This window comes from Paraburkholderia fungorum, from assembly GCF_003610895.1.
Classification (GTDB): domain Bacteria; phylum Pseudomonadota; class Gammaproteobacteria; order Burkholderiales; family Burkholderiaceae; genus Paraburkholderia; species Paraburkholderia fungorum_B.
In genome coordinates, this window is the sequence record NZ_MCAS01000012.1 from 1 (window position 1) to 230,686 (window position 230,686).

General features: G+C 62.6%; 205 protein-coding genes (1 of these 205 cut by a window edge). 145 read left to right on the top strand and 60 right to left on the bottom strand.

The window, feature by feature from the left end; genetic code table 11:
• Positions 1-789, top strand: a 789-nt coding sequence (locus tag BCY88_RS12755) for a GspE/PulE family protein (protein ID WP_183081353.1), incomplete at its 5' end; no start/stop codon positions are given.
• Between the two features lie 2 nt (positions 790-791).
• Positions 792-2,021, top strand: coding sequence for a type II secretion system inner membrane protein GspF (gene gspF / locus BCY88_RS12760; protein ID WP_120344603.1), 1,230 nt, complete (start codon positions 792-794; stop codon positions 2,019-2,021).
• Positions 2,022-2,155: 134 nt separating this feature from the next.
• On the opposite strand, the gene BCY88_RS12765 is transcribed toward gspF, so the two are convergent.
• Positions 2,156-2,575, bottom strand: a complete 420-nt coding sequence (locus BCY88_RS12765) for a general secretion pathway protein GspC (protein WP_120344604.1) — start codon at positions 2,573-2,575, stop codon at positions 2,156-2,158.
• A 113-nt stretch (positions 2,576-2,688) separates the two neighbouring features.
• Here BCY88_RS12765 and gspG point away from each other — a divergent pair, with 113 nt between their 5' ends.
• From gspG to BCY88_RS12790, 5 genes are all read left to right on the top strand, one after another.
• Complete coding sequence (gspG, locus tag BCY88_RS12770) at positions 2,689-3,183, top strand: type II secretion system major pseudopilin GspG (protein WP_259461399.1); 495 nt, start codon at positions 2,689-2,691, stop codon at positions 3,181-3,183.
• A complete protein-coding gene (locus BCY88_RS12775) occupies positions 3,155-3,676 on the top strand; it encodes a GspH/FimT family pseudopilin (protein ID WP_120344605.1) in 522 nt (173 codons plus the stop codon). The genes gspG and BCY88_RS12775 overlap by 29 nt, the downstream gene beginning before the upstream one ends.
• A 73-nt stretch (positions 3,677-3,749) precedes the next feature.
• A complete protein-coding gene (gspL, locus tag BCY88_RS12780; RefSeq protein ID WP_120344606.1) occupies positions 3,750-5,165 on the top strand; it encodes a type II secretion system protein GspL in 1,416 nt (471 codons plus the stop codon).
• Positions 5,129-5,641, top strand: a complete 513-nt coding sequence (gene gspM / locus BCY88_RS12785) for a type II secretion system protein GspM (protein WP_120344607.1) — start codon at positions 5,129-5,131, stop codon at positions 5,639-5,641. The genes gspL and gspM overlap by 37 nt, the downstream gene beginning before the upstream one ends.
• Before the next feature lie 370 nt (positions 5,642-6,011).
• Positions 6,012-6,230 (top strand): type II toxin-antitoxin system prevent-host-death family antitoxin, encoded by a 219-nt coding sequence (locus BCY88_RS12790; protein ID WP_147408515.1) that lies wholly within the window; start codon positions 6,012-6,014, stop codon positions 6,228-6,230.
• 38 nt (positions 6,231-6,268) lie between these two features.
• On the opposite strand, the gene gspK is transcribed toward BCY88_RS12790, so the two are convergent.
• Positions 6,269-7,243, bottom strand: a complete 975-nt coding sequence (gspK, locus tag BCY88_RS12795; RefSeq protein ID WP_259461375.1) for a type II secretion system minor pseudopilin GspK — start codon at positions 7,241-7,243, stop codon at positions 6,269-6,271.
• A gap of 306 nt (positions 7,244-7,549) precedes the next feature.
• Between gspK and BCY88_RS12800 the strand changes: the two genes are divergently transcribed.
• The 12 genes from BCY88_RS12800 (at position 7,550) to BCY88_RS12855 (ending at position 19,871) form a co-directional block, all read left to right on the top strand.
• Positions 7,550-9,241: a ShlB/FhaC/HecB family hemolysin secretion/activation protein gene (locus BCY88_RS12800; protein WP_259461376.1), complete on the top strand. Its 1,692-nt coding sequence runs from the start codon at positions 7,550-7,552 to the stop codon at positions 9,239-9,241.
• A gap of 73 nt (positions 9,242-9,314) precedes the next feature.
• Complete coding sequence (locus BCY88_RS12805) at positions 9,315-11,126, top strand: DUF2341 domain-containing protein (protein WP_120344610.1); 1,812 nt, start codon at positions 9,315-9,317, stop codon at positions 11,124-11,126.
• A gap of 36 nt (positions 11,127-11,162) precedes the next feature.
• Positions 11,163-11,573: an ExbD/TolR family protein gene (locus BCY88_RS12810; RefSeq protein ID WP_120344611.1), complete on the top strand. Its 411-nt coding sequence runs from the start codon at positions 11,163-11,165 to the stop codon at positions 11,571-11,573.
• Between the two features lie 9 nt (positions 11,574-11,582).
• Positions 11,583-12,293: an energy transducer TonB family protein gene (locus tag BCY88_RS12815; RefSeq protein WP_120344612.1), complete on the top strand. Its 711-nt coding sequence runs from the start codon at positions 11,583-11,585 to the stop codon at positions 12,291-12,293.
• Between the two features lie 140 nt (positions 12,294-12,433).
• Complete coding sequence (locus BCY88_RS12820) at positions 12,434-14,269, top strand: putative porin (protein ID WP_120344613.1); 1,836 nt, start codon at positions 12,434-12,436, stop codon at positions 14,267-14,269.
• An 8-nt stretch (positions 14,270-14,277) separates the two neighbouring features.
• On the top strand, positions 14,278-15,003 hold the full coding sequence (locus tag BCY88_RS12825) for a hypothetical protein (RefSeq protein ID WP_259461377.1): 726 nt from the start codon (positions 14,278-14,280) through the stop codon (positions 15,001-15,003).
• Positions 15,004-15,039: 36 nt separating this feature from the next.
• Positions 15,040-15,675, top strand: coding sequence for a YbjN domain-containing protein (locus tag BCY88_RS12830; RefSeq protein ID WP_310796118.1), 636 nt, complete (start codon positions 15,040-15,042; stop codon positions 15,673-15,675).
• Complete coding sequence (locus BCY88_RS12835) at positions 15,672-16,211, top strand: YbaB/EbfC family DNA-binding protein (RefSeq protein ID WP_120344614.1); 540 nt, start codon at positions 15,672-15,674, stop codon at positions 16,209-16,211. Before BCY88_RS12830 ends, BCY88_RS12835 begins: the two co-directional genes overlap by 4 nt.
• 3 nt (positions 16,212-16,214) lie before the next feature.
• Positions 16,215-17,105: a peptidylprolyl isomerase gene (locus tag BCY88_RS12840; RefSeq protein ID WP_120344615.1), complete on the top strand. Its 891-nt coding sequence runs from the start codon at positions 16,215-16,217 to the stop codon at positions 17,103-17,105.
• Positions 17,106-17,130: 25 nt separating this feature from the next.
• Positions 17,131-17,916 (top strand): hypothetical protein, encoded by a 786-nt coding sequence (locus tag BCY88_RS12845; RefSeq protein ID WP_120344616.1) that lies wholly within the window; start codon positions 17,131-17,133, stop codon positions 17,914-17,916.
• On the top strand, positions 17,913-18,314 hold the full coding sequence (locus BCY88_RS12850; RefSeq protein WP_259461378.1) for a hypothetical protein: 402 nt from the start codon (positions 17,913-17,915) through the stop codon (positions 18,312-18,314). Before BCY88_RS12845 ends, BCY88_RS12850 begins: the two co-directional genes overlap by 4 nt.
• Positions 18,315-18,449: 135 nt before the next feature.
• Positions 18,450-19,871, top strand: coding sequence for a Do family serine endopeptidase (locus tag BCY88_RS12855; protein ID WP_120344617.1), 1,422 nt, complete (start codon positions 18,450-18,452; stop codon positions 19,869-19,871).
• Between the two features lie 33 nt (positions 19,872-19,904).
• Here the strand turns inward: BCY88_RS12855 and BCY88_RS12860 are convergent, their stop codons facing one another.
• Complete coding sequence (locus BCY88_RS12860; protein ID WP_120344990.1) at positions 19,905-20,675, bottom strand: DUF4410 domain-containing protein; 771 nt, start codon at positions 20,673-20,675, stop codon at positions 19,905-19,907.
• A 621-nt stretch (positions 20,676-21,296) separates the two neighbouring features.
• The gene (locus tag BCY88_RS12865) at positions 21,297-21,758 is read right to left on the bottom strand and encodes a hypothetical protein (RefSeq protein WP_120344618.1); all 462 of its coding nucleotides are present in this window, start codon (positions 21,756-21,758) and stop codon (positions 21,297-21,299) included.
• Positions 21,759-22,132: 374 nt separating this feature from the next.
• Here BCY88_RS12865 and phaP point away from each other — a divergent pair, with 374 nt between their 5' ends.
• From phaP to BCY88_RS12880, 4 genes are all read left to right on the top strand, one after another.
• Positions 22,133-22,558, top strand: a complete 426-nt coding sequence (gene phaP, locus BCY88_RS12870; protein ID WP_028198383.1) for a phasin family protein — start codon at positions 22,133-22,135, stop codon at positions 22,556-22,558.
• A gap of 44 nt (positions 22,559-22,602) precedes the next feature.
• The gene (locus BCY88_RS39540) at positions 22,603-22,791 is read left to right on the top strand and encodes a hypothetical protein (protein ID WP_147408516.1); all 189 of its coding nucleotides are present in this window, start codon (positions 22,603-22,605) and stop codon (positions 22,789-22,791) included.
• A 418-nt stretch (positions 22,792-23,209) separates the two neighbouring features.
• Complete coding sequence (locus BCY88_RS12875) at positions 23,210-23,659, top strand: DUF2844 domain-containing protein (RefSeq protein ID WP_120344619.1); 450 nt, start codon at positions 23,210-23,212, stop codon at positions 23,657-23,659.
• A gap of 11 nt (positions 23,660-23,670) precedes the next feature.
• Positions 23,671-24,948: a DUF3443 domain-containing protein gene (locus tag BCY88_RS12880; protein ID WP_120344620.1), complete on the top strand. Its 1,278-nt coding sequence runs from the start codon at positions 23,671-23,673 to the stop codon at positions 24,946-24,948.
• 104 nt (positions 24,949-25,052) lie between these two features.
• Here the strand turns inward: BCY88_RS12880 and BCY88_RS12885 are convergent, their stop codons facing one another.
• Positions 25,053-26,159: a zinc-binding metallopeptidase family protein gene (locus BCY88_RS12885; protein ID WP_120344621.1), complete on the bottom strand. Its 1,107-nt coding sequence runs from the start codon at positions 26,157-26,159 to the stop codon at positions 25,053-25,055.
• A gap of 322 nt (positions 26,160-26,481) precedes the next feature.
• Between BCY88_RS12885 and BCY88_RS12890 the strand changes: the two genes are divergently transcribed.
• From BCY88_RS12890 to hutG, 8 genes are all read left to right on the top strand, one after another.
• Positions 26,482-29,973, top strand: coding sequence for a transglutaminase family protein (locus BCY88_RS12890; RefSeq protein ID WP_120344622.1), 3,492 nt, complete (start codon positions 26,482-26,484; stop codon positions 29,971-29,973).
• Positions 29,974-30,020: 47 nt separating this feature from the next.
• Positions 30,021-32,663: a circularly permuted type 2 ATP-grasp protein gene (locus tag BCY88_RS12895; RefSeq protein WP_120344623.1), complete on the top strand. Its 2,643-nt coding sequence runs from the start codon at positions 30,021-30,023 to the stop codon at positions 32,661-32,663.
• Positions 32,660-33,550, top strand: coding sequence for a transglutaminase family protein (locus BCY88_RS12900; RefSeq protein WP_120344624.1), 891 nt, complete (start codon positions 32,660-32,662; stop codon positions 33,548-33,550). Before BCY88_RS12895 ends, BCY88_RS12900 begins: the two co-directional genes overlap by 4 nt.
• A 236-nt stretch (positions 33,551-33,786) precedes the next feature.
• Positions 33,787-34,536: an IclR family transcriptional regulator gene (locus tag BCY88_RS12905; protein WP_120344991.1), complete on the top strand. Its 750-nt coding sequence runs from the start codon at positions 33,787-33,789 to the stop codon at positions 34,534-34,536.
• A gap of 110 nt (positions 34,537-34,646) precedes the next feature.
• Positions 34,647-35,402, top strand: coding sequence for a transporter substrate-binding domain-containing protein (locus BCY88_RS12910; protein WP_120344625.1), 756 nt, complete (start codon positions 34,647-34,649; stop codon positions 35,400-35,402).
• A gap of 17 nt (positions 35,403-35,419) precedes the next feature.
• Positions 35,420-36,088, top strand: a complete 669-nt coding sequence (locus BCY88_RS12915; protein ID WP_120344626.1) for an amino acid ABC transporter permease — start codon at positions 35,420-35,422, stop codon at positions 36,086-36,088.
• The gene (locus BCY88_RS12920) at positions 36,085-36,861 is read left to right on the top strand and encodes an amino acid ABC transporter ATP-binding protein (RefSeq protein WP_120344627.1); all 777 of its coding nucleotides are present in this window, start codon (positions 36,085-36,087) and stop codon (positions 36,859-36,861) included. The genes BCY88_RS12915 and BCY88_RS12920 overlap by 4 nt, the downstream gene beginning before the upstream one ends.
• Positions 36,858-37,868 carry a formimidoylglutamase gene (gene hutG / locus BCY88_RS12925; RefSeq protein ID WP_120344628.1) on the top strand — a complete coding sequence of 337 codons (1,011 nt, stop codon included), beginning with the start codon at positions 36,858-36,860 and terminating at the stop codon, positions 37,866-37,868. Before BCY88_RS12920 ends, hutG begins: the two co-directional genes overlap by 4 nt.
• Before the next feature lie 96 nt (positions 37,869-37,964).
• Here the strand turns inward: hutG and BCY88_RS12930 are convergent, their stop codons facing one another.
• Positions 37,965-39,581 (bottom strand): DUF2957 domain-containing protein, encoded by a 1,617-nt coding sequence (locus tag BCY88_RS12930; RefSeq protein WP_404935690.1) that lies wholly within the window; start codon positions 39,579-39,581, stop codon positions 37,965-37,967.
• Positions 39,582-40,230: 649 nt separating this feature from the next.
• On the opposite strand from BCY88_RS12930, the gene BCY88_RS12935 reads away from it, so the two are divergent.
• From BCY88_RS12935 to BCY88_RS12960, 6 genes are all read left to right on the top strand, one after another.
• On the top strand, positions 40,231-40,653 hold the full coding sequence (locus BCY88_RS12935; protein ID WP_120344629.1) for a MarR family winged helix-turn-helix transcriptional regulator: 423 nt from the start codon (positions 40,231-40,233) through the stop codon (positions 40,651-40,653).
• 80 nt (positions 40,654-40,733) lie between these two features.
• Positions 40,734-41,156: a MarR family winged helix-turn-helix transcriptional regulator gene (locus BCY88_RS12940; protein ID WP_120344630.1), complete on the top strand. Its 423-nt coding sequence runs from the start codon at positions 40,734-40,736 to the stop codon at positions 41,154-41,156.
• A gap of 86 nt (positions 41,157-41,242) precedes the next feature.
• On the top strand, positions 41,243-42,352 hold the full coding sequence (locus BCY88_RS12945) for an HlyD family secretion protein (RefSeq protein WP_183081354.1): 1,110 nt from the start codon (positions 41,243-41,245) through the stop codon (positions 42,350-42,352).
• Between the two features lie 7 nt (positions 42,353-42,359).
• The gene (locus tag BCY88_RS12950; protein WP_120344993.1) at positions 42,360-43,931 is read left to right on the top strand and encodes a DHA2 family efflux MFS transporter permease subunit; all 1,572 of its coding nucleotides are present in this window, start codon (positions 42,360-42,362) and stop codon (positions 43,929-43,931) included.
• Between the two features lie 10 nt (positions 43,932-43,941).
• Complete coding sequence (locus BCY88_RS12955; protein WP_120344632.1) at positions 43,942-45,381, top strand: efflux transporter outer membrane subunit; 1,440 nt, start codon at positions 43,942-43,944, stop codon at positions 45,379-45,381.
• 57 nt (positions 45,382-45,438) lie between these two features.
• Entirely contained in the window at positions 45,439-46,623 is a 1,185-nt protein-coding gene (locus BCY88_RS12960; protein ID WP_120344633.1) for a thiolase family protein, read from the top strand.
• Positions 46,624-46,690: 67 nt separating this feature from the next.
• Here BCY88_RS12960 and gltS read toward each other — a convergent pair whose 3' ends face one another.
• Entirely contained in the window at positions 46,691-47,953 is a 1,263-nt protein-coding gene (gene gltS / locus BCY88_RS12965) for a sodium/glutamate symporter (RefSeq protein WP_120344634.1), read from the bottom strand.
• A gap of 270 nt (positions 47,954-48,223) precedes the next feature.
• Here gltS and BCY88_RS12970 point away from each other — a divergent pair, with 270 nt between their 5' ends.
• The 5 genes from BCY88_RS12970 (at position 48,224) to BCY88_RS12990 (ending at position 52,447) form a co-directional block, all read left to right on the top strand.
• Complete coding sequence (locus BCY88_RS12970) at positions 48,224-49,501, top strand: NupC/NupG family nucleoside CNT transporter (RefSeq protein WP_120344635.1); 1,278 nt, start codon at positions 48,224-48,226, stop codon at positions 49,499-49,501.
• A 15-nt stretch (positions 49,502-49,516) separates the two neighbouring features.
• Positions 49,517-49,906, top strand: a complete 390-nt coding sequence (locus BCY88_RS12975) for a cytidine deaminase (RefSeq protein WP_120344636.1) — start codon at positions 49,517-49,519, stop codon at positions 49,904-49,906.
• Positions 49,903-50,868: a nucleoside hydrolase gene (locus tag BCY88_RS12980; RefSeq protein WP_120344637.1), complete on the top strand. Its 966-nt coding sequence runs from the start codon at positions 49,903-49,905 to the stop codon at positions 50,866-50,868. The genes BCY88_RS12975 and BCY88_RS12980 overlap by 4 nt, the downstream gene beginning before the upstream one ends.
• Before the next feature lie 283 nt (positions 50,869-51,151).
• A complete protein-coding gene (panE, locus tag BCY88_RS12985) occupies positions 51,152-52,087 on the top strand; it encodes a 2-dehydropantoate 2-reductase (RefSeq protein WP_120344638.1) in 936 nt (311 codons plus the stop codon).
• Between the two features lie 60 nt (positions 52,088-52,147).
• Positions 52,148-52,447 (top strand): hypothetical protein, encoded by a 300-nt coding sequence (locus BCY88_RS12990; RefSeq protein ID WP_120344639.1) that lies wholly within the window; start codon positions 52,148-52,150, stop codon positions 52,445-52,447.
• Here the strand turns inward: BCY88_RS12990 and BCY88_RS12995 are convergent, their stop codons facing one another.
• From BCY88_RS12995 to BCY88_RS13025, 7 genes are all read right to left on the bottom strand, one after another.
• Positions 52,448-53,494 (bottom strand): ABC transporter substrate-binding protein, encoded by a 1,047-nt coding sequence (locus BCY88_RS12995; protein ID WP_120344640.1) that lies wholly within the window; start codon positions 53,492-53,494, stop codon positions 52,448-52,450.
• 101 nt (positions 53,495-53,595) lie between these two features.
• The gene (locus BCY88_RS13000; RefSeq protein ID WP_120344641.1) at positions 53,596-54,726 is read right to left on the bottom strand and encodes an NAD(P)/FAD-dependent oxidoreductase; all 1,131 of its coding nucleotides are present in this window, start codon (positions 54,724-54,726) and stop codon (positions 53,596-53,598) included.
• Complete coding sequence (locus BCY88_RS13005; RefSeq protein ID WP_120344642.1) at positions 54,719-56,155, bottom strand: FAD/NAD(P)-dependent oxidoreductase; 1,437 nt, start codon at positions 56,153-56,155, stop codon at positions 54,719-54,721. Before BCY88_RS13005 ends, BCY88_RS13000 begins: the two co-directional genes overlap by 8 nt.
• Positions 56,152-56,559 (bottom strand): (2Fe-2S)-binding protein, encoded by a 408-nt coding sequence (locus BCY88_RS13010; protein WP_120344643.1) that lies wholly within the window; start codon positions 56,557-56,559, stop codon positions 56,152-56,154. The genes BCY88_RS13005 and BCY88_RS13010 overlap by 4 nt, the downstream gene beginning before the upstream one ends.
• A 23-nt stretch (positions 56,560-56,582) precedes the next feature.
• Entirely contained in the window at positions 56,583-57,377 is a 795-nt protein-coding gene (locus BCY88_RS13015; protein WP_120344644.1) for an ABC transporter permease, read from the bottom strand.
• Between the two features lie 16 nt (positions 57,378-57,393).
• A complete protein-coding gene (locus BCY88_RS13020; protein ID WP_120344994.1) occupies positions 57,394-58,308 on the bottom strand; it encodes an ABC transporter permease in 915 nt (304 codons plus the stop codon).
• Positions 58,301-59,392, bottom strand: coding sequence for an ABC transporter ATP-binding protein (locus BCY88_RS13025; RefSeq protein WP_120344645.1), 1,092 nt, complete (start codon positions 59,390-59,392; stop codon positions 58,301-58,303). Before BCY88_RS13025 ends, BCY88_RS13020 begins: the two co-directional genes overlap by 8 nt.
• Before the next feature lie 303 nt (positions 59,393-59,695).
• On the opposite strand from BCY88_RS13025, the gene BCY88_RS13030 reads away from it, so the two are divergent.
• Positions 59,696-60,574, top strand: a complete 879-nt coding sequence (locus BCY88_RS13030) for an IclR family transcriptional regulator (RefSeq protein WP_120344646.1) — start codon at positions 59,696-59,698, stop codon at positions 60,572-60,574.
• A 158-nt stretch (positions 60,575-60,732) separates the two neighbouring features.
• Here BCY88_RS13030 and BCY88_RS13035 read toward each other — a convergent pair whose 3' ends face one another.
• A complete protein-coding gene (locus BCY88_RS13035) occupies positions 60,733-62,754 on the bottom strand; it encodes a hypothetical protein (RefSeq protein WP_147408517.1) in 2,022 nt (673 codons plus the stop codon).
• An 889-nt stretch (positions 62,755-63,643) separates the two neighbouring features.
• Between BCY88_RS13035 and BCY88_RS13045 the strand changes: the two genes are divergently transcribed.
• Entirely contained in the window at positions 63,644-64,765 is a 1,122-nt protein-coding gene (locus BCY88_RS13045; RefSeq protein ID WP_120344649.1) for a polyamine ABC transporter substrate-binding protein, read from the top strand.
• A 254-nt stretch (positions 64,766-65,019) separates the two neighbouring features.
• A complete protein-coding gene (locus BCY88_RS13050) occupies positions 65,020-66,612 on the top strand; it encodes a DUF3138 family protein (RefSeq protein WP_120344650.1) in 1,593 nt (530 codons plus the stop codon).
• A 64-nt stretch (positions 66,613-66,676) separates the two neighbouring features.
• On the opposite strand, the gene BCY88_RS13055 is transcribed toward BCY88_RS13050, so the two are convergent.
• Positions 66,677-67,585 (bottom strand): LysR family transcriptional regulator, encoded by a 909-nt coding sequence (locus BCY88_RS13055; protein WP_120344651.1) that lies wholly within the window; start codon positions 67,583-67,585, stop codon positions 66,677-66,679.
• A gap of 102 nt (positions 67,586-67,687) precedes the next feature.
• On the opposite strand from BCY88_RS13055, the gene BCY88_RS13060 reads away from it, so the two are divergent.
• From BCY88_RS13060 to BCY88_RS13080, 5 genes are all read left to right on the top strand, one after another.
• Positions 67,688-68,740: an agmatine deiminase family protein gene (locus tag BCY88_RS13060; protein ID WP_120344652.1), complete on the top strand. Its 1,053-nt coding sequence runs from the start codon at positions 67,688-67,690 to the stop codon at positions 68,738-68,740.
• A gap of 32 nt (positions 68,741-68,772) precedes the next feature.
• Positions 68,773-69,687 (top strand): N-carbamoylputrescine amidase, encoded by a 915-nt coding sequence (aguB, locus tag BCY88_RS13065; protein ID WP_120344653.1) that lies wholly within the window; start codon positions 68,773-68,775, stop codon positions 69,685-69,687.
• A gap of 10 nt (positions 69,688-69,697) precedes the next feature.
• Positions 69,698-70,810 (top strand): polyamine ABC transporter substrate-binding protein, encoded by a 1,113-nt coding sequence (locus tag BCY88_RS13070; RefSeq protein ID WP_120344654.1) that lies wholly within the window; start codon positions 69,698-69,700, stop codon positions 70,808-70,810.
• A 48-nt stretch (positions 70,811-70,858) separates the two neighbouring features.
• Positions 70,859-71,968, top strand: coding sequence for an agmatine deiminase family protein (locus tag BCY88_RS13075; RefSeq protein ID WP_120344655.1), 1,110 nt, complete (start codon positions 70,859-70,861; stop codon positions 71,966-71,968).
• A gap of 368 nt (positions 71,969-72,336) precedes the next feature.
• Positions 72,337-73,749, top strand: a complete 1,413-nt coding sequence (locus BCY88_RS13080; protein ID WP_259461379.1) for an agmatine deiminase family protein — start codon at positions 72,337-72,339, stop codon at positions 73,747-73,749.
• Positions 73,750-73,761: 12 nt separating this feature from the next.
• Here BCY88_RS13080 and BCY88_RS13085 read toward each other — a convergent pair whose 3' ends face one another.
• The 6 genes from BCY88_RS13085 to BCY88_RS13110 all read right to left on the bottom strand — a co-directional run bounded on the left by BCY88_RS13085 (position 73,762) and on the right by BCY88_RS13110 (position 80,075).
• Complete coding sequence (locus BCY88_RS13085) at positions 73,762-74,838, bottom strand: ABC transporter ATP-binding protein (RefSeq protein ID WP_259461380.1); 1,077 nt, start codon at positions 74,836-74,838, stop codon at positions 73,762-73,764.
• Positions 74,835-75,830, bottom strand: coding sequence for an ABC transporter ATP-binding protein (locus BCY88_RS13090; protein ID WP_120344656.1), 996 nt, complete (start codon positions 75,828-75,830; stop codon positions 74,835-74,837). Before BCY88_RS13090 ends, BCY88_RS13085 begins: the two co-directional genes overlap by 4 nt.
• A gap of 1 nt (position 75,831) precedes the next feature.
• Entirely contained in the window at positions 75,832-76,746 is a 915-nt protein-coding gene (locus BCY88_RS13095; protein WP_183081355.1) for an ABC transporter permease, read from the bottom strand.
• Positions 76,747-76,749: 3 nt separating this feature from the next.
• Complete coding sequence (locus BCY88_RS13100; protein WP_063499935.1) at positions 76,750-77,688, bottom strand: ABC transporter permease subunit; 939 nt, start codon at positions 77,686-77,688, stop codon at positions 76,750-76,752.
• Positions 77,689-77,704: 16 nt separating this feature from the next.
• Entirely contained in the window at positions 77,705-79,321 is a 1,617-nt protein-coding gene (locus BCY88_RS13105; RefSeq protein WP_120344657.1) for a peptide ABC transporter substrate-binding protein, read from the bottom strand.
• A 181-nt stretch (positions 79,322-79,502) separates the two neighbouring features.
• Positions 79,503-80,075 (bottom strand): cupin domain-containing protein, encoded by a 573-nt coding sequence (locus tag BCY88_RS13110; RefSeq protein WP_120344658.1) that lies wholly within the window; start codon positions 80,073-80,075, stop codon positions 79,503-79,505.
• 1,062 nt (positions 80,076-81,137) lie between these two features.
• Between BCY88_RS13110 and BCY88_RS13115 the strand changes: the two genes are divergently transcribed.
• Positions 81,138-82,685: a peptide MFS transporter gene (locus BCY88_RS13115; RefSeq protein ID WP_120344998.1), complete on the top strand. Its 1,548-nt coding sequence runs from the start codon at positions 81,138-81,140 to the stop codon at positions 82,683-82,685.
• A 151-nt stretch (positions 82,686-82,836) separates the two neighbouring features.
• Here the strand turns inward: BCY88_RS13115 and BCY88_RS13120 are convergent, their stop codons facing one another.
• Positions 82,837-83,274, bottom strand: coding sequence for a carboxymuconolactone decarboxylase family protein (locus BCY88_RS13120; RefSeq protein WP_120344659.1), 438 nt, complete (start codon positions 83,272-83,274; stop codon positions 82,837-82,839).
• A 146-nt stretch (positions 83,275-83,420) separates the two neighbouring features.
• Here BCY88_RS13120 and pdxR point away from each other — a divergent pair, with 146 nt between their 5' ends.
• The 22 genes from pdxR (at position 83,421) to ccmI (ending at position 105,421) form a co-directional block, all read left to right on the top strand.
• Positions 83,421-84,899: a MocR-like pyridoxine biosynthesis transcription factor PdxR gene (pdxR, locus tag BCY88_RS13125; protein ID WP_120344660.1), complete on the top strand. Its 1,479-nt coding sequence runs from the start codon at positions 83,421-83,423 to the stop codon at positions 84,897-84,899.
• 158 nt (positions 84,900-85,057) lie between these two features.
• Entirely contained in the window at positions 85,058-87,148 is a 2,091-nt protein-coding gene (locus tag BCY88_RS13130) for a bifunctional 2',3'-cyclic-nucleotide 2'-phosphodiesterase/3'-nucleotidase (protein ID WP_120344661.1), read from the top strand.
• A 29-nt stretch (positions 87,149-87,177) separates the two neighbouring features.
• A complete protein-coding gene (locus BCY88_RS13135) occupies positions 87,178-87,915 on the top strand; it encodes a tetratricopeptide repeat protein (protein WP_183081356.1) in 738 nt (245 codons plus the stop codon).
• A 483-nt stretch (positions 87,916-88,398) separates the two neighbouring features.
• Positions 88,399-88,854, top strand: a complete 456-nt coding sequence (locus tag BCY88_RS13140) for an HU family DNA-binding protein (protein WP_120344663.1) — start codon at positions 88,399-88,401, stop codon at positions 88,852-88,854.
• 434 nt (positions 88,855-89,288) lie between these two features.
• Complete coding sequence (locus tag BCY88_RS13145; protein WP_120344999.1) at positions 89,289-90,698, top strand: circularly permuted type 2 ATP-grasp protein; 1,410 nt, start codon at positions 89,289-89,291, stop codon at positions 90,696-90,698.
• A 193-nt stretch (positions 90,699-90,891) separates the two neighbouring features.
• Entirely contained in the window at positions 90,892-91,842 is a 951-nt protein-coding gene (locus BCY88_RS13150) for an alpha-E domain-containing protein (RefSeq protein ID WP_120344664.1), read from the top strand.
• A 13-nt stretch (positions 91,843-91,855) separates the two neighbouring features.
• Positions 91,856-92,656: a transglutaminase family protein gene (locus tag BCY88_RS13155; RefSeq protein WP_120344665.1), complete on the top strand. Its 801-nt coding sequence runs from the start codon at positions 91,856-91,858 to the stop codon at positions 92,654-92,656.
• Between the two features lie 73 nt (positions 92,657-92,729).
• A complete protein-coding gene (locus tag BCY88_RS13160; RefSeq protein WP_120344666.1) occupies positions 92,730-93,599 on the top strand; it encodes a proteasome-type protease in 870 nt (289 codons plus the stop codon).
• Positions 93,600-93,959: 360 nt separating this feature from the next.
• Positions 93,960-94,109 (top strand): periplasmic nitrate reductase, NapE protein, encoded by a 150-nt coding sequence (gene napE, locus BCY88_RS13165; RefSeq protein WP_120344667.1) that lies wholly within the window; start codon positions 93,960-93,962, stop codon positions 94,107-94,109.
• 56 nt (positions 94,110-94,165) lie between these two features.
• Complete coding sequence (locus tag BCY88_RS13170; protein WP_120344668.1) at positions 94,166-94,501, top strand: chaperone NapD; 336 nt, start codon at positions 94,166-94,168, stop codon at positions 94,499-94,501.
• On the top strand, positions 94,473-96,965 hold the full coding sequence (gene napA, locus BCY88_RS13175) for a periplasmic nitrate reductase subunit alpha (RefSeq protein ID WP_120344669.1): 2,493 nt from the start codon (positions 94,473-94,475) through the stop codon (positions 96,963-96,965). Before BCY88_RS13170 ends, napA begins: the two co-directional genes overlap by 29 nt.
• A gap of 9 nt (positions 96,966-96,974) precedes the next feature.
• Positions 96,975-97,460 carry a nitrate reductase cytochrome c-type subunit gene (locus BCY88_RS13180; RefSeq protein WP_120344670.1) on the top strand — a complete coding sequence of 162 codons (486 nt, stop codon included), beginning with the start codon at positions 96,975-96,977 and terminating at the stop codon, positions 97,458-97,460.
• A gap of 8 nt (positions 97,461-97,468) precedes the next feature.
• On the top strand, positions 97,469-98,086 hold the full coding sequence (locus tag BCY88_RS13185; RefSeq protein ID WP_120344671.1) for a NapC/NirT family cytochrome c: 618 nt from the start codon (positions 97,469-97,471) through the stop codon (positions 98,084-98,086).
• A gap of 76 nt (positions 98,087-98,162) precedes the next feature.
• Positions 98,163-98,801, top strand: a complete 639-nt coding sequence (ccmA, locus tag BCY88_RS13190) for a heme ABC exporter ATP-binding protein CcmA (protein ID WP_120344672.1) — start codon at positions 98,163-98,165, stop codon at positions 98,799-98,801.
• On the top strand, positions 98,798-99,466 hold the full coding sequence (gene ccmB / locus BCY88_RS13195; protein WP_120344673.1) for a heme exporter protein CcmB: 669 nt from the start codon (positions 98,798-98,800) through the stop codon (positions 99,464-99,466). Before ccmA ends, ccmB begins: the two co-directional genes overlap by 4 nt.
• 5 nt (positions 99,467-99,471) lie before the next feature.
• Positions 99,472-100,215 (top strand): heme ABC transporter permease CcmC, encoded by a 744-nt coding sequence (ccmC, locus tag BCY88_RS13200; RefSeq protein ID WP_120344674.1) that lies wholly within the window; start codon positions 99,472-99,474, stop codon positions 100,213-100,215.
• Complete coding sequence (locus BCY88_RS39850) at positions 100,212-100,388, top strand: hypothetical protein (protein ID WP_183081357.1); 177 nt, start codon at positions 100,212-100,214, stop codon at positions 100,386-100,388. Before ccmC ends, BCY88_RS39850 begins: the two co-directional genes overlap by 4 nt.
• Positions 100,378-100,923: a cytochrome c maturation protein CcmE gene (gene ccmE, locus BCY88_RS13205; RefSeq protein ID WP_120344675.1), complete on the top strand. Its 546-nt coding sequence runs from the start codon at positions 100,378-100,380 to the stop codon at positions 100,921-100,923. Before BCY88_RS39850 ends, ccmE begins: the two co-directional genes overlap by 11 nt.
• Complete coding sequence (locus tag BCY88_RS13210; RefSeq protein ID WP_120344676.1) at positions 100,920-103,094, top strand: heme lyase CcmF/NrfE family subunit; 2,175 nt, start codon at positions 100,920-100,922, stop codon at positions 103,092-103,094. The genes ccmE and BCY88_RS13210 overlap by 4 nt, the downstream gene beginning before the upstream one ends.
• Positions 103,091-103,648: a DsbE family thiol:disulfide interchange protein gene (locus tag BCY88_RS13215; RefSeq protein ID WP_120344677.1), complete on the top strand. Its 558-nt coding sequence runs from the start codon at positions 103,091-103,093 to the stop codon at positions 103,646-103,648. The genes BCY88_RS13210 and BCY88_RS13215 overlap by 4 nt, the downstream gene beginning before the upstream one ends.
• Entirely contained in the window at positions 103,641-104,126 is a 486-nt protein-coding gene (locus tag BCY88_RS13220) for a cytochrome c-type biogenesis protein (protein ID WP_120344678.1), read from the top strand. Before BCY88_RS13215 ends, BCY88_RS13220 begins: the two co-directional genes overlap by 8 nt.
• Entirely contained in the window at positions 104,123-105,421 is a 1,299-nt protein-coding gene (gene ccmI / locus BCY88_RS13225; protein WP_120344679.1) for a c-type cytochrome biogenesis protein CcmI, read from the top strand. The genes BCY88_RS13220 and ccmI overlap by 4 nt, the downstream gene beginning before the upstream one ends.
• A gap of 148 nt (positions 105,422-105,569) precedes the next feature.
• Here the strand turns inward: ccmI and BCY88_RS13230 are convergent, their stop codons facing one another.
• Entirely contained in the window at positions 105,570-106,736 is a 1,167-nt protein-coding gene (locus BCY88_RS13230; protein ID WP_120344680.1) for a porin, read from the bottom strand.
• Positions 106,737-107,149: 413 nt separating this feature from the next.
• On the bottom strand, positions 107,150-108,460 hold the full coding sequence (locus BCY88_RS13235; protein WP_120344681.1) for a YihY/virulence factor BrkB family protein: 1,311 nt from the start codon (positions 108,458-108,460) through the stop codon (positions 107,150-107,152).
• A 224-nt stretch (positions 108,461-108,684) separates the two neighbouring features.
• On the opposite strand from BCY88_RS13235, the gene BCY88_RS13240 reads away from it, so the two are divergent.
• Together BCY88_RS13240 and BCY88_RS13245 are read left to right on the top strand one after the other, a co-directional pair.
• Complete coding sequence (locus BCY88_RS13240; protein WP_120345000.1) at positions 108,685-109,224, top strand: YbaK/EbsC family protein; 540 nt, start codon at positions 108,685-108,687, stop codon at positions 109,222-109,224.
• Between the two features lie 105 nt (positions 109,225-109,329).
• Entirely contained in the window at positions 109,330-110,889 is a 1,560-nt protein-coding gene (locus BCY88_RS13245; RefSeq protein WP_120344682.1) for a methyl-accepting chemotaxis protein, read from the top strand.
• A 77-nt stretch (positions 110,890-110,966) separates the two neighbouring features.
• On the opposite strand, the gene BCY88_RS13250 is transcribed toward BCY88_RS13245, so the two are convergent.
• The 3 genes from BCY88_RS13250 to BCY88_RS13260 form a co-directional block, all read right to left on the bottom strand.
• On the bottom strand, positions 110,967-111,557 hold the full coding sequence (locus BCY88_RS13250) for a BPSL1445 family SYLF domain-containing lipoprotein (protein WP_120344683.1): 591 nt from the start codon (positions 111,555-111,557) through the stop codon (positions 110,967-110,969).
• 224 nt (positions 111,558-111,781) lie between these two features.
• A complete protein-coding gene (locus tag BCY88_RS13255; RefSeq protein WP_120344684.1) occupies positions 111,782-113,170 on the bottom strand; it encodes an FAD-binding oxidoreductase in 1,389 nt (462 codons plus the stop codon).
• Between the two features lie 393 nt (positions 113,171-113,563).
• A complete protein-coding gene (locus BCY88_RS13260; RefSeq protein WP_120344685.1) occupies positions 113,564-114,325 on the bottom strand; it encodes a 3-oxoacyl-ACP reductase in 762 nt (253 codons plus the stop codon).
• A gap of 1,200 nt (positions 114,326-115,525) precedes the next feature.
• Between BCY88_RS13260 and BCY88_RS13270 the strand changes: the two genes are divergently transcribed.
• Positions 115,526-117,016: a hypothetical protein gene (locus tag BCY88_RS13270; protein ID WP_147408518.1), complete on the top strand. Its 1,491-nt coding sequence runs from the start codon at positions 115,526-115,528 to the stop codon at positions 117,014-117,016.
• A 169-nt stretch (positions 117,017-117,185) separates the two neighbouring features.
• Here BCY88_RS13270 and BCY88_RS13275 read toward each other — a convergent pair whose 3' ends face one another.
• Together BCY88_RS13275 and BCY88_RS13280 are read right to left on the bottom strand one after the other, a co-directional pair.
• Positions 117,186-118,523 (bottom strand): MFS transporter, encoded by a 1,338-nt coding sequence (locus BCY88_RS13275; protein ID WP_120344688.1) that lies wholly within the window; start codon positions 118,521-118,523, stop codon positions 117,186-117,188.
• A gap of 136 nt (positions 118,524-118,659) precedes the next feature.
• A complete protein-coding gene (locus BCY88_RS13280; RefSeq protein ID WP_120344689.1) occupies positions 118,660-120,231 on the bottom strand; it encodes a sulfatase-like hydrolase/transferase in 1,572 nt (523 codons plus the stop codon).
• A 182-nt stretch (positions 120,232-120,413) separates the two neighbouring features.
• On the opposite strand from BCY88_RS13280, the gene BCY88_RS13285 reads away from it, so the two are divergent.
• From BCY88_RS13285 to BCY88_RS13295, 3 genes are all read left to right on the top strand, one after another.
• Positions 120,414-120,956 (top strand): MarR family winged helix-turn-helix transcriptional regulator, encoded by a 543-nt coding sequence (locus BCY88_RS13285; protein ID WP_259461381.1) that lies wholly within the window; start codon positions 120,414-120,416, stop codon positions 120,954-120,956.
• Positions 120,957-121,083: 127 nt separating this feature from the next.
• A complete protein-coding gene (locus BCY88_RS13290) occupies positions 121,084-121,431 on the top strand; it encodes an FKBP-type peptidyl-prolyl cis-trans isomerase (RefSeq protein WP_259461401.1) in 348 nt (115 codons plus the stop codon).
• A gap of 369 nt (positions 121,432-121,800) precedes the next feature.
• Positions 121,801-122,874 (top strand): DUF6765 family protein, encoded by a 1,074-nt coding sequence (locus BCY88_RS13295; RefSeq protein WP_120344692.1) that lies wholly within the window; start codon positions 121,801-121,803, stop codon positions 122,872-122,874.
• Positions 122,875-122,893: 19 nt separating this feature from the next.
• On the opposite strand, the gene BCY88_RS40330 is transcribed toward BCY88_RS13295, so the two are convergent.
• Both BCY88_RS40330 and BCY88_RS13305 read right to left on the bottom strand, forming a co-directional pair.
• The gene (locus BCY88_RS40330) at positions 122,894-123,142 is read right to left on the bottom strand and encodes a hypothetical protein (protein ID WP_120344693.1); all 249 of its coding nucleotides are present in this window, start codon (positions 123,140-123,142) and stop codon (positions 122,894-122,896) included.
• A gap of 54 nt (positions 123,143-123,196) precedes the next feature.
• On the bottom strand, positions 123,197-123,502 hold the full coding sequence (locus BCY88_RS13305; protein ID WP_120344694.1) for a hypothetical protein: 306 nt from the start codon (positions 123,500-123,502) through the stop codon (positions 123,197-123,199).
• A gap of 107 nt (positions 123,503-123,609) precedes the next feature.
• On the opposite strand from BCY88_RS13305, the gene BCY88_RS13310 reads away from it, so the two are divergent.
• The 10 genes from BCY88_RS13310 to BCY88_RS13355 all read left to right on the top strand — a co-directional run bounded on the left by BCY88_RS13310 (position 123,610) and on the right by BCY88_RS13355 (position 134,572).
• Positions 123,610-124,104, top strand: a complete 495-nt coding sequence (locus tag BCY88_RS13310) for a hypothetical protein (protein ID WP_259461382.1) — start codon at positions 123,610-123,612, stop codon at positions 124,102-124,104.
• A gap of 182 nt (positions 124,105-124,286) precedes the next feature.
• Positions 124,287-125,099 (top strand): H-NS family nucleoid-associated regulatory protein, encoded by an 813-nt coding sequence (locus tag BCY88_RS13315; RefSeq protein ID WP_120344696.1) that lies wholly within the window; start codon positions 124,287-124,289, stop codon positions 125,097-125,099.
• 22 nt (positions 125,100-125,121) lie between these two features.
• Entirely contained in the window at positions 125,122-125,607 is a 486-nt protein-coding gene (locus BCY88_RS13320) for a hypothetical protein (RefSeq protein WP_120344697.1), read from the top strand.
• A gap of 636 nt (positions 125,608-126,243) precedes the next feature.
• Positions 126,244-127,215: an alpha/beta fold hydrolase gene (locus tag BCY88_RS13325; RefSeq protein ID WP_120344698.1), complete on the top strand. Its 972-nt coding sequence runs from the start codon at positions 126,244-126,246 to the stop codon at positions 127,213-127,215.
• Entirely contained in the window at positions 127,212-127,781 is a 570-nt protein-coding gene (locus BCY88_RS13330; RefSeq protein WP_120344699.1) for a methyltransferase family protein, read from the top strand. Before BCY88_RS13325 ends, BCY88_RS13330 begins: the two co-directional genes overlap by 4 nt.
• A gap of 9 nt (positions 127,782-127,790) precedes the next feature.
• Entirely contained in the window at positions 127,791-129,131 is a 1,341-nt protein-coding gene (locus tag BCY88_RS13335; RefSeq protein ID WP_120344700.1) for a glycosyltransferase, read from the top strand.
• A gap of 80 nt (positions 129,132-129,211) precedes the next feature.
• Positions 129,212-130,723: a DHA2 family efflux MFS transporter permease subunit gene (locus BCY88_RS13340; RefSeq protein WP_259461402.1), complete on the top strand. Its 1,512-nt coding sequence runs from the start codon at positions 129,212-129,214 to the stop codon at positions 130,721-130,723.
• A 10-nt stretch (positions 130,724-130,733) separates the two neighbouring features.
• A complete protein-coding gene (locus BCY88_RS13345; RefSeq protein ID WP_120344702.1) occupies positions 130,734-131,774 on the top strand; it encodes a glycosyltransferase family 2 protein in 1,041 nt (346 codons plus the stop codon).
• Positions 131,775-131,782: 8 nt separating this feature from the next.
• Positions 131,783-133,324: an efflux transporter outer membrane subunit gene (locus tag BCY88_RS13350; RefSeq protein WP_120344703.1), complete on the top strand. Its 1,542-nt coding sequence runs from the start codon at positions 131,783-131,785 to the stop codon at positions 133,322-133,324.
• Positions 133,325-134,572: an HlyD/EmrA/EmrK family protein gene (locus BCY88_RS13355; protein WP_120344704.1), complete on the top strand. Its 1,248-nt coding sequence runs from the start codon at positions 133,325-133,327 to the stop codon at positions 134,570-134,572.
• Positions 134,573-134,603: 31 nt separating this feature from the next.
• Here BCY88_RS13355 and BCY88_RS13360 read toward each other — a convergent pair whose 3' ends face one another.
• The 3 genes from BCY88_RS13360 to BCY88_RS13370 form a co-directional block, all read right to left on the bottom strand.
• The gene (locus tag BCY88_RS13360) at positions 134,604-135,146 is read right to left on the bottom strand and encodes a hypothetical protein (protein WP_120345001.1); all 543 of its coding nucleotides are present in this window, start codon (positions 135,144-135,146) and stop codon (positions 134,604-134,606) included.
• Positions 135,147-135,242: 96 nt separating this feature from the next.
• The gene (locus BCY88_RS13365) at positions 135,243-135,890 is read right to left on the bottom strand and encodes a response regulator (protein WP_120344705.1); all 648 of its coding nucleotides are present in this window, start codon (positions 135,888-135,890) and stop codon (positions 135,243-135,245) included.
• A gap of 2 nt (positions 135,891-135,892) precedes the next feature.
• Positions 135,893-137,302 carry a cache domain-containing protein gene (locus BCY88_RS13370; protein WP_120344706.1) on the bottom strand — a complete coding sequence of 470 codons (1,410 nt, stop codon included), beginning with the start codon at positions 137,300-137,302 and terminating at the stop codon, positions 135,893-135,895.
• Between the two features lie 270 nt (positions 137,303-137,572).
• Between BCY88_RS13370 and BCY88_RS13375 the strand changes: the two genes are divergently transcribed.
• From BCY88_RS13375 to BCY88_RS13390, 4 genes are all read left to right on the top strand, one after another.
• A complete protein-coding gene (locus BCY88_RS13375) occupies positions 137,573-137,770 on the top strand; it encodes a DUF3311 domain-containing protein (RefSeq protein WP_120344707.1) in 198 nt (65 codons plus the stop codon).
• Entirely contained in the window at positions 137,767-139,248 is a 1,482-nt protein-coding gene (gene mctP / locus BCY88_RS13380) for a monocarboxylate uptake permease MctP (protein ID WP_120344708.1), read from the top strand. Before BCY88_RS13375 ends, mctP begins: the two co-directional genes overlap by 4 nt.
• Positions 139,249-140,502: 1,254 nt before the next feature.
• Entirely contained in the window at positions 140,503-141,516 is a 1,014-nt protein-coding gene (locus BCY88_RS13385; protein WP_120344709.1) for a hypothetical protein, read from the top strand.
• 72 nt (positions 141,517-141,588) lie between these two features.
• Entirely contained in the window at positions 141,589-142,998 is a 1,410-nt protein-coding gene (locus BCY88_RS13390; RefSeq protein WP_120344710.1) for a DUF2252 domain-containing protein, read from the top strand.
• Between the two features lie 76 nt (positions 142,999-143,074).
• Here BCY88_RS13390 and BCY88_RS13395 read toward each other — a convergent pair whose 3' ends face one another.
• On the bottom strand, positions 143,075-143,932 hold the full coding sequence (locus BCY88_RS13395) for a polysaccharide deacetylase family protein (RefSeq protein ID WP_120345002.1): 858 nt from the start codon (positions 143,930-143,932) through the stop codon (positions 143,075-143,077).
• 233 nt (positions 143,933-144,165) lie between these two features.
• On the opposite strand from BCY88_RS13395, the gene BCY88_RS13400 reads away from it, so the two are divergent.
• The 10 genes from BCY88_RS13400 to BCY88_RS13445 all read left to right on the top strand — a co-directional run bounded on the left by BCY88_RS13400 (position 144,166) and on the right by BCY88_RS13445 (position 153,129).
• The gene (locus tag BCY88_RS13400) at positions 144,166-145,041 is read left to right on the top strand and encodes a LysR family transcriptional regulator (protein ID WP_120344711.1); all 876 of its coding nucleotides are present in this window, start codon (positions 144,166-144,168) and stop codon (positions 145,039-145,041) included.
• 81 nt (positions 145,042-145,122) lie between these two features.
• Positions 145,123-146,403, top strand: a complete 1,281-nt coding sequence (locus BCY88_RS13405) for a D-amino acid dehydrogenase (RefSeq protein ID WP_259461383.1) — start codon at positions 145,123-145,125, stop codon at positions 146,401-146,403.
• Positions 146,404-146,526: 123 nt separating this feature from the next.
• Positions 146,527-147,423, top strand: a complete 897-nt coding sequence (locus BCY88_RS13410) for a glutamate/aspartate ABC transporter substrate-binding protein (RefSeq protein ID WP_120344712.1) — start codon at positions 146,527-146,529, stop codon at positions 147,421-147,423.
• 63 nt (positions 147,424-147,486) lie between these two features.
• Positions 147,487-148,251, top strand: a complete 765-nt coding sequence (locus tag BCY88_RS13415) for an SDR family oxidoreductase (RefSeq protein ID WP_120344713.1) — start codon at positions 147,487-147,489, stop codon at positions 148,249-148,251.
• A 162-nt stretch (positions 148,252-148,413) separates the two neighbouring features.
• The gene (locus tag BCY88_RS13420; protein ID WP_120344714.1) at positions 148,414-148,662 is read left to right on the top strand and encodes an oxidoreductase-like domain-containing protein; all 249 of its coding nucleotides are present in this window, start codon (positions 148,414-148,416) and stop codon (positions 148,660-148,662) included.
• Positions 148,663-148,712: 50 nt separating this feature from the next.
• Complete coding sequence (locus BCY88_RS13425; protein WP_120344715.1) at positions 148,713-149,582, top strand: NAD-dependent protein deacetylase; 870 nt, start codon at positions 148,713-148,715, stop codon at positions 149,580-149,582.
• A 134-nt stretch (positions 149,583-149,716) separates the two neighbouring features.
• A complete protein-coding gene (locus tag BCY88_RS13430; RefSeq protein ID WP_120344716.1) occupies positions 149,717-150,322 on the top strand; it encodes a pyridoxamine 5'-phosphate oxidase family protein in 606 nt (201 codons plus the stop codon).
• Positions 150,323-150,334: 12 nt separating this feature from the next.
• On the top strand, positions 150,335-150,985 hold the full coding sequence (locus tag BCY88_RS13435) for a DUF938 domain-containing protein (RefSeq protein WP_120344717.1): 651 nt from the start codon (positions 150,335-150,337) through the stop codon (positions 150,983-150,985).
• A 152-nt stretch (positions 150,986-151,137) separates the two neighbouring features.
• Positions 151,138-152,547, top strand: coding sequence for an NADP-dependent phosphogluconate dehydrogenase (gene gndA / locus BCY88_RS13440; protein WP_120344718.1), 1,410 nt, complete (start codon positions 151,138-151,140; stop codon positions 152,545-152,547).
• 264 nt (positions 152,548-152,811) lie between these two features.
• Complete coding sequence (locus BCY88_RS13445; RefSeq protein ID WP_120344719.1) at positions 152,812-153,129, top strand: DUF4148 domain-containing protein; 318 nt, start codon at positions 152,812-152,814, stop codon at positions 153,127-153,129.
• Between the two features lie 148 nt (positions 153,130-153,277).
• Here BCY88_RS13445 and BCY88_RS13450 read toward each other — a convergent pair whose 3' ends face one another.
• Both BCY88_RS13450 and BCY88_RS13455 read right to left on the bottom strand, forming a co-directional pair.
• Positions 153,278-154,048 (bottom strand): DUF2968 domain-containing protein, encoded by a 771-nt coding sequence (locus BCY88_RS13450; RefSeq protein WP_120344720.1) that lies wholly within the window; start codon positions 154,046-154,048, stop codon positions 153,278-153,280.
• A 168-nt stretch (positions 154,049-154,216) separates the two neighbouring features.
• Positions 154,217-154,537, bottom strand: a complete 321-nt coding sequence (locus BCY88_RS13455) for a hypothetical protein (RefSeq protein WP_028198298.1) — start codon at positions 154,535-154,537, stop codon at positions 154,217-154,219.
• Positions 154,538-154,808: 271 nt separating this feature from the next.
• On the opposite strand from BCY88_RS13455, the gene BCY88_RS13460 reads away from it, so the two are divergent.
• The 3 genes from BCY88_RS13460 to ltaE all read left to right on the top strand — a co-directional run bounded on the left by BCY88_RS13460 (position 154,809) and on the right by ltaE (position 157,221).
• Positions 154,809-155,120: a cupin domain-containing protein gene (locus tag BCY88_RS13460; protein WP_120344721.1), complete on the top strand. Its 312-nt coding sequence runs from the start codon at positions 154,809-154,811 to the stop codon at positions 155,118-155,120.
• A 137-nt stretch (positions 155,121-155,257) separates the two neighbouring features.
• The gene (locus BCY88_RS13465) at positions 155,258-156,022 is read left to right on the top strand and encodes a peptidoglycan DD-metalloendopeptidase family protein (protein ID WP_120344722.1); all 765 of its coding nucleotides are present in this window, start codon (positions 155,258-155,260) and stop codon (positions 156,020-156,022) included.
• Positions 156,023-156,213: 191 nt separating this feature from the next.
• The gene (ltaE, locus tag BCY88_RS13470; protein ID WP_120344723.1) at positions 156,214-157,221 is read left to right on the top strand and encodes a low-specificity L-threonine aldolase; all 1,008 of its coding nucleotides are present in this window, start codon (positions 156,214-156,216) and stop codon (positions 157,219-157,221) included.
• Between the two features lie 59 nt (positions 157,222-157,280).
• Here ltaE and BCY88_RS13475 read toward each other — a convergent pair whose 3' ends face one another.
• Positions 157,281-158,648, bottom strand: coding sequence for an MFS transporter (locus tag BCY88_RS13475; protein ID WP_183081374.1), 1,368 nt, complete (start codon positions 158,646-158,648; stop codon positions 157,281-157,283).
• Positions 158,649-159,385: 737 nt separating this feature from the next.
• Here BCY88_RS13475 and BCY88_RS13480 point away from each other — a divergent pair.
• Complete coding sequence (locus BCY88_RS13480; RefSeq protein WP_120345004.1) at positions 159,386-161,839, top strand: glycogen/starch/alpha-glucan phosphorylase; 2,454 nt, start codon at positions 159,386-159,388, stop codon at positions 161,837-161,839.
• Between the two features lie 96 nt (positions 161,840-161,935).
• Here BCY88_RS13480 and BCY88_RS13485 read toward each other — a convergent pair whose 3' ends face one another.
• From BCY88_RS13485 to BCY88_RS13505, 5 genes are all read right to left on the bottom strand, one after another.
• Positions 161,936-163,051, bottom strand: coding sequence for a hypothetical protein (locus BCY88_RS13485; RefSeq protein ID WP_120344725.1), 1,116 nt, complete (start codon positions 163,049-163,051; stop codon positions 161,936-161,938).
• A gap of 264 nt (positions 163,052-163,315) precedes the next feature.
• The gene (locus tag BCY88_RS13490) at positions 163,316-163,666 is read right to left on the bottom strand and encodes a hypothetical protein (RefSeq protein ID WP_120344726.1); all 351 of its coding nucleotides are present in this window, start codon (positions 163,664-163,666) and stop codon (positions 163,316-163,318) included.
• 144 nt (positions 163,667-163,810) lie between these two features.
• Positions 163,811-164,200, bottom strand: coding sequence for a DUF6232 family protein (locus tag BCY88_RS13495; protein WP_120344727.1), 390 nt, complete (start codon positions 164,198-164,200; stop codon positions 163,811-163,813).
• A 237-nt stretch (positions 164,201-164,437) separates the two neighbouring features.
• Complete coding sequence (locus BCY88_RS13500; protein ID WP_183081375.1) at positions 164,438-166,396, bottom strand: sensor histidine kinase; 1,959 nt, start codon at positions 166,394-166,396, stop codon at positions 164,438-164,440.
• A gap of 65 nt (positions 166,397-166,461) precedes the next feature.
• A complete protein-coding gene (locus tag BCY88_RS13505; RefSeq protein ID WP_120344729.1) occupies positions 166,462-167,160 on the bottom strand; it encodes a LuxR C-terminal-related transcriptional regulator in 699 nt (232 codons plus the stop codon).
• Between the two features lie 226 nt (positions 167,161-167,386).
• Between BCY88_RS13505 and BCY88_RS13510 the strand changes: the two genes are divergently transcribed.
• From BCY88_RS13510 to BCY88_RS13620, 23 genes are all read left to right on the top strand, one after another.
• On the top strand, positions 167,387-167,578 hold the full coding sequence (locus tag BCY88_RS13510) for a hypothetical protein (protein ID WP_120344730.1): 192 nt from the start codon (positions 167,387-167,389) through the stop codon (positions 167,576-167,578).
• Between the two features lie 82 nt (positions 167,579-167,660).
• Positions 167,661-168,197 (top strand): type VI secretion system contractile sheath small subunit, encoded by a 537-nt coding sequence (gene tssB / locus BCY88_RS13515; protein ID WP_120344731.1) that lies wholly within the window; start codon positions 167,661-167,663, stop codon positions 168,195-168,197.
• 51 nt (positions 168,198-168,248) lie between these two features.
• Entirely contained in the window at positions 168,249-169,745 is a 1,497-nt protein-coding gene (gene tssC / locus BCY88_RS13520) for a type VI secretion system contractile sheath large subunit (RefSeq protein WP_120344732.1), read from the top strand.
• Positions 169,746-169,812: 67 nt separating this feature from the next.
• Positions 169,813-170,304, top strand: a complete 492-nt coding sequence (locus BCY88_RS13525; RefSeq protein WP_120344733.1) for an Hcp family type VI secretion system effector — start codon at positions 169,813-169,815, stop codon at positions 170,302-170,304.
• A 32-nt stretch (positions 170,305-170,336) separates the two neighbouring features.
• Positions 170,337-170,822 carry a type VI secretion system baseplate subunit TssE gene (tssE, locus tag BCY88_RS13530; protein ID WP_259461384.1) on the top strand — a complete coding sequence of 162 codons (486 nt, stop codon included), beginning with the start codon at positions 170,337-170,339 and terminating at the stop codon, positions 170,820-170,822.
• Between the two features lies 1 nt (position 170,823).
• On the top strand, positions 170,824-172,584 hold the full coding sequence (gene tssF / locus BCY88_RS13535; RefSeq protein WP_120344734.1) for a type VI secretion system baseplate subunit TssF: 1,761 nt from the start codon (positions 170,824-170,826) through the stop codon (positions 172,582-172,584).
• The gene (gene tssG, locus BCY88_RS13540; RefSeq protein ID WP_120344735.1) at positions 172,539-173,732 is read left to right on the top strand and encodes a type VI secretion system baseplate subunit TssG; all 1,194 of its coding nucleotides are present in this window, start codon (positions 172,539-172,541) and stop codon (positions 173,730-173,732) included. Before tssF ends, tssG begins: the two co-directional genes overlap by 46 nt.
• 24 nt (positions 173,733-173,756) lie before the next feature.
• Entirely contained in the window at positions 173,757-176,459 is a 2,703-nt protein-coding gene (tssH, locus tag BCY88_RS13545; protein ID WP_120344736.1) for a type VI secretion system ATPase TssH, read from the top strand.
• A 1-nt stretch (position 176,460) separates the two neighbouring features.
• Complete coding sequence (locus tag BCY88_RS13550) at positions 176,461-178,362, top strand: type VI secretion system Vgr family protein (RefSeq protein WP_120344737.1); 1,902 nt, start codon at positions 176,461-176,463, stop codon at positions 178,360-178,362.
• Positions 178,363-178,370: 8 nt separating this feature from the next.
• Entirely contained in the window at positions 178,371-179,129 is a 759-nt protein-coding gene (locus BCY88_RS13555; RefSeq protein WP_120344738.1) for a toxin-antitoxin system YwqK family antitoxin, read from the top strand.
• Positions 179,126-179,512, top strand: a complete 387-nt coding sequence (locus BCY88_RS13560) for a DUF4280 domain-containing protein (RefSeq protein ID WP_120344739.1) — start codon at positions 179,126-179,128, stop codon at positions 179,510-179,512. Before BCY88_RS13555 ends, BCY88_RS13560 begins: the two co-directional genes overlap by 4 nt.
• 12 nt (positions 179,513-179,524) lie before the next feature.
• Positions 179,525-179,797, top strand: a complete 273-nt coding sequence (locus BCY88_RS13565; RefSeq protein ID WP_120344740.1) for a hypothetical protein — start codon at positions 179,525-179,527, stop codon at positions 179,795-179,797.
• The gene (locus tag BCY88_RS13570; protein ID WP_259461385.1) at positions 179,794-180,804 is read left to right on the top strand and encodes a substrate-binding periplasmic protein; all 1,011 of its coding nucleotides are present in this window, start codon (positions 179,794-179,796) and stop codon (positions 180,802-180,804) included. Before BCY88_RS13565 ends, BCY88_RS13570 begins: the two co-directional genes overlap by 4 nt.
• 37 nt (positions 180,805-180,841) lie before the next feature.
• Positions 180,842-182,116, top strand: coding sequence for a dicarboxylate/amino acid:cation symporter (locus tag BCY88_RS13575; RefSeq protein WP_120344742.1), 1,275 nt, complete (start codon positions 180,842-180,844; stop codon positions 182,114-182,116).
• A 9-nt stretch (positions 182,117-182,125) separates the two neighbouring features.
• Complete coding sequence (gene cuyB, locus BCY88_RS13580; protein ID WP_120344743.1) at positions 182,126-182,836, top strand: cysteate racemase; 711 nt, start codon at positions 182,126-182,128, stop codon at positions 182,834-182,836.
• Positions 182,833-184,251 carry a dicarboxylate/amino acid:cation symporter gene (locus BCY88_RS13585; RefSeq protein WP_120344744.1) on the top strand — a complete coding sequence of 473 codons (1,419 nt, stop codon included), beginning with the start codon at positions 182,833-182,835 and terminating at the stop codon, positions 184,249-184,251. Before cuyB ends, BCY88_RS13585 begins: the two co-directional genes overlap by 4 nt.
• A gap of 14 nt (positions 184,252-184,265) precedes the next feature.
• On the top strand, positions 184,266-184,832 hold the full coding sequence (locus tag BCY88_RS13590) for a hypothetical protein (RefSeq protein ID WP_310796119.1): 567 nt from the start codon (positions 184,266-184,268) through the stop codon (positions 184,830-184,832).
• Positions 184,833-184,928: 96 nt separating this feature from the next.
• On the top strand, positions 184,929-186,260 hold the full coding sequence (gene tssK / locus BCY88_RS13595; protein WP_120344745.1) for a type VI secretion system baseplate subunit TssK: 1,332 nt from the start codon (positions 184,929-184,931) through the stop codon (positions 186,258-186,260).
• 22 nt (positions 186,261-186,282) lie between these two features.
• On the top strand, positions 186,283-187,035 hold the full coding sequence (locus BCY88_RS13600; protein WP_120344746.1) for a DotU family type IV/VI secretion system protein: 753 nt from the start codon (positions 186,283-186,285) through the stop codon (positions 187,033-187,035).
• 37 nt (positions 187,036-187,072) lie between these two features.
• Positions 187,073-191,305, top strand: a complete 4,233-nt coding sequence (locus BCY88_RS13605; protein WP_120344747.1) for a type VI secretion system protein — start codon at positions 187,073-187,075, stop codon at positions 191,303-191,305.
• The gene (gene tssA / locus BCY88_RS13610; protein WP_183081359.1) at positions 191,302-192,444 is read left to right on the top strand and encodes a type VI secretion system protein TssA; all 1,143 of its coding nucleotides are present in this window, start codon (positions 191,302-191,304) and stop codon (positions 192,442-192,444) included. Before BCY88_RS13605 ends, tssA begins: the two co-directional genes overlap by 4 nt.
• Positions 192,445-192,531: 87 nt before the next feature.
• Positions 192,532-194,310, top strand: coding sequence for a hypothetical protein (locus BCY88_RS13615; RefSeq protein ID WP_120344749.1), 1,779 nt, complete (start codon positions 192,532-192,534; stop codon positions 194,308-194,310).
• Positions 194,311-194,346: 36 nt separating this feature from the next.
• Positions 194,347-195,579 carry a hypothetical protein gene (locus BCY88_RS13620; RefSeq protein WP_147408519.1) on the top strand — a complete coding sequence of 411 codons (1,233 nt, stop codon included), beginning with the start codon at positions 194,347-194,349 and terminating at the stop codon, positions 195,577-195,579.
• A 49-nt stretch (positions 195,580-195,628) separates the two neighbouring features.
• Here BCY88_RS13620 and BCY88_RS13625 read toward each other — a convergent pair whose 3' ends face one another.
• Positions 195,629-196,765: a M35 family metalloendopeptidase gene (locus BCY88_RS13625; protein WP_120344751.1), complete on the bottom strand. Its 1,137-nt coding sequence runs from the start codon at positions 196,763-196,765 to the stop codon at positions 195,629-195,631.
• Positions 196,766-197,479: 714 nt separating this feature from the next.
• On the opposite strand from BCY88_RS13625, the gene BCY88_RS13630 reads away from it, so the two are divergent.
• Together BCY88_RS13630 and BCY88_RS13635 are read left to right on the top strand one after the other, a co-directional pair.
• Positions 197,480-198,175, top strand: coding sequence for a response regulator transcription factor (locus BCY88_RS13630; RefSeq protein ID WP_120345007.1), 696 nt, complete (start codon positions 197,480-197,482; stop codon positions 198,173-198,175).
• 283 nt (positions 198,176-198,458) lie between these two features.
• Positions 198,459-199,577 (top strand): helix-turn-helix domain-containing protein, encoded by a 1,119-nt coding sequence (locus BCY88_RS13635; protein WP_120345008.1) that lies wholly within the window; start codon positions 198,459-198,461, stop codon positions 199,575-199,577.
• Positions 199,578-199,910: 333 nt separating this feature from the next.
• On the opposite strand, the gene modA is transcribed toward BCY88_RS13635, so the two are convergent.
• The 6 genes from modA to BCY88_RS13665 form a co-directional block, all read right to left on the bottom strand.
• A complete protein-coding gene (gene modA / locus BCY88_RS13640) occupies positions 199,911-200,735 on the bottom strand; it encodes a molybdate ABC transporter substrate-binding protein (protein WP_220669669.1) in 825 nt (274 codons plus the stop codon).
• 14 nt (positions 200,736-200,749) lie between these two features.
• A complete protein-coding gene (locus BCY88_RS13645; protein WP_120344752.1) occupies positions 200,750-202,876 on the bottom strand; it encodes a TonB-dependent receptor in 2,127 nt (708 codons plus the stop codon).
• A 286-nt stretch (positions 202,877-203,162) separates the two neighbouring features.
• Positions 203,163-204,068 (bottom strand): alpha/beta fold hydrolase, encoded by a 906-nt coding sequence (locus BCY88_RS13650; protein ID WP_120344753.1) that lies wholly within the window; start codon positions 204,066-204,068, stop codon positions 203,163-203,165.
• 266 nt (positions 204,069-204,334) lie between these two features.
• The gene (locus tag BCY88_RS13655) at positions 204,335-205,312 is read right to left on the bottom strand and encodes a LysR family transcriptional regulator (RefSeq protein WP_120344754.1); all 978 of its coding nucleotides are present in this window, start codon (positions 205,310-205,312) and stop codon (positions 204,335-204,337) included.
• Positions 205,313-205,503: 191 nt separating this feature from the next.
• Positions 205,504-206,259, bottom strand: coding sequence for an SDR family oxidoreductase (locus tag BCY88_RS13660; protein WP_120344755.1), 756 nt, complete (start codon positions 206,257-206,259; stop codon positions 205,504-205,506).
• A 234-nt stretch (positions 206,260-206,493) separates the two neighbouring features.
• The gene (locus BCY88_RS13665; protein WP_120344756.1) at positions 206,494-207,657 is read right to left on the bottom strand and encodes a porin; all 1,164 of its coding nucleotides are present in this window, start codon (positions 207,655-207,657) and stop codon (positions 206,494-206,496) included.
• 297 nt (positions 207,658-207,954) lie between these two features.
• Here BCY88_RS13665 and BCY88_RS13670 point away from each other — a divergent pair, with 297 nt between their 5' ends.
• Positions 207,955-208,761: a MetQ/NlpA family ABC transporter substrate-binding protein gene (locus BCY88_RS13670; RefSeq protein WP_120345010.1), complete on the top strand. Its 807-nt coding sequence runs from the start codon at positions 207,955-207,957 to the stop codon at positions 208,759-208,761.
• Positions 208,762-208,842: 81 nt separating this feature from the next.
• Here the strand turns inward: BCY88_RS13670 and BCY88_RS13675 are convergent, their stop codons facing one another.
• Both BCY88_RS13675 and BCY88_RS13680 read right to left on the bottom strand, forming a co-directional pair.
• Positions 208,843-209,958, bottom strand: coding sequence for a succinylglutamate desuccinylase/aspartoacylase family protein (locus BCY88_RS13675; RefSeq protein WP_120344757.1), 1,116 nt, complete (start codon positions 209,956-209,958; stop codon positions 208,843-208,845).
• Between the two features lie 282 nt (positions 209,959-210,240).
• Positions 210,241-211,023, bottom strand: coding sequence for an ABC transporter substrate-binding protein (locus tag BCY88_RS13680; RefSeq protein WP_120344758.1), 783 nt, complete (start codon positions 211,021-211,023; stop codon positions 210,241-210,243).
• Between the two features lie 751 nt (positions 211,024-211,774).
• Here BCY88_RS13680 and BCY88_RS13685 point away from each other — a divergent pair.
• Both BCY88_RS13685 and BCY88_RS13690 read left to right on the top strand, forming a co-directional pair.
• The gene (locus tag BCY88_RS13685) at positions 211,775-212,923 is read left to right on the top strand and encodes an ABC transporter substrate-binding protein (RefSeq protein ID WP_259461386.1); all 1,149 of its coding nucleotides are present in this window, start codon (positions 211,775-211,777) and stop codon (positions 212,921-212,923) included.
• Complete coding sequence (locus tag BCY88_RS13690; protein WP_120344759.1) at positions 212,923-214,728, top strand: diguanylate cyclase domain-containing protein; 1,806 nt, start codon at positions 212,923-212,925, stop codon at positions 214,726-214,728. Before BCY88_RS13685 ends, BCY88_RS13690 begins: the two co-directional genes overlap by 1 nt.
• Before the next feature lie 40 nt (positions 214,729-214,768).
• Here the strand turns inward: BCY88_RS13690 and BCY88_RS13695 are convergent, their stop codons facing one another.
• On the bottom strand, positions 214,769-216,259 hold the full coding sequence (locus BCY88_RS13695; RefSeq protein WP_120344760.1) for a mannitol dehydrogenase family protein: 1,491 nt from the start codon (positions 216,257-216,259) through the stop codon (positions 214,769-214,771).
• Positions 216,260-216,497: 238 nt separating this feature from the next.
• Between BCY88_RS13695 and manD the strand changes: the two genes are divergently transcribed.
• The 9 genes from manD (at position 216,498) to BCY88_RS13740 (ending at position 225,363) form a co-directional block, all read left to right on the top strand.
• Complete coding sequence (manD, locus tag BCY88_RS13700) at positions 216,498-217,706, top strand: D-mannonate dehydratase ManD (RefSeq protein ID WP_120345012.1); 1,209 nt, start codon at positions 216,498-216,500, stop codon at positions 217,704-217,706.
• 46 nt (positions 217,707-217,752) lie between these two features.
• Complete coding sequence (locus BCY88_RS13705) at positions 217,753-219,156, top strand: MFS transporter (RefSeq protein ID WP_259461387.1); 1,404 nt, start codon at positions 217,753-217,755, stop codon at positions 219,154-219,156.
• 31 nt (positions 219,157-219,187) lie between these two features.
• Positions 219,188-220,234: an L-idonate 5-dehydrogenase gene (locus BCY88_RS13710; protein ID WP_120344761.1), complete on the top strand. Its 1,047-nt coding sequence runs from the start codon at positions 219,188-219,190 to the stop codon at positions 220,232-220,234.
• A gap of 111 nt (positions 220,235-220,345) precedes the next feature.
• Positions 220,346-221,638 (top strand): MFS transporter, encoded by a 1,293-nt coding sequence (locus BCY88_RS13715; protein ID WP_120344762.1) that lies wholly within the window; start codon positions 220,346-220,348, stop codon positions 221,636-221,638.
• Between the two features lie 91 nt (positions 221,639-221,729).
• Positions 221,730-222,563 (top strand): GntR family transcriptional regulator, encoded by an 834-nt coding sequence (locus BCY88_RS13720; protein WP_120344763.1) that lies wholly within the window; start codon positions 221,730-221,732, stop codon positions 222,561-222,563.
• Positions 222,564-222,994: 431 nt separating this feature from the next.
• On the top strand, positions 222,995-223,303 hold the full coding sequence (locus BCY88_RS13725) for a hypothetical protein (protein WP_259461388.1): 309 nt from the start codon (positions 222,995-222,997) through the stop codon (positions 223,301-223,303).
• Between the two features lie 14 nt (positions 223,304-223,317).
• Positions 223,318-223,668 carry a hypothetical protein gene (locus tag BCY88_RS13730; RefSeq protein ID WP_120345014.1) on the top strand — a complete coding sequence of 117 codons (351 nt, stop codon included), beginning with the start codon at positions 223,318-223,320 and terminating at the stop codon, positions 223,666-223,668.
• Positions 223,669-223,767: 99 nt separating this feature from the next.
• Positions 223,768-224,193 (top strand): lytic transglycosylase domain-containing protein, encoded by a 426-nt coding sequence (locus tag BCY88_RS13735; RefSeq protein ID WP_120345015.1) that lies wholly within the window; start codon positions 223,768-223,770, stop codon positions 224,191-224,193.
• Between the two features lie 159 nt (positions 224,194-224,352).
• Positions 224,353-225,363, top strand: a complete 1,011-nt coding sequence (locus BCY88_RS13740; RefSeq protein WP_183081360.1) for a lysylphosphatidylglycerol synthase transmembrane domain-containing protein — start codon at positions 224,353-224,355, stop codon at positions 225,361-225,363.
• A gap of 44 nt (positions 225,364-225,407) precedes the next feature.
• On the opposite strand, the gene BCY88_RS13745 is transcribed toward BCY88_RS13740, so the two are convergent.
• Positions 225,408-226,127, bottom strand: a complete 720-nt coding sequence (locus BCY88_RS13745; RefSeq protein WP_183081361.1) for a glycosyltransferase family 2 protein — start codon at positions 226,125-226,127, stop codon at positions 225,408-225,410.
• A gap of 131 nt (positions 226,128-226,258) precedes the next feature.
• On the opposite strand from BCY88_RS13745, the gene BCY88_RS13750 reads away from it, so the two are divergent.
• Positions 226,259-226,549 (top strand): hypothetical protein, encoded by a 291-nt coding sequence (locus BCY88_RS13750; RefSeq protein WP_120344767.1) that lies wholly within the window; start codon positions 226,259-226,261, stop codon positions 226,547-226,549.
• A 9-nt stretch (positions 226,550-226,558) separates the two neighbouring features.
• On the opposite strand, the gene BCY88_RS13755 is transcribed toward BCY88_RS13750, so the two are convergent.
• From BCY88_RS13755 to BCY88_RS13775, 5 genes are all read right to left on the bottom strand, one after another.
• Positions 226,559-227,692, bottom strand: a complete 1,134-nt coding sequence (locus tag BCY88_RS13755; RefSeq protein ID WP_120344768.1) for an alpha-D-ribose 1-methylphosphonate 5-triphosphate diphosphatase — start codon at positions 227,690-227,692, stop codon at positions 226,559-226,561.
• Between the two features lie 93 nt (positions 227,693-227,785).
• Positions 227,786-228,550: a phosphonate C-P lyase system protein PhnL gene (gene phnL / locus BCY88_RS13760; RefSeq protein ID WP_120344769.1), complete on the bottom strand. Its 765-nt coding sequence runs from the start codon at positions 228,548-228,550 to the stop codon at positions 227,786-227,788.
• An 8-nt stretch (positions 228,551-228,558) separates the two neighbouring features.
• A complete protein-coding gene (gene phnK, locus BCY88_RS13765) occupies positions 228,559-229,329 on the bottom strand; it encodes a phosphonate C-P lyase system protein PhnK (protein ID WP_120344770.1) in 771 nt (256 codons plus the stop codon).
• Complete coding sequence (locus tag BCY88_RS13770) at positions 229,326-230,249, bottom strand: alpha-D-ribose 1-methylphosphonate 5-phosphate C-P-lyase PhnJ (RefSeq protein ID WP_120344771.1); 924 nt, start codon at positions 230,247-230,249, stop codon at positions 229,326-229,328. Before BCY88_RS13770 ends, phnK begins: the two co-directional genes overlap by 4 nt.
• Positions 230,246-230,686, bottom strand: partial view of a carbon-phosphorus lyase complex subunit gene (locus tag BCY88_RS13775; protein WP_120344772.1) — the 3' end only. The gene runs 711 nt beyond the window's last position; the window shows 441 of its 1,152 coding nt (coding positions 712-1,152); its start codon lies beyond the right edge, outside the window; its stop codon occupies positions 230,246-230,248. Before BCY88_RS13775 ends, BCY88_RS13770 begins: the two co-directional genes overlap by 4 nt.

The window sequence follows — 230,686 nt, forward strand, 5'->3', positions numbered from 1 at the left end:
GCGTCGCGCCTGAATCTCGAAGCGCTCGGCATGGCGCCCGACACGCTCGTCAAGTTCGACAAGCTGATCGGCAAGCCGCACGGCATCGTGCTGGTGACCGGCCCGACCGGCTCGGGCAAGACGACCACGCTGTATGCGTCGATGTCGCGGCTCGAAACCGCGACCACCAACATCATGACGGTCGAAGACCCGATCGAGTACGACCTGTCCGGCATTGGCCAGACGCAGGTCAACGAGCGGATCGGCATGACCTTCGCGCGGGCGCTGCGCTCGATTCTGCGGCAGGACCCGGACGTCATCATGATCGGCGAAATCCGCGACCTGGAAACTGCGCAGATCGCGGTGCAGGCGTCGCTGACCGGTCACCTTGTGCTCGCGACCTTGCACACGAACGATGCGGCCTCTGCAGTGACGCGTTTGACCGACATGGGCGTGGAGCCGTATCTGCTGGCCTCGTCGCTGCTTGGCGTGCTGGCGCAGCGGCTGGTGCGGCGTTTGTGCCCGGTGTGCCGCGAAGAGCGTGTTGAAGAGGATGGCAGCGTGCGCTGGCATCCGGTCGGCTGCGACAAATGCGGACAGTCGGGTTATGCGGGACGGCGCGGCGTGTACGAACTGCTGCTGATCGACGACGAGATCCGCACGCTGGTTCACCGCAATGCATCCGATGCGGAGATTCTGGCGTCGGGCCGTGCGCAGGGCATGCGTACGCTGCGCGAAGATTCGGACCGCTGGCTGGCGTCGGGGCTGACGTCGCTCGAAGAAGTTGTACGAGTCACTGGAGGAAGCTGATCATGACCGCGTTCCGTTTCGAAGCGATCGACGCAGCAGGCAAGTCGAAAAAAGGCGTGCTGGACGGCGACAGCGCGCGTTCGGTGCGCAGCCAGTTGCGCGCCCAGGGGCTCGTGCCGATGACGGTGGCCACCGCCGCGAGTCACGCAGGCGGCGCCTCCGCGAAAGGCGCAAAGGCGTCTGGCGGTTTTGGCCGCACCCTCTCGCAGCGCGAACAGGCCTTGCTCACGCGGCAATTGGCGAGTCTGCTGGTCGCCGGCTTGCCGCTCGACGAGGCGCTTTCCGTACTGACCGATCAGGCCGAGCGCGATTACCTGCGCAGCCTGCTCGCGGCGATTCGCGGTGAAGTACTCGGCGGCCATTCATTTGCGAATGCGCTCGCCCAGCATCCAAAAGACTTTCCGGATATCTACCGCGCGCTGGTGTCGGCGGGCGAGCATACCGGCAAGCTCGGCCTCGTGTTGTCGCGTCTGGCTGACTACATCGAGCAGCGCAACGCGCTCAAGCAGAAGATCGTGCTGGCCTTCACGTATCCCGCGGTCGTCACCGTGGTGGCGTTCGGCATTGTCACGTTCCTGTTGAGCTATGTGGTGCCTCAAGTCGTGAACGTGTTCGCCAGCACCAAGCAGCAGTTGCCGTTTCTCACGGTGCTGATGATGGCGCTGTCCGGTTTCGTGCGGCAATGGTGGTGGGCGGCGCTGATCGCGATCGGCGTGGTGGTGTACGTGGTGCGCTCGATCCTGAAGCAACCCGGCCCGCGCCTCGCGTTCGACCAGTGGATTCTGACCGCGCCGCTCGCGGGCAAACTCGTGCGCGGCTACAACACGGTGCGTTTTGCAAGCACGCTCGGCATTCTGATCGCCGCGGGCGTGCCGATTCTGCGCGCCTTGCAGGCAGCCGGTGAAACGCTCAGCAATCGCGCGATGCGCACGCTGGTGGATGACGCCATCGTACGGGTTCGCGAAGGCACGGCGCTCTCCCGCGCGCTTGGCAATACCAAGACCTTCCCACCGGTGCTGGTGCATCTGATCCGCTCAGGCGAAGCGACCGGCGACGTGACCACGATGCTCGACCGTGCGGCCGCGGGCGAAGCCTCGGAACTCGAGCGCCGCACGATGTTTCTCACGAGTCTCATGGAGCCGCTGCTGATTCTGGCGATGGGCGGCACCGTGCTGGTGATCGTGCTGGCGGTGATGCTGCCGATCATCGAACTGAACAATCTGGTGCATTGATGCATGCCGCTGCCTTGATGCTGATGGGTTGCGATTGCCGTCGCGGCTACGGTAACGGCTACGGCTACGGCAACGAGCGCAGCCGCAACGGCTGTTGTGAGCGCCGCGATAGCCACGCCCACAACACGCGCGACCTAGCGGACAAACGCGCTCGGCGACTCCACAGCGGGCAGCGCGATCTCACGTCGAACGCCGTTGTGTTCGACGACGATCGAGCGGCCATGCACCTCGGCGAGCGTCGCCGACGTACCGATCGCGCCATTCACGCGCACCACGTGTGCGGCCTCGCCACCCACGCTCACGATAGCCGCTGCGTGCTGTGGATCGAACGCGAGAATGCCGAGCAGTTGCACGTCGTCGCGGCGTCCCTGGTCGGGCGCGGCGCCGAACAGCGCGGCGCCGCCGGTGGCGTCGATTGCTGCGTTGGGCGGCACTTGCGGGTTGGCGTGCGGCAAGGGCGTGAGCAGGACATGCGCGGACCATACGCTGACAGCGGCGAGCAGCGCCGCGCTGGCAACCGTGGCGAGGAGCGTGGAGCGGAGTGGCAGGCGCATGGTGTCGGCAGCGTAATGAGTTGGAAGTCCGCATTCCGGCGGGAGCGAACGGCGCGCCACATCGAGAGCACGCGCCTTAGAACCTCATTCTTGAACGCAAAGGTGAATCAATGATGACCGATTCGACAGTGGCGCATACGCACACCAATATCGAACGCGTGGTGTGCGCAAAGAGCAGCCGCAAAACACAGCGCACCCAGCGTGGTTTCACACTCATCGAAATCATGGTGGTGATTGCGATCCTCGGCATTCTCGCCGCGCTCATCGTGCCGAAGATCATGAGCCGTCCGGACGAAGCGCGGCGCGTGGCGGCGAAACAGGATATCGGCGCGGTCATGCAGGCACTCAATCTCTACAAGCTCGACAACGGCCGCTATCCGGCCAACGACCAGGGCCTGCGCGCGCTGGTCGAGAAGCCCTCGACCGATCCGGTGCCGAACAACTGGAAAGCGGGCGGTTATCTCGAACGTCTGCCGAACGATCCATGGGGCAATCCGTATCAGTACCTGAACCCCGGCGTACATGGCGACATCGATGTATTCAGTTACGGCGCCGACGGTAAAGCAGGAGGAGAGGGCAATGATGCGGATATCGGCTCCTGGCAATGACGCGGCGGCCGCGCGACATAAGACGCGGCATAGAGCGCGGCAACGGGGCTTCACGCTGCTCGAAATGCTGGTGGTGTTGCTGATCGCGGGTTTGCTGCTCGCGGTGGTCGGCCTTGCGCCGACCCGTAACCGCAACACCGATCTGACCGAGGAAGCGCAACGCCTCGCCTCAATGTTCGAATCAGCGCTCGACGAAGCACAGGTGCGTTCCTCGCCGATTGCCTGGCAGCCGGTCGGCGGCGGTTATCGCTTCCTGCGGCGTGCCGCGAACGGCACGTGGCAACCGCTCGCGGACAGCGTGCTCGGCGCGCACCGCTGGGAAACCGATGTCACGGCGGTGACGATCCGCTATGCGGACGGCGCGGCGGTGCAACGCATTGTCTTCGGCGAGGAAAGCATCGACGCGCCGGTGACCGTCACGCTCTACTCCGGCGCCGTACACGTGCGGGTCATCAGTACGGGAATCGGCAGTTTCGGCGTGCGTCGTCCGTGACCCGCGCGCTAATTTTGCAAGGACTTATGAAGGCGATGGCCCCAATCACACGAGCCGAATCGAAGAGGTCCGAATGTCGACTGTGATCGTTCTGCTGCCCGCGCGCGACGTGTGTGTCACGCGCGACTGGGACACTTACGCGTTTCCCTTCGCGCTCGTGCCACGCAATGGCGATCGCGAGATCGAAACCGGCTTCGCGACCTTGAAGACGCTGCCGGGCGCGACATCGACAATTCTGATCATCGCGGCGCGCGACACGCTGATGCTCGCCGCCGCGTTGCCGCCCGTGCAAGGCGTGCGCTTGCGGCGGATGCTGCCGAATGTGGTTGAAGAGTATCTGATGCAGGACGCGCAGCAGTGCCACTTCGCGGTTGCACCGGCGGCGCGCGGCGAAACGATACGTTGCATCGCGGTGGTGGACCGGGAATGGTTCGGCATGGTGCTCGACCGGTTCGCTGAAGCGGGGCATCGGCGGGTACGTGCGGTGCCGCTCGCGCCGTGCCTGCCGGTCCAGCAAGTGGAGGATGAGAGCGCGCAGATCAAAGCCTTAGCCGGAACAGCGGACGATCTGGATGCCGAACTGGCGGCCGATGCGGAACCGAACACGGTTCAAGCGACGGCAACCGTGCAGGCCGACGCGCCCCACAATGCACTCAAACACATCACCGCGCTCATCGTACCGGTTGCGCAAAGCTCTCCGGTCACAGCCGACGAATTAGCGCCGCCCTATACGGACGCGCCCAAAGTCGAACACGAGCGGTTCGAACTCGCCTTGCGGCGCGGCGCGTTGGGGTTTGGCTTTAGCGTTGGCGCGGCCGAACTGGACACAACGTTAAAACACCTCTCGCACGATGCGGATCTGACCGTCTATCAGCTTCAGTATGACAACGCGCCTGTCACGCCCGATGCCGATGCATCAGCGTTAAAAACGCTGTCATGGCAGACGCTGGCGCGCTCGGCTATCGCATGTCGCTTCGATCTGTGCCAGTTCGAATTCGGTTCCTCGGGACGAGGCGGCGCCGCGGCGCGGATACGCCGCTGGCGTATGCCGCTCGCGATCGTCGCCGCCTCCGTGGCCGTGGCGCTCGTGACCGTCAATGTGCAGTGGCTGCGCCTGCGCCATCAACGCGACGCTCTGACCGAAACCATGACGCAGCTTGCTCAGGAGGCGTTGCCGCCGACAACGGTGATGCTCGATCCGCACGCGCAAATGGCTTCGCAACTCGCGCGTATGCGGGCAACGGCGGGTGAATTGCGCGCGGACGATTTTCTGACGCTAAGCGCCGGCATCGCCCATGCATTGGGGCCGATTCCGGCCGCGTCCATGGCTTCGCTGAACTACAGCGGCGGGGCGCTGGAAGTGTCGTTCAAAGCCGGTACGGACGTGGACCGTGATGCTTTCGTGCGCCGTCTCGCCGCGCAAGGTATCGCCGCGCATCTCGAGGAGGGGAAATGGACGCTAAAGCCGTCGCCATCCGGCACGCGCTGACGCAGTGGTGGGAAGCACGCGCCACGCGTGAGAAACAGTTGCTCGGCGCGAGCGCGTTGCTTGCCGGGGTTGCTGTGATCTACAGCGTGTTGTGGTCACCCGCATTCGACGGCAGCGCGCGGATTCTCGCGAGCCTGCCGGGTCTCGAAACCGAAGTGGCCGACGTCGGCGTGCTGGCGGACGAAGCGCGCCGCTTGCGGGCGGCGGCATCTGTCGCCGCGCCTTCGGGCGCCGCGTTGCGCGATGCACTGTCCGCTTCGCTCGATGCGGCGGCGCTCGGCCAGGTTCAGCTCGCCGTGCTCGACAAGGCGGTGCAGATCGACGCGAAAGATGTGCCGTTCGGCGCGTGGATCGTCTGGCTGGACGATGCGCGAAAGCGTTTCCATGTCCGCGTGATCAGCGCGCGCGCGACAGGTAACGACAAACCCGGACACGCCGCGGTGTCGGTCACGCTGCAACCTGCCGGCGAGCAGTGAAAGATACCGATGCGGCTCGCTTTGCAAATGCAATAGCGTCGTTATTTCCGATAATAAAAATGCAGCCATAAGGCGATTATTCCCGGGCCGCCTAATATGAACATCTGGTGTTAAAAAGTACGTACTTTTTTAGAGGCGATTTTGTTTCAGGCCGATAAGGTACGTACCTTTTGTCGCTCAACCATAATATTTCGGGACGCGAAATAAATGTTTTGTTGAAATTGCAATGATAGGTTGTTAAACATAATCGCCGTCGCTAGAATGGGTCAGACAAATAAATCAAAGGTCTTGACGTGCCGCTGTTCATGGGCAGGTGCATCTGGCGGTCGCAGAGGGTGCCGGTCAGAAGACCCTCTATAAGGAACCACAGGTGGAGCAATTCTTCTGGCAACAGGCGGTTAGCATGGCCACGCGAGATTTCAGCAGAAATCCATCGCATGCATTGAGAGAGGCGCAAAGCCATCCGGTTATGGTGACCAAATACGGTCAACCGGTTGCCTGCCTCGTTCCGATTGACTACTGGAACGCTTTAGTCGACACCCTGCGCGACCGGGACATGTCGGAACGCATCGAACGGCGTGTCACCTGAATACTGCTTACTGTCGTGCTGCAAGAGTACGGCGCGCTTCAACTCGTTAAACGGTGCACCCACACTACCGCGGTCCAACTGAAATCGCCAACGCCATAGCGGGCGATCAGCGTGTCCACACGTGTGTCGATCCGGTCCGAAACGATCCGGCAATGAACGATGAAATAGCCGCTGTTCACGCCGACGAGAGAACCTGCCGGCAATTCGCCATTCGTCATGCCCGCGGCCAGCACGGTGGCGATATCGCCGGTGCTCACGAAATAGGCCGTGTTGCGCCGCTCGATCAGCGTTTGCGCCTGGCCCGCCGAGAGGGTCGGGATCGCCGCGGTGAGAACCGGTGCGGTGGCGGTGTTCGCATTGACCATGGTGAAGTCGGGCAGCACCGTCACGAGGGGCATTAATGTTTGCACGGTTCGCGCGTCATAACCAGGAATGCGGATCAGATCGTCTACCGTCACGAGTTGCAGCGGCCAGCCATTCGCGCCCGCGCCGTCACCTAACGATTGCAGCATGTGCGCCGCGGTCAGTTGCGCGAGACCCGGACTCAGGCCGAGACTGCTGAGTAAGCGGCGATAGGCCGCCAAACCCTCGGCGTTGATCTGGAACGGCGCGCTCGGCCCCGCGCGCGACACCAGGTTCATCAGATTGAATTTTGCCTGCGCGTCTTCCATCTCGCCTGAGATCTTCGCGCGCGCGAGTTCGCCGTTCACGGCCAGCACGTTACGCGGCAGGAAGTCCGCGAGCGCGAGGTTCTTTACCGGCAACGACCAGCGCTGTCCCGCGTACACCACGTTCGAGGCGGTCGCCTGCTCGCGCAGGACCTGTCTTGACCACTGGATGGCGGCGCGTTCCACCCACATGGTTTGCGCGGCGACGCGCTGGTTCTCCACGTCGCGCACCGCAACCAGTTCGCGCCATACGAGACTAGCCGCCAGTGTCGCCACTAGGGCCACGATGAGCAGCACGGTGATGATGGCGACGCCGCGTTGCCGCGCCGTACCAAACCTGTCCACACCTCCTGCATCCTTCATGTCGTCCCCGCACGTGCGCGTGGTGCAGATGGTAGGGCGGTGAGCAGCGTCTTCGCGTGACAGATGGTGAGTACATTTTCTCCAGGCGAGTTTCCGCAAGAGGAACATTCGGGGACGGTCTTGAAGGCGTCCGGTGTCGGTCACCTGGTTTTATCCAATTAGATTCGTTGTACGTATAACCGGTCATAACGTGGACTTTCGACCTTTGTATTGTTCGTGACTTGAAAAATGAGCCGGTCTAGCAAGCCCGAATTCAGCCGGCATATCGAATCACGAAGGAGTGGCGCAATGACGCCAAAGGTGTACGGGGAAGCACGCATTCGTCGGCGCAGCTGGGTCGGCGTTCTGGTGATGGGGGGCATGACGCTGACGGGACCGGCTCACGCACAGTCGAGCGCCGCCTCGGCCGCAACGCCGGCCGTCGCCGGCACGCAGGCGCCACAGAGCGGGCAGGCCGCGCCATCTGCCGGTACGGCGCCGAAAACGTTCGACGTGAACGAGTTCATTGTGCGCGGCAACACGACGCTTCCGAACCTGGAAATCGAGAAGGCTGTCTATCCGTTCGAAGGTCCGGGCCGCACGCTCGCTGACGTCAACGGTGCGCGCGATGCGTTGCAGAAGGTGTATCAGGACAAGGGCTATCAGTCGGTGGTGGTCGAGTTGCCGCCGCAGCAGGTGAAGAACGGCGTGATCGTGTTGCAGGTGGTGGAAGCGAAGGTGGGGCGCTTGCGCGTGGACGGTGCGAAGTATTACTCGCCGCTCGAAATACGCGATGCGGTGCCCGCGCTTGCCGAAGGCAGCGTGCCGGATTTCAATCAGGCGCAGCAGCAGTTGACCGATCTGAATCGTTCCGCTGACCGGCAGGTGATCCCCGTTCTCAAACCAGGCGCGCTGCCGCAGACGGTGGACGTGGACCTGAAAGTGGACGATCACAGCCCGTGGCACGGCACGGTCGACCTCAACAACGACAACAGTCCGAACACCTCGTCGCTGCGTACGAGCGTTTCGCTCAGCTATTCGAACTTGTGGCAACTGGGCCATGTGCTGTCGGGAACGTACCTGATCGCGCCGCAGCATCCGCAGGATGCGCGGGTCTACTCGTTCTCCTACCTTGCGCCGATCAAGGACTCGCACTGGAGTTTCCTCGCCACGGTGATTCACTCGGACAGCAATGTCGCGGCGCTGGGCGGCACCAACGTGCTCGGCAAGGGCACCACCTTCGGCTTCACCGCGAGCTACGCACTGCCGTCCAGCGAAACGTACGCACATACGGTGAGCATCGAGATCGACCGCAAGCATTACGACGAGAACGACACCATCGTCGGTCAAGGCACAAGCTCTGTGCCGCTCACCTACGTGCCGGTCACGTTCTCGTACAACGGCCAGATGAATCTGAAGAACTCGCAGACCTCGTTCGCGGTGGCGCTGACAACCAACATTCGCGGTATCGGCAGCGACTGGAACTCCTACGACAACAAACGCTACAACGCGACGCCCGACTTCGTGTACGGCAAGTTCGACCTCAACCATACGCAGAACTTCGATCACGACATTCAGGCCAACGCGCACGTGAGCGCACAGCTGGCGAACTCGCCGCTTGTGTCGAGCGAACAGTTCGCGGCAGGCGGCATGAATAGCGTGCGCGGCTACATGCAGGCGGAAGACACGGCTGACAGCGGTGTGATCGGTTCGCTCGAATTGAGGAGTCCGTCGGTCTCGAAGTACCTGGGCGGCGTGTTGTCGAGCAACGTGAACGAATGGCGCTTCCACATGTTCGTCGATGCGGCGCATCTGTGGCTGCTGAGTCCGCTGCCGGAGCAGACCGCGCGCTTCAACCTGCTGTCCGTCGGCGTTGGTACGCGCATGCAGTTGCTCAAGTATGCGAGCGCCGATTTCGAAGCCGGCTGGCCGTTGAAGGCGGGCATCTACACGAAGCAGTACAGCCCGCGCTTCGATTTCTATGTGCGGGTGGGCTTCTGATGCATTACACGCGCCACCTTGACCCATTTTCAAATCTCTTGTGCCGGCTGTTGCAGTCGGTTTTTCGGGGAGTATGACTGTGAAGCGAGCATTGTTCCTTTTAATCTCGGCCATGACGGTGCTGCTCGGCTGCGTGCCGGGCGTCGCCAACGCGTGGTGGCAGAACGACTGGTCGTATCGCAAGGCGATCACGATCGACACCAGCGCGAAGGGCGCGAACCTGACGGAATCGGCCGGCCGTGTGCCCCTGCTGATTCGCCTGCATTCGGGCAACTTCCAGTTCGACGGCCTGCAGGATAACGGCGCGGATATCCGCTTCGTGGCGGCCGACGACAAGACGCCGCTGAACTACCAGATCGAGCAGTACGACGCCGTGCTTGGCGTGGCGCTGGTTTGGATCGACATCACGCAGATGCCGGCGGGCGCCGCGCAGAGCATCTGGATGTACTACGGCAACAAGAAAGCGCCCGACGGCAGCAAGCCGGCGGAGACCTTCGACGCCGATTACACGCTGGTGTATCACTTCAACGGCGCGGCAGGCACGCCGCCGAAGGATTCGACCGCGTACGGCAACAACGCGCAGAACGCCCCGGCGCGGATTGCCGAAGACGGCATCATCGGCCGTGCCGCGCAGTTCAACGGTGCGAGTCCGTTGAACCTGCCGGCGAGCCCGTCGCTGAATCTGGGAGCCGGCGGCAGCTTCACCTTCAGCGCGTGGGTGAAGCCTGCCGCGCTCGCGGCGAACACGCTGGTGTATAGCCGCCGCGACGGCGCCAATGCATTGCTGATCGGTCTGGACAACGGTGTGCCGTTCGTCGAAGTGGACGGCGGCGCAGCGCCGCTGCGTACACCCGCCGTGCCCGCGGTTGCGGCGAATCAGTGGAGCGAACTCGCGGTCACCGCCGACGGCAAGAACGTCACGCTCTACGTCGGCGGCAAACAGGTCGCGCAGATCGCCGCCGCGCTGCCCGCGCTCAATAGCGCCGCAGCGGTTGGCGGCGACGTGGCGAACGCGCCTGCCGGTTTTGCGGGCTTCAACGGCGAGATGGACGAACTGCGTCTGTCCAAGGTCGCGCGCCCGGCGAACCTGATCGCGCTCGACGTGCTCTCGCAAGGCGCCGAATCGAAACTCTTCAGCTATGGCGCGGATGAAAAGCAGTCGGGCTTCGGCTTCGGCTACTTCGGCGTCATCGTCAAGTCCGTCACGGTGGATGCGTGGGTGGTGATCGGCATTCTGATGCTGATGGCCGTGACTTCGTGGGTCGTGATGTGGACCAAGGCGTCGTATGTCGGCACTGTCGACAAAGCCAACGGCTTCTTCGTGCAGCGCTTTCGCGAGGTGGCGGGGCGCCACCTGGTCGGCCTTGCGCATACCGACGAACGCAGCGAGGAAGGTCAGCGCCTGCGCCACTCGTCGCTCTACCGGTTGTATCGCGCGGGTGTCGCCGAAATTCATAGCCGCGTGGATGGCCACGGCCGCACGCTGATTACCGCCGAGTCGATCGAGGCGATTCGCGCCTCGATGGATGCGACGCTGGTGCGCGAGAACCAGCGCCTGTCGAAGTCGATGGTGCTGCTCACCATCGCCATTTCGGGTGGTCCTTTCCTCGGGCTGCTCGGCACGGTGGTTGGCGTGATGATCACCTTCGCCGCCATCGCGGCCGCCGGCGACGTCAACGTGAACGCGATCGCGCCGGGTATCGCGGCCGCGCTGCTTGCCACCGTCACGGGTCTGTTCGTCGCGATTCCCGCGCTGTTTGGCTACAACTACCTGCTGATCCGCAACAAGAACGTCACGGCCAACATGCAGGTGTTCGTCGACGAATTCGTGACGCGTCTCGCGGAAGCCCATCGCAGCGCCGACCATTCGCTGGCCGCCGAGTAACCCGCAGCGTAACCCGCAATCCAGGAGAAACGCGCCATGCAGGTTCAGGACGACGACAAGCCCTACGACGACATCAACATCACGCCGATGCTCGATCTCGCGTACGTACTGCTGATCATTTTCATCATCATGACCACGGCGTCGGTGCAGGGCATCAAGGTGGATTTACCGAAGGCGAGTTCCGCGGCGAGTCTCGCGAAACCGAAGACCAAGGCCATCACGGTATCGGACACGGGGCAAATTTATCTGGATGCGTATCCGGTCTCGATGAGCGAACTGGAAGACCGTTTGCGCACGCAGAAAGCGCTGACGCCGGAGTTTCCGATCGTCCTCAAGGGCGACTCGGCGGTCGCCTACCAGAAGGTGATGGACGTGCTCGACCTGTTGCGCCGTCTCGATCTCTCGCAGGTGGGACTGGTGACCGGCAAAGCTCACCAGGGCGGGTAGAGACCGGCCATGGAAACAACCTATACCAACGGACCCGGCGGCTCCGGCAATGGACCGGGGCGCTTCGTCAGGCCGGTGCTGCTCGTGCTGGCCGCGGCGGGGCTGGTGGCGCTCATCTGGCATTTTGCGAGCGATACCGCGGGCGTCAAACGGGCGGAGGCGCCGCAGGTGACGACGGTGATTCCGTTGCCGCCGCCACCGCCCCCGCCGCCCAAGGAAAAACCGCCGCCTGAGAAGGTGCAGGAAGACGTCAAGACGCCGGTGGAGAAACCCACCGAAGTGCCTAAACCGGCGGAAGCGCCCAAGCCGTCGGACAACCAGCCGAAGCAGATGACGATGGACGCACCGGCCCAGGCCGGCACGGACAACTTCGGCATCAGCGCCGGCGACGGCAGCGGCATGGCGGGCAGCGGCGGGGGCGGCAGCTTCGGCAACGCCACTTACCGGCAATACATCGGCTACCTGCTGCAAGGCGCGGTGGAACGGGACAAGCAGGTGCAGGCGTCGGGCGGGGGATCGCGCTTCAACGTGAACCTGAACATCTGGATGGACCCGGACGGGCGCATCACGAAGGTGGCGATCGCCCAGTCGACCGGCGACAGCAAGCTCGACGACGCGGTGGTCGGCGCGGTCGAAGCGCTCGGCAAGGTGGATCAGGCGCCGCCGCCGCGCAGCGCCTATCCGGTGCTGGTGAAGTTGCACGGACGCTCGCCGGCTTGAATGCCGCCGGGCTGAAACGAATACGAACGCAAGTAACGAACGCAACGAACGCAACACCTGACACGAGATCACAAAGCCGGTTCGCCCACGGGGGTGGGGCGGACTGTGCTGCAAAAACGCACGTTATGTGGAGAACGGGAATGTCTATTCAGACGGCACGAAGCGGCCGCAGTCAACGCGCGAGCATGGACCAGCTGCGCCGCTCGCGCATGAGTTTGGCGGTATTGGCGTCATTGGGCCTGGGCCTTGCCATCAGCACGGGGGTCCACGCACAGTCGCTCGAAACGCAGGCCGCGACCGCCAAAGCCGCGCCGACGGAAAGCACGGTGATCAACCTGATCAATCTGCTCGTGAAGCGCGGCGTGCTCACGCAGGCCAACGCGAACGAACTGATCAATCAGGCGCAGAGCGAGGCGGCCCAGGCGAGAGCCGCGAATGCAACGAACGCAACGAACGCGAGCGGCGCGCGCGGCGGCGTGGCGGTGGTGAACGCGCCGACCCAGCCGGGCGATGTTGCCGTGCCCTATGTGCCGCAAGTGGTGCGAGATCAGATCCGTGATCAGGTCAAGCAGGAGGTCATCGCGCAGGCGAAGTCGGAGAACTGGGCGCAGCCCAACACATTCCCTGACTGGGTGTCGCGAATCAAGATCGACGGCGACGTGCGGGTGCGCGACGAGTACCACTTCTACTCGCCGAACAACGCGACCGGGCAGACCAACTTCGCGCAGATCAACCAGAACGGCGGGTATGACATCAACCCGAACACGAATACCGCGCTGCCGCCGTCGCTGAATACCACGCAGAACCGCAATAACCTCGAGCGCTACCGTGCGCGCCTTGGCGTGACGGCGCTGCTGTCGGACCAGTTCACCGCCGGCATCCAGCTCGCAAGCGGCAACGACAGCGGGCCGGTGTCGACCACCGCGACCGCGGGCGGCGGCTTCGCGAAGAAGGACATCTGGCTGAACAAGGTCTACATCAACTATCAGCCTACCGCGTGGCTCAACGTCACCGCAGGACGTTTCGACAATCCGTTCTTTACCTCCGACCTGCTGTTCTCGAACGACCTCGAGATGGACGGTCTGGCCGCGAGCTTCCGGCGTGCGTTGCCGTCCAATCAGGACGTGACGCTGTTCGGCACGTTGGGCGTGTTCCCGATCCAGTACACGAGCGAGAGCTTCCCGTCGAATAGTCTCTCCAAATCGGGCACGGACATGAAATGGATGTTCGGCGCGCAGGTGGGCGCGGAATGGAAGATCAATACGCAGAACCGCGTGAAGGGCGCACTGGCGTATTACGACTACCAGAACATGCGTGGCACGCTGTCCACGCCGTGCGCGCTGTATCTGGGCCAGACGAGCTGCAGCACCGACAACGAAGCACCGGCCTTCATTCAGGGCGGCAATACGTTGGTCGCGCTGCGTAACATCGCGCAGAACCCGAACGTCGCGCCGGGTTTCACGCCGGATACGCAGCTGTTTGGCCTCGCGTTCAATTACCGCCTGTTCGACGTGAAAGCGCAGTGGGATACCGTGGTGGCGAACCGCGTGAAGCTGCGTCTGGATGGCGAATACGTCCGCAACCTGGCGTACAACGAGAACAAGGCGTTCACTGCGGCGACGCTGCCGGTGAACAACTACAACTCGAATTCGGTGAATGTGTCGCAGTCGGATTTCAGAAGCGGTCCGAACGGCTTCCTTGCGAAGGCGACCGTCGGCGAGCCAGAGCCCAAGAACAAGGGCGACTGGAACTTCTCGATCGCCTACAAGTACCTGCAACCCGACGCGACGCTCGACGCCTTCACCGATCCGGATTTCCATCTCGGCGGCACCAATGCGAAGGGCTACATTCTCGCGACCTCCTATGCGGTGGCACGCGATACGTGGCTGTCGGCGCGTTATTTGAGCGCGCGTGAAGTGTACGGGCCGCCGGTGTCGATCGACGTGTTGCAAATCGAACTCAACGCGCGCTTCTGAGGCAGCACATGAAAAAGCCCATTGCTCTGAGCGCGCGCCGGCTGACGGTGCTGCGTGAACCGCTTATCGCTGTGTCGGCGTTGCTGTGCGTGTTGTTGAGCGCGCCGGGTCCGGCCTGTGCGCAAAGTATCGAAGACAAGTTGCGCAGCCAGCTGCGCTCGACCACGCAGGATCTGCGGCAGTTGCAGGACACACAGGCGCAGTTGCAAGCCGACAAGACCGCCGCCGAGCAACAGCGCGACAAGGCCCTCGCCGATCTGAAGCAGGCGCAGGCCGAGCTCGCTGCCGCGAAGGGTAAGTCGGGTGCCGAAGTGGCGGCCGAGCGGGCCTTGTCGAGCGAGAAAACCAGTCATGCACAGGACGCGCAGCAACTCCAGAAGTCGCGTACCGAGTACCAGAATCTGCTCGCCACCACACGCTCGCATGATGCCGACCGCACGCAGATGCAGGCCGAGCTCAAAGCGCGCGAGGCGCAGCTGCAGCGTTGCGAAGCGCAAAACGCGGAACTGGATCAGGTCGGTCATGACATTCTCAATGCCTATGAGCATGTCGGCTTCGGCACGATCTTCAAATTGCGTGAGCCGTTCGCCCAGAGCGCGCGCGTGAAATACGACGACATTGCGCAACGTTACGGCGATGCACTGCATGCGGGCCGTTTCAACCCCGCCGCCATGCCGGCGAAGGCTTCGTCCGATCCGGCTGCGGCGCCGCCCGCCGCTGCCGCTGCGAAGTAACCCCATTGAGAATCCCGAATAACCGATACGGATGACATGATGAGCACACTTGATAAATCCAGCGAAACGAAAGCCAATCAGAACGCCGTGCAGGTGAACACGCCGGACCTGATCGATTCGATCGGTGTAGAACAACTCGCCGACGTGCTCAAATCGGCGGGCTATCGCGTCACGGCGGCCGAGCAGAACGGCGTCATGCAACTGATGAGCGCGAGCCAGGGTGTGGGCTTCGTGGTGCGCTTCGGCAATGGCGCGCAGCCGGGTGTCACGCTGGCGGCTGACGGCACGCCGGTGTACATCGACTACACGCTGAGCTGCGCGATGCAGGTGCAAGGCGATCTGCCGGCGGATCTGGTTGCCAGCTGGAACCGCACCAAGCGCTTTGCGCGGCTCGCGGCACACGGGCAGTTTCTGCTGCTCGAAATGGACGTGGTGGTGGCGGGCGGCGTGAGCATGCGCCATCTGCTGTCGACCATCGAGTTGTGGGACCGGCTGATTCAGGAGTTCCTGCTGCATCTGCGCAACCGGCCCGTAATGGCCGCTGCCGAAGAGGCGGCGCGCGCACAGGCAGTGGGCGAATCCAGCGGACCCGCCGCGCCGGGTGGGCGCGAGGGCGTGCAATCCGTGCATTCGTCGAGCGATTCCGCCGACGGCAAGGCGACGCTGCAGTGACGCGCGAACACCGCAAGCACCGCGGACTGCGCGCGTTCGGCGCGGCGCTGCTCGCTCTGTTCGGTGCGGGGGCGCTTGCCCAGTCGCAGCAACCAGTGCCTGCCGCGCAGGCGCCGCAGGCGTGGATCGCGTATGCCCACCAGGTGTCGCAACAGTTCCAGAACGCGCTTGAAGGGGAGAGCCCCGAGGCCCAGCGCTTTCATGCGTTCTTCGAACAGCGCGCCGCGTCCGACAGCCACGTCGCCGATATACCGCCTGTACTGAGCGTCAAGGCGTGGTTCGATGCGAGCGGGCACGTCGTGCGGGTGGTGTTCGCGCCGCTCGGCAACGAGCAGGCCGACGCCGACCTGCGCACCTTGCTGCTCGAACAAAGCGCCGGGATACCGCCGCGTGGGATGCGGCAACCGCTGGTCGTGCGTCTTCATCTTTCGGATACGGCGGCAGGCGAAGTGCGCGACGGGCACCCCGGACAACTGGAAGAACCCGGTCACGGCGCGCTGGCGCTTGCCGCGCACCGGTCCGATTCGCAGGAGTAGCACATGAAACGATTCCTGATGCTCGCGGGCGCGTGCGTGCTCAGCGCGCCTTTGCTTGTGTCCGCACAGAGTGCGGTCGTCGCGAGCGCCGGTCAGACTTCGGTCACGCAGGCGCAAATGACCTCCTTGCTGAAGTCGCTCGATGCCGCGACCCGGGAGCGTCTGGCCGCCGATCCGGCGAGCCTCGATCAGCTCGTGCGCGCGCGGCTCGCACAATCGGTAGTGGTCGCCGAAGTCAAGGCCAAGGGCTGGGACCAGCAGCCGGAAGTCAGGCAGATGGTCGAGCAGGCCGAGCGCGATGCGTTGATGCGCAGCTATCTGGCTTCGATTGCCGCGCCTGCTGCGGATTATCCTTCGGATGCCGAAATTCAGGCTGCGTACGATCAGAATCGCGCCGTCTTCACCACGCCGCGCGCGCTGCATTTTGCGCAGATCTATGTGGCTGTTGCGCCCGGCGCCGATACCGCAACCCGCACCAAGGCACATAAGCAGGCCGACGATCTCGCGCGCCAGGCCCATGCGAGCGGCGCGGATTTTGCCGCGCTCGCGGCGGCGAATTCGCAGGACAAGGCCAGCGCGAGCCAGGGCGGCGACATGGGTTTCGTACCGGAGAGTGTGCTCCTGCCGGAAATCCGCAAGGCCGCCGAGTCGATGAAACCGGGCGACGTGTCCGCGCCGATCGAGACCACGGCCGGTTTTCACGTGATGAAGCTCGTCGACACGCGGGCCGCCGGCGTGCGTCCGCTGGCCGAGGTCAAGGATCAACTGCGTGCGATGCTGCGCCGGCAGCGCACCCAGCAGAACATCCAGGCGTATCTCGCGAAGCAGGTCGGTCCGGGCACGGTCGCCATCAATGAAGATGCGTTGAAGAAAGCGCTCACCGCCGCGCAATAGGCGCGACCGGCACAGGACGGAGAACGTGGACAAAGGCTGGCATCCGCTCGATGAGCGCTACGTCGAAGCTTACGGCGCTCACGCGCGGACCCTGGCGGAGGAGGCGGCCTCGGCGCCCCATCCGCGCTGCCCGTTGTGTCTCGCCGAGCTTGTGTTTACGCATCGGCGGCGTGGTGGGCATCGGTACTACCGGCATCTCGAGAGCGCCGACGATGCGCGCTGTCCGCTTACCACGCCGAGTTACGATCCGGCCGGGCTGGCGGTGAACGCTCACGCCTTGGCGCAAGGCGTGAGCGCCGCGCTCCATCGCGAGCGTTTTCTACAGCATTGGCAGCGTCACTACCGGATCGCACGGCACGCGGCGCCGCCCTTGACGCTGGAGCGCTTCGCCCGCCTGATCGAGTACGCCGACGTGGTGGACCTGTGGCGCTATGCGGCATTCGATGAACGCGATGCGCCCTATGTGTTGCTCGCGTTGGCGGGCTTCATCAGCGTGCATGATCGCGACGAGCGGGCGCGTATCCGTATCTGGTTCGACGGCAGCGTCCGCGATGTAGGCGATCTTTGGCATGAAGAACGGCGCAGGCCGCCGGGGCTGTTCAGGGTGACGTATCGGGAGCCGCTGCACACGCCGTTTCCGACCTCGGCGGATATTCTGTTCTGGGAGCCGGTGGAGCGCGTCGAACGGCTCTCCGATTGCACTGCGCCCCGCTTGCGGCAGACACAGATCAGGATGTTCAACCGGTTTATCGACGGCTATGAGCGTGAGCGGCGCAGGCGCGGAGAACACGCCTCCGGAGCGGACGAATGATAGGCAATGCGAGCGGTATGCGCGGTGAAATGCGCGCGAGGTTCGCGAGGTTTGCGATGATCGTGGCGGCTGGTTTGCTGCCCTGCGGGTTGGCCTTCGCGCAGACCCCGCCGGCTGCGCCGTCAGCGGGGCAGGTTTCGAAACGCGTGTGTGTCGATGTGGAAGTCGGCGGAGAGCGGACCCTGTCATACGATTGCCTGAGCCAGCAGCTCACGCCTACCGTGCCGCCCGACGCGCCCGCTTCGCAGAGCGCGGCGCAGGCGCTGGCCAATGGGCCTTCCAACCGGGTCGGCACATTCAATCTGTCGGCCGAGCGTAACCGGTTTGGCGCGAACTGGGGCAAGTCGATCACGCCGCAACGGCCGCAGTCGCCGCAGCCCGCGCCGGTCGGACGCTAGGACGCCAGGACGCCAGGACGCCAGGACCGGAGCGAATGCAAGGTGGTGCAGGAAGTCTTATCTGGAACTGCGGCTGAGGGCTGTGCCGGCGGCGCGCAGTGGCTGACACAACGATCGACTATCGCCGGACTTCATATGACGGACAGCTTACGCAACGCGCGGCGGGTGCTCCGATGGGCTTTACCCCTGATAGGGTTGGCGCTGGCGGGTGCCGGGACGGCGAGCTTCGCCGGTTCGCAGGAGACATTCACGGCCGCCGGGCCGGGCGCGACTCAGCTGGCGGTGCCGAATTTCGCCGTGCTCGTACGGCGCTATGGGCCGGCGGTCGTCAACATCAGCGTGACGCGCGAAGTCACGCAGATGGGCGTGCAACTGCCGCCGGGTATCGCGCCGGGCAATCCGCTCGCGCCGTTCCTTGCGCGCCGCGTGATAGGCAATCGCGAAGAGGTGAGCCTGGGGTCGGGATTCATTGTCAGCGCGGACGGCTATATCCTGACCAACCGGCATGTGGTCGGCGATGCCAGCGTGGTCGACGTGAAGCTGACCGACAAGCGCGAATTCAAGGGCAAGGTGATCGGCAGCGATGCTCTTTCGGACGTAGCACTCCTGAAGATCGATGCCGACAACCTGCCGGTTGTGGTCACCGGCCATCCGGAGCGCACCAGCGTGGGCGACTGGGTGATGGCGATCGGTTCGCCGTATGGCTTCGCGAATACGGTGACCGCCGGCATCGTCAGCGCGAAATCCCGTTCGTTGCCGGGCGAGGCGTACATACCGTTTATTCAGACCGATGTGCCGATCAATCCGGGCAACTCTGGCGGTCCGCTCTTCGACCTTGACGGGCGGGTGATCGCAATCAATTCGCTGATCTACTCGAAGACGGGGAGCTACCAGGGACTCTCGTTCGCGATTCCGATCGACGTCGCGCTCAACGTCAAGGAGCAATTGCTCAGGACGGGCCGCGTCAGCCGTGGCCGTCTCGGGGTTGCCGTGCAGGAAGTCAGCCAGTCGCTCGCGCAGTCATTTGGGCTCGCGAGGCCGGATGGCGCGCTGATCAGCATGGTCGAGGCAGGCGGCCCGGCTGAGTTGGCGGGGCTGCGCGCGGGCGACGTGGTGCAGGCTGTCAACGGTGTGGAGATTGGCGACTCGGCGGATTTACTGACAACGGTGGCAAAGATCCGGCCTGGCCAGAAGGTGAATCTGCTGGTGTGGCGTTCGCGGGCCACGCTGCCGGTCGAGGTTACGGTAGGCGAACTCGACAGCAACGGCTCGCCCGTCATGACGCCGAAGCCCGCGCGGCTCGGCGTGACGGTGCGCCCGTTGACGCCGCAGGAGCAACAGAGTCTCGGCGTCGATCATGGCTTGCTGGTCCAGCAGGTGAGCAGCACGGGGACGCGTACCGGTTTGAAGGCCGGCGACATCGTGCTGTCAGTCAACGAGACACCGGTGACGACGATCGACGAAATGGCCGAGCAGATCCGCCAGGCGCGCGGCAGCGTTGCATTGCTGATCCAGCGGGGGGCATCGCGGCTTTATTTGCCGGTCAGTTTGAGCTAGGTGGCCGCGCGCTGCGCGGCCCTGAGGTCCGGCTTAGCCCTTGATGTGTTCCGTCGAGAGCCACCCGCCGCTGACACCGATCTGCGCCACCTGTTTGGCCACCGCGTCGGCCAGACGCGTGGCATCCGCTGAAACAGCCGTCTTTTTGCTTTCGGATATACCGTGCAGGCCGCCGCTCACCGCCGCGGAGGTTGCGATGCTGCCGACCGCGGCGCCCACGCCCGCGGTTTCGACCATGCCGGGCGCCTTGCCGCTGTCGCCCGTGGCCGTGAAGCTCTGCACCAGCCGCGCGGTGCCGCCTGCGGGTTTGTACAGAATCTGCACGGAGCTGCTCACCTCGCTCTTGCCGGCGCCCAGTCCAATCAGCACGCGGCGGCGGCGATTGCCGGCGTCGATCGTCTCGAAGCTGCCTTGCACGAGCAGGACGTTCTGGTCGGCGGGGGCGGGAATGTCCGAGCGAATCGCGCGCAGCCCCATCGATTGCAATTGATGCACGATTTCGTTGGCAACCTGCTCACGCACGGCGATTGCATCGGCGGATTGCTTTTGCGCGGTGGACGAGCCGTCGAGTTGCGATTTCAGTTTTTTCAGCATGCCGCCGTTGTCCAGTTTCACCTGATCCGGATTGCTGTCGAAGGTGTAGACATAAATATTGTCCGGGCGCACCTGCGGTTCCGCGCTGGTCTGGGTCGCGTTGTTGATGCTGCCGCCGGCGCAGCCGGTCAGGAGCGCGCTGCCGCAGACCATGGCAACGCATGCAAAACGAGCGGCATTCTTTTTGAGGAAACTCACTGAAGTCAACATGTTCATCCCTGTCGTCGGCACCCGGTGCCGTTGTGTTCAAACGCCTCTTTCGATGATCGGGCAACCGTGGATCGTTGATCATCGGGAGCGCATTCGCACATAAAACACCCTTGATCTCATGCGTCTTTTTTCGTACGCACCGGCAGCGAAACGAAGTATGGGTGAGTCACTTCCCAAACTCCATTCAACAATTATTTCGCGCCATGTCACGGCGAAACACGGCTAAACATGCAGCCGCGAGGCGGGTTCAGGAAGAGGTGAAAACGACGGCGGGCGGGCGTCAGCTCAAGGCGAGCTTGATGATGCAGAACAGGACGAAGACAAGCAGAGCGGCGGCGACAGCCATATCCAGCGGGTAGCGCATTATTCACCAGACACTAGCGTTGCGGTGCTCTAATCCTAATCACCTGACGGAAGATGAAAAGTGGGCAGAGCGGCGGCTATGTGCGAAAGCTAACGCAGCGCACCGAACGGCTGCGCTGATTTCTGGCGGAAGCGTTTCCAATTGATTGTGTGCCGGGACGAACCGCGCAGGACGAGTTGCACGGGGGCGCGCGGCATGCACGCTATCCCGTGCGACGTTCGAACGCGTGATGCTTCGGCGGCGCGGTTTGCCGCGCTTTATTGCACAGCGGGCGGTGTGCCCGCCGGCATGCCGCGCGGCGACTTGTCCGCCGCGACGAGGTCTTCCGACAGACTGGTGCGCAGCGTGGCAATGGCCTGGTCGGGATTGGCGGGCTTCAACTGCTCGCGGGCCAGCGAGTCATACACGTAGTGGCGCAGCATCGGATCTTGCGTCTTGTTCAACACCTCGTGATACACGGCGACGATCTCGCCTTCGCGTCCGCTCATGGCATAGAGGCGGCGCAACTGTTCCAGATCGTTGATCACGGCGAAACCGGGGCCCATGAGCCCGTGCTGCCAGTGTGGGCCGCGCGCTCCGGGCGGGCCGTCGCCGCGCTGCGGTTCTCCCCGCGCATGAGCCGGCGCCGGTGGCGTTCCCGCTTCCTGTGCCAGCGCACCGGTCGCGGCCACGGTTAACACGACGGCGGCCAGTGCCGCGCTCATCCATTCTTTTGTCATGATCTCGCTCCCATCGAGACAGTGCCGGCGCGCCAGTGCGCCAGCACATCGGCAACGATAGTCGAGATGGCGTGGCGTCGGGTTACGGAAGCCGCCGCGTAACTTACCGGGCCTTGCATGCCTTGTGACCTCGCTGTGACCTTGTGATGACCGAACCGTGAAACGGTCCGCTCGCGGGACGGGTGAGCTCAGGGTGTGCCCGCTGGCGCAATGCGGCCGGATAGCGCATGATTGACCCAATGTGCCGTCCGACCCCAGATGCAGCACGCCTGAGCGGGAAGTGCGGCGCACACGACGCCACGGGTGCATAGCCGGAGCAACCCATCGCGGTGATGCACCGCGGGCGAGTATTCAATCGTTAAGGAGGATTTCGCATGGACCGACCTGACGCCGCCAATCCGTTTGGCGATTTCACCAAAATGCTGGAGCAGTTCAAGCTTCCCGGCTTCGACGTACCCGCCATCATGGAAGCGCGACGCAAGGACGTGGAAGCGCTGGTTCAGGCGAATCAGACCGCCTTCCAGGGCATGCAGTCGCTCGCGCAGAAACAGACTGAAATGCTGCGCGCCACGCTGGGCGAATTGCAGTCGCTCACGGGGCAGTTGTCGGCCGGCGGCGCCGCGCCTCCGGCGAAGGCAGCCGAGCTGATCCAGCAAAGCCTGCATAAGTCGCTCGCCGACATGCAGCAGTTGGCGCAAGCCGCGTATCAGACGCAGGCGGAGTCGTATGCGGTAATCGCAAAACGCGTAGAAGAAAACGTGCAGGAGCTCAAGTCGCTCTTGCAGCAGCAGAAAAAGTAAGGACGCGCCCGCGTCGAATCGCTCGATGCGGATTCGGCGCGCAGATGTCGAAAACGCGTCGATGTCGAAATGATGCACCCGGTGCCGTGGATGACCCTCAGGTTATCCACGGCATTTTTTTTGCCGGCTCGAATCCTGCCGATGCCGATGCGCTGATCTGCTCACGCAACGTGCTCGCTCGCGTTTTTTTCGTCACACAAAAGCAGCCGGCACGCGCCTCAATGATCAGATGAAACAGGCGGTTCGACGCGAATTATTCAGCACCCGCTTACATTGACCGCCTCATGCGACACGCATTGATATTTTTCTGCTGCGGCCCTGTTATTTTTTGCATGTGTTCGCTTTAAACAGGCTGGCCCGGAAAAATAGGCGTCTGAGCGCCGCGCCTTGGTGATCCGGTCCTCGACTATCAAACAGATTCGAACGGCAGGGCGCTCGCGGAAGGTTTAAATCGTCTCGCAAACGATTGCCGCGCCGCTTCGCGGTGCCTAAAGTTTCGCGCCGCCACTCCGTAGACGCATTCACGCAACCCAACCGGTGTGAATGCAATACCGGCACCGCCGGTCTGGAGTGCGCCCCTGAATTCCCGTTCGTGATCGGCTCACCCGTCAGTCACGAGCGTTTCACCTCGAAGGAAATCTCTTGAAACCGATGCTCTCTACAAGCATTGCTCGCGCAATGCTCGGGGCCGGCTGCGTGCTGTCGTTTGCCGCGCACGCCACGCTTGGCCAGAACGTCAGCACTGTCGACAGCGATCTGACGCGCCTTCGCGCCGTGGCTCATACGGCCACTACACAAAGCGCGTATTCGGTACACCTGATTACGATGCCGTCCGGCACGCTGGTGCGCGAGTACGTCGCGCCCAACGGCATCGTCTTCGGTGTCGCGTGGGAGGGGCCGACGCTGCCGGATCTGAAGTCCATGCTGGGCGCGTCGTTCGACCAGTACGTCGCCGCCACCGCAACCCGCCGCGGCACGCCGCTCGCGGTGTCCAGCAGCGACCTGGTGGTCTACTCCGGCGGCCATCTGCGCGCGTTCGCCGGGCATGCCTATCTGCCGCAAGCGGTGCCCGCGGGCGTCGATGTCGGCGCCATTCAATAACGGAGCGAATCATGCGTCATACGTCTTCGTTTGTGACCCTGCTGTGCGCGGCGCTGCTCGCGTTGCTCGTCAGTGCCTGCGGCGGCGGGGGCGGCGGCTCCAGCGGTTCGGGATCGGCCGCGAATTCCAGCGGCACGACGAGCCTATCGGCCGGTCCTACCGTCACCAATACGTCGCCTGCGCCGCAGGTGATTGCCGCCAACGCCGTGCGCGTCACGGTCGACTCCGGCGTGAGCAACGTGCCGAACATGCCGTTCGTCAGCATCACGATTTGCGCGCCAGGCACCAGCCAGTGCCAAACCATCGATCACGTGCTGGTGGATACCGGCTCGTGGGGCGTGCGGGTGTTCGCCTCGCAATTGCCCGCGTCGATGGCGCTGCCGCAACAGAAGGACAGCTCAGGCAATCTGGTTGCCGAATGCATGCAGTTCTTCGACGGCTACACGTGGGGTTCGGTGAAGCTCGCCGACCTGCAGATCGCCGGCGAAAAAGCGGCCTCGTTGCCGATCCAGGTGATCGATCCGAACTACGCGTCCTTGCCCTCGGATTGCGCGACTTTCGGTGCGTCGCGCAACACGCCGGGCACGTTGCAGGCCAACGGCATTCTGGGTATCGGCGTGTTCAAGCATGACTGTGGCGCGAACTGTGTGCAGCAGGCGGTGACCGGCACGTATTATGCCTGCAACAGCACGCCCTGCAAGGCGATTCCGCTCGCTGAAGCGCTGCAGGTCGCCAATCCGATTCCGTATTTCGCGACCGACAATAACGGCTCGATGCTGAGCCTGCCCATGGTGTCGGGCGGCGCACAGACGGTGAGCGGGCAACTGGTGTTCGGCATCGGCACGCAGAGCAACAATTCGTTGGGCAGCGCGCAGGTGATCGGCGTGAGTCCGTCGAACGGCACCTTCACGACGGTGCAGAACGGCACGACGTATTCGAGCAGTATTCTCGATAGCGGCTCGACGGGCCTGTTCTTCCAGACTAGTGCGATGCCGGCTTGCGCGAGTCCCAACGATGCGTACTACTGCCCGCTGTCGACCCAGTCGTTGAGCGCCATGATTCAAGGGGTGAACGGCACGACGAGCACGGTGAACTTCAGCGTTGGCAATGCCAACTCGATTTCGCAGACCTACAGCGGCGATTCGGCGTTGCCGCTGCTGGCGGGACCGGCCTTTGTGAAGTCGCCGGTTTTCGACTGGGGCCTGCCGTTCTTCTATGGCCGGAATGTGTACGCCGCGGTCGAGCAGCAGGCGACGCCTGGCGGTGCGGGGCCTTATGTTGCTTACTGAGGTTGCCTGCTGAGGTTGCGCACTGGGGTTGCTTATTAATCTCGCGTATCGAGCGCCGGACGGCGGCCAGGTGTGGCGCCGTCGGCAACAAGCCCGCTGCCGGTTTATCCGGCGGCGGGTTTTTTTTCGGGCGGCTGCCGAAGCGGCGTTTTATCGCCGGCCGCCGCAATCACCCGATGGACGAAGCGCAGCTTGTCCACCACCGGCGAGGCCAGCGTGAACGGATAGCCGTCGGGCATGCCGAGACTGCGGTTCAGGCTATTTAACGCATACGTGAGCGGAAACCAGCGCTTCATCAGATTCTCGAAGCTCGCGTCTTCCACGGGCGTGCGGTCGGTCAGCGTCGGCTCGCTCGGGTCGTCGGGCAGCAGCGCGAGGCCGTATGAGGTCGAGGTATCCAGCACGTCGACGATCAGCAGGTAGTGCGCCCACGTCTCGGCCCAGTCTTCCCACGGATGCATCGTCGCATAGGCGCTGATGAAGGATGCCTGCCAGTCTGCCGGTGCGCCGTCGCGGTAGTAGGCCTTCAGCGCCTCGCCGTAATCGGCGCGTTCGTCGCCGAACAGCTTGCGGTAGGACGCGAGCCAGCGCGGATCGTTTTCCACCAGCTGGCTGAAGTAGTAGTGGCCTGTCTCGTGGCGGAAATGGCCGAGCAGCGTGCGATAGGGCTCGCCCATCGCACTGCGCACCTTTTCGCGGTAGGCGTCGTCGGCTTCGGCGATGTTCAGGGTGATGAGGCCGTTGTCGTGGCCGGTCATGACCGGCGAACCGTCGCCGCCGTCCTCGAGGAATTCGAATGCCAGGCCATGCTCCGGATCGGTCTGATGTGGCTGCACATCGAGGCCGAGCGCGGCCAGCGTGTACAGCAGACGCCGCTTCGCCATCTCCAGCCGGTACCAGTAGAGCCGGTTGTCCGGCACGCCCAGATTCGGAATCGTGCGCGTGAGCTGGCAGGCACGGCACAGCGTGTCGGGCGAGTCGGCGGGAATCATCCAGTTGCAGACGTTTTCGACCGCATAGTTGTGGCACTGCCGGAACAGCGCGCCCTCGGCACGTGGATGCAGACTGCGCCAGAGCCCTTCGCCGGCTTCTTCGAAGGTGCTGATTTCGGCCAGTTCGGGCACATATCCAAGCAGGGACTCGCAGCGTTCACAGCGAACGTTCTCATAGAACACGAGGTGCGCGCAGCAGTTGCAGTGGAAGGTTCTCATCGAGCGTGGCCGGTGGTGGGTGACAGTGATGGGGTGAGGCCGATGTGCAATCTTCATGCCGCATTTGCCAGACGTCACTGGTTTAACGCACATTACGTACATGATCGTGCATCGGCGCTGCGCCGCTTTGGTGCGTGCCGGCCGAAAAGGCGGTGCAAAGGCGCGCTGATCGATCCACCGGACGATCGGTCGATGCGGCAAACTTCGTAGCAGGCGGTAGTCCGGGCGGTACGGGCAGTTCACGCGGTTTTTCGCGCTTGTTCTATAAACGGCATGAAGCTTGCTTTTTGGCGGGCTGCCATCCTTTGTCCAGGAGTCTGGTGTGTCCATACGCGTCGCGTTGAATCATGTCACACATTACCGCTACGACCGGCTGGTCGCGCTGTCGCCCCAGGTCGTGCGTCTGAGGCCTGCGCCGCATTGCCGGACCCCGATTCTGTCGTATTCGATGCGGGTCGAACCGGCTGAACATTTCATCAACTGGCAGCAGGACGCGTTCGCCAACTATCAGGCGCGTCTTGTGTTCCCCGAGAAGACGCGCGAATTCAAGGTGACCGTGGATCTGGTCGCCGAGATGGCCGTCTATAACCCGTTCGACTTCTTTCTCGAACCGTCGGCGGAAAAGTTTCCCTTCGAGTATGCGCCCGGCCTCGCGCTGGAGCTCGCGCCGTACCTCGTCAAGCGGCCGATGACGCCGCGCTTCGCCGAGTTCGTCGCGAGTATCGACCGCAAGCCGATGGTCACCGCCGATTTCCTCGTCGCGCTGAATCAGCGGCTGCAACGCGAGATCCGCTACCTGATCCGCATGGAGCCCGGCGTGCAGACGCCCGAGGAAACGCTCGTGAGCGCCGCGGGCTCGTGCCGCGATTCGGGTTGGCTGCTGGTCGAAACGCTCCGGCAACTGGGGCTGGCGGCGCGCTTTGTGTCCGGCTATCTGCTGCAACTCGCACCGGACGTCAAATCCATCGACGGCCCGAGCGGCACCGAAGTCGACTTCACCGACCTGCACGCATGGTGCGAGGTCTATCTGCCGGGCGCGGGCTGGATCGGCCTCGACCCGACCTCCGGCCTGCTCGCCGGGGAGGGCCATATTCCGGTCGCCTGCACGCCCGAGCCGGGCAGCGCGGCGCCGATTTCCGGCGCGGTCGACGAATCCGAAGTCGAGTTCGAACACACCATGTCGATCGAACGGGTACTGGAGACGCCGCGCGTCACCAAACCCTTTACCGAGGACGTGTGGAACGACGTGCTGAAAATGGGCGCGCAGGTCGACCGGCGGCTGGCCGATATGGACGTGCGCCTGACGATGGGCGGCGAGCCGACCTTCGTGTCGGTGCGCGATCGCGACGCCGCCGAATGGAACACCGACGCGCTCGGCCCCACCAAGCGCGGCTACGCGGTCGCGCTGATGGACAAACTGCGCTCGCGTTACGGCGCAAACGGCTTCCTGCATATCGGCCAGGGCAAGTGGTATCCGGGCGAACAGTTGCCGCGCTGGGCCATGTCGCTCTACTGGCGCGCCGACGGCGAGCCGTGCTGGCAAGACCCCGCTCTGTTCGCCGACGAACGCGAGCCGGGCACCTACACGGCCGAGGACGCCCGGCGTTTCCTCGCCCATCTGGCGACCCGGCTGGCAGTCGATCACGACCACATCCAGCCCGGTTTCGAAGACGCCTGGTACTACCTGTGGCGCGAGCGCCGTCTGCCGGTCAACGTCGATCCGCTCGATGCGCGCCTCGACGACGAACTGGAGCGTGTGCGTTTGCGGCGCGTGTTCGACGCGGGGCTGGGCGGCGCGACCGGCTATGTCCTGCCGCTCGCGCGCGAACGCGATGTGCCGGACGAGGCGGCGAAGTGGATCAGCGGCCGCTGGTTCTTCCGCGACGAACGCATGTTCCTGATTCCCGGCGATTCGCCGATGGGTTATCGCCTGCCGCTCGATTCGCTGCCGTGGGTGTCGAAGACCGACTATCCGTATCAGCACGCGCACGATCCGTTTGCGCCGCCGGTGCCGTTGCGCTCAGCGGCGCAACTGCGCATGCAATACGAGGGCGACGGCGACGCTGGGTCCCGCCGCCGCTCCCTGAGCGCCGCCGATGCGCGGCATGCAGCGGCGTTGTCGTCGTCAGCGGGGGATTTGTTGAGCGGCGTGGCGGGCGCCGGCGTGCTGGCTTTCGCTCCGCAGCGGGGTGACGAGCAGGCGCCGGCGCGCGGCGAGTCGTCGAAGGAAACCTTGCGCACGGCGATCTGCGTCGAGGCGCGCGACCCGAAACGCGCCGCCGGTCCGAAGGCGGAAACCGAAGCGTTCGGCAGCGGCCGCTCGCTGCTGCATGTGTTCATGCCGCCGCTCACCGAACTCGACGACTATCTCGACCTGCTGGCGGCGATCGAAGCGACGGCGGCGGAGTTGCGGATGCAGGTGGTGCTCGAAGGCTATCCGCCGCCACGCGATGCGCGCCTGAACGTCCTGCAGGTGACGCCGGACCCGGGTGTGATCGAAGTGAACATCCATCCCGCTTCGAGCTGGGCGCAACTGGTCGACAACACGGAGTATCTCTATCAGTCTGCGGCCGAGAGCTATCTGAGCAGCGAGAAGTTCATGACCGACGGCCGGCATACCGGAACCGGCGGCGGCAATCACTTCGTGCTCGGTGGGGCGACGCCCGCCGATAGTCCGTTCCTGCGCCGTCCTGACCTGCTGGCGAGCCTGATCGCCTATTGGCACAACCATCCCTCGCTGTCGTATCTGTTTTCCGGGCTGTTCATCGGGCCGACGAGCCAGGCGCCGCGCGTCGACGAAGCGCGCAACGATCAGGTGTATGAGCTCGAGGTGGCGTTCCGCGAGTTGCAGCGGCAGATCGACCTGCTCGGTGGCCGCGACAGCGCCAATCTGCCGGCGTGGATGATCGACCGCTCGCTGCGCAACATCCTGATCGACGTGACGGGCAACACGCACCGCGCCGAGTTCTGCATCGACAAACTCTATTCGCCCGATGGTCCGACTGGCCGTCTCGGCCTGCTCGAATTGCGCGGTTTCGAAATGCCGCCGCACGCGCGCATGAGTCTCGTGCAGCAGTTGCTGCTGCGCGCGCTGGTGGCGCGCTTCTGGCACACGCCCTACACGCAGCGCCTCACGCGCTGGGGCACGGAGCTGCACGACCGCTTCCTGCTCGGCACCTTCGCGAAGATGGATTTCGACGACGTGCTCGGCGAACTCAACCAGGCGGGCTTCGCCTTCGAGAGCAGCTGGTTCGCGCCGCACTTCGAATTCCGCTTCCCGCTGGTTGGCGAGACCACGGTGAACGGCGTCTCGCTGACCATCCGCAACGCGCTCGAACCCTGGCATGTGATGGGCGAAGAGGGCTCGCCGGGCGGCACGGTGCGCTACGTGGATTCGTCGGTGGAAAGGCTCGAGGTGCGCGCGCTCGGTTTGAACGACAACCGCCACGTGCTGACGGTGAACGGCGTGCCGGTGCCCCTGCAGCCGACTGGCCGCGTCAGCGAATATGTGGCCGGCGTGCGCTTTCGCGCCTGGTCGCAACCGTCGGCGCTGCATCCGACCATCGGCGTGGATGCGCCGCTCACTTTCGATCTGGTCGATACATGGACGGGCCGCTCGGTCGGCGGATGCCAGTATCATGTCGCTCATCCGGGCGGGCGCAACTATCAGACCTTCCCGGTCAATGCTTACGAGGCGGAAAGCCGGCGGCGCGCGCGCTTCTTCTCATCCGGCCATACGCCGGGGCCGCTCACGGTCGGCACACCGCAGCGCAGCCTCGAGTTTCCGTTCACGTTGGACCTGCGCTACTGGTAACCTGGTAGACTGAAAAGCGACGGCACATTTTTAAAAACGACACGACCTTGGCCTTTCAATCGACCTTTCCCTTCGAAACGTCCGCGGCGCGCGCGGACGCTTCATCCTTATTGCGGCTGTTGCCGGCCTACGAAGGACATTGGGACGAGTTGCGCGATGCCTCGGGCGCGTTGCGCGAACCGTGGCGGCAATTCTTCGAGCGGCTCGGCGAAGACGGCATCGCGCGGCTGGAGGATCACCGCGCCTCGATCGCGCAGCAGATCCGCGACAACGACATCAGCTACAACGTCTACGCGGATAACGGCGAGCCGCGGCCATGGGCGCTCGACCTGCTGCCGTTCCTGATCAGCGAGGCCGAGTGGGCGCATATCGAGCGTGGTGTGACGCAGCGCGCGCATCTGCTCAATGCGATCGTCGCCGATATCTATGGGCCGCAGAGCCTGCTCGAGCGCGGGCAGCTGCCGCCCGCGCTGGTGTTCGGACACCCCGGCTATCTGCGCTCCGTGAAGGGCTTCACGCCACCAGGCGGGCAGTATCTGCAGGTGGTCGCCGTCGATCTGGCGCGTACGCCCGGCGGGCAATGGACCGTCATGGTGCATCGCACCGAGGCGCCATCGGGCCTTGGCTATGCGCTGGAAAACCGGCTGATCGTCTCGACGCTGTTCGCCGATCCGTTCCGCGCAATGCATGTGAGCCGCCTCGCGCCGACCTATTCGCAACTGATCGCGACGCTCGTGCAAGCCGCGCAGGCCACCATGCGGCACGACAGTTCAGGCGCCGACAGTTCGCCGCATATCGCCTTGCTGACACCTGGGCCGTTCAGCGAGACTTACTTCGAGCACGTGTTTCTCGCGCGCTATCTCGGCGTTACGCTGGTCGAAGGCAAGGACCTGACCGTGCGCGACGACATGCTGTATCTGAAGACGCTTGCCGGTCTTGAACGTGTGCACGTCGTGCTGCGCCGTCTTGACGATGCATTCTGCGACCCGGTCGAATTGCGCGCGGATTCCAGCATCGGCGTGCCGGGCCTGTTGCAGGTGATGCGCGCGGGCAATGTGATCGTCTCGAACGTGCCGGGCTCGGGCTTTGTCGAATCGCCGGCTTTGCATGGGTTTTTGCCGGGCATCGCCGAAGTCCTGCTCGACGAGGACCTGGTGCTGCCGAGCGTGGCGACCTGGTGGTGCGGCGAAAAGGCCGCGCGCGAACATGCGTTCGCGCGTCTGGACGAAGCCTTCATCGTGCCGACCTGGCCGGTCGCGCCGCGCGACGCGCCGCCCGGGATCGAACAGGGGCGTCAGCGGCTCTCCACCTGGCGTGAACGCATCGAGGCGATGCCCGACACCTATACGATCCAGCAACCGCAGCGTTTTTCCTGCACCCCGCGTTACGAAGACGGCACGATTGGCCGCCGTCCCTCGGTGCTGCGCGTCTATGCGATTGCCGACGTGAACGGCGGCTGGCATGTCATGCCTGGCGGCTTCACACGGGTGGCCGCCGAGCGTCAGGCGACGGTGTCGATGCAGTACGGCGGCAGCAGCGTCGATACGTGGGTGCTGTCGAGCCAGCCCACCTCGACCTTCACGCTGCTGCCTTCGCCGATGCAACCCGCCGACCTCGCGCGCAAGCATCGCACCGTGTCGAGCCGCGCGGCGGAAAATCTGTTCTGGGCCGGACGTTATGGCGAACGCGCCGAAAACAATGTGCGGCTGTTGCGCCTGATTCTCGGCTCGCTGGAAGGCAACGACGCCGACGCGATGTTCCCGACGCTGGTCGAACTCGCCACGCATTGCGGGCTCGTGCAGTCCGGCGATATGTTTGCGCCGAACTCGCCGCAAGTGTTCGAACGCGCGTTGGTCGCGAATCTGGGCGAGAGCACCGGCCCCACGAGCATTGGCCAGAATCTCGCGTGGCAGGCGCGTTCGAACGGCGAAGTGCGCGGGCGTCTGTCGAACGATCACTGGCGCACGATTCTCGCGGCGCGCAACGATTTCCGCGACGCATTGCAGACCTTGATGCCGGCGGCAAGTTCGAATGGGAACGGGAACGCTAATGGCCGTGGTAACGGCCGCGCCGAACGTAGCGAGCGCTACGACCGCTATGACCGGGTGACGTTGATGAGCGCGCTCGAACGCCTGTCGGTGCAATTGTCGGCGATCAGCGGCGCGCAGGGCGATCGCATGACGCGCGACGAAGCGTGGCGTTTGCTGTTCGTCGGGCGGCACATCGAACGCGTGTCGGCAATGACGTCGTTCCTGCGTGTGGTCGCCGATAAAGGCCAACTCGCGACCCCGGCCGGGTTCGATCTGCTGCTGCAACTGTTCGACAGCACGCTCACGTATCGCGCGCTGTATCCGGGCCGTTTCGAAGTGCCGGCGCTGCTGGATCTGCTGGTGATCGAGCCGACCAACCCGCGCGGCATCTATGGTGTGTATGAGCGCCTGCGCAAGAAGCTCGACGAGATCGCCGTGGCGGCGGGCAGCATGCGGCATCGTCCGTTTGCGGAATTGATGCCGCCTGCCGCTTCGTTGCCGACGCTCGAATCGCTGTGCGCGGTCGACGAAGATGGCGCATACGCCGAGTTGATGGCGGTGTGCGATCTGATTGGCGGCTATGTCAGCGCGGCCGCGCACGAGATCAGCGCGCGCTATTTCAGTCATGCCAGTACGGTGGCGTCGCAGGTGTGGTCATGAAGAACACGCCGACCGTGTTGTCCGTGTCGCATCGCACGACTTACCATTACTCCACCTATGTGGAGACCGCCCAGCATCTCGCGACGATCCGGCCGATCGCCTGCGCATGGCAGCGTGTGGTCTCGCATGACGAAAAGATCGAACCGGAACCGTCGTATCAGACCAGCCGTATCGACGCATTCGGCAACGACGTGCTGTACTTCGCACTGGACGCCCCGCACGAGCGCTTGCAACTCGTCAGCGAAACCACGGTGGCGCTCCTGCCGCGCTGGACCGATCTCGACCCTGAAGAAACGCCGGCATGGGAAGAGGTGGCGGACGCGCTGCGTTTTTGTGTGGGCGGCGAGTTCCGGCCCGAGGTGGAGTTCTGCTTTGCCTCGCCGAACATTGTGCCGCGGCCGTCGTTGCGCGCTTATGCGCTGCCGAGCTTTCCTCCCGGCATGCCGGTCGTGGCGGGCGCGATCGATCTGATGCACCGGATTCACGCCGACTTCGCGTATAAGCCCTCGGCAACGATGTTCGACACGCCTGCCGAGCGTGCCTTCGAATTGAAGAGCGGGGTGTGCCAGGACTTCGCGCAGGTGATGATCGGCTGCCTGCGCTCGCTGGGTTTGCCGGCGCGCTATGTGAGCGGTTATCTGCGCAACGATCCGCCGCCCGGGCAGCCCCGTCTGATCGGCGCGGATGCCTCGCACGCGTGGGTGTCGGTGTATTGCCCGGAGAGCGGCTGGATCGACCTCGACCCGACCAATGACGTGCTCGCCGATATGGACCACGTGACGCTCGCGATCGGTCGCGATTACAGCGACGTGTCCTTGCTGCGCGGGACGATTCTGGGGGGCGGGGCGCATCGGGTAGAGGTGGGGGTGACGGTGTTGGCGCTTTAACCCCCTTAACCCCCTTAACCCCGCTTTAACGCCTTCGACGCTTTTAACCCTTCCAGCAAGCCGCTTTCAGATCAGACAGATTCGCTCGACGCGCCGGGCGCGCTTCGGCACGCTCTTTTATCCCGCTTTCGGGGAAAACCCTCTCCATCCATTCCCATCCAGCGGGAATCCATTTTTTGAAATCCGAGAATACTCTGGCATTCTGATTCCATTATTCATTGTGGGTAGTTTTCATCGTGAACGCGGAACAGGGTGTGACAGGGGCTGAGCGCGTGCTGCTGGTGCTGGCGGCACTCGCCAGTCATGGCAAGGCCATGTCGGTCAAGGATCTGCTCGCCGTCACCGGTCTCGCGCAAAGCACGCTGTACCGGCAGATCGCCTTGCTCAAGCGCTGGGGTTTCGTCGCTGAAAACGCGGGTCATTACGCGCCGGGTCCGATCAGCCTGCAGCTTGCACTCGGCTTCGATGTGAATTCGCTGCTCGTCGAAGCGAGCCGCAGCGAAATGCAACAGCTCGCGCGCGCGTCGCAGGAAAGCATCGGTCTTGTGGTCGCGGTCAAGCATCAGGTGATGTGCCTGGAGATGGTCGACAGTCAGCACTCGTTGCGTTGTTCGTTCGAAAAAGGCCGCGCCGTGCCGCTGAAAGCTGGCGCTTCGGCGAAGTCGCTGCTGGCGTTCATGGCCGACAAGGCGCGCACCGAAGTGCTCGATAGCGTGTTCGACAACGACCCGGCCGGCCGCGCCGAGATCGAAGCCGAGCTCGAACAGATTCGCGCTCAAGGCTACGCCGTCAGCGACAGCGAAGTCGATCCGGGCGTGTGGGGCGTGAGCGCTCCGATCTTTCATCGCAGCGGACGCGGCGCCGGCAGCAGCGCGTCGATCACGCTGATGGCGCCGTCCACACGCGCCATCGGCCGCGAAAGCCAATTCATCGACGGGACGCTACGCACGGCCCGCGCTATTTCCGAGCATATGCAAACCGATTGATCGGGCAAGACCGCTTGCACTCAGAATTCGATCTGGATACCGAACGAACTGAACGAAGCGAAAGAAGCGAACCAAGCGAACGAGTTGAACGAACCACCAGGAGCCCTCCCATGAAACTGAATCGACTGTTGTCCCTCGCATGCGTCACCTTTGCGGTGACGTTCGCCGGCTTCTCCGGCGCGGCGTCCGCACAAACGCCGGACGTGCTCAATGTCGCCACCGACGCGACCTTCCCGCCGATGGAATACACCGAAAACGGCGCCCGCACCGGCTTCGACGTCGATGTGATGAATGCACTCGCGAAAGCCATGGGCAAACGCGTGCAATGGACCGATATCGATTTCAAAGGCCTGATTCCGGGCCTGATCGCCCATCGTTTCGACGCGGCGATTTCGGGTATCTACATCACCGACGAGCGCGCGAAAGTGGTCGACTTCACCGACTCGTACTACGCGGGTGGCCTCGTTGCGCTGGTGAAAGCCGATTCGCCGATCAAGTCGGTTGCCGACCTGAACGGCAAGAAAGTGTCGGTCCAGGTGGGCACGAAATCGGTCAATTTCCTGCGCGACAACTTCCCGCAAATCAACCGCGTCGAAGTCGAGAAGAATCAGGAAATGTTCGACCTGGTCGGTATCGGCCGAGCCGATGCCGCGGTGACCGGCAAGCCGGCTGCTTACCAGCTGGTGAAGACGCGCGGCGGTTTCCGCGTGCTCGACAAGCCGCTGACGACCGAAGCCTACGGCATCGCCGTGCGCAAGGACGAACCGCAACTGAAGGCGGCGTTCAATACGGCGCTGGCGAAGATCAAGGCCGATGGCACGTATGCGGCGATCGTCAAGAAGTGGTTCGGCGCCACCGCGCAATAACTGGCTGAGCAGACATAATGGAACTCGATTTTTCGCCGGTGATTGCCGGCTGGCCGGACATCATGCATGGCGCACTGGTGACGGTCGAAGTGACCGCCGCCGCGCTCGGGCTTAGCTGCGTGCTGGGCCTGCTGATCGGTATCGGCCGGTTGACGCCGAAGCGGCGCGTGGTGTACGGCTTGTGCACCGCGTACCTCACGTTTTTCCGCGGCACGCCGCTGCTCGTGCAGCTTTTCCTGCTGTTCTTCGGTTTGCCGCAATTCGGCATTCTGTTGCCGGCTTTCGTGTGCGGGATGCTTGGGCTCGGTTTGTATTCTGCAGCCTATGTATCGGAGATCGTGCGCGGTGCGATTCAGTCGGTGGATCGCGGCCAGATGGAGGCGGCGCGTTCGATCGGCATGTCGTCAGGGCAGGCCATGCGCGCGATCATTCTGCCGCAGGCGATCGTGCGGATGATCCCGCCGCTCGGCAACGAGTTCATCGCCTTGATCAAGAATTCGGCGCTGGTGTCACTGCTGACGATCGACGATCTGATGCACGAAGGCCAGAAGATCATCAGCGTGTCGTACCGTTCACTCGAGGTGTATCTGGCCATCGCGCTGGTTTATCTGGTGTTGACGCAGGCGACCAATTACGCGCTGCATCGCGTGGAGCGCCGTTTGCGTGCAGGAGGGATGGTGCAATGAATACCGTGGCCAAAGTGGATGAACCTATCGTCAGCATTCGTGGGCTGACCAAATCGTTCGGCTCGCACACCGTGCTGAACGGTATCGATTTCGACATTCAGCCGCAGCAGGTGGTGGTCGTGATCGGGCCGAGCGGCTCGGGTAAGAGCACTTTCCTGCGTTGCTGCAACGGGCTGGAAGAGGCGGAAGGCGGCACGATCGATATCTGCGGGCATCGTCTGGTGGATCATGGCGTCATGCTCAAGGACCGTTCGCTGAATGCGCTGCGCACGGAAGTGGGCATGGTGTTTCAGTCGTTCAATCTGTTTCCGCATCTGTCGGTGCTGCATAACATCACGGTCGGTCCGCGCATGCTGCGTGGCGCCAGCAAGGCGCAAGCCGAAGCGGCCGCAATCGCGTTGCTGGAAAAAGTCGGGCTGGCTCACAAGGCACATGTGATGCCGGCGAGTCTGTCAGGCGGCCAGAAGCAACGCGTTGCCATTGCCCGCGCGTTGGCGATGCAGCCGCGCGTGATGTTGTTCGACGAGCCGACTTCCGCGCTCGATCCCGAGCTGGTCGGCGAAGTCCTGCAGGTGATGAAGCTGCTCGCGAGCGAAGGTATGACGATGGTGGTCGTCACGCACGAAATGGGTTTCGCGAAGGAAGTGGCCGACGTGGTGGTGGTCATGGACGGCGGCGTGATCGTCGAGGCCGGCGCGCCGTCTGAGATTTTCTCGGCGCCCTCGCAGCCGCGCACGCGGGCTTTCCTGCAGGCAGTGCTGTCACGCGCATGAGAGTTCCATTCGACGACAAGGTGTGGATCGGCCGTTCCGACGATGGTGAACCCGGCGACACCCGGCGCATTTTCAATCAGGTCGTGCCCTTCGGCGGCGCACCGGCGCGTACAGATGGTCTGCACGGCGCGCCGCATCGTGAAAGCGACCTGCCGGTGATTGTCGGCTTTGGTTCCGACGAAGGCGTGCGGCGCAATCAAGGGCGTACCGGCGCGGCACATGCGCCGAAGGAGTTGCGCCGGGTGCTGGCTAGTCTGCCGGCAAAAACGTCGATGGCCGCGCTTGCCGATGCGGGCGACGTGGTGTGCGACGACGGCGACCTCGAAGGCGCGCAGGCGGAACTCGCGAGCGTGGTGAGCGATGTGCTCGCGAGCGGCGGCCGGCCCTTGGTGCTCGGCGGCGGTCATGAAGTTGCGTGGGGGACGTATAGCGGTTTGCGCCTGCATCAGGATCGCGCGGCTGCTGCATTGGCCACCTCATTGACCACCTCAACCGCCACACGCCAGCTGCTCATCATCAACTTCGACGCCCACTTCGATCTGCGCCAGAAGCGGCCGGCCAATTCGGGCACGCCGTTCGATCAGATCGCGAACGACTGCGCCGAGCGCGGCGTACCGTTCAACTACGCGTGCTTCGGTATCAGCGATCTGGGCAACACCGCTTCGTTGTTTGCGCATGCAGAGGAACTTGGCGTGCGCTACGTGCTCGACGTCGACATGCAGGAACCGCAATTGCCGCAGCGTCTGGATGATCTCCAGAAGTTGCTGGATTTAGCGGACGATGTCTATCTGACCATCGATCTCGACGTGCTGCCGGCCGCCACCGCGCCTGGCGTATCGGCGCCTGCTGCGTTAGGCGTGCCGCTGTCGGTAGTCGAAGCGATGGTGCAGCGCGTGCGGGCATCGGGCAAGCTGCGCGCGGCGGATATCGCGGAGTACAACCCGTCTCTCGATCAGGACAGGCGCACGGCGAGGGCGGCGGCGCGCCTGGCGTACCGGTTGCTTTAAGGCGGACCCACTGCGCCGCAGCGCGTCGCACGGCTAAACAAAACGGCTCACCGGATTACGCCAGTGAGCCGTTTTCCATTTCCAGCGCGGCGGTACCTACTGCACAAACGCTCCAATCGACAGAAACGGATTCACCTTGCCGGCATAGTTCGCCGGATCGTAGGTGAGCGCAGGTTGATTGACCCCGTTCATCAGCAGACCGTACACCGGGCCCACCCTCACCATCACCCCGCTGTCCCCCGCCTTGTAGATTGCGGTGCCGCCGGACATCAGGTCCTTGTTCGCGGTTACCTTGACGAGGCCGGGCTGCGTCTGCGTGAAGTCGAGCGAGAAGTTACTCGATACCGACGAGGTGAATGGATTGAGCAACGCGGCCGACGGACTCTGGAACAAGGTGGCGCCGTAGTTCACACCGGCATTGAACGAGGCGCTGCCGTCGCCGCACGTGCCCACGGCGACATAGACCAACTGCCCGTTGAAGAAGATCGCCGTTGGACCCTGGCCGATGCTGGTCACCACGCCGCACGCCGAAGCGCTGTTGGCGCCGATATATCCGCCGCTTAGCGCTGTTTGGGCGATCTTCGTGGCGGGCGCCAGCAGCGAGATGCCGAGCTGATCGTCGAGGGCGTTGTTCGTGATGTTGAGCGGGTTCGCATCGGTATGCGCATAGCCGACGCGAATCACGACCGGCACGAGCTGGTTGTTCACCTTGCCGACGATCATGATGCCGTGCGCGAGGCTCTGCGAGAAGAGCAGTTGCAGCACGCCCACGCCGGCGGCGGGATAACTCAGAGTGCTCGGCAAACTCGCGCTGACGAATACGTTGTCCGGCGTGCCATCGGCATTGGTGCGCAGCGTCCACGGCGTGCCGGTCATCGCGCACGAGTACAGCGACGAATCGGCCGTACAGGTGCCGTCCGCGTTGAGTGTCTCGCTGGCCTGAATCGCGGTCGGCGACCAGCCGGTCATCGACTGGCCGTCGGCGCTCTGTGCGAAGCTGCCTTCCGGGTTCACGCGGAATCCCAGTTCGTTATAGGCGCCGGCCACCTGCGTGAAGTCGGTGACGGTTTGGCTGAAGCCGAGGAACGGATACGAGTCGAACGTGCGTGACGGCACGGCGCCGATCAGGAATCCCGGGAAGGGTTCGAGTCCGTCGAACTGAATCGTCGCCCCTGGAATGCCTCCGCCGATGATGCCCTGGCCAACGAACAGCATCGGCGGGTCCTGCGGATTGATCGTGACGCTATAGCTGCCGTCGGCGGTCTTGCCGTTCTTCAGCATGATCGCGCAGCGGTTCTGCTCGGCGGTCGGCAGCGCAAACGCGCCGCTCGGGTTGTCGTAGTCGCCGGTGATGGTCATGCCGGCGCGCGTGTTGTTGACCTGGCCCGCCGAAGTCGGCACGGCCGATTCGATGAAGGTCATCTGGTACTGCTTCTTCGTCGAATCGAATTTCATTTTGACGTATTCGCCGCTGCCCGAGCCGCCGGTATAGGTGGTCGAATAGTCGAGTGCGTCGGGGCACAGTTTGGCCGCGACGACGGGGGTGCCGGGTGGTTGGCCCTGTGGCGGGCAGGAACTGCCGGAACACTGGGGCACGGCGACGGCGGCCGGGTCGTCTGTTTTGCCACCGCCGCAGGCCGCGAGCACGACAGGCAGCATGAGTGCGGCGAGGTGTGTCGCGGCGGATAAACCGTTGCGCCGTTTGAATGTCATTGTTTGTCTCCTCGTGAATCGTCGTTCGTTGTTCGTTATTAATTGCGTCGATTACGCCACCCGATTGGATCGCCCGATTTATCGGACTCCGTGTCGCTGTGCTGATCTGTCCTTCGATTGTTATCTGAACAGATGTGTCCGCGCATCCGCATATCGGCCCGCGGTTTATCTCTGCCATAGCCAGGCTCGACGGCGCTTAAACAGGCTCGCGGGCCATCCTGAACGGCCGCTTGAGCCAGCCCGCAAGGCGGGCGGATTTCTCGTCAGGTGGAGCGGTGCGGATCAGCCAGAACCGGGGTCGCGCTAATGCGGATAATCGGTGTGGCATATTCAATCTGGATTGCGAATCTCGCTGGAGTCGTTCTGGATGACATTAATGTCTCCTTGGCCCGTTATTAGAAGTTTAGACGCTATTAGATTTAATGTTTGCGGGTGAACATTAAGCCGCTGCTGCGGACTTGTATATAGTGGCAATAATCCAAACTCGATCCATGGGTTTTCTCACCAGCCCACGGACCTTACAGGGAAATTTCAAACAGACGTATGTATGAAGGTCCGCTTCGGATAGGCCCGTTGAGCAGATTTCGCAACACAGTGTTCAACGCCTGCAAACTTGACGCTGTGCGTATGCACATATAGACTGCCGAGCATGAACCGTCCACTCTCTTACGACGAATGCAACTGTTTCGCGCTGCGCCAGGCGGCCCGGCACGTCACGCAGATTTACGAGCGCCATCTCGGCCAGGTCGGGCTCACGGCTGCGCAGTTCACCATTCTCGCCAAGCTCGCACGCACGCCGAATCTGGCGATGCTGGATCTGGCTGACACCATGGTGATGGAGCGCACTACGCTCGTGCGTGCCATGAAGCCGTTGCAGCGTGACGGGCTGGTGGTCGCCGAACCGGCGGAGCATGACGGCCGCACGTTTTTGTTCAGTCTCACGAAGCAGGGCGAGACGACCTTCGATCAGGCGGCTATCGCATGGCGTGCCGCGCAGAACGAGTTCGAGGAAAAGTTCGGCCATGCGCGGGCCAAGGCGCTACGCGCCGAACTCTTCAGCATCACCGGATAGACACAATGGATCAGCTCGTTTCGGCGGGCTTTGGTTTACCTGATTATGTGCATACGCACTCACGAAAGGGAAACGCAGTGATGGACGGGCTCTTCGACGACGACTGCTTTGCGATCCGCCAGGCCGCACGCTATGTGTCGCAGATATACGACCGGCACCTGGCAAATGTTGGCTTGACCATCACACAGTTTTCGCTGCTGGGGCGGCTCAAGCGCACCGGGCCCATGACGATGAAACAAATGGCGGAAGCCATGCGCATGGAGCGCACCACGCTGGTCCGTACGATCCAGCCGCTGCGCCGCAACGGTCTGGTGTCGAGCGAGGCGCTGGGTGCGGACGCGCGGGCGTTGACGATTGCGCTGACTGCCGCGGGTGAACAGCGTCTTAAGGCAGGACGTGAACATTGGTATGCAGCCCAGGCCGAATTCGAACACCGTTTCGGCGAGCGGCGCGCGGCGGCATTGCGAGGCGAACTGTTCGCCATCACACGGGATTCAATCTAACGGTCGCGAGTAGGGCGACCCAGGGGCGGCGTTATCTCACGCGCTGTTTTCTCAACGTAACGAGTGCATACACACATACGAACATCATGTCCACTACACCTTCGACTATCGCGCCGCCCAGCGTGGCAAACGCCGCCAGACCGGCACGGCGCATTCCGTGGATGCTGCTCGCGATCATCACGGTGCTCGCCGTGCTGGCGCTTGCCGCGTCCTACTGGTTCTTCGTCGGCCGCTTTGTCGAAACCACGGACGACGCTTACGTCGGCGGCGATGTGACCGTGATGTCGCCGAAGGTAAATGGCTTCGTGACTGACGTGCTGGTGCGCGACAACCAGTTCGTCCACGCGAATCAGGTATTGATCCGGCTCGATGCGCGCGATTACGACGCACGCCTCGCGCAAGCCAGTGCGGAAGTCGAGAGCGCGCAGGCCGCCGTCACCGAATTGCAGGCGAAGAAATCCTTGCAGCTTGCCACCATCAATGAGCAGGCCGCCGAGGTTCGCGCGTCCGGCGCCGAGTTGACGCGCAGCGCCGCCGATCAGACGCGCTATCGCGAACTGGTGAAGGACGACGCGGTATCGAATCAGGTCGTGGAACGCGCGGACGCCGATCTGTCCAAGGCGCATGCCGCGGTCGACCGCAGCAGTGCGGCATTGATCGCCGCGCAACGGCAGATCGCCGTGCTCGACGCGCAGATCGGCGACGCCCAGGCGCGCATCGCCACGGCGCAGGCGGCGCAACGAGTCGCGGCCCTGAATGTGGAGTACACCACGATCCGCTCGCCGATCGACGGTTACGTCGGCAACCGCACCGCGCGCGTCGGCCTGCTGGCGAACACGGGCGTGTCGCTGCTGACCGTGGTGCCGTCGAGCGGACTGTGGATCGACGCCAACTTCAAGGAAGACCAGTTGAAGAAGATGCACGTTGGCGACGGTGTCGATGTCGATCTGGATGCGTCGAGCAAACGGATTCACGGCGTGGTCGAGAGCCTCGCGCCCGCGACCGGCGCGACCTTCAGCGTGTTGCCGGCAGAGAACGCCACCGGCAACTTTACGAAGATCGTGCAACGCGTGCCCGTGCGCGTGCGCCTCGACGTGCCGAAAGACATGCAAGGCGTGCTGCGGCCCGGATTGTCGGCGACCGTAAGGGTGCATGTCGACGCCGGCAACGCGAACAACGCGCCGGCGCGTGGCTGAGCCGATCATGACTCAAGTTCTCGCCAACCCCGCCGATCTGCCGACGCGAACCAAAGTCCTGGCGTTCACGTTGATGTGCGTCGGCTTTTTCATGGCGACGCTCGATATTCAGATCGTTGCGTCGTCGCTCAAGGACATCGGCGGCGGCTTGTCCGCGAGCCAGGACGAACTCTCGTGGGTGCAGACCTCATATCTGATCGCTGAAATTCTGGTGATTCCGATGTCCGGCTGGCTCACCCGCGTATTCTCGACGCGTTGGGTGTTCGCGTTTTCCGCGCTCGGCTTCACGATCACCAGCATGTTGTGCGGTCTCGCGTGGGACATCAACTCGATGATCCTGTTCCGCGGTTTGCAGGGCGCGCTCGGCGCCGCGATGATCCCAACGGTGTTCACCACGGCGTTCGTGCTGTTTCCCGGCAAGCAGCGCCTGATTGCCTCCACCACCATCAGCGCGCTCGCCACACTCGCGCCGACCGTCGGCCCGGTGATCGGCGGCTGGATCACGTCGCAATGGTCGTGGCACTGGCTGTTCTATCTGAACCTGGTGCCGGGTGCGGTCGTCACGCTGATGGTGCCGAGGTACGTGCACTTCGACAACGTCGATCTGTCTTTGCTGAAGAAGGGCGATTACCTGGGCATCCTGCTGATGTCCGGCTTTCTCGGTTGCCTTGAATACGTGCTCGAGGAAGGGCCGCGCAAGAACTGGTTCGGCGACGACGTGATCGTGACCTGCACCTGGATCGCGGCGATCTGCGGCTTCCTGTTCATCGTGCACGCGTTCACCGCGAAAGAGCCGATCGTCGATTTGCGCGCGCTGGCGATCCGCAACTTCGGGATTGGCAGTCTGCTGTCGTTCATCACCGGGATCGGGATTTTCTGCGCGGTGTTCCTGACGCCCGTGTTCCTGTCGCGGGTGCGTGGGTTCGATTCGTTGCAAATCGGCGTGGCGCTATTGTCGGTCGGCTGTTTTCAATTGGCCGCGATGCTTGTCTATTCGGTTGTCGCGCGCTTTGTCGACATGCGGATCCTGCTGGTGTTCGGCCTCGTGCTGTTCGGCGTCGGCTGTTATCTGTATGTACCGCTGACCAACCAGTGGGGCTGGCAGGAGTTGCTGATTCCACAGGCCTTGCGTGGCATCGGCCAACAGTTCTGCATTCCACCCATCGTGACGATGGCGCTAGGTTCGTTGCCGATGTCGAGGCTTCGTTCCGCCAGCGGCCTGTTCAACCTGATGCGCAATCTGGGCGGCGCGATTGGCATTGCCGTGAGCAGCACGATGCTCAACGATCGCCTGAATCTCCATTACGAACGGCTCGATGAACATCTGAGCGCGGGCCGTCCGGTGGTCGAGTCGATCTTGCAGCAGCAAAGCGCGCACTTCGCGCAAGTCGGCGGCGATGCGCTGAATGCGGCCAATGCGGGTCTCGGCCAGTTACATGCGCTGCTGATGCGCGAAGCACTCGTGCTCACGTTCTCCGACACGTTCTTTGTACTGTCGCTCTGTTTTGTCGCCGGTTTGCTGAGCGTGCTGTTCTCGCGGCCGTTTGGCAATACCGCACCGCCGCCCGACGCTCATTGAGGAATTCGGCATGAAACCAATCGTTATCAAAGTACTCGCGAGCGCCGCACTGCTGACGCTGGCGGCATGCGCGGTGCAACCGGCAACGCATGCGGATCTGAAGCAGTCGGTTCAAACCGTCGCACCGGCCGCGTGGAATGTGGAGGCGCGCGAAGACAGCATCAATGCCGATACGTGGTGGGCGCAATTTGGCGACCCGGTCATGCATCAGCTGGTGGAATCGGTGCTGACGGGCAATCTCGACGTGCAAGCCGCGGTGGAGCGCGTCAAGCAGGCGCAGGATATCGCGACGCAAAATCGCGCGGCCTTGCTGCCCGAACTGGACGCCAGTGCGAGCGCGGCGGATTCTCGCCAGAACACGCCGCCGCCGCTCGGCTATGTGCGTCAGGCCGGCATCGGCGTGACGGCGAGCTGGACGCCGGACGTGTTCGGCGGCGAACGTCTTGCCGTTCTCGCAGCTCAGGCGCAAGTGTCGGGGCGGCAGGCAGCATTGAATCAACTGCGTCTGGCACTCGCGGCGAACACCGCGGCGGCATATATCGATCTGCGCTGGGCGCAAGCGCAACTGCAGATTCTCAGCGACAACGAACAGATTCGCGCCCGCGCGTTGACGCTCACGCAGCGGCGTTTGCATTACGGCCTGTCGACGCAACTCGACGTCGCGCGTGCGCAGAACCAGTTGGAGGATTTGCAGGCGCAGATTCCGCGCATGCAGTCGACCGTGCAGCATCAACTGAGTCTTATCGCGGTGTATTCGGGGCGTACGCCGGAGAGCGTCGACGGTTTGCTGCTGGCCGATCCGCATCAGGTTCGCGACATTCCGGTGCCTGCGCAAAGCGTGCCGCAGACCTTGCCGTCCGAGGCGCTGTTGCAGCGGCCCGACGTGCGCAATGCCTACGCCACGGTAGAGCAGCGCGCGGCGGAAGTGGGCGTGTCGAAAGCGCAGCGCTATCCGCAGTTCAGGCTCAATCTCGCGGACGGTTTGCTGGCCTCGTCCTACCTCGGCTTGCCGACGCTGACCGATAACCTCTTCAGCGCCGCGTTGAACGCGACGAGTCCGATCTTCAATGCCGGCCGCATCACCGCGAACATCGACGCGAGCGAGAGCCGGATGCGCGAGTCGCAACTCGGCCTGCAGCAGACCATGTTGCAGGCGCTCAAGGAGATCGAGGACAACCGCAGCGATCTCGTGAATGGCGCGGTGCAGGTGCAACGCCTAGGCGGCGCGCTCGATGCATCGAACCAGGCGCTGCGCCTGTCGAGTGAGCTTTACAAGGGCGGTGCGTCGAGTTTCCTCGACGTGCTCGCGGCGCAGGAGGCGTATCTGCGCGATGCGGAATCGTTGAATCAGGCCAAACGCGAGCATGCGCTCTCGGCCGTCGCGCTGTACCGCTCGCTCGGCGGCGGCTGGGATGTGCCTGAAACGGTCACAGCCGCATCCGCGAATTGATATGCGCGGACATGGTGACGCAATGAGTGAAATGGGTAGTCCAACTGGAGATGAGCGATGAGTACGCGAGAAGTAGTGATCTGCAATCCGGTGAGAACGCCGATTGGCGCATTCGGCGGATCGTTGAAAGAGGTGCCCGCAACCGAACTTGGCGCAATTGCGGTGCGTGAGACGCTGCGGCGCAGCGGGCTGGATCCGGCTGCGTTGGCATCGGTGGTGATGGGCAACGTGATTCAGGCCGGCAACCGGATGAACCCGGCGCGTCAGGCGTCGATTGGCGGCGGCGTGCCGGTGGCCGTGCCGGCGTTGACGGTCAACCGTGTGTGCGGTTCGGGCGCGCAGGCGATTGCATCCGCGGCGCAGGAAATCTGGCTTGGCCTCGGTGACGCAGCGGTGGCCGGTGGCATGGAAAACATGGACCGTGCGCCGTATTTGCTCGACGGCGGCCGCTGGGGCTACCGGATGGGCAACGCGCAGATTCACGACAGCCTGCTGCGCGACGGCCTGAACGACGCGTTTTCCGGCGAGCATTCCGGCTGGCATACCGAAGACCTCGTCACGCAGTTCGACCTCACGCGCGAAACGCAGGACCGTTGGGCCGCGCGGTCTCAACAGCGCTTTGCCGAAGCGCAGGCGCGCGGCGATTTCGACGCTGAACTGGTCACCGTCGAAATCCCGGGTCGCAAAGGTCCGCAGTATTTTTCGAGCGACGAACAGCCGCGCCCGGATACCACCGTCGAAACGCTCGCCAGACTGCGCCCGGCCTTCCGCCCGGACGGCACGATTACCGCGGGCAACGCGCCAGGATTGAATAGCGGCGCAGCAGCGATGCTGGTCGCCGAGCGCGGGTTTGCCGAGGCGCGCGGCATCGAACCATTCGCGCGGCTGGTGGCGTATGGCGTTGCGGCAGTCGAGCCGGGCCTGTTCGGTCTTGGCCCGGTGCCGGCTGTGCAAATGGCCCTGGCCCGCGCGGGTTGGCAACTCGGGGACGTCGAACGCTTCGAGATCAATGAGGCTTTCGCGGCCGTGCCGATCGCGGTGGCGCGCAGACTCGGCATCGCGCAAGAACTGATCAACGTGCAAGGCGGCGCGATTGCCCATGGTCATCCGATCGGCGCGACGGGTGCGGTATTGACGACACGTCTGCTGCATTCGATGCGCCGTGACGGCTTGAAACGCGGCATCGTCACGTTATGTATCGGCGGCGGCCAGGGGATTGCGCTGGCATTGGAAGTGATCTGAGATCGGCTGCGCGTTGCGGCTGCGCGTTGCGGTGTCCGTGACCGCAAACGCGCAGCCGCGACATCCGCTAATGAAAGATCGGCAAAGCCAGAAACCCCTTGATGACGATCGCATTGGCGATGTCGATAAAGAAGGCGCCCACCATCGGCACCACCAGAAAGGCGAGATGCGAATGGCCGAAGCGGGCCGTGACGGCCTGCATATTCGCAATGGCGGTGGGCGTGGCGCCCAGGCCGAATCCGCAATGACCGGATGCGAGCACGACGGCATCGTAGTTGCGGCCCATCACGCGGAACGTGACGAAGATCGCATAGAGCGCCATCAGAATGGTCTGCGCGACGAGAATCGAAATCACCGGCAGTGCGAGCGAGGCGAGGTCCCAGAGCTTGAGCGTCATCAGCGCCATGGCGAGGAATAGCGCGAGACTCACATTGCCGAGCAGGGCGACGGCGTGATCGAGAACGGGTTTGCCCGCGAGCCCGAGTGCATTACTGAGCAACACGCCGACGAATAGCACGCAGACAAACGTCGGCAGCTCGATCGCCGTGCCGGCCAATAGTTGGCCAAGTGCTTCGCCGGCCGCGAGGCTGATCGCAATCAGCGCGAGCGTCTCGATGAAGGCGGCAGGTGTGGTGGCCTGTTCGGCCTTGGGTTCTTCGAAAGCAAGCGGCGCTTCGGTGTGCGCCTCGAGGCGGTTATCGGCGGGGGCATCAACGGCGTTGCCGGCGTGACTCCGGGGAGGTATTTCGGCGCGCGCGGGGTGCTTCCCGGCGACTTGCCGCATCAGCACACGCGCCACCGGACCGCCGAGAATCCCGCCCATCACGAGGCCGAAGGTCGCACAGGCGATCGCGGCCTCCGTGGCGGACTGAAGCCCGTGGTGTTCGGCGAACACCTTGCTCCATGCAGCGCCTGTGCCATGACCGCCGGACAACGTGATTGAGCCGACCAGCAGGCCGTACAGCGGATCAATGCCCAATAGATAAGTGAGCGCGATGCCTACTGCATTTTGCAGGATCAGCAGGCCGATCACGAGACCGAGAAAACGCAGCAGCAGCGGACCGCCCGACCTGAGGCTCGCGAGGTTGGCGTTAAGACCGATGGTCGCGAAGAATGCGAGCATGAGCGGCGCTTGCAGCGCGGTATCGAAGCGCACTTCGATGTGGCTCGTGGTGCGCAGGATCAACAGGACGATTGCCACCAGAAGGCCGCCGGCAACGGGTTCGGGAATCGTATAACTGCGCAGCAGGGGGATCCATCCGACCAGCCTGTTGCCCAGCAACAGAACCAGTGAAGCCGTGACGAGTGTTCCATAGATACCGACGTTCATAGGCGACCTCGTTAAGCATGAGTGAGAGCGGCAACGAGGCGTCAGACGGCGCGCGGAGCGCCAACGCTGCGGTAAGGACAGAAGGACCGGAGCGGGAAACGCCTGTGGCGTGAGGGTACCTGAACGGCGTTGATCTAACAACGACTGGTATCGATGAACGCCGTTGCCGACCGTAAGCTTGCCAGGACTTGAGTCAGGCGATGTTTAGAGTTTTTTCCGGCGTCGGTTTCGTTTAGCATCGTTGCCACTTTCACAAGAAGATCATGAGACATGGCACTGATTGCACGAAACATCCTCGGAATTGCCGTACTGCTACTCATCGCATTCATCTTTTCGACCAACCGGCGCGCCATCCGCTTGCGGACTGTCATCCCGGCGCTGCTCGCGCAGGTTGGTATAGGGGCCTTCATTCTGTTCGTGCCGGCGGGCAAGACGGTTCTCTCCGCCGCCGCCTCGGGCGTCAATCACGTACTCGGCTATGGCAACGCGGGTATCGAGTTTCTGTTCGGCGGCCTCGTGCAAGCGAAAATGTTCCAGGTCTTCGGCGACGGCGGCTTTGTGTTCGCCGTGCGGGTGTTGCCGGCCATCATCTTCGTGACCGCGCTCATTTCGGTGCTGTACTACATCGGCGTGATGCGCTGGATCGTGCTCGTGCTCGGCACGATATTCCAGAAGCTGCTCGGCGTATCGAAGCTCGAATCGTTCTCGGCCGTCACCACGATCTTCCTCGGGCAAAGCGAAATGCCCGCCGTGGTCAAGCCGTTCACGCGCGACATGACCGGCGCCGAACTGTTCGCGGTGATGTCGAGCGGCATGGCGGCGATTGCCGGCTCGGTGCTGGCGGGCTACGCGGGCCTTGGCGTGCGGGTCGACTATCTGCTGGCCGCGTCGTTCATGGCGGTGCCCGGCGGCTTGCTGTTCGCCAAGATCATTCACCCGAGCACCGAAGCGAGCCGCGTGCATCTCGAGAACCTGAGCTTCGACGAAAAGCGTCCCGCGAATGTGATTGAAGCCGCGAGTTCCGGCGCGACCGTGGGCCTCAAAATCGCGGTGATGGTGGGCGCCATGCTGATCGCGTTCGTCAGTCTGATCGCGTTGCTCAACGGCATTGTCGGCGGTATCGGCGGCTGGTTCGGCCATCCGCAACTGTCGATGCAGTCGGTGCTCGGCACGGTGTTCGCGCCGCTTGCGTATCTGATCGGTGTGCCGTGGAGCGAGGCCGGTATCGCCGGCAATTTCCTTGGCCAGAAGATCATTCTGAACGAGTTCGTCGCTTATGCATCGTTGTCGCCCTATCTGAAAGACGCCGCGAGTGTGAGCGCGGCCGGCCTGCAGGCGCTCGATCCGCGTACCCTTGCTATTCTGTCGTTTGCGCTGTGCGGCTTCGCAAACTTTGCGTCGATCGCGGTGCTGACTGGCGGTTTTAGTGCCGTCGCGCCGGAACGCCGCGCCGAAGTCGCGCGCTATGGCTTGCGTGTGGTGCTCGCCGCGACGCTCTCGAACCTGATGAGCGCCACGATTGCGGGCATGTTTCTGACGCTGAATTGAATTGAGGATCGCTGCATGAACATGGAACAACTGCTGGAACGCGCGGGTGTCGCGCGGGAAAAGGCCTACGCGCCTTATTCGAAGTTCAAGGTCGGCGCCGCGCTGCTGACCCGGGACGGCACGGTATTCGACGGCTGCAACGTCGAGAACGCCTCATACGGTCTGTGTAATTGCGCTGAACGTACGGCGTTTTTCAGTGCGATTGCCGCGGGTTATCAGCGCGACCAGTTTGCTGCGCTTGCCGTGATCGGCGATACGGATGGGCCGATTGCACCGTGCGGCGCCTGCCGCCAGGTGATCATCGAATTGGGCGGCCCTGAGTTGCCGATCCGCCTCGGCAATCTGCATGGCGCGACGCGCGATACCACCGCGCGTGAACAATTGCCGGACGCGTTTTATCTATGAGCAAGCATAAGGTTATCTACGACACCGATCCCGGTGTGGACGATGCAATGGCGCTCGTTTTTCAGGCGCTGCATCCGGACATCGAGTTGCTGGGTCTCACCAGCGTATTCGGCAATACCACGATCGAGATCACCACGCGCAACGCGCGTTTTCTCGCCGCACGGTTCGCGCCGGGCGTGCCGGTTGCGCAAGGCGCCGCGGCGCCGCTCAAGCGCGCGGCGCCTGAGCCGGTTGCGTGGATTCACGGCGACAACGGGCTGGGCAACATCGTGCTCGAAAGCGCTCCTGAAGCCGCGCTCGACGCACGCCCCGCACACCGCTTCATCATCGACACGGTGCACGCGCATCCGGGGGAGGTCACGCTGATCGCCGTGGGCCCGCTCACCAACCTGGCATTGGCGCTCGCCGACGATCCGCGGATCGCTTCGCTCGTCAAGCAGGTGGTCATCATGGGCGGCGCGTTCGGCACGGACGGCGTGCTCGGCAACGTGACGCCGGCTGCCGAAGCCAACATTGCGGGCGACCCCGATGCCGCCGACGCGGTGTTCGGCGCGCCGTGGCCGGTTGCGATCGTCGGGCTCGACGTCACGCAGCGCACCATCATGAGCGAGGCGTATCTGGCTTCGCTGCGCGATCGCGGCGGTGCGGCAGGGCAGTTCGTGTGGGACGTGTCGCGGCACTATCAGGCCTTTCATGAGCTGAGCGCGCAACTCAAGGGTATCTACGTACATGACTCGTCGGCGGTCGCCTATGTGCTGGCGCCGCATCTTTATACGACTCGCCGTGGACCGGTGCGGGTGCTGACGGACGGTATCGCGGCGGGCCAAACCATCCAGAAGTCGTCCACCATGCCGGTGCCCGCGCCGGCCTGGGACACCAGGCCCGAGAGCGTGGTCTGCGTGGACGTGGATGTGCCGGGAATGCTCGCGCTTTACGAGCGCACCGTTTGCGGCACACTGTAGAACGACCTTGCAGGACCGCGCCCTTTGCCACGGTACCTTCCTTATGCCCGCCGGAGTATGGCGGGCGGCCGGCGGCGCGGCAATTGATCTGACGTAAGAAGGCGCCCCGGCACAGCGCGGGCACAGTGCGGGAGCGGCGCATTGCGGCAATCCGGCCCGGCAGGCTGGCCGATGCGCATCGTCAATCTTTGCTACATTTCTGCAGACATGCTGCGCACGCGGTTCTCAAAGCCCTGGCTGATCGATCCGATGCGCGTGACCCATATCTATCAAGAGGCAAAAGATGCGAATTCTAGTAGTAGGGGCGGGCGCCTTGGGTGGCTATTTCGGCGGACGTCTCGCAGAGGCGGGCGAGGACGTGACCTTCCTCGTGCGTCCGGGCCGGGCGGAAAAACTCGCGCGTGACGGTCTCATTGTCAACAGCCCGCGCGGCAATCTCAGGTTGCTCGACGTCAAGACGATTCTCGCCGGCGTCGGCGCGGAGCCGTTCGATCTGGTGCTGCTCAGTTGCAAAGCCTACAGTCTGGACGACGCGATCGATTCGTTCGCCCCGCTGGTCGGCGAGTCGACGCTGATCCTGCCGCTGCTCAACGGCATGCGCCATATCGAGGTGCTCAAGGAAAAGTTCGGTGCGGCGCGCGTGCTGGGCGGTCAGTGCGTGATCGCGGCGACGCTCAGCCCCGAGCAGCACATCGTGCATCTGAACGAAATGCATGCGATCACCTTCGGCGAACTGGAGGGCGGCACGTCCGAGCGCGTTCAGGCGATTGCGGACGCCATGGCCGGCGCCAACTTCGATACCGTGGTGAGCGACAACATCCTGCTGCGCATGTGGGAAAAGTGGGTGTTCCTGGCCACGCTGGCGGCCAGCACGTGCTTGATGCGCGGTTCGGTCGGCGATATTCTGGCTGCGCCGGACGGCAAGCGCATCGTCGAGAACCTGCTCGGCGAGTGTCGTGGCGTCGCGGAGCACAACGGCTTTACGATGGGCCCGGATTTCGATGCCCGGGCCACCCAAACGCTCTTTACGCCTTCACCGCTCACGGCTTCGATGCTGCGCGACGTCGAGAACCACTCGCACACCGAGGCGGATCACATTCTTGGCGATCTGATTTCGCGCGGCGGCGACGCGCAGAAGGGCGAACACGGCTTGTCGCTGCTGCGAATCGCCTATAGTCATCTGAAGACGTATGAAGCAAGGCAGACCCGTACGTCCTGAATGACGCAGGCGCGGGTGATGCGGACGGCCACAGCAGCCTAACGTTTCGGAGGTAAAGCAATGCCGAGTCCAACCGGATCCGTACCCGCGCTCAGTTCGGCTTCGGCCACGATCTTCTCGATCGGTATTGTTTTTCTCGGCTACTGGGGCGTGTTCGATCACTCGAAATGGCGAGTGTCCGAAGTCTTTGTCTTCGTGTTTGCGATGATCGGCTTTGGCTGCCTCGGCCTCGTGCCGTGGATGGCAACCAGCCCGGTCGAGCCGGAAACCAGCGATTCCCGCATCCGCATTGCGCGGCATATGTTTCTTGCTGGCGTCCTGTCGATCTGGCTGGGCGTGGCGATTTCAGTGATCTTCTGATTAACGCTCGATCTGCCGGTTCCAGCGCGTATCCCACTGCGCGCGATGTGCGTTGATCGTGTCCCAATCCACCACGGTCACCTTCTTCACCAGATCGTCCACGTTGCCGAGGCTTTGCTGCATCGGCGGCGTCATTTTCGCAAGACGGTTGGTGGGAATCTGCTTGCCGGCCTCGGCCGCTTTGGTCTGAGCCGGCGCGGACAGCAGGAACTGCGCGAGTTTCTGCGCCAGTTGCGGGTCGGGGTTGTTGTTGACCACGCACAGATCGACCAGCAGCAACACCGGGCCTTCTTTCGGATTCACATAACCGACCGGAATGCCCTTGTCCTGCAGATCGCTCACGGCAGTCGGCGTCAGCGGAAAGAGGCCCGCTTCACCGGTCTGGACCATTTCGGAAATCTTCGCCGAGTTCGGCACATACTCCACCACGTTCGGGCCGACCGTGCTCGCCCATTTCGTGAAACCCGGTTCGACGTTCTGCTCGCTGCCGCCCATCAAACGGTTGATCGCCAGAAAGCCGTGCAGGCCGAAGGTGCTGCTCGAAGCCGACTGGAACACCACTTTGCCCTTGTACTTCGGATCGGCAAAGTCCATCCACGACGTCGGCGGCGCCCAGCCTTTTTCAGCGAACAGCTTCTTGTTGTACGCGATGCCGGTCATGCCGAGTTGCACGCCCGCGCCCATGTCGTCCTTCATGCGCGCGAACGGGTAAAGCTCCTTGAGCACCGGTGCGTCGTCGAGCTTCTTGCACACGCCCATGCTGACGGCGCGCGCCATCACGCCGTCGTCGAGAAACACCACGTGGATTTGCGGATTGGCCTTGTTGGCGAGCAGCTTGGCAAGAATATCCGACGACGTGCCCGGCACCACGACCACTTTGACGTTGTTGGCTTTCTCGAAGTCGGGCAGCACCTGGCTCGTGTAGGCCTTTTCCATCGGACCGCCGTTCATGCCGATATAGATCGTTCTGGTTTCCGACCATGCCGGCGCGGCCGCAGCGAATGCGCACAATGCGGCGAGCGCCGCGATCGTCTTGAACAGTTTCATTGAGAGGCTCCTGAGTTTCACTAAACGATGACGAGGCGATAACAAGCTAATACGTGGTGGCCAGGCGATAACCAGGCAATAACCCGGCGATAACCCGGCAATCACAAGGCGACGGATGGCGTGGTAACAGCAGCGAAGCGGTCAATCGAAAATGCATCGAGCGGTGTGGCGGTGACGCCGTCGATCACAAGATCCGCGAGGACTTCCCCGACCCCCGGCGCGAGTAAAAACCCGCCGCCCGAAAAGCCGAACGCATGCAACAGGCGCGGCACTGTGCGGCTCGCGCCGATGATCGGATTGCTGTCGGGCGTTTCGCCTTCCACGCCGCTCCATGTGCGGATCAGCAGCGCCTCGCGCAGCCCGGGCAGCAGGGCGCACGCGTCGCGCATGACGGCGCGGGTGGTTGCCGTCGACGGTTGACCGTATTCGCCGTCGCCATGTCCGCGTCCGCCGCCAATCACGCAATTGCCGCGCGCCACCTGCCGGGCGTAGATGCCGCCGCCGACCACGCCCAGGTTGTGCGTGATGAAAAGCGGCAGCGGCTCGGTGACCCACATGTTCGGGTAGATCGGTTTCATCGGCGCGGTTTCGCCGAAGTATCCGGCCACCGTATTCGCCCACGCCCCGGCCGAATTGATCAGCCAGTCGGCGCTGATGCGCATTTCGCCCGCGCGCAACTGGAAGCGTGTGCCGTCGTGACGGATTTCGGTCAGCTCGGTCTGCTCGCGCACGTCCGCACCTGCGGCGCGCGCGGCGCGGGCGAATGCGGGTGACACCAGACGCGGGTTGGCCTGACCGTCGCTCGCACACAGCGAGCCGCCGATCGCAGCGGCGCCGAGCCAGGGATAGCGTTGCCGGAACGTGGCGCCGCTAATCAACTGCGTTTGCTGTCCGTGGCCGAGAGCCATCTCCGCCCAGGCTTCGAGTGCGGCAAGATCGGCTTCGCGACGCGCCAGCCGCAAATGTCCCGATACGGCGAATTCGCCGTCGATGCCGATCAGCTCCGGCAAGCTGTCCCAGATGCGCCGCGCTCGCATGGCGAGCGGCATCTGTTCGACGGGCCGCCCCTGGACGCGCACGCCGCCGTAGTTCACGCCGCTCGCCTGCGCGCCGCAATAACGCCGCTCGAACAGGCCCACGCGCAAACCGCGCCGCGCTAGCGCGAGCGCCGCCGATGAGCCGACCAGTCCGCCGCCCGCAATCGCGACGTCGTAGTGCAAGGTGTCACTCATCGCGCGCCTCCTCGGGGATCTCGGCGACGTCGTCGGCATACATGGCAGGCGAGAGCGGAATCGGTTTGACGGGCGGCTGGCTGCGCAGGCGGCCTACGGTTTCGAGCGGTTTGCCGGTTTCACGCGCTAGCAGCGTCAATGCCGCCTCGCCGCACATGCGGCCCTGGCAACGCCCCATGCCGACGCGCGTGAGCGCCTTCAGACGATTGATCTCGTTCGCTTCGCCACTGCGGATGCAGCGCCGCAAGGTGCCCGCATCGACTTCTTCGCAGCGGCACACGGTCATGTCGTCGGGCCATTGCGCGGCGCATTCCGTGGGCGGCGCAAAAGCCGCTTCGATACCCTGGCGAAACACGGCGATATGTTGCAGGCTGCGCTCGAGGGAGGCCGCCTCGCGCATGCCCGGGCCGCGTGGATGCGCGCGGCCGAGATCGTCGAGCAGCGCCAGCGCCGTGCGGCGGCCGGCGAGTTCGGCAGCGTCGGCGCCGGCGATGCCCGCACCGTCGCCGGCCAGATAGATGCCGCGCACGGTGCTGCGCCCGGCGCGATCGAGCTCGGGCAGCCAGCAACGGTTGTGCGTATCGAAACGGAAGCGGCACCCGGCGAGATCGGCGAGTTGGGTTTCTGGCTTCAGGCCGAAGCTGATGCCAACGGCGTCGCACGGGAGGGTTTCGGTCTTCTGCGAGTCGCCGCTTGAGGCGCGCCATTCAATGGCGCTCACGCCGTGCTGGCCGTGAATGCCGATCAGGCTCACATCGCGTTCGATCCGCACGCCACGCATCTTTAGCCAGCCTACGTAGTAAAGCCCTTTGGCGAAAGTCGCCGGTTGCCGCGCGAGTTTTGGCGCCGCGGCAATCTGCTGCGATAGCGGACTCGTATCGAGCACGGCTATCACGTGTGCGCCGGCTTTCACGTATTGGTAGGCCACGAGGTAGAGCAGCGGTCCGGTACCGGCGAGCACCACACGTTGACCGATCGCACAGCCTTGCGCTTTCAACGCGACTTGCGCCGCGCCCAGCGTATAGACCCCAGGTAACGTCCAGCCCGGCACGGGCAGCACGCGATCCGTGGCGCCGCTCGCGATGATCAGATGCGAAAACGGCACGCTGATTTCCCGTCCAGCATGCAGCGTGTCGAGGCGGCCGGGTTCGCAGGCCCAGGCCAGCGTGTCGGGACGATAGTCGATCTGAGGGAGAAGCGCGGCCATCGTTTCATGCAATGCCTCGGCTTTGTGCGCTTCAAAACCGTAGAGTGTTTTCTTCGAGCGCTGGAATGCACCGTTTGCTGGCGGCTGGCGATAGATCTGACCGCCCCAGCGGGCGTTTTCATCCAGCACGATGGGTCTGATGCCGGCTGCCACCAGGGTTTCGGCGGCGCGCACGCCTGCCGGTCCCGCGCCGACGATAACCACGCGGTGTTCGTCGCTCATTGCGTGCCTCCGTTTGCCGTTGCAGCGCAGGCGGCAGCATTCGCGACAGGGGCTGCGGCGGCAACGCCGGAAGCCGCTTCGGCGAGCCGCGTGATCACGCGCATGCCCTGTGTCACCAGGGTCGAGCATGCGCGCAAACGCATCCCTTCCTCGGTACGCATCCAGCAGTCCTGGCAAGCGCCGATCAGGCAGAAGCCGGCGCGTGGTGCGCCGCTGAATTCGCTTTCGCGCACGCGACGTTGCTGCATCAGCACGGCGGTGAGCAGTGTGTCGCCTTGCAGTGCGGAGACCTCGTGACCGTCGATAAAAAAGCTGAGCGGTTCACGCTGCGTTTCGGCGACGCGCACGAATTGCGCATCGCGTTTCGGCGCGGCGGGTGCGGAAGACGGCAAGTTCGACGGCATGTGGGAGAGGGCGGTAGAAGACATCAATGCTGGCCGATCAGAATCCGGTTGAGCCCATAGACGCGATCGAGCAGCAGCATCGCGCCGGCCGTGATGAAGATCACCAGCGCGGAGACGGAGGCCATCATCGGATCGATCGATTCGGTCGCGTACATGTACATGCGCACCGGCAGCGTGACGGTTTGCGGCGAGGTGACGAAGATCGACATCGTCAGTTCATCGAAACTATTGATGAACGCGAGCAGCCAGCCGCCCGTAATGCCCGGCAGAATCATCGGGAAGGTGATGCGGCGGAAGGTGGTCCACGCGTCGGCGCCGAGCGAATGCGCGGCATGTTCGACGCTGCGGTCGAGACCGCTGACGGAGGCCAGTACGAGCCGCATCACGAACGGCGTGATGATAATCATGTGCGCGAGCACGAGCCAGGCGAACGAGCCGGTCGCGCCAATCAGCGCGAAGAAGCGCAGCAGCGCGATGCCGAGCACGAGGCCGGGAATCACCAGCGGCGACAGCAGCAGGCCGTTGAGGAAGCCGCGGCCCGGAAAGCGGGCACGGCCGATCGCGAGCGCCGCAGGTAACGCGACGATCAACGAAAGCGTGGCCGAGGCAAACGCCAGCTTCAGGCTGTTGAAGAACGCCGAGATGAAATCCGGGTAGTCGAGGATGGCGCGGAACCAGCGCAGGGATACGCCATGCGTGGGCAGCGTGAGCGTTTCGTCAGGCGTGAAGGCGACCAGCACGACGATCACGAGCGGCGCGAGCACGAACGCAATCACAAGCGTGTGGAAAATCAGCGCAATAGGGCCGTTTTTTCTCATGATGATCTCGCGAGGTTCAGCCGAGGCTTCTGGCGTACTTGCGCTCCAGAACCCGGTAGTAAGTGAGCATCACGATCAGATTCGCGACCAGCAGCAGGAGCGCGATGGTCGCGCCGAGCGGCCAGTTCAGCGAGCCGAGGAATTCGTCATAGACAGCGGTGGCGGCGACTTTCAGGCGCCGTCCGCCGAGCAGGCCGGGAATCGCGAAGGCGCTCGCCGACAGGCCGAACACCATCAGGCTGCCCGACAGAATGCCCGGCGTGAGTTGCGGCAGGACGATGCGCCGCAGGGTCGTCGCGGGCGAGGCCATCAGCGAGAGCGCGGCGTTCTCTGTTTGCGGGTCGAGCTTCTGTAACGCGGTCCACACGGGAATCACCATGAACGGCAGCATGACGTGCACGAGGGCAATGACAATGGCGAAGGTGGTGTACTCGAGCTTGTACGGTCCCAGCCCGACCAGCCCGAACGCCTGGTTCACGAGACCGTTGCTGTTGAGCAGCATGCTCCAGCCAAACGCGCGCACCACGACCGAGACCAGCAGCGGCGCGAGAATGATCAGCAGGAACATTGAGCGATACGGATCGCGCATGCGCGACAGCACATAGGCTTCAGGCGTGCCGATCACGATGCATAGCAGGGTGGTCAGAAAGGCGATGCCGAAGGTGCGCAGAAAGATCGTGTGGAAATACGACGATTTCAGCACCTCCGCGTAGTTGCCGAACTGGAATGCGGCGATCGGACCGCTCGCCGGATCGAAGCGGTAGAAGGTCAGCACCAGCGTCATCAGGAGCGGCACCAGCACGAGCGCGGCGAACAGCAGGAAAGCCGGCGCGCACATCAGCCACAGGGGCAGGAAAGCGTGCCACGGCGCGCGGCGCGCATGGCCGGTCTTCATGCTGTCGTTGTTCGACGCAGGCAGCGTACTAGCCATGATGCGCATCCCGTTGAATGAAGCGGATCGCCTCGCTGTTCCAGTCGACTCCGACCGCCGCGCCTTCCGGCAGCGGCTCGGTGCCTTCGTTCTGGCAGCACACCAGCACTTCGCCAAGCCGGCTGTCCACGCGATACAGCCATTGGCTGCCGAGGAAGAAGCGGCTCGTTACGGTGGCGGACAGGCGGCCCGTGTTCGGCGCGCACAGGCGCAGCTTCTCCGGACGGATGCACAGCGTGACCGCGTCGCCGACGCCGATGCTTCGTTCGCGTGCGGGCAGCTGTGTGGTGCGGCCGGTTTCGGCGAGATCGTGCCCGAGGTCGATGCGGATCGCGTCGCCGTCGCAGGCCACCACCTTGCCTGCCAGCATGTTGGCCTTGCCGATGAACTGCGAGACGAACCGGTTTTCCGGCCGTTCGTAGGCTTCGTACGGCGTGTCGATCTGCGTAATGCGGCCGGCTTCCATCACCACCACGCGGTCGCTGATCGACAGCGCTTCCGACTGGTCGTGCGTGACCATGATGGTGGTCGTGCCGATCTTGCGCTGGATGGCGCGCAGTTCGAACTGCATGTCTTCGCGCAGCTTGGCGTCGAGGTTCGACATCGGTTCGTCGAGCAGCAGCACGGGCGGCGCGATCACGATCGCGCGGGCGATCGCCACACGCTGCCGCTGTCCACCGGACAGCTCGCGCGGAAAGCGGTGCGCGAGCGTATCGAGCCGCACCAGCGCCAACGCTTCACGTACGCGCTCCTTGCGCTCGGCCTTGTCGACGTTGCGCATCTCGAGTCCGAAGCCGACGTTGTCCGCCACGCTCATGTGCGGAAACAGCGCGTAGCTCTGGAATACGATGCCGAGGCCACGCCTGTTCGGCTTCATGTGCGTGATGTCGCGGCCGTCGAGCGTGATGCGCCCGCGGGTGGTTTCGACAAAGCCCGCGATCATCTGCAAGGTAGTGGTCTTGCCGCAGCCGGACGGTCCGAGCAGCGAAACGAACTCGCCTTTTTCAACCGACAGGTTCACGTCGGCGACCGCCTGCAGATCGCCGAACGATTTCGCTACGTCCGTGAGTGTGAGGAACGACATGATCTGGCCTTTGGATGGATCGACACCGGTTCAATCGGCTACTGCCTCGATGGAGCCGACTCTATCTAGCCAAATTCCATGACGTCAATTTCAAATTCCGTTTGCTGGTATAAGATTGAAAAAAATTCCGATGAATGGAATGTATTGGCAGGAAGAAGCTTTAACTGTTCCGCTGCATGACCTCCGGAAAATCCCTATGAATCAGGATCGGGTGTAAATGGAACGGATGAAGCAGGAATATTCCATTGAAGGATAAAACCCTCTATAGTATTCCGATCAATGAAATAATTCGGAGCACTGGAGATGAATGCTGCCGCCAAACGAGATGCCGATTCCGCTGTGGCCGAAGCGGGCGGTGTGCCCGGTCCTGGCATGCTGGAGCGCGCCTTTGCGGTGATTCGCGCGCTATCCGAAGCGCAAGCCGAAGGCGGCCGCGTCACGCGTCTCGCCAAAGCGGTGGGGCTGACGCAAGGCACCGTGCACCGCATTCTTCATGCACTAATCGCGGAAGGCATCGTCGAACAGGACGAAAATTCGAAGCTGTATCGGCTGAGCGTCGATTTCTTTGCGCTCGCCGCGCAGGCCGGCAATCCGAGCGGCATGCGCACGCTGTGCCGTCCGGCATTGCTGCGCTTGTGCGCAAGTCTCGGCGACACGATTTTTCTGCTCGTCAAAAGCAGTTTCGACGCGGTGTGTCTCGACATCTGCGAAGGCCCGTTTCCGATTCGCTCGTTTACCGGCGATATCGGCGGGCGGGTGGCCCTCGGGGTCGGTCAGGGGAGCCTGGCAATTCTTGCGTTCCTGCCGGAAGCGGAGCGTGAGGAGATCATCCGTTTCAATGTGCCGCGCATTCGCGGCTACGGTGTGCTCGACGAGGTGTATTTGCGCACCGAGATCGAACGCGTTCGCCAGCTGGGCTATGCGGGCCGCAATAGCGGTGTGCTCGACGGCATGGCGGGCGTGGCGGTGCCGATTCTGGACCGCACCGGCGTGGCGGTGGCGGCGCTGAGCGTCGGCACCCTGGCGGCGCGTCTCGGCGACGATCGCCTGCCGATGGTGGTCGAATTGCTGCGCCGTCAGGCGGATGCGATCGGACCGCAGACCAATCCCTTCGATGTCGCGCTACGTCGGCCCATGCATGGCTTGTCGCGCGCCATGACCACTGAACGCATCACGGGATAAGGGCGCCAGCCGCTACCCGATGGTGGCGAACGCTGCGGCGAAAAGCTGCCAATAAAAAAAGCGGCGCCCGCTATCGGACGCCGCTCCGGATCCATCTCAAACTGAAGAACCTGCTTCCCGGTTAAGCGAGCAGCCGTTCCGCGTCATCGATGCGGTACTCAGTCGTTGTACTTCCAGATGTTGTAATAAGCAGTTTGGGCGGCATTCCAGTTCAACTGAACAAGACGTGAGCCACCCGCCTGCAACGCAGCGAACTGGCAGGCCGCCGTACATTGCTGAACGCCGTTCTGGGCAAGGCCCGCTGTCACGGTCGCCGTGTACTGCCCCGAGCTCTGGAAGCTCACCGGTCCTGTCCACCATCCATCCACTTCCGTCGAGGGTGTCACACCCGTGCCGGGCACGGCCTGAATCTGCACGCCCGTCACGAGCGGCGCCAGATTCGCATTGGCGTTGCCGACGAGGTTCGACCACGACACGCTGGCCGAAGCCTGTGCGCCGGCCTGTGATCCGTTCGGATTCAGAAATGCGCTCAGCACACTGGATGACAGCGTTTGCCAGCTTACCCCGGCGCCGGCCGACGACGCGAGCACAGGGGTCGGGTTCATGACCTTGGTGGGCTGACCGATCTGGTTGCCGTTGGTGTCATAGAACGTCACCGTATAGATCGCGAACTGCGGCACGCTCGTCGTGCTGATCGGCGATGGCGTGTAGTACCCGAGGTTGGTGGACGGGGGGGTATAGGTCCCGGTGTTGCCCGGCAGTGCCTGCCATGACCAGCGGTAGAGACTGGTATTGGTGTTCGTCGTGACGCCGCCCGTGGGGGCGCCGCTCAGGAGGCGCGCCGACAGCGCAAGACTGGAACTGCCCACTGCGTTACGTGGCTCCAGCCAGGCTGTAGCGTTGATGCCCGGTCCCGTTACCGACGCGGAAGCGAGGTTCACTGGATTAGGCGTGCCCGCGGCACCGGCGGGAATGCTGATGCCGAGTCCCGATTCAAATCGCCCATACTGGGCGTCGCTGGTATCGAGGAATTGCCGTTGGGCCAGGAACGACGTGATCGAGACGTTGTAAGCCTGCTGGTTGCCGATGATGTCCCAGGAGCCGTTCGCCAGTTGCTGCACGACGGTGGTCGCAAAATTGGGCACACCCGACGCGCTGGTATAGAAGATCTGCACGAGCGCGCTTTGCGTGTTCACATTCGGGAATGTGCCCGCTGGAATAAACGTCAGCGTCTTGACGCCCGTGATGGTCGAACCCGCGGCGCTGATCCCGGCGTGGTAGGTCTGGAACGTGGTAAAGCCGTTCTCGAGGTAGGAGGCGTCGATAGCCGACGAACAGGCCGAGCTCGTCCCGCTCAGGCACTGCCCCAACTGCGAGAGCAGCGGTGCCAGGTAGTTCGCCTGAACCGTCGGCGCGGACAGCGGCGTGCTCGCCGCCGCGGCCGTCGAACTCAGCGTAATCACGCTGTTCGGGTTGGCGATGCTGGCCAGTTGCAATCCGCCCGTCGGCGACGGCGTCACGATCACGGAATCGATCACCGCGTCCGCTCCGGTCTGATTCGGCGTGAACGCGCCACCGATCGGATCGAAGCTGCCGGCAGCGGCAGCCGTGAGACCGCCCGTCTGGATGAGGATGGTCGACAGGGCACTGTTCAGCTTCGACACGGAAGCTTTGACGTTCGCCGGGGTCACCAGTGACGAGAGCGTGGCGAGGGTCGTGAGATCCAGCGGATTGCCGTCCGTGGTCAGTTGTGCCGTCACCGCCGTGGTGAGCGGCGTCACGTTGGCGACCAGCGGTGCGCTGCTGCCGCTCGGGACGCTGGCTACGACGGAATACAGCGGTGCATTGTTGCCGCTCGGATCGGTGGCGACGATCAGGAACGGTGCGGTGAGTCCGGACAGGGGCACCGAGTAGCTGCCACTCGTCGCGCTCGTCGTAGTGGCGTTCTTGCCCGTCGAATCGATGACCAGAACGTTGGCACCGACCAGTGCATCGCCGATGGCGACGGTGCCGGTCATGGCTGTCGGCGTGGCAGTCGAATTACCGGGTGCGGCCGTTGAGCTGCTTGTGCTCGTCGTGCCGCCGCCGCAAGCGGCGAGTATGGACAGTGTCAGCGCCCCCGCTGCTGTCAGTGCTAATCCCGCTTTTGTGTGTTGGCCTGTCATTGTTTTGAAGTTCATGGTTTTTCCTGAATTGGAAACTACGGTGTGCTACTAACATTTGCTGCCAAACAACTCTCCTGTCGATGGCATAACGGACGCGCCCCGCTTTAGCGGGTTCAGCGGGCAGTTATGCGGTTGAATTACTGTGTGGGTAGATCGGGACGGCGATTGACGTGTTTTTTCAAGCTGGACATTCCCCCGGTTGTAATGCTTGTGGCCGTTAGTTTTCTGTTAGCGGTTTATCCGCGCTGTTATTCGCGCTGAGTAGCGCGCTGGTTAGCACCACAGTGCCTTATTTTCTTTTCCCTCATTTGACAATGCGTCTCAGTGTTTAAGATAAATGCACGTTTTCTGGATGGTTTCCGCATAACTGAGATGGACTGCTTACAGTTGAATAACGTGTCGTTGCGGGTTGCTTGCAATTCGTAAGATGACAAAACAGACTGCTTACAGTCCGTAACCTGATCTGCCCGGATGACCTTCGGTCACGCGCCGGCAATAACTAGCGGCTGCAGCTTTTTGTGTCACCGAGTGACCGCTGCAAAGACATGAGAGAAATTGATCGAATCAAACAAAAAACATCAATTCCCATCAGATATTGTTCGACCGAGAATGACTCACCCGCCGGCAACCTGAGAGACACGATGCCGGGTCAACAACGATCCTTCATCCATTCCTGCGGCTATTCAGATTGTCCATATATTTAGGAATGGAGATCAAAAGGCTCGCCGGTTCAGATGCAAAGAAGCAATGACAGGAGCCAGTACTCAGAAGCTTCTGTTTCCGCCGGCACAGTGTTGTGACTGCATGAGGGGGAGAGCGGGCAAGGCGATTCCATCGCCTTTCTAAATTATTACGTAATCCTGCCGATTTTAAAGAAAAAATCTTATATTCAAGGGAAACAACAATGCGCTTTTGTCATCTTCGTCATGAGATCGCGGGTGCGGCTCTGGTTGCGCTCGCCGGAGTTCTTCTGTCCAGCGCGCCACAGGTGCTGGCGGCCGATAACGAACTCAACGTTTATAACTGGTCGGACTACATCGCGAAAGACACGATCCCGAACTTCGAGAAGGCGTCCGGCATTCACGTCAGATACGACAACTACGATAGCGACGACACGCTGCAGGCCAAGCTTCTGGCGGGGAGTTCGGGTTTCGACGTCGTCGTGCCGTCGTCGCTCTACATGGCCCGGCAGATTCAGGCGGGCATGCTTCAGAAGCTCGATAAGTCGCAAATCCCGAATCTGAAAAATCTCGACCCGGCACTCATGAAAATGGTCGCGGATGTCGATCCTGGCGCGCAGTACGGCGTGCCCTGGGCGTACGGCACCGACGGGATCGGCTACAACGTGCGGGAAGTGAAGAAGGCGTTGGGAGACAACGCGCCTGTCGACAGTTGGGCGCTGGTGTTCGATCCGGCCAACGTGTCGAAGCTGAAGAGTTGCGGCGTCTCGTTTCTCGACCAGGCCGCTGACGGATTCGCTACCGCGCTGCAGTATCTGCACAAGGACCCGAACAGCTCGAACCCCGCCGACTATCAGGCCGCCTTCGATCTGCTGAAGAAGGTGCGCCCTTACATCACGCAGTTCAACTCGTCGGGCTATATCAATGATCTCGCCAACAACGATGTCTGCGTGGCGATCGGCTGGTCCGGCGACGTGGGCATTGCGCGGCGGCGTGCGGCAGACGCGAAGCGCTCCTACGAGATCCGCTTCTCGAATGTCAAGGAAGGGGGCTTGCTCTGGTTCGACATGATGGTGATCCCGAAGGACGCGCCGCATCCCGAAGCGGCCATGAAGTGGATCAACTATATCGAAGACCCGAAGGTCAATGCGGCGATCACCAACGAGGTGTTCTATCCGACCGCGAACCGTGCCGCCCGGCCGTTCGTCGACCCGGTCGTGTCGCAGGACGCGAGCGTTTATCCGGCCGATGACGTGCTGAGCAAAATGACCTTGATGAGGCCGTTGCCCATCGACATTGTCCGGCTGGAAAACCGCCTTTGGGCGCAACTCAAGGCGGGGCGCTAAGAGCGTCGAATAGCGTGGTTCACGCGGCTAACGATCGCCGTTTGCCGCGCTGCCTGAAGCCGCCACGACGCTAGCCCGCTTGCGCCGCTAACGCGCGGTCACTTTCCCTGAGCGCTGCATGTCGCTGCATGTCTTGTGAGGCCCTTTGCGAGCCTCGCATGGGAACGCTCGCGCGTGCATCCCGTGAGCGGCAGCTTCGCGACCGCCAAGGCATAGACACATTGATCGCAATACAACAAACGAGGAGACTTCGTGTGAGAAAGAAACTGATTTGTCTGCTGGTGGCGGGCTGTCTGCCCGGCATCGCGCTGGCAGACACCACGACCGAGCAAATCCGGGCGCTGCAGGCACAGCTCAACGCGCTGCAAAAAGAGGTAAAACGATTGCAGACGCAGCCGCCCGCTAAAGGGGCCAATGCGGGGGCAAATGCAGGAGCAAATGAGGCCGCAACCAGGTCCGCAACCGCCGAGCCCGCGGCGGCGCCCGTCGATGTTACGTCATCCGCATATGGCAAAGCGCAGGCAACGCTGACCAACGACGACGTCACCTCCATGAAGCAGCAGCTTGCCATTCAGCAATTGAAGGTGAACTCGCTCGAAGACGCCGCGAATACCGGACCGCTTGCCGGTCTCTCGGTGACGGGTTATATCGATCCGACCTACGTCTATAACCGCGCGCAAGGCAGCTCTTCGTTCCTGTTCGCGAACCATGAAAGCACCGGCGGTTACTTCAACAGCACGTTCGGCGACCTGTACCTCGACATCAAGAAGACCTTCGGCGTCGGGCCAATGGCGCCGTCGGCCGAAATCACGCTGATGCCCAATCGCGGCAATGGCATCACACTGTTGCAGAACGAGCATGGCCAGATCGGCAACAACATTCTGAACACGGCGGTCGTCAGCGTGCCGCTATCGGGCACGACGACTTTTGTCGCGGGCCTGATGTCGAGCTTCGGTGGCTATGAAGTGCAGCAGTCGAACCAGATGCTCACGCTGACCCACAATCTGCTGTATGACTTCTCCGATCCGGGCAGTTATATCGGCCTCGGCGCGAACTACACGAAGGGCGATTGGGCGTGGAAGTTCCTGCTCGGCAATGAACAGTACCGGACCAACGGCGCCATCACGCAGACAGGTACGAATGCGCTGGGCGATCCGGTCACCACCAGCAACAAGGTGCCGACCTTCACGGCGCGTGCGGACTACACGTGGTCGAGTGCGCTCGATATCGGTGCGTCGTTCAACATCGGCCGGCAGACTTTGCCGAGCGCCATCAATCCGACCACGGGCGCGGTGAGTTACGGCGTGAGCGGTCAGGCGCCCAGCGGTTTCGGCACATTCTTCTTCTCGGAAGCCGACCTGACGTACCTGCTTGCCGACGTCCAGTACAACGTCGAGCTCGACTATGGCCAGCAGCAGAACGCCGCATTCAACGGCGGCCAGGCGCAATGGTATGGCGTCTCGCTGCTCGCGCACCGCAAGTTCAGCGTGCCGGGCATAGGCCGGATGGGCGCGACGTTGCGCTACGACTTCCTCGCCGACAGCAAGAACGGCGGCGGTGGCGGCGGTGTTGCGTTGAACGGCCAGGGCCGCGACCCGTATAACGGATTCGGCATCAGCGCGGACTGCTTCGCCAATGCGCAGGCAAGCGGTGGTTTGGGCCTGCAATGCAAGGGTTCGAATCGTCAGGACGTTGCGCTCGACCTGCTGTTTTTCCCGACCGCGCAGATTACGGTGAAGGTCGAGTACCGGCACGACTGGGCCAACAACAAGGTGTTCCTGCGCAACGACGGCTCTTACAGCAGTTCTAACGATCTGCTCGCCACGCAGTTTATCTATTCGTTCTAGCACGGTATGCAGCCATGCCATCCATGCTCCCGCGTGGATGGGCCGGCCGTGTTCCCGTTACAGGCTAGGTACCGGGACCACGGCCGGCGTCGGCTTCCTTGCCCTGCGCCAGCAGCCATTCGAACATCTGCTCGACGATGGGTGAGCGCGACGGCCCGGCCACGCGCGAGAGCCACCACGTTATGCCCGGCAAACGCGGGTAGTCGGCGAGGACGGCTAGCGCCCCCTGGTCGATACTGCCTTGCGCGACCAGCCGGGACAGACAGGCAATGCCCCGCCCGCGCAATACGGCATCCAGCACCAGGCGCTGATCGTCATAGATTGCGTTCATGCGGTAGGCCGAAAGTTGCCCGCGGAAAATCGGCGCGGTGCTCTCGCTGGTCAGGTTCTCTTCCAGACAGATGAGACCAGTATGCAAATGATGTTTGGCGCGCGGCACGCGGGCTAGCTTCGCCGCCAGTTCCGTCGCGCATACGGTCACCCATTCGTCTTGCAGAAACGGTATTTCCGACAGGCCGGCCTGTTGCATCGGCCGTGCGCCGATCGTCATATCGACGTCGATCTCGTCGACATAACGCGCGCTCTCGTCGGTGGAGAGCAATGGGCATAGATCGGGAAGAACCTGTTGCAACTGGTCGAGGCGCGGCTGCAGCCAGCCGTGCAGCAAGGGCGCAGGACACACCAGCACGACCAGCCCGGGGTCGAGATAGGTGGCAATCCGCCCAAGCCCGCTGCGCAGCGTTTCCATCGAGCGCTGCACGCTGCGCTGTAACACCTCGCCAGCCACCGTCAATTCCACGCCCCGCCCGATTCTGCGAAAGAGCGGTTGCCCCAGTTGCTCCTCGAGTTGCTGGATCTGGTGGCTGATCGCGGATTGCGACAGGTGCAGTTCGTCGGCCGCACGGGAGAAGTTGCCCAGTCTGGCCGCGGCTTCGAAGCCCATCAGCAGCTTCAGGGAGGGGACACGTTGCATTGAGATATGAGAAAAATTGATTGATTTAGCCAATAAACATCATTTTTCATCAAGTGTAACCCGTATCACAATGACTCACCACATAACGATGGAGATAGAGGAATGAGTCGCTTCGACGCTCGCCAACACGGCTACCGGATGCCCGCTGAATGGGAAACGATGGATACCACCTGGTTGGGATGGCCGATTCTCGACGGCCGCGAAGACCTGTGGGGAGACCACTATCTGCGTGTCTGCCGGGAGTTTGCGCTGGTCGCGCAGACGGTTGCCCGCTATCAACGTTGCGTGGTGACCGCACACCATAGCGAGGCGCAGGCTGCGCGCGAACTGGTCGGCAACAGCGTTGAGGTGCTCGGGGTCGCGGCGGAAGACAATTGGCTGCGCGACTGCGGACCGATTTTCCTCGTGGGCGAACATGGCCGCCTGGGTGCCGCCTCGTTTCGCTTCAATTGCTGGGGCGAAAAATATCAGCCTTACGACGGTTGCCAGCAAGTGGGGCAGGACATCGCCCGCGCGGCCGGCGCGCAGATTTTCAATTCGCACATGGTGCTGGAGGGCGGTGCCTTTTACGTGGATGGGCAGGGTACGCTGATCACCACGGAAAGCTGCCTGCTGCATCCGAACCGCAATCCGCATATGAATCGCGCCGAGATCGAGGCCGAACTCAGGCGCATGCTGGGCGTGGAGAAGATTATCTGGTTGCCTGGCAATCCGGACGAAGTGGAAACCAATGGACACGTGGACGGCATTGCGTCGTTCATCGCGCCGGGCAAGATGCTGTGTCAGAGCGCGAGCCCAGAGCAGGGCGATTATTTTCAGGTGATGCGCGAGAATCGCCGGGCATTGGAGTTAGCCACCGACGCCGCCGGGCGTCGCTTCGAGCTGCTCGATCTGCCCTCGCCGATTGTCAGCGAACGCTTCGGCTCCGAGCGCTATTGCGATTGTTACGCGAACTACATTCTGGTCAACGGCGCGGTGATCTCGACCGCGTTTGGTGTGGAGCAGGATCAGGCCGCACGCGAGGTTTTCGCCCAGGCGTTCCCGGGGCGGCGCGTGGAGTTGCTGCCGATTCCCACTTTGTCGATCGGCGGCGGCAGCATTCATTGTTCGACGCAGCAGCAGCCGGCTGTTACCGCTAACGTCACCGCTAACTGATTCAGACCCGATCCGATCGAAGGAACCTTCACATGTCGTCGCGAAACATCACCGTAGCGTCGGTGCAAATGGCATCCGGCAGCTGGACCTTTGAAGACAATATGGCCACCGCGGAACGATTGATCCGTGAGGCCGCAGCGAAGGGCGCCAACCTCGTGTTGTGCCCCGAGCTTTTCATGATGCCGTACTTCTGTCTGGATCAGAACGTGCGGCATCTGGAGCTGGCCGAACCGTTCGCGGACAATCCGAAGATTGCCCGCTTCGCGAGACTCGCCGGCGAGCTGGGCATCGTGTTGCCCATCGGCTTTTTCGAGCGGGCCGGTAATGCCGCCTACAACTCGGTTGCGGTGGCCGATGCCGATGGCAAGGTACTCGGCGTGTATCGCAAGACGCACATTCCGGACGGCCCGGGTTATACGGAGAAATTCTATTTCACGCCGGGCGACACCGGCTTCAAGGTGTGGGACACGCGCTTCGGCAAGGTCGGCATCGGCATCTGCTGGGATCAATGGTATCCGGAGACGGCCCGCAGCCTCGCATTGATGGGCGCGGAAATCCTGTGCTTTCCGACCATCATCGGCTCCGAGCCGTTCAGCAGCGATTTCGATTCGGCGGGCCACTGGCAACGCACGATGCAAGGCCATGCGGCGGCCAATATGGTGCCTGTGGTGGCGGCTAACCGGATTGGCCGTGAAGTCGGCTTCGGCAACGGCAATCCGCAACAGGAGGGACTGGCCGGTGTGTTCTATGGGTCCAGTTTCATCGCGGATCACACGGGTGAAAAGCTGGCGGAGGCCAATCGCACGGACGAAACCGTACTTCTGCACACGTTCGACCTGAACGCTATCCGGCAAGACCGGCAGTCCTGGGGTTTCTTCCGCGATCGCCGTCCGGAAATGTATCGTACGCTGCTCACCAGCGACGGTGCCTCGTCATGCTATCGCTAAGGAATACGTGATGAAAAAGCACTGGCTCCCGTCACTCATGGGTCTCGGACTCGGTCTGTGCCTGCTTGCAGGGCAAACGCAGGCCGAGGAAGAGAAGATATTGAACCTGTACAACTGGAGCGATTATTTCGCGCCTGACACGTTGTCCGAGTTCCAGAAGGAAACCGGTATCAAGGTCCGTTACGACGCGTACGATAGCGACGAGACACTGCAGTCCAAGCTGATGACAGGCGACAGCGGATACGACCTGGTATGGCCCACCAACGATTTCATGGCCAAGCAGATTCAGGCCGGGGCGTTTCGCAAGCTCGACAAGAGCAAGCTGCCCAATCTCAAGTATCTGGACCCCACGCTGCTGAAACTGATGGCGCAATCCGATCCGGGCAACCAGTATGGCGTTCCCTACATGTGGGGCACGGTGGGCGTGGGATACGATCGCGCCAAGGTCAGCGCCATCCTCGGCAAGGATATGCCCACGAACAGCATGGATCTGCTATTCAACCCGGCAATCGCCTCGCGTATTGCCGCGCATTGCGGCCTGGGATTGCAGGACTCCGCCAGTACGGTGCTGCCGTTGGCGTTGCGCTACGTCGGCCGCGATCCGGTGAACCCGAACGCGCAAGACTATGCCGCCGCGCAGACCATGCTGATGAAAGTCCGGCCGTATATCCGTCTGTTCGTCGACTCGGCCAACGCCAACGAGTTGATCGACGGCGAACTGTGCGTCATGGTCGGGTACTCCGGGGCGATCAACCTGGCCGCGCAGAAGGCGAAAGAGCTGGACCGCAAGCGTGACATCGTCTACGACATCCCGAGCATAGGCAGTCTGATGTGGTTCGACGGCATGGTCATTCCCAAGACTGCCAAGCATCCGGACAATGCGCATGCGTTTATCAACTACATTCTGCGGCCGGACGTGGTGGCGAAGATATCCAATGCCACGCGATACGCTAACGCGAATCAGGGCGCATTGAAGCTGATGGACCCCGCGCTGGTCAATAACCCGAACATCTATCCCGATGAGCAGAAGAAGCGGACGCTGTTTACGCCGGTGGTCGAGGCGCCCGCCACCGCTCGCCTGGAGGGCCGGATCTGGCTTGGCCTCAAGGCGAGCAAGCCCTGAATAGCGGGCTCTGCAGCCGGCTTTACCGATAATCATGAGGTGTTTTCCATGACGACAAGACGTCATTTCCTGAAACAGGGACTCCTGGCCCCCAGCGGCGCGCTGTTGTCAGTCGCGCTGGGCAGCGGCTTCAGCACGATGGCGCTCGCGCAGAGCGCCAGCTGGCGGATGCCGGACGAAGGCGGCGCGCACGCCGCGACCTGGATGGCATTCGGCCCCAGCGAGGAGATCTGGGGCGGCAAGCTGCTCCCCGTGGCCAGAGAGAATCTGGCCGGCATTGCGAAGGCCATTGCAGCACATGAGCCGGTGAAAATGCTGGTGCGGGAAGAGGACCACGACATCGCCGCTCGCCTGTGCGGCGCGGCTGTCGAACTCGTGACCCAGCCTGTCGACGACCTGTGGATGCGCGATACGGGGCCTGTGTTCGTCAAAGGAAACGCGGGCCAGCTCGGCGCCGTGGGCTTCAACTTCAATGGTTGGGGTGACAAGCAGGAGCACGAACAGGATGCGGAGGTGGCGGTCTTCGTCGCGCGCCGAGCCGGGGCGAACCTGCTCGAAACGCGTCTGGTGCTGGAAGGCGGCGGCATTGAAGTGGACGGCGAAGGTACGGCCATTATTACGCAGAGCTGCGTGCTGAACGCCAATCGCAATCCGGGGCTCAGCCAGGCACAGTGCGAAGCGGAACTGTCCCGCCTGCTCGGGCTGCGCAAGATCATCTGGCTGCCAGGCATTGCAGCCAAGGACATTACCGACGGTCATACCGACTTCTACGCGCGCTTTGCGAGCCCGGGTGTCGTGGTTGCCGGACTCGATCCGGATCCGTCTTCCTACGATCACGCGGTGACGAAGCGCCATCTGGAAATCCTGCGCAAATCCACCGACGCGAAGGGGCGTCCATTGAAGGTGGTGGTGCTGCAGGGCCCAACGACCGTGCGCCGCAAGTATGAGAACGACCAGTTCGCGGCCGGATACATCAACTTCTATGTGTGCAACCACGCGGTGATTGCCCCGGAGTTCGGCGACAGCAAAGCAGACCGCAATACGCGCGATATTCTCGTGGACCTGTTTCCCGGCCGGGACGTGATTCAACTGAATATCGACGGCATCGCCGCAGGCGGCGGTGGTATTCACTGCACGACACAACAGCAGCCCAGCTGATCACATATCGCGAGCCGCATCCACGGTGCGGGCTCGCGATTTCCCACACGCTCGAGATTCCTGAGCGTGGCGCAAACCGGTTTTCTGACCCGTTGAATCGACTGCGGAGTAATGCCGCGGCGTGGGAGATCGTCGGCCGGCGTTTTGTGCGCTCGCAAGAATAGCGCCGGATTCCGGGCCGCAAACCGGGGCCGGCAAACAGATGCAGTCACAGGTAAATGGATATGACAGATAGCAAACCCAGCAAACCCAGCAAACCCGGAAAACCCAGCAAACGTAGCAATGCAACGCAACCATCGGGTGATCGCGCGTTAGTGACGCGTCGCGGTTTTATCAAAAGTTCTACTACCTTGTTGGGAATCTCCTTGATGGGAACCCTGGCCGCGTGTGGCGGAGGTGAATCGTCGAGCCCGCCTTCGGCGTCGGCGCCGCCATCGTCTTCACGCAATCCGTCATCGGCGAATCGCCTGTCGTACCTTTTGCCGGGTGAGGATTTGCCGCATACGGCGACCTACATGGCGTTCGCTTCGGGTTCGGAAGGGATCTGGGCGCCGGTTACGGCGCAGAGCACGGATGCGGGCATCGACCGGGTCCGTGCCGACCTGATGGACGTGGCCAAAGCGATCGGCACGTATGAACCTGTGAACATGCTGGTACTGCCGGTCGACCTGAGCGCCGCGCAAGCCTTGCTGGCGACGCCGAGCGGCGCGAATCCCGCGATTCACGCGAACTATCTGGCCCGGGGCACGGGCGTGGGCGGCGTCAATCTGATCGCGCTTGCCAATGGCTTCGACGATCTCTGGACGCGTGACACGGGTTGTGTGTTCGTCAAGGACACGGTACATGGCAATGCATTGTGCGCTGTGAGCTTCAACTTCAACGGCTGGGGCAACGCGAACACGGATGGCGCGAATCTGAACGCGGGGATGACGGTGCCGCCTTCGGTTGCCGCGGGCAGCAACAAATCGAAGTCGGGCAAATTCTTCCAGCCGTTTGCAAACGATCACACGCTGGCGGGCTGGATGGCGCAAGCGAACAACGCGACGCTGATTTCGAGCACGTTGACGCTCGAGGGCGGGGCGATCGAATTCGACGGCGAGGCGACGGCGATCCTCACGGAATCCGCGGTGCTGCACGTCAATCGCAATCCGCAGTTGTTCAACATTCCGAACGGTGTAGTGGCGAGCGCGACACTGTTGCCGACCGCCAAAGACACAGTGCTGGCTGAATTGCAGCGAACGCTCGGCGTACAGAAGATCATCTGGATTCCGGGCACGGCGATCTATCCGCAAGGTTGCGGAGCCGGTGGTCAGGGCGGCGCGGCCACGCCGGCCAATGAGACCGACATCACGAACGGGCACGTCGACTTCTACGCGAAGTTCCTCGCGCCGGGCGTCGTCGCCTATGCGGCGGATCCGACCAATTCGACCTATGAGCAGGCGCTGATGGCCGCCAACTACCGGAACCTGGTGGGTCAAACGGATGCAAAAGGGCGTGCGCTCACTCTGATTGCGTTGAATGCGCCAGGTAAGTACGGCACATCCAACGGCGTGGTGCTGAGCGAAAAGCAGATGACGAATTTTGCCGCGGGCTATATCAACTTCTACAAATGCAACGGGGCGATCATCGTGCCGAAGTTCAACGACCCTGCCGCCGATGCCGCCGCCGTGGCAACCATCCGCCCGTACGCCGGTTCTCGCGCGATTGTCCAGGTGGATATCCTTGGCATTGCATCCGGCGGCGGCGGTGTGCATTGCGCGACGCGTGAACTCCCCGCATAGGCAAACGCGTCTTTAGCGATTTCCCAGCGGGACTTCCCCCAAGACATCGCTCGCACGGATGCACGCGACACGTGTCGCGCTCGCACCGTGCGTGACAGGCTGCGGAATCTCGCTCGCGCAGGCCTCGATCGCATCCGGGCAACGCGTGCGAAACGCGCAGCCGGAGGGCGGGGAGAGCGGCGAGGCAATCTCGCCGCGTAACAGCAGATGACGGCGTGCGCGTTCAACCACCGGATCGGGCACCGGCACGGCCGACAGCAACGCACGCGTGTACGGATGACGCGGCGTGCCATACACGTCGCGCTTGTCGCCGAACTCCATCACACGGCCCAGATACATCACCAGCACGCGATGGCTGATTGCTTTGACGACCGCGAGATCGTGCGCGACGAACAGCAGCGAGAGCGACAACTCGCGCTGCAGATCGCGCAACAGGTTGACGATTTGCGCCTGGATCGAGACGTCGAGCGCCGACACCGGCTCGTCGCAGATCACCAGTTGCGGTTCGCCGATCAATGCGCGTGCAATGCCCACGCGCTGACACTGGCCACCGGAAAACTCGTGCGGATAGCGGCGCAGATGCTGCGCGTTGAGTCCGACGCGTTCGAGCATGGTCAGAACGCGCCGCTGCACGTCGCTGCGGGCGATGTCCTGGCCATGCGTGAGCAGGGGCTCGGCGACGATCTGTTCGATCGTCATGCGCGGATCGAGCGAGGCCAGCGGGTCCTGGAAAATCATCTGCACATCGCGGCGCAAGCGCGACGTATCGCGTCGTGCGCCCGGCAACACGGTTTCCTGGTCGAGCCAGCGCACGCTGCCGCTCGCCACCGGCGCGAGACCGATGATCGCGCGCGCGAGCGTGGACTTGCCACAACCCGATTCGCCGACGAGGCCCACGGTTTCACCGCGCCGCACGCTGAACGACACGCCGTCCACCGCGCGCAGCGTCGCCTTGCCGGACCACGGGAAACCGCCGCGCGGCACACCGAACTGCACCTTGAGATTGTCGACCGACAATAGCGTTGCCGGACTTTGACCCTGCCCTTTGCTTTGGCTCTGGCTATGACCTGCAATGGAAGTGACGTTCATGCGTGTTGGACCTCCATGATTTCCCGCACAGGCCGGTGGCAGGCGCGCAGCGCGCCGGCCGCCGTCGGCGACGCCGTGAGCGCCGGCCGCGCGTCGCGGCATCGATCGCTGCAATACGCGCAGCGCGGCGCGAACGCGCAACCTTCACCGACCTCGCCGGGCAATGGCGGGTTGCCGGGAATGGTTTGCAGCGGACGGTCATCGTCGTCGGTGAGACGCGGCAGCGCATTCAGCAGGCCGATCGTGTAGGGATGCGTTGGGGCGGCGAACAGCGTGGCGGCGTTCGCCTGTTCGACGGTCTGGCCGGCATACATCACCATCACGTCGTCGCACAAACCGGCCACGACACCCATGTCGTGCGTGATCAGAATGATCGCGGTGCCGCGTTCGTGGTTCAGTTCGCGCAGCAATTCGATAATCTGCGCCTGCACGGTCACGTCGAGCGCGGTGGTCGGTTCGTCGGCGATCAGGATTTCCGGCTCGGAGAGCAGGGCCATCGCGATCATCACGCGTTGCCGCATGCCGCCGGAGAACTCATGCGGATACATGTTGATGCGCCGCGCGGCATCGGGAATGCGCACCGTTTCCAGTGTTTCGATGGCGCGTCGGCGCGCTTCGCGGCGCGACATCCTGCGATGCAGTTGCAGCGTCTCGGTCATCTGCCGTTCGATCGTCAGGAACGGGTTGAGCGAGGTCATCGGGTCCTGAAAGATCATGCCGATGCGGTCGCCGCGAATCTTGTTCAACGAGGCTTCGTTCATCGTCAGCAGGTTTTCGCCGCGATAAGTCGCCGTGCCGGAGACCTTGCCGTTGCCGGCCAGCAGACCGAGCAGCGCCATCACCGTCTGGCTCTTTCCCGAACCCGATTCGCCGACGATGCCGAGCGTGCGGCCGGCTTCGAGCGAAAATGACACGCGCTGCACCGCGTCGACGGGCGCGCCTTCGCGGCGCGTGAAGCGCACGCTCAGGTCTTTGACTTCGAGTAGCGGCATTTCAGCGGTCCTTCGGATCGAATGCGTCGCGCAGGCCGTCGCCGACGAAATTCACGCAATACAAGGTGACGCACAACATCACCGCGGGGCACAGCAGCAGCCAGGGCATCGATTCGAGCTTCTGGGCGCCGTCCTGAATCAGCACGCCCCAGCTCGTCATGGGTTCCTGCACGCCGAGGCCGAGGAACGACAGCACCGATTCGGTCAGCACGATGTTGGGCACCGTCACGCTCGCGTACACCACCACCACGCCGAGCAGATTCGGCACGATGTGGCGCGCGATGATCGAGCGCGAACTCACGCCGATGGCGCGGGCGGCGTCGATGAATTCGCGCGAACGCAGCGACAAGGTCTGGCCGCGCACCACACGCGCCATGTCGAGCCACGAGAACGCGCTGATCGTCAGGACGACCAGATAGAACGCGCGGCCGAACATCGTCATCATCAGGATCGCGATCAGCATGTAGGGGATCGCGTACATCATGTCGACGATACGCATCATCACCGCGTCGACTCGACCGCCGAGATAGCCGGCAGTCGCGCCGTACGCCACGCCGATCAGTCCCGAGACGAGCGTGCCGAGCAGGCCCACTTCCAGCGACACGCGTCCGCCTTGCAGCGTGCGCGCGAGCAGATCGCGGCCGAGCTCGTCGGTGCCGAACCAGTGCATGTTTTGCAGCGTCGGCGCGAGGCTGATCGCGCTCCAGTCGCTGTCGATCGGGTTGTTCGGCAGGAACCATGGCCCGGCCACGCAGACAATCACGATTAGCAGTAAGACGACGAAGCCGGAAAACGCCGCGCGATTGCGCACGAAGCGCAGCGCGGCCGTGGCGAGCGGTCCGCGCGAACGCGGCGCTCTGGCGATAGCCGCGAGCGGATCGAGCGCCGCGGCAGCCGGTTGAATTGAGCGGGGCATGGATCAGTACCGGATGCGCGGATCGAGCCAGGCATACGCCAGATCGACCAGCAGATTGAACAGGACGGCGACCGCGGTGGTCAGCACGACGAGGCCGAGCACGAGGGTGTAGTCGCGGTTGATCGCGCCGTTGACGACCAGTTGCCCGAGACCGGGCAGGGCGAACACCGACTCGGTGACCACCGCCGCCGTGATCGACGAGATGCAGATCGAGCCGAGCAGCGACACCACCGGCATCAACGCGGGCTTCAGCGCATGGCGCAACACGATCGTGCGTCCCGGCAGGCCCTTGGCGCGCGCGGTGCGGATGAAGTTGCCCGACAGCACTTCGATCATGCTGCCGCGCATCACGCGAGCGATCGCGGCGACGTTGATAATGGTGAGGAGAACGATCGGCAGCACGCGGTAGCGCCACTCGCCTTCGCCCCAGCCGCCGGCCGGCAGCCAGCCATGGCCTTCGGAGGTCTTCAGCAGGATCGCGAAGATCCACACCAGCACCGGGCCCAGCACGAACGGCGGCACCACGTTGCCGATATTGCCGAGCACCATCACCAGGTGATCGATGAAACGGTCGCGCCGCACGGCGGCCAGCGTGCCGAGCGTGACGCCGATCACGACCGCGATCGGCACCGATACGCCGCCTACGCCGAGACTGACCGGCAACGCCTTCCACACCAGATCGTTGACCGACCAGTCGGCGTAGCGGAACGACGGACCGAGGTCGCCGTGCAGCAGCGAGCCGAGGTAGTGGAGGTACTGCAACCACAGCGGTTCGTCGAGGTGATACTTGGCGTTGAGGTTCGCGAGCACCGCCGCCGAGAGGTGCTTCTCGGTGTCGAAGGGCCCGCCGGGGGTGAGGTGCAGCAACAGATAGCACGCGGTGATCACGGCGAGAATCGTCGGGATCGCCCAGAGCGTGCGGCGCAGCGTATAGGCCAGCATGACAGTGCTCCCGCGCTTAGTGCTTGATCAGATACATGTCTTGCGTGGCGCGCTGGTCAAGATAGTTGGTCGACGTGTAGCCGCCCACATACGATTTGACCAGCCGGTCGGCCGAATACTGGAAGAGCGACACGATGGGGTAGTCGTTCATCGCCAGATCGTGTGCCTGCGTGAGCAGTGCGGTGCGCTTCGCGTCGTCGAGCTGCTGGTTGCCTTCGGCGATCAGTTTGTCGACTTGCGGGTTGCAGTAGTGCTGATCGTTCTGCACGCTGTTGCAGCGGATCAGATCGAAAAACGAGTTGGCGTCGTTGTAGTCGACGAACCAGCCGTCGCGCGAGGCTTGGACCTTACCGTCGTGGCGTTGCTTGAGCAGCACCTTGTATTCGACGTTCTCGAGCTTCGCGCTCACGCCGAGCTTGGTGCGCCATTCCGAAGTGGCGAACAGCGCGACCTTCTTGTGCAGGTCGTTGGTGTTGTAGGTGAGCGTGAAGCTCAGTGGCTTTGCGTCCGAATAGCCGGCGGCCTTCAGCAGGTTGCGCGCGTAGTCGACGCGTTTGGCCATCGGCCAGCCGGCCCAGTCAGGCGTAAACACGCCCGAGCCTTCGGTGCCTTTCGCAATCAGACCGTACATCGGCACTTCGCCGTCGGCCGTCAGACGTTTGGTCAGCAGGTCGCGGTCCAGCACCATCGCCAGCGCCTGGCGCACGCGCTTGTCCTTGAACGCCGGGTCGTCGTTGTTGAGGCTGTAGTAGTAAGTGGCGATCTGCAGGCCGGCTTGCAGCTCGGAGCCGAACTGTTTGCTCAGCTGCGCATAAATGCCCGACGGAATCGAGTACGTGTAGTCGAACTGGCCGGCCTGATACATGCGCATCGCCGTTTCGTCGTTTTCGATCGGCAGGTAGGTCACTTTCGTAATCACGACCTTGCCGGCGTTCCAGTATGTGGGGCTCCTGGTCGCCACGAGGCGGTTGCCCGGCTGCCAGTCGGTCAGCACATACGGGCCGTTGCCCACGAAGTTGCCGGGACGGGTCCAGTCGGCGCCGAACTTCGTCACGGCTGCGCGATTGACCGGGACCATCGTCGTCATGGCCGTCAACTGCGCAAAGAAGGCGGCGGGCACCTCGGTCGTGACTTCGAGCGTGTACGGATCGATGGCGCGTGCGCCGAGGCTCGTCAGCGGCGCCTTGCCCGCGAGAATCGCCTTCGCGTTCTTCACGAATTCGACCAGCACGGTGTATTTCGAGCCCGTCTTCGGATCGAGCACGCGTTGCCATGAGTAGACGAAGTCCGCCGCCGTGACCGGCTGGCCGTTGCTCCAGCGCGCGTCGCGGCGCAGCTTGAACACCCACGTGGTCGGGCCGGTGCGTGCCCACGACTGGGCGACGCCCGGCACGATCGCGCCGCTCGCGTCCATGCGCGTCAGGCCTTCGAACAGGTCGAGCCCGATCGTATTGCCGGTCCACGATTCGATATGCGCGGGGTCGAGCGACTCGGTCTCGCCCGGCACCTGACGGGTCATTTCCTGGCTCGCGGCGAGCGTGACACCCGGCGGCACCGTAACGGCGAAGGCGGAGGGCTGAAACGTAAGGACGAGCGCGGCCAGCGCCGTCGCGTAGACGAACGGGGTTTTCATCGGTTGAGATCGCAGGAAAGGTCGAGAGAAGAGCGCGCTGGCGGCGGGGCGCCCGCTTATCCGCGGTGCCCGGGCCGGGGCGGCCCTTGTTGCCCGTGCTGGTTACGCGACATGCAGGATTCCTTACATTCGGTAATGCAGGCAAACCCTGGCCGGATCAACCGGAAAAGGCGCCTGCCTTCTAGAACAGTCTCGGTGTACCCACCCAGACGACCACCGTCTCGATACGCGCGGTATTCGCCCAGCTATGCGGCACCGTCGATTCGTAATGCGCGCTGTCTCCCGCGTGCAGCACGAACGTCTTGCCTTCCAGCGTCAGCGACACCTCGCCGCTGATCACATACACAAATTCTTCTCCGGCATGCGTGGTGACTTCGGAGCGTTTCTGCCCGGGCGGCATCCTCACGAGGATCGCTTCGAGCTGACGGCCGCCCGTCAGGTTGGTCAGCCGTGCAAACAGATTGGCTGAGTCCGCAAAACCAAAAAACTTCAACTGATCGCCGCGGCACACCGAGCGTTCTTCGCTTGGCGTATCGACGAAATACTGCACCGTCACCCCGAGTGCGTGAGCAATGCCGGCCAGCGATGTGATGGACGGCGATGCCAGACCACGTTCGACTTGCGACAAAAACGGTTTGGAAATGCCCGCCGCTGTTGCCGTTTCATCCAGCGTGCGCTTCAGCCGTTGCCGCAGCGCGCGGATTTTGCTCCCAAGTTCGAGTGCCGGGTTGTTCTTTTGAATTGTCGTGACCATAGCAGGAGGAAATTAGCCCGTCAAAATTTGTTTGATGTAAGTAAATATGGTTTGATGGCGGCTCAGGCCGGGTCGGCGGGCTGTTCAGCACCCGGTCTTGCAAGCGGCCGCATTTTCGAGACAGCGCTCTATGTTGCCAGAACCGAAATCCGCGTCAGCCGTTTTGACTGGAATTCGACAAGAAATTGGTGACGGATGCGGTAAAGATTGCGATATGGAGAAGCGTATCCGCCCATATCCGCATTGATGCAGATTGAGTGCCCAGCGGCTTAAAGGTATGACATCAAAGCTTATTTTCAGGCAAATGGGACTTCGCAATAGAGGGATCTGGCGTGTAAGAACCGGTAATTGGCGTAGCACTAGTGAATTCCCTGAGTGACGAATCAAGTTTCTATTTGCAGAATCTGCCCCGCCTGGCGGTTGGGTGCGCGTATTCATATCAGACGCGACGCCGGCCGCTGTTTTTCATTCCGCGCGCAGCGATCCTGCGCGGCGGAGCGTTGTCCGGCCCGTTCCATCCGAACGCTGGCCGGCATGAGGATATGACTATCACTGCCGATTTTTCCCGCCGCGGGCACAGCGCCCGCCGCCCGGTGCGGCCACCGTCCGCTGCTAGCCGGGTGGCCGGCCCCCGGAGCGCCGGCCCCCGGATCGCCGGCCGCCGGATCGCCGGCCGCCAAACCCCCGTTTCCCCCGATGCTTTATCATTGAGCCCGTTCCGCCTGCCGGAGCCCGAGCCCGATGTGGCGCAGCGCCCCCCAATCCCCAAAGGGACGTCCTTTGGGGCCGAGGAGTTTCCTCAGGGCGCATCGCGTGGCGGGTCTCTATCCCATCCCCTGGTTTTTCTGCTGGTTTTGGCGTCTTCGTTTGCGGTTCAGTTCGCGAATGAGCGTCCCGCTTAGTTTCCAGATGAACGTGTAGATGAACGCGCCACCGACTGCGCGGGCCTGGGTCAACGCGCGCCGTATGGCGCCGGGCCGGCTGAGTTTTTTCCAGTTTCCGTTTTTCGCGCCGCGTGGCTAGCCCATGCGCCGCCGCAACCGTAAGTACGAGAGGTACATGATGAATTCGTCCAATCCCGCCGCCCGCGCACCGGTCTCGCAGACCCGTTCGTTCTCGACGGTTTTTCTGATCGAGATGTGGGAGCGCTTTGGCTACTACGGGATGGCCGCGCTGCTGGTCCTGTTCATGATCGACAAGCTGGGCTTCACCGACAGCCACGCCACCCTCACGTGGGGCGCGTTCACGGCGCTGGTGTACGCGTCGCCCTCGATTGGCGGCTGGATCGGCGACAAGATTCTCGGTGCGCGCCGCACGATGATCTTCGGCGCCACCGTGCTGGCGGCCGGCTATTTCATGCTGGCGCTGCCCAACGAGCAACTGAGCTACATGTACGCGTCGCTCGGCGTGATCGTGGTGGGCAACGGCCTTTTCAAGGCGAACGCCGCCAACCTCGTGCGCCGCATCTACGAAGGCGACGACGCGCGCATCGACAGCGCGTTCACGATCTACTACATGGCGGTCAATATCGGCTCGACGCTGTCGATGCTCGCGACGCCGTGGATCAAGGACCATTGGGGCTGGCACACGGCATTCGCCGTCTGCTGCGCGGGCATGCTGTTGTCGGTGCTGAACTACTTCATCATGTTCCGCACGCTCGCGCATATCGGCTCCGCGCCGGATGCCGAACCGGTCCGGTGGAAGCGCGTCGGCGCGGTTGCGCTGGGCGGCATCGCACTCGGCACGGCAACGATGTTCGTGCTGCAGCACAAGGCGATTGCGGTGGCCTGCGTGTACGCGGCGGGCGTCGCGATTCTGGCGATCTTCGGCTACATGCTGATGAAGTGCGAACGCTCGGAGCGCTCGGGTCTGATTGCCGCGCTGGTCCTGACCGCGCAGGTGATCCTGTTCTTCGTGTTCTACGTGCAGATGTCGACCTCGCTCACGCTGTTCGCGCTGCGCAACGTCGATCCGCGCTTCATGCTGTTCGGCGAGACCTTGTTCACGTGGAGCGCCGCGCAGTTCCAGGCGCTCAATCCGATCTGGATCATGTTGCTGAGCCCGGTGCTCGCGCTGCTCTATACGAAGCTCGCGAAGAACGGCAAGGACGTGCCGGTGGCGGTCAAGTACGCGTGCGGCTTCGCGGTGGTGGCGGCCGGTTTCTTCGTGTATGCGGCGAGCGGCAGCTATGCGGTGAACGGGCGCGTGTCGTCGTGGTTCATGGTGGGCGGCTACGGTTTGTATTCTCTCGGCGAATTGCTGGTGAGCGGGCTGGGTCTGGCGATGATCGCGCGCTACGTACCGGCGCGGATGAGCGGTTTCATGATGGGCGCTTACTTCGTGGCAACCGGCGTGTCGCAGTATCTGGGCAGCGTGGTGGCGAATTTCGCGCAGATGCCGAAGGGCGATATGGATCCGCTCGAATCGCTGCCGTTGTACATCAAGCTGTTTACGGGCCTCGGCTGGCTCGCGGCAGTGGGCGCGCTGATTGCCGTGCTGCTGTTGCCGCTGATGCGCAAGCTGTCGCGTGAGCATCAGCGTTGTGGCGACGAAGCGCGTGAGAACGCGCGGCAAACCGCTGCACTGAGCGGCGTGGTGGCGGCGGAGTAATCTGTCACGGGTCCGGAAAGCGGCACGGATTCGCCGCTCGCCGGATACGCGAAAGCAGCATAAAAATGGCGCGCCTCGCATTGTGCGGGCGCGCCATTTTGCGTTTTATGCGCAGCGCCAGGTTGGCGTGCGGCGATCCCGCTCCGCGCATTTACTCCGGCATTTTCCGGAACGAAACCGCAATCCGGTTCCAGCCGTTGATCGCAATGATCAGCAAGGTCAGGTCGCTGATTTCCTGCTCGGTGAAATGCGGCTTCACCGCTTCCCACACGTCATCCGGCACACGCGTTTGTGCGATCAGCGTGACCGATTCGGTCCATTCGAGCGCCGCGCGTTCGCGCTCGGTGAAGAACGGCGCTTCGCGCCACGCCGCCACCGTTGCCAGGCGCCGCTCGGTTTCGCCGTGCTTGCGCGCGTCCGTCACGTGCATATCGAGGCAGAACGCGCAGCCGTTCAGCTGTGACGCGCGAATCCGCACCAGTTCGGCGAGCGATTTGTCGATCGTGCTTTTGCCGACGGTTTCCTCGAGCGCGATCATCGCGCGGGTGCCGCTCGGGCTGGCTTTGTAGAAGTCGAGACGCGATTGCATGAGGTGTTCCTTTTCGTAAATATCCGGTCAATGTCCGGTAAATGTCTGGGAAGTGTCCGCTCCGAGGGCGGCGACGGAGGTAAGCTTACGGTCGGTATTGGTCTTTCGGAATAACCATTTCCAGGATATTTAAGGTAGCCACTCGGATGGACATTCACATCGCGGTAGAAGGGCGTCACGATCTGTCCGGACAGATCTACCGGCAGTTGCGCGCCGGCATACTCGAGGGGCGTCTCGCGGGAGGCACGCGCTTGCCTTCCACGCGCGATCTCGCCACGCAATTGGGCGTTTCGCGCAAGACCACGCTCGACGTGTTCGAACGGCTGCTCTCCGAGGGCTATCTGAGCGCCCGCGCCGGTTCGGGCACCTTCGTTGCCGATGGTCTGGAGCGTCTGCCGTCGGAGCGCTCGCCGCATGCACTCGCGGCCGACTCGGCGCGCGAGCGGGCCAAGGCGAAACAGAAAGCCGCGGCGCGCGCCCAGCCGCTGTGGGAGCAGATGCCCGAGTCGTTCTCGTTGCCGAGGCCCACAGTGGCCCCGCCGCACGATTTCGTCGGCGGCGCGACCGACAAATCGCTGTTCCCCTTCGATGTCTGGCGCCGCTGCGTGAATCACGCGTTGCGCGTACAGGCGCGCGGCCAGGGCATGTATCGCGACGTGGCGGGCGAACAGGAATTGCGCCTCGCGATTTCGCGCTACCTGGCGTTCAACCGCGCGGTCACGAGCAACTGGGACGACGTGATCGTCACCCAGGGCGCCCAGCACGCACTCGATCTGATTGCGCGCATCACGTTGCGGCCCGGCGAAATCGCGGCGCTCGAAGACCCCGGCTATCCACCGGTGCGGGCGTGTTTTGCGGCCACGGGCGCACGCGTGATGCCGGTGCCGGTGGACAAGGAAGGCCTGATCGTGCGCAAGCTGCCGGACAAGGCGCGCGTCGTCTATGTGACGCCCTCGCATCAGTTTCCGCTTGGCATGCCGATGAGTCTGGAGCGGCGCGTCGAGTTGCTCGAATGGGCGCAGAAGCGCGGCGCCGTCATCATCGAGGACGACTACGACTGTGAGTATCGCTTCGAGGGCCGGGCCATGGAGCCACTGAAAAGTCTCGACCGCGCCGGTCTCGTTGCGTATGTGGGCACGTTCTCGAAAACGATTTTCCCGGAACTGCGGATCGGCTATGTGGTGCCGCCCGCGTCGCTGTACGGGCCACTCCTCAAGGCCCGGCAAATCGCCGACTGTCACGGCTGCACACTCACGCAAACCGCGCTCGCGAGCTTCATGCTCAACGGCGATTTCGCCAAGCACCTGCGGCGCATGCACAAGACCTATGCGGCGCGCCGCGCGATGCTGCTCGAGCATCTGCAGGGGGGCCTCGCGCCGTGGTTCGAGCCGATCGTGCCGAGCGCCGGCATCCACATGGCAACGCGGCTGAAGGCGCCGTTGACCGAGGAGGCGCTGGTGGGCGCCGCGCGTGAAGCGTCGATCGGTTTGTATGGGCTTGCGCCGTTCCATGTGCGTGTGAAACCGCAGCCCAGTGTGATGTTTGGCTACGGCAATATCGCCGTCGAACATATCGATGCGGCGCTTGGCAAGCTCGCGGGCATTCTGCCGCGCCTTGCGCGCTGACGATCCCAAGCACGCTTAAGTCTTACTTAAGCCTATCTGAATCCATACAAATCAGTGTCATAAAGCGCCCGTAACCTTGCGCCTCTGTAATTGTTTGTAAGGCAGTGCCGCTCCCGAAAGGCGCGGCGCGATAAAACGACAACCGGAGGATAGTAGGGATGCGACTGACGTTTATGGAAGCAAAGAGGATGCGTGCGTTTCGCACGGCCGGCGCCCTGGGTGCATTGGGTGCGGTGAGCGCGATCGGCATCACGGCATGCAGCAGTGGCGATCTTGAGACGGCGCAGTCACAGCCGCAGCCGCAACAACAGGTGGCGAGCGGCACGAAGGCGACGCTCGCGTTGCTGGAAACCACCGACATTCACACCAATATCCTCAGCTACGACTACTACAAGCTGGCCGAAGACAAGTCGCTCGGCCTGGAGCGCACGGCGACGCTGATCGCGGCGGCGCGCAAGGAATTCCCGAACACGCTGCTGCTCGACGACGGCGACACGATTCAGGGTACGGCGCTCGCCGACTACCAGGCGCAGGTCGCGCCGATCGATTGCAAGACCACGCTCGGTGTCTACAAGGTGATGAACCTGCTGAAGTACGACGCGGGCAACATCGGCAATCACGAATTCAACTACGGCCTGCCGTTCCTCGCGCAGGCGACCGGCAGCACGTTCGACGTGCCGAACATGAGCCCGGTCGCATCGCAACCGACGTGCGCGGGGCCGAATTTTCCGCTGGTGCTCTCCAACGTGCTCGGCGCGAAATCGCAACAGCCGATCTTCAAGCCGTACACGATCCTCGAGCGTACGCTGACGGCCACGACGCCGGACGGCAAGACCATCACCGCACCGGTGAAAATCGGCGTGATCGGCTTTACGCCGCCCGCCATCATGGCGTGGGACAAACGCTGGCTCGACGGCAACGTCTATACGCAGGGCCTGGTGGAAAGCGCCTCGAAGTACGTGCCGGAAATGAAGGCGAAGGGCGCGCAAATCATCGTCGCGCTGTCGCATGGCGGGCTCGACAGTTCGACCTATTCGCCGTCGATGGAAAACGGCAGCTACTATCTTTCGAAGGTGGCCGGCATCGACGCGATGATGATCGGCCACTCGCATCAGGTATTCCCCGACAAGAACAGCACGGTCTCGCAGTTCAACCTGCCGGGTGTCGACAAGGTCAAGGGCACGGTCAACGGCGTGCCGACCGTGATGGCGAATTTCTGGGGCAAGCATCTCGGCGTCATCAAGCTCGCGCTGAGCTACACGAACGGCACGTGGACGGTGGACCGCAATTCGAGCACCTCGGAAGCGCGTTCGATCCAGAACGCGGATGGCAGCTACGTGGCTCTCGATCCGACGATCTCGCAAGCCATCGCGGCCGAACACGTGGCGACCATCAACTATGTGAAGACGCCGATCGGCTCGACCGATTTCCGCATGACCAGCTACTTCGCCGACGTGGGCGATGTCTCGGCCATCGAGATCGTCAATCAGGCGCAGGCGGCTTACGTGCAGGACTACGTCAGCGCGAATCTGCCGCAATATGCGGGCATTCCGGTGTTGTCGGTCAGCGCGCCGTTCAAGAGCGGTTTTGGCGGTGGCAACGATTTCACGGACGTCGCGCAGGGCAACGTCGCGATCAACAACGCCGCCGACCTCTACCTCTACCCGAACACGATTTATGCGGTGAAGGTGACGGGCGCCGATCTGAAAGCGTGGCTCGAAACCGCGGCGAAGCGCTTCAACAAGATCGATCCGGCCAATACGGCGGCGCAGGCGCTGGTCAGCACCTTCCCGGGCTATAACTTCGACATGATCACGTCGAAGGATTTCAGCTACGAAATCGACGTGACGCAAGCCGTGGGCAGCCGGATCCGCAACCTGAAATATCAGGGCGCGGCGATCTCGGATACGCAGCAGTTCATCGTCGCGACCAACAACTATCGCGCGAGCGGCGGCGGCAGTTTTCCGGGGCTGGACGGCAGCAAGACGATTTACGCCTCACCGGATGCGAACCGCGATGTCCTGATTGCCTACATCAAGAAGCTGCAGGCCATCAAGGTGGCGAACAACGGCAGCGATCGTAGCTGGCGCTTCACCAAGGTGGCGACCGCCGGGCAGGTGACCTTCAAGGCGCCGCCGAATCTGACGGCGCTCGCGCAGAGCTACGGCGTCACCAACGTCACCCAGCTGCAGGCCGACGACGGCACCGGCAAGGGTCTCGGCGTCTACGCGGTGAACCTGAACCAATGACGGCGCGCTTTTCCTTGAGGCCGGCGGCCATGGTGGTGAGCCTCGCCGTGGCTGTCGCGATCGCGGCCGGCGCGTTCGCCACGGTCGTCGGCACACGCCTGGCGACGCCCGCATCCAGCGTGCAGATCGACGACTGGCGCATGCAGGGCTCGGCCACGCACGCCGCGTGGCCGGTGTGGCGGCTGCGCGTTGCCGCGGCGTTTGGCAACGTGGCGGCGCGCGAGGCGTTGGCCGACGTGCTGGTGAGTTCCGCACAGCTCGATGAGCGGCGCGAAGGTGTCGAGTTGTATCGGCAACTTGCGCTCGACGGTGTGCCGGCTGCGCAAGGCACGCTCGGACATCTGCTGTTGCGCGGACTGCCCGGCATTGCGCCGGATTATGCGGAAAGCCGTCACTGGCTGGCCGCAGCCGCGTCGCATGATCCGCAGTCGGCTTACGATCTGTCGACGCTTTATCGCAATGGCTACGGCGTCGCACGGGACCCGCAGCTGGCGATTCGCTGGCTGGAACAGGCAGCGCAAGCCGGGTTGCCCCTCGCGCAATTTCAGCTCGCCAACGAGTATCGCTTCGGCGCGACGCTGCCGCACGACGATGCGCTCGCACTGCAATGGCTGAGCCGCGCAGCCAATGCGGAGTTACCCGAAGCCAATCTGGCGCTGGCGATCGCCTATCGCAACGGCGAACTCGGCATGGCGCGCAACGAGGACGAGTACTGGGCCCATGTGAAGGAGACCGAGCACGATCTGAAGCACGTTAGCCGGCCATGAGCGCGCGTTGAAACGGCGCGCGATTTTCTGTCGCGCAGTCACCTTAGCCGCCCCCTGCAGAGATTTTCGCTGCAGGGGGCGTGTTTTTTCTGCCGCAGAAACCAGCATCGCGAGCGCGCCGGTGCGCGACGATGGGGCTGTCGAGTCGTCATTCGCCGGTTCCCGGCAGCCGCGGCGGCGATCGTTGCTAACCGTCGGCGAGCATCGCCCGGCGCCGAAAGTGCCGCTATTTACGCGTTGAAATGACTTGTAACGCACGTTACGTGTCCGTGTTGCGGGGCCGGTTGTCGCGCGCCGAGGCATGTTTACCCGCTAAAACAAGGATCAAAATGTGTTACGCAGTCTGCGCCGCGCAACAAACCTTCGCTGTTATACACAAAAGATTCGCGCAAATCGTATTAGCGCTTGTAGAATCCGGCGTTGAAGCGTGCACATACCGTGTGCGCTTCGTGCAATTCACTGACCACTACAGGTAGGAGAAACATGCCGACTTCCGCAAAAAAGGTGGCCAAGAAGGCTGCTGCCCCGGTACCGACCAAGAAGGTTGCTGCAAAGAAAGTTGTTCCTGCGAAGAAGGCCGTCGCAGCTAAGAAGGTCGCCGTGAAGGCTTCCAGCGCTCCGTCGCCGATCAAGGACACCTTCACGAAGGCCTCGCTGGCTGCTCACGTCGCTGAACGCGCTGCTGTTGAACCGAAGGCTGCCAAGGCTGTGCTGGCTGCGCTCGAAGACACGATCCTCGGCGCGGTGCACAAGAAGGGCGCTGGCGAATTCACGCTGTCGGGTCTTCTGAAAATCGTCGTGCAAGCTGTGCCGGCGAAGAAGAAGCGCTTCGGCAAAGACCCGTTCTCGGGCGAAGAGCGTTGGTTCCCGGCCAAGCCGGCTAGCGTGCGCATCAAGGCACGTCCGCTGAAGAAGCTGAAAGACGCAGCAGCAGGCTGATCGCGCTTCATGCGTTGCCGCGGTTGTCGAGCGTGGTTGTTAACGGCGTGCTTTTAGCTGGGTGTTTTTAGCCGTGTGCTTTAACCGTGCGCTTTTAACCGTGCGCTTTTAACCGTGGTTAACGTTTGAGCCGACCCGCAGTGCAAGTAGTCTGAATCCCCGTGGATGCAAATCCGCGGGGATTTTTTTATGCGTCCGCTGTGCTCGCGAGCTTGCCGCTGCCCGTCACGGTGCCTCGGTGCACCGTACTAGCGCATCATGGGCCGTCGCAGTACGATGGCAGCGAGGCGCGCCGGTCGGGATGCGCTTTTAGCGTGCATGCACCGTGTTTTGTGCGCGAAAAGCTCAATGGCATAGCGCTTGCTTGAACGATTGTCGAACACCGAATGCGCAGCGCATTCGCCTTCTATCCGACAACAAGAGCGGGGCGTGACATGCGATGCTATGACGAGATGCGTCATCATGACGATGCCGTGCGGCCACACTACGCGCGCTTTGAGCGGTGGCTGGTGAAGCAGGGCAACGAGGCGATCGCACGCAAGCGTGCGGAAGCCGATCTGCTGTTTCGCCGGGTCGGCATCACCTTCGCGGTGAACGGCGATTTGTCCGGCACCGAGCGGCTGATTCCCTTCGATCTGATTCCGCGCATCATTCCACGCAGCGAATGGCAGACGCTGGAAGCCGGTTTGCGCCAGCGGGTGCAGGCGCTCAATCTGTTTATCCACGACGTCTATCACGATCGCAACATCGTGCGCGCCGGGATCGTGCCGGCCGAACAGGTCTATACCAACGCGCAATACCGGCCTGAAATGCAGGGCGTCAACGTGCCACTCGGTGTTTACGCGCATATCGCCGGAGTCGACGTGGTGCGCGCGGGCGACGAGGGCGAGTTCTACGTGCTCGAAGACAACCTGCGGGTGCCGTCGGGCGTCTCCTACATGCTCGAAAACCGCAAGATGATGATGCGGCTGTTTCCCGAGCTGTTCGTTCAGAACCGCATTGCGCCGGTCGCGCATTATCCCGATCTGCTGCTCGACACACTGCGCTCGGTCGCGCCCGAAGGCGTCGACGATCCGGTCGTGGTGGTGCTCACGCCGGGCATGTACAACTCCGCGTATTTCGAGCACACCTTCCTCGCCCAGCAGATGGGCGTGGAGCTGGTGGAAGGCAAGGATCTGTTCGTCGACGACAACTATGTGTTCATGCGCACCACGCAGGGGCCGAAGCGCGTCGACGTGATCTACCGCCGCGTCGACGACGATTTCCTCGATCCGCTCGCCTTCCGCAACGATTCGGCGCTGGGCGTGCCGGGTCTGTTGACGGCGTATCGCGCCGGGCGTGTGGCGCTTGCAAACGCCATGGGCACCGGCATCGCCGACGACAAATCGATTTACCCGTACGTGCCGGAGATGATCGAGTTTTATCTCGGTGAGAAGCCGATCCTCAACAACGTGCCCACCTTCCAGTGCCGCAAGCCCGACGATCTCGCCTACACGCTCGCGCATCTGCCCGAGCTGGTGGTGAAGGAAGTGCACGGCGCGGGCGGCTACGGAATGCTGGTGGGGCCGGCGTCGACCAAGGCCGAAATCGAGTCGTTCCGCGAGCGCCTGATTGCGCGGCCCGCGGGTTATATCGCGCAGCCCACGCTGGCGCTTTCCGCGTGTCCGACTTTTGTCGAAGCGGGTATCGCGCCACGCCATATCGACTTGCGTCCCTTCGTGCTGTCGGGCAAGGGCGTGACGATGTGCGCGGGCGGTCTGACACGCGTGGCGTTGCAGGAAGGCTCGCTTGTCGTCAATTCGTCGCAAGGGGGCGGGACCAAAGATACGTGGATGGTCGACTGACGCGGTTGCCAACGCGGTTGCCGGGCTTGCTGATGAATCAACTCATGCAGCAACACCTTTAGCTCTGCAGGCAGCCGCGCCCGCAACCTGAAGCGCCGGCGATAACTCAGATTCTCGCCGGCGTACACGGAAAACCCGCGCGGACCTTGCTCCTTTTGCCAGGGTCTCGCGTCATCAGATACGGAACGCCGTCATGCTTAGCCGAACCGCCGATCACCTCTTCTGGATGGCCCGCTATATGGAGCGCGCGGAGAATACCGCCCGCATGCTCGACATCAACCTGAAGGCTTTGCTGCTGCCGCAAACGCCTGAACAGGAGGCGCGCGCGCAACGCTCGGTGCTGCGCATCTCCGAACTCGAAGCCGCTTTCGCCCAGCGCTACGACGAACCGACCCGCGAGCATGTGCTCGATTTCATGGTGGCCGACGCGACCAATCCGTCGAGCATTCACTCGTGTCTGCAGGCCGCGCGCGAAAACGCCCGCGCCGTGCGGGGCACCTTGACGACCGAATGGTGGGAAACCATCAACGACACCTGGCTCGAGTTCAACGAACGCGCCTCGGCCGGCCAGGCGTCGAGCAATCCGGGCGCGCTGTTCGAGTGGGTGAAGTTCCGCTCGCACCTGTCGCGCGGCGTGACGATTGGCACCGCGTTGCAGGACGACGCGTTCTTCTTCACGCAGCTTGGCACTTTCCTCGAACGCGCCGACAACACCGCGCGGATTCTCGACGTGCGCTTTGCCGACGTCGAGCCGAATTCGCGTGACGCCGCCCGCCAGCTCGAGGATTTTTACTACTGGACCTCGATTCTCAGTTCGGTGTCGGCGCTGGAGATTTATCGCAAGGTGTATCGCGACGTCGTCACGCCGGCGCGGGTGGTCGAACTGATGATCCTGAACCAGCAGATGCCGCGCTCGCTGCTCGCTTCGCTCGAAGGTGTCTGCACGAATCTGGCGATGCTGCGCACACCGGGCTCGAACCAGTGCGAACGGTTTGCCGGCAAGCTGCGCGCCGAGCTGGTGTATTCCGACATCCGGCAGATTTTCGAAGCCGGCCTGCACGCCTATCTGACGCAGTTCCTTGCTCGCGTGTTCGAGCTCGGCAATCTGGTTGCGCGTACCTATCTGATGTTGCCAGTCGCCTGACGGAGTTCTTTTTATGTACCTGACGATCCGCCACGACACGTCCTATCGCTACGAAGCGACTGTCCACTATTCGATCCAGCAACTGCGTCTGACACCCTCGAGCGGCGCCTCGCAGGTGGTGCGGCGCTGGAGTATCGACGCGCCCGGCAAGCTCGACGCAACCGTGGATGCCTATGGCAATGTGCTGCATACGCTCGTCATCAACAAGCCGCATGGCGAGATTCGTCTGCATGTAGCGGGCGAAGTGGACACGATTGCCCTGATCGATGGCCAGTTGCGCGACGCCGTCGGCCCGATTCCGCTCGAGCATTTCACGTGCTCGACGCGTCTCACCGAGGCCGACGCGGCGATTCGCGAGCTGGCCGCCTCGGTGCCGAGCCTCGCGAGCTCGGGCAATCTGATCGAGTTGTCCGAACAGATCGTGCAGCGCGTGAAGTACAACCCCGGCATTACCGAAGTCACCAGCACGGCCGCCGAGGCGCTCGCGCTCGGCAACGGCGTGTGCCAGGACCATGCGCACCTGATGCTGGCCTGTTGCCGCGTGCGCGGCGTCCCGGCGCGTTACGTGAGCGGCTACATCGAACCCGGCGATGTTGAGCATGGCGCGAGCCATGCATGGGTCGACGTCTGGCTCGACGGCAAGGGGTGGATTTCCGTCGACGTGACGCATGCCGCGTTTGCCAGCGAGATCTACTGCCGGCTCGCCGTGGCGCGCGACTACGAAGCCGCCGCGCCGGTGCGCGGCCGGCGTATCGGCGGGCTGGAGGAGCAGCTGAAGGTGTCCGTGACGGTCAGCGGGCAGACGCCGCAATAGCGGCGGCGGGAGGGCGCATGCGCATCGCATTACAATAGCGCCGTTCTGTCGTTTTTTGCGGGTACCTTTTCTTATGACCTACTGCGTGGCCATGTCCGTCGACGACGGACTCGTGTTCCTGTCGGACACGCGCACCAATGCGGGCGTTGATCACATCAGCACCGCGCGCAAGATGTCGGTGTTCGAGCAGCCGGGCGAGCGCATGCTCGTGCTGCTGGGCGCCGGCAATCTGTCGCTCACGCAAGCGGTGCTGCACGAGCTGTCCGAGCCCGCCGATCCCACCCAGGCCACGCTCTGGAACGCGCCGACCATGGCCGACGCGGCCCGCGTGATCGGCCACGCGGTGCGCTGCGTGCACCAGCGCGAAGCTCAGGCGTTGCAGGAATTCGGCGTCGACTTCAATTGCAGCTTCATTCTCGGCGGCCAGATCGCGGGCAACCGGCCGCGCCTGTTCATGATCTACGCGGCGGGCAATTTCATCGAAGCCTCGGCCGTGAATCCGTATTTCCAGATCGGCGAGGCCAAGTACGGCAAGCCGATCATCGATCGCGTGCTGACACCGTCCACGCCACTCGACGAGGCGGCCAAGTGCGCGCTGATTTCGATGGATTCGACGCTGCGCTCGAATCTTTCAGTGGGTCTGCCGCTCGATCTGCTGGTCTACGAAAAAGATTCGCTGCGCGTCACGCGTTTCGTTTCGGTCGATCACGACAATGCCTACTTCGAGATGATTCATCGCACGTGGGGCGAGCGGCTGCGCCAGGTATTCGGCGAAATTCCCGATCCGGACTGGCAGGAGTCGCCCAATGTGCCTTTGCTGCAGCGCGAGCGCGCACTCGTGCTGCATCGTGCGCCGGTCGGGGCGGACGGTGTGGAGCATGAATTCGATGCGAAGCCGGCGCAGACTCTCGCGCAGGCGGAGAAGGCCAAAACGCAACGCTAGGCCGATGCGGGCGCGCCTGCGCCCGCTTTCTTCAAAAGCGGGCATTGCCGCATTCGCTTCACCCGCAAGTCATTCCTGCGCCGCATTCATTTTCCGATAAAGCGCTTATTGAAATTGAGTATCAGAATCGCCGTGTGATTTAAAGCGGATTTTTTTGCATATTAAAACACCATGCGGCATGCGGAATGGATAAATGCCGCATTGCAGAAATTGTCACCGAATCCTCGAATCCGTAAACGCGGGCCAATAAAAAGGCGGAAAATATTTCTTGACCATTTCAATTCTGCAAGCAAAAATACATTCACTGCATTGGCATGATGAATATCGAGGCATTAGCCAAAGAGCCATAGGAGCTTCGGCATGAACGACGAAGTCCGCAAATCGGAAGAGTGGCGCAGTTTCCTGTTTCTCACCGCGGTAATGGTGCCTGTTTTGACAGTGATTCTTATCGCTGGTTATGGATTTGCCGTCTGGTTTTACCAATTGCTTATTGGTGGACCGCCCCACTGATCTCCACCTGCTTTCACCGTCTCCCATATAACCGGATTTAACCGGAGGGTAACGCTATGTCTGTCGTTTCAGAGCAGGCAGTATGCGGTAATGAAGCACGCGCCGAATTACATATTGCGGGCATCGTCGTGCATGTCCAGGCCGCGCGTCTCGATAGTGTTCGCCGCGCAATCGGCGAGATTCCCCATGCCGAAATTCATGCCGTAAGTGAGCAGGGCAAACTGGTCGTGACGCTTGAAGGCGCTTATACAGCTGAAGTCGCCGCGCAACTGAGCGCGATTCACGCATTACCGGGCGTTTATGGCGCCGCGCTCGTCTATCAGCATCATGAAGATCTCGAATCGTTGAACGAGGAGGTCGCGGATGAAGCTCACCCGTCGCACGTTTATTAAGCAGACCGCCGCGGCCACCGCCGCGTCCGCCGCGGGTGTCGTGCTGCCGGGCATGGACGACGCCGCCGCGGGCGCGGCCAGTGACAACCTGCGCTGGTCGAAGGCGCCGTGCCGGTTCTGCGGCACGGGTTGCGGCGTGAGCGTCGGCGTGAAGGACGGCCGGGTGGTGGCGACCCAGGGCGACCCGCAGGCGGAGGTCAATCGCGGCCTGAACTGTGTGAAGGGCTACTTTCTGTCGAAGATCATGTATGGCCAGGACCGGCTGACCACGCCGCTCTTGCGCATGAAAGACGGCAAGTACGACAAGAACGGTGAGTTCGCGCCGGTGTCGTGGGACCGGGCCTTCGACGTGATGGCCGAGCAGTTCAAGCGTGTCCTGAAGACCAAAGGGCCGACCGCCGTCGGCATGTTCGGCTCGGGGCAGTGGACCGTGTGGGAAGGCTACGCGGCGGTCAAGCTCATGAAGGCCGGCTTTCGCAGCAACAATCTCGATCCGAATGCGCGTCACTGCATGGCCTCGGCGGTGACGGGCTTCATGCGTACCTTCGGCATGGACGAGCCGATGGGCTGCTACGACGATATCGAGCAAACCGACGCTTTCGTGCTGTGGGGCTCGAACATGGCCGAAATGCACCCGGTGCTGTGGACCCGGGTCACCGACCGCCGGCTCAGCGCACCGTCGACCCGGGTCGTCACGCTCTCCACCTTCGAGCATCGCAGCTTCGATCTGGCCGACGAGACGATCATCTTCACGCCGCAATCCGATCTGGCGATTCTTAACTACATCGCCAACTACATCATCAGGAACGGCCATGTGAACCACGCGTTCGTGGATAAGCACACGGTATTCAAAGCCGGCAATACCGATATCGGCTATGGCCTGCGGCCCGACAATCCGCTGCAAAAAGCCGCGAAAAACGCCGACGACCCCAACGGCTCGCAGCCGATTACCTACGAAGCGTTTGCACAATTCGTCTCGAAGTACGACGCCGCCTACGTCACGAAACTCTCAGGCGTCTCGAAGCTCAAGCTCGACCAGCTGGCGCAGCTCTACGCGGATCCGAAGGTCAAGGTGATGTCGTTCTGGACCATGGGTTTTAACCAGCACACGCGCGGCACGTGGGCCAACAACATGGTCTACAACCTGCATCTGCTGACCGGCAAAATCGCGACGCCCGGCAACAGTCCATTCTCGCTGACCGGCCAGCCCTCCGCGTGCGGCACCGCGCGGGAAGTCGGCACGTTCTCGCACCGGCTGCCGGCCGACATGGTCGTCACCAACCCGAAGCATCGCGAGGAAGCCGAGCATATCTGGAAGCTGCCGCCGGGCACGATTCAGCCCAAACCCGGTTATCACGCGGTATTGCAGAACCGCATGCTGCACGACGGCAAGCTCAACGCTTACTGGGTGCAGGTGAACAACAACGTGCAAGCCGGCGCGAACATCAATCAGGAAGTCCTGCCAGGCTATCGCAATCCGGACAATTTCGTGGTGGTGTCGGACGTTTATCCGACGGTCACGGCGGTGGCGGCCGACCTGATCCTGCCCTCGGCGATGTGGGTCGAGAAGGAAGGCGCGTATGGCAACGCCGAGCGGCGCACGCAATTCTGGCACCAGCTCGTGGTCGCGCCCGGTGAAGCGCGTTCCGATCTGTGGCAACTGGTGGAGTTTTCGAAGCGCTTCAAGGTGGAAGAGGTATGGCCCGCCGAATTGATCGCGCAGAAGCCCGAATACAAGGGCAAAACGCTCTACGACGTGCTGTATCGCAACGGCCAGGTCGACAGATTTCCGGTGTCGCAAACCGACGCCACCTATCGCAACGACGAAGCAAAGGCGTTCGGCTTCTATATCCAGAAAGGCCTGTTCGAGGAATACGCGAGCTTTGGCCGTGGCCACGGTCACGACCTCGCGCCATTCGACGACTATCACAAGGCGCGCGGCTTGCGCTGGCCGGTGGTCGATGGCAAGGAAACGCGCTGGCGTTACAAGGAAGGCTCCGATCCGTATGTGAAGGCGGGCACCGGCTGGCAGTTCTATGGCAACCCGGACGGCCGCGCCGTGATCTATGCGCTGCCCTATGAGCCGCCCGCCGAATCGCCCGACAAGGAGTATCCGTTCTGGCTCGCCACGGGCCGCGTGCTCGAGCATTGGCATTCGGGCTCGATGACGCGCCGCGTGCCCGAACTCTACCGGGCCTTTCCCAACGCGGTGTGCTTCATGCATCCCGACGACGCCAAGGCGATGGGCCTGCGTCGCGGCGTCGAGGTCAAGGTGATGTCGCGGCGCGGCTATATCCGCACGCGGGTCGAAACGCGTGGTCGTGACAAGCCGCCTCGCGGGCTCGTGTTCGTGCCGTGGTTCGATTCGAGCCAGCTGATCAACAAGGTCACACTCGATGCCACCGATCCGATTTCGCTGCAGACCGACTACAAGAAGTGTGCGGTCAAAATCGTCAAAGTCTAGGAGCGTGCGATGCGTGCATGGTTCGTCCTTGCGGTCTTTCCCGTGCTCGCGCTGGGCGCCGCCGCTCTCGCCCAGCCGACTATCCCGGCGACGCCTTTCCACGACACGTTGCGCGGCACCACGCCGCTCGACGAGGAGATGAAGCCGCCGCTGATCGCGCCCACGGAGAACAAGGACGTGATCCGCGGCCGCGCCTATGCGCAGCAGCCGCCAACCATTCCTCACAAGATCGACGGTTATCAGCTCGACCGCAACGCCAACCGCTGCCTTGCGTGCCATGCCCGCAGCCGTGCTGAAGAGAGCGGAGCGGTGCCGATCGCAATTTCGCACTACACCGATCGCGCCGGCGAAACCCTCGGCCACCTCGCGCCGCGCCGCTATTTCTGCACGCAGTGCCACGTGCCGCAGGCCGATATCAAGCCGCTGGTCGGCAACACTTTTACGGATATCGCGGACGTCCGCCTGCCGCCGCCCGCTGTCCAGCCCAAAAAGTAGAGACCGACATGCGCGATCTGATCCGCCGCTACTGGCGAACCATCAATCGGCCGAGCACCTATTTCAGCCGGGGTTTTCTCACCCTGGGCGGTTTCGTCGCGGGCGTGGTGTTCTGGGGCGCGTTCAACACGGCGATGGAGTTGACCAACACCGAGGCGTTCTGCACCGGCTGTCACGAGATGCGTGACAACACCTATGCCGAGCTTAAGACCACGATCCACTTCAGCAATCGCAGCGGCGTGCACGCCAAGTGTTCCGATTGCCACGTGCCGCACAACTGGACCGACAAGATCGCCCGCAAGATGCAGGCGTCGAAGGAGGTCTGGGCCAAGGTGTTCGGCGTGGTGAACACGCGCGAGAAGTTCCAGGACAAACGGCTCGAGCTGGCGGAGCACGAATGGGCGCGCTTCAAGGCGAATGATTCGCTCGAATGCCGCAATTGCCACTCGTTCGAGTACATGGACTTCACGCGGCAGAGTCCGCGTGCGCAGGAAGCGCACCAGCGCTTTCTCGGCACCGGCGAAAAAACCTGCATCGATTGTCACAAGGGCATTGCGCACCAGTTGCCGAACATGACGCAGGCGCAGGCCGACGCGGACGCGAAGCAGAACGCGGGTAAGCATTGAGCGGGTAGTGCAATGGACAGGCACATGGACAATCCGGCAAGGCCCGCCAACCTCGCCAACCTATGGACGGTTCACGATGCTCCGCGCTGAAGGTCTCGGTCTTGGGCGCGGCGGGCGCGAGATCGTCGACGGCGTCGATTTCAATATCGAGGCCGGCTGGGCGCTGCAAATCCACGGCGCGAACGGCTGCGGCAAGACCACGCTGCTGCGGGCGCTGGCAGGCCTGCTGCAGCCGGTCGCCGGCAGCATACGGTGGCGCGGCATGAACGTGCACGCGCAGCCTGAGCGGTTTCGCCGTGAGCGTGCCTATGTCGGTCATAGCAACGGCCTGAGCGACGATCTGTCGGTGCTGGAGAATTTGCGTTTTGCAGCGTTGCTCGGCGTGAATCCGGGCAGTTTGAGCGATGCCCGTCTGCGTGAGCGCGACGTGCTGGAAATCGCGAACCTGTGGACGCTGCGGCACACGCGCGTCGGCAGTTTGTCGCAAGGGCAGCGGCGCCGGGCGGCGCTGGCCCGCGTGATGCTCGAACGCAAGCCATTGTGGCTGCTCGACGAACCGGCCGAAGCGCTCGACGAGACCGCCCGGGTATGGCTTGCCGACGCGCTCGACGAGCATCTGCTGGACGGCGGCATCGTGGTGGCGACCACCCATCTGGCGTTGCCGACCGCTGCCGCGCGCACGCAGCATCTGCAACTGCAGCGGGGCGAATCATGATCGCGCTGATGCTCGGCATCGTGCGCCGCGAACTGGCGCTCAGCTGGCGCAGACGCAGCGTCGCGCTCGGCGCTTTGCTGTTCTTCGTGATCGCCTCGAGTCTGTTTCCGCTGGCGGTCGGCACCGATCCGGCGCTGCTGCAGGCCATCGCCCCAGGCGTGCTGTGGGTGACAGCCCTGTTCGCCGCGATGCTCTCGGCCGGACAGTTGTTCGGCCAGGATTTCGCGAGCGGCGCGCTCGAGCAGATGACGTTGTCGCCGCAACCGTTGCCGCTCATCGTCTTCGGCAAGATCGCCGCGCACTGGCTGACGAGCGGCTTCGCGCTGGTGCTGCTCACGCCGGTGGTCGCGTTGCAGTACGACCTCGGGTTGCGCGACACCGTGCCGTTGATGGCGTCGCTGTTGCTCGGCACGCCGCTTCTGACTCTGATCGGCTCGATGGGCGCCGCGCTCACGCTGGGCATGCGGGGCGGCGGCGCGTTACTCGGTCTGCTGATTCTGCCGCTCTATGTGCCGGTGCTGATTTTCGGCGTCGGCGCGGCCGATCCGGCCGGCACCGCGGGGTGGTCCGCGGCCAATTTTTCGCTGCTCGGCGCAGCACTGTGCGCGGGCGTTTCGCTGTGCCCATGGGCCAGCGCCGCGGCCCTGCGCATCACGATGGAGTAACGAAGATGAACCGCCCGAACTGGTTCCGCTACGCGTCGCCACGCACCTTCGATCCGCTGGCGGCGCGGCTGGTGCCGCTGTTCGCCGTGAGCGCCGTGCTGTTGATCTTCGCGGGCCTCGCGATCGGTCTCGCGGCGGCGCCGCGCGACGCCTTGCAAGGCGACGTGTATCGCATCATGTTCGTGCATGTGCCGGCCGCGTGGATGTCGATGCTGATCTACCTGGTGATGGCCGCGTATTGCGCGCTCGGGCTGCTGCTCAACGCGCGGCTGGCCGCGATGATGGCGCGCGCGCTGGCGCCCACCGGCGCGCTCTTCACGTTGATCGCGCTCGTTACCGGCTCACTGTGGGGCAAGCCGACATGGGGCGCCTGGTGGGTGTGGGACGCGCGTCTCACGTCGGAGCTGATCCTGCTGTTCCTCTATATCGGCTTTCTCGCGCTGCACGCCGCGATCGACGACCCGCGCCGCGCCGACCGCGCCTGTGCCACCCAGGCGTTGATCGGCGTCGTCAATATTCCGGTGATCTATTTTTCGGTGCAGTGGTGGTACACCCTGCATCAGGGGCCGTCGCTGAGCTTCGGCAGCGGTGTGTCGATGAGCGCGTCGATGGTGTGGGGCATCTTCGTGATGACCGGCGGCTTCTGGTCGTACGCGATTGCCGTGGCGCTGGCGCGCGTGCGCGCGATCATGCGGGAACGCCGTCGCGCGGCCCCTTGGGAAGCGAACTTCGAGGAGCGTGCCGCATGAACAGCGTGGCAAGCGTGGCGGCGATGCTCGGGCAGACCCCCTATTTGACAGTGGCGCTCGCGACAACCTTCGGATTGCTGATCGTCGAGGCCTGGCGTGTACGCGGCCAGCTTCGCGCAGCCGCGCGCAGGTCGGGCGACACCGGCGCGCCGGAGCGTGCGGATGAGCGCTAGAGGCAGGCGGCTGGGCTGGATCGTCGGCGCGGTGGCAGCCGCGGGACTGACCTGTGCGCTGGTGCTGAATGCGTTTCGCGCCAACGTGATGTTCTTCGTGAGTCCGAGCCAGATTGCGGCGCAGCAGATGCCGGCGGCGCATCGGTTTCGCCTGGGCGGACTGGTCGAACGCGGATCGCTCACGCGTGGCGCGGACGGCCTGAGCGTGCGCTTTATCGTGACCGATACGGTCAATCAGGTGGCGGTGGTCTATCACGGCGTTCTGCCAGACCTGTTTCGCGAAGGCAGCGGCGTGGTCGCGCAGGGCCGGCTCGGCAGCGACGGCCAGTTCCACGCCGACGAAGTCCTCGCAAAGCATGACGAAAAATACATGCCGCCCGACGCGGCAGAAGCGGTGCGCCGCGCACAGGCATCAGCGGCGCAGCCGGCGGCGCCCGTGGATGCTGCCGCACCCGCGACGTTGCGCCTGACGGCCCGCACGCCGGACGACGCACGCCGCGCCGATAATCGTCAGCCAGGAGGCGTCCAGCCTTGATCCCGGAGATCGGTCACTTTGCCTTGATTCTCGCGCTGCTGCTCGCACTGACGACGGCGACCCTGCCGCTGCTCGGCGCGCAACTCGGCATCGCCGGCTGGATGCGGCTCGCGTGGCCGGCGGCACGCGCGCAATGCGCGTTTGTGGCGCTGGCCTTCGCCTGTCTTGCGTGGTCGTTTCTCAGCGACGATTTTTCGGTGGCCTACGTCGCCGACAATTCCAATTCGGCGCTGCCCGCCATCTATCGTTTCACCGCGGTGTGGGGCGGGCATGAAGGCTCGTTGCTGCTGTGGGTGCTGCTGCTGACCGTGTGGATGGTCGCAGTGACGTTCTTCAGCCGTCAACTCGCGGTGCCGATGGTGGCGCGCGTGCTGGCGGTGATGAGCTGGATTGCCGCCGGCTTCCTGCTGTTCATGCTGTTCACCTCCAATCCGTTCAACCGTCTGATGCCGCCCGCGATGGACGGGCGCGATCTGAATCCGCTCCTGCAGGACCCCGGCATGGTGATTCATCCGCCGATGCTCTACATGGGTTATGTCGGGTTTTCGGTGGCCTTCGCGTTTGCGATTGCGGCGCTGCTGTCGGGCGAATTGAATGCGGCGTGGGCGCGCTGGTCGCGTCCATGGACGATTGCCGCGTGGCTTTTCCTCACGCTCGGCATCATGCTCGGCAGCGGATGGGCGTACTACGAACTTGGCTGGGGTGGCTGGTGGTTCTGGGACCCGGTCGAAAACGCGTCCTTCATGCCGTGGCTCGCCGGCACCGCGCTGATCCATTCGCTCGCCGTGACCGACAGGCGCGGCAGTTTTCGCAGCTGGACGGCACTGTTGGCGATCTGCGCGTTTTCGCTGAGTCTGCTCGGCACGTTTCTCGTGCGCTCGGGCGTGATCACGTCGGTGCATGCCTTTGCCAGCGATCCGGCACGCGGCGTTTTCATCCTCGCGTTTCTGGCGCTTGTGGTGGGCGGCGCGCTGCTGCTGTTCGCGTGGCGGGCTCCGCAAATCGGTCTGGGTGCGGGCTTCGAGCCGGTTTCGCGCGAAGCGCTGCTGCTCTCGAACAATGTGCTGCTGATGGTGGCGGCGGCCTCGGTGCTGCTCGGCACGCTGTATCCGATGGCGCTCGACGCGCTCGGTCTCGACAAGATTTCCGTCGGACCGCCGTATTTCGACAGCGTGTTCGTGCCGCTGATGACGCCGGCGATCTTTCTGATGGGGATCGGCCCGCTCGCGCGCTGGCGGGCCGCGCGCCTGCCCGATCTGGCTCGGCGTCTGCGCTGGGCAGCGCTCGTCAGCGTGCTGACCGCGCTGCTGTTGCCGTGGGTGCTGGGCAACTGGCGGCCGCTCGTCAGTCTGGGGATGCTGCTCGCGGTCTGGAGCTTCGCGACCGTGGCCGTGAGCATGCGTGAACGACTTGGAGCGCCGACCGGCGAGCCCGCAGGCAGGGCGGCGGCTAGCTCTGACGCGGGGGCGGCGATCGAGCCGCCAGGCGCGGTGGTCACGGCACCGCTTGCGCGATCCGATGGGGATCAGCCCGGCAACGCGCGTGCCTCGCTGTTCGCGCGTGCACGGCGGGTCCCGCGGGCGTGCTACGGCATGTGGTTCGCGCATGCCGGCATCGGCGTGTTTATCCTCGGCGTGACGATGGTCAAGGGCTATCAGGTGGAGCGCGACGTGCCGATGCAGCGCGGCGAAACCGTCGAAGTCGGCGCGTATCGCTTCCGCTTCGAGGGCGTGGCTCAGGTCAGTGGTCCGAACTATCTGGCGACGCGCGCCAGCGTCGCCGTGAGCCGCGATGGCAGGCCGGTGGCCGTCCTGTATCCCGAGAAGCGCATGTTTCTCGTCCAGAAGATGCCGATGACCGAGGCGGCCATCGATCACGGCGTGCTGCGCGACCTGTACGTGGCGATGGGCGAGCCGATCGGCGCGGGCGCGTGGACTCTGCGCATCCAGATCAAGCCGTTCGTTCGCTGGATCTGGGGCGGCTGTCTGCTGATGGCGTTCGGTGGCCTGCTGGCCGCGAGTGACCGGCGTTATCGTCTGCTGCCGGGGCGGCGCACGAATGGGCGTTGGCGCGAACGCGCCGCCGGCAACGCGCTTATGCAACCCGCGGCGGATGTCTCTCGCACCGCCGGCGCCAAAGCAGCGAATTCCGTCAGCGAGGCGGGCCGATGAAGCGCGCGCTGCTTCCGCTCGCCGCTTTTCTCGCGCTGCTCGCGTTGCTGGCGGCGGGGCTCAGACACGATCCGCGGCAGTTGCCCTCGGCATTGATCGGGCGGCCCGCGCCCGCATTCGATCTGCCGCGCCTCGCGGCGACCGGCGAGCATGTATCTTCCGACTCGTTGCGCGGCCAGGTGTGGGTGCTCAACGTCTGGGCCTCCTGGTGCGAACCCTGTCGCGACGAGCAGCCGGTGCTGGTCGATCTCGCGGCGCGCCGGATCGCGCCGGTGTACGGCCTGAATTACAAGGACGACCCTCAACCGGCGCGGCAATGGCTGGCCGAGGCGGGCGATCCTTATACGGCTTCGCTGGTCGATCGCAACGGCCAGACCGGGATCGACTACGGCGTGTATGGCGTGCCGGAGACCTTTGTGGTCGACCGCGCGGGCATCGTCCGCTATCGGCAGGCGGGGCCGCTCACAACGGCGTCGCTCGAGGACGTGATTGTGCCCTTGTTGAGAAAACTGCAGCGCGAGGGCGAGGGCGGGGGCGGGGGCGGCAATGGGTAGCCACGCGCGAAACTGGGTCTGGCGTGGCGGCGCGCTCGTGCTGCTGACGGTATCGCTGCACGTGGTGCACGTGCGGGCCGGACCGGACAGCGCCGCCGAAGACGCGCGCGTGCACGGTCTCGCCGAGAGTTTTCGCTGCCTCGTATGCCAGAACCAGACGCTCGCCGATTCGAATGCCGATCTTGCCGCGGATCTGCGCGAGCGCATTCGCGAGCAGGTTCGAGCCGGCGCCACCGACGCGTGGATTCGCGACTACATGGTCCGCCGCTACGGCGATTTCGTGCTGTACCGGCCACCGCTCAAACCGCTGACCTGGGCGCTGTGGTTCGGCCCGTTCGCCGCGCTGGCGGCGGGCGCCTGGGTTGCGTGGCGCGCGATCGGGCGGCGGCGCGGCCTTGCTGCGCAGCCGCTCGATCACGACGAGCGCCGCCGCGTCGACGCGTTAATGGCGGCGGCTGACGAGGGCTTACCGAGATGATTCAATTCTGGCTGATCGTCGCGGCGATGCTGCTCGCGGCCCTGTTGTGCGTGATCGTGCCGTTGCTGAGCCGGGGCTCACGCGGCGACATGACCGTGGCGCGTGCCGATGGCGGCGGCGCGGCGCTCGCCACCGCGATCTTCCGGACCGACATGGCCGAGCTGGAGCGGCAAGCCGCGGCCGGCGACCTGCCGGACGCGCAGCACGGCGACGCGCGGCGCGAGATCGAGCGGCGTTTCGCCGACGAGATCGGCGCGAAACCTGCCGCGGCGGCCATGCGGGCCGGCAGTATCGCGCAACGCGCGGCCACGGCAGCCGTGCTGCTGGCCTTGCTGCCGAGCGCGGCGCTGATCCTGTACATGCGCCTTGGCGGTCCGCTCGCGGTCGCGGTGCAGGCGGACAGCGCCGCCGGGCCGCAGGACAGTCACGCCGCCACCCAGGGCTCCCTCGATTTGATGGTGGGGCGTCTGGCCGCCAGATTGCGGCGGCAACCGGACGATCCCGCCGGCTGGACCATGCTGGCACGGTCCTACGCTGTCCTCGAACGGCCCGATGATGCCGCCGCCGCGTACCGGCGCGCGCTTGACCTGACGCCGCGCGATCCGCAATTGCTGGCCGATTACGCCGATGCCCTGGCGAGCGCCAATGGTGGCGACCTGACGGGCGCGCCCTTGCAGAGTATCGATGCTGCTCTCGCGCTCGATCCGGCAAACCCTAAGGCGTTGGCGCTGGCGGGGTCGGCGGCGTTCGAAGCGCGCGACTACCCACGCGCGATCCAGTATTGGCAGCGGCTCGAACAGGCGCCAGGCGTGAGCGTGGAAATCGCGAATCAGGCGCGGGCGAACGTTGCCGAAGCGCATCGGCTGGCGAGCGGGGCGGCGGCTGAACCGGACGGAGCGGCGCCATTGGCAGGTGTGGCTGGGCAAGGGGCGGCGGCCGCGGCAGCGCCGTCAGCGGCGCTGGTCATTCACGTGCGCCTAAGCCCCGAACTCGCGGCACTCGCCCGTCCGGGCGACGTGGTATTCGTCTATGCGCGCGCAACGAACGGCCCGCGGATGCCGCTCGCAGTACAGCGGCTTCATGCGACCCAGTTGCCGGCGACCGTCAGGCTGGATGACTCGATGGCGATGGCGCCGGATTTGCGGCTGTCGAATTTCGCCGCCGTGACAGTCGAAGCACGCGTGTCCGCGTCGGGTAGCGCGCAGCCGGGCGCTGGCGATTGGGTCGGGACGAGTGGACCGCTCACGGGCGAACGCCGCGACGTCGAGTTGACCATCGGCGAAGTGCTGCATTGAGCGACTTCGCGCGGCGCGTGACCGGCATTTTCCGGACCACGACGTTAAATCACGCTCACAACCCCATGGACGAAAAAAAACCAGCCGCGGGCTTGCGCCCGCGGCTGGTCTTCAACTGCGTGTTGCTTCAGCAGTCCGTCAAGTTCGATTAGAACTTGTGGCGGATGCCCAGGCTAAGCATCTCTTGTGAGTTGGAAGCCGAGTTGTAGCCATACGAACCGATCGATGCGCCTGCCGAAACCAGGTTGCCCGCCGAGTTGCGTTGTTGGCCGCTTGCGTGTTGCCATGCGCCAACCAAGTAGATGTCCGTGCGCTTCGACAGGTTGTAGTCGCCGCCGAGCGAAACCTGGTTATACGTTGCGCTCGTGTCGCCCGTACCCTTCGTGTAGACGTAGCCCACGCCCACCAGCATTGCCGGCGTTGCCTGATAGCCAAGGTACACGCCGCCGACGTTGAACTTCTCCGACGAAGAGAAGCCCGAATTTGCATCCGGCTTGTATTGCGCATTGCTGTAACGCAGGTTGACCGTGAACGGGCCCGTGACGTATTGCGCAGCGACCTGAGCGATGCCGATCGACTTCGCCGTCTGGTAGACCGAGTTGACCTGACCGTCGAACGTGCCGTCCGAAGTGCTGGCCCACGTCGTGCGCAGACCTGCCGTGTTCGAGTTGTCGGCGAGGAAGTAGCCTGCAGCAACGCTGAACGGACCCGTTGCGAACGTTGCAGCGCCCGACCACGTTTGACCCGAACCCGTCGTGCCAGCCACGCCGCCCAGAGCGTACATACCTTCGAACTGGACACCGCCCCACACCGGCGAGGTGTACTTGACAGCGTTGTTCGTGCGCGAGGAGTTGTCGTTGTTGTCGACGTCGCCCGGCGTTGCGAAGGTGGAACCGAAGAAGTTGTCACCCGTCAGCGGCTGAACCAGGTCGACCACCGGATCGTACTGACGACCCAACGTGACCGTACCCCACTGATCGCCCGTCAGGCCGACGTACGCTTGACGACCGAACATGCGGCCGCCTTGACCCAGCTTGCCGGTGTTGACGTCAAAGCCGTTCTCCAACTGGAAAATCGCCTTCAGGCCGCCGCCGAGATCTTCCGTGCCTTTCAGGCCGAAACGATCGCCTTGCAGGTTGCCAGCGTACATTGCGACCAGGTTCTTGTTCGCACCGCCAGCGGTGTTCGTCGTGTTGTGAACGTACTGGATCGACTCATCGATCAGGCCGTAAAGGGTAACGCTGCTTTGAGCATGCGCCACGCCGGTGACGCCCAGAAGCGCCAGCGAGAGGGTAGACAGGGCGATTCGTTTCATCCATTTCTCCACGCAGATGATTAGTTTGTTGTTGCGGAAAGGAGAATAGCTCACTGCCTCAAACGTTAAGAACTGGAAAAAAAAGACTGTCGCCAAAAACCGACAAACGACGCAAAGCCTTGTATTTAAAGCCCGTTAACGATTATTGCTGTTTACGCAATATTGAATCGTTGACTGCACATTATTGTTGTTTTGTTGATAGTGAAGGCGTGGGTACCTGCAATTTAGACACTTGTTTGAATGGTTTCTGTAATTTAGTCGTCTAGCCTCGGCGCGCGTTTGCAGCACCTATATAAAAGCCAGGCCGTGTTGCATTTGATGCGCGTGCTAGACAGGATTTGCGCGTTGTGAGCAGAAGCGCCGGTTGCCGCTTGTGGCCCGCCCGCTTCAGTCCGCAACGGCGAGCGCTCTTACTATTGCCCGCCGTTGCGGCGCGCCACGGCAGCGGCCGCCAGTCCGGCCGCTGCCGCAAACAGCACCGAGGTCCACGGATGCCGTCTGACGTAGCGATCGGCCGCGACGGCCGTGCGGCCCGCTCCGGCCAGCGTGACGGCGGCAACGCGTGTTGCCTCGGCTTCGGCCTTGATGACCGTACGGCCGATCTTCACCGCGGTTGCTCGCGTGGAAGTCTTGTTGCGCGTTCGCACTCGTGGCCGAGCCGATGCTGGCACGGCGGCGGAAAGTGTCGAGGCCGATGCCGCTGTGCTCGCAGAAGCAGGCCCGGCAGCATGGGCTTCGCGGTTTTTCTCATGCGGCACGGCATTCGCCGATACCGTCGATGCCGCCAGCACCGAAGCAAGCTTGGCGCGGCTGCCAGGTGGCGACTCGTCCTGCATGCCCCATCCGCCGCGCGGGTCGTGCATGCGCCCGCGCGCCGCCGAAAATTCCGCGCCGAGCAGGAGCACGGCGGCGGAAAAGTACAGCCACATCAGCAGCACGGCCAGCGAGCCGGCCGCGCCGAACGAGCTCGCCATTCCGGCGTGCGCGATATAGAGCGCGAACAGCTTCTTGCCCGCCGAGAACAGTACCGCGGCGACGACCCCGCCCACGAACGCGTCGACCCAGCGCACCTTGGCGTCGGGCAGAAACTTCAGCAGGCCGGCAAAGGCGAAAGCCAGCACCAGCAGGCCGACGCCGAGTTGCAGCAGATTGCCGATCACCACGTACGGCGAGTCGCCCCACAGCCATTTGCCGATGAACGTGATGACCGTGTCGAGCACCAGCGAGACGATCAGCAGGAACGCGACGCCGAGTACCAGGCCGAACGAGATCAGGCGCACGCGCACCAGAGCGATCACGCTCGACGAGCGCGGCCCGGTGTAAGGCCACACCAGATTGAGTGCGCTATTGAGCGACGAGAAGGTGGCCGATGCGCCGATCGCCAGCATCGTGAACGAAATGATCGCCGCGACGCCACCGGCGCTGCCGCTGTGATGGGCGTTTTCGACGATGGTCTGCACGCCTGCGGCGGCCTGGTCGCCGAGCAGGCCGTGAATGTGATTGAACAATTCACCGCGCGCGGCTGCGGCGCCGAAGAACCAGCCTGCCACGGCAATCACCATGACCAGCGTGGGCGCGAGCGAGAATGCCGCATAGAAGGCGATGCTGGCGGCCATGGCCGCGCAGCGGTCGTCGGCAAACTGTTTGAATGCGCCGATTGCCCAATTGGCCTGCTTGCGAGCCACCAACTGGAGGTTCTCGGCCGATAGCGTGTCGATTTCCATGGTCGTTTTTCTCAATGGGATGCGGGCGGCGGATACGTGACGAGGGCGCCGCGTGCTGAGCGCTGGGCGGCTCCGACGACGCCTTCGCTGTCGCCGCCGCATCGCGCCTGCCGCAAACCGTGTGCCTGCGACTAACTATAACAAGCGCTGCATGCACATGGGCGCGAGACGCCGCAAGCACACCTGCCGTTAGAATGCCGGTGGACCTTCACACTCTCATCACTATGCACTCGCACGAACCCGTCAAGCAGCTGGATGTCATTCCCGCAGAACAATTGAGCGCGCATTTGCCGGCGCACGTCGTCGAGAATCTGCCGCCCCAGGGCGTCACCGTATTTGCCGTGAGCGACGACGCTTCGGACACCGCCGCATTCAGCGCGCGCTACGGCTTTGGTCTCGAGGACTGCGCCAACACGATCGTGATCCGCTACAAGAGGGAGGGCGCCGAGCACTACGCGGCGCTGGTCTCGCTGGGTTCGCTGCGTCTGGACATCAATGGCGCGGTGAAGGCGGCACTGGGCGCGCAGCGCCTTTCGTTCGCGAAGCGCGAGGCTGCGGTGGAGCATAGCGGGATGGAGTTCGGCGGAATTACGGCGTTCGGCTTGCCGGCAGACTGGCGCATTCTCGTCGACGCCGCGGTCATGGAGCGTGCCCAGATCGTGATGGGAGCCGGGGTGCGGGCGGCCAAGTTGCTACTGGCACCCGACGTGCTGCGGCAATGGCCGCGCTGTGAGGTCGCCTCGCTTACGCTGCCCGCGGAGTGAACAAACGCTGAAGTTTTCCCCCGCTGCGCCGTTATTCCGAAGATCGACATGATTGCGGCGGCCGCTCGCGCGGCGCGCCGGATATAAATAGAAAGGAATACGGAGATGGAACGCTTTCGCCTGAAGGTGCGGCTGTGGCTTGCACTGGCGGTAATGTGCACGGGAATTCTGGCGATCGGCCTGTGGGGTGCGTTCAAGACGCACGACACGATGATCGCCGACCGTCAGGCCGAACTGAAAAGCGTGGTGAGCGTCGCCTACAGCGTGCTGGATCGTTATAACGGCCTCGCCGCGGCTGGCACGATGCCGCTTGCCGACGCCCAACGCATGGCCATGGCCGACCTGCGCGCCATGCGCTACGACGGCGCCGGCGGTTACCTCGTCATCGAGGATGCGCATGCCAGGGTGCTGATGCACGGTGTGCGGGCCGATCTCGAAGGCAAGGACATGAGCGGCTTCACGGACCCGAAGGGCCGCCACGTCTTCAAGGACGGATCCGATCTCGCCGAGCGCGAGGGCGAAGGCTTCATTCATCTGGAGTTTCTGAAGCCCGGCTCCAATCAGATGGCGCCAAAAATCAATTACGTGCGGCTCTACAAGCCGTGGGACTGGACGATCGTGACCGGGGTGTTCACCGACGATATCGACGCCGCGTTTTACACCGCGCTCGCGCAGTATGTCGGCGCCGCACTGATTTTGTGCCTGCTGGTCTCGCTCGTGATTGGCGTAATCCTGCGCAGCATTTTGCGGCAACTGGGCGGTGAACCGGCCTACGCGGCGCAGATTGCTTCGCGTATCGCCGATGGCGAGCTCGACGTGGAGGTCGAAACGAAACCCGGCGACGAGCGCAGCCTGCTGGCCGCGATGCAGCGCATGCAGCATCGTCTTGCACAAGCGATCGCGCAGATTCGCAGCGGCGCGACCTTGATCTCGACCGTGTCCAACGAGATTGCTGCCGGCAACGCGGACCTGTCGCGCCGCACCGAGCAGCAGGCAACCGCGCTGGGCGAGACCGCTTCAAGCATGGAACAGATCACGGCGACCGTGAAGCAGAACGCCGACAACGCGAAGCAGGCGAGCCAGCTTGCGCATAATGCCTCCGAGACGGCGGCGCGCGGCGGCGAAGTGGTCGGCCAGGTGGTCGAGACGATGCGGGGAATCTCGCAGTCGTCGCACCGCATTGGCGACATCATCGGTGTGATCGAGGGGATCGCCTTTCAGACCAATATTCTCGCTTTGAACGCAGCCGTCGAAGCGGCGCGCGCCGGTGAAGAGGGACGCGGCTTCGCCGTGGTGGCGGGCGAAGTGCGCAGCCTCGCACAGCGCAGCGCGGCGGCGGCCAAGGAGATCAAGACACTGATCGAGGAGTCGGCGGCGCAGATCGAAGGCGGCTCGCAGTACGTGGGCCGCGCCGGTGAAACGATGCAGGAAGTGGTGCACGCCGTGCGCCGCGTGACCGACATCATGGGCGAGATCAGCGCGGCGTCGGTGGAACAAAGCTCGGGCATCGAGCAGGTCAATATCGCGGTGGCGAGCATGGATCAGACGACCCAGCAGAACGCGGCGCTCGTGGAAGAAGCGAGCGCTTCAGCCGACGTGCTGAAGGCGCAGACGGGTCAACTGACGGCGGCGATTGCTGTATTCACCCTGCCGCAGGCGCACTGATCGAGGCGTCACGCGGCCGGTTGCCCTGCCGCGTGACTGTGCCTGACTATGCCTCTGTACTGGCGGGCGCGTCCCGCTCAGATGATCAGACGCGAGATCTTGGTGCCTTCGAGCGACACGCCGGCCATCAGGCCGCCGTTTGTCAGCACAAACGCTTCGACCGGGCTGGTGGCGGTCGAGGTATCGACCGCGCCGTTCGCACCGACCTTCAACACGGCGACCGTTGCATCGGCGCCGGCCGCCCACCCCTGGCTGGCGAGGAATTTGTCGAGCGCGTCTTGCGTCATGAACAGGAAGATGAGCGCCTTGGATTGCGCGCCGATCTGCAAACCGAACGAGCCCGCCACCGTGCTGTAGTAGCCCGTGGTGCGCCCGGCCACCCGCAACGCGCCTTCGCCGTATTGCGCGCCAACCCAGAAGCCGGCTGAAATCACCGACGGGAACACGAGCACGCCGCGTGCTTTGTCGACCAGTTCGCGTGAGCCCGTGACGTTCGCGTAGAGGCGCGTCAAGGTCGAATCGACGCCGGCATTGATCGTGTCGCGCTTGCCGGCGTTCGCCGAGGGCGACGCGCTCGAGGATGGCGACGTGGTTGTGCAGCCGGCGAGGCCAAGACCCGCCGTAGCCAAAGCGGCGCTCGTGGTCATGATGAATTGTCGTCTGCGCATGATCGTTCTCCTGGTGCGTGATAGAAGGGTGCTGTTTCTAATTTGACAATGCGTGCCGTGACGCTGGCAGCCCTGACGCCTGCTAATCAGCATTTAGCGTGCCTGACGCCACGGTTGGGGTATGAGACAGCCATGACGCGCGGACGTTCACACGCCGGCCGACTTCATTCAGCACCGCTTCCACTCGATCTGCGCTTGATCCGTACTCGATCCCTACTCGATACCTAAGCCGCCGGGCGGATATTCTGATTGTGGCGGAACAGGTTGTGCGGGTCGTAGCGATGCTTCACAGCGACGAGACGCTCGTAGTTCGGCCCATACGCGGCCGCTACCCGTTCCCCTTCCTCCTGAGTCATGAAGTTGACGTACACGCTGCCCAGCGCGAACGGTGCGGCGGCGTCGAAGAAGGCGCGCGCCCAGGCGATGCAGCGCTCATCGTCGCTCGCGTCGTCCCAGCGTCCGTGCACATTCATCGCGTACTGCGTGTCGCGGCTCGAATAGGCGGTGGCTTCGACCGGAACCCGGCTCGTCTGCGCACCGATCTGCCCAAAGAAGATTTCGCATTGTGGCGACGGCAACGCGCCGATCGCATCGAGCAGCGCATCGACGAGACCGTCCGGTATTGCGCCGAGATTGTGCGATTTCCAGTAATTGCGAGCGCCCGGCGTGAGCAGCGGATCGAACGCCTGCTGCCACATCGCGTACGGCATCGGGCCAAGATGTTCGCCGACCGGCGTGCCGAAGCCGCGCACGCCCTCCACCACGGACGGTCCATTTTCGATGGGACCTGTGTAGCACATCGCGAATATGATGACCGGCTTGCCGTGCACCTCGGGCGGCAGGAACGGCAGCGGTGGCGCGAGCCGCAAAACGGTCCATACGGTCAATTCCTCCGGCATGTGTTCTGTCGCCGCGCGGTACTGATGAAGAGCGCTTCTCGCCTGATCGAGCGGCAGCACGACGAGGCCGCCATATACGAGCGGTCCTACCGGATGAAGCGCGAATTCGAAGCGTGTCACGACGCCAAAATTACCGCCGCCGCCGCGGATCGCCCAGAACAGATCTTCATGCGAGTCAGCGCTTGCGTGCAGCAGCTCGCCGTCGGCGGTCACCACGTCCGCTGAAATCAGATTGTCGACGGTCATGCCGTATCTGCGGCTCAGCCATCCGAAACCGCCGCCTAGTGTCAGACCCGCTACGCCGGTGGTCGAATTGATGCCAAGTGGCGTGGCGAGCCCGAACGCCTGTGCTTCGTGGTCGAAATCGTGAAGTGTCGCGCCGGGTTCGACATACGCGCGCTTCGCGACTGGATCGATATGGACGGATTTCATCGGCGACAGGTCGATGACGAGGCCGTCGTCGCACAACGCGGTTCCGGCGATGTTGTGGCCGCCGCTGTGCACCGCCAGCGGCAGGCCGTTGTCGCGCGCGAATGCCACGCCGCGGCGCACGTCGGCCACGCCCGCGCAGCGCAGGATCATTGCCGGATGCCGGTCGATCATTGCATTCCAGATGCTGCGGGCCGCGTCGAAACCCGCGTCGCCGGGTTGTAACAGTTCACCTCGGATTGCAGCTTTGAGCTCTTCAGCGGCGCTGCTGGATACGCTAACCATGACATACCTCCAGACGTAGTAGGGGACGCTCTCGGCACACAATTAAGCTGAACAAAGTAAATCGAAAGCGTCTGGACAGGTTCGAGTTACGTCCAGTAAACGGCCCTGTTCCGGTAAGTCAAACAAAGGTAAACCCGCGCCTGCGATCGGTGCCGTGCGAAGGCACGCGTGGCAAGTGTTCGCGCGTTGCGGCGTGAATCATCACTCGTGGCGATGCGGCGGATGGTGGAAACGCTTCGGGAAAAGACGGCGCAAAGCAAGGTGGGCTATGCGTTACTGGGGGCGTTGTGTGGCGCTGTGCGGCGCTGATTTTCTGGCCAAAGTTCGTAGCCAATGGGCGGGCCCGCCAGGTGGCAACGCACCGCTTGGTGCGCTGCTCGCGTTCTTCGGCGATTAACCTTTCACGAGGCCGCCGTCCACGATCAGATTTTGACCGGTGACTGCGCGCGCCCACGGCGACAGGAAGAACAGCACGGCGTCGGCGAACTCTTCAGGTGTCGTGACGCGCCGCACCGGCGTTGAACTGGCGATCAGGTCGAAGACGAATTCCGGCGTGGCAGCGCTCGCGTCCGTGGTGCGCAGCAGGCCCCCCGACACCATGTTGACCGTGATGCCGTCCGGGCCGAGATCGTGGGCGGCGGTGCGCGTGAGCGACAACAGGGCTGCTTTGGCCGCTGTGTAATCGTGATAGGGGACGACCGGGTTCTGGAACAGATTGGTGCCGACGTTGACGATGCGGCCGAATCCGTGCGAACGCATGCCCGGGGTTGCCGCTTGCATCGTATTGAGCGCGCCTCTGAGTGAGCCGTCCAGTTGTTGCTGGAAGCGTGCCCAGTCGATGGAGTCGATTTTCGGACGGGCGTCGCCGTCGAACTGAAAGTCGGCTAATGCGTTGTTGACCACCGACAGGACGGGCTTGCCCGTGTGAGCCTGCGCCGTTTCGAACAGGCGCGCGACGGCGCCCGGATCGGTCACGTCCGCCTGAACCGGCAGGACGCGCTCGCCGAGTTCGTCTCTGAGCGCGTGAGCCAGCGCTTCGCTCTTGTGATAATTCACCACGACGCCCGCACCTTCGCGTACCAGTGCGCGTGTGATCGCAGCGCCGAGTCCGCGGGCGCCGCCCGTTACCAGCACCCATTGTTCGGATAAAAGCATCTCTTTTCCTGTTGTCGATGAGGTTGCGATTGTCCTATTGTCGCCGATCCGGTTTTCCTGCTCGTGCGGGTGGAGCGGCGCACGGATAGGGACGGCACTGATGCAGCGGCGGCGCTCGGTGTGGCCCGGAACGTGCCTCGTGTCTGATTTGTACTGTCTGTGGGATTGCCCTCACTTTTGCCTTTGCAAATTCTTCTTTGTGTCCGGACAAACACTGATTTGTTCGCGTCACGGTTCACTCTGCTGCCTGCAAACTTCTGTTTGATTCATCTGACGAAGGGAGTCATTCGGCAAATTAAAAATAATAGTTTGGACTGCATACTTTAAAAAATTACAGTGCCATGGAGAGGAATTAACGATCTTTGACAGTGACGAGATGCAATTAATCGGAAACAGGTCATCTGTATCGCATTGCGTGGTCTAGCGCACGGTCACTGTGAGGCGCTGCGCATAACTTCAACGTCCATCAGGTCCTGCTGTGCCCTTTCCAGGGATGAGTTCGCGCACAGCGTGTCGTTTAGTCCAGATCGGATCAAATCCGGCCGGGATTATCCGTGGGGGAGATGCCGGGTGTCAGTCAATTTTCGGGCGCCGCGCGGCAATGTCGACCGGGCTTTGAAGTTTCATTTTTTAACCGCGAACAGAGATTCAATCGTTATCTGGATCTGTCTTTCAAAATAGATGTTTAGGAGACTGAAATGAAAAAGCAAAACGGGGACACGCGGACGTTGGGGACAAGCAAAGCGGTATTGGCGGTTGCTGTGAGTCTTTATGCGGCGATGGCGGGCGCTCAAACGGGTCAGACGGCGCCGGCGGCAGATTCGGCGAAGCTGATGGTTGCGCAGGCGTTGCCAATCACCTGTCCGTTATTCGATGCGCTTGGTTGCAAGCAGGAGGATGGTGGCTCGCGGGCGTCCGGCGGAATTGGCGCGGCGGCAGCGGGCGGTTTGGGCACGGCGTCGACTTCGGGCTCACAGGGCAGCAATGGCAGCGGAACGTCGTCGACTGGGGTGGGCGCTGGCGGTTCTGCGAACGGATCCACGTCCGACTCGGCGGGGTTGGGTGCTGGGAATGCGGGGAGCGGTAGTGGGGGGAAGGGCGGAACGGGTAGTGGTGGAGCGGGTAATGGTGGGGCGGGTAGTGGTGGAACAGGTAATGGTGGGACGGGTAGTGGCGGGACGGGCAGTGGTGGAACGGGTAATGGTGGAACGGGTAATGGTGGAACGGGTAATGGTGGAACGGGTAATGGTGGAACAGGTAATGGTGGAACGGGTAATGGTGGAACGGGTAATGGTGGAACGGGTAATGGTGGAACAGGTAGTGGTGGGACGGGTAGTGGTGGGACGGGTAATGGTGGAACGGGTAGTGGTGGGACGGGTAGTGGTGGAACAGGTAGTGGTGGAACAGGTAGTGGTGGAACGGGTAGTGGCGGGACGGGCAGTGGTGGAACGGGCGGCCACGGCGACGGCGGTCATGGCGACGGCGGCAATGGTGACGGTGGTCACGGCGACGGTGGCCATGGCGATGGCGGTCATGGAGATGGCGGTCATGGTGACGGTGGTCACGGCGACGGCGGTCATGGTGACGGCGGTCATGGAGATGGTGGCCATGGCGACGGCGGTCACGGCGATGGCGGTCATGGAGATGGTGGCCACGGCGACGGCGGTCATGGAGATGGCGGTCATGGTGACGGTGGTCACGGCGACGGCGGTCATGGCGATGGCGGTCATGGAGACGGCGGCCACGGCGATGGCGGTCATGGTGACGGCGGCCACGGCGATGGCGGTCACGGCGACGGCGGTCATGGCGACGGCGGTCATGGCGATGGCGGTCATGGTGACGGTGGTCACGGCGACGGCGGTCATGGAGACGGCGGCCACGGCGATGGCGGTCATGGTGACGGTGGTCACGGCGACGGCGGTCATGGCGATGGTGGTCACGGCGACGGCGGTCATGGCGATGGCGGTCATGGCGACGGTGGCCATGGCGACGGCGGCCACGGCGACGGCGGTCATGGCGACGGCGGCCATGGTGCTGGTGGTCATGGTGACGGTGGTCATGGAGATGGCGGCCATGGCGACGGCGGTCATGGAGCTGGCGGTCGTGGCGACGGCGGCCATGGCGACGGTGGTCATGGAGATGGCGGCCATGGCGACGGTGGTCATGGAGATGGCGGCCATGGCGACGGCGGTCATGGAGATGGTGGCCATGGCGACGGCGGTCACGGCGATGGCGGTCATGGCGATGGCGGTCATGGCGACGGCGGCCATGGCGACGGCGGTCACGGCGATGGCGGTCATGGCGACGGCGGCCATGGCGACGGCGGTCATGGAGCTGGCGGTCGTGGTGACGGCGGCCACGGCGACGGTGGTCATGGAGCTGGCGGTCGTGGTGACGGCGGCCATGGCGACGGTGGTCATGGAGATGGCGGCCATGGCGACGGCGGCCATGGTGCTGGTGGTCATGGCGATGGTGGCCACGGCGACGGCGGCAAAGGCAACGGCGGCCAAGGCCAAGGCCAAGGCCAAGGCCAAGGCCAAGGCCAAGGCCAAGGCCATGGTGGCGGCAGCGGCGGCTTCGGCGGCAGCGGTGGCCACGGCGGCGGTTACGGCGGTGGTCACGGCCACTGACGCAACTGGCGTTCCTCAGCGCGCGGGAAGCCGGCAGCCGGCGACCGGCTTCCTGCGTTGATTCTCAGAGTAGGCTCACACGAACGGACTGGCGAACATCCGCTCACTTCCACGCTCGCCAATTCCGCGTAAAGCAGCAATCGCGTAAAACAACAATCAAAACAAAAAAAACCAACCGCCTCACTGCATCACTTCAATCAGACGTCTCCCCCGGTTCAGCAAACATCCGCTTATTTCACCGCAACCGGCCGCACCGGTGGACCCAGCGTATCGCGATGCGGCGCGGGCACGGCCCGCAGCAGTGCAATCATGCCCGCGATCAGAAGCACCGCGATAACAGCAAAGCCCGCATAGACACTGCCGGTTTCGGTCTTCAGCATGCCGACCAGTGAAGGGCTCACCGCACCGCCAATTGCGCCAATCGCGGTAATCGTCGCGATACCGGCCGCCGCTGCACCGCCATCCAGATAAGCGGTGGGGATCGTCCAGAAAATGCTCAGGACCGCGTAGATGCAGGTCGACGCAATCGCCAGCAACGCGACAGTGAAGGGCACGCTATGCGCGGCGAGCGGCAGCAGCAGAAAACTGCCGGCCACCGCGAAGCCGCAGCCCGCCACGTGCCAGCGCCGTTCGGCGCGGCGATCCGAACTGCGCCCGATCACCACGATACCGATTGCCGTGCAAACCGAAATCGCGCCGCTCAACCAGCCGATATTGCCGATCTGTTGCACGCCGACGTGCCGCAGCAGCGTCGGAATCCAGAAGCCGATCGCGTTGAGTCCCATGAACACGCAGAAATAGATCGCCGAGAGCAGATAGATCCGCGGGTTGCGCAACACATCGGAGAGTCGCGCGGGCGGCGCGTGGTGCGCGCCACGCTGTTGTCGATCCGCTTCGAGCGCGGCGGTGACGTGCGCCTTTTCCGCGTCGCTGAGCCATTTTGCGTGCTGGGGACGATCGTCCAGGTAGAGCATTGCCATGACGCCGAGCACGATAGCCGGTACGCCTTCAATCAGGAACAGCCACTGCCAGCCGTGCAAGCCGAGCATGTCGTGGAAATGCACCATGATCCAGCCTGACAGCGGCCCCCCGATGATGCCCGCTAGCGGCACCGCCATGATGAACAGACTCGTGATACGTCCGCGTTGCCGGTCGGGAAACCAGTAGGTCAGGTAAAGAATGATGCCGGGGAAAAAACCCGCTTCGGCGGCGCCCAGTAGAAAGCGCAGCAGATACAGCATGCTTGCGCTCCTGACGAACATCAGCAGCACCGTCAGAGCGCCCCACAGCACCATGATTCGCAAGAGCGTCTTGCGCACGCCAATGCGATCGAGCAGCAGGTTGCTCGGCAATTCGAACACCAGGTAGCCGACGAAGAACATCCCCGCCGCGAAACCGAACACCGCGTCATCGAGTTTCAGATCCTGCAGGAACTGCAGCTTTGCAAAGCCAATGTTGACGCGATCGATGAAATTGACCACGTAGCAGATGAATAGAAACGGCACGATGCGCCGCGCGATCTTGCGATAGATCGCGTCCTCGGGTGTCAGTGCTGGCGAGCGCTGCATGGTGTCTCCTTGCGACCAGGTATGGTGTGCGGGCGCATATGATTTATTTGTGTGGCGCTGAGTCGATCTCCGCCTGAGACTCGATTTGAACCTCTCTTCGCGGCCGCATGCGCGTCTTTCGTGCCAATTGTTCGTACTACCACTCGCCGAAAAAGACGCCCCAGTCCTTGTGCGTGTCGGTCTTGCTTTCGACGGTCGGGTTGTCGATCGTGACGCGTTGCTTCAGCGAGCCGTACCAGTCAGCGAGTTTTGCATGCATTTGCGCGTGGATGATGGCGTAACCCGCATCGGCGCCGAGATCGACGTATTCGTCAGGATCGTTCGCCAGATCGAAAAGTTGCGGGCGATACCCTTGCCAGTGTATGTATTTCCAGCGTGTATCGCGCACCATCCAGCCGCGGCATTCGTCGGGCTTGCGGCCCAGTGCGAGACGCGCGCCGCGGAAACTATAGTCGAGTTCGGAGACCACGTAATCGCGCCAGCCTTCGGCATGCTCCGTTTCACCGCGCGTCAGCGCCAGAACCGAGCTTCCTTCGATACGTTCTTCGCAGGCCGGCAGGCCGAGCGCGTCGAGCACGGTCGGCACCACGTCGATACCCGACACGAAGCGCGTTTCGGCACTGCCGCGGGTGGCGTCGGCACGCGGCGACGGATCGTAGACGATCATCGGCACACGCTGCACGGTGTCGTAGAACAATTCCTTTTCGCCGAGCCAATGATCGCCGAGGAAGTCGCCGTGGTCCGCGGTGAAGACGATCAGGGTGTCTTGCCAGCGGCCGAGCCGTTCGAGCGTGTCCCACAACCTGCCGAGATGGTCGTCGATCTGCTGGATCAGACCTTGATAAACCGGCCGCACAGTGTTCGACACTTCTTCACGCGCGAAATTGGCGCTCTCTTCATGAGCGCGATACGCGGCCACCACCGGGTGGGCATTGTCGAGTTCGGCCGGCTTGCGCGCGATCGGCAGGCATTGATCGAGCGAATACAGGTTGTGATAGGGGCGCGGCGCGACATAGGGCCAGTGCGGTTTTACGTACGACAAATGCAACGCCCACGGCGTATCGCCTTGCTGCTCGATGTAGCTGATCGCCTGGTCCGTCATGTAGGCCGTTTCGGAGTGCGGTTCCGCGACCCGTGCGGGCCAGCGCACGTTGCGCATTTTCCAGCCGGAATGCACCGTGCCGCCGTCGTCTTCCACACTGATCGCGAAGTCGCTCCACGGTTTGTCGCTGACGTAGCCATGTTTGCGCAAAAAGGCCGGATAGCCGCTCTCTTTGCCAGGTTCGTGATGACCGTCGTAGCGGTCGAGCTCGTCGAACGAACCGGTCGACAGACGCAGTCCGAGCGGACTCTGGCGCGCGATATCGAGCCGCTCCATCCCCTTGCCGTCGGCCATCACGTGCGTTTTTCCCGCCAGCGCGAGCGAGCGGCCATTCAGGCGCAGATATTCGCCGAGCGTCATTTCACCGATCGAGAGCGGCACGCGGTTCCAGTTGGCGCCGTGGCTGCTCATCGTGCGGCCGGTGTAGTACGACATGCGCGACGGACCGCACACGCCCGAGCTGACGAAGGCGTTGTCGAAACGCACGCCGCGTGCGGCCAGCGCGTCGATATGACGGGTTCGAAGGTAGGGATGTCCGTAGCAGCCGAGATGATCGCGGCGAAGCTGGTCGCACATGATGAAGAGAACGTTGCGGGTGTCCGCCATCTATAAGCACCGTCTGCGGCCTTGCGGCCTGAAGTAGGAGAAACCGGGGAAGGCTTCGATGCTAGAAACTAACCTGACGATTGACCTAATCAAATATATGTGCGAATGCACAATGCGCCGGAGCCGCTGCCGCCAAAGCGCGTCATAATGACCGTCAATCCCTTGCTGGAAGTACGTTCCCTGTGCCTGCGACCGACCCTCCATCGACACCCGTGCTGAAGCATCCCGAGCACATCGACGAATTTCTGCTCTATAGGCTGCACACTCTGGCGCGCCTTGCGACCCAGGGCGTCGGCTTGATGTTCAGGCGGGAACTCGGCATTAGCCGGCGTGACTGGCGCATTCTTGCGTTCGTCGGCAAGTACCCGGACACGAATCTGTCCCAGCTTGCCGAACTGGCCGCGCTCGATATGGTGGTGGCGAGCCGCTGCGTCGCCAATATGGTGAAGAAAGGTTTGATTGCGAAAGCGCGGTTGCCGCAGAACAAGCGTGTAACCGTGCTCACGCTCACCGAAGCCGGCCGCCTCGCCTACGAACACGCACGCGTGAGCGGGCAACGCTACAACGCTGAGTTCGCGGCCTGCCTGAGCGACGAAGAGGCGCATTTACTCGACGGTTTGCTTAAACGGATGGAGCTGCAAGCCGCGCAGCTGACACAACGCGAAATCGCCAGAAGCGGGCGAATCGCCGGGGCGGTCTCGCTGCACGGCGAGGATGCCGAATAAACCGGCACGCGCAATCACGTTGGCCGCAATAGCTCATCCGCTACAATGACGCGCACTACCCACCTGGAGACTTGCTTTGAAATCCATCGTTGCTTTGGTCGCCGCGGCTATTCTTTCCTCCACGGCGATGGCTGCTTCCACCACTGAAAAATTGCCCTCCGGCGTCATCGTTGAACATCTCACGCAGGGCACGGGTCCGCAGCCGGCCGCTGACGATGTCGTGAAGGTCAACTACCGCGGCACGCTCGCCAACGGCACCGAGTTCGATAGCTCGGCGAAGCATGGCGGCCCGGCAACCTTCCCGCTCAATCGCGTGATTCCGTGCTGGACGCAAGGCGTACAGAAAATGAAAGTCGGCGGTAAGGCGAAGCTGACCTGCCCGGCGGCAACGGCTTATGGCGAGCGTGGCGTCGGCGTGATTCCGCCGAATAGCGATCTGACGTTCGAAGTCGAGCTCGTCGGTATCGTCAAGTAATACGGCACAAAACGCGCCAGAGAAAACCCCGCTCCGGAGATCGAAGCGGGGTTTTTCTTTTGGAGCACGGCATCCGGGTCCGGACATTTATCCGCGATGCAGTCTGATGACGCACTCGTGTCGCCTGAGTCTTCTAAAAGAGCAAGAGTTCTGGTTTTACCCGATCGCCGCGCGGCGCGGCACGTACCATCAGATCACGTAGGGCGTTGGCATGGTCTACGTGTTTCGTCGAGTACCCGGCGGCATTGTTTGTTTTGAAGTTCTATTGCATTGGATCGTTTACGTTCTATTCGTGCGCGCGCTGCAATAGCCGCCTCGCGCATTCCGGAATCTCTGATCATTATTTGTTGCGCGTCGGGAGCGCCTTTTATGAACATCGATTTTCACTACGGGGTGGTCTATATCGTTGCCCGCATCGGCGGGATGACGGCCAATGAGGCGATCACGGTGGCGCATGCGTGCCAGTACGTCGACGACGCGACCACGTCAGGAATACTGCGTTTTTCGGGCGGTGAAACTTTCGAGCGCTTCGCCACCGCGCACAAGCTGTTCGACTATACCAACACGGAAAATGATCAGAACCGGCTGGTGTGGGCACCGTTTCATTTTCTGCCGGCGGGTGTTGGGCAGACGCTCGAAGACAAGGCGGTGTGCCGGCCGGATAGTGAGGTGGCCCGGGAAGTGGTGCGCCGGGCGATCCGGCAGCGAGGTGCAGACACGGCGCTGCACCGTCTCGGTGTGACGCTTCACACCTATGTCGATACGTGGGCGCACCAGGGCTTCGCCGGTATCGAGAGCCCAACGAATCGTGTCCATATGCTGGAGGCGGAAGATTGCACGCCCGAAGGCTGGTTTGCTCACCTGAAACGTGCCACGCGGCATCTGGTCGAGCACATCGAGGAAGATGTACTGACGCTTGCGCTGCCCGTCGGTCACGGCGCTGCCTTGCACTATCCGGACCAGCCGTGGGCGAAATGGCATTACATCGACGGCAGGAATGTGCGAGTCAACAGGCACAATCTGCCTGAGTTCATGCAGGCGGCAGAGATGACCTGCCGCGCGGTGCGTGCCTTCGTTGCCGGAAGGGAAGATTTTGAAAACCAGTCCGGTCTGCCGGAAGATGCAAAGGCCGCGCTCACCACACTTCTCGACACGAACCGGAATCTGGACGACAACAAGCGTCTGCAGACCCTTTGCGAAGCAGTGAAAGCGGGCGCGATTCCAGGTCTGGCGGAGTCGATTCCGGACTATGTTCCCAAGGGGATCGGCTCCTGGAAATACAAAGCGACCGGTTTGCAGTCCGACGACGACAGCGGGGACCGTCCCCGGTGGGGCGACGTCTTCGAGAACAGTGATTACCGGCGCTTTCACGACGCCGTCAAGGAGCACCGTTTCGTGACGACCCAGGAGATCCTGCCGGCGTGCGGACTGCGGATTGCCTGAACGCTTCGGGCGCTCTGGACTATTGCGCTCTCACTTGCTGACCTTGTTCAGCCCTTATTTCAGCCCGTTCTTCCGCCTGCTTTTTAGCCAGGTGTCTTCCTACCAGGCAGCCGCCCACCGCGCCGACTACCGCGTGGTGTCCGGCATAGTGGCCGGCGACCCCGCCCACAACCGCGCCTTTCATACAACCGGCCGCGTTCGCCGTGCCGACTGTGGCCGATGTTAGTACGACCGCCGCGAGGGCGGCCTTGAAGAAAACCGCTTTCATCTGAAAAGTGCCTTGCTGTTGAGTTTCTGGAAAGTGGTGCTTTAGCGCGTTATTTCAATAGCCGCCCCAACGGCCGCGTTCATGCCATTCGTGCTCGCGCCATTGCTCGCGGCGCCATTCATGTTCACGCCATTCTCGGCGCTCACGCCATTCGCGTGCGCGCCAGTCGCCGTAGCCGCCATAGGCAACCGCGACTGGAGCCGGACCGTAGGCGACCGGCGGTGCAACATAAACGGGAGGCGGCGCGTAGACGCCAACTGGAATGCCGATTCCGACAGCGACGTCCACGTGTGCCGACGCCACGGTCGATGCCGCGAGAAAGGCCAGGCCAAGTGCCGCGCCAACGATCTTCTTGTTCATTTTCCTTCTCCTTGCACATCCAGGTGCGATGCATCCGATTAGCGCCGAATTGCCATTGCGTTGCTTCTGAGTACAGTTCGGAGTGTAGAAGGACGGTCTGGACACAGGTGAAACAGCACTGCGAGATTGGTAACGCGGGGTTACCGGCCAAAAAATTGAATGGCCAGGCTTTGAATCTCCAAATGCTTGCCTATAGTAGAAGCAGTTATTGCCGCATTGCACGGCGGCCGGCTTCTCTTTATGTGGGTGACTGGGAAACAGAAATGACGCCATCGAATGCTGCGATCTATCAGGCCCAGGCCTCTACACCGGCTTCATTGCGAACGCTTGCCGGCTATCTCGAACTGGCACTCGACGAAGGGGCGAGCGTGGTTCTGATGCGAATCGGCACACAGGTGCGCAGTGTTTATATCGGCAATCCGTCCGGGACATTGGAGGCTTTGACGGATCACGGCGTAGTGGCCGCCTTTCAGGCCGACGAGATGCTGGCGCTGACGCAATTGGGACTCAACCGGATTACCGCAGACGATCAACAGTACCGGTTCATGCGCAGCGTGAGGTACATCGCCGATCGTCAGGTTGTTGTTTTTACTCCGACATAAGCTGTCGCGCAACAATTGGAAAGACCGAAGAAGGTGCTTATGCGGCAGTAGTGAACTCGAAAGTTTCGCACTCCACGGTAAGCGTTCTCGTGTGAGTGTGTTGCCTTTATAGCGGCATAGATCTGCCTTTCTGCTGCTATTCATGGCATAGTTCGATCGATTACCACATAAGGAGCGATCAAATGCCCACGTTAGAGCAAATCCAGGCGAAGCTTAAGAAGCTGCAGGCGCAAGCCGACGTGCTTATCGCCAGGAAAGCACAAGCCGCGGTCGATCAGATTCGCGAATTGATGCTCAAGCACGGCCTGACTACTGCGGATATCGAAGCAAAGGCTAAAGCGAGACGCGCCGCGCACGCCTTGAATGGACGCGCTGCAAGTGGTAAGTCAAAAGCCGCCGCAGGCAAATCGATTCCCAAGTACCGCGACCATAAAACTGGCGCGACCTGGACGGGGCACGGACGTGCGCCGGCCTGGATTGCCGCGGTGAAAGACCGGACTCAATTCCTTATTGACGGTGCCAGCGAACTGAAGTCCGCGGCAAAGGCTGCGGTCACTTCCGGCAAAGCCGGGAAAAAAGGCCAGCCTAAAGGTGCTCAACCGCCCAAGTATCTCAATCCGAAAACGGGCGCCACCTGGAGCGGTCGTGGTCCGGCACCGGCATGGCTCGCAACGGTTAAAGACCGTACCCAGTTTCTGATCGAAGGCGCTGCAGCGACCGGCAATGTCGCCGCGCGCAAAGGCGTGACCGCGAAAAAGGCAGTGGCGTCGAAAGCGGCTGCAAAAAAGAGCGGTGCGGCGAGCAGAAAGACAACGGCCAAGAAAGGCGCGGCCAGGCCCGCTGTGAAGAAAACCGCTGCAAAGAAAGCTGCTGTGAAGAGCACCGTTGCGGCAAAGAAAACGCCAGGCCGCAAGAAGGGAAGCAAGGGTAGCGCCGCTGCAAAGCGCACTGTTGCCGCTGCGGCGCAAACCTCGACGGTGCAAGCCGGCGCGTAAGCGCAACGGAGTTCTGAAGTAGATGACTAGCCCGCTCGATATACCCCAGCAGGAAGACCATGTCGTCCTGCTGGACTCCGTGCCTTATCCCGCAGCCGACGCCGCCGAACCGTTCATTGTTTCCAGCGACCGCCGGGTGATTCTGGCTTATCCCATTGCTGAATCCGACTTCGAGCGCTTCGGGCCATTCGACGCCGATGACGATCCATTCTGCACGGTGCTATTTCCTGATGCCGTGTTTCATCGGCTGGGGCCGCCTGGCGATGTCGATCTGGAGATCCATCCACTCGCTTCGCTTGGGCTCAGTGGGTACTCGGTTCACGAGGTGATGAATTCGTCGCTGGCCGCCGAGATATCTGCCGTCACCTCGCCGGGTTGCGTGCGGCGTCACTTCGTCATCACGTTTCAGGGCGCGACGTTCGAATGCGTCGCGTCCGACTACACAGTGGTCGGCGTGTACGGCGCGGGTGAGATTGCCGGCCGCGAAGCATTCGCGCTGGTCCGGTAGTGTTGTTGGCGGTGAGTGCCGCTCGCTGCAGCCGCGTGATCCCAGCCCTGTCCTAACGCTTTAATAAGTCCTGAGCAACACCCGAACAACGCACAAGCGCTCACGCGCTTGCGCAGCGTTTCGGGCTATCCAGATGCAAGCCCCGTCGTTCAATATGCAGCTTTGGCGCAATGGCCGCGCAACGCGATGTCATTTCCTTTCAATTACATTTTCGTTGCTCATTTCGAACATATGCTCAATGATTTTTTTAGCTTTTATTTTTGAAACATGTTAAAAAGCTTTCCGTCATCGTATATTGACATGAAGTCTTCATGCAGCGAGTGCAGACTGGCGTCAACGGGTGGCGTGCGGCAAAGATTGAAGCAACGTTTTCCAGATTACATATAAATATATTACGAGGCATCGAACGCTCGATTGAAGCGCGCCGTAGTCCAGGTGTGCGTCAGGTAGAGTCGGCAGGCAGCACGTCAGGTGTTGCAGGTTGTCGGTGCAGCAGCGGTCGTCGCGGATCGGATTTGCCGGCGTAAAAGGCAGATCGCATGGGCCTGATCCCCGGTAGTACGGCCGCAAGGCGTCCGCAGATGCGGGCGCGGTATCGGTACGCATTTGCTTTGAGCAAGTGCATGCGAATACGCCATGCCCATCGAAAAACTCCTTGTTCCGCTACCGGCGGGCCTGAAAGTCTACGTTGAACGTCACGTATTCGATCCGGCCTTCGAGAGTATCATTCTGATAAACGGCGCGTTGGCCACCACAGCGTCGTTCGGACAGACAATCAAATATCTCGGCGAGCGCTATAACCCAATTTGTTTCGATTTACCTTATGCGGGTCAATCGAAAACGCATAACGTGTGCGACTTCGTTCTTACAAAAGACGATGAAGTCGACATCCTGCTGCATCTAATAGGCTTATTCGAGCCGAGCTTCCTGTTGTCGGTGTCGTGGGGCGGGGTGGCGTCGCTGCTTGCGCTCTCGCGGGCGCGCACCAGCGTGAGGCGCGCGGTGATTGCGTCGTTCTCGCCGCGGCTCAACGAGGCAATGACCGCGTACGTGACCTCGGCACGCGATCACATTGCCGCCGGCGAAAATCTGAAGGCCGCGCAACTGCTCAACGATACGGTTGGCCAGCATCTGCCGCGCATCATGAAGCTGTACAACTACCGCTATCTTTCCACGCTGCCACGCGATGAGCAGAACCAGGTGGCGTTTCACGTCGACCAGATTCTGGCCATCCGGCCGGAAGACTATCTGCACGAGTTCCGCAACATCGAGTGCGGACTGAAGTTCCTCAACGGCGAACTCGACATCTACACCACGCCCGAGGATGCCCGCTCGCTCAGCGCGCATCTGAAACGCGCCGAGTTTCACACGATCGAGCAGGCCGGGCATTTTCTCGATCTGGAAGGCCGCTCTCCACTGCGCCAGGTTCGGACGGCGATTTTCGACTACTTCGGCGCGCCGCCGACGCAGGCGGCAGGCCGCGCACTCGACTGCTTCGAAAACTTTGCTGCCCGCTCGCCCATCATGCCGGCGCCGCAGCCCGCGATTGCAAATGTCGCGTTGCAGGTCGCCGCCGATCACTCGTTTCAACAGGTCGAACTACCGTGAATATCGCTCAGAGCATTGCCATTGTCGTACCGTGGACACTGTGGCTGTTGTATTGGATCGCGACGTCGAACCGCGTCAAGCAGACCGCGCGCAAGGAGGCGTCGCTATCGCGCACGCTGCAGTCGATTCCGCTGATTGGCGGCGGCGCGCTGATCGTGCTGCCGGACTTCAACGCGGGGGCGTTGTCCGTCGATCTGCATGCAATCGGGCCGCTTCAGCTGGCTGGCTTCGCCGTGCTGCTGGCCGGTCTGGCTTTTTCCGTGTGGGCGCGGCTGCATCTCGGCACCAACTGGAGCGTGTCGGTCACGCTGAAGGAAGGCCACGAGCTGGTGCGTAGCGGGCCTTATGGCGTGGTTCGTCATCCGATCTATACGGGCTGCCTGCTGGCGCTTCTGGGGGCTGTGCTGATCGGCGCGCAATGGCGAGGCGTGGTTGGGCTATTGCTGATTTTCGCGTCGCTGGCGTACAAGGTGCGGGTCGAAGAGAGCTGGCTGACGGGACACTTCGGCCGTGCATATTCGCAGTATCGTCGCGACGTCGCCGCGTTGATTCCTGGTCTCTTCTGAGCTGACCGAATGACGAAAGTCATCATTACCGCGATCGGCTCGGCGGGCGACGTGCACCCTTTGCTCGGCATCGGCGCGGCGCTGGCCGCGCGCGGCCATGAGATCGTCTTCTGCACGCATCCGCCGTTCGCGCAGGCCGTCTCGCGCCAGGGCTTCGCCTTCGTGCCAATCGGCACCGCCGCCGAATATGAGGCGGCGATGGCGAACCCCGCGCTGTGGCATCCGCGTACGTCGTTCCGTACGCTATGGGCGGTGATTGCGCCGACGCTGCGGCCGCATTTCGACACGTTGGCCGCGTTGACCGATAGCGACACCGTACTGGTCGGCACGTTGTGGGCTTTTTCCGCACGGCTGATGCAGGAGTTGTATCGCGTGCCGTTCGTGTCGGTGCAGGTGTCGCCGTCGACCTTGCTCTCGGCGCATGCACCGCCGACGCACCCGCGGCTGACGATTCCGCGTGGCTTGCCGCTGGCTGTGAAAACGGCGCTGCTGCGGCTGATCGAGCGGCAGGTGCTCGACAAGGTCTGCGGCCCGGCATTGAATGGGTTGCGCAGGGAACTGGCGCTTGCACCCGCGCGGCGCATTTTTGGCGAGTGGCTGCATTCGACCGACGGTGTGCTGTGCCTGTTTCCGGACTGGTTCGCGCAAGCTCAGCCGGATTGGCCGGTGCCGCGCAGCCTCAGCGGTTTTCCGCTGTTCAACGACACGAGCGCGAGCGTGCCCGATCCGCAACTCGATGGGTTTCTCGCTGCGGGAGAGCGGCCCGTGGTTTTCACAGCGGGCTCGACCCTGATCGATCAGGATCGCTATGCAAATGCCGTGAGCGCGGCGCTGAGGGAAGGCGGGCTGCGCGGCATTCTTTTGACGCCGGATGCGCCCAGCCCCGAGGCGGCCGCTGCCCGGGTGGATGCGCAGGCAGACGCGCCGGGCGCGCTGCTCAAGCGGCGTTACGTGCCGCTGCAGACGCTGTTGCCGCGCTGCCGGGCGTTGGTGCATCACGGTGGCATCGGCACGGCGGCGCTTGCGTATGCCGCCGGTATTCCGCAGGTAGTGACGCCGTTCGCGCACGATCAGTTCGATAACGCGCAGCGGGTTGTCGTGACGGGTTGCGGCGTTCGGCTCGACAAGCCGCTGCAACCGCAGGCGCTCGCGCGCGCATTGAGATATGTGCTCGGCAGCCCGTCGATCGCGACGCAGTGCGGACGCGTGCAGGACCGGCTCGCGGCGTCGCAGAACGGCTGCGAGGCCGCCGCGAGCTATATCGAAGCGTTCATGCCGGCCGGCGTGCGCACGCAAACGGCCAGCCGCACATCTTTGCCGGCGTTGGCCGCAATCGGGCAGAGCGTATGAGCGTCTCTACGCCGTTGCCGGAGGGCTCCACATCGGCCGCCGCCGGTCACGACTCCGCTGGCGCGCGCGGCGTACCCCGCATGCGCGGCGCGCAGCTTGCCTTGCTGACGTTCGCGTTATCGCTCGCCACTTTCATCGAAGTTCTGGATTCGACGGTAACGAACGTCGCGGTGCCGGCGATTTCCGGCGGCCTCGGCGTGTCCAACAGCCAGGGCACGTGGGTGATCAGTTCGTACTCGGTGGCCGCGGCCATTGCCGTGCCGTTGACGGGCTGGCTTTCCCGCCGGCTTGGCGAAACACGCCTGTTTCTCGGCGCGGTGGTCCTTTTCACGTTGACCTCGCTGTTATGCGGCGTTGCCGGCGATTTTCACCTTCTGGTGGTGTGCCGGGCATTGCAGGGGCTTTTTTCCGGACCGATGGTGCCGCTTTCCCAGACTATCCTGATGCGTGCCTTTCCCCCGGACAAGCGCGTCGTGGCGCTTGCGTTGTGGGCGATGACCGTGCTGCTCGCGCCGATTTTCGGTCCGGTGGTCGGCGGCTGGATCATCGACAATTTTTCGTGGCCGTGGATTTTCCTGATCAATCTGCCGATCGGCATTTTCTCGTTCGTGGTGTGCATGACGCTGCTGCGCACCGACGCACCAGCAGCCAAGGCGGCGCCGATCGATCTGCCTGGCATTCTTCTGCTGGTTGTCGGCGTCGGTTCGTTGCAGATGGTGCTGGATCTTGGGCACGATCGGGGCTGGTTCGATTCGCCGCTGATCCTGACGCTCGCGATCGTCGCCGGGTTGGCGATCGTGTCGCTGTTGATCTGGGAGGCGGGCGAACAGCATCCCGTGATCGATCTGAGCCTGTTTCGTGACCGCACGTTTTCGTTCTGCGTGCTGATCATTTCCCTCGGCATGATGAGCTTCTCGGTTGTCGGTGTGATTTTTCCGCTCTGGCTGCAGGCCGTGATGGGCTACACCGCGTATCAGGCCGGACTGGCCACCGCACCGCTCGGCGTGCTCGCGCTGGTGTTCTCGATTCTGGTCGGTATTTATGCGGCCCGTTTCGACGCACGCGTGCTGGCGACTTTCGGCTTCCTCGTGTTTGCGGGCGTGCTGTGGTGGGATGCGCATTTCACGCTGACCATGACCTTCACGCAGATCATCACGCCGGGTCTGATCCAGGGCATCGGCTTGCCGTGCTTCTTCATTCCGCTGACTGCGGCGACGCTCTCGCGTGTGTCCGACGACAAGCTCGCGGCAGCCTCCAGTCTGTCGAATTTTTTGCGCACGCTATCGGCGGCGTTCGGCACGGCGATGAGCGTCACGCTATGGGATAACCGCGCGCTGTATCACTACGACGTCGTCGCCCAGTCGGTGACGAAATCGTCCGGCAACACACAGCACTTCGTTCAGAGTCTGCACGGCATGGGTATCGACGGCGCGCGCGAACTTGCCACCTTGCACCACGTCGTGCAACAACAGGCTTACATGATGGCGACGGGCGACATGTTCTACATGGCAAGCGTCACCTGCCTCGTGCTCGCCGCGATGATGTGGCTCACGCGTCCGAAGCGCGGCGCGGCAATGGCTTTAGGTCACTAAGGGGCTTCGAATGACGATCCTGGGCGCATTGATCATCCTGTTTCATCCGAGTGAGGCGCAACTCGCGCGCGCGGTGGCGATGGGCGGGATGTGCGATCGTTTGCTGGTGGTCGACAACTCGCCCGTGCCGGACGCGCGCGCCGCGATGCTGCTGGGGGAGGCGGGCGTCGCGTTGCTGCATCACGGTAATCGCAATGGCATTGCCGGCGCCTTCAATTGCGGGTTGAGCGCGCTGTTCGATTCCGGCGTGGACGCTGTCGCGCTGTTCGACCAGGATTCCGAAGCGCCTGCGGACTATTTCGCGGTGATGCGCGAACGGTGCACGTCGATGAGCGGCCGGGCGTTTCTGGCCGGCCCGCGTATCTTCGATGAAAACGACCAGCGCTTTCTGCCCGAGCTCGCCACAAGCGGCCTGACGGTCGAAAGATTGTCGATACACACCGACTCGGCGGTGCAGCGCTGCGCCTTTCTGATTTCGTCCGGTTGTGTCATCTCGCGCGAGGCATTCGTGCGGCTCGGCCGCTTCGACGAGGCGCTGTTCATCGATCATGTCGACACCGAATACTGCTTGCGCGCGCTGCTGCGCAATGTGCCGGTATATATCGTGCCGTCGCTCGTATTGCTGCATCGGATCGGCGCGCGGCGCCGCCACAAATTGGGTTCGCTGGAATTGACGACGATGAATCATCCCGGTTTTCGCCGCTACTACAGCGCGCGAAACGCGATGCAGCTGGCGCTGCAATATGGATTACGGTTGCCGGTAGCGATTGTGCCGAACCTGTTGACGCTCTGGCAAATCGTGCAGATCGTGCTGCTTGAACAAGATAAGCTGGCCAAACTCAACGCGATTGCCTTGGGTCTTTTCGATGGATTCTTCGGGCGAATGGGGCCGCTCGAGCGAACGCGTCCACGATTCGCAGCCAACCTGGCTCAGACCGCAAGGACCGCTAGTACGGCAATCGCTGCTGACGTGGTCGACCCGTCGACGCCCGTTGAGCTAAGCGCGCCGGCGGCGGGAGCGCGCGCAATGCCTCATACCTGGCACTCGTGAGGCAGCCTATGAAATTACCCCTGCTGCGCGCCTGGCCGCTTCTGTTGCCGCTGCTGATTGCCGCCGCGCTGACGGGTTGTGTCAGCGATTCCGGTTTGCATACCAACGTCAAACCGCTCAAGCCATCCGCCGATGCGCTTGCGCAAACTATCGGGCCAAACGCGAACGGTACATGGCCTGCGCCCGATTGGGTCAAGCGCTACAGCGATCCACAACTGGATGAACTGGTTGGCGAAGCATTGCAAAACAATCCCGATCTGCAGATCGCCAAGGCGAGGGTAGGCGCGGCACAGGCGCAGCTCGAACAGTTTGCTTCGCTCACCGGCCTCACGGGCACGGCAGGCGCCACGGTGAGCAAAGCCCGCTTGCCGCAGCCGAGCGACGCGGCCAACGTATCCGTCGGCGGTCAGCAGATTCCGGTGCAGTTATTCAACGATCCGGTGGTTTCGCCTGCGGCGTTGTTTGCAGGTCTGAGCTACCAACTCGACTTGTGGGGCAAGAATGCCGCGTTGACCGGCAGCCTGCTGTCCGCGCGCGACGCGGCGCGAGTCGACGCGGAGCAGGCGCGGCTCACGTTGACGGTGGCGCTCGTGACGCTGTACTGCGAGCTCGACCGCGCGTTCGCCATGCAGGACGTTCTGCTGCAGAAGCAACAGGCCGCCGACAGCGTCGACGCGGTGTTGCGCGAGCGCGGCGCGCGCGGCATCGACAATGCGTACGACTCGGCCGACGCCGCACTGAAGCGAAGCCGGCTCGCTTCGCAACAGGCGCTGAACGACGAGCGCATCAAACTGACCGAATTGCAGATTGGCGTGCTGAGCGGGCGTGGTGCCGAGCGGGGTTTGTCGCTGCATCGTCCGCAACTGGCCGCAGCGGCCGATGCGCCGATGCCCGCGCAATTGCCGGTGGACCTCCTCGGCCGCCGGCCCGATATCGTGGCGGCGCGTTTGCGGGCCGAGGCCGCGCTCGCCAACATCGACGCCACGCGCGCACAGTTCTATCCCGACGTGAACCTGGTGGCCTTTGCCGGGCTGACAGCATTGACACCCGCCGCGCTTTTCTCGCGCGCGGCGATGACCGGCTCGGTGGGGCCGGCGATCTCCCTGCCGTTTTTCGACCGCAGCCGCTTGCGCGCGCAACTCGGCGGAGATTATGCCAATGTCGACGCCGCGGTCGGCCTTTACAACAAGACGGTCGACGAGGCGCTCGGCGATGTCGCGCGTCAGCTGACCTCGTTGCGCACGGTCGATACGCTCACTACCGAGCAGACTCGCGCGGTGGGCGCTGCCGAGCGCATCGTCGCGATTGCCGAGGAGCGGCATCGCCGCGGTATCGGCATGCAGAAGGATGTGACGCTGGCGGACCTGTCGCTACTCGACGAACGCGCGCAGCAAGTCGATTTGCAGGGTCGCCGCAGAATGCTGCAGGTCGCGCTGGTTGGCGCGCTCGGTGGCGGCTTTGACGTACGCAAGGTGGCCGGCGCGCCGATCTCTCACTATCAGCCGACCTTTCCCTCTCACGCACGCATCACGGACACGCACTTCGATTGAATGCACAACGATAAACAGGCACAGCAAGCGGCCGGCTGGACCCAGGGGCAGCCAAACCCGGTAAGTCCGGCAGACGCGGGGAGCATACCGGGCGACGCGCACGATTCGAAACGGGTCGCGCGCCGGCGCCGTTTCGCGGTTTTCTTCGGCGTGGTGGCGCTCGCCGGTGTGGCGTGGCTAACGTATTGGGGTTTGAGCGCGCGCTTTTACGAAGAGACCGACGACGCCTACGTGGCGGGCAACATCGTGCAGATCGCCGCGCAGATACCCGGCACGGTCACCGATATTCTGGTGGACAACACGCGTCAGGTCCGCGCGGGTCAACCGCTCGTCAAGCTCGACGACGCCGAAGCGGCGGCCGCCTTCGCGCAGGCCAAAGCGCAACTGACGCTCGCCGTGCGACAGGTGGCGAACGCGACGATCTCGCGCAAGCTCTATGTTCAATCGATCGACGCGCGCCGCGCTGAGCTCGCGCTGGCGCAGCGTGCGCTGGCGGCGCGCGATCATGCGTCGGTGGAAGTGGTGTCTCCGGAAGAATTGGCGCGCGCCCGCGAAGCGGTCGCAGTCGCGCAAGCGAATCTCGCTTCGGCGCAGGTCCAGCTCGATGCCGCCCGCGCGTTGGGCGGAAAATTTCCGGTCGAAGCCAGTCCGCCGGTTCTGCAAGCCGCCGCGCAATTGCGGCTCGCTTATCGCAACCTGCAGCGCACCACGGTGATTTCCCCCGTTGACGGCACGGTCGGGCAGCGTGCGGTGCAGATCGGCCAGCAGGTCGGACCGGGCCTCGCACTCATGTCGATCATTCCGCTCGAACGTCTGTGGGTTGAGGCGAACTTCAAGGAAGGCCAGATTCGCAGCATGCGCGTGGGGCAGCCGGTGCGCATCGTGTCGGACGTGTACGGCTCGCAAGTGGTGTATCGCGGGCACGTGGAAGGCTTTTCGGCCGGCACGGGCAGTGCGTTTTCGATGCTGCCCTCGCAGAACGCCGCCGGCAACTGGATCAAGGTCGTGCAGCGCGTGCCGATCGTGATCTCACTCGACCCGGCTGAACTCGCGGCGCATCCGCTGCGGCTTGGGCTCTCGATGCAGGTGTCGGTGGATACGCATGTGCGCAGCGGTCATCTGATCGGCAACGACACCCCGGCGGCGACGCAGAGTACCCGCGTCCACGATAACGTCTCACGCGACGCTGACGCGCTGATCGCGCAGATCATTCGTGACAACAGCGACCACAGTGGCGCGACTGACTAGATTCGTGCTCCGCGCCGTGGATAGAGGGTGGCTAGTTGCCAGGATCGACCACGGGTTTATCCGGATCCGCCAGCGTTTTATAGGGCAAGGACGCAGCGTGTGGATTGTTTGTGGTGTCGTCGATCACGCGATCGACGTCCGCGGTTTTCGCGAGTTCCGTGAGGAACGCCTGTTTGTCGAAACCCGGTGCGACACAGCCTTGTACGTAAATGAAGCGGCGTTGCAGCGTGAACCACAGCGTCGATTGCTCGCGCCAGTGAGTAGCGTAGTTGATATTGGCGAGACGCCGCCGGACGGTGTCCGCGATTTCCGCGTCGTAGAGGTAAGCGTTCGACAGACGGCAGCGGCCTTCCACCCAGCAGCTATTGCCGCGCTCGATCCGGTAATGACTGTCGTCGAGCCATTCCTGTTCGGTTTCCAGCGGGCCTAGCGGCACGGGACATTCGCTGATCGCCTGGGATACCTGAAAGAACGGATCGTGTCCGCGATTGACGCGTTGTGCTTCGGCATGGGCGTGTGTCGCGCATGCGAAGATCAGCAGGCTCGCCAGGTGCTGTGGGATAGGGCGTTTCATCGTCATCGGCTCCGGGTTTTTGAGCGTAGGGTAGACGGATCGACGGTTTTGATTCTAAGCTGCGTAGCCGGGATTATGTCGTGGCGACCTGGAGTCTCACTGGTTTCTGCGACGATTTTCGACGGCGAACTTGATCAACTCGGCCTGGCCTTCGATATCGAGCTTACGTTTCAGATTCAGCCGATGCGTTTCTACCGTGCGCACCGACAAATCATTGCGTTGCGCGATCTGCTTGCTCGAGAGACCTTCCGCGAGCGCATCGAGAATATCGCGCTCGCGCGGCGTGAGCCGTTCGATTGGCGACTGCGTTGCCGATGCCTGAATCAATCGCGCGCCCAGCCCCGCGCTGAAAAACGTCTTGCCTTCCAGCACCGCGCCGATCGCCTGAATGATTTCGGTGGCGGGCGAGTCCTTGAGCACGTAACCACTCGCGCCTGCGCGCACCGCCTGGGTCACGTACTCGAGGTTGTCGTGCATGGACAGCATCAGCACGCGAATGGCCGGGAAGCGCTCGTGAAACATGCCGGCGAGCGCAATGCCGTTCATCCCGTTCATACCGACGTCCATCAACACCAGATGCGGTTCCTGACTGGCGGCGAGCGCGAGCGCTTCCTGCGCATTGCCTGCTTCGCCGACGATTTCAATGTTGCGCACGGCTTCGAGCCGGGCGCGCAAACCGTCGCGTACCAGCGGGTGGTCGTCGATCAGAATCAAACGTGCGATGGCGAGTGAGATGTCGGTCATGGTCAGATTTTCTGCAAGGCGGGCGATTGATGCGCAGACGCTACCACGGGCACGCGCGCGGTCACGATCGTATGACCGGCCTGCGAACTGAGCGACAGCTTGCCGCCCAGGGTATCCAGCCGCTCGCGCATATTGCGCAGACCCACACCCGCGCTTGGATTGACGAGTGCGCGCGCTACGTCGAAACCGCGTCCGTTGTCCGAGATTGTCAGCGTGACGGCGTCGTTCGATATCTCCAGCGACAGCGCCGCGCTGGAAGCCTGAGCATGCCGCACGATATTCGTGAGCGCTTCCTGGGCAATCCGGAACAGCACCGTATTCACCGCTTCCGGCAAGGATACGGCATGAGTGTGGGCGATCTGCGTGAAACCGATCTGGATGCCGGACTGCTCGCTCAACTCGCGTGTGAGTTGTTCCAGTGCGGCCGCTACGCCGAGATCGTCGAGCATCGAGGGACGCAGTGCGTGGGAAATACGGCGCACTTCACGCAAGGTATCGCCGATGCGTGCAACGCTCGTCGATAGCGCGGCTTCCGCTGCGGGTACGCGCACTTCGCTGCGTTCGAAGCGCGCCAGCGCCGATTCGAGCAGCAGCTTCACGGAGACCATCATCTGGCTGATGCCGTCGTGCAACTCACGTGACAGGCGTGCCCGTTCGTTTTCCTGCGAGTCGACCACCTGTTGCGCGAGCCGCTTCAGCTTCGCATCCGCGCTGCGGTATTCGGTGACGTTGAGCACCAGCGCACACAATGCGATCACGAAGAGTCCGGCCACGGCGATGCCGTCGATCCACTGCATCGTGCGATCGATGTTGGCCGCCGCGCCCTCGTCGATATGCGCGAGGGTGGCGTCGACATCGTCGAGATAGATGCCGGTGCCGATCATCCAGCCCCAGCGTTCGAGCGGCACCACGTAGCCCAATTTCGATGCGAGCTTGCCCGTCGAAGGACGATGCCAGACGTAACGCACATAACCGCCGCCGCGCGAGGCCGCGGCGAGCAGTTGCTGGATCGTCAGCGTGCCTTGCGGGTCGCGCAGCGCCCAGAGGTCGCGTCCAACGAGGTCGGGTTCGCGCGGATGCATGAGCGACCTGCCGTGCATGTCGTAGACGAAGAAATAGCCGTCCTTGCCGAAGTCCATTTTCCCGAGAATGTCGAGTGCACGGGTGCGCAGCATCGCATCGTCGCGTGCGTTGTCGCGACCTGCATCGTAGAGCGGGGCGATGGCCGTGGTCGCGAGTTCGACATAGTGCTTGAGTTCGATTTCCTTGCTGGCCATATACGCGGCCTGGGTGGTCGCGTGCTGCGTTCTGGCAAGCGCCGTGGCTTCCTGGCGGACGCCGGTTTCAATGCTGGCGATGGCCGCCAGAAAGGGCACGATCGCCAGCAGGACAATCTTTGCTTTGAGTTTCATCGTAGACAGGACCGCCAACGGGCTACGTAGTATTACGTAGCCGGCATACGTAGTTGCGCGCTTGTGAGGATGCTCACGAAGGCGAATACTACATCCCCGCAGCGTGCCGCGCCTTCTGGCGTGCGTTGCTGCGGTGCACCTGGGGTAGCGCCCAGGTACCGCACAAGAAGCAAACTCCGGTTTTGCCGCCTGGTATCAGGCAACCGGTTTTCCGCGTACCCGGCCACAAGCTCTGGCGCGCGGTTCCAATATTAGACTTAGGAGAAGTTTGTGGAGACCTCCCCCTCATCCGGCCGTTCATGGCTATGGATTGTCTTGCTGATCCCGTACATCGCGTTGCTGTGGCTGCCGTTCTATAACGACACGCGGCCTTCGTTTGCCGGTTTTCCGTTCTTTTACTGGTATCAGTTCTTGTGGGTTCCGTTGACCTCGCTACTGATTTACGTCGTGTACCGGGGTGTCAAATGAGCGATATCAATCCTGTGAACCCGGTTGCGATGACCGTCTTTATCGCATTCTTTGTTCTTGTCACGGTGATCGGTTTCTTCGCCGCGCGCTGGAAGCGGGGTGACCTGACGCAATTGCACGAATGGGGCCTCGGCGGCCGCCAGTTCGGCACGGTGATTTCGTGGTTCCTGGTAGGCGGAGATTTTTATACCGCCTATACCGTGATCGCGGTGCCCGCGCTGGTGTATTCGGTGGGCGCTTATGGTTTCTTTGCGCTGCCGTACACGATCATTGTCTATCCGTTCGTGTTCGCGGTGATGCCGAAGCTGTGGAAGATCGCGCATGCCAAGAACCACATCACCGCAGCCGACTACGTGCAGGGCGAATACGGCGGCAAGTGGTTTCCTGCCGCGGTGGCGATCACGGGTATCGTCGCGACCATGCCGTATATCGCACTACAGCTGGTGGGTATGCAGGTGGTGATCAAGGGGCTTGGCGTGACCGGTGAAATGCCGCTGATTGTCGCCTTTGTGATTCTCGCGCTGTACACGTATGCGAGCGGTTTGCGGGCACCGGCGATGATCGCGTTCGTCAAGGACATCATGATCTACATCGTCGTGATTGCGGCGGTCTGGCTGATTCCGGCGAAGCTCGGTGGCTATGCGCATGTGTTCGACGCGGCGGATACGTATTTCAAGGCCAAAGGCGGTGCGACCGGGATTATTCTGAAGCCGACGCAGTTCACTGCTTATGCGTCGCTTGCTTTGGGTTCGGCGCTGGCGGCGTTCATGTATCCGCATACGATGACGGCGGTGTTGTCGTCCTCATCGGCTAACACTGTGCGCAAGAATGCGATTTTCCTGCCGGCGTATACGTTGTTGCTGGGGCTGATTGCGCTGCTCGGGTATATGGCGATTGCGGCCGGTGTGCATGTGAAGTCGGCGTCCGACATGGTGCCGGCCTTGTTCAACACGCTGTTCCCGTCGTGGTTCGTCGGCTTTGCGGCCGCGGCCATTGCGATTAGCGCGTTGGTGCCTGCGGCGATCATGTCGATTGGCGCGGCCAATCTGTTCACGCGGAATTTGTGGCGTCCTCTCGTCTCGCCGAATATCACGCCTGAGGCTGAGGCTTCTACGGCGAAGATCGTTTCGCTGGTTGTGAAGTTTGGGGCGCTGTTGTTTATTGTTTTTCTGCCTACGCAGTATGCGATTGATCTGCAACTGCTGGGTGGGGTGTGGATTTTGCAGATTTTCCCGGCGATTGTGTTTTCGCTGTACACGCGGCGGTTGAATACGCCGGGGTTGTTCCTTGGATGGCTTGTCGGGATCGTGTTGGGGACTGGGTTGGCTATTTCGCAAGGGCTCAAGCCGGTGTTTGCATTGCATGTTGGGGGGGCTGTTTATCCGCTTTATATCGGGTTGATTGCGTTGGTGGCTAATATTGTTGTGAGTTTTGTTGTGTCTGTTTTGTCGCCGCGTAGGGGTGTTGTTGTGGTGTGATGTTGAGGGGGCTGGCGTCTTGGGGGGGGCCTGCGGCGCTGGCTTTTTCTTGTTTCTGTGTTTTCTTTGGTCTTGTTTTTTTTGGGGTCTGCGCGACGCTTTGGTTGTTTGCTTATGGCGTTGGCCTTTCCTTGTTGTGTTATTGGTTTATTAGTGTTGCCCCTGTGCGGGGCGGCACTTACTTTCTTTGCCGCCGCAAAGAAAGATAAGCAAAGAAAGCGGCTCACACCGCCAGCTCATAAGCGGGTCCCCCGCACAGCCACGGTAGTGGTGCATCTGGAATCCGTGTTCTCGCACACTCCGCTCCGGTGACAAGGCAGTCATACCTCCGGCGGCGCTGCGCGCGCCGAACGGTCCTTCAAAACCACCGTCTAGGTTTTTGGCTCATATCCCAGCTTTTTCGGCTCACATCCCACCCCGCGCCGTGGCTCGGCCTGTACTTGATCGGTAGCGTTTGTCGCCTCCAGAATTTCATTCGAAGTACGAACCTAAACCTTTGCGGGTCGCTACGACTTGGTGGTTAGTCAGGGAAGCCAAAATATTTCCGAAGGCGAGCGATACTTGCGCATTCGACGCCTCGCCGAGGCGAAGCCGATGGCCCCACTAAGCCCAAACGAAGCCGTGGGTTTGTACGATGCACCCTTCCGGCGAGCACGTAGTGCGAGGCGGGAAGCATGATTGCCTTGTCACTGGAGCGGAGTGTGCGAGAGCACAGATTCCAGATGCACCACTACCGTGGCTGCGCGGGGGACCCGCTTATGAGCTGGCGGTGTGAGCCGCTTTCTTTGCTTATCTTTCTTTGCGGCGGCAAAGAAAGTAAGTGCCGCCCCGCACAGGGGCAACGCTAATAGACCAATAGCAAATCAAGGAAAGGCCAAAAAAAGCAAGTGCCGCCCCGCACAGGGGCAACGCTAATAGACCACTAACAATGCAAGGAAAGGCCAAAAAAACAAGCGCCGCGCAGGCAAAAAAAAACCATCCAGCAACTAGTCAGATATCGGGTAATTTCGTCCGCGTTATGGCCAGCCGATACAGCCGAAATAAATCGGCGGCATTTCAGACTCGATTAATCACAATGCCGCGGCACGATTTATCTATTCAAAAAGCATGGCATAGCATTTTTACCGGATGGTCTGCTAGCATGGCAAACAATCTGTAATGACAGCCGGTTGCGGCGCTCATTGCTGTCATTCGGCTTTTTGCCGGGACATGAATCCCGGCAGTCACAGCGACTCATCCGGAGATGCAACGAGCATGCGGAATCTGAATCTTGCTGTGAACCGGCGGTTAGCAATCCAGGCGGCCTCCTGCGTTGCCGGTCTCGGGTTTCTGTTCGTATCCAATGCAGGTCACGCTCAGGAGTTTTCCCTATTCGGCGGCGGCTCTCGCGCGGGCAGCACGAATACCTACACGTGGGCATTCAATTATCAGGAAGGGCTCGGCCAATATTTCGCCGCGAGCTTCACATGGCTCAATGAAGGGCACATTCCGGACCATCATCGCGATGGCCAGATGATCCAGCTATGGGGCCGCATTCCCGTAGGGAGTCCGAAGTTCGTCCTGCAGGCGGGCGTCGGCCCATACCGGTACTTCGATACCACCACTGCCGAACAAGGCGGAAGCTATTCGGACACTCACGGCTGGGGTGTCGTGTATAGCGTGCGCGCGGCGTACTACGCGTCAAGCCGGTGGATCACGCAACTGCAGTTGAATCGCGTGCACGTGCAGCGCGGACCGGATGCGACAAGCGTGATGTTCGGCGTCGGCTATCAGCTCGACGCGCCGGGCACACCCGGTCCGCGCGACTGGGCGAGCGGCAGCACGCATAAGGTTACCGACAACGAAGTCGCGGTGTATCTCGGCAAAACCATCGTCAACTCAACGAGCTCGCCGAGCGCACTGGGCGGAGCGATCGAATACCGTCGCGGCCTTGCGAAATACCTCGACGTGACGCTCGGTTATCTTCACGAGGGCAGCAGCAAGCTTGCGCGCCGCGACGGGCTGACGAGCCAGCTCTGGGCAACGCGAGCCTTCCTCAACGACAAGGTAACGCTTGGGCTCGGGCTCGGCGCTTACTACGCAATCAATGAAAACGAAAATAGCGAATCGCCGGGACCGGGCGCCGGGAAGTTCTCCGGCCTTGTCACGATTGCCGGCGCATATCGCCTCACCGATCACTGGGAGGCGCGGATCGCATGGAATCGCGTCGTGACGCGCTATGATCGCGATTCGGATGTGATTTTCGGCGGTGTGGGCTACCGATGGTGAAGGCTCACCGTGCCAGCAGGAGCGGTCTTCTAAAACCGATAGTAAAGATTCACACAAAAACCGGAGAAGAGCATGAGAGCCAGCACCATCGCCGAGCGGGAAGCCCGTGGCCGTGCCGCCCGCGAGCACTCGAAGCGGTCGAGTCATCGTACGGTAGGTGAATTGCATCGCAACCCGATCGAGCTGCTTAAGCAAAGCAGCGAGGGGCGGGTCGAAAAGCTCGTGCCGCTGCGCTATGGGCGCATGTCCGTGTCGCCATTCACGTTCTTTCGCGGCACCGCGATCATTCAGGCCCACGACCTCAGCCGGATTCCCGACACCGGCCTCACCATGCCGATTTGCGGCGATGGCCATCTGATGAACTTCGGCGGGTTCGCAACGCCGGAGCGTCAACTCGTATTCGACCTGAACGATTTCGACGAAGTCGCAACGGGTCCTTTCGAATGGGATCTGAAGCGGCTGACCGCAAGCCTCGTGGTCGCCGCGCGCCACATGCGTTTGAGTCGCGGCACCGCCGAGCATCTGGTGATGACCGCCGCCACCGAGTACCGCGATCGCATGGCGCAATACGCGCAATGCGGTGCGCTCGAACTCTGGTACGACCGCATCACCTTCGATCTGATGGCCGAAACGGCATTGACGCCGGAGCGCCGCCGCGCCGTGCGCCGCGGGATGGAGAAGGCTGCGGGCCGTACCCATGAAAGCCTGCTGGAGAAAATGGCGGAATTCGACGGCAGCCGCTGGTCGATTCGCGACGCCCCGCCCGGACTCTTTCACGTGCATGGCGCCAATACGCTGTTTTCAGCCGACGACGACTGGTTCACGATCGGCAATTGGAGCCAGCTGATCGAGCGGACATGGAGCGAATACCTGAAGACCCTGTCGCACGACCGGCGTGAACTGCTCAGTCATTTCACCGCGCAGGATCTGGTGTTCAAGGTGGTGGGCGTCGGCAGCGTGGGGACGCGTTGTCTGGTGCTGTTGAACGTCGATCACATGGGCAAGCCGCTGTTTATCCAGATCAAGGAAGCACGGCCGTCGGTGATCTCGCAGTACTACAAGTCGCCGTCGCTCAAACACGAAGGCGAGCGGGTCGTGCGTGGGCAGCGCATGCTGCAGGCGGCCAGCGACATCTTTCTCGGCTGGGCGAGCGGGCCTTCAGGGCGCCACTTCTACTTCCGGCAACTGCGTGACATGAAACTGTCGGCAAACATCGAATTGTTCGATACCGATCTGCTCGAAGGTTACGCAAAATTGTGCGGCTGGATCATGGCGCGCGCGCATGCCAAGGCGAGTGGCCAGGCGATCGAAGTCAGCGCGTATATCGGCCGGGGTGATCAGTTTGCGGAATCGCTCACGGCTTATGCGACCAGCTACGCGGACAAGGTGGAGCACGACTACGACGTGTTCCTGAAGGCTTGCCGCAGCGGCGAACTCGAGGCGCGCACCGACGAAGACATGGCGGCGGATTTCCGCGTTTAACGCGTAGCGTGTGAAAGCTGTTTGCATGGCTCGTGCCGCGTACCGGCGGCCGGGCCGCGCGGAAGGGATGCGCGGCTCAGTCGTCGATACGTGCTTCACGCAGCGTAACGAAACGCAAATGCCGCCTGCGGGCCGCGTCGATCACACGTGGCAGGACGGCGAGTATCAGCGGTTTGCCCTCGATGGTGAGCGCGGCATTGCCGTCGTGCAGCAGCAGGATGTCGCGCGGGGCAAGGCCGGCGAGCAGCCGGTGCGTGACCACTTGCGGATCGCGCTCACGCGTGTCGTAACCGCGCCGCGTCCATGCCGCGAGTCGCAAATCGAGTTTGCTCAGCACGGGTTCTAGAAAGATGTTGCGCAACCCGGCAGGGGCGCGAAAGAACATCGGCCGCTCGCCGCTCAATGTTTCGAAGGTGTGCTGCGCGGCGTCGATTTCACGTGTGAGTGCGGCTGGAAACGTGATCGAAAACGTGTGCACGTGAACCTGCGAATGGTTTTCCAGCGCATGGCCGCGTGCGACGATTTCGCGTGCGATCTCGGGATAGCGTTGCGCTTTCTCACCGATGCAGAAGAAGGTGGCGCGCACCTTGAAGGCATCGAGCAGATCGAGCACCTGCGGCGTGACGACCGGATCGGGACCGTCGTCGATGGTCAATGCGATCGCGTCCGCGTTGCGTGCGCCGGCCGGCAGATGTGTCCAGTTCGGACCGAGCAGCGAGGTGCGTGGCAACAGGCCGGCCACCGTGAAAATAGCGTGATTCGCGAAGATCGCGGCCAGCCACCACGGCCACGCGGCGGGCGTCAGCAGGCACCCGGCCAGCACGAATACGTGCCAGGCGGCGGTGGCTGTAAGCATCGGTGGATAGCCGGTGCGCGGCCAGCGGCGCTGCTGCGCGGCCTCACCGCCCTGCGGTGGGGTGAAGGGTTGGTTCATAAAGCGTGCTTCCTGTCTTCCTTCCATCATCCTGGGAAGGCCTTGAATTGCGCATGTGACGCGCAACGGCGAACGATACCATTGATGCGCCGATCGGCGCGGCCGCGTGCAGGAAAGACAAATAATGAAAGCACGTTGAAAGACGTTATGCTTCGCGATGCCCATGCTTTCACGCCGGGCGTCCTTGGCTGTCGTTCTGTGCTTACTTCGCCGGTTCTGCCGGTCATGCATCCATGCGTTTGCGTCACATCGAAATTTTTCACGCCATCATGCGGACCGGCTCGCTTTCAAAAGCGGCGGAACTGCTTTGTGTCTCCCAGCCCGCCGTCAGCAAGGCGCTCGGGCATGCTGAGCGCAGCCTTGGTTTTGCGCTGTTTAACCGCGTGCATGGGCGCTTGCAGCCGACGCGCGAAGCCGAGCTGCTGTTCTCCGAGTCGCAGAAGCTGCAGGCCAATCTGGATGGGATTCGCCATCTGGCCCGCAACCTGGCGTTGCAGCCGGAGGGGCATTTGCGCATTGGCTGCTTGCCTAGCCTCGGTTTGAGTCTGATTCCGTCGGCGGTGCAGGCATTTCGCCGGGCCCACTCGCGCGTGTCGCTGAAAATCCAGACGCGTCATACGGAAGAACTGCTCAACGCGTTGCTCACCCGCGATCTCGACCTCGCGGTTGCGTTGAATCCGCCGGCGCGGCCGGGCATTGCGGCGGTCGAACTGGGCCGCACGGCGATTGTTTGCGTCGGTCCGCCGGACGATCCCGAAGCACAGCAGCCGATCGATCTGCCGGCCTTTCTCGCCCGCGACTGGATCAGCATCGGCAATAGCGACCCGCTCGGCGAACTGATCGGCAATGCGCTGGAAGCACAGGGTCTCGACGAACGTGTCGCGGCTGTCGAAGCGCAGACCTGGTATGTGGCGCGTGCTCTTGCCGCGCGCGGCATTGGTTATGTTCTGCTTGACGAACTGACTGCACGCGGCGGCGCGGAACCCGTCGCGATCCGTGCGGTGACGCCCGCGCTTTCGGTCGGGGTATTCGCGCTCTGGCGCGACGGCGGGATGGACTCACAAGCCGGCAAGGCATTTCTCGACGTGTTGCGCGCGCCTTTCGCTTAAGCCGCCATTCAAGGTCTTAACCCTGGGTTATGGAGACGTGCATCTGCTCATTTGATGTGCGCATTTCGTCGCGCCACACTCATGGCGAACGATTCTCCTGAGGTGTGGATGGCAAGGCGGGTGTGTGTACTTGGCGCAGGCGTGGTGGGTTTGACGAGCGCGTATCAACTGGCGCGCGACGGCCATGACGTGACGATTCTCGAAGGCCGCGACGGCGCGGCGCTCGAGACCAGCTTCGCGAACGGCGGCCAGCTGAGCTACAGCTATGTTGCGCCGCTTGCCGATCCGTCGGTGTTGCCGCACCTACCCGCGTGGCTGCTGCAGCGGGATTCCGCGTTGCGCTTTGTCCCGCGTTTCGATGTGCAGCAATGGCGCTGGTGCCTGTCGTTTCTGCTGGCATGCCGCGGTAGCCGCGCGCAAAAAACGGCCATGGAAATGCTGCAACTGGGTGCCTTGAGCCGGGCCGCGTTGCACGAACTGGTGCAACGCGAAGCCATCGATTTCAATTATGTGCGCAACGGCAAGCTCGTCGTGTATCGCGATGCGCAGGCGTTCGAGGCGGCGCGCCGCAAGATGGCTTATCTGGCGGCCGCGGATTCCGACCAGCGCGCGCTCGATGCTGCCGCCTGCGTGGCGCTGGAGCCCGCGCTAGAACGCGCGCAGCCGCTGCTGGCCGGCGGTATTCATACGCCGTCAGAAGAAGCGGGCGACTGCTACACCTTCGGCGTGGCGCTCGCCGGATTGCTGCTGGCGCGCTATGGCGTGGCGATTCACTATGCAACGCCGGTCGAGTCGATGCTTACCGAAGGCGGGCAGGTCGTGGCGGCGCGCACGCCGCGAGGCGAAATCCGCGCGGATGCATTCGTGGTGGCGTTGGGCAACGGCAGCGCGCCCTTGCTGCGCACACTCGGCATGCGGCTGCCGATGTATCCCCTCACCGGTTATAGCCTGACCGTGCCCGGCACGCCAGGTCGCGCGCCGCGCGTCAGCGTGACCGATCTGCATCGCAAGGTCGTGTACGCGCCGCTTGGCGAGCGCTTGCGGATTGCCGGCATGGTGGAGATCGCGGGCATGAGCGTCGCGCAACGCGACAAGCGTCTCGCCCTGCTCAAACGCCAGGCCCAGGAAATCTTCCCGGACGCCGGCGACTATGCGGTTGCCGAGACCTGGTGCGGGCATCGTCCGGCTACCCCGGACAGCAAACCGCTGCTCGGCACTACGCCGTATCGCAATCTCTGGCTCAACACGGGGCACGGCGCGCTCGGCTTCACACTGGCCTGCGGCAGCGCGCGCGTGATCGCGGATGCGATCGCGGGCCGCACACCGCCGCTCGACCTGAGCGCCTACGCGTGGCAGCGCTAGGCGTCGCACGCAATACGGCAGCATGCAGTTCATCTCTGGTTCACCCGCTATTCACCCGCCTCACGACAAGGCAAACGCATCTAACTACTACGCGCCACTTCGGCACACATGAAAGGAGACGTCATGAAACTCGCAACAGCACTGACTTCGATCGCCATCGCCTCGACGCTGACCAGCGCCGCATACGCCGAAGAGCCGAGCGCCACGCTGAAAAAGATCCGCGAAACCGGCGTGATTTCACTCGGCGTACGTGAATCGTCTGTGCCGTTTTCCTACTATGACGAACAGCAGCAGGTGATTGGCTACTCGCAGGCGATCGCGTTGAAGATCGTCGATGAGGTGAAAAAAGAACTGAACCTGCCGAACCTGAAAGTGAAGGAAGTGCCGATCACGTCGCAAAACCGGATTCCACTGGTGCAGAACGGCACCATCGACATTGAATGCGGTTCGACCACCCACACCAAAGATCGTGACAATCAGGCCGCGTTTTCGAACAGTTTCTTTCAGTACGGCGTGCGCATGATCGTGAAGAAGAGCTCGGGCGTAAAGGACTTTTCCGATCTCGCCGGCAAGACCGTGGTGACGACGGCAGGCACGTCCGAAGAACGCCTGCTGCGGCAGATGAACAGCGAGAAGGGCATGAACATGCGCCTGATCAGCGCGAAAGATCACGCGGAATCGTTCCTCAACGTGAAGACGGGCCGTGCCGTCGCATTTGTGATGGACGATCCGCTGTTGTATGGTGCTAAAGCCAAAGAGGCGGATGCGAACGACTATCTGATCACCGGCACCTCGCCGATGTCCGAAGTGTATGGCTGCATGTTCCGCAAGGAAGACCCGGGCTTCAAGAAGCTCGCCGACGGTGTGATTGCGCGGCTGCAAACCTCGGGCGAAGCGGCCACGATGTATCAGAAGTGGTTCATGCAATCGATTCCGCCGAAGGGCATCAACCTGAACTATCCGCTTTCGGCGGATATGAAGTCGCTGTTCGCGAACCCGAACGACCGCGCGCTGGATTGATCGACGGCGTGGCCTTGTCAGACGTGTCGTGTGCAGCCAGTCTGTGAAACGAGGAGATGCGTGGTGACAGGAACGGAAATCAGGAAAGTGGCGCTGGTAACGGGCGCGGGCAGCGGCATCGGCCGGGCCTGTGCGCTCAGGCTGCTGGAACATGGCTATAGCGTCGTACTTGCCGGGCGCCGCCAGGCGCCGCTCGACGCCGTGCTCGAAGAAGCGCGGCAGCGCGGCGGCGACGCGCTCGCCGTAGCCTGCGACGTGACGGATGCCGGCAGCGTCGCCGCGCTGTTCGACACGATCCGCGCGTGGCGAGGCCGGCTTGATGTGCTGTTCAATAACGCGGGCCGCAACGGCTCGCCGGTGGACATCGACGAACTCGATATCGACGAATGGCGCTCGGTGGTCGACACCAATCTTACCGGCGTATTTCTCTGCACGCGCGCGGCCTTCGGTCTGATGAAAACGCAGACGCCGCGAGGCGGGCGCATCATCAACAATGGCTCGATTTCCGCGCATGCGCCGCGGCCGAACAGCATTGCCTATACCGCGACCAAGCACGCGATTACCGGCATCACGAAAGCGGTTTCGCTCGACGGCCGCAAGTACGACATCGTGTGCGGGCAGATCGACATCGGCAATGCCGCCACCGAGATGGCCGAGCGGATGGCGCGCGGCGTGCCGCAGGCGAACGGCGAAATCGCGGTCGAGCCGTTGATGGACGTGCAGCACGTCGCCGACGCGGTGCTGCATATGGCGGAGTTGCCGTTGTCGGCGAATGTGCAATTCATGACCATCATGGCGAGCAAGATGCCGTTCGTCGGCAGGGGCTGAGCGGGCGGCGCGACGTTCGCGGTGTTCACGGCGCGAGCAGCATGGCGGGGCGGTCTGGCGGCGTGGCTTGACAACACGCGTTCAGGTCGAACCGCCGCCGCGCGCCGTGCGGGAGATCAACTTATACTGAGCGCTTCCCGCCTTTCGAAAGAGCGATTCGCCGTGCCCCGAGCCACACCCAAGGACGACCCGCAGCCGGTGCCGCCCGTGCAGCCCGACCTCGACGATTGTTGTCATAGCGGCTGCAATCCGTGTGTCTTCGATCTCTACGATGAAGCGCTCGAGCGCTATCAATCCGCGCTCGCCGAATGGCAAACGCGGCAAACGGGGCAAACGCGCCAGGCACCGCAGGCGCCCTCGACAATGCGAACAGCGCGTGAGCGGCCGGGCAAGCCGCGCACGCGCCGCTGAGCGCTGTTTCAGGTTCTACACTCAGGCCGCAGCCACACCCCATCCCCGTCATGACCGATCTTCAGTCCGCGCACATCGAACCTTTCACCGAATCGCACACGCTGGACGACCTGCATATGTTCGTGCAGCGCTATCCGCGTCTGTTCGTGCTGACCGGCGCGGGCATCAGCACCGACTCCGGCATTCCGGGCTATCGCGACGACAACGGCGCGTGGAAGCGTTCGCCGCCCATCACGCTGCAGGAATTTCTCGGCACGGCCGCGATGCGCCAGCGCTACTGGGCACGTAGCATGGTCGGCTGGCCGGTGGTGGCGGACGCGCAGCCCAATGCCGCGCATACCGCATTGGCCCGGCTCGAGGCGGCAGGCCACGTGCCGACGCTCGTCACGCAGAACGTCGACGGCCTGCATCAGCGGGCGGGTAGCCGCGAGGTGATCGAACTGCACGGCGGCATTGACGGTGTGACATGTCTGGACTGCGGGATGCAGCACTCGCGCGCGTCGATCCAGCAGACGCTCGAAGCCGACAATCCCGCGCTGCTGAACGTGACTGCCGAAACCGCTGCCGATGGCGACGCACATCTGGAGTGGCACGATATCGAATCTTTCCGCGTTCCGGCGTGCACGAACTGCGGCGGTTTGCTGAAACCGGCGGTGGTGTTCTTCGGCGAAAGCGTGCCGCGCGAGCGTGTCGAAGCGGCTTCGCATGCGCTCGATGCGGCGGACGCCGTGCTGGTGGTCGGCTCGTCGCTGATGGTTTATTCGGGCTACCGCTTTTGCGTGTGGGCGCAGAAGCAGGGCAAGCCGATCGTTGCGATCAATCTGGGGCGCACACGTGCCGATCCTTTGCTGTCGCTGAAAATCATCGCGCCCTGTGCCGACACGCTGACCGCGCTCGCGGGCCGTCTGGCGCTGGACTGAACGCGCGGCCGCGTCTGCTCGGTTCTCGGCCATGTTGGCCGCCCGAATCGCGCGGTCCGCGTAAATCGCCGATAATCTCGATCCCACGCAGCGCCGCCTTCACAAAGAACAACCGCCACACAAAAGGAACGCCGATGTTGACGACGATCGAACAGCTCGAAGCAATCTACGGTCAGCCCCACGAGCGCGCCGTGAAGAAAGAGATTCCCTACGTCAACGAAGACTATCGCGCGTTCATCGAGATCGCGCCCTTCGTCGTGCTCGCCACCGCCGGTCCCGAAGGCCTCGACTGTTCACCGCGCGGCGACGCGCCGGGCTTCGTGCGCGTAATCGACGAACGCACGCTCGCGCTGCCGGACCGCCTCGGCAACAATCGCATCGACAGTCTGCGCAATATCATCGTCGAGCCGCATCTGGCGCTGCTGTTCATCATTCCGGGCGTTGGCGAAAGTTTGCGCGTGAACGGCCGCGGCCGCATTTCCAACGATCCGGAATTGCTGGACAGTTTCGCCGTCGAGGGTAAAAAGCCGCGCACCGTTTTGCTGATCGACGTCGACGCGGTGTATTTTCATTGCTCGAAGGCGCTGGTGCGCTCGAAACTGTGGGATCCGGCGCATCATGTCGAACGCTCGCGTCTGCCGAGTGCGGGCGAGATCCATCGGCGCATCAACGGCATGCAGTTCGATGCGGTGACCTATGACCGTGAATTTGCCGAACGCATCCGCACGACGCTGTATTGAAAGAAAGTGAATATGACTGATTCCCATCCGGCGTTGCGGCAACGCTCGCCGTCCGCCGAACGCAACCGCGAACCGATTCTTGCCGCATTGCGCGAGGTGCTGCCCGCCACGGGCCGTGTGCTGGAAATCGCGAGCGGCACGGGCCAGCACGCTGTCTGTTTCGCCGGTGCGTTGCCCGGCCTCGACTGGCAACCGAGCGATCTCGACGCGGATGCGCGTGCTTCGATTGCGGCGTGGATCGCGCACGAAGGGCTGGCGAACGTGCGCGCACCGCTCGCCCTCGACGTGCATCAGGCGGATTGGGGCGTTGGCGCGCAGACCCGTTTCGACGCCGTGATCTGTATCAACATGATTCACATCTCGCCGTGGAGCGCGACGCAAGCGCTGTTCGACGGCGCGAGCCGCCGCCTGGCCGAGGGCGGTGTACTGTATCTGTACGGACCTTACAAACGCGGCGGCGCGCACACCTCACCGAGCAACGAGGCGTTCGATCAGCAGTTGCGCAGCCGCGACCCGGCGTGGGGCGTGCGCGAGATGGAGGCCGTGGTAGCGTTAGGCGCATCGGTTGGGCTGGTCTGCGACGAGCCGCTCGCGATGCCGGCCAACAATTTCAGTCTGGTGTTCAGGAAACGCCTGGACGCGGCGCCGCACAAAGTATCGTGAGGCTCGCCTGCAGTGGAAACCCCGTTCGTCGAATGCCGATGAGCGCCAGCGAGCGGTAAGCCGGCATTTCTTTTATCCTTTCACCCTCGACGTCCCGCCGACGTTCATTCCGGCGTGGCGTCTCGACATTCATTGGACTCTGGAGAATTCACATGGGCAAACAGGCAATCGGCGTGGTGGGGCTGGCGGTCATGGGCCGCAATCTGGCGCTCAACATCGAAAGCCGCGGCCACGCGGTGTCGGTGTACAACCGTAGCCGCGAAAAAACCGACGAACTCATCGCCGAATATCCGGACAAGAAGCTGGTGCCGGCCTTCACGCTGGAAGAATTCGTGGAGTCGCTGGAAAAACCGCGCCGTATTCTGCTGATGGTCAAGGCGGGTGAGCCGACCGACGCCACGATCGCTTCGCTCAAGCCGCTGCTGGACAAGGGCGACATCCTGATCGACGGCGGCAATACACACTTCACCGACACCATCCGCCGCAATCAGGAACTGGCGAAAGCCGGCCTGCATTTCATCGGCACGGGCGTGTCGGGCGGTGAAGAGGGCGCACTGAAAGGCCCGTCGATCATGCCGGGCGGCCAGCGCGACGCCTACGATCTCGTCGCCCCGATCCTCACTGAGATCGCCGCCAAGGCGCCGGACGGCGAGCCGTGCGTGGCCTACATGGGACCGGACGGCGCGGGCCACTTCGTGAAAATGGTGCACAACGGCATCGAATACGGCGACATGCAACTGATCGCCGAGAGTTACGCGGTGCTCAAGCAGGTGGTCGGCCTGTCGAACGAAGAGTTGGGCAAGGTCTACACCGAATGGAATCAGGGCGAACTCGATAGCTATCTGATCGAGATCACCTCGAAGATTTTCGGCAAGAAAGACGAGGAAACCGGCAAGGACCTGGTCGACGTGATCCTCGATCGCGCAGCGCAAAAGGGCACGGGCAAGTGGACCAGCCAGAACGCGCTCGATCTCGGCGCACCGCTGCCGCTGATTACGGAAGCCGTGTTCGCACGTGTGCTGTCGTCGTTGAAGACCCAGCGCGTAGCCGCGAGCAAGGTGCTGGAAGGGCCGGCAGCGAAGCCGCTTGCCGCCGAGCGTGACGCTTTCATCGAGTCGGTGCGCCGCGCGCTCTACTTCAGCAAGGTGATTTCGTACGCGCAGGGCTTCGCGCAATTGCGGGCAGCCTCGGAAGAGTACAAGTGGGATCTGGACTATGGCGAAATCGCGAAGATTTTCCGCGCCGGCTGTATCATCCGCGCCCGCTTCCTGCAGAAGATCACGGACGCTTATACGAAAGACAAGGCGATCGCCAATCTGCTGCTCGATCCGTACTTCCGCGACATCGCGAAGAGCTATCAGTCGGCATTGCGCGAAGTCGTGATTGCCGCCATCAATGCGGGTGTGCCGGTACCGGCATTTGCATCGGCCGTGGCGTATTTCGATGCGTACCGGTCGGAACGCCTGCCGGCGAACCTGGTGCAGGCACAGCGCGATTTCTTCGGCGCGCATACGTTCGAGCGTATCGACAAGCCGGGCAGCTTCCACGCGAACTGGAACTGAGCGTTTGAATCACGGCCCGGCGTGCGCTTGAGGTAAGGCGCGCCGGGCTGTGCAGCCGATTGAAATCGGCATGGACAATTGTTGCTGAAAGCTATCAGACAGATAGTATGACGATACCCCAAGCCGTCTACTGTTGCCGAAATCGAAATAGAGTTTCGTCGTTTTAGGGGTTTCCCCTAGATGCTGACGCTCCTAAACTTCTACTTAAGCGCTACGGACAACAAGCCCAAAGCGCATTAACTACAAGTTCTGGAGGTTTACATCATGAAGACCCTTATCTCTGCAGTTGTCGTCGCCGCCGCTCTGGTTGCTCCTGTCGCTTCGTTTGCTCAATCGAACCAGCCGCTCACGCGCGCTGACGTCCGCAGCCAACTGGTGCAACTCGAAAAGGCCGGTTACAACCCGATCGGCGACCATGTCGACTACCCGGCTAACCTGCAAGCCGCACAAGCACGTGTCGACGCGCAGAACGGCACCGCTCAAGCCGTGAACAGCGGTTACGGCGCACCGATGGCAGGCACCTCGCAAGCCGGCCGTCCGGTGAGCGGCAACGACCGTAACTCGGTCTACTTCGGTAACTAAATCGCGCTGAAGCTGATGGAAATGCCGCCACGCTGATTGGCGGCGAGTAATGAAAAAAGAACGCCGCCCGGAATTGCCGGGCGGCGTTTTGTCGTTTACGGCGCTGTTTCGCCGTTAGTTCAATTCCGTCTCAATCTCACCGCACGCATCAACGGTTCGGCAAATGCGGAATCCCTTCGCTGCTGGTCAGATTGAGCTGGTGAATCTGCCGATGTGCCTTGTTCAGATGAGCCTGCGCGGCCACGCGCTGCGCTTCAAGTTGCGACACCTCCTTGCGCACCTGATGCTGCCGGTTCGACACCGTCTGTTCCTGTGCGCTGCGCCGTTGCAGATCCGTGCGCAGCCGTTCGGCCTGCGCCTCGGAGCGGGCGATCATGCGCGCCAGCTGTTCGTTTTGCGCCTCGAGCTGGGCGCGGCGCGTTTCGCCGTCCGAAAGCCGCGTGGCCTGTTCCTCGAAGTGGTGGAAGGTGGCTTCCGCGGCTTCGAGGTCGGCGGCTTTGAGCGCGCGCCACAGCGAGCCGTCCTGATACAGCGCGACGTAGTACGTCAACTCCTTGGCGTGAAACAGCAGGCTCACCGAATAGGCGAAGCTGCGAAATACGCGGAACGGCGTCAGCGCTTCTTCTTCCGCCAGCCATTCGATTTCGGCGGTGTCGGCCATCTGCACGCCGCGCGCGCTGACTTGCGAAGGCACTACCGGCACCGGTCGTAACGTCGTCACCGGCCGCGCCGGCTCGGAGGCCGGGCTGGATGCGGGCGTCCCGCCGGCATCGACGGCTGGCGTGACGCCGGCCGCCGCGGCCAGTGCCGCTTCCTCGCTGTCGTCGGGTGATACGGAATCAGCGGGGTTCTCTCGCGAGACCTGTACGAGATGCGATGGGCCTGCCAGCACGCTACGGCGGTTCAGGAGACTTTTCACGGCGGTTCCTCCGGTTGACTCGCCTGAAACCTTCAGATGGCGCCGACGATCCGGCATGCCGGGCAATCTGGCGGTTCGGGCGGTGAGCGAAAAGTGGCGGACCGGCGGCGCCTCGCGATGAGCACCGGGGTGCGCGGCAGTGCGGACGTCCCGTCCGCGAGCGCAGCTTTAATGCAGGGTGCGATGCCGACGGCCGATTTCGTCGAACAACGCGCGGCTGGGTTCCAGTGCCAGCAACCAGGATTCGTCGTAACCGCTCAGATTGTCGAGCGCCTCGCGCAGCCGTTCGATTGCCAGAGCCGGAATCTCGACGCTGGCTTCGACGCCGCTCGACAATCCCGCAATGCTGGCCAGCTGGACCAGCGCGTCGGCGGCTTCGGCCACGTCTGCTGCGAAAACCAGATGCGTGTTCAGCAACTCGACCAAACCGGGCGACGCCGCAATATCGTCGACGTTGAGTTGCACGGCCAGAAACGTGGCTTTGTTCATCCCCAACTCCTCGCAGATTTCAGGCGTTTTGCTTACAGCGCGTGGCGGCAGCATGAGTGAGTATAGGCGAGGGCTGAAAGGATTCAATAATCACACTAATGCGCCCGGCGGCCCGCGTACCGGCGGCCGTGCCTGCCGCAACACCTATAATGGGGCCAGTCGCAGCACACGGCCCTGATGGGCCGGACGCTCCGGTATGCGGCACGGATAACGCGCCCATAACGTACCGATAACGTACCGATAACGCCTGCTTCTCAACCCGCTAGCCACCATGAAGATCATTCGCAGCAGGAGCTTCACCGCGACGCGTCCCTGGGGCGCGCTCGATATCGCCAATATGCGCGGCATCACGACGCGCCTGCATTGGACCGATCAGCCGTACAAGTGGCATGTCAACGACGGCGAGGAGGTGTTCGCCGTGCTCGACGGCCGCGTGGAGATGCGCTATCGCGAGGGTGGTGTGGAGCAGTCGGCGATTCTGGAAACGGGCGATGTGTTCTACGCGTCGGTGGGCACCGAACATGTCGCGCATCCAATCGGCGTGGCGCGCATTCTGGTGGTCGAGGCCGAGGGCAGCGTCTGACGGGACCTTGCCCCGGGCCGCTGCTGAAGGCTTGGCCGGCGCGCACGGCGGCATAATGGATACGCTCGCGCTGCGCGGTACGGCAAATGCTTGGGGCTGATTGAATCCGATTGAATCAACGTGTCGAGGAAAATCACATGACAGGACAATGGCAATTCACGGCGACCCGGTTGCTGATCGCGGCGACACTCGGCGTGATGATCAGCGGCTGTACGAGCATGCCGTGGGAAAGCACGCCGTTCTACAGCAGCACGCCGTCCCGGCCGACCACGCTTGCCACGGTCCCGGTGCCGGCCGGTTACTACCGCGTCAATCCGGGTGACTCGCTGGCGGGCATTGCGTCGGCATACGGCCGCAAGCCGCAGGAAATTGCCTCCTGGAACGGCCTTGCCTGGAATTCGCCCGTCAATCCGGGACAGGTGCTAAGGGTGGCTCCGCCGATGGCGTCGGGTAGTGTGGTGACACCGCCGGTCAACGTCGCCGGTCAGAATGGTCCGGCCGCGACGCCCGGTGCGCCGGACGTCGCGCAGCAAGGCGTGCTGCTGTGGCCCTTGCGTGGCCCTGTGCTGAAGACTTTCGCGCCGGGCAAGTCGAACGGTATTGTGATCGGCGGCCATCCGGGCGATCCGGTCAAGGCGGCCGCGACCGGCCGGGTGGTGTACGCGGGCACGGGGATCGAAGCGTACGGTCCGCTCATCATCATCAAGCACGACGACTCGCTGATTACCGCCTACGGACAGAACAGCACGCTGCTGGTCAAGGAAGGCGACGCGGTCGCGCAAGGGCAAACCATCGGCGAAGTCGGCGTGGATAGCCGGGGCGTGGCGTCGATCCAGTTCGAAGTGCGCCATAACGGCCAGCCGGTCGATCCGCTGGCATGGCTGCCGAAGTCGGGCGGGTAGGCGGTTTTTTAGCGCGGTTCTCAGCACCGCGTTAATTGAATAAACTGTGTGGCTCAACGGTCGGAGCCGCGGCCACTGTTCATCGCAGCAGATAAGGCAGATGGGCAGAGCGGGCGGCGCGCGGGCCGGCCATCGCAAGCTGTGACAGGCATGTCATGCCTTGCACAAACCAGGGACACACAAGGCTCACCATGATCGATTTGCGCAGCGACACCGTAACCCGTCCGACCCCGGCCATGCTCGCGGCGATGTCGGCCGCCGAAGTGGGCGACGACGTCTGGGGCGACGACCCTACCGTGCTGCGTCTGCAGGCAACGCTTGCCGAGCGCACCGGCAAGGAAGCCGGTCTGTTCTTCCCAAGCGGCACGCAAAGCAATCTGGCGGCGTTGATGGCGCATTGCGCGCGCGGCGACGAGTACATCGTCGGGCAGTTGGCGCACACCTATAAGTACGAAGGCGGCGGCGCGGCGGTGCTGGGCAGCATCCAGCCGCAGCCGCTCGAGAATGCCGCGGACGGGTCGATTCCGCTCGAGAAAATCGCCGCCGCGATCAAGCCGATCGACAACCACTTCGCACGCACGCGGCTACTGGCGCTGGAAAACACCATCGGCGGCAAGGTGTTGCCGGCCGGTTACGTCGCTGAAGCGGTGCAGTTGGCGCGGCAGCGCGGCTTGTCGGCTCACCTCGACGGCGCACGGGTGTACAACGCGGCGGTCGCATCGGGCAAGCCGGTCGCGGCGCTGTGCGAACCGTTCGATTCGGTCTCGATCTGTTTTTCCAAAGGGCTGGGCGCGCCGGTCGGCTCGGTGCTGGTCGGCAGCCAGGCGCTGATCGACGTGGCGCATCGCTGGCGCAAGGTGCTGGGCGGCGGGATGCGTCAGGCCGGTGTGCTGGCGGCGGCTTGTCTGTACGCGCTGGATCACAACGTCGAGCGTCTCGCCGACGATCACGCGAACGCCGCGCATCTGGCGGCCGGTCTGGAAGCGATCGACCACGTGAAGGTCCAGTCGATCGCGACCAACATGGTGTTCGCGCAGTTTCCGCAGCAGGATTGCGCGCCGCTCGAGACGTGGCTCAAGGAGCGCGGCATCCTCACGCAGATGCTCTATGCGTCGCGCTTCGTCACGCATAAGGACGTGTCGCGCGCGGATATCGATACGTTTATCGCCGCGGTGAAGGGATATTTCGCCGCGCGCTGATCGATCGGTCAGGTAGGTGAAAAACGGGCGCACTTGCTACAGCAGTGCGCCCGTTCTGTTTATTTCGCCGATGCCGTTGCGTGCACGCCCGCGCGATGTGACGGCGCGAACAGCCGCAGTCCGCTCGCGAGGCTCGCCGCGCCGGCGAAAAAAGCGCCGGTGCTGAGCGCGAGTGTCGGTCCATGCCGGCCGGCGATGCCGAAGCTCAGCGCGACCAGCGCGGCGCCGGTGGTTTGCCCGAGCAGCCGGGCCGTCGCGACGATGCCGCTTGCGCCACCGCTGCGCTCCGGCGGCGCGCTCGCCATCAATGCCTTCAGGTTCGGCGACTGAAAGAAGCCGAAACCCGCACCACAAATCGCCATGCGGATGCCGATGTCGAGCACGTGCGGATGCACCGGCAGCAACGCCAGCGAGGCCATTCCCGCCGACATCACCGCAAGGCCGATCGCGCCGAGCAAGCCGGGCGGATAGCGGTCGGAGAGACTGCCCGCCAGCGGCGCGGCCAATGCCACCACTACGGGCCACGGGGTCATCAGAAAACCGGTCTCGACCTGGCTGCGATGCAGCACATCCTCGAAATAGAACGGTAGCGACACGAACGCCAGCCCTTGCGCGGCGAACGAACACACCGCGGTCACCGCCGACAACGCAAACACGGGCCGCCTGAACAGATCGACCGGCAGCATTGGTGCGGGGTGGCCGGCTTCACGGCGAATCAGCAGCACGCCGAACACCACGGCGATCGCGGCCGCGCTCAGCACCAGTTGCGTCGAGGCGCGCTGGGCCGCTTCGCCGAGCGCGAAGATCAGCGCGGCGAAGGTGATCACGTTGAGGAGCGCCGCGATCGGATCGAAATTGTGTTTGCCGCGCTCGGTGTGCGGCAGCGCCGGCCACGCGAAGGTGAGCGCGAGCAGGCCGAGCGGCACGTTGACCGCGAACAGCCACGGCCATGCGGCAACGGACAGAATCAGCGACGCCACCGTCGGTCCGACCGCGAACGACACGCCGACGATCAGGGCATTGGTGCCGAGGCCTCGTCCGAGCCGGTGCGGGGGATATAAATAGCGGATCAGCGCCGTATTCACGCTCATGATCGCGCTCGCGCCGAGACCTTGCAGCACGCGCGCGGCGGCCAGCATCGGCAGCGTCTCGGCGAGCGAGCACGCGAGCGACGCTAACGTGAACAGCGCAATGCCGCCGATATAAATCCTGCGATGCCCGACGATGTCGCCGAGCGCGGCGAGCGGCAGCAGGGTCGCGACCATCGCGAGCTGATAGGCGTTGATGATCCACACCGACGCCGCGGGCGCGGCGTGCAGATCCGCGGCGATGGCGGGCAGGGCGGTGTTGGCGATCGCGGTATCGAGCGTGGCGAGCGCGACGGCGAGCATGATCGCGGCCATCGCGCGGCGGTTGGCGGCGCTCATCGGGCCGTCCGCGGGAAGGGTCTGGTCGAGTGTCGCGCCAGGGGCGGTGCTGGGTTTGTCGGACAAGGCGTGGCTCGTCGGGTTAGGCATGCGGCAGCGGCGGGCGCCTCAGAGGGACGGCGCGGCACGTAGGCGGCAGGGTTGCGTGGCGTGAAGCGCGCAGGGGCCAGGTCCAGCGGTCCGGGCGGCTCGCGCGGCGAATGAGTGATTGTTACAGAGACTCGGAAATCGTGCTGGGAGCCCGGCGGGGTGGGGCGCCTGGTCGAGAGTTGGTAACGCAACTAACGGTCAATTTCGCATCGCGCCTTCGAACTCGCGCGGCGCTCTCGTTGTCACATACCACTTCATATAATCGTTCAGCAGACGGGGCGCACCGATTTGATCACGCATTGACCCCGTCAACGCATTCATCGGCCGGTCACAGGTGGAAAAAAATAATCATGCACGCCCTTCCCATGCGGACGGCTTTTATCGTCACCATTGTTTGCCTGTTTTGCGGGCCGATGCACGCCCGCAGTGCTGCGCACAGGCCGTCTGCACCGCGCGCGTGCGCAAAATCCGTGAAGCGCCGCGTTCCGGTGGGCATGGCATGTGCGTGAGCCTGCGCTCGCGTTCGCCGATGTCCGCGAGCCGTAAAATGTCGTACTCTGTTTGTTAACCCGCCTGACCGGCACGCGCCTCCCGTCCGTCATCTATGCGGTTCGCGTATGTCGCGTCGTTTTTTCCCGGAGGCTTCGATGACAGCCGTCGATCTGGAATTCGACCAGCTCAACAGTACCGTCGACGCGCTACGGCGCTCAATTTCCAATCGCATGATGTACGGCGTCGGCAAGGACGCCGTCACCGCTCACCCCCATGACTGGCTGCACGCCGCCGCACTCGCCGTGCGCGACCGGCTGGTCGCGCGCTGGATGAAGACCACGCGCCTGCAGTATGAGCAGGACGTCAAGCGCGTCTACTACCTGTCGATGGAATTCCTGATTGGCCGCACGTTTACGAACGCGTTGCTCGCGCTCGGCATTCACGATCAGATGAAGGAAGCGCTCGCGAGTCTCGGCGTCGACATGGAGATGCTGGTCAATATCGAGCCGGACGCGGCGCTCGGCAACGGCGGCCTCGGGCGCCTCGCTGCGTGTTTTCTCGATTCGATGGCGACGCTCGGCATTCCGGGTTTCGGTTACGGTATTCGGTACGAATACGGCATGTTCCGCCAGGAGATCGTCAACGGCGAGCAGGTGGAGGCGCCGGACTACTGGCTGCGTGCGGGCAATCCGTGGGAGTTTCCGCGGCCCGAGATCAAGTACATGGTGCACTTTGGCGGGCGCACGGTGCAGCGCGGCGAGCATGTCGAGTGGATCGACACCGAGCATGTGAATGCCACGGCCTACGACACGGTGATTCCCGGTTACGCGACCAGTGCGACGAACACGCTGCGCCTGTGGTCCGCGCGCGCCACCGAAGAGCTCGACCTGGGGGCGTTCAATCGCGGCGACTATCGCAACGCGGTCGATACCAAGAACATGTCCGAGAACGTGTCGCGGCTGCTCTACCCGGATGATTCGACCTCGGCTGGCCGCGAGTTGCGGCTTCGTCAGGAATACTTCTTTGTTTCGGCGACGATGCAGGATCTGATTCGCCGCTATCAGCGTACGCACAGCACGTTTGGGCGCTTCGCCGAGAAGGTCGCGGTGCATCTGAACGACACGCACCCGGTGCTGGCGATTCCGGAGTTGATGCGTTTGCTGGTGGATGTGCATCACCAGCCATGGGACAAGGCCTGGCAGCACGTCACCAAAATATTCTCGTACACGAACCACACCCTGATGCCTGAAGCGCTCGAAACGTGGGACGTCGAGATGCTCGCGCGGCTGTTGCCGCGGCATCTGGAGATCATCTTCGAGATCAATGCGGGATTTCTCAAACATGTCAGCGAGCAATCGGGACATGACGGCGAAATGATCCGCCGCATTTCGCTGGTCGACGAATATGGCCAGCGGCGTGTGCGCATGGCGTATCTGGCGATCGTCGCGAGCCACAAGGTGAACGGCGTATCCAAGCTGCACTCGCAACTGATGACGCGCGATATCTTTGCCGACTTCGCGCGCATCTATCCCGACCGGTTTACCAACGTCACCAACGGCATCACACCGCGGCGCTGGCTGGCGCAGGCGAGTCCGTCGCTGTCGTCGCTGATCGATCAGCAGATCGGCAAGCAGTGGCGCAGCAACCTGTTCGAGCTGGAACAATTGCGCGCGTTGCGCGACGACAGCGCGTTCATCGACGCCTTTCATGAAGCGAAGCGGCAGAACAAACTGCGGCTTGTGCAGCGGCTCGCGCAACACACGAAACTGCACTTCGATCCCGAGGCGTTGTTCGACCTTCAGGTCAAACGCATTCACGAATACAAGCGGCAGTTGCTGAACGTGCTGCACGTGATCGTGCGCTATAACCAGATTCGTGCGAATCCTGAGCGAGATTGGGTGCCGCGTGTCGTGATGTTCGCGGGCAAGGCCGCCTCCGCGTATCGCATGGCGAAGACGATCATCAAGCTGATCGGCGACGTCAGCGAGAAGGTCAATCACGATCCGTTGATCGGCGATCGCCTCAAGGTGGTGTTCGTGCCGAACTATGGCGTGAGTGTGGCTGAGCTGATCATTCCGGCGGCCGATCTGTCGGAGCAGATTTCGACGGCCGGTACCGAGGCATCGGGCACCGGCAACATGAAACTCGCGCTGAACGGCGCATTGACGATCGGCACGATGGACGGCGCCAACATCGAAATCTGCGACGCGGTGGGGCGCGAAAATATCTTTATCTTCGGCCATACCGCAGACGAAGTGGACAGCCTGCGCGCCACGGGTTACCGGCCGCGGCAACTGTACGAGGAGAATCCGGAACTGCGCATGGCCCTCGACCAGATTCGCACGGGCTTCTTCTCGCCGGACGATCCGCTGCGCTTCCTGGACATCTTCCACACGCTGGTGGATTGGGGCGATCACTATATGGTGCTGGCCGATTTCGCCGCGTTTGCGCAAGCGCAGGACGAGGTGGATGCGCGTTTCGTGGACAAGCGCGCGTGGACCGCGAGCGCGATCGAGAACGTGGCGGGCATGGGGCAGTTTTCGTCGGATCGCACCATCGGCGAATATGCGCGCGACATCTGGCACGTGAATTCGCTCAACATGGCGTGACGCAGGCGCGGTTTTGACGCTGGCTCAAACGCGCGCTCAAATAAGAAAAGGCCGTGCGAATTGTTTCGCACGGCCTTTTTTATCGATTGATGAGTATCACGGGGCGAATCGTTCGCTCTCCTGTGTGGCGTGCAAACCGAACTGCGCGCGCGGGAAATCGAACAGCACGTCGATGTTCTGCATCGCCATCAGGCCGACCACGATGCGGTTTGCTTCCGGCTTCGCCTTGACGATCGTGACTTGGGCTTTCTCGTAACGGTGCACCCATGAACCCGTGCCGATAGCCGTCTCATAGTTGCCTTGGTCGAGCACGTTGCCGACGTCGCCGTCGCCGGTCCAGTTAGGCGCCTTGTCCGTTTCGATCCGGATCATGCCCGTGCTGCCGGTGGCGAACACCAGCGGCGCGCAGAAAGTCATCTTGTCGCCCACATTCACGCAGCCTCGCGGCCATTGCGCCGTGCCGTCTTTCGCCACCACCATCGGCACCATCGTGTAGTCCTTCGTTATGGCGCTCGAAGGGCTCAACACCATGTACGGCTTCGCGAAGTTCGAATGCACGAGATATCGTTGGCCGATGTTGCCTGGCAACGCGCGCAATGGTTGGGTGCAACAGCTATCGTCCGGTTGCGCAGCCCCGGCCCCCACGATGCCCGAAAACGCCCAGCCGAATTCACCACTGTAGCCGTCCATCCCAACGCACTTCCGGGCGTTCGGCAGGCAGCGCACGACGTCGACCGCTTGTGCGGCGATCGGCGTCGGCGTGGTGCCGGCCACGCTGAACGGCACTTTGACGGCCGAGCCGAGAATCTCCACGCCATTCGGGAATGACAATGACGTCATGCCGCCGGCGCTTGCATAGTTCGAACCGGGCAACACCGACTTCAACACCCGCGTGCCTTGCGTTCCCGTATCGAGCGCCATGTAGACCGGCTTGCCGTCGAGCTGGACCGGCAGACCGAGACGTGCGTGATCTTCATCCGCACGTTCCACGTGCAGCGGAATCAGCAAACCGTCGTTGCCGCCGTTGATCAGCGACGCCTGCGGGGCCGGCGGCGCGGGGGTGGGGAAGGTGACGGCGCAGCCGGTCAGTGCGGCGAGCGCACCGGCCGCGAGCAGCGCCGCTGCGGCCGAACGACCAGATTGAAGACGAAAACGAAGACGAAAACGAGGACCGGCATGCCGGCGCACGGCATCGAGAGACGACAGGAACATAGGATCACGCTTTGCAAAAAGGCGGGTCCCAGGCGAAGGCGATGCATGGTGAGCTGCGGGTTGAACAACTCGAACAGCACTGGCGGCAATCTCACTGGATTGCCGCAGCGTGAGCGGGGAAAACCGGGACGCTTGCGGGGGCCTGCGGGAGGGAACACGCGATAACAGGAGCGGCGACTCTACACGGGCGCCCGCGGGCAATTGCAAAGATGTGTAAAGATCCGGGGGCGGCTGGCAAGTCCCCCGTGCAAACGTTGATCTATGTCAATAGATGCGCGGGCGGCGGATCACGGTGGCTTGTGCGCGGCCAAGCGTGGCGCGATCGAGAGTGGCTGTCAGCAGCCCGATCACGTCGTCGAGCGAGCGTGAGGTGACTTCGACACGAAAAGTCACGCGCTCGTGCTGCTGATCGACGGTAACGACGTAGAGACGCAGATCGTCGCCGAGAGCCGCATGCAACGCGCGCCGTCCGCTTGCCGACGAAGTGCCGGGCACGATGACGTCGATGATGACGAGCGGGACGACGATATGCGTGCGACGGGGTGTGCGTGATTCGCGCGGTGCCCCTGCACGAAGTGCGGAGATTTCAGACGTTGCTACGGACGTGAGCATCATGATTGCGCCGATCCGGCGAGGCGGCGCGCGTTGTTGACACCCGACCACTCTAGCGGCGCGCGCCTCAACGACGCGCAAAAGCTGCCGCGTCGAGAATCAAAATCGTGTTAACGCGGCGCATGGCGTTTTGCGCGCCGCCGCCACTCAGGCCTTGGGCGCCGCGGCGGTTGTCTGCGCCTCATGCACGGCCGCGGCGACGCGCTCGACGAACTCGCGGTCGGTGCTCATGAGCGCCTCGCGCAAGCCGTTCCCGGTCTGCACCATCAGCCGGTGCGTGATGTCCTGAGTCGCCCACGTGAGCCAGCCGACGACGATCAGCATCGTGCCGCACACCATGCCGACGGGGGAGCGCAATATCCCGCCGACAATCGCGCCGACGAGTCCGAGCAGGGAGATCGTGTACGGCAGGACTTTGTTCTTCTGTACGGTGACGACCTGTACGTCGACGATGTCGCGCAACGGAAAGACCTGGCCGGCCGACGAAAGGGCGTTACGCGTGACCGACACGCCGCGGTCATTGAAAGGGGTATCCATCGGGTCTGGTGCAAGCGGTGGCAAAGGGCGCAGCGTACCAGAGTTCAGATTCCTAAGGTTATGGCTATTGTGGTTGCTGGATCGATTTTGGCCGCGCGAGGCCGTGCGCGCAACGGATTCGGACCTGCTTTGCGCAGCGTTGTCGGCTGGTTGGACTGAGGCGATGCACGTCGGGCGCGAGGCGGAAGGGGCGGTATCGCGATCGGGCTGACAACCCAGCCTGCTGATGTCACCTGCTTACGTCACCTGCGCATTTCGTTCCAGCGGCAGCCGCAGTGAAAAAAGCGTACCCGTCGGCGCGGAGTGCCAGGCAACGGTGCCGTCGAGCATACGAGCGCGGCGCAGCTGGTTTTGCAGCCCTCGTCCTGCCGCTGTGGCGAGGACCGTTTCAACGTCGAAGCCCTGACCATTGTCCTCGATCGTCACGACTACGCCCGCCGTCTCCACGGCGGTACTCACCCGGATTTCGCTCGCCTGGGTGTGGTGCAGGATGTTGGCAATGCTTTCCTGAACGATGCGCAGAATGTGCAGTGCGCTGCTGGGATCGAGCCAGGCCAGGTTGGGCAACTCAGCCACCTCCCATAGGAGCCTGATTCCAGTTCCTTCCAGTCGTGGTTCCAGGCGGAAGCGCAGTGTGGCCAGCAGGAGCAGCAGGTCGGCTTCGACCGGCTCCATTGAGTCGATCGTCAGCTTCAGGTCGTCGAGGCAGGCCTTCAGGATCTGGGACACGTTGACGTCGCCGATGTCGCCGCGCTCCACAGACCGGATCGCACTGATCAGCGAAGAACCGAGCCCGTCGTGCATGTCCTGCATCAGCCGCTGGCGCTCGTCGCTGATCGTTCGCCGAAGCTCGGCCTCGCGCAGGCGCTGATGACTCAACTCGAGCTCCGCTTCACGCTCGCCCAGGCGTCGCGCAAGGTTCACGTTGATCTGTTCGAACTCGCTGATGGCCCTGACGTAGCGCCGGTACATCAGGATGCCGAACACGCCGAACGTCACGGCATTCGTATAGGCGCCCAGAAACCAGCCCTCGATATTGACGACGTTGTTGTACAGCATCCAGTCGGGTACGCCCAGCAGTACGCAGACGGTGACGCCGGCGGCCACCAGCCTGGCTTCGCGGGACCGACGCCACGCACTGAGCACGCCCACGAGGCCGACCGTTGCCGCCAGCACCAGGGCAAGCGCATAGATGAGTGGAATGATGACGGGCGTGCTCGGCAGTACCGGCACTACCGCGACGACGGGCAGCGTCAGCACGGTGAGCAGCAGGATGACGCCGGAGATGAACCACGTAAGCACTTTCAGCGGTCGGCCATGCATCTGGCAAAGGTAAAAATGTACGACCAGGATCAGCCAGAAGAGCGCGTTGAGCGTGAGCCACGCAAACCAGTCGCTGGTGATCGGCAGGCTGAGGTAATAGTGCAGATGCCCGACAAAGGATGTCGCGGCGAGATTGAAAAAGAGCAGATAGCCGGTTTCGTGGCGACGGTTGAACCACACGAAGAGGGCAAATATGCCTACGGCCAGGAACGACGCGCTCAGCGTCGCCGGGAGTTCACGCTGCAGCCATTGACGCATGTAGTAACGGCCCCGCAACGCGTCGGCAGGTCCGACCCACAGCGAAGACGATGCCACCGGGTTCTGGGCGGGGTGCTCGATACGGATAAGAATCTCGTTCAACGGTGCGTCGCCGGTGTCGTGATCCAGCGTGATCCACTGGGGTGTGAACAGGCTGTTCCATAGCGGACCCTGCTGTTGTGCGCGATGCACCAGCTTGCCGTCGACATACACCGCAATCGTGCCGTCAGTCTTGATACGGCTGAGGTAGAGCGCCAACGGCCCGGGTGGCATGCGCAATCCGGACGCGGACAGCCTGATCCACGTGGTGCGAACGCCAGAGGCGGCAAGGGCGGCCGAGCTTGCGCCGACTGGATGCGATCTGTTCGCGGGCAACTGGGAGGGAAGCGTCACGGGATGCCATGCGCCCGGCAGCGTGCTGCTGTCAAGCGCCATGGGCGGGGGGCTGTAGTCCGGCGCGTCGGTACTTTGCCATTGCGCCTGTGTGAGATGGACGGTGGCCTTTGCCGATTGGGTTCCGCCCGTGCCCGTGTACCAGACACTGACGGCGATCAGCAACGCTATCGAAAACGAGAGTATCGCATTAGGAAGGAAACGCGCAGGAAGGTGGGTCACGCCATTGCTTTCACGGTTGGTTTCCATCGTCTTTTGTAAGCGGCGCGGCCCATACCCAACGCTCCCTAGTCGGACAGGAGTCCCAGCGTCCTGGCTTCATAGATCGCCTCCGCCTTGGACGTGACTTTGAGTTTGCTGTAGATGCGCCGCACGAAGGTGCGCACGGTGAAATGGGACAACTGCATCAGCTTCGCGATCTCTTGTGTCGTGAAGCCTTTGGTAATCAGATCCAGCACTTCTTTTTCCCGGGCCGACAGCAGCGGTGAAGAAGCCGGGGCCGGTTCCTTGCCTGGGGGGCTGACGGGGCCGCTGCCTTGACGGAAGCGCGCCAGGATCTGCCGGGCAATGATTGGGCTGATCGGACTGCCGCCGCTTGCGAGGCTGCGGATTTCCTCGATGATCCTGGCGGCTGAACTGTCCTTCAGAAGATAGCCGGCCGCACCGGCTTCGATCGAACGCATCACGTGCGTTTCGTCGCCGAAATTGGTGCTGACCATGATGCTGGAGGCGGCCCATTGCCGCGCCGCCGCATGAATCACGTCGATCCCCGAGCCGTCGGGCAACCCCAGGTCGACCAGCAGCACATCTGCCGGGGGGCCCTCCAGCATCGCCAGTCCATCGGCACGGGAGCTGGCGACACCCGTCAGCCGCATGTCCGGTGCACCCTCCACCGCCTTGCACAACGCTTCGACGAAGCCGGCGTCGTCCTCGACGATGGCGACGTGGATAGGCAGAGGTTCCGGGCTGGTAGGGGGCGCGTACATAAGGAGAGGATTTTACCAGCGGATGGGAGCGCGGCCGGTGTAGCGCATTTGTGCGACAGATGAGAGCGGCTCGCGTCAATATACTCGGCCCAATTCTTAAAAAAATGGCCAACGGGGTAAAAAAATGGATCACACGCGCTGCGCAGCGAAACGGCTGTCAATCCGCTCAGGCATGGCCTCAGACCGACGTCAATAAAAAGTTCTGAAAATTCTCGGGTAACGGACCATGCGCCAATCCAGACAGCAACCGCAGCCGCCGGCAAGGAGGCTGACGGCGATCAGCCTCGCCGTGACGGTCGCGCGCACCACGACGGCGTTCGCCTCCATGAAAGCCCGGGCGGCCATGTTCGAGGCGCAGCGCGCCCCGGACCCGATGATCCGCTGCGATCCCGCAGTCATCAGCGGCGCTTCGTTCTAGTCCTCATTCTCTTTCCTGGCGCTCGCGGGACTCGACGCGAGTGAACGATTTTCCACACACACGAGTTTTCTCGGAGGGGTTCATGTCAAATAGTTTGCAGGGTTGGGTCGGGCGCAATCGGCCGCCGCGTGTGCAGATCACCTATGACGTCGAGCTTGGGGACGCCATTGAAAAGCGCGAATTGCCGATGGTGGTGGGCCTGATGGCCGATCTGTCGGGTCAGCCGGCCGAGCCGTTGCCCAAGCTCAAGGAGCGCCGTTTCGTCGAAATCGATCGGGACAACTTCGACGAAATCATGGGCAAGATCGCACCGCGCCTCGACCTGAGCGTGCCGGACACGATGAAGGGCGAAGGCAATCTGAAAGTCGAGCTGAATTTCAGCCGGTTCCCGGACTTCCACCCGGACAACCTCGTGCTCCAGGTACCGCGCCTTGCAAAGCTCGTGGAAGCACGCCAGCAGTTGAGGGACCTGCTCGCGAAGCTCGACGGCAACGACGAACTCGATTCGATTCTCGAGCGCATCGTTCTCGATGCAGAAGAACTGAAGAAGGTTCATATCCAGGCGAACGCGGGCGACGCGCCGGCCGCGCCGGTGGCCGAAGACACGCCGTCTGCCTGACGGAAACAACTTCCGCGTCGCTGACGCAATGAACTCCCAAGGGTGATCCAGATGGAAACGAATTCCGCCGTCGACGGCGCAGTAGCCGGGACGACCACGCAACTGAGCGAGCTGAGCCTGCTTGACCGTATCGTTCAGGAAGGCAACATGGCCGTCGAGCCTTCACAAGGCGTCTACGCAAAGAAATTGATTGGTCAGCTCGCGTCGCAGATTCTCGACGAAGGCATGCGCACGAGCCCGGACAAGAGCGTCGTGGCGATGATCCACGAGCGTGTCGCCGAAATCGACCGCCTGTTGACCGACCAGATGAATGCGATCATGCACGACCCCGCATTCCAGGCGCTCGAAGGCTCATGGAGCGGCATGCACGACATGGTGTACGGCACCGAAACGGGCACCAATCTCAAGCTGCGCTTGCTCAACGTCTCGAAGAAGGATCTGCTCAAGGATCTCGAGTCGGCTGTCGATCACGATATGAGCGTGCTGTTCAAGAAGGTCTACGAAGAAGAGTACGGCACGTTCGGCGGCCATCCGTATTCGCTGCTGATCGGCGACTACTCGTTCGGCCGCCATCCACAGGATGTCGCGCTGCTGGAGCGCATCTCCCGCGTGGCCGCGGCAGCCCATGCGCCGTTCATTGCAGCGGCCGCGCCAAGCCTCTTCGACATCAAGGCGTATACCGAACTCGGCGTCACGCGCGATCTGTCGAAAATCTTCGAAAGCGCTGAACTGGCAACCTGGCGCAGCTTCCGGGAGTCCGAAGATTCGCGCTATGTCTCCCTGGTCCTGCCGAGCTACGCCGCGCGTCTGCCATATGGCGCGAGGACGAAACCCGTCGAATCGTTCAATTTCGAGGAGGATGTCGACGGCACCGATCATGGCAAGTATCTGTGGGCGAATTCGGCCTACCAGCTCGGTCTGCGCATCACCGATGCCTTCGCGAAATACAGCTGGGCGACCGCGATCCGCGGCGTGGAAGGCGGCGGCAAGGTAGACGGTATCGCTGCGCATGCCTACAAGACCAGCGAAGGCGATGTCGCCCTCAAGTGTCCGACGGAAGTGACCATCACGGATCGCCGCGAGAAGGAACTGAGCGATCTGGGCTTCATCTCGCTCGTGAACTCCAAGGGCTCGAACTACGCCGCGTTCTTTGGCGGCCAGACGGTGAACAAGCCTGCGGTCTACAACAAGGATGCCGCCAACGCCAATGCGCAACTGTCGGCGCGCCTGCCGTTCGTGCTGGCGGCGTCACGCTTCGCGCATTACATCAAGGCCATCATGCGCGACAAGGTGGGGAGTTTTCAGACCCGCGCCGATATCGAGAACTACCTGAACAACTGGATCGCCGATTACGTGCTGATCAATCCCTCGGCATCGCAGGCGCAAAAGGCCCGCTTTCCGCTGGGCGAAGCCCGGGTGGACGTCACCGAGGTGCCGGGCAAGCCGGGCGCCTATCGTGCGACGTGTTTCCTGAAGCCGCACTTCCAGATGGAAGAGCTGACCGCCTCGATCCGTCTGGTGGCGGATCTCCCGGAAGCCGCAGCCTGACGCGTGATGTGCGGCCGCGCGCCGCACATCGTTCCGTACACCGTACATTTTTATCTCAAGATCAGTCATGGATACCATCATTCTGCAAATCAAGGATATCAAGGGCAACTCGTTGATCGACGGCTTCGCCAATGGCATCCAGCTCATGTCGTTTTCTCACGGCGTGTCGATGCCGATGGGCCGCGACACGTCGAACACGGAGCGCACGCTGGGGCGTCCCTCGTTTTCCGAAGTGCAGGTCAGCAAGATCACCGACCAGTCGACGCCGGCGCTCTATAGCGCCTGCGCGGCGGGCACCAAGCTCGGCGATGCGACGATTTCAATCGGTCGTAACGAAGCCGGCAAGTTCATGCTGCAGATGAAGTACGTGCTCGCCAATGCGATGATCGGCAACGTGAGCACGAGCGGCGGCGGCTCGGACATGATGGATTCGCTGTCGATCAATTTCTCGCAGATCACGTCGCAATACACCCAGCAGAAGACGGACTCGACGAAGAAGGGTACCGCTTCGTTCGGTTGGGATCTGTCGACCAACAAGGCTGCGACGCCCAAAGGCTGACGCGACGTTGCCCGCGCTTCAACGGGCGGCATATGAGCCGCCCGTCGATCTGTTTCTACGACATGCCGACCATGAACCATCGCTATCCTGTCCCGCTGTTCGAGCGTTTCGCGAACGACGCCAATGCCTCGCTGCCGGGAGAGGATTCGCTTCGTCAATCGATCGCACGCGAGCTGATGCGTCTGCTCAACACGCGCTCGCATCTGACGATGGAGGCGTTCGCGCACTGCGATGGCACGGTGACCGATTACGGCGTGCCGGATTTTTCAGAACGCTCGCTGCGCTCGGGCGAGGATCGCGACGCGATTGCCGCCGCCGTCAGCCGCGCGGTCACGCTATTCGAGCCACGTCTTGTCGGCGTGAAGGTGTCGTTTTCCTTCCCGCCAGGGCGTGAGCAGTATCCCGTGCTGACCGTCGCCGGACGCCTGAATGTCGGCCCGTCGGTCGACCATGTGTCGTTCGAACTGGAGACCGTCAGCCGCGATGTCGTCGATGCGCGCTGGACGGAGCTTGCGTGACATGGCGCCGGACGACATCCTTCAATACTACAAACGCGAGCTCGCCTATCTGCGAACCGAGGGGGCTTCGTTCGCGCAACGTTATCCGAAGATCGCGACCAGGCTCGCGTTGCACGGCACGGAGTCGCTCGATCCGCACACCGAGCGTTTGATCGAGGCAACGGCCTTTCTCGCCGCGCGCGTGCATCGCGACCTCGATCAGACGTTCCCGCAGATCGCGGGTGCGTTGCTCGACAATGTCTGTCCTTCGCTGGTGCAGGCCATTCCGTCGATGACGGTCGCACAGTTCGAACTCGATTCGTCGCAGGGCAAGGTGACGGCGGGGTTTCGCGTACCGCGCCATACGGGTCTCTCCGCCCGCACGGAAGGCGGTGACGCATGCCGTTTCCGCACGGCATGGGACACAGTGCTTTGGCCGTTGAAGATCACGTACGCGGGCTTGGGCGAAGATGCGACGCTGCGCCTGAAGCTCGAATGCGAGGCGGGCGTCGACTTTTCCGAACTGGAACTGACTCAGTTGCGCCTCCATCTGTGCGGCGACTGGATGGTGACGATGCCGCTTTACGAGCTGCTGGTGTCGTCGGTCACGGGTGTTTCCGTGCACGCCGCACAGAGGCCTGTCGTGAGGCTTGGACCGTCCGCGTTACGCGAGGTCGGCTACGCGGACGAGGACAGCGTGTTGCCGCAGCCGCCGCATGCGCATCCCGCTTACGGGCTGATGCAGGAATACTTCGCCTTTCCGCGCAAGTTTCATTTCTTCGATCTGACCTTGCCGGCGGGATCGTGCGGCGTGGGGCGCACCTGCGAGATCGTGCTGCAGCTCGAGCGCATGCCGCGCGGGCTCGGCATGCTCAGCGCCCAGCATTTCCGGCTCGGATGTGTGCCTATCGTCAATCTGTTCGCGCAGACCAGCGAGCCGATCGTGGTCGATCGGCGCAATTACGAATATCTGCTGGTCGCCGATCAGAAGCGCCAGGCCATCACCGAGATTCATTCGATCGTTTCGGTGGTCGCATCCGATCCTGTGACGGATCGGGCGACGAGCCTGCCGTGCTTCACGGCAGTCGATCGTTTCGATCCGGCGGGTGAAGGAGACGCTGCCATGTTCTGGTCGGCGCGCCGTGAGCACAGCCTGCGCGGCAACGTGCCGGGTGTGGAAACATGGATGAGTTTTATCGACGGGGACACGGCTAACCAGTCCGATACGCCCGTGGTGTATGTGAACGCGCTCTGCACCAACCGGCGCCTCGCCGAGCATGTGCCTGTGGGGGCGCGCATGCTGGTCGAGCGGGTGTCGCAGAACGTACGTGTGCGTTGTCTCTATGAACCGACGGCGCAGCGCAACCCGCCGCTCGGGAGCGAGACGCTGTGGCGCCTCGTGTCGCTGCTCACGCGCAACTACCACTCGCTCGTAAGCGGGGCGACAGGCAAGCGCGAACTGCAGGAGATGTTGCGTCTATTCGCCCTGGACGGTACTCGGGAGCAGGAGCAGATCCGCGGCATCGTCAGCGTGGCCGCGCATAACGTCATGGCCCATGTGGGCAGGGACGCTTGGCGCGGATACTGCGGCGGCACCGAGGTCAGCGTCGAGTTCGACGCCGATGCGTTCGTCGGCGGCTCGCCGTTGCTGATGGGGGCGGTGCTGGCGCGCTTCTTCGCCATGTACACATCGGTCAATTCATTTGTTCGGCTGGTGGTGCGCCGGGGAGACGAGACATGGAAGCGATGGGAGCCGATGACCGGTTGCCAGCAGTTGCTTTGATCGCCCGGCTTCTTGCGCGGCCCCAGGGGTTCGACCTGTTTCAGGCCATCCATCTGCTGGAATGCGCGCAGCCCTGGGCGACGGGGCTCGGTCGCGCGGACGGCTCGAATGAGGCCGTGCGTTTGCAGGGCTTCGTGTCGATGGCGTTCCAGGCAAGCGACATCCACGCGGTGCGCCGCCACGCGTTGCGCGATGGAGCCGTGACGCGCTCAGCGGAGGAGGTGCTCGCGCACGGTCCTGAAAACGCCGCTTCCTGGGACCGTTCAGGCACTGCCGCTGCGACGGATGACGCCGCGCCCTCGCGTGAGACGTACACGGTGAGCACGCCCGTGATGACACTGGCGGGTCACAGCGGGCCGTTGCCGATCGCCTTCACCGAAATGTTGCTGGAGCGGCGCGCTGCCCGTGAGCCGGCAATGGCCGATCTGCTCGACATCTTCAATCATCGATTTCTGTCGTTCTTCTATCGTGGCCGCCAGAAGCACGCGCTGGGACTGAGCGCACGCGCGCCCGACGACGCACCGCTTGCGGCCAGCCTCGATGCACTCGCTAACCTTGGCCTGCGCGAGGGCAAGCGCGGACCGGACGGTGCGCGTCTGTGGCTGCGGCATGCGGGACTGTGCGGCAACGGCTCGCGCTCGATGACAGGGCTGCTCGCGTTGCTGTCCGATCGCCTCGGCATGCGCGTGAGGGGCGCGCAGTTCGTCGGCGGCTGGCGTGACGTCGATGGGCGGGACAGTCTGCGTCTTGGACGGGCGCAGACAGGCCTCGGTGCGTTGCGGCCCGGCGGCCGGGCCGTTCTTGGACGACGTTGCTGGGACCAGGCCGCGGGCGTGCGCATCGAATTTCTGGACGTCTCGGTGGAGCAGTTCGGCGCGCTGCTCCCGGGGGGCGAGGCGCACAGGCTGACAGCGTGGCTCGTGCGGTGTTACCTGCAGCAGGATTTCGACGTGCAGTTCGTCCTGCATCCCGCAGCACGGCGTGAAGCCTGTGCCGTGGGCGCGGCCGGCTTGCGGCTGGGCTGGACTTCGTGGTTGGCGGCGTCGCGAGACGAAGGTGAGGCGCCCTCGGAGAAGCCCGCGCCAGTGAAGTTCGCCATGCGCGCGGGCGAGGCGCACGTTACACGAACCGCGTTGCGACCATCATAAAGATCAATACCGATCAACACGAATATGGACATCGATATCCGCACGCTGCTGAGCCGTCTGAACCCGGCATGCAAGCACGCAATGGAACAGGCCGCGCAACTCTGCGTACGGCAGACGCACTACAACGTGGACGTCGAGCACCTGCTGTTGCAACTGCTCGAATCGGACGCGCCCGATCTGCGGGCGATTCTCGAGCGCTTCAACATTTCCACCGCCGACGTGACCGAGTCGCTGCAAAACACCGTCGATCAGTTCAAGCGAGGGAATGGCCGAACGCCGGCCCTGTCGCCGAATTTCTCGCCGCTGTTCCAGGAGGCATGGCTGCTCAGTTCGATGCTGCTTGGCGAACAGCAGATACGCTCGGGCACGATCGTGCTGGCGCTGCTCGAACTGGATAGCATGCGCGGGCTGCTGCTCGACTCCGTGCCGACCATGCTGAAGATTCCGCGCTCCGCGCTGCGCGATGCGCTGCCGGCACTGGTGGCGAACTCATCCGAAGACGGCGGCGGCCGGGCTGCGCCGCAAACGGCCGTCACGGGCGCCGCAAGCGTGCCGGCGGGTGTCGTGCCGCAGGCGATGCCCGCCATGACCGCCAACAGCGGTGGCCGTCCTTCCGCGCTCGCACAGTACACCGTCGACATGACCGCACTCGCGCGTGAAGGTGCGAGCGATCCGATCTGCGGACGCGATGCGGAGATTCGTCAACTGATCGACGTGCTGCTGCGACGCCGTCAGAACAACCCGATCCTGACGGGCGAGGCCGGTGTCGGCAAAACGGCCGTCGTCGAAGGTTTCGCGCAGCGCGTGGTGTCGGGCGAGGTGCCGCCCGCGCTCGCCAATGTTTGCGTGCGTTCGCTCGATCTTGCGTTGCTTCAGGCGGGCGCCGGGGTCAAGGGCGAATTCGAGAACAGGCTGAAATCGGTCATTTCGGAAGTCAAGGCTTCGCCCGTCCCGGTGATTCTTTTCATCGACGAGGCCCATCAACTGATCGGCGCGGGCGGCAGCGAAGGCCAGGGCGACGCAGCGAACCTGCTCAAGCCCGCGCTTGCGCGCGGCGAACTGCGCACGATCGCCGCGACCACCTGGGCGGAATACAAGAAGTATGTCGAGCGCGATCCCGCTCTCGCGCGACGCTTCCAGGTTGTGAAGGTCGAAGAGCCGAGCGAGCCTGTCGCCATTGAAATGCTGCGCGGCATGGTTCAGAAGCTTGAAGCGCATCACGGCGTAGAGATTCTTGACGAGGCCGTGCGCGACGCCGTGAAGCTGTCGCATCGCTATATCTCGGGCAGGCAGTTGCCGGACAAGGCCGTCAGCGTGCTCGATACGGCATGCGCGCGGGTGGCGCTCGGCCAGAGCGGCGTACCGGAAGAGATCGAAGCGCTGGGGCGCGCGATCGACTCCGCGGAAAACCAGTTGCGCATTCTGCGTCACGAAGCGGCTACGGGTGCCGATCGCTCGGATGCTATCGCGGTACTCGTCCGTCAGCTCGACGAACAGCGGGCGCAGCGCGCCGGCCTGAACGAGAAACTGGTTACCGAGAAGCGCGTCGTCGACGAAATTCTGGCGTGGCGGCGCAAGATCGCCCGCACGCTGACCGAGCCTCAGGCAGCCGGCGAAGAAGACAGCGAGTCGCTGGCGGCCAATCTCCGGCGCCTCGAAAAAGGCCTGGAAGCGGTGCGCAACGATGAGCCGATGGTGCCCGTGTGCGTCGATTCCACCGTGGTCGCCAAGGTGATTTCAGGCTGGACGGGGATCCCCGTCGGCGACATGCTTGCCGACGAACTCCACACGGTTCTCTACTTGCACGAGAAGCTGGCGGCACGCGTGGTGGGCCAGGATGAGGCGCTCGATGCGATCGCGCGGCGGGTGCGGACGTTTCGCGCGGATCTCGACGATCCGGGCAAGCCCGTCGGCGTCTTCCTGCTGGTTGGCCCGAGCGGCGTGGGCAAGACTGAGACGGCCGCCGCGCTCGCCGACATGCTGTACGGCGGCGAGCGCAACATGATTACCGTGAACATGTCCGAATTCCAGGAGGCGCATAGCGTCTCCGGCCTGAAGGGCGCGCCCCCGGGTTACGTCGGCTACGGCCGCGGTGGCGTGCTGACGGAAGCGGTACGGCGGCGTCCCTACAGCGTCGTGCTGCTGGATGAAATGGAGAAGGCCCATCCCGATGTGCTCGAACTGTTTTTTCAGGTGTTCGACAAAGGCGTGATGGAGGACGGCGAGGGCATCTCGATCGACTTCAGGAACACACTGATCCTGCTGACTTCGAATGCCGCCCAGGACGTCATCACGGAAGCGAGTCAGGGCGGCCGCCGTCCGCCTCCCGCGGAACTGATCGAGCGTCTGCGGCCCGCGCTGCTCAAGCAGTTCAGTCCGGCGTTTCTTGGCCGCATGGTGCTGGTGCCGTACTACCACCTGGGCGATGCGCAGATCACAGCGATCGTGAACCTGAAATTGGGGCGGCTTGCCGAGCGTTTTGCGCGCAACCATCACGCGCAACTGACGTGGGACGACCGGTTCGCGCAGATCATCACCGAGCGCTGCAAGGAGGTGGACAGCGGCGCGCGCAATGTTGATCACATTCTGACGCAATACGTGCTGCCCGAACTGGCGCGCGAGGTGCTCGAACGCATTTCGATGGCGAAGCCGTTCGGCGCGGTGCACCTCGATTTCGCACCGGACGGCAGCGTCAGCTTCCGTTTCGCGGCCGGCGGGGAGACCTGACGTGCAAACCGCCAACGCGACGCAGGCGGGCAGCCTGCTTTCGATCAGCACGCCCTTCGGCAAGGACGTCCTGCTGCTCGACGGCCTGAGCGGACGCGAAGCGATTTCGATGCCGTTCCATTTCGATCTGCGCATGCGTTCGGCAAACCTTGCGCTCGACGCGCAGGCGATCGTGGGCAAGAGCGCGACCGTGACTTTGCAGGTGCCGTCGGGCCCGAAGCGCTATATCCACGGCATCGTCACGCGTTTTGCGCAGGTCGGCACGGATGCGCAGCATGGTTTCTATACCGCCGAGCTTGCGCCGCGCCTGTGGCTGCTCGGACTCGGGAGCGATCGGGCGATCTATCAGAACCTGAGTGCGCTCGACATCGTCGAACAGGTGCTGCAAAAGTTCGGCATCGCGATCGAGCTACGCCTGAAAGGCACGTACGCCGCGCGCGAATACTGCGTGCAATACGATGAAAGCGCGTTGCAGTTCATTTCGCGGCTAATGGAAGAGGAGGGCATCTTCTACTTCTTCACGTTCGCCGACGGCGTCCATACCATGGTGCTCGGCGACAGCACCGCTGCGCACAAACCGGGCAAGACCGACTCGCATCTCTGGTACTCCAGCGACTCCGTCGCGCATGGTCAGGTCAACCGGATCGACGCCTTCGAGATGACGACGGGGCTGGTGGAAGCCGAGCAGATCGTGGCCGACTACGACTACACGACGGCGGCGCTCATGACGGCCAACTCAGCGGCCGGCAGCGGGCCGGCGAGCGGGACGCGCTATACGTTCCCCGGCGGCTATGCAAAGGCGGCGGACGGCACGCGCACGGCGAAACTGCGGCTCGCGGCGCATCAACTGGGACAGCGAACGGGGCGTGCCGGCAGCGGAATCTGCACGCTCGCCGCGGGCGCGAGCTTCACGCTGGGCGGCCACGCGAACGCTGCATTCAACGTGTCGTACGTGATCTGCGCGGTGTCGCACAGCGCGTCGAACGATCGATATGCCAACGACTTCGACGTTATCCCGGCTTCGGTCGCCTTCCGTGCGCCGCTCGTGACGCCCAAGCCGAGGGTCGCGGGTACGCACACCGCACTCGTCACCGGCTCGTCCGGCGAAGAAATCTGGACCGATGCGTATGGCCGCATCAAGCTGAAGTTCCACTGGGACCGTTCGGCCACCGCCAACGAAAGCAGCTCATGCTGGGTGCGCGTTGCGCAGACCGCGGCGGGCAATGGATGGGGTCATCTGTTTCTGCCGCGAGTGGGCCAGGAGGTCGTTGTGAGCTACGTCGACGGCGATCCCGACCGGCCGCTCGTGACAGGCAGCGTCTACAACCGTCAGGGCACGTTGCCCGTCGGCCTGCCCGCATCGCAGACGCAAAGCGTGATGCGCTCGCGTTCGTCGAAAGGGGGCACGGCCGGCAACGAAATCCGGATGGACGACAAGCTCAATAGTGAGGAACTGTATTTTCACGCGCAGAAAGATCTGAATATCGCCGTCGAGAACGCGCTGTCCACGACCGTGATTGCAGGGGCGGAAACGCACGTCGTGCAAAAAGGCGATCGCACCGTCGACGTGCAGAAGGGCAATGAGACACACAAGGTGAAAGGCACTCGCTCGGTCGATGTGACAGGTGACGAAACCCACACGAATCACGCGGCGTTTACGCGCAAAGTCAGCGGCAACTACACGCTGAAGGTGAGCGGCAATCTTGTCATCGATGTGACCGGTTCGATCAGCATCAAGTCAGGCACGTCGATCCAGAACCAGGCGGGCACGAGCTTCGCCAACAAGGCCGGGACGACGCTTAGCAACGAGGCGTTGCAGGTGGAAAGCAAGGCATCGGCGATGCAGACGATCGATGGCGGCACGATGCTTGCGCTCAAGGGCGCGCTGGTCAAGCTCAACTGAGGCCCGAAATGAGCATATCGCCGTCTGCAGCAGGCTCTTGCGCCTCCGTCCCTGCACCTGGCCATGGTGCGGCCGATGCATCCGCACAAGCAACGCTCATCGAGACGCGCGACGCGACGGGGCAAGTCGTGAGCCGCATGCCGATGCTGGGTGGCGTACCGCACGGGCAGGTGCTCATGTTCGGAGCGGGTGGCGTACCCGCCCTGGAGGCGCACTACGAGCACGGTGTGTTGTCGGGCAGGGTGCGCACCTTCGACGCGACAGGCGCGGTGCTTCAGGAGGCCGAATACGTGGCGGGGCAGCTTCACGGCACGACGACGACATGGCAGGACGGTCGCGTCGCGTCACGCCAGCACTACGTGCATGGCGTGCTGCACGGAGCCGCCGTGTCGTACGCGCCATCGGGACTGGCGACCTCGTGGCTCACCTACGAGGCCGGCAAGCTCACGCGCGAAGCACAGTATCTGCACGAGGGATGCATCGTTCGACGCGCTTCGTACAGCAAAGGCGTTCTCGAAGGCGAGACGCGCGACTATGCGAGCGGCGGCAAGCTGGTTCAGTCGTCACCCTACAAGGACGGCCTCCTGCATGGCACGGTGCGGCGCTACGGTGCGGATGGCCGCCTGAACGAGGAGCGTGTCTATGCGCACGGCAAGCCGCTTGGCGAGGCCCGCAAGGTGGCCGGGCCTGCGCCGCAGGACGGCGCGGCGACGGGCGGGCAGCGCCTCGCCAGGCATCTTGAAAAATGGGTGAAGGGCCGGCCATGAGCTTTCTGATCACAACCGGAGCGACGCTGCAGTGCAGTTTCGGCGCCGCGCCCGCCGTGTTGAACGTGCTGCCCACAAGCCGGGTCCTTGCTGGTGCGCCTGCCGCAACGGTCATGGATCACTTGCCGATGGTCAACGTGCCGCCGTTCGGTGTCTGTTCGTGCGCCGCGAATCCGATGGTAGCGGCAGCGACGGCGGCGGCGCTGGGTGTACTGACGCCGATGCCCTGCGTGCCGATGACGATGGCGCCATGGCTGCCGGGCTCGCCGACTGTCCTGATCGGTGCGCTGCCGGCCTTGCAGAACGCGTCGAAGCTTATGTGCGCGTGGGGCGGGGTCGTCTCGATCCTTGCGCCGACCCAGTTCACGACCATGCTTCCCTGAGGAAAACACGCCATGCAATATGTTTTTTCGATGACCACGCGCATGGTGACCATCGTGCTTGTCTGTGCGATGGCGCTATGCGTGCTGCTGTTCCTGCTGGGGATCGAGATCGGTGTGCGTTACATGGCGCCTGCGAAGGTGCCTTCAACGTCGCCTGCGCCTGCGTCGGCGGCGGCGATGGTCGAGCAGGCGCCGATCGCCGCGGATGCCGGCAGCGAAAGCGTAGTGCGTTCCGTAAGCGACCCGGCTGGCGCGTCCCCGGCACCGGCTTCTTCCAACAATTGAAACTGCCAACAGACATGCACTTCGCGTTTTCTACTCCTGTTTCCGTGCTCAAGCGGTTCTGCCGCGCCGGCCACCCGACGCACACGTTACGTGGCGCATGGCGAAGGCTCGCTGCGATACTTTGCGGCGCGGCCATCCTGCTGGCCGGCATGCCGGCGCTCGCGGCGAACCTGGCCGCGGCAAGCGCGCCCAGCGCACCCATCGCAAGCGCACCAGCCGCAAGCGCACCGGCAGCCACGTCGACGGGCCTCATGCTCATGCCCGATGGCCGGCTCCTCGCGCCCGAGTTCGCCCGCATCGTGAGCCGGGGCGAACTCGTCGTCGCGGTGCTGGGTGTCGACCAGCCGCCGTTCTTCGAAGAACACGACGGTCATTTGAGCGGCGTCGACATCGATATTGCCAGGGAAATGGCGGCAAAGCTCGGCGTCAAGGTGAGTTTCAATCGCGATGCGAAGACCTACGACGGCGTCGTGAACCTACTCGCAAGCGGTCAGGCGGATCTGGCAATCAGCAAGCTGTCGCGCACGTTGTCGCGGGCTCAGGTGATCAGCTTCAGCGCGCCGTATATCCGGCTGCATCGCGCGCTGCTGCTGAACCGCGTGAAGTTCGCGATGCTCGCGCGTGGCCGCACCGTGCCGGACGTCGTCCGTGCCTTCGACAGCACGATCGGGGTGGTCAGGAACTCGTCATATGCCACCTACATCGGGAGCAACTTCCCGCAGGCGAAGGTCGTGCCCTATCCGAGTTGGGAGGACCTGCTCAAAGCACTGGATGCGGGCGAAGTCACGGCCGCCTACCGGGACGAATTCGAAGTCAAGCACGTGCTCAAGCGCGATCCGACCGCTTCGCTACGGTTGCGCGTGGTGACCCTGGAAGACCTCGACGACCCGATCGCGATCGGCGTGAACGTCAACGCGCCGACGTTACTCGCGTTCGTCAACCAGTTTCTCGCCGAACGCAGCAAAAAGATCGATGTGACGACCTTGCTGCAGGCTTCAAACAACTAATTCCAGACAACCAATCGGACCAGTCGGGGAAGCAATAATGAATTCCAGCAGGATCTATGCGTGGGCCGTGAACCCGTGGGTGGTGATCGGCAGTCTCGCGCTCGGGGGCGCGTTCGGTCTGGCGCTGCCGGAGATGGCACAACGCTTTGCCGTGGTTGGCGACGTCTACGTCAATCTGCTGAAGATGACGACACTGCCGTTCATGGTGTCGGCCGTGATTTTCAGCCTGCAACGTCTGTTCCGCGACGGCGGCACGGCACGGCTGATGCTGCGCGTCGTGATGGTATTTCTCGGTGCGTCGGCGACGGTCGCCTTCGTCGGCGCGTTGGTTCTGCTCGTCTTGCGCCCAGGCATCAACCTGCCGAGTTCGACCATGCAGACGTTCGGGCTGATGGTCGGCAACGATTCGACCTCGAACGAAGTGGTGATGAATCTCTACGGCACGGACACGGTCGAGAAAGGCGTGAGTCTCGTCGACGTGCTGACCAGTCTCGTGCCCACGAACATATTCGCCGCGCTTGCCAACGGCGACGCATTGAAGGCACTCGTATTCGCACTGCTGTTCGGGCTCGCGGTCGGCCGTGTGCCGGAGCGGATTTCCGTCGGCCTGAGCCAGGCGCTCGAAACGATCTATCAGGCGTGCCAGAAGCTGATGCATTGGCTCAGCTATCCATTGCCACTGATCCTGTTCTGCATGAGCGCTGCGCAACTCGGCAAATCGGGCGTCGGTCCGTTGCACGCGATGCTGCAGTTCGTGATTGCTTTCTTCGTGGCTTCCGTCGTGCTGCTGTCGTTGTCGGCCACTGTTATCTGGAAACGTTCGGGCCGCTCGCTCGGCACAACACTTGCCGCGCTGCGCGCGCCTTTCGCACTTGCGCTCGCGACGCGCAACAGCGCCGCCTGCATGCCGAGCATGATCGAAAGCATGGTTGAGCGGTTGGGCTTCCCGCGCGCCGGGGTCGAGCTGATGGTGCCGCTGACCGTGTCGTTGCTGCGTATCGGACCGATGGTCTACTACGTTTGCGCCACGTTCTTCATTGCCCAGTTGTACGGCCACTCGCTCGGTGTCGTCGAGGTGTGCACGGTGCTGTTCGCGTCGGTACTCGCCGGATTCGCGTCGGCGGGCATGACAGGCCTCGTCACGGTTTCGCTGATCGGCATGACCTGCGTCTATCTGAGTCTGCCCTTCGAGGCCGCGTTCATCCTGTTCCTTGCGGTCGATCCGCTGTGCGACATGTTGCGTACGCTGATTCTTGTTATCGGCAACACCGCGGCGGTGTCGGTGATCTGTCCGCGTCCGCTCAAGATCTAGGAGAACCGCATGGCACTGATCGGTATTCTTGGCGGCATGGGACCGCTTGCGACCGTGGATTTCATGGAGCGGATTATCCAGCTGACGAGCACCGCAGGGGCGCTGTGCGACCAGCAACATCTGCCGCTGCTCGTGGCCAATCTGCCGCATATCCCCGATCGGTCGGAGGCGATGCTCGGGGGCGGCGAAGATCCGCTGCCGGCGCTGCTCGACGGTATCGACATGCTCAACCGGAACGGCGTCGAACTGATCGCCGTACCGTGCAATTCGGCACACTACTGGTACGACTCGATGCGAGCGCGCAGCGGTGCGCCGATTCTGCATATCGCTGAAACCTGTGTCGCCGCCATGCCGGCGGATACGCGCCGTGCAGCCGTCCTCGCGACGGGCGGCACGCTTCACTCGGGGCTCTACCAGCGCATCCTCGCGGCGCGCGACATCGAACCCGTGGTGCCGGACGAAGGCGCCCAGCAGAACCTCGACGCGTGCATCCATGCCGTCAAGGCGGGCGATCTCGCCCGCTCCGCGGAATATCTCCGGGCGGCACTGCGTGATTTCGAAGCGCGCGGCGCCGAGGCGGCGGTCATGGGCTGCACGGAGATTCCGCTCGCGGCGCGGCATCTGGAGGCGTCTGCCATGGCACTTGTGGACAGCACGCTCGAACTGGCGCGCGCGACGGTGTCATATGGTCTTTCCCGTGGCTGGAACGTACGCCGATGAAGGTCCTGAAGCGTCTTTCCAACAGTACCCTCGGGCTGCTCCTGTTCCTCGGGCTGGGCATCCTGGCCGGCACGCTGGTGCGGCCGGCGGGCGTGATCGCATCCGTCGTGGGGCAGATCTATCTGGCGCTTGTCAATATGGCTGCCGTGCCGCTGCTGGTCGTGGCGATGTTCTTCGGCCTGCGGCAACTGCTGGCGCTGGCGCACCCCGAGCTGCGCATCGGTTCGATGCTGTCACTGGCACTCGCGCTGGTCGCGCTGTGCGCCGTGTGCGGCACGTTGGTGGGGATCGCCGCGGCGCCGGGCGCCCATCTTTCGGAAGGTGCGCGCGTCCAGCTGGGACAGGCGGTGCTGCAGAGCGCGAGCGATGCGGAAGACCTGCGCATGTCGTTGCTCGATGCGCATGAACCAGGCCACGCGCTGTCCGCGATCTCGCTGCGCGACGTTGTGCCCGACAACTTTTATCGCGTGCTCGCCGACGGTCGCGCGCTCGGCATCCTGACGTGCACGATCCTGTTCGGCATGGCATTCGCCGCGCTGTCCAGCGCGCAGACGCGCGTGCTGAACAGTGTATTCGAAAGCATCTACAGGACGTTCGAGGCGATCATCGAACATGCGAATCTGCTGTTGCCCTTGCTCGTGTTCGGCAGTGCCGCGCATGTGGCGGGGCACACGAGTGGGGCCATGCTCAGTGCGATGAGCGGATTCCTGCTGTGGTTCGTGCTCTGCGCATTGCTTCTATCCTGCATCGCGATTGCGGCAATCGCGGCCCGTGCAGGCGTACCGCTCGCTCGCGTGATGACCATGCTGAAGACCCCCATGCTCGTCGGCCTGACCTCGGGCAGCGCGACGGCGCCGATTCCGCACACGATCGAGGCCATGAGCACACGGCTCGGATTCAGCCGCGGCGTGGCGGAACTGGTGGTGCCGTTCGGGGCCGTGTTCGTACGCGCCGGCTCCGCGCTCTATTTCGCGCTGGCGACGGTGTTCGTCGCGAATCTCTATGGACGTCCGCTGGATGCGGGCGACATGGCCATGGTCGCGGCGGCATCGATGTTCGCGGCTTTCGTGTCGGCAGGGCAGAGCGGCGTGGCGGGTGTCGGCTACGCGGGCATCGTGCTGTCGAGTCTGCAACTGCCGGTCGAGGCGGCAGGCGTGCTGTTCGTGGCGATCGACCTGATCTGCGAAGGACCGCGCAATCTGCTCAGTTTGCTTTCCGTCTGCATGGTGGTGGCGCTCGTTTCAGCGGGACTGCCCTCCGAGCGCGTGTCGACGGTGGATGGGCAGGCCGCGGCGCAGCCGGACGCGCTGTTCCGTTTCGCGTTCAACCGCGTGCAGCTTGCACTGGCGACGGGATGCGTCGCGACGGTTGGGCTGCTGATCGTACTGATGGGCATTGGAGTAGGCGCCAAATGAAGCAGATGAGCCAAATGAGCGAAATGACGGATGGGACGGGCTGCCAATCCACATCGACACAGGCGGCCCGCACGCCGAACGGGGTCTACGCGGTCATGACGGATGTCACGCGCAAGCTTGCGACGTGGTGCCTGGCCGCATGCATCGCGGCGTCGCTTGCGGGATGCGCGATGCCTTCCATGCTGAGCTTCAAGGGCGACAAGGTGAAGTGGGACACGATGACCTTCAGTGCCAGCGACGACGTGAACAACAACAGCCCGGTCGCCGTCGATGTCGTGTTCGTCACCGACGAAGCGATGCTGGCGCGAATCGCCGAGCTGCCGGCGTCGAAATGGTTTGCCGGACGTGCCGATCTGGTCAGCACATTTCCGAAGAGTATCGGCTACCGGAGCTGGGAATTCGTGCCCGGCCAGCATCTCGATGTTCCCGGCGACACATTCGATCGCCCTCGTGTGGCAGCGGCCTTCGTGTTTGCCAACTATGCCGGTCCCGGCGCGCACCGCGTGCGGATCGAACAGTTCAGCGGCCGGCTCGCAGTGCAGCTCGACGACAACACGTTTTCCATTTCGGCCGTGAAATGAACCTATACCCACGTTCTATGAATTCGTCCGATTCCGTGCCGGTGCGCGAGCGCGCCGCAGGGTTGCGTGCGTCCTTTTCTCCGCGGAGCAACGGTCATGAGTGAATTCGCTCAACCGGTTGTCGACCGGGTCGAATGGTTCGAGGGCATGCTGCTCGCCCCGCAGCACTTCCAGTTGATGAATGCGCGCGTCGATTCGCTCGTGGCATGGCAGACACTGGCCTGTGCGCCGTTCAGCTGGGGTGTGCGCCGTCTCGTCTTCGACCAGGGGCTGCTGCCTGCGGGCGTGCTGCGCGTCCTGGCGCTCGACGCGATCATGCCCGACGGCACGGCCGTCTCGTATTCGGCGGAGTCGAGCCAGCACGGACGGCTCGAGTTGTCGCTCGAACCGTTTGCCGAGCAACTCGCGAACGGGCCGATCGATTTCTATCTGACGCTTCCCGTCGTCGCGTCGATGCGTCACGACAGCGAGATACGCCGCTTTCGTTCGACGGCCGGCGTGCCAGTCGCCGACGAAGTGTCGCAGGCACCGCCTGCCGACATCCCGCGCCTCATTCCCGATCTTGCGTTGGCCGCGGGTGAGCTGCCGTCGGCGATGTACGTCTCGTTGCGGCTCGGTGCGGTGTATCGCGACAACGAGATGGTGCGGCTGGGCGAACGCCTGCCGCCTCTGCTCGAAATCGCTCGTGACAATCCACTCTGGACGACCGTTTCCCTGCTGCTCGGGCAATTGCGCGGCAAGGCGGCTTTCGTCGCAAGGCAGACCGTGATTCCGTCGTCGAAAGTCGAAGACCGGCTCACGCAGCTCGAACTGAAGGACCGGTTGCGCAGCCTGCTCTGCGCGCTGCCGCATGCTGAAGCCGTACTGCGCACGCCGCACCTGCATCCGCTCGCGCTTTATCTGGCGCTCGCCTCGCTAAGCGGCTCGCTAAGCATGCTCATGCACGGCGGACTTGCGCCCGTGCCGCCCGATTACGACCACGCCGATCCCCTCGCTGTATTTACCCCGCTATTGCGAGGTGTGCGCGATGCGATCGCCGAGGTGAGCGAAGGCTACCGCGAGCGCAAATTCGAATTTCGCCACGGTGCGTTCGAGATCGCCTTGCAGCCGGACTGGGTGGGCGAGCGGCTGGTGGTCGGGCTGCGTGGTCAGTCCGACCACGATCTGCGGGCATGGATGGATGGCGCGACCGTGGGGTCGCAATCGGTCTACCCGTCGTTGCGCACCCGTCGTGTGCTGGGTGCGCAGCGACGCGTCGTCGACCATGCGGAGGAACTGGGCTTGCGCTCCGGGTCCGGTTATCTGCTGTTCGAGATCGAGGCCGATTCCGTACTCGTGCGCTCAAGCGAGACGCTCGTGATCGCCAATCTGAATGAGAGTGCGAGCGTACAGCGGCCGCAGGAAATGCTGCTGTTCGTGAAAGGCTGATCAATACAAAACCAGAGCGGACATGGCACGCAATACATTTGAACTTGAAGAGAACGACATCGTCATGGTGCAGTTTCGCCTCTTTGTCGATGAGCTGGTGAGAGCGCAACGGCGCTTTTCCGGGGAGCCCGACGCGACGCCGGAACTCGCGGCCCAGCGCGTCAGCCGCCACCTGCTGAATCTGCTGGAAATCCAGACCTTGCAGTCCCGCCGTGACAGCACGCGATTCGATATCGAGAACCTCGCTGACGCACGGTATCTGAAGGCCGTGCTCGCCGACGAACTGCTGCTCAACACGCCGTGGATCGGCCGCGAATGCTGGACGAGCTGTCTGCTCGAATCGACGCTGTATCGAACGAATGTCGCCGGCGACCTCGTGTTCCGCAAGATCGAGCAACTGCTGTCGGATCGCGAGCCGTCGCGCCGCGACATTGCGCGGCTTTTTCTTTTTGCGCTGGCGATGGGTTTTCACGGGCGTTTTCGCGGCACGGACGCCACCGCGCAGTTGCGCAGCTACCGTGAGGAACTCTACGAATTCATCTATCAGCGGCGGCCCGGTCTCGGCGGGCGCGACGCTCCGCTGGCGGAAGACGCGTATGCCAACACGATTTCGCACATCGCGCCGCGCAAACTGCCCGCCGTGAGCCGTTGGACCATGATGGTCCTGCTCGCGGCCGTTGCGCTGCTCGCCTGTTCGGAACTGCTGTGGCTCTGGCAGTCGTGGCCGGTGCGCGAGGCGCTTCGCAGCGACAGCGTGGAAAGGATGAGTTCATGAGCGCGATGCACAAACTGAAGCCTGTGGGAGATCGCGCATGCTGACGAGCGACCTGTTTCTGCTCTCGCTGGCCGTTCTCATCGTTGTCGTGTGCACGGTGCTGGGCGTCGTCGTGTATTTTGCCGCGCACGGTGCGCAGAACAAGACGACGGGCGATCGCAAGATCGTCCGGATGCGCACCGATTCGTTGCGCAACGCGTTTCGCCAGGCCGTCGAACTGGTCGAGGGTAATATTGCGTCGCGGGCCGAGCGTTACAACGTGCCCTGGATTCTCGTATTGAACGAAGGCGACGATCCGCGTCCTCTGCCGATCGCGCAGTCCGGCGTAGCGAGCGTGCTGAGTTCGGAAGCTGCGACGCCGGCCGCGACTCAGGGCATTGCGTGGCAGTTCTTCGATCGCGGCATCGTGATCGACATCAAGGCAGCCTACCTCGGCTCGCCCGATGAAGACACCGACGAAAAGCCCTGGGACGAATTCCTGAGCCTGTGCCGCAACTATCGGCCGCAGCGGCCGTTCGATTCGGTCGTGGTGACGGTGCCCGCCGCGATGCTGCTGGCCGAGGATACCGATGCAAGACTCGAACTCGTGCGTCACGCGAAGCTCGCGCATCGGCGCTTGTGGCTCGCGCAGAATCGCTTCGCGATGCGCTTTGCACTGTATGTCGTTGTGACAGGGGGGGAGGCGCTGGCCGGCTTCACGTCGTTTGCGCGCGCCTTGCCTGAGCCACTGCGTGCCAGCATGCTCGGCTGGTCTTCGCCGTACGACCTTTCGGTGACTTACCAGGCGAGCTGGGTCGACACCGCCATGACCAGCATCGAACGCGCGGTGTCGGATGCGAGCGCCGAACTTTTCACGCTCGACACCGGGCATCTCGACGCACGCGAAATTCTGTTTCTGCCTGCCCGCATCGATGCGCTCCGTTCACAGTTGCAGCTCTACGTGGACGAACTGCTTCGGCCAAGTGCGTACCATGAACCGTTTTTCTTCCGCGGTATTTACCTGACGGGCGACACCGGCGAGCTCAGCGGAGCGGGCGTCGACGAGAACGGACTGGGTGACGTTGACGCAATGGAGGCCGGCTCCGATCCCTATGGCCGCGGTGCGGAGCCCTATCTGACCGGCGGCGATGACAGAGGCGCGGGAGAGACGGGCCCGGACCACGCGGATCAGGCTGCTGCGCACCCGGCGCCGGGCGAACGGGCCCGGCCGCGCGAGACTGGATCGCTCGTCAACGATCTGATGCTGCAGCCGGCTTTCCTGCGTGATCTGTTCGACAAGAAGATCTTTCTCGAATATGGCCTGACCCGGCCGTCGCGGACCCAGCATCTTGCGCGGCCGCTGGTCAATCGCACGCTCCACTGGGGCACGCTCATGCTGCTTGGCGGTTGGGGCATCGGGCTCGCCGTTGCGACGGTGCAGTTGAGCCATCGTCATGCCGCGATCGTGGCTGCGCTCGACGACCTGCGCAAGGATGCGCAGGAACGCGCGTCTGCCGAGCACGGTGGCCAGCAGTTGCCCGCTGACTGGTATCGAAGCAAGGCGCTTGCGCTGATCGGCGTGAACGACCGGCTGCATGCCGGCACGGACTGGTCGTTCTTCATGCCCGGCTCGTGGAACGTCGTCGACGATCTCAACGAACGTGTGCGGCAGCGCTTCGAACGCGAATTCGGCGAGATCGTCGTGACGGCGCTCGAGCGTGAGATGCTCGAACGTGTCGGAACGCTCACGGGTATCGCGCGCGATCCGGGTACGGGACAACTGATCGTCGGTGATGATTGCGCAGCGCCCGCAGTGGCGAGTGCCGCCGCGCGCGGCGTGGACAGTCTTGCCGTCGAGGATGCGCCTGCGATGCGTGCCTTGCAGCGCTACGTCGGCGCGGTCGATCAGCTCGACGCGGCGCTGCAAGCCATGCAGCGCTTGCAAAGGCCATCGGCGGCCAATGCCGATGCGCTTCGCCTCGCTGTGCGCTACGCATTCGGTGCGGAGTTGCAGGGCAACGTCGCCGGGAGCCTGCCGTACTTTTATCGTGATCCGGACCGTAGCGACGCCTACGCCGTCGACGGCGTGGGCGGGATCAATCTGCCCATCGTGCAGCAGGCCTTGCGCTGCACGTTCGACAAGGGCGCGCAGCAGCTTGACGAGGCGATCTTCGCGGGCAACCCGCTGTTGAATAGCGAGCGCGCGGTCGTGAGTCATCTGGGCAATCTGTCCGTGACGGAGACTAACGAAGCGGTCTTTGCCCAGCTCACCGGCGATTACCGCGCGATAGCGGCCGCCATCGGTACGCAGCAGGATCTGCTCGCCTCGGGCAAGGGCGGATGGATCAGGCAGACACAGTTCGTTCCCGGCCCGGTCTACGACCGTACGTTTGCGCGCGCCGCGCAAAGCCGTCTGCTCGGCCCCGACAGTGTGGCGCGCGTGCGCTCGCGTTCCGGCAATGCATACCTGGCGTTCAGGAGCGAATTGGCGCTGCGCTTTGGGGGCGCCGATGCCGGCATTGTGTGGATCGACAAGGACGCGCGCTACGCGGTCTCCCCGGCGCGACTTGCACTGCGCGACGGTCTGTTGAAGCTGCTGAACCAGCCATTCATGGTCGTGCCGCGCGATCTCCCGTTGCCGTCGATACCGGAGGGCTCCACCGTGACCTGGGACCGCGCCCAGCTCGACCAGGCGCTGGCGTTGGGCGAGGTGCGCAAGCACTTTCTGGCGGAAGGTCTGAACGCGCTTCCCGACACGCTGCGGCCGGTCGTCGAGCAGGCACTCGACGTGCAGTTCGCACGACTGATAATGGACCAGGTGGCGGCTGCTGCTGCCGTGTCGCCGGCGCAAGGCGAGCCGGATGGCGCTGCGTTCGACGCCGCGCGCAGCCGTCTCGTGAAGATACGCGCGGCGCTCGCCGACATGGACGCGGCCGCGCAAGCCGCCGATCTCGATGCGTTGACGTCGCGGGATGCGATGGAGCACCTGCGCCTCGTCGATGATGCCCTGATGCGCGCCGAGCTGTATGCGACCCGATCGGCGGGCACAGTACCAGGCGGCGCACCTGCGCCCGTGCTCGCTGCATTCGGCATAGCCGACCCGGCGCAACTGGGCGTCTATCTCGACCAGCAGGCGGCACGGGCCGCGGCGCTCGGCAAGCAGGCAGCGGTCTATCTGTCCGCGCTCGGCACAGCCGATGCGGTATCGCCCCTGGCACAGCGCTGGCAGGCGATCGAGCTCGATCTGGGCCGCTATCAGCTGAAAAATCCGAACAGCAGTCTGCTGATGCTGGAGCAATTCGTCCAGACGCTGGCGGGCGATGCTCGTGGGGGCGACTGCATCGGGCGATTCCCGTCACGGCCGTCCCTTAGCGGCGCGAGCGACTATTTCACCTCGGTGCACATGCGCCTGTACGACAGCCTGCTCGCGCGCTGTGGCCAAAGCTATAACGCTGAACTGCATCAGCAATGGGACGCTTTTGCGTCGACATTCAACCAGAACGTTGCGGGGCACCAGCCGTTCGGCGTTCCGGTGCGGCTTGCAAGCCGCGGCGGTGCGGGAGGCGTGGGCAGTGCACAAGGGGTGCCTGCGGACTTCGCCGAACTCGGGCAGACGCTGCGGCAATACGAACGCGCGTCGAAGATCTTGCAGCAGGCGCGCAACGGCGCCGTCGAGCGGGCCGTCGGCGGCAGCGCGACTGTGCGCCAGTTCGCTGACCGGTTCGACCCGGTGGCGGCGCTTCTCGCGCCGCTGTATCCGGCAAACGACGGAGCGCCGACGGGCTACGACTTGCGAGTCGATTTCCGCGCGAACCGGACGGCCGAGATCGCGGCCAACCAGGTGATCGACTGGACGCTCCGGGTAGGGGCACAAAGTGTTTCGATGAACGACACACCCGGGACGTTGCACTGGGAGTACGGCATGCCCGTCACGCTCGTGCTGCGCTTTGCGAAGGACTCGCCGCTCACGGCGGTCAACGATCCGGGGCAGCGCGCGTTCTCGACGGATGGTCGCGCGTTGACGTGGCAATTCGCCGACCCATGGGCGCTCTTTTCGTTTATCTCGCAGCAGCGCGTTGCCGATGTGCTCGCGCGCGATCGCGCATCGGCACAACTGTTGAAGTTCGATTTCCCGCTGAGCACCGTGAGCGCCGCCGACCTCGCGCTGCTGCCGAAACTGGCGCGCGGCCAGGTGTTCGTCCGTCTCACGCTGAGCAGCCCTGGCAGCAAGACACCGCTGGCATGGCCCGGCAGTTTCCCCACCTCCGCGCCTGAATGGAACGCACTATGAGCACATCGTATTTGCAGCACACCAAGCCGGAATTCGCCATCGACGTGGAGAGCTACCTCGCTGAGTTGCCGGATGGCGCAGGCGCGGGTAGATCGCTGCGCGGCGAGGCGATTTACGCACAGATTCGCGCGGCGCGGCATGAAGACGATGCCTCGCTGCCAATGGGCGAATGGGAGCGCCCGCTTGCCAAAGCGGACTGGAAGGCTGTCGCCGTACTGAGCGGCGACGCGTTGCGCACGCGCAGCAAGGATTTTCAGCTTGCCGCGTGGCTGTGCGAGGCGTGGACGCATCTGCATCATGTCGACGGTTTCGTGGCCGGCGTCGAGGTGATGACGGGACTCGTCGAGCACTATTGGGAGACGGCGTGGCCGCAACTCGAGGACGGTGACGCCGAAGTGCGGGCGGCGCCTTTCGCGTGGTTCGCCAGGACCATCGCGCGGGTGCTGTCGTTGGACGTGCCGCTGATGCAGATCGATGTGCCCGACGACCTGCCCGCGCTCAATCTCGAAGCGTTCCAGCGGCTTGCCGCGGCGCCCGCTGGCGATGGCGGCGGCACTGTGACTCGCGAGCTGATCGATCTGCACGTGATGCGCGGCGACAACCTCACCGCACTGACGCGATTGCGACAGCGCGCGGGCGCTGCAGGAGACGCCTGGGCGCGGATGTCCCAGCTCGTCGACCTTCGGCTCGGCGACTATGCGCCGAGTTTCAACGGCGTCGCGGAGGTGCTGACGCGCCTTTCGCGGGCCGCAGCCAGCCTGATCGGCGAGAGAGCGGTGCATGTGCCGCCGGCCGTCGAGGCATTGGGCGACACGCATGAAGAGGCGCATGGCGAAGACGCGTATAGCGAAGATGCACCGGCAACGTATGTGCCGATGCAACCGCATGCGACCTCGCACAAGACTGCTGCGTCGCTCCCGCACTGCATCGTCGACCTGATCACCGATCGCTCGCATGCCTACCGGCTGCTCGCCGACGTTGCGCGTTATCTACAGCGTCAGGAACCGCACAGCCCGACCTCGTATCTGCTCGCGCGGGCTATTTCATGGGAAAGCATGGCGCCGGGGGACTTGATGCGTGACATCGTGCAGCCGGATGGCAATGTCGAGCGTTATTTCCTGCTGCTTGGGATCGGGTGATGGCGATGAGCGCGATGCCAGCCGTGAGGCCGTTGCGGGCCAGGTCTCCTGTTTTCCAGTCAACACAACTTTCTCGCCGGAGATGCCATGTTTCTTGAACCCATAGTCGCGAAGCGGGCGGCCAGGATGATGATGCACGATGCTTTCGAAACCGTGTCGAGAGAGCATACGGGGCTCACCAAACACTTTCTGTCCAACAAGGCGAAGACGTTTGTCGCTAAGTGGAGCACGGAAAGCAAGGTCAGCATGGGAACCGGCGTGGCCGTCGCCGTTGGCGTGACCATTGCCGGGATCGCGACGGGCGGCATCGCGATCCCGGTGCTGATCGCGCTCGCTGCGGGCACCTACGCGCTCAGGAACGCCATCGAATTGATCGGCGCGGATCATAGGCGTGCGAACCGCAACTGGTTGCGGCGGTTCCCGAGTGCGAAGCAGGCCTCCGAGATGGGCGGCGTCTTCCTGACCGTGGAAGCCGGCGATGCGCTGCGACGGGCAGTCGATCACTTCCGCATGATGAAAACGATTCTCCAGGAAGTCGACGAAACAGAGGGTCGCGACTTCGCGAACTGCGAGCAGGCGATCAACTACGTCAAGGCGGTTTCGCGGTTCATTCATCACAGCGACAAGGTGCGTAACTACGCACTGCCTGTGCTCGATCTGCTGATCTTCTATCTCGACGCGTACGCGGAGCTCACCAAAGAATGGGCCATGTTGGAGCAGAACATCAGTTCGGCCTTGCAGCTCTGGTTCGAGCAGCACACCTACAGATGCTGCTGCGCCGGCGGCGGCGAGGACGTGTGCTATGCGCCGCCCGTTACCGGTCCCCTTGCCATGCCCGCCAAGCGGCACGCCGAAGCGATCTCTGCGTTGCCGGCGAGCTTCGAACCCGCCCCCGCGGCGCCAGGCTCGCCGGGCGCCGTGAAGATCAGCGAGTTGCTCGAAGGCATGAAGGCGGCTCGCGACAAGATCGTTGCAGGCATGCACGCGTCCGATAGCGCCAGCTGGAACTACAGCGCGGAACAGCCCGTCATGACCCGCGTCAGGGCAGGAGCGCCCGCTGCCGACCACATGCACAGAAGACGTCTCGAAGCATTGATCGACGCCGTGTGGCGGCAGGTGGACCGCCCCGGCTATTTTGCGCGGGCGACGCGGCGCGCCGGGCATTGGTACACACGGACGACAGGCAGCGAGAAAATCGGAGCGGTGATCGGCGAAGCGCTGGCTGTCGGCTCGATCTTTCTGCCGTTCATCGGTGAGGCTAACGAATTGACCAGGCTGGGGCAGAGCGCCGTCTCGGGCAGCATGACCGCCGCGGTACTGGTTGGCGACAAGGTGGGGCTCAATCTGCTGAAGGGGGCGGACGGTATCGCCATCAAGTCCAGCCTGCTCGATCATCGGCTCGTCGAGAAGCACGCGACGGACGAGATTCGGGAGGCCGGCGCGGGTGTGGAGAAACTCATGTCCAAGCTGATGCTGCATTTCAGGAAGGCAGCGGAAGCTGTGAAGTCGCTCGACGAGGCGTCGCGCTTCGTCTCGTCGTGCAACGACGCCATGGCTCTGTCCACCAAGGTTGCGGAAATCGTGTCCCAGATGGAGAAAGTGAGCCGTTACGCGGGGCCGTGTATCGGCATTGCCGATGTGCTGTGCAATCACTGCTATGCCTGGACCGTAAAGGAACGCGCGGTGTGGGAGGAGATGGAAACCAGTGTCGCCGAATGGCTGCGCGACGATGCCGGCCATGAGCATTGCCGGATTGGCCGCACCAAATGCTACGGCACGAAACATCACTACGCGGGGGGGAATTTTCTTGGGCGTGGCGGCACGTGGGTGCATATCACGAACGACCCGCACAACCCGATGACGTGACTTATTGAAGAGAACTTTTTATTTTCAGGGTATTCCATGGCAATGATTCCAACTAAAGCGGACTTTGTGCTTGCCACAGATCTGAAATTTGTCATCTCGGGAAGGCGGGCGGAAGACAGGCTTTTAAATGATATCGACGCGCTTCTTGATCTGTTTCATGGCCTGAACTCCGAATCGGACGCCGGCATCAAGAGAGCCGCCAGAATAAATGTGCTTGGCAGGCTGTACTTCGCGACCGACGGATGGCTGAAAATGGCTGATCTGGGAAGTAATTCGACAATAAATCCGCGTCGCCGGCCTGCTGTCTTTGCTCTCTACAAAATAATCGTAGAAAAAATAAAAGAGGAAACGGGCGTAACCGAGAACGTCATGCCTTCGTGGCTTGTGCAGACTTTCGGTAAAGATATGGGAGACCATGGAGTCGGCCTGGATTTGAGGGACGGTTGGGCTGAATACCTTTCGGAGCAGGAAAGGAGAAAATACAGATTGATCTTCAAGGGAGGGCTTGCATATCAGCAAAAGTGGTGGGAAAACAGCGAGGGATTGACGCTGGCTGATACGGAAATTCGTAATTTCAATAAGGACAATGTGATTGCGAATTTGTTCGGTGGATATGCGGTGAGCATGTCGGGTGATTTTTATAGTGGCCCGCATAACCCTCCAGGTGGAATCAGGGGTAACGCGCGATATCACTCGTCTTATCTTGCTGGCGATGCTGTGCTGTGCGCAGGGGAAATTCGTATAAAGAGTGGGGTTGTGACGCACATTAACAATGGCAGCGGACATTATCAGCCTGATAGTTCCAATCTGGCGCGTGCCGTGGAGTCGCTTGCAATACAAGGAGTCAATATTAGAAATATACTGGTGCGGGAATTTGGCCGTGGTGAAATAATGGCAGAATTATATTTGGCGAGAATTAATGAAAGTCTGGAAGTGCATCGTATGATTTCGAATCGTTCCAATGCAATGCCATCAGCCAGATCAAGGGTCGAGTACGCGCATATGGTGAATTATCGGGATCGCGATGAGCGAAAGGACGCGCTTGAAACATTGAAGTCCCACTGGATAAACAACGGAGCGAGGAAGGATCGTCCTGGGCACGGATATCATCTAAGGATGCAATGCGACGAATGCAGGAAACATGCAGCTTACTGGAAGGAGATGGATGATCTCGTAAAGGAGGCTGGAGGAGACGTAAGAAATGCCAGAGTATCCGCAAAACAGGCTCTGCCTTTGGGCATGGGCGGTATAACGCGGCCGCGGCGCTGAGATGGTCCCCACTGGGTGAACGAGCGAGGCTGCGGATGCTGAAGTGACACTATCCCCGCCCAGCCGCTTGCTGCCACTGATGTTTCGCCAGCTCACAAAAAATACGATATGAGTCGGCGTTCTTGACTGCACCTGCCGAATCAGTTCTGGCTAAAGCCAGGCAGTAGTGTGTTCCGTAACTTTTCTGATTTTTATTGGAATCGGCAGGCAATTTCATATTGAGATTATTGTACGCGGCACGGCCGAGCTTCACATCCTCCGTTGCCGCATACAAATGGGTTGCTTCATGTAGCACGCCTCCCCCGCGCGTCACCTGCATTACATCGTCATCGATCGCGACGATTTGCGCAGGAAGCGTAATAGTTGTTAAAGAGTCAAAGAATAGTTTGCCTAGCACAATCCTGTTGTTTGGGCGGGTGTTGTTGCTTGCATTAACGTACGCGTATTCGTCATCATCCGATGCTTTAATGTTTGCACAAGCCCCATTGGAGCCAAATCCTAATTCCATGAAATTGGATTCTGATGGATTGCGCCGGGCATAACCAAGCCGCACGTAATTTCCCTTCAGGCCATTCCAGGTGTGTTGAAGTACTGTCTTGACTGATTCAGCGATCGTTATAGTTTTCGTGACATTGTTTTTTGTCGTACTTATTGATCCATCTCCAAACCACATCCTCAATATGTCGAAATAGATGCCATTGCCACTGGCAGATGACAAGCCTGATTCAATGCGTATCGCGTGATTGGCGGCTACCAGACCATATGTGCAGAGCTCGACGGCTTCCCTGAATCCCGCAATGGCTTTCGATCGTTCATCCTCCGTCGCATGAGCCCAGAATGACCCGGCCAGGTATATACCAGGAGTTCCGGTAGGGGGCGCGAAGATATTTGGCGCCCTTCTATACGTTGCAATGTACGCGTCGAGCTGCATCTCATCCCAGCTTTCATAGGGTACTCCGCCTCTTGCGGGCGCGCCTCCCGTATCGATGGTCCTGGCGATAAGCATGGCGGCGCGCCTTAACCCGATCAGATCATTCGCGTTACCCGGACGGGATCTAAAAAGTGGAAAGCTGAAGTTCAGTGCATTATTTATGGCAGCGACTTGAGCCTTGTTTTTCTTGCTCAAAACACTCGCGATATGATCGACCACTGCGGCGCCCCTTTCGTCTGTAGCGATCGTCGCCATTGCTTTTCCAATGTAACTGTATTGCATACAAATGCCTTTCGATAATGTGATTTTCTGGTGCCGATCCGGCGAAACGGGTTGGCCAAAGCGTCGCCTGGGGGCGTAAGAGTGGAGCCTGGGGCGATGCGATTGTATTGAGCTTGGGGTGCGCGGGTCTGTAGCGCAAACGCGCTACGTCGTTCAGATCGCGGCAGGCGCGACACTACGTTCGCGGATTGTGCGGATCATTTACCGGATGCATCCCCCGTGCCGTCGCGCCCCAGAACGTTCGCTCCCGATGGACGATGTTTCGCGCCCTGGCACTTGTTGCGGCGATGTCAGCGACCGGGATGAGCAAACATCGTATGCGTTAGCGCCGATGTAAAAATGCCCCTCGCACGCGTAACCGATGACCGCCGCCGGAAGGCAATAACCTCGGTAAAGCGATATTGCATGCGTCATCGCACGATCTTGCTCGATCATCTCAGCACTGTGGCAGTGCCGCGCCTTCGCCGACCAGACAGTGCCCTCAAAAATGTTCCAGAACTGAGACGCTCAAGCAATCCACCAAAAAGGGGCGCACCTATACTAGGTCCCGTCTGAGCGTCGGGGGATTGCTCCGACATCCGCATTTCATCAATACATTCATTACCTCACGGCGGTCCCTATTACCAGGGATGATGCGTTAGGGGACGAACTCCGTTTGTCCCCGCCAATTGGACAATGCCCGTCCATATGCAGACCACGAACATCAACTCAGAATCGTTTCCCATCCACGTCGCGATCGTCGAAAGCGATCCGACCTTTCTCGATGCATTGAGCAAGGTCGTGCAGGCCGCGCCGGACATGCGATTGACGGGTGTCGCGGGCTCCCGTGCAGCGGGACTCGCGCTGCTGAATGGTGCTCCGGCGGACGTGCTGCTGATCGACCTGGGATTGCCCGACGGCTCGGGTATTGACGTGATCCGCGCGGGTGCCCGGAAATGGGCCGGTTGCAACATCATGGTCAGGACCAGTTTCGTCGACGAAACGCACGTGATGCGTTCGATCAAAGCCGGCGCAACCGGCTATCTGTTGAAGGACAGCCCGGTTGCGGGGATGGTCGAGGAAATCCGCAGCCTCGCGAGCGGCGGCAGTCCAATCAGCCCGATCATCGCCAGACAGATACTGACGCACTTCCGGCAAGGCGGCACCCGCCGCGCCGCGGGCAAGGAGCTGGCAGCGGCTTCTTCGTCCCTGCTGTCGGTCCGTGAGAAGGAAGTGTTGGGCTTCATTACCAAGGGCTTCACGACGAAGGAAATCGCGAAGCTGTTGCAGTTGTCTCAATTCACGGTGCGAACCTTCGTACGGCGCATCTACAGCAAGCTCAAGGTGACGTCGAAGGCAGAAGCCATTTTCGAAGCAAGGACGCTGGGACTGGTGGCGGACTAGGGACGTTGTTTTCGAGCCGCCCGGCTCGATTGCCTGACACATGCCCCGTTCGTGCGATGCAACTGCCGTCGCACGCTATTCACACGAATGCGCAGGCGCTGCGCGTCACGTTGTGATCTTGACGCTGCCATCCAGATTTTCACGACGATATACGCAATATCGCCTGGTCCGGCTGCGATACATACCTACACAATTGTAAGAAAATCCTTGCATCGGATTGTCTTAAGTCCCTGCGTTTTGCTTCCGTTAACACCAAGTGGACTTTGTCACGCTGCAGTGGACCATGTGGTGGGCCATCTACCCAGCAATCACTGCGACATCGTTGTCCGCCGTCTCTCCTTATGGGGCTGCATTCTTATCGCTGTATTTTGCTACCGGATCACTATTCATGCTCGAGAACGGCATCAATTACAGCCGATTCGATGTTGCTGAACTGCCACCAGAGCAGCAACTGCTGGCCTACTGTGAGCAGCTTGGCCATGTTATCGAGGTAGCGCCGTCGCGTGAGCAGGTCCGACAACCTTTTATCTGCATCAACGATCGTTACGATATCGGCGAATTCCGTATGAGCGACACCTATACGGATAATGTCGTGATTGAACGCACCATTGCGCGTATTTCGCGCGATAACGCACGCGGTATCGGCTTTACCATTTTCCTGGGTGGTGAAGCTCATTCGGCCATGACGCTTGCCAGGAAGCGTGAGTCCATCGTATGTGCGGGCAGCGTACTTGCCACAGATCTGGATCAACCCGTACGCGTACTGCGGCAGGCGTGCCGGTACATTACGCTGGTTGTATCCCCCAACTTGCTGCGGCACGTGTTCGCTGATCCGGGGGCAATACACGGTCGCGTGCTCGACCCGAGCAAGCCTGGCACGCGGCTTGTCGTCAAGCATGCCAGAACGCTGGTCGAGAACTTCCGGCACATGCCGTTCGAGGACGCTCATCGCAGGCTTGCCGACCTCGTTCAACTGATCGCAGCCGCATTCGGGGAAGATGCGGGGTTGAGTGGCGGCAAGCGAGCTGTCAGCCGCGCGCTAATGTTCGAATGTGTGCGACGCTATGTTCGCGCCAACCTGCAGGAGTACGATCTATCACCCCAGAGTGTAATTGCATCGCTAGGACTCCCGCGCAGCACGATCTATCGGATGTTCGAACATGAAGGCGGGCTTGGTGCTTACATCCAGAATCTTCGTTTGCGCGCCGCAGCAGATGACCTCATTCGAATTCCCGGGGGGCTGATCAAAGACATTGGCTATTCAGTCGGCTTCAAAACTGCGTCTCATTTTACGCACGCGTTTCAGAATGCCTATGGGATTACACCTCAGGAATTGCGTCTGAACGAGTTTGTTAATTTGAGGGCAAGAGATCGAGAGTCGGCGAGAACCTGGGCATCCTGATCAAAGAACCGGGGTACTTTGTCCACCGACGCCACACAGATGGACATGTAAAGCTCAAGGAGCCAAGCAGCGGTTTTTCGAGCGCTTGGTCGATCAGGCTGAATGACGCTCACCATGCCTTCCGAAACAGAATGGCCCGGCAGGCGAACCTGATCAGGCCAAAGGTGAGTGGATACCCAACCCGCACTGTATCCGGGAGCGCAGGTATTGCGGATACAAGTCCGGATCGGCCACCCATTCCATTGGGCCTACAGGATGTCCGTGTTGGCTAAAAATCCATGGATTTATCAGAAAAACCCGTAACTTTAGGAATCTAGCGCAGCCTTCGAGGCTCTATTGGCGCGCGACCGGCGTGAACCCGTAACGCGTGAGGACGTCCTGTGCCTGCGGGCTCATCAGGTAGAGGGCGAGCCGGTAAGCGGCGTTTCGCGTGGCGGTGGTCTGCGGCAGTTCCAGGACCGTCATCCCGTAGTCTGCGGAGATGCTGAGGTTGGCCGGGAGTTCGACCTGCACAAGGGCCGGGTCGGGCTTTGTTTCGTGAGAGCTGCAATAACCGATGAAGACGTCGACGCGCCGCGTCGCCATAAAGTACTTCACCGGACTCTGCCCCGCTGGAACCTGAGGCGCTGCCGGGCCGCCAACCAGTTGCTGCGCCTTCGCCTCCAGAATCTGCTTCGCTCCGGGGCGGATTGAGTCGGCCTTCGCGAATAATTCCCACGCGTAGTCACCACCCGGGTCGGCCTTAGGCGTTGACGTGCCGATCTTTACATTCGGATCAAGCAGCTTGTCGAGCAGATTGTCCGTTGTCAGGCCAACGTCCGGGCGGGCCTGCACGCAAACCCGGTTTCTCGCAAAAACGACAGTAGGTGCAGCTTTTCCTTCTGCCGTCAGGCGTTGCGGATGCGCCATATTCGCGGAAATGAAAACATCGGCTTTGGCGGAGTTTTCGATTTTATTCAGCAGAAGACCCGCTGGCCCGGTCACGAGGTCAATTGGCTGGCCGGACTCCGCGGTGTACTGATGCGTGATAGCGGCAAGTGCGCCGCTCATGCTTCCGGCAGCATAGATCGTGATAGCCGCCGGGGCAGGCGCCTGCTGTGCCCAGGCCATGCCCATGGTGCTGCCGAGAACGGCGGCAAGGAGGGTGCGAAGTACCATATGTCGATCCTTGTTCAGAGGTTGATTTGTAGTGAGGCACGGACGGTGCGAGGCGCGCCAAGCGTGCCTGTGCCGTTGTCGGAGCCGCTGTAGCCGTTCTGCCCGCTCGGTGTGATGTTGGCCCAGTACTGCCGGTTGGTGATGTTGTCGACGGCAATGCGCAGCGTCACCGATTTGCCGGCAATCTTCGTTCTATAGCGCGCACCGAGGTCAAAGACGGTATAGCCGTCGACATAATCCGTGTTCGTATAGTTGCCTGGCCGACGGCTTGCGTAGTTCATATTGATGTTGAACCCGAGGCCGGCGACGGCCGGCACGGAGTAGTCAAGCAGCGCATTGAATACGACGCGCGACAGCCCGAGGATCTGTTTGTCGCTGGTAGACGCCGATCCAGTGTCGAACAGACGGGGGTCGAGTAGCGAGATTCCCGTGAAAATGTTGATATCTCTTGTAACCGCGCCGGTCGCAGTCAGTTCAAGTCCACGATTGACCTGTTGACCCTGTTCGGCAAAAACGTTGTTCGCGCCGACATAGGCGTACGGCCGCTCGATGCGGTAGAGCGCGGCGCCGAGCGTAACCTGGCTCACATCGACCTTGTAGCCCAGTTCCCATTCTTTGCTCCGGTATGGCGCGAGGCTCTCTCCCGCATTTGCCGATCCAGCCGGAGCGTTGTCCCCCTGTTGCAGACTGTCGGCGTACGTCAGATACGCCGTCATGTTATCCAGCGGCTTAAACATCAGACTGGCTGTCGGGCTGATGCCGCTCGCGTTGTACTTGCTGGTGGTTGCTCCCTGCTTGCTGTAGTTCTCGGTGTGTATCCAGCTCTGGCTTGCGGCCAGTAACGTTGACCAGTGTTTGTCGAATCCGATCGTGTCCCCGACGCTGATCGATTGTTGGACCGTGTTGGCGGACAGATATCGATTCGAGAAATCGGGCAGCGGGGGTTTCGCAAAAGACAGCGGGTCGTTGATGCTTGCACTGCCGAGCGTAATCGCCCCCGTCTGGTACGGCGTATATCGATTCCAGAAGAAACCGGTGTTTGACACGAAGACGTCGTGCGACAGGCCTGCAAGCTCGGTGTGGCCATTCAATGCGACCGTGTTGCTGACAATTGTGTCCAGGCTGTACGTGGTTGTTGCGGTGGTCGTCGTATAGGCGCCCGTCTTGCTCGTGATGGTGTTGGTCGGCACCGTCGATGCACGGTCGTTGGTCTCTCTCAATACGCCGGCGCTCAAGTGCCAATCCTTGTTGAAATCGTGCTTCAAGGTGGCACTGAACATGTTGGTGACGTTATCGTCACCTGCCCACGATTGGCCGTAGCCCGGACGGGTAGGGTCGGGCGCGCTGGGAAAGGGCACGTTGCGCGCTAAGGCAAACGTACCCGGGAATCCCGTCGACAGGTAGTGGTACGTACTGAAATTGGTCTCGAGCCGCGTGTCCGGGGAGAAACGAACGTCGAATGCGAGGCTGGCGAGTTGTCTGCGCAGGCGGCTGCCTTCCACATATCCCTCGCCGTTCTGATTGAGCAAATTCAGCCGGTAACCGAAGCGGTCGTCGTTGCCGAAGTGTCCTCCGAGGTCCAGATGCTCAGTCAAAGACTGGCGTGATGCGTAGCCGAACGTGAACTCGCGCAGCGGCTCGGCGGTAGGCCGTTTGAGCACATAGTTGAACGTGCCCGCAGGACTGGCGGGACCATACAGGGCACCGGCAAGACCATTCAAAACCTCGATCTGCTCGAATTGCTCGATTGGGTAGTCTGTTGTCGCAGCGATACTCAGACCATCGATCCGCGTGTTCTGCACAACTCCGGCTTGCAACCCCCGCGTCTGGGGGCGGATGTTTTCGCCCTGAACCGTCGGGATGAAGCGAAACGCTTCCCGCACGCTTTGGAGTTGCTGATTCTCCGCGAGCGATGAGGGGACGATACTAATGGAGTAGGGCGTGTCAAGAAGCACCTTCTCGCCTAGCGGTCCAACTTTCGTTCTGTCGACCTGATACGACGGGTATGGCAACGAAGATATCCCGGAGATGACTACCGGTGCGAGTTGGATTCCTTCGTCCTGAGCATGGGCTGAAAATGTTGCACCGATTCCTGCTGATACGAGTGTGAACGCCTGAAAGGCATTGATTGAGCGAGTCATGGACCTTGATGTATCTAATTTTTGTGTCGTTGTATCTCTCTATATATAACGCAATGCATGATCCCTCAACAAGTAGTGACCAGTAATAGATGGAATTCGGTCAACGCCCGGTGCGGGAACCGTTGCGACTGAAATAGGGCTCTTCGTTGAGCGCAGGCGATCACGGAGTGGAGCCGCGCGCGGCTCTGCAACGCAGAATTGCCGATGGCGCAAGAGTTCAGAACGTGCGCGGATTTCGGGTCAGCCCGGTAAAGCGCTGCCACGTGGCAACGCGTCCGCGCTCTCCCTATTGAAAAAACGCACGGATCTCACGGGCGCATGTTTGCGGCGCTTCATAGTGCACAAAGTGACCCGCATCGGCAAAATCGATGCTGAAATTATCGAAGTATCCGTTCAGCCTGTCGGACCACTCTGGCCGGATCAGCGGGTCCCTCTTTCCCCAGAGAAAACGCGACGGTACAGAAATCTTCGGGGGCTTGGGCAAGGTCCCATCCAGCCACTTCCGACGATTCTCCGCCGAACTCACATACCAGTCGAAGCCACCCTGTATGTTGTCGTTCAGCATGAACATGTCGGCATACACTTCCAGAAGGTCGCGGAACACGTCTGGATTGTCTCCCGACCAGTGATTGAGGAAATGCGACATGTACAGCTTGCAGTTCTCACGCGACGATCCCACCAGCTGAGCCGCCCAGGGCAATTGCTGGAAATACTGGTACCAGACTTCGATCAGATGATCCGGCTGGCCGTATCGAGAACCCAGACCTGGGTAAGGCGTGCAAAAATAGAACGCGCCGTTTAAACGGTCACCGTACTTCTGGCTAAAAGCTTGCAACACGTAGGCACCGAGGTCCCCACCGATCATGCCAAAATTTTTAAGCCCGAGTTGCTGTGTGAAGTCGGCGATATCGTCGGCATGGGTCGAAGCACCGGCGTTCCGGTCGGGACCTGAACCTGGTTTGCCCGTGAACCCGCAGCCGCGTAAATCTGGAGCAATCAGTTCGAAGTCGTCCTTGAGGATCATCATCAATGGCTTGAAGACAATCCAGAACTCCGGCCACCCATGCAGCAGGACGAGCGGCTGTCCGCGTCCGATTCTCGCGTAGTGCATTCGCAAGCCATTTGCCTGTACGTAGTCGAAACGGATGCCTGCTTCGCTGGCATCGCGCATAGCCGTTTCCAGGGCCGTCATAAAGTCCTCCTGATCGATTGGGTTTGCGTCCCGGGCAGTTTCGCCGGACACGGATCAATTTAGAGGGCCCGGATAAAGGCGTCCAATATCGAGCACATACGCTTTCAGACGAAGCGCGTATGGAGACGGGGGAAAACAGAATAAAATGAGCGCGCCGATGCTTGCATCACCGGCTGAACATTCGCGATCTACCGGTGGCAAGCGGGCCAGATCTGCGAGACTCTCTACAAAGGGTAGATCGATTGAAAGGGGTATGTCCGTATCAGCTACGACGCAACCTGAAGATTCGTTGTCCTTTCAATGACCACTCGTAGAAAATTCACCAAGGCGGCGGATGAATGGTTCTTGCGCCATACCACAGTCATGGGGGACACCAGAACCTGAGGCTCGATTGCAATGAAGCGAACGCCGTTTCTTTTTGCCTGAGAAACGCTGGCCGGAACGAAGCTAATGCCGGCGCCGGCCGCAACAAGCCCCAGGGCAGTGTGCATATCGCGCGCCTCCTGTACGAGATCCAGCTCGATGCCTCGCGCAGATAATTCTTCAACGACAAGACTCGTGAGACTCGGTTTGGGGAACTGCGGGTACATGACGGCGACCTGATGTTGCAATTCTCCGATCGGTACCGTTGCGAATGCTGCCAGTGGGTGGCGCGCGGGCACAGCAATCATGAGCGGCTCGGTGACCAGCAGATGTTGCTCGATGTACTCGTCAGGGGGCAAGCCCGGCCGGGAGAATCCCACATCAATAGACCGGTTCGCCAGAGACTCTGCAATCTGCGCAGCCAGAAGTTCAGTGAAGGCAAGTTCTACGGCAGGATATGCGTCGCGAAACGCATTGAGAATATCTGGCAGCACGCTGTACATGGCCGAACCGGCGAAGCCGATGCAAAGCCTGCCTGATTGGCCGCGGCCGATGCGCCTGACGTCCTGCACCGCAAGATCAAACTCGGATACGATGGCGACCGCTCGTTTAAGCAGCAAGGTGCCCGCTTCAGTCAACCGCAATGGCCTGGCATCGCGTTCAAGCAGCAGCACACCGAGTTCCTCCTCGAGTTGCCGTATCTGCTGGCTCAAAGGCGGCTGGGCAATATGCAGCCGGTCAGCCGCACGGGTGAAATTGAGTTCTTCTGCAACGGCGCGAAAATAGCGCAGATGCCGCATTTCCAGCCGGGCAGATGCATTAGCGGGAGGCGTTGAGCTGCGTTCACTACCGCTCGTGGTGTCAATCGTGCTGTCTGACATGCAAACCTCCTTGACGAACCCGTGCGCAGCCCTCAGATTTCATCCAGAAGCCTGTCCCGGTTCCGGCAATAAAGAGCAGGCATACGAAGAATCCTGTGGCTGCGACCAAAACTGAATATCAAAGGCCGGCTGGGATATTCTCGGTTGCAGCCGGAATGGCTAGCATTGTCGCCGTAATCAATCGATTCGTGTTACCGGCCACCCGAAACAGCAACGATAGCGGCAGTCACGTAAGCGGCAGACGGCGAAACAAGCCACCGCACGCTCTCGGCGATTTCATGAGCGGTGCCGGCACGACCCATCGGCACGGTCGCAGACAGGCGTGCCGTTCGATCCGGATCGCCAGCAGCGGCGTGCAAATCCGTTTCGACGAGGCCCGCGGCAACGGCGTTGACACGGATGCCCTCAAGCGCCACCTCCCTCGCCAGTCCCATTGTCAACGTATCGATTGCGCCTTTCGTGGCAGCGTAGTGGACCCATTCACCTGAGCCGCCGAGTTGCGCCGCGCGCGAAGAGAGATTCACGATGACGCCGCCACGGCCGCCGCGCCTGGTAGACATCCGTTTCACCGCCTCGCGCGAACACAGGAAAGCCCCGATCACATTGACCGCGAAAACATCTTGCAGCGCTTGCGCTGAGATGGCTTCAACACGCGAGAATCCGCCAGTCACTCCACCGTTATTTACCAGTACGGTGGGCAAACCAAACGCCTGGTCGACCGTGCTGAAGAGGCGTAGTACCTCTTCCTCCTTTGAAACATCCGCGTGTATGGCGAGCGCCTGACTGCCGGTAAGACGGATCTCGTTCGCGACTTGCTCCGCACTGGCACTGTTGCTGGAATAGTTGACTGCGACGGCATAGCCATCTCTAGCCAGTGCCCGTGAAATTTCTGCGCCGATACCGCGGCCACCGCCGGTGACGATTGCAACCTTTTCAAGCTGGGGCATGTTTTTCTCCGTTGATGAGTTGCATAAGAGGCAGCGCCTCTCATGTCTCTGGATACGCTTCCTCTCCCGAATGAGAAAGCGTTTACGGGCATGCGTCCAATAGCTTTGAGGTCTCGAATCATATGCGGCTCGTATCGGAAAAGCGTTCCCCCAAAAGAAAAACGCCCCGCAGGGCGTTTTCCGGAACCTCAGAACGAAAGAGCTTGCGCTCCTCGTCGACGAGATCAGACTCGCTTAGAACTTGTGACGGATACCGACGCGGAATGCCAGTTGGTTGTCCGAACCCGTGCCCGACGAGTTGAAGTAGCTCGTGCTCGAACCGATCTGCGCTTGCAGATTGGTCTTGCCGACCTGGCCGGCAGCGATCTGGTAGATACCCAGTGCATACACGTCCGTACGCTTGCTCAGCGCGTAGTCGACGCTCAGGTCCGCCTGGTTCCAGTGGCCCGTGTTGGCGCCGCTCAGGTGCATGTACGTGTAGCCTGCGCCTGCCGTCAGTGCCGGCGTGAAGGCGTACTTCGCGCCTGCTTCGTACGCGGCGAACGTGGTCGAGCCGCCCGTGATCGGAGCGAAACGCGTGTTCGTGTACAAGGCCCACAGCGTAGCCGCGCCGATCGAGTAACGGCCGCCGACACCGAACGTGCGCAGATCACGGATGGTGCCCGTGGTCACGTTGGCGAGGCTGGTCGAGAACGCCGGGGTTGCCTGGCTCGGGAAACGGATGTCCGTGTACGCTGCGCCGACGCCGAACGGGCCGTTTGCGTAGTTCACACCGAGGCTGTATGCGCGCGACGAACCTGCGACCGGTGCTGCGGTCGTGCCGGTTGCCGGTGCGCCGGCGAATGCGCCAGCCTGGTTCGAGAAGCCGTACATCGCGCCGAAGGTCAGGCCCGCGAAATTCGCGCTGCTGAACTTGACTGCGTTGTTGATGCGGCTCGAGGTCAGCTGGTCGACGTCGTTGATGTGGTAAGCGTAGTTACCCGCGACGGTTTGGCCACCCGTCGAGTAGTTGCCGCCCAGATAGTCCGTCGAAAACGAATACTGGCGACCGAACGTCAGCGAACCGACGTTGTTCTGCGACAGACCGACATAGGCTTGACGGCCGAACAGCGCGCCACCCTGGCCGAGCGTGCCGTTGCCGCTGTTGAAGCCGCTTTCCAACACGAACAGCGCCTTCAGGCCGCCACCGAGGTCTTCGGTGCCGCGCAGACCCCAACGGCTACCCGATGCAACGCCGTCGTCGTACTTGAAGAGGTTGTCGTGACCGGTGGCGGTCTTCGAGTTGTTCACATAGCTGATGCCGGCGTCGATCAGGCCATACAGCGTGACGCTGCTTTGCGCGTGAGCGGCGCTGGCGAAGACGGCGAGAGTAGCGGCGGTCAATACTTTCTTGTTCAAGACTTTCTCCGATTAAAAATTAAGCGATCGCGACGCCATGCTCTTTGGCAGGTCGTGCGATGGCCCGAAATTTAAGGGAATGCAGAGTAAGGTATGTGACAGGTTCGGTTATTTTCGAATCTGTCGCGTCGGCGCGACACTCACCTATCGTTGCTGGTTGAATTCACGCAAGGGGTGCCGCTCATAAGCTTTTCCCCGATCGTGCATATAAGCGTGTGAAAAACGATTGGTTTTCGGGGGCATCGGCTGCATGCGACGATCCGCGCCTACCAATCAGAATTGCTCGAGGGCACACGCATGCAACGCCGCAAAATCATCCAGAATCTGCTCGTTATCGCCGCCGTTTCGTTCACGGCAACGTTTGCGCATGCCGACGACAAACAACTCAGGATCGGCACGATGAGCGGTCCGGACGCACAGATCTGGTCGGTCGTGACCAAAGTCGCGGCGCGCGAGGGGCTGAATGTGAAGGTCATCGAATTCAACGATTACGTGCAGCCGAACGCGGCACTCGATGCCGGCGACCTCGACGCCAACGGTTTCCAGCACCAGCCGTTTCTCGACAGCCAGATCAGGCAGCGCGGCTACAAGATCGTCAACGTCGGCCTGACCTACGTTTCGCCGATGGGCTTCTATTCGAACCGGCTCAAGTCGCTGAAGGACTTGCCGGAAGGCGCGAAAGTCGGCATCCAGAACGATCCGTCGAATGGCAACCGTGCGCTGCTGCTGTTGCAGAAGTACGGCGTGATCAAGCTGAAGCCGGGTGCCGGCACGAACGGCGTCAATGCCACGCCGCTCGACGTCGCCGAGAATCCGAAGAAGATCAGGCTGGTTGAACTCGACGCCGCGCAATTGCCGCGTGCGCTCGGCGACCTCGACGCCGCCTCGATCAACACCGACTATGCGGTGAAGGCCGGTTTGCAGCCAACCAAAGACGCGATCGCCATCGAAGATCTCAAGGGTCCGTACGCGAATCTGATCGCCGTGCGCGCGCAGGATCGCGATAAGCCGTGGGTCAGGAAGCTGGTGGCGGCCTACGAATCGGATGAAGTGCGCAAGTACATCGACACGCAATTCAAAGGCGCGATCATTCCGGCTTTCTGAACAATCCGTTCCCCGGCAACCGACGCGTAAACGCAGATCGCCCGCTGAAATAGCGGGCGATCTGCTTTGCGGCCACAGCGTTTAGTTGCTCAACAACGAACCGCTCCTGAATGCCTTCGCGCCGGCAATGCGCGCGAATTCCAGCCCGGCCGTCGCGAAGCGCGTCAAATGCCGCGCGTACAGCACGCCGGCCACGCTGCTCTTCAGTGTGACGACGCGATCGGTCAACGGATCGACGATATCGGCGATCTCATGGCCGACATCGACCCAGGTGCCGACTTCGCAGCGGTAAACCAGCACGCCGCTAATCGGCGCGACGATCGGCTCGGCGCCGGCCAACGGCGTTGCGGCGAATTCGAGCGCCGGCAGCGGTGCCGGGGTGCCGTCGATCACGCCGCGCGAAGTCAGGTATTCGATGATCGCCTGGGCGTCGCGCTCGGCGTACTCGTACGACACTTCGCGTTGACCGCGCAGTTCGATCGTGACCGAGATCGAGCCGTTCGGAATCGGGAAGCGGTCGCCGTAACGGCCGCGCAGATCCGACCAGCAGAAGCTGTGGATTTCGTCGAACGGATTGCCCACCGAATTGAGCGCCAGCAACGAGGCCTTGGCGTCGAGATAGCGGGCGAGCGGCTCGACTTCCGGCCACAGGTCGGGATTCGTGTACAGGTGCATCGCGGCTTCCCAGTCGCAGTGCAGATCGAGTACGACGTCGGCGTCGCAGGAGAGTTTTTGCAGTGCCAGCCGTTGCGATTCGAGTTCGGTTGCCGGCTCTTGCGCAGCGAGTGCTTCGCGCATCGCCGCGCGGATTGCCGTGCGATTGGCTTCGACGTTGTCGCTCAGGCGCGCTTCGATACCGGGCTGAATCAGCGCTGCCAGTTCGTAGAAATTGCGGTTGAAGTTCTGCGCGGTGTTGGTCTCGAAGCGGCCCGTCAGATGGCCTAGAAAGTGCTGATTCAGGCCGATCGGATTGGCCACCGGCACGATCACGACTTCGCCGCGCACCTTGCCCGCGGCTTCCAGTGCGGCGAGCTTGCGGCGCAGCGCCCACGAGACCAGCATGCCAGGCAACTCGTCGGCATGCAGCGACGACTGGATGTAAATCTTCTGCCCGCCGCCGGGACCATAGTGAAAACTCGTCAGGTTACGGGCAGTGCCGAGCGTCGGGGCAATCAGCGGATGGGTTTGGGTTTGCATGGTTTTCAAATCCGCGCGCAAGTGGGCGTGCCGCGCTATGTCGTTGATTACAGGAGGAATAGGGTGCTTCGCGGCCGGTTATTGACGGTCCGGTTCGCCGCATCCCGGTCGCACGATCTTAGCCGATATGGCGCGAAGCGTGGTCTTCCGCGGCGCCGTGCGTGATGCGCGCGGCGCCGCAATCGGAATGCCGGGCGAGCCGCCAAACAAAACGGGCTCCGTATGACACGGAGCCCGTTCCTTGCAAGCCGGCAAGCGCGCCGTCAGGCGCGCGTGACTGGCTTAGCTGCCGTACACGTCGAAGTCGAAGTACTTCTTCTCGAGCTTCTTGTACGTACCGTCCTTGATGATGTCGGCGATTGCCTTGTCGACCTTCGCCTTCAGATCGGTGTCTTCCTTGCGCATGCCGATGCCCGCGCCGTTGCCGAGGACCTTCTCGTCGACCAGATCCTTGCCCGCGAACTCGTAGCCCGCGCCGCGCGGCGTCTTCAGGAAGCCGATTTCAGCTTCAACGGCGTCCTGCAGCGAAGCGTCAAGACGACCCGACAGCAAGTCGGCGTAGACCTGATCCTGGTTCTGATACGGAACCACCTTCACGCCCTTCGGCTCCCAGTAGGTCTTCGCGTAGGTTTCCTGGATCGTGCCCTGTTCGACGCCAACCGCCTTGCCCTTCAGCGAATCAGCCGTCGGCATCACGCCCGAGCCCTTCTTCGTGACGAGGCGCGTCGGCGTGTTGAACAGTTTCGACGAGAAGGCGATCTGTTCGGCGCGCTGCGGCGTCATGGACATCGACGACAGCACGCCGTCGAACTTCTTCGCCTTCAGGGCCGGAATCATGCCGTCGAAGTCGTTTTCGATCCACACGCATTTTGCCTTCAGGCGCGTGCAGATTTCATTGCCGAGGTCGATGTCGAAGCCAACGAGCTTGCCGTCCGAACCCTTGGACTCAAACGGGGGGTAGCTGGCGTCAACGCCGAAACGGATAGTCGACCAATCTTTAGCGTGTGCGCCAATCGAGACGGTGGCAAGCAGAGCAACCGTCAAAGCCGCTAGCAGTTTTTTCACTGTTTAACTCCTCGGTGGTAGTTCAAATACTCCCGTATGCGGTTGTGCCGCTGCGGGACGCCTGGTGCGACTTACGACCAGGCTTGGGTTGAAGCTGCAGGCCGGGGCGGCCAGCAGCGCGCGCCAAGCTTATCAGTTCAAAAAGATTGGGTAGCTAGTGAAACACCGGATGGCGGATGGCAATAGCTTTTAGGGCTTGAATGTGGTGGCGATTCGAGCGTGCCGTTATGCGCATTGCATTGCTTCAGCGTGATGCTGCCTGCCTTGTAACCATGTCGTAAAGAAGTTGGCTAATGGTGCTTAAGGATGACTGAACGGGACTAAGGGTGACAGAAGGTGGCCAATGGTGAAACTTTGCGGACAGTTCGCAGGATGCGTGGAGCTGGCAGAATCGGTATTGAATAGCGGTTATTTTCTACCACCTATTGCCGATTATTACAAAGCTCGCGATTGTTTCAATTGACTGTCGGCGAGTTAAAGATTCCGCCAGAACTACCGTTAAATGCAGTTGAGCGCATTTGTTAATTTTGTTAAATCATGTCTGACCGATTGTTTTTCTCGATTGGGCTGGGGCCGGAACCAAAAGTGCATTACTTGGCGCTATTATCAACGCTTTGCACGCCTGCCTTCGCGGCGTGCGAACATATATTGGTATCTGTCTGAACAAAGTCATCGAGCACGACGTCTGCGGTTAAACGCCGCACGCCTGTTTGCGTTCGTCTTAATGACATTCTGCTAAGCGGTTTTGTATATGCGAACGATTTCGATGGCAGATGAAATGCGCTGTTTCAAACCAACACTCTGGCGTCGAATTGCAGGCGCGGCGGCACGCGTGAGTTCGTTGCGCAGCCGCGGGTTTTCCGGTTTTTTGACACTGCTGATAAATGCTGCTCTCTGCTGTAGCCTTTTGTCGTCAGCACCTGTTGCGGCCGCCGGCAAAGTTTTGCGTGTGCTGGCATGGCCCGGTTATGCGGACGCCGACGTCGTCAAGACGTTCGAAGCGCGCTACAACGCGAAGGTCGAAGTCACCTGGGTCGATTCCGACGAGGCCTTATGGACGCAGATGCATGCCCAGGATACGCCGCCGTTCGACGTGCTCGCGGCCAATACGGCTGAAATCGAGCGCTATACCCGCGCGAATCTGCTGGCGCCGCTCGATCTGGCCAGTTTGCCGAATACCAGAAAACAGTTGCCGCGCTTTCAGGCGCTGTCGTCGATTCAAGGACTGACCTCGGCGGGCAAGGTGTACGCCATTCCATTCACGTATTCGTCGATGGGGCTGATCTATGACCGCAAGCAGATCGCCGTTGCACCGCGCTCGATGCGCGAATTGTGGAACCCGCGCTATCGCGGCAAGGTTCTGGACTTCAATAGCGCCCAGCATAATTTTTCGTTTACCGCGCTGGCGCTGGGCTATCCCCATCCCTTCCAGCTCGATGCCACGCAGATGCGGATAATCGCTCGCAAACTCGTCGATCTGCGCCGCAACCTGCTGACCTATTACACGGTGCCGGAAGAAGCGACGGCGTACTTTATCCACCACAACGTCGCCCTGATGTTCGGTAACTACGGCACCCAGCAGGTTGAGTCGCTGCGCCGCGCCGGCGCCGACGTGGGCTATGTGATCCCCGACGAAGGCGCGCTCGCCTGGCTCGACTGCTGGTCGATGACGCGTTCGGCCACGGATCGCCCGCTCGCGCTTGCGTGGATCAATTACATGATCGAGCCCGACGTCAGTGCGTTATTGACGCAACGTCAGGGACTCGCCAACACGTTGACGGCGCCGGCGGAGGGCAGCGACCAGGCGCACATCGTCTGGATTGGCCCAGTGGAAGATATTCAGCGCCGCGAGGAACTGTGGAACAGAATCGTGTCTGGCGACAGGTCGGAGCGTTTTTGATGATACGTCCCGGCTTGACGTTCAAATTGTCGATTCTGCTCGCTTGCATTGGCGTGCTCGCGTCCGGCGCGACCGGCTATTACACGTATCGGGCCAACCGTACGATGCTGGTGAACGAAGCCGAACACAGCCTGCTGACTTCAACGGAACTGCTGGGCCAGCGTTTTTCCATGGCGATCGACGACGTCGGCGCAGACGCGCTGGTGCTCGCGAGCCTGCCGTCTTCGGCGGACGTCCTGCAGACCGACAACGGCATTGGCGCGAACGCGCCGCGCGAACAGTTGGCGAAGGTGTACGCCAGCTTCATGGTTCATCACCCCGAGTATCTGCAGATCCGCCTGATTACCCGCAAGCACTACGGGCTCGAACTGATCCGTTTCGACCGCGATGGGGACGGCCTCGTGCGGGTCCAGGGGGACAGCTTGCAGGAAAAAGGCCAGTTCGCTTATGTGTTCGATACGCTGGCGTTCTCGCCTGGGCGCATTTACACCTCGCCGATCTCGGTGAATCACGAGTACGGCACGCATGCCGCCGAGGGCAAACCCACATTGCGGCTTGGCACACCGGTAGCGGATACGGGCGGGGCGGTGGTGGGCGTGGTCATTATCGACATCGATCTGGGGCGGCTGCTCAACCGTTTGCAGAGCGATTTGCCGAGCGACTATCAGGTATATCTCGCCAACGAATGGGGCGATTTTCTGGTCCATCCGGATGCCTCGAAAACATTCGGTTTCGACAGGGGGCGCCGCGTTCTGATGCAGGATAGTTTCTCGGCCACCAAGCCGCTCTTCGAGCAGACCGAAAGTGAAGTTCTGCTGAACGGTCTCGTACGGCCGCGGCAGGCGGCCGGTCAGGTGCTGGCCTTCGTGCGCAGGCCGTTCGGCGCCTCCGAAGGCAACCGCTTTATCGTGCTCGGCCTCGGCAAGCCGCTCGACGACGTATTGTCCGGCGCGACCCAGCTGGGTAACAGAATCATTCGCATGGTGTTGATCTTCAGCGTGCTGGCACTGTTCCTCGCGGTTCTGTTTGCGCGTGCCGTGACCAAGCCGTTGCACCTTCTCGCGCACGCAGCGACGCATCTGTTCGCCGAGCACGCCATGGAAACGCTGCCGCTCAAACGTACGGACGAGATCGGCATACTGGCGCGTTGCTTCGATCGTCTGCGCCGGGAAATCAGATCGCAACTGGATGTGCTGCATACCAAGCAACGCGAGCTCGTGCATCTTGCCACGCACGACGGGTTGACCGGCCTGCCAAACCGCATGTTGTTCATGCAGAAACTCGAGACGGCGATCGAGGACGCAACGCGGCGCGAGGAGGGGATCGCCGTGCTGTTCGTCGACCTTGACCGCTTCAAGCAGATCAACGACCAGTTCGGCCATTCGATTGGGGACAAGGTGCTGGCGGCGGTGGCGCACCGGCTGAAGCAGGTGCTCTGCACGGCGGACGTTGCCGCGCGTCTCGGCGGTGACGAATTCATCGTGATGATCGAGGGGCCGCGTTCCGCCGAGGCTGCGCCAGGGATTGCTTCGCGGATCATGGGCGCGCTGAACGAAGTCCTGGTGATCGACGGACAAAGCATGACGGTGGGCGCGAGCATCGGCATCAGCCAGTTTCCCGACGACAGCGCCACGGCGGAGGAGTTGCTGCTCAATGCGGATGCGGCGATGTACGCGGCTAAATCCGGTGGACGGTGCGGATATCTGCGGTATCAGGATGTGATCGAGGCGCGCAAGCTGGAACAGGCACGGGAGCCGGCAGGAGAAGGGGAAACGGAAGGCCGTGAGGCGGAGCCGACGGCCTGACACGCTAGTGGCGTGCCGCAGCGCTGATGAAAAACCGTGGTCATTGTGAAGCGGCAATCGCTCCCCGTGCGCCGTTTTCGTGAAGCAACTGCAATGCGCGTCGAAGCGCTGTTCTGAACTCGGGCTCGCCAGCCAGATCAGCTGGAAACACCTCCCGCACAGACAACAATGCGTCCATCAGCGCCTGCGGCTCGCCATGCGCGGATGCCGCGAGCGCCTTCAATCGACTGGCCTGCGGGTCGCTGATTTCGTAGCGCGTGCCGTCGTCCGCGTGGCCGCGCAAAAACATCATCCAGGCCGCGACAGCCAGCGCCAGACGCGTGAACGATTGACCCGCGGCGATGCGCGCCGCAATCGTGGCGAGCAGACGCGGTGGAATCTTCTGGCTGCCGTCCATCGCGATCTGCGCGCAACGATGCTTTAGTGCCGGATTCGCGTAACGCTCGAGCAATGCGTCGCGATAGGCGGGCAGATCGAATGACGCGGGCATGGTCAGCGTCGGCGCGATTTCGTGCGTCATCATCGCGTGAATGAGATTGCGCATGGCGGGGTGGGAGATTGCTGCGTCGATGGTCTCGAAACCGCCGAGCATCGACAGGTAGGCCAGTGTCGAATGCGTGCCGTTCAGCATGCGCAGCTTCGCCAGTTCGAATGGCGTGACGTCGTCGACGAGTTGCGCGCCGGCTGCGTTCCATGCAGGACGTCCCACCGGAAAACGGTCTTCAATGACCCATTGGCGGAACGGCTCGCACGGCACTGGTACGGCATCCTCATAAACGATCGCGTGAGCCACGGCGACGCGTTCGGCGTTGGTGGTGGCCGGCACGATACGGTCGACCATCGTCGATGGAAATGCAACGTGGGCGGCGATCCAGTCGGCCAGCGCAGGATCGAGTTGCCGCGCGAACGAACAGACCACCTGGCGCACGGCGGCGCCGTTGTGGGAAAGGTTGTCGCACGAAAGAACCGTGAACGGTTGACTGTTCGCGGCGTCGCGCCGCGCTCGCAAGGCTGCGACGAGAATGCCCGGTACCGTGCGCGGCTCGAGCGGATGAGCCAGATCGTGCGCGACGGCGGGGTCGTCCAACGCGACTTCGCCGGTTTTCGGATCGCGGCAATAGCCTTTTTCGGTGACGGTCAGCGAGACGATCCGCACCAGCGGATCCGCGAGACGCGCGAACAGGGCGGCGCGATCGTGCGGCATGGCGAGCACTTCGCGCAGCGCCCGCAGCACCGTCACTTTGACACCCTGCGCGCCGCGTTCAACCACGCTATACAGGCCTTGCTGTTCCATCAGCGCATCGCGCTTGCCGACATCGCCTTGCAGCGTGACGCCGCAAATGCCCCAGTCACCGCCTGCGGCAAGCATCGCCTCTTCCGTATAGAGGGCCTGATGCGCGCGATGAAAGTTGCCAATCCCCAGATGAACGATGCCGATGCGCGGCTCCTGCCATTGCGGCGAGAGCAGATGCGTTTTCAGCGTGGGCAGTGCGTGGCGAACGAGGCGAGGCAAGGTGGCTGCAGAGGTCATGTCATGAAATCCGTGGTTCGGAACAGAGCAGAAAAGACTGTGGCACAACGCCGTTCAGCGGGAAAACCCTGATTTGACGTGTCGATATACTTGTATGGTAGCATCGTTCAAACGGCTTGAGACAGATTGATGACGGTGATTTTCCGCTTCAGTCCGTGCTCGAAACCGACATGAAACATAGTGGGTCGCGTGCTGCCGCTCAATGCGGTTCGCGACTTGCTTCTGCAAGGAAGATGTCATGAAGATCGTTCGCGCCGACGTGATCGTCACGTGCCCGGGCCGTAATTTCGTCACGCTGAAGATCGTCACAGACGAAGGCGTGCACGGCATCGGCGATGCCACACTGAACGGCCGCGAACTGGCGGTCGCTTCGTACCTGAAAGATCACGTCTGCCCATTGCTGATCGGGCGTGATCCCGGCCGTATCGAAGACACCTGGCAATATCTCTACAAAGGCGCGTACTGGCGGCGCGGTCCCGTCACCATGACGGCGATCGCCGCCGTGGACATGGCGCTGTGGGACATTCTCGGCAAGGTCACCGGCATGCCGCTGTACAAGCTGCTCGGCGGCGCCTCGCGAGATGGCGTGATGGTGTACGGCCACGCCACCGGCCGCGACATTCCCGAAGCGCTCGATCGTTACGCTGAACATATCGAAGCCGGCTATCAGGCCATCCGGATTCAGTGCGGTGTGCCGAACATGCGTTCGGTGTACGGCGTATCGAAAGGCAGCGGCATGTACGAGCCGGCCACCAAGGGCGCGGTTGAAGAGCAGAGCTGGTCGTCGGAGAAGTATCTCGACTTCGTGCCGAAGCTCTTCGAAGCGGTGCGCGACAAGTTCGGCTTCGAAACGCATTTGCTGCATGACGTCCATCACCGTTTGACGCCGATCGAAGCCGCGCGTCTAGGCAAATCGGTCGAACCGTATCGTCTGTTCTGGATGGAAGATCCGACGCCCGCGGAAAACCAGGCGGGCTTCCGGCTGATTCGCGAACATACGGTCACGCCGATCGCGGTGGGCGAAGTCTTCAACAGCATCTGGGATTGCAAACAGTTGATCGAAGAGCAGTTGATCGACTATATCCGCGCAACCTTGACCCACGCGGGCGGCATTACGCATCTGCGGCGCATTGCGGATTTTGCTTCGCTTTACCAGGTGAGAACCGGTTGCCACGGGCCGTCCGATCTGTCGCCGGTGTGCATGGGAGCTGCGCTTCACTTCGACTTGTGGGTGCCGAATTTCGGTGTTCAGGAGTACATGGGTTTTCCGCAGGAAGCGCTCGAGGTATTCCCGCATGCATGGCGCTTCGAGCGCGGCATGATGCATCCCGGCGAAGCGCCGGGCCACGGCGTCGACATCGACGAAGCCGCGGCCGCGCGATATCCCTACGACCCCGCGTACCTGCCGGTCGCGCGTCTCGAAGACGGAACGCTGTGGAACTGGTGAGCTGATTTCGCTTCGCCAACCTAATTACATAATCATGGAGACACGCGTGAACCCAGCACGTCCGCAAGCCGCGGCGCCGGCCAGCACCGCCATGCTGCGCCGCGTAGCCTTCGCCTCGACCATTGGCACCGCGGCCGAGTACTACGATTTCTTCGTGTACGGCACAGCCGCCGTGCTGGTGTTCGGCCAGAAATTCTTCCCCTCCGCCGACCCGCTGATCGGCACGCTCGCCGCTTTCGCCACCTATGCGGTCGGTTTTCTGGCGCGGCCGCTAGGCGGCATCGTGTTCGGTCATTTCGGCGATCGTGTCGGGCGCAAGAAGGCCTTGATCGTGACGATCCTGATCGTCGGCTTGGGGACGTTCGTGATCGGCCTGCTGCCGGACTATCAGTCGATCGGAATCTGGGCGCCGATCGCGTTGATCGTGATTCGCGTGCTGCAAGGTTTCGGCGTGGGGGGCGAACAGGCGGGCGCCGTGTTGCTGACGGCGGAATATGCGCCGCCTGTCCGGCGCGGCTTCTTTGCAAGCCTCGTGCAACTCGGCGCGCCGGCGGGCTTCCTGATTCCGTCGGGTCTGTTCGCCCTGCTAAGCGCGACGTTGACGCAGACGCAGCTGCTCGACTGGGGCTGGCGGATTCCGTTTCTCGCCAGCGCGCTGCTGGTCGCCGTGGGCCTCTATATCCGCTTGCGCACCGAAGAGTCGCCGGTCTTTGCGACGATCCAGCAGACCAAGGCAGTCGCTTCGCGCCCGGTGGTGGAGGTGGTGCGGCAGTTCGGTCCGACGATCGTCAAGGGTGTCGGGGCCAAGCTGATCGAGGCGTGCACTTTCGCGATGTACACGATGATCGTGCTCGCGTACGGTAAAGCACACGGCATCGCACAAAGCATGCTGCTCGAAACGGTGATCGTCGCGGTTGCGCTCGAACTCGTGACGATTCCGCTCGCCGGCGCGTTGTCCGATCGCATTGGGCGGCGGCCGACCTTCATTGCCGGTGCTTTATTGCACGTGGCGCTGGTGGTGCCGTTCTTCATGGCAATCGACAGCGGCAACCGCGCAGCGATTCAGCTCGTGATGATTCTCGCCATTAGCGTGGGCCACAGTCTTTGCTATGCACCGCAAGCGGCGCTGTTCCCCGAACTGTTTCCGGCGCGCGTGCGCTGCAGCGGTATCGCGTTGATCTGGCAGATTGGCTCTTTGCTCGGCAGCGGAGTACTCGGTCTACTGGCGGTCAAACTGATTCAGGCCACGCACGGCAATTCGCTCGCGTTGATCATTTATGTAGCGGTGCTCGGCATCGTCTCGGCTGTGTCGCTCTTTGCGTTGCCGGAAACGGCGCCCTCGCGGCGCGGCGGCGATCTCCACGACTGGAGCGGCGGTGAGCCGGTGGAGGCGCATACGGCAGCGCAAGCATTGCCGTCCTCATCATCTTCTTCCGTCGCGCAGCACTGAGCGCGCGATCTTTGCCATACCGGAGTTCATCATGCTTGCAGCCGTGCTTCACGAACCCAAACTGATCCGCATCGACGAAGTCGAGCCGCCCGTGCCCGGTCCGGGGCAGGTGCGGGTGCGCGTGCGTGCCGGTGGTATTTGCGGTTCGGATCTGTCGTACTACTTCAAAGGAAAGAGCGGGGACTTCGCGGTGCGCGAGCCGTTCGTGCTCGGACATGAGGTGGCCGGCGAGATCGATTCGCTTGGCGAGGGAGTGAGTGCAGAGAGTCGCCTGATGCCAGGGCAGCGGGTTGCCGTCAATCCAGGGCTCGCGTGTGGGACGTGCCGTTTCTGCGTCGGCGGGATGCCGAATCATTGTCTGAACATGCGCTTCATGGGCAGTGCCTCGACGTTCCCGCACACGCAGGGCATGTTCCGTCAGTACATCGTCGTCGCGGCGCGGCAGTGCGTGCCCGTGCCGGATGGCGTCGATTTTGCGCAGGCTTCGATGGCCGAGCCGCTCGCCGTCGCGTTGCATGCGGTGAAGCAGGCCGGCTCGCTCGTCGGCGCGAGTGTGTTGCTGGTGGGGTGCGGGCCGATCGGCTGCATTCTGCTGAGCGTGGCGCGCCGCGCCGGTGCTCATCGCGTGGTCGCGCTGGATCTTTCGGATCGCGCGTTGCAGGTCGCGCGCCAACTCGGCGCGGATCAGACCGTCAACGCTACGGATACTGCGACGATCGATCAATGGTCCGCACAACGGGGCACCTTCGACGTCGTCATCGAGGCATCGGGCAGTCCCGCCGGCCTCGATACGGCACTGCGCGCCGCGCGTGCGGGCGGCACGGTGATTCAGGTGGGTAATCTGCCGGCCGGCCAGTCGCCGGTAGCGGCGAATCTCGTGATGTCGAAAGAACTCCGATATCAAGGCTCGTTCCGTTTCACCAGCGAATACGCTATCGCCGCCGACGAAATCGCCGCCGGCAAGGTCGACCTGAAACCGCTGATGACGCATGCGTTCGCAATGAGCGAGGCTAATCGTGCATTCGAGGTGGCGCTCGATCGTTCGCAGTCGATGAAGGTGCATCTGAGCTTCGACTGAGGATCAGCCGTGGTTTGAAGCGCTGCGTCTCACCGCTGCGCGCTGCCAGCCCAATCAGGCGACTTAAGCTAATCAAACGCCCACCAAGAGGCGACCCGAAGGAGATACCCGATGATCAAGAGTCAACGCTGGTTCGTTGTTGCGCTACTGTTTCTGGCCGGCGTCATCAATTACCTCGACCGCGCAGCGCTATCGATTGCCGCGCCGCTGATCCAGAAAGACCTGAACTTCTCGCATGCGCAAATGGGCATCGTGTTCAGCAGTTTTTTTATCGGCTATGCGCTGTTCAATTTTGTTGGCGGCGTGCTGTCGGACAAGGTCGGCGCGAAGCGCGTATTTGGCACCGCAATGGGTCTGTGGTCGATTTTCTGCGGCGCGACCGCGCTGGCAAGCGGCATCGGTTCGCTGATCGTGCTGCGTGTGTTGTTCGGCATGGGCGAGGGGCCGTTCAGTTCGTCCAACAGCAAGATGGTCAACAACTGGTTTCCGCGCAAGGAAGTCGCGAGCGCGATTGGCGTGATCAGTTCGGGCACGCCGCTAGGCGGCGCGCTGGCGGGCCCGGTGGTCGGCTTCATGGCGGTGCAGTTCGGCTGGCGCTGGGCCTTTGTCGCGATCATGCTGCTGGGACTCCTGTGGCTCGTCTTCTGGGCGGCAACGACGACCGAGCACCCGCACGAAAACGCGCGCGTGACGCCTGACGAGATCGAACTCATTCGCGCCGGCCAGGCGGATGAACATGCGATTGCGCATTCGGCTGACGGGGAGCGGTTCGGCCTGCGGCATTTCCTGAAGAAGCCGATCATTCTGGCGACGGCCTTCGCATTTTTCTCCTATAACTACGTGCTGTTTTTCTTCCTGTCGTGGTTTCCGACCTATCTGACCGAAGCCCATCACCTGAGCCTGCGCGATATGAGTTTCGCGACGGTGATTCCATGGCTGCTTGGCAGTATTGGCCTCGCGGCGGGCGGCTTCATCTCGGACTTCATCTTGCGTCTGACCGGCAAGCCGCTGTTGTCGCGCAAGATCGTGCTGGGGAGTTGCCTTGGCGCGGCGGCGGTATGTGTGGCGTTGGCCGGGCGTGTTGCCAGCACTCAGGGTGCGGTTGCGCTGATGTCGATATCGATCTTCTTCCTGTATGTGACCGGCGCGGTGTACTGGGCCGTGATTCAGGACACCGTGCCGCGTGAACACGTCGGCGGTGTGGGTGGCTTTGTGCACTTGCTGGCGAATCTCGCCGGCGTGATCGGACCGGCGGTGACCGGCTTTATCGTCGAAGCGACGCACGGTAATTACACCAGCGCGTTCGTGCTGGCGGGGGCGATTGCCGTGCTCGGCGCTGTGTGTTCGCTGGTGTGGATTCGCGAGCCGCGCGCGGGTACGCTGAAGATGAAAGGTGCATGGTAGTATGGTGCAGCGCACCTGAGCGGGTATTGATGGTGCGCTGTCTGCCTGTCATTCATTCGCTGCCATTAGCCGCCATTAGCTGTTTCGCCCGATGCCGACCAAGAACCTCCACGCCAGCGCGTCTTCTTTCTCTTCCGATGCCACGCCCGCCGCGCCCCGCACGCGGCGCCGCGCGACTGTTCAGGCCGGCGCGCGCGTCGAATTGCCGGACCTGACTGCCAGCGTCTCGTTCGACTCGCACGAGCCGATCGGCAAGCAGATTTTCCGCGCGCTGCGCGAGGCGATTTTTGCCGGTCAGATGGTGCCGGGCACACCGCTCTCGGAGAAGGAAGTGTCCGACATGTTTCAGGTGTCGCGGCAGCCGGTGCGGGAAGCATTCATCAAGCTGGTCGAAGCGGGCGTACTTCAGGTATTGCCGCAGCGCGGCACCTTTGTGAAGCGCATTTCGCCACGCCAGGTGCGGGAAGGGCGCTTCATTCGCGAGGCGATCGAGACGGCGGTGGTGCGCAAGGCCGCCGTGTCGATTACCGACGAGCAGTTGCAGGCTCTTGCCGACAATCTTCGCGACCAGCGGCTCGCGGCGAAATCGAACGATACCGCTGCTTTCCTCGCGCTCGACGAGGCGTTTCATTATGCGATCGCCCAGTCGATCGATTGCACGGCGGCATGGGAAACGATTCAGGACATCAAGGCGCAGATGGATCGCGTGCGCTATCTGAGCATGCCTGACGTATCGCCCTTCGATCTGCTGATCAGACAGCACGCGAAGATTCTGGCCGGTCTGCGCGCGCACGACCCGAGCGCCGCTGAAGAAGCGATGCGCAGTCACCTGCGCGAGATTCTGATGTCGCTCGGTCCCATTGCCGCGCGCAATCCAGCGTGGTTCGACGCGGATGAACCGGAACGCGTGCTGCTCTCGACTTGAGCGGATGATTTAAGCCGATAACTTAGGTCGATAACTTAGGCCGATGAGTCGATTGCCCGTTCGCTTATCGGCGTGATGACCGTCGGCACGTTCCTCGCGCTGAGCTCTCCCGTTCTACTCGCGCAATGACTCGCGCACGACCCGTGGAACCCGTTCCGCGGCGTCTTCCGTTTCACAATCCTCAGATGAATAAATCGCCCGGAACACGAGGCAAGTTCGCCTCGTTCAGCGCCTGGCCGAGCGTCGAAGCAATCGTTTGCGCCGATCTTGAGGCAACTCTTTTTGATTTTCGCGCATGTGTTTTTGGCCTATCAACTTTTCCTGCGGGTCTGCCGAAAACATCGCTATAGCAACGGGATTGACTGGAGAGGGCTGTGAAGCGACAGGTGTGGTTTTTGATTGCCGTTCTTGCACTGGCCGGATGCGCGCAGATGCCAGCGCAGAATGCCGCGCACACGGACAAGGCGCCCAACGAAGTCATCAGCTTCGAGATTCCGCCGGATGCGCTCGGGGCGCACGACCCGCAACTCAGCGCCGTGCTTGCCAAGGCAGGGGCATTGGCCGCCGCGCAGCAGCAATCCACGGTGGTGCTGGTCACCGCGCTGGGACAGGATTTCGCCTATCTGAACCAGGCGGTGTGGAAGGGTGTGCCGGTGCAACGCATGTCGAAGGTGAGCTTCGAAAATCGAACCGCGGGTCTGGGTCAGCCGTATAGCGTGTCGATCAGGACGGTGCAATGAAGGAGGCCATCGCGATGCTTCGAATCAGCTTACTAACGGTGGCCACGTTGCTCGCCGCGCCTGTTTTTGCGGGCCAGCCGGGAACGGACCTGCAGTCGGCCAGTGCGCTTTCCGCAGCACCCCCCGCTGCGGCGGACAAGGTTTATCCGCCGTTGCCATCGCTGGCAATGCTGCCGCCGTCGAGCGGCAGCGACGACGATTTGCCGGTAAAGCCCGCGCCGCATCGCAAGAAGTCGCGCGCACCGATGCCGGCACAGGAGCATAGGGGACCGCCGATGCCGCCCGTGCGGCTCATCGTGTCCGATGCTTCACATGCTTACCTTGATTCCGTGCAACGGCAGATCGATCAGGCGCTCGTCAAGTAATCCGGCCGGCGCGCAGCTGTCCCCAACTCTTATCGCGATCAAGCGGAAGGATGAATCGTGTCCTTGAAGATCTTCTGTTTTGCGCTGGCATGGCTGTCGATGTCCAGTGCGGCGCATGCCGGCGACGATTGCTTCAACGAGGCCGCGGCTTACCAGGGCGTCAATCCGTGGGTATTGCGCGCCGTCGCGTGGTACGAATCGAAGGGGGACCCAGGCGCGATTCATCAGAACGCGAACGGCTCGATCGACGTGGGCCAGTTGCAGATCAATTCAATTCATTTCGGCGATCTCGCGCGCGAGGGTGTGCCGCATCGCGCGTTGACCGATCCGTGCGTGAACGTCTATGTGGCCGCTTGGCTGCTCAAGCAGAAGATGGTCAAGTACGGCAACACGTGGCGTGCGATCGGCGCTTATCACTCGGAAACGCCGAAGCAGCGCGACGCCTACGCCCGTAGCATCCAGCGAGTTCTGGTCGACTGGGGGCAATTGCCGTCCGCCAGCCAGCCGCTCATGGCGAGCCGCTAGTCGCCAGCCGTTAGCTGGCCGTTAGCTAGTCGTCAGTCACGAAACCGCAGCGTCGAGTGGTTATCATGAGGCCTCGGACGGCCTCGATTTCACCCGCGAAGCAGCGCTCGCCCGCTTCGCGCGGAAAGGTAGGCCTGGCTGTACTTGCTGGGGCTCTCGTTGATCAGATCTCATACGCGTAAAGCGGCGGTGTTGGTGGCGCTTGCGGGCATCGGCCTTGCGGTCGGCGCGCCGTTCGCGCTCAATTCGCATGCGGCCCTCGCGGGGCTGGGCGGTGTTTCTCTCTATGTGTTCCTCGCGCTTGCCGCGAGCGCCGCGCTGAGCGGACTGGCCAAGGCCGGCAAGCTGCATCTGATACAGACCACACTCGGCTTGCACGTGAGTTTCCTGCGCACGATCGGCATTACGCTGCTGGCCGATTTCGCTTTTCTGGTTTCGCCGCTGGGCGCGGCAGGTTATGGCGTCAATATCGGTTTGCTGCAGCGCGCCGGAGCGTCATGGTCGCTGGCGACAACCGTCGTCAGCGCGGATCAGGCGCTCGATCTCGCGTTCTTCGCAACCGCCGTGCCGGTGTCCTTGCTGTTTGCTTTCGGACCGTTGATGCAATTGATGCCGCACGCGAGCGCGCCGCTCGTGCTGGCTGTGCTCGCAAGCGGCGTGTGTCTCGCGGGCGTCTGCTGGTTGAACCGTCGGCGTGTTGCGGCGACACTGGACGCCACGGGCCGGCGGGTCCGGTGGCTGCACGAGCGCCGGGCGAGGTTGTCGCGCTTTTGCCGCAGCGTCGGCCGGCAATGGCGGGAGCTGGTTGGCGGCCCCAAGTGGCGGCTTGCCGCGCTGCTGGTGCTGACCACCCAGCAGTGGCTGCTTCGCTATGGCGCGCTGTGGTTTATTTTGCGCGAGCTTGGATACCGTCTGCCCTTGGGTTTTGTGCTGGCTGTGCAGGCGGTCGCGCTGCATGCCGCACTGTGGACCGGGGTGCCCGCGGGCGGCGGCACCGGCGATATCGCGCTTGCTGCCGCGTTCGCCAGTTGGGTGCCACGGGCGAGCATCGCCACGGCACTCGTTCTGTGGCGCTTCGCGACGCTCTACTGTCCGTTGATGCTCGGCGCGGCGAGTTTCGCCGCGCTTGCAACGAGGGGGCGCAGCGCTTTACCGGCGGCAACGAAGTGAGACCTCGAGGCTCAGCGCTGGAAACGTGAGTGTTTCAGCGTGGGCTAGTCGGGCACCTTTTTCATGCGTGCCGCAAAACTTGCCCGTGGATGGTCGTCGACGCGTAGGCAGAGTAATTGAAAGGTCTGTGAGATCAGCGCGAGCGGATAAACAGCCTTGAACAGGTCCGCGATCATGCGCCATTCCGCACGCAGGCCTTTCCAATAGCCGAGTTTCTCGGTTTTGCGAGCCTGCGTGACGCGCGGCCAGTGCGTGACCGCGATCGGCAGGCGGCGTTCGATGATGCGGCGGTTCATGAACACCTCGACGCCGAAACGCGGCATGCCGTGAACTTCCTGCAGAACTTCGCTCAGCAGCGTTTTTCTGACGACCCGTTCACCGGAGACAAAATCGAGGCCGATGGCACGAAACGCCAGCAGGCTGTTCTGACGCAGGCTCAGGCTGACTTGCGCCTTGCCTTGCAGAACGGGAAGCGCGAGCGCGCTGATACATTCGGCGCTCAGCCCTTTCAGATCGGCGTCGAGCAGCATGAGCCACTCGCCTCTCGCCGCGGCCATTCCGCTTGCCATCGCGGCGCTTTTACCCCGGTTTTCCGTACCACGAATGAGCCGCACGGACGGGAAGCGTTCGACTATTTCAGCGGTGCCGTCAGTCGAACCGTCGTCCACCACGATGATCTCGCCGAGCAACGGATGGGCGCAGGCTACGGCAAGCACGGTGCCGATGCGGGGCGCTTCGTTGTAGGCGCAGATGACGCAAGACATGCGCGGAGAATGCCGGTTTGAAGCGAGATCTGTCATAGAGCGCGGTGTAGTGGCGGGTAATGGTGCGGTGCAGCACAATACTGATTTTTCAGCTATAGTCGGGCTACGGCTTATGCCCAGAGAGGTACAGAATGTACGACGCCGAAATCGCCGCCACCCTCCTGAATCGTTGGGCCACACGTTCATCAACAACTGACTTCGACACCTATCTCGAGCTGCTGCGCGAGGGCAACCTCAGTTTCACCTACCAATCCGGTCACGTGCGCGAAGCCGGCGTTGCGGAGGGGAGCGCATTCAATATCGAATCCCTCGTTTTCGACGACGGCTCGCGCACGCTGCGCGTCGAAGCACCTGACCGGACGCCCCGCTGGACTCGCTGGGCCGCGGTGGAACCGCTGCTGCCCGCATCCAGCGAGGCCTGAACACCCTCGTCAGACGATCCGTGCTCCGGCGCGATACGTTGCGCGCGGCACGGGCAGGGTGTCGAGCATCGTGACGCGCACGAAATCCGCGCGCAAACCCGCTTCGATCGCTCCGCGGTCATGCAGGCCCGCCGTACGGGCCGGTTCGGCAGAGACCGTCGCCATGGCGCGCGGCAGTGTCCAGCCGGCCTTGCTGACGAGTTCGAACACCGCCGTCATCAAACTGGAAGGCACGTAGTCCGAAGACAGGATATCGAGCAAGCCTGCCTTCGCCAGTTCGAGCGCCGACACGTTGCCGGAGTGCGAGCCGCCGCGCACGATATTCGGCGCACCCATGATGGTCGAAATACCATGCTCGCGTGCCGTTTCGGCGGCGATGCGGGTGGTCGGAAATTCCGCCAGCACGATGCCTTCGGCCTTGGCCTGTTCGACGTGCTCGATCAGCGTGTCGTCATGGCTGGCCACCGGAATACCGAGCCGGTTGCAGCGCGCGACAATCTCGCGGCGGTGCGTGTCGGCGTAACGTTCCTGTTCGACGGACAGTTCGGCCAATGCGGTCGCCACATGTTCGTCAGTCAGTTTGCCGTTGCGCTCCTGGAAGCGGCGCCATTGTTCGCGGTCATGCCATTGACGTTGGCCGGGCGTGTGATCCATCACCGAGGCGAGCCGCAGCAACGGGTGCTCGCACAACGAATCGAACACCTCGACCACGTCGGCGGTGGCGATCTCGCAGCGCAGATGCAGAAAGTGTTCGGCGCGTAACAGCTTGCGCCCGGCGAACCGCGTGAGGGATTCGGCGCATTGTGTCTGCAGATCGCGGCCGCGCAGCCCGACGTTCGAGCGCGACCCGATCGCGAGGGCATCGAACACCGTGGTGATGCCGGCCGCCGCCACCTGTGCGTCGTGGATCACGAAGGCGGCATCGGTATTCCATTGCACGCCCGGACGCGGCGCCAGATGCTTCTCGAGGTTATCCGTGTGCAGTTCGATCAGACCCGGCAACAGATAGTCGCCGTCCCAATCTTCCGCTTCGCGCGCCGAGGTCGTGCCACGCTCGACGTCGCGAATCACGCCGTCTTCGATGCGTATCACACCGGTAAATTCTTCGTCTCGCGTCACGATGCGAGCGTTCCTGATCAACATCGACTTGCTCCGTAGTCTGTCTTGGGTATTGCACGCCGTGCTTCGACGCCGCGCTTCGACCCAGTGGTTCAGTTTAGTGCCGTTTCGTGTCAATTAGTGCCGCAGCGGCGGCTGGAGTTCGAAGCGCCGTGTAGCGACCTTGTTGCGGGTATCTTCGTCGTGAAAGATACCGACAATCGCCGCGCCGCGCTCGCGTGCTTCCACGATCAGATCGGCGACCACGTCGCGGTTCTCCGCGTCGAGCGAGGCCGTGGGCTCGTCGAGCAGCAGCACCGGATGTCCTGCGATCAGGCCGCGGGCAATGTTGACGCGCTGCTGTTCGCCGCCGGAGAAGGTCGCGGGGGCGAGCGACCACAGCCGCCTGGGCACATTCAACCTCGCCAGCAGGGCCGCGGCGCGCGCGTCGGCTTCATCTTGCGCCACGCCGCGCGACAGCAGCGGCTCAGCGACCAGCGTGAGCGTCGGCACGCGCGGAATCACGCGCAGAAACTGGCTGACGTAGCCGACCACGCCGCGGCGCAGACGCAGCACGTCGTGCGGCTCGGCGCCGGTAATCGATACCGGCTGGCCGTCATCGGCCGCGTCGCGAATCGCAATGGCGCCCGTGCTGGCCAGATAATTGCCGTACAGGCAGCGCAGCAGCGTGCTCTTGCCCGCGCCTGACGGCCCGACCAGCACGACACACTCGCCGCGCTCCACATCGAGCGACACCCCCGCGAGCGCTTCGATCTGCACGCCGCCCTGACCGTGCAACGTGAAAGTCTTGCCGATGCCGACCGCGCGCAGCATCAGCGCGTTGTTCTCGCTGAATGCGCGTTCAGCAGCGTGTGATTCCTTGCTTGTTTCAATGGATCGCATTGTGAGCCTCAAACCGGCAGAACCGAGGAAACCAGCGTTTGCGTGTAGGGATGCTGCGGATCGTCGAGCACCTGGTCCGTCAGGCCGGCTTCGACTACTTCGCCGCCTTGCATCACCATCAGGCGATGCGCGAGCAGACGCGCCACGCCGATATCGTGCGTCACGATCAGCACCGACAGATGCAGCGTGGACGTCAGCGTGCGCAGCAGATCGAGCAGGCGAGCCTGTACCGATACGTCGAGACCGGCGGTCGGCTCGTCCATGAAGACGAGGCGCGGACCCGTGACGAGATTGCGCGCGATCTGCAAACGCTGCTGCATGCCGCCGGAAAACGCCGCCGGAAGTTCGTCGATGCGGGTGGCGTCGAGTTCGACGCGTTCCATCCATCGCGTTGCCGTGTGACGGATATCGCCATAGTGGCGCGCACCGACGGCCATCAACGGCTCGCCGATATTCGCGCCGGCGGAGACGCCGTTGCGCAGGCCGTCACGCGGATTCTGCTGCACGAAGCCCCACTCGGTGCGCATCAGCAAACGCCGGCGCGGTTCGGACAAGGCGCGCAGATCGAGCTTTTCGCCATGCGTGGCGGTGTAATGGAGCGAACCGTTATCGGCTTCGGTTTTCAGGGCCAGGGTATTCAACAGCGTGGTCTTGCCCGAGCCGGATTCGCCGACGATGCACAGCACTTCGCCCGGATACAGATCGAAGCTGACGTTCCTGCAGCCGTTACGGCCGCCAAATTGTTTGGTGAGCGAGCGGGCGCTCAACAGCGGCGTCATGCGGTTTCTCCTTTGCGCGCTTCGTATGAGGGCAACTCGAGGTCCTGATCGCCGCGGCGTTCATGACAGTAGTCGCTATCCGAGCAAACGAACATGCGCTTGCCGGCGTCGTCGACGATCATTTCGTCGAGGAAGCTTTCCGTCGATCCGCACAGCGCGCACGCGTGCTGCCACTTCTGCACTTCGAACGGATGATCGTCGAAGTCGAGACTGCGCACAGCGGTGTACGGCGGGATGGCGTAAATGCGCCGCTCGCGGCCCGCGCCGAACAATTGCAGCGCCGGGTTCATATGCATCTTCGGGTTGTCGAACTTCGGAATCGGCGACGGCGAACTCAGATAGCGATGGTTGACCATCACCGGGTAGTCGTACGTAGTGGCGATGCTTCCGTGATGGACGATGTCCTCGTACAGCTTCACGCTGATCAGCCCGTAATCGGCCAGCGCGTGCAGCTTCTTGCACTCGGCGACGCGCGGTTCCAGGCGATACAACGGTTCGGGCATAGGTACCTGATAGACCAGAATCTGCCTGTCGGTGAGCGGCGCTTCGGGAATCCGGTGACGTGTCTGGACGATCGTCGCTTCGGTCGTGCGGCGCGTGGTCGCCACGCCCGTGGTGCGCGCGAAGAAGCGGCGGATATTGACCGCATTGGTGGTTTCGTCGGAGCCCTGATCGATGACCTTCAGCGTATCGTTCTTGCCGATGATCGCCGCGGTCACCTGAATGCCACCCGTGCCCCAGCCGTACGGCAAGGGCATTTCCCGCGAGCCGAACGGGACCTGGTAGCCCGGCACGGCGACCGCCTTGAGCAAGGCGCGACGCAGCATGCGTTTGGTCTGCTCGTCGAGGTAGGCGAAGTTGTAGCCGTCCGCGGCGCTGTCGTACGAAGCAGTGCTGAGGGAAGTGTCTGGCGCGTTCATGCGGCTTGCTCCTGCTGGTTCTGGCCCTGATCCCTGTCTCGATCGTTATCCTGATTTTTGTCTTCCGCGCCGTGTTGCGCGCGCAGGCGTCGAACGAGTTCGAGTTCGGACTGGAAGTCGACGTAGTGAGGCAACTTCAGATGCTGAACGAAGCCGGACGCTTCGACGTTGTCGCTGTGCGAGAGCATGAATTCGATATCCTGCGTCGGCGAGGCGAGCGTTTCACCGAGCTCTTCAGCGCGCAACGCACGATCCACCAGGGCCATGGCCATCGCCTTGCGTTCCGAGTGTCCGAACGCGAGGCCGTAGCCCTGCGTGAAGGTAGGCGCTACGTCGCTGCTGCCGGCGAACTGGTTGATCATCTGGCATTCGGTGACGTCGATATCGCCGATCTCGACGGTCTCGCCCAACTCGTCGAGTTCCATTTCGACGGTGAT

Excerpts from the sequence above, each read along its gene's own strand:
- gspF (WP_120344603.1), top strand. The coding sequence starts at position 792 with ATGACCGCGTTCCGTTTCGAAGCGATCGACGCAGCAGGCAAGTCGAAA.
- BCY88_RS12765 (WP_120344604.1), bottom strand. The coding sequence starts at position 2,575 with ATGCGCCTGCCACTCCGCTCCACGCTCCTCGCCACGGTTGCCAGCGCG.
- gspG (WP_259461399.1), top strand. The coding sequence starts at position 2,689 with ATGACCGATTCGACAGTGGCGCATACGCACACCAATATCGAACGCGTG.
- BCY88_RS12775 (WP_120344605.1), top strand. The coding sequence starts at position 3,155 with ATGATGCGGATATCGGCTCCTGGCAATGACGCGGCGGCCGCGCGACAT.
- gspL (WP_120344606.1), top strand. The coding sequence starts at position 3,750 with ATGTCGACTGTGATCGTTCTGCTGCCCGCGCGCGACGTGTGTGTCACG.
- gspM (WP_120344607.1), top strand. The coding sequence starts at position 5,129 with ATGGACGCTAAAGCCGTCGCCATCCGGCACGCGCTGACGCAGTGGTGG.
- BCY88_RS12800 (WP_259461376.1), top strand. The coding sequence starts at position 7,550 with ATGACGCCAAAGGTGTACGGGGAAGCACGCATTCGTCGGCGCAGCTGG.
- BCY88_RS12805 (WP_120344610.1), top strand. The coding sequence starts at position 9,315 with ATGACTGTGAAGCGAGCATTGTTCCTTTTAATCTCGGCCATGACGGTG.
- BCY88_RS12810 (WP_120344611.1), top strand. The coding sequence starts at position 11,163 with ATGCAGGTTCAGGACGACGACAAGCCCTACGACGACATCAACATCACG.
- BCY88_RS12815 (WP_120344612.1), top strand. The coding sequence starts at position 11,583 with ATGGAAACAACCTATACCAACGGACCCGGCGGCTCCGGCAATGGACCG.
- BCY88_RS12820 (WP_120344613.1), top strand. The coding sequence starts at position 12,434 with ATGTCTATTCAGACGGCACGAAGCGGCCGCAGTCAACGCGCGAGCATG.
- BCY88_RS12825 (WP_259461377.1), top strand. The coding sequence starts at position 14,278 with ATGAAAAAGCCCATTGCTCTGAGCGCGCGCCGGCTGACGGTGCTGCGT.
- BCY88_RS12830 (WP_310796118.1), top strand. The coding sequence starts at position 15,040 with ATGATGAGCACACTTGATAAATCCAGCGAAACGAAAGCCAATCAGAAC.
- BCY88_RS12840 (WP_120344615.1), top strand. The coding sequence starts at position 16,215 with ATGAAACGATTCCTGATGCTCGCGGGCGCGTGCGTGCTCAGCGCGCCT.
- BCY88_RS12850 (WP_259461378.1), top strand. The coding sequence starts at position 17,913 with ATGATAGGCAATGCGAGCGGTATGCGCGGTGAAATGCGCGCGAGGTTC.
- BCY88_RS12855 (WP_120344617.1), top strand. The coding sequence starts at position 18,450 with ATGACGGACAGCTTACGCAACGCGCGGCGGGTGCTCCGATGGGCTTTA.
- BCY88_RS12860 (WP_120344990.1), bottom strand. The coding sequence starts at position 20,675 with ATGTTGACTTCAGTGAGTTTCCTCAAAAAGAATGCCGCTCGTTTTGCA.
- BCY88_RS12865 (WP_120344618.1), bottom strand. The coding sequence starts at position 21,758 with ATGACAAAAGAATGGATGAGCGCGGCACTGGCCGCCGTCGTGTTAACC.
- phaP (WP_028198383.1), top strand. The coding sequence starts at position 22,133 with ATGGACCGACCTGACGCCGCCAATCCGTTTGGCGATTTCACCAAAATG.
- BCY88_RS39540 (WP_147408516.1), top strand. The coding sequence starts at position 22,603 with ATGTCGAAAACGCGTCGATGTCGAAATGATGCACCCGGTGCCGTGGAT.
- BCY88_RS12875 (WP_120344619.1), top strand. The coding sequence starts at position 23,210 with ATGCTCTCTACAAGCATTGCTCGCGCAATGCTCGGGGCCGGCTGCGTG.
- BCY88_RS12880 (WP_120344620.1), top strand. The coding sequence starts at position 23,671 with ATGCGTCATACGTCTTCGTTTGTGACCCTGCTGTGCGCGGCGCTGCTC.
- BCY88_RS12885 (WP_120344621.1), bottom strand. The coding sequence starts at position 26,159 with ATGAGAACCTTCCACTGCAACTGCTGCGCGCACCTCGTGTTCTATGAG.
- BCY88_RS12900 (WP_120344624.1), top strand. The coding sequence starts at position 32,660 with ATGAAGAACACGCCGACCGTGTTGTCCGTGTCGCATCGCACGACTTAC.
- BCY88_RS12910 (WP_120344625.1), top strand. The coding sequence starts at position 34,647 with ATGAAACTGAATCGACTGTTGTCCCTCGCATGCGTCACCTTTGCGGTG.
- BCY88_RS12915 (WP_120344626.1), top strand. The coding sequence starts at position 35,420 with ATGGAACTCGATTTTTCGCCGGTGATTGCCGGCTGGCCGGACATCATG.
- BCY88_RS12920 (WP_120344627.1), top strand. The coding sequence starts at position 36,085 with ATGAATACCGTGGCCAAAGTGGATGAACCTATCGTCAGCATTCGTGGG.
- hutG (WP_120344628.1), top strand. The coding sequence starts at position 36,858 with ATGAGAGTTCCATTCGACGACAAGGTGTGGATCGGCCGTTCCGACGAT.
- BCY88_RS12930 (WP_404935690.1), bottom strand. The coding sequence starts at position 39,581 with ATGACATTCAAACGGCGCAACGGTTTATCCGCCGCGACACACCTCGCC.
- BCY88_RS12935 (WP_120344629.1), top strand. The coding sequence starts at position 40,231 with ATGAACCGTCCACTCTCTTACGACGAATGCAACTGTTTCGCGCTGCGC.
- BCY88_RS12940 (WP_120344630.1), top strand. The coding sequence starts at position 40,734 with ATGGACGGGCTCTTCGACGACGACTGCTTTGCGATCCGCCAGGCCGCA.
- BCY88_RS12945 (WP_183081354.1), top strand. The coding sequence starts at position 41,243 with ATGTCCACTACACCTTCGACTATCGCGCCGCCCAGCGTGGCAAACGCC.
- BCY88_RS12950 (WP_120344993.1), top strand. The coding sequence starts at position 42,360 with ATGACTCAAGTTCTCGCCAACCCCGCCGATCTGCCGACGCGAACCAAA.
- BCY88_RS12955 (WP_120344632.1), top strand. The coding sequence starts at position 43,942 with ATGAAACCAATCGTTATCAAAGTACTCGCGAGCGCCGCACTGCTGACG.
- BCY88_RS12960 (WP_120344633.1), top strand. The coding sequence starts at position 45,439 with ATGAGTACGCGAGAAGTAGTGATCTGCAATCCGGTGAGAACGCCGATT.
- gltS (WP_120344634.1), bottom strand. The coding sequence starts at position 47,953 with ATGAACGTCGGTATCTATGGAACACTCGTCACGGCTTCACTGGTTCTG.
- BCY88_RS12970 (WP_120344635.1), top strand. The coding sequence starts at position 48,224 with ATGGCACTGATTGCACGAAACATCCTCGGAATTGCCGTACTGCTACTC.
- BCY88_RS12975 (WP_120344636.1), top strand. The coding sequence starts at position 49,517 with ATGAACATGGAACAACTGCTGGAACGCGCGGGTGTCGCGCGGGAAAAG.
- BCY88_RS12980 (WP_120344637.1), top strand. The coding sequence starts at position 49,903 with ATGAGCAAGCATAAGGTTATCTACGACACCGATCCCGGTGTGGACGAT.
- panE (WP_120344638.1), top strand. The coding sequence starts at position 51,152 with ATGCGAATTCTAGTAGTAGGGGCGGGCGCCTTGGGTGGCTATTTCGGC.
- BCY88_RS12990 (WP_120344639.1), top strand. The coding sequence starts at position 52,148 with ATGCCGAGTCCAACCGGATCCGTACCCGCGCTCAGTTCGGCTTCGGCC.
- BCY88_RS12995 (WP_120344640.1), bottom strand. The coding sequence starts at position 53,494 with ATGAAACTGTTCAAGACGATCGCGGCGCTCGCCGCATTGTGCGCATTC.
- BCY88_RS13000 (WP_120344641.1), bottom strand. The coding sequence starts at position 54,726 with ATGAGTGACACCTTGCACTACGACGTCGCGATTGCGGGCGGCGGACTG.
- BCY88_RS13005 (WP_120344642.1), bottom strand. The coding sequence starts at position 56,155 with ATGAGCGACGAACACCGCGTGGTTATCGTCGGCGCGGGACCGGCAGGC.
- BCY88_RS13010 (WP_120344643.1), bottom strand. The coding sequence starts at position 56,559 with ATGCCGTCGAACTTGCCGTCTTCCGCACCCGCCGCGCCGAAACGCGAT.
- BCY88_RS13015 (WP_120344644.1), bottom strand. The coding sequence starts at position 57,377 with ATGAGAAAAAACGGCCCTATTGCGCTGATTTTCCACACGCTTGTGATT.
- BCY88_RS13020 (WP_120344994.1), bottom strand. The coding sequence starts at position 58,308 with ATGGCTAGTACGCTGCCTGCGTCGAACAACGACAGCATGAAGACCGGC.
- BCY88_RS13025 (WP_120344645.1), bottom strand. The coding sequence starts at position 59,392 with ATGTCGTTCCTCACACTCACGGACGTAGCGAAATCGTTCGGCGATCTG.
- BCY88_RS13030 (WP_120344646.1), top strand. The coding sequence starts at position 59,696 with ATGAATGCTGCCGCCAAACGAGATGCCGATTCCGCTGTGGCCGAAGCG.
- BCY88_RS13035 (WP_147408517.1), bottom strand. The coding sequence starts at position 62,754 with ATGAACTTCAAAACAATGACAGGCCAACACACAAAAGCGGGATTAGCA.
- BCY88_RS13045 (WP_120344649.1), top strand. The coding sequence starts at position 63,644 with ATGCGCTTTTGTCATCTTCGTCATGAGATCGCGGGTGCGGCTCTGGTT.
- BCY88_RS13055 (WP_120344651.1), bottom strand. The coding sequence starts at position 67,585 with ATGCAACGTGTCCCCTCCCTGAAGCTGCTGATGGGCTTCGAAGCCGCG.
- BCY88_RS13060 (WP_120344652.1), top strand. The coding sequence starts at position 67,688 with ATGAGTCGCTTCGACGCTCGCCAACACGGCTACCGGATGCCCGCTGAA.
- aguB (WP_120344653.1), top strand. The coding sequence starts at position 68,773 with ATGTCGTCGCGAAACATCACCGTAGCGTCGGTGCAAATGGCATCCGGC.
- BCY88_RS13070 (WP_120344654.1), top strand. The coding sequence starts at position 69,698 with ATGAAAAAGCACTGGCTCCCGTCACTCATGGGTCTCGGACTCGGTCTG.
- BCY88_RS13075 (WP_120344655.1), top strand. The coding sequence starts at position 70,859 with ATGACGACAAGACGTCATTTCCTGAAACAGGGACTCCTGGCCCCCAGC.
- BCY88_RS13080 (WP_259461379.1), top strand. The coding sequence starts at position 72,337 with ATGGGAACCCTGGCCGCGTGTGGCGGAGGTGAATCGTCGAGCCCGCCT.
- BCY88_RS13085 (WP_259461380.1), bottom strand. The coding sequence starts at position 74,838 with ATGAACGTCACTTCCATTGCAGGTCATAGCCAGAGCCAAAGCAAAGGG.
- BCY88_RS13090 (WP_120344656.1), bottom strand. The coding sequence starts at position 75,830 with ATGCCGCTACTCGAAGTCAAAGACCTGAGCGTGCGCTTCACGCGCCGC.
- BCY88_RS13095 (WP_183081355.1), bottom strand. The coding sequence starts at position 76,746 with ATGCCCCGCTCAATTCAACCGGCTGCCGCGGCGCTCGATCCGCTCGCG.
- BCY88_RS13100 (WP_063499935.1), bottom strand. The coding sequence starts at position 77,688 with ATGCTGGCCTATACGCTGCGCCGCACGCTCTGGGCGATCCCGACGATT.
- BCY88_RS13105 (WP_120344657.1), bottom strand. The coding sequence starts at position 79,321 with ATGAAAACCCCGTTCGTCTACGCGACGGCGCTGGCCGCGCTCGTCCTT.
- BCY88_RS13110 (WP_120344658.1), bottom strand. The coding sequence starts at position 80,075 with ATGGTCACGACAATTCAAAAGAACAACCCGGCACTCGAACTTGGGAGC.
- BCY88_RS13115 (WP_120344998.1), top strand. The coding sequence starts at position 81,138 with ATGAATTCGTCCAATCCCGCCGCCCGCGCACCGGTCTCGCAGACCCGT.
- BCY88_RS13120 (WP_120344659.1), bottom strand. The coding sequence starts at position 83,274 with ATGCAATCGCGTCTCGACTTCTACAAAGCCAGCCCGAGCGGCACCCGC.
- pdxR (WP_120344660.1), top strand. The coding sequence starts at position 83,421 with ATGGACATTCACATCGCGGTAGAAGGGCGTCACGATCTGTCCGGACAG.
- BCY88_RS13130 (WP_120344661.1), top strand. The coding sequence starts at position 85,058 with ATGCGACTGACGTTTATGGAAGCAAAGAGGATGCGTGCGTTTCGCACG.
- BCY88_RS13135 (WP_183081356.1), top strand. The coding sequence starts at position 87,178 with ATGGTGGTGAGCCTCGCCGTGGCTGTCGCGATCGCGGCCGGCGCGTTC.
- BCY88_RS13140 (WP_120344663.1), top strand. The coding sequence starts at position 88,399 with ATGCCGACTTCCGCAAAAAAGGTGGCCAAGAAGGCTGCTGCCCCGGTA.
- BCY88_RS13145 (WP_120344999.1), top strand. The coding sequence starts at position 89,289 with ATGCGATGCTATGACGAGATGCGTCATCATGACGATGCCGTGCGGCCA.
- BCY88_RS13150 (WP_120344664.1), top strand. The coding sequence starts at position 90,892 with ATGCTTAGCCGAACCGCCGATCACCTCTTCTGGATGGCCCGCTATATG.
- BCY88_RS13155 (WP_120344665.1), top strand. The coding sequence starts at position 91,856 with ATGTACCTGACGATCCGCCACGACACGTCCTATCGCTACGAAGCGACT.
- BCY88_RS13160 (WP_120344666.1), top strand. The coding sequence starts at position 92,730 with ATGACCTACTGCGTGGCCATGTCCGTCGACGACGGACTCGTGTTCCTG.
- napE (WP_120344667.1), top strand. The coding sequence starts at position 93,960 with ATGAACGACGAAGTCCGCAAATCGGAAGAGTGGCGCAGTTTCCTGTTT.
- BCY88_RS13170 (WP_120344668.1), top strand. The coding sequence starts at position 94,166 with ATGTCTGTCGTTTCAGAGCAGGCAGTATGCGGTAATGAAGCACGCGCC.
- napA (WP_120344669.1), top strand. The coding sequence starts at position 94,473 with ATGAAGCTCACCCGTCGCACGTTTATTAAGCAGACCGCCGCGGCCACC.
- BCY88_RS13180 (WP_120344670.1), top strand. The coding sequence starts at position 96,975 with ATGCGTGCATGGTTCGTCCTTGCGGTCTTTCCCGTGCTCGCGCTGGGC.
- BCY88_RS13185 (WP_120344671.1), top strand. The coding sequence starts at position 97,469 with ATGCGCGATCTGATCCGCCGCTACTGGCGAACCATCAATCGGCCGAGC.
- ccmA (WP_120344672.1), top strand. The coding sequence starts at position 98,163 with ATGCTCCGCGCTGAAGGTCTCGGTCTTGGGCGCGGCGGGCGCGAGATC.
- ccmB (WP_120344673.1), top strand. The coding sequence starts at position 98,798 with ATGATCGCGCTGATGCTCGGCATCGTGCGCCGCGAACTGGCGCTCAGC.
- ccmC (WP_120344674.1), top strand. The coding sequence starts at position 99,472 with ATGAACCGCCCGAACTGGTTCCGCTACGCGTCGCCACGCACCTTCGAT.
- BCY88_RS39850 (WP_183081357.1), top strand. The coding sequence starts at position 100,212 with ATGAACAGCGTGGCAAGCGTGGCGGCGATGCTCGGGCAGACCCCCTAT.
- ccmE (WP_120344675.1), top strand. The coding sequence starts at position 100,378 with ATGAGCGCTAGAGGCAGGCGGCTGGGCTGGATCGTCGGCGCGGTGGCA.
- BCY88_RS13215 (WP_120344677.1), top strand. The coding sequence starts at position 103,091 with ATGAAGCGCGCGCTGCTTCCGCTCGCCGCTTTTCTCGCGCTGCTCGCG.
- BCY88_RS13220 (WP_120344678.1), top strand. The coding sequence starts at position 103,641 with ATGGGTAGCCACGCGCGAAACTGGGTCTGGCGTGGCGGCGCGCTCGTG.
- ccmI (WP_120344679.1), top strand. The coding sequence starts at position 104,123 with ATGATTCAATTCTGGCTGATCGTCGCGGCGATGCTGCTCGCGGCCCTG.
- BCY88_RS13230 (WP_120344680.1), bottom strand. The coding sequence starts at position 106,736 with ATGAAACGAATCGCCCTGTCTACCCTCTCGCTGGCGCTTCTGGGCGTC.
- BCY88_RS13235 (WP_120344681.1), bottom strand. The coding sequence starts at position 108,460 with ATGGAAATCGACACGCTATCGGCCGAGAACCTCCAGTTGGTGGCTCGC.
- BCY88_RS13240 (WP_120345000.1), top strand. The coding sequence starts at position 108,685 with ATGCACTCGCACGAACCCGTCAAGCAGCTGGATGTCATTCCCGCAGAA.
- BCY88_RS13245 (WP_120344682.1), top strand. The coding sequence starts at position 109,330 with ATGGAACGCTTTCGCCTGAAGGTGCGGCTGTGGCTTGCACTGGCGGTA.
- BCY88_RS13250 (WP_120344683.1), bottom strand. The coding sequence starts at position 111,557 with ATGCGCAGACGACAATTCATCATGACCACGAGCGCCGCTTTGGCTACG.
- BCY88_RS13255 (WP_120344684.1), bottom strand. The coding sequence starts at position 113,170 with ATGGTTAGCGTATCCAGCAGCGCCGCTGAAGAGCTCAAAGCTGCAATC.
- BCY88_RS13260 (WP_120344685.1), bottom strand. The coding sequence starts at position 114,325 with ATGCTTTTATCCGAACAATGGGTGCTGGTAACGGGCGGCGCCCGCGGA.
- BCY88_RS13270 (WP_147408518.1), top strand. The coding sequence starts at position 115,526 with ATGGTGGAACGGGTAATGGTGGAACGGGTAATGGTGGAACGGGTAATG.
- BCY88_RS13275 (WP_120344688.1), bottom strand. The coding sequence starts at position 118,523 with ATGCAGCGCTCGCCAGCACTGACACCCGAGGACGCGATCTATCGCAAG.
- BCY88_RS13280 (WP_120344689.1), bottom strand. The coding sequence starts at position 120,231 with ATGGCGGACACCCGCAACGTTCTCTTCATCATGTGCGACCAGCTTCGC.
- BCY88_RS13290 (WP_259461401.1), top strand. The coding sequence starts at position 121,084 with ATGGCTGCTTCCACCACTGAAAAATTGCCCTCCGGCGTCATCGTTGAA.
- BCY88_RS13295 (WP_120344692.1), top strand. The coding sequence starts at position 121,801 with ATGAACATCGATTTTCACTACGGGGTGGTCTATATCGTTGCCCGCATC.
- BCY88_RS40330 (WP_120344693.1), bottom strand. The coding sequence starts at position 123,142 with ATGAAAGCGGTTTTCTTCAAGGCCGCCCTCGCGGCGGTCGTACTAACA.
- BCY88_RS13305 (WP_120344694.1), bottom strand. The coding sequence starts at position 123,502 with ATGAACAAGAAGATCGTTGGCGCGGCACTTGGCCTGGCCTTTCTCGCG.
- BCY88_RS13315 (WP_120344696.1), top strand. The coding sequence starts at position 124,287 with ATGCCCACGTTAGAGCAAATCCAGGCGAAGCTTAAGAAGCTGCAGGCG.
- BCY88_RS13320 (WP_120344697.1), top strand. The coding sequence starts at position 125,122 with ATGACTAGCCCGCTCGATATACCCCAGCAGGAAGACCATGTCGTCCTG.
- BCY88_RS13325 (WP_120344698.1), top strand. The coding sequence starts at position 126,244 with ATGCCCATCGAAAAACTCCTTGTTCCGCTACCGGCGGGCCTGAAAGTC.
- BCY88_RS13335 (WP_120344700.1), top strand. The coding sequence starts at position 127,791 with ATGACGAAAGTCATCATTACCGCGATCGGCTCGGCGGGCGACGTGCAC.
- BCY88_RS13340 (WP_259461402.1), top strand. The coding sequence starts at position 129,212 with ATGCGCGGCGCGCAGCTTGCCTTGCTGACGTTCGCGTTATCGCTCGCC.
- BCY88_RS13345 (WP_120344702.1), top strand. The coding sequence starts at position 130,734 with ATGACGATCCTGGGCGCATTGATCATCCTGTTTCATCCGAGTGAGGCG.
- BCY88_RS13350 (WP_120344703.1), top strand. The coding sequence starts at position 131,783 with ATGAAATTACCCCTGCTGCGCGCCTGGCCGCTTCTGTTGCCGCTGCTG.
- BCY88_RS13355 (WP_120344704.1), top strand. The coding sequence starts at position 133,325 with ATGCACAACGATAAACAGGCACAGCAAGCGGCCGGCTGGACCCAGGGG.
- BCY88_RS13360 (WP_120345001.1), bottom strand. The coding sequence starts at position 135,146 with ATGAAACGCCCTATCCCACAGCACCTGGCGAGCCTGCTGATCTTCGCA.
- BCY88_RS13365 (WP_120344705.1), bottom strand. The coding sequence starts at position 135,890 with ATGACCGACATCTCACTCGCCATCGCACGTTTGATTCTGATCGACGAC.
- BCY88_RS13370 (WP_120344706.1), bottom strand. The coding sequence starts at position 137,302 with ATGAAACTCAAAGCAAAGATTGTCCTGCTGGCGATCGTGCCCTTTCTG.
- mctP (WP_120344708.1), top strand. The coding sequence starts at position 137,767 with ATGAGCGATATCAATCCTGTGAACCCGGTTGCGATGACCGTCTTTATC.
- BCY88_RS13385 (WP_120344709.1), top strand. The coding sequence starts at position 140,503 with ATGCGGAATCTGAATCTTGCTGTGAACCGGCGGTTAGCAATCCAGGCG.
- BCY88_RS13390 (WP_120344710.1), top strand. The coding sequence starts at position 141,589 with ATGAGAGCCAGCACCATCGCCGAGCGGGAAGCCCGTGGCCGTGCCGCC.
- BCY88_RS13395 (WP_120345002.1), bottom strand. The coding sequence starts at position 143,932 with ATGAACCAACCCTTCACCCCACCGCAGGGCGGTGAGGCCGCGCAGCAG.
- BCY88_RS13400 (WP_120344711.1), top strand. The coding sequence starts at position 144,166 with ATGCGTTTGCGTCACATCGAAATTTTTCACGCCATCATGCGGACCGGC.
- BCY88_RS13405 (WP_259461383.1), top strand. The coding sequence starts at position 145,123 with ATGGCGAACGATTCTCCTGAGGTGTGGATGGCAAGGCGGGTGTGTGTA.
- BCY88_RS13410 (WP_120344712.1), top strand. The coding sequence starts at position 146,527 with ATGAAACTCGCAACAGCACTGACTTCGATCGCCATCGCCTCGACGCTG.
- BCY88_RS13425 (WP_120344715.1), top strand. The coding sequence starts at position 148,713 with ATGACCGATCTTCAGTCCGCGCACATCGAACCTTTCACCGAATCGCAC.
- BCY88_RS13430 (WP_120344716.1), top strand. The coding sequence starts at position 149,717 with ATGTTGACGACGATCGAACAGCTCGAAGCAATCTACGGTCAGCCCCAC.
- BCY88_RS13435 (WP_120344717.1), top strand. The coding sequence starts at position 150,335 with ATGACTGATTCCCATCCGGCGTTGCGGCAACGCTCGCCGTCCGCCGAA.
- gndA (WP_120344718.1), top strand. The coding sequence starts at position 151,138 with ATGGGCAAACAGGCAATCGGCGTGGTGGGGCTGGCGGTCATGGGCCGC.
- BCY88_RS13445 (WP_120344719.1), top strand. The coding sequence starts at position 152,812 with ATGAAGACCCTTATCTCTGCAGTTGTCGTCGCCGCCGCTCTGGTTGCT.
- BCY88_RS13455 (WP_028198298.1), bottom strand. The coding sequence starts at position 154,537 with ATGAACAAAGCCACGTTTCTGGCCGTGCAACTCAACGTCGACGATATT.
- BCY88_RS13460 (WP_120344721.1), top strand. The coding sequence starts at position 154,809 with ATGAAGATCATTCGCAGCAGGAGCTTCACCGCGACGCGTCCCTGGGGC.
- BCY88_RS13465 (WP_120344722.1), top strand. The coding sequence starts at position 155,258 with ATGACAGGACAATGGCAATTCACGGCGACCCGGTTGCTGATCGCGGCG.
- ltaE (WP_120344723.1), top strand. The coding sequence starts at position 156,214 with ATGATCGATTTGCGCAGCGACACCGTAACCCGTCCGACCCCGGCCATG.
- BCY88_RS13475 (WP_183081374.1), bottom strand. The coding sequence starts at position 158,648 with ATGAGCGCCGCCAACCGCCGCGCGATGGCCGCGATCATGCTCGCCGTC.
- BCY88_RS13480 (WP_120345004.1), top strand. The coding sequence starts at position 159,386 with ATGACAGCCGTCGATCTGGAATTCGACCAGCTCAACAGTACCGTCGAC.
- BCY88_RS13485 (WP_120344725.1), bottom strand. The coding sequence starts at position 163,051 with ATGTTCCTGTCGTCTCTCGATGCCGTGCGCCGGCATGCCGGTCCTCGT.
- BCY88_RS13490 (WP_120344726.1), bottom strand. The coding sequence starts at position 163,666 with ATGATGCTCACGTCCGTAGCAACGTCTGAAATCTCCGCACTTCGTGCA.
- BCY88_RS13495 (WP_120344727.1), bottom strand. The coding sequence starts at position 164,200 with ATGGATACCCCTTTCAATGACCGCGGCGTGTCGGTCACGCGTAACGCC.
- BCY88_RS13505 (WP_120344729.1), bottom strand. The coding sequence starts at position 167,160 with ATGTACGCGCCCCCTACCAGCCCGGAACCTCTGCCTATCCACGTCGCC.
- BCY88_RS13510 (WP_120344730.1), top strand. The coding sequence starts at position 167,387 with ATGCGCCAATCCAGACAGCAACCGCAGCCGCCGGCAAGGAGGCTGACG.
- tssB (WP_120344731.1), top strand. The coding sequence starts at position 167,661 with ATGTCAAATAGTTTGCAGGGTTGGGTCGGGCGCAATCGGCCGCCGCGT.
- tssC (WP_120344732.1), top strand. The coding sequence starts at position 168,249 with ATGGAAACGAATTCCGCCGTCGACGGCGCAGTAGCCGGGACGACCACG.
- BCY88_RS13525 (WP_120344733.1), top strand. The coding sequence starts at position 169,813 with ATGGATACCATCATTCTGCAAATCAAGGATATCAAGGGCAACTCGTTG.
- tssE (WP_259461384.1), top strand. The coding sequence starts at position 170,337 with ATGAGCCGCCCGTCGATCTGTTTCTACGACATGCCGACCATGAACCAT.
- tssF (WP_120344734.1), top strand. The coding sequence starts at position 170,824 with ATGGCGCCGGACGACATCCTTCAATACTACAAACGCGAGCTCGCCTAT.
- tssG (WP_120344735.1), top strand. The coding sequence starts at position 172,539 with ATGGAAGCGATGGGAGCCGATGACCGGTTGCCAGCAGTTGCTTTGATC.
- tssH (WP_120344736.1), top strand. The coding sequence starts at position 173,757 with ATGGACATCGATATCCGCACGCTGCTGAGCCGTCTGAACCCGGCATGC.
- BCY88_RS13555 (WP_120344738.1), top strand. The coding sequence starts at position 178,371 with ATGAGCATATCGCCGTCTGCAGCAGGCTCTTGCGCCTCCGTCCCTGCA.
- BCY88_RS13560 (WP_120344739.1), top strand. The coding sequence starts at position 179,126 with ATGAGCTTTCTGATCACAACCGGAGCGACGCTGCAGTGCAGTTTCGGC.
- BCY88_RS13565 (WP_120344740.1), top strand. The coding sequence starts at position 179,525 with ATGCAATATGTTTTTTCGATGACCACGCGCATGGTGACCATCGTGCTT.
- BCY88_RS13575 (WP_120344742.1), top strand. The coding sequence starts at position 180,842 with ATGAATTCCAGCAGGATCTATGCGTGGGCCGTGAACCCGTGGGTGGTG.
- cuyB (WP_120344743.1), top strand. The coding sequence starts at position 182,126 with ATGGCACTGATCGGTATTCTTGGCGGCATGGGACCGCTTGCGACCGTG.
- BCY88_RS13585 (WP_120344744.1), top strand. The coding sequence starts at position 182,833 with ATGAAGGTCCTGAAGCGTCTTTCCAACAGTACCCTCGGGCTGCTCCTG.
- BCY88_RS13590 (WP_310796119.1), top strand. The coding sequence starts at position 184,266 with ATGAGCGAAATGACGGATGGGACGGGCTGCCAATCCACATCGACACAG.
- tssK (WP_120344745.1), top strand. The coding sequence starts at position 184,929 with ATGAGTGAATTCGCTCAACCGGTTGTCGACCGGGTCGAATGGTTCGAG.
- BCY88_RS13600 (WP_120344746.1), top strand. The coding sequence starts at position 186,283 with ATGGCACGCAATACATTTGAACTTGAAGAGAACGACATCGTCATGGTG.
- BCY88_RS13605 (WP_120344747.1), top strand. The coding sequence starts at position 187,073 with ATGCTGACGAGCGACCTGTTTCTGCTCTCGCTGGCCGTTCTCATCGTT.
- tssA (WP_183081359.1), top strand. The coding sequence starts at position 191,302 with ATGAGCACATCGTATTTGCAGCACACCAAGCCGGAATTCGCCATCGAC.
- BCY88_RS13615 (WP_120344749.1), top strand. The coding sequence starts at position 192,532 with ATGTTTCTTGAACCCATAGTCGCGAAGCGGGCGGCCAGGATGATGATG.
- BCY88_RS13620 (WP_147408519.1), top strand. The coding sequence starts at position 194,347 with ATGGCAATGATTCCAACTAAAGCGGACTTTGTGCTTGCCACAGATCTG.
- BCY88_RS13625 (WP_120344751.1), bottom strand. The coding sequence starts at position 196,765 with ATGGCGACGATCGCTACAGACGAAAGGGGCGCCGCAGTGGTCGATCAT.
- BCY88_RS13630 (WP_120345007.1), top strand. The coding sequence starts at position 197,480 with ATGCAGACCACGAACATCAACTCAGAATCGTTTCCCATCCACGTCGCG.
- BCY88_RS13635 (WP_120345008.1), top strand. The coding sequence starts at position 198,459 with ATGTGGTGGGCCATCTACCCAGCAATCACTGCGACATCGTTGTCCGCC.
- modA (WP_220669669.1), bottom strand. The coding sequence starts at position 200,735 with ATGGTACTTCGCACCCTCCTTGCCGCCGTTCTCGGCAGCACCATGGGC.
- BCY88_RS13645 (WP_120344752.1), bottom strand. The coding sequence starts at position 202,876 with ATGACTCGCTCAATCAATGCCTTTCAGGCGTTCACACTCGTATCAGCA.
- BCY88_RS13650 (WP_120344753.1), bottom strand. The coding sequence starts at position 204,068 with ATGACGGCCCTGGAAACGGCTATGCGCGATGCCAGCGAAGCAGGCATC.
- BCY88_RS13655 (WP_120344754.1), bottom strand. The coding sequence starts at position 205,312 with ATGTCAGACAGCACGATTGACACCACGAGCGGTAGTGAACGCAGCTCA.
- BCY88_RS13660 (WP_120344755.1), bottom strand. The coding sequence starts at position 206,259 with ATGCCCCAGCTTGAAAAGGTTGCAATCGTCACCGGCGGTGGCCGCGGT.
- BCY88_RS13670 (WP_120345010.1), top strand. The coding sequence starts at position 207,955 with ATGCAACGCCGCAAAATCATCCAGAATCTGCTCGTTATCGCCGCCGTT.
- BCY88_RS13675 (WP_120344757.1), bottom strand. The coding sequence starts at position 209,958 with ATGCAAACCCAAACCCATCCGCTGATTGCCCCGACGCTCGGCACTGCC.
- BCY88_RS13685 (WP_259461386.1), top strand. The coding sequence starts at position 211,775 with ATGCGAACGATTTCGATGGCAGATGAAATGCGCTGTTTCAAACCAACA.
- BCY88_RS13690 (WP_120344759.1), top strand. The coding sequence starts at position 212,923 with ATGATACGTCCCGGCTTGACGTTCAAATTGTCGATTCTGCTCGCTTGC.
- BCY88_RS13695 (WP_120344760.1), bottom strand. The coding sequence starts at position 216,259 with ATGACCTCTGCAGCCACCTTGCCTCGCCTCGTTCGCCACGCACTGCCC.
- manD (WP_120345012.1), top strand. The coding sequence starts at position 216,498 with ATGAAGATCGTTCGCGCCGACGTGATCGTCACGTGCCCGGGCCGTAAT.
- BCY88_RS13710 (WP_120344761.1), top strand. The coding sequence starts at position 219,188 with ATGCTTGCAGCCGTGCTTCACGAACCCAAACTGATCCGCATCGACGAA.
- BCY88_RS13715 (WP_120344762.1), top strand. The coding sequence starts at position 220,346 with ATGATCAAGAGTCAACGCTGGTTCGTTGTTGCGCTACTGTTTCTGGCC.
- BCY88_RS13720 (WP_120344763.1), top strand. The coding sequence starts at position 221,730 with ATGCCGACCAAGAACCTCCACGCCAGCGCGTCTTCTTTCTCTTCCGAT.
- BCY88_RS13725 (WP_259461388.1), top strand. The coding sequence starts at position 222,995 with ATGCCAGCGCAGAATGCCGCGCACACGGACAAGGCGCCCAACGAAGTC.
- BCY88_RS13730 (WP_120345014.1), top strand. The coding sequence starts at position 223,318 with ATGCTTCGAATCAGCTTACTAACGGTGGCCACGTTGCTCGCCGCGCCT.
- BCY88_RS13735 (WP_120345015.1), top strand. The coding sequence starts at position 223,768 with ATGTCCAGTGCGGCGCATGCCGGCGACGATTGCTTCAACGAGGCCGCG.
- BCY88_RS13745 (WP_183081361.1), bottom strand. The coding sequence starts at position 226,127 with ATGTCTTGCGTCATCTGCGCCTACAACGAAGCGCCCCGCATCGGCACC.
- BCY88_RS13750 (WP_120344767.1), top strand. The coding sequence starts at position 226,259 with ATGTACGACGCCGAAATCGCCGCCACCCTCCTGAATCGTTGGGCCACA.
- BCY88_RS13755 (WP_120344768.1), bottom strand. The coding sequence starts at position 227,692 with ATGTTGATCAGGAACGCTCGCATCGTGACGCGAGACGAAGAATTTACC.
- phnL (WP_120344769.1), bottom strand. The coding sequence starts at position 228,550 with ATGCGATCCATTGAAACAAGCAAGGAATCACACGCTGCTGAACGCGCA.
- phnK (WP_120344770.1), bottom strand. The coding sequence starts at position 229,329 with ATGACGCCGCTGTTGAGCGCCCGCTCGCTCACCAAACAATTTGGCGGC.
- BCY88_RS13770 (WP_120344771.1), bottom strand. The coding sequence starts at position 230,249 with ATGAACGCGCCAGACACTTCCCTCAGCACTGCTTCGTACGACAGCGCC.